Raw genomic sequence first — 171846 nt, forward strand, 5'->3', positions numbered from 1 at the left:
GTGGTGTCGAAGATGACGACGCGGTCTTTATCGGTGGGGGAGGTCATGGGTCTGTTCCTGTGATCCGGGGTGTCTTCCTTCGGCGCTGCGTCCCTCCCGAGCGGTCGCGCCGGATGGCACGCTCAGGAGCGGCTAAGAAGGAGGAGGTCCAGGATACGGAACGTCGTCATGGCGCGGAGGGTATGCCGAGCGGTGCGGGATTGTGAAGCCCCGAAGTCAGAACATCATGCAATCGGCCGCGGGCGGCAGCGGATCCGCATCAGCGGGCAGGGTGGCGGTGTAGTCGAAGGTCACGATCTCGGCGCCGCCGTCGAAGGCGATGAAGAGCTGGCCGGAGCCGGGGCGGATCGCGATCCCCTCGGGGTCGTCGCCGTATTCCAGCAGGTTCGCACGCGCCAGAAAGCCGCCGGCCGCGTCGAACTCGTAAAGGCTGTTGGACCCTTCCCAATCGTCGACGATCAGGAGGTGGCCGGTGCGCGGGTCGATGGCGATGCCCTGCGCCTCGCTCAGGGGCGGGTCGAGGCGCATCGTGTCGATCCGGGTCTCGAGCGTGCCGTCCGGTGTGAACCACGAGAGCCGCTCGGGGTCATCCTCGACGGTCACGAGTCGGCCTCCGCCGTCGATCGCGATGCCCTCGGTATCGGCGAAGCCGCCCTCCAGCGCGAAGGGTGCGGCCAGGGGCGTGCCGTCCTTCGTCAGCCGTTGAAGCCGCCCGAGGCCATCGCCGACGATCAGGGCGTCGCCCTCGATCGCGATGGCCTTGATGCGGGCCAGATCGCTGGAGATGCGGCGCAACTCCTCGCCCTGGAGCGTGACGAGAACGGCCTCGGGGCCCTCGTTGGCGATCCAGAGGCCGCAGAAGGTCGGGTCGTAGTCGAGGCTGGCCGGCCGGTTGAGATCGTAGCGACCCGTCTCGCGCAGCTCCAGCGCGGCGGCGGGCAGGGCTGCGAGCGACCAGAGAAGGGCGAGGCGGAGCATGGCGCAGGATGGGCGCGCGGCAGGGCCCCGGTCAATGCTGGACGCCGACCGCGCCGCCGCTAGATGGCCGGACCATGGCACATGGCCTCATCATAGGCGCCTCGGGCGGAATCGGCGCCGCCCTGGCGGACCGGCTGGAGCAGGACGGCGCGGTCATCCGGCTGAGCCGCCGGGCGGACGGGCTGGACGTGACGGATGAAGCGTCGGTGGCAGCGCATCTGGCCGATCTGCCGCCGATCTCAACCGCTTTCGTCGCGACCGGCATCCTCGCGCCGGGCGGCGGCGCGCCCGAAAAGGCGCTGGACGCGGTGGACGCGGCGGCGATGGCGCGGGTCTTCGCGGTCAACGCCATCGGCCCCGCACTGATCCTCAAACATCTCGCCCCGCACCTGACCGATGATGCTCGTGTCGGTGTGCTCACCGCGCGCGTAGGGTCCATCGGGGACAACCGGATGGGTGGCTGGTACAGCTACCGCGCCGCCAAGGCCGCCGCCAATCAGATCGTCCACGGCGCGGCCATCGAGATCGGAAGAAAGCGCAAGGGGGCCGTCGTCGTCGCCCTGCATCCCGGCACGGTCGAGACGCCCTTCACCGACGGCCACAAGGCGCCGAAGGTCACGGCGGAGGCGGCGGCCGAGAACCTGGTGGGCGTGCTCCGCAGCCTGACGCCCGCGCAATCGGGCGGTTTCTTCGACTATGCCGGGCAGGAGATCGTCTGGTGACCCGGCTGGTGCTCGTGCTGGGCGACCAGCTCTCGGACGACCTCTCGGCGCTCCGCGAGGGGGATGCGGCGACCGACGTGGTCGTCATGGCCGAGGTGCAGGCCGAGACCGATTACGTGCCGCACCACCCCAGGAAGATCGCGTTCCTCTTCGCGGCAATGCGCAAGCATGCCGAACGGCTGCGCTCCGCGGGCTGGACGGTGCGTTACACCAGGCTGGACGATCCCGAGAACACCCATTCGATCCCCGGCGAGCTTCTGCGCGCCGCCGACGCCACGGGCGCGACCGAGGCCATCGCGACCGAGCCGGGGGAGTTCCGCCTGATCTCGGCGCTCGAGGACGGGCCGCTGCCGGTCCACATGTTCCCCGACGACCGGTTCCTCTGCAGCCACGCCGAGTTCGAGGACTGGGCCGAGGGCCGCAAGGAGCTGAGGATGGAGTGGTTCTACCGCGAGATGCGGCGGAAGACCGGCTTCCTCATGGACGGGGATCAGCCCGAGGGCGGCAAGTGGAACTACGACCACGACAACCGCAAGCCGCCCAAGGCCGGGCTGGATGCGCCGCGCCCCATGCGCTTCACCCCCGACGAGACGGTCGAGGAGGTGCTGGAACTGGTGCGCGCGCGGTTCGGAAACCGCTATGGATCGCTCGATAATTTCTGGTTCGCGACCGAGCCGGGTCAGGCGCGCCGCGCGCTGGCGCATTGGGTCAAGACCGCCCTGCCCCGGTTCGGCGACTTCCAGGACGCGATGGTGAAGGGCGAGCCGTTCATGTTCCACGCGCTGCTCTCACCCTATATCAACGCGGGGCTCCTGGGCTGGCGCGAGGTCTGCGAGGCCGCGATCGACGCCTACCGCGCGGGCGACGCACCGTTGAACGCGGTCGAGGGCTTCGTGCGCCAGATCATCGGTTGGCGCGAATACATCCGGGGCGTCTATTTCCGCGAGGGGCCGGACTACACGAGCCGCAACGCGCTGGAGGCGACCCGCGGCCTGCCCGAATTCTACTGGACGGCCGAGACGGACATGGCCTGCGTCGCCGAATGCGTCTCGACCACCATGGCCGAGGCCTATGCCCACCACATCCAGCGCCTGATGGTGACCGGCAATTTTGCCCTGCTGGCGGGGCTGCACCCGCACCAGGTCCACGAGTGGTACCTGGTGGTCTATGCCGACGCCTACGAATGGGTCGAGGCGCCCAACGTCATCGGCATGAGCCAGTTCGCCGATGGCGGCGTGGTCGGCTCGAAGCCCTATGTCTCGGGCGGCAACTACATCAACCGGATGAGCGACTACTGCAAATCCTGCGCCTATTCGGTGACGACGAAGACCGGCGCGGGCGCCTGTCCGTTCAACCTGCTCTACTGGCACTTCCTCGACCGCCACCGCGACCGGTTCGAGGGCAATCCCCGCATGGCCCAGATGTACCGCACCTGGGACCGTATGGATGCCGACCGACGCGCCACGGTGATCGCCGAGGGCGACGACATCCTTGCCCGGCTGGATCGTGGCGAGCGGATCTGACGGGGCCGGCGCGTCCCCGTCGCGGCCCGCATTCACCCCGTGATAACCTCGGGTTCGCCCCAATTCGGCCCCGGAGGGCTGTCACATCCGGGACAGACCCGATGAACCGGATGGACCTGACCATGCAACTCGATCGCCTTGTGACGAAGACGATGTCCCGCCTCGCCTGGAGTGGTTTGCGCCGTGTGTCGGCCGGCGCGACCGGCCCGAAAGTGCGCACGACCGAAGCCAAGACGCCGGGCGACGACCTGCGCGGCTCGGGCAGCTGGGCCAACGAATGGGCCGGGGCCCGGAACGCCGTCGAGCGGGCCCGTGCCATGGCCAAGCCCGGACGCGACCGGAAGGCCCGCGCCAAGACCGATCTCGACTCGATCCCCGAAGGCACGATCCGCGTGCGCCCACTGATGACGGGCCGCGAGGTGAAGCTGCACAACTGGATCGCGGACCGCCTCGAGGCCGAGGCGCCGGTCTGCACCCTTCATGCGGGCGTGTCGCTGAAGGCGTTCCTCACGTCCGACATCGCGCGCGAGGGTCACGACCCGCTGGCCGGGATGGTCGCCGACCTGCTGATCGCCGACGAGAAGGGCCAGCCCGTGGCCGCCCTCATCCGCGAGAACACCGCCGATCCGACCCGTCACCTGCTGATGCTGGATGCGCTGCTCGACGCCGATATCCCGATTGTGGACATTCCGTCGCGCCCGTCGCTGAGCGCGCTCTGGGCTGATATTTCGGCCACGCTGCCGGTCGACTGACGCCCGATCCTCCGCCGCGATGCGGCCCGGTCCTTCGGGGCCGGGCCTTTTTCGTTCCGGGAGCCGCGCGCGTCGGTCGCCGCGTCGCCTTCAGCCGTCGCTGCCCGCGGGAACCGGCGCAGCCGCGGCGGGCGCCCCTTCGGCCGCCGGGATGGCCGCGTCGGTCGGCGCGGGAGCGTCGTCGCGGCGGGTCAGCGCGCCGGCCGCCCAGTCGCCCGATTCCACTTCGCCGGTCGCATAACGCATCGTCCCCGGTCCTTGCCTGCGACCGGCCGCGAACGCGCCTTCGTAGACATCGCCGTTGGCATAGGTCGCGACGCCTTCGCCGTCGATCTCGCCATCGTCCCAGCCGCCCGTGTAGGAGAAGCCGTCGGCCATGGTGATGGTGCCCTGCCCCTCGCGCTGGCCCCGGATGAACCCGCCCTCGTAGACGGTGCCGTCGGCATAGGTCGCGCGGCCCTGCCCGTGACGCAGCCCGTCGGCCCAGTCGCCCTCGTAACGGTAGCCGTCGGTGAAGGTCATCGTGCCGGTGCCGTGGTTCTGCGCGTTGACGAACTCGCCTTCGTAGACCAGGCCGTTGGGATAGACGGCGCGGCCCTGGCCCTGGATCACGCCCGCTTCCCACTGGCCTTCGTAGGTGGCGCCGTCGGCATAGGTGATCGTGCCCTCGCCATCCGCCAGGTCGTTGGCAAAGCTGCCGACATAGACCGAGCCGTCGGGATAGGTGACCTCGCCCGAGCCCTCGATCCGGCCCTCGACCCAGCCGCCGGTATAGACATAGCCGTCCGTGCCCCGGAACGTGCCCTGCCCGTGGCGGCGGTCGTCTGCGAACTCGCCCTCGTAGACGTCGTCATTGGCATAGGTCACGCGGCCTTCCCCCTCGCGGCGGCCATCGACCAGCGTGCCTTCGTAGATGTCGCCATTGGCCTGCGTCAGCACGCCCTCGCCGTTGATCTGCCCATCGGCCCAGGCCCCCACATAGGTCAGCCCGTCCGGCGTCCTGAGCGTGCCCTGCCCCGAGCGGACATTGTCCGCCATGCCGCCTTCGTAGGTCGAGCCGTCCGGATAGGTGATCCGCCCTTCGCCCGATTTCACGCCGGCCGACCAGCCGCCGTCGTAGCGATAGCCGTTGGGGCTCTCCATCACGCCCTGCCCGTCATGCAGCGCGTTGACGAACCCACCGGTATAGCGCGTGCCGTTGGCGTAATCCGCGACGCCCTCGCCCTCGATACGCCCGTCGGTCCAGGTGCCGGTATAGGTACCGCCATCGGCGAAGATGATCGTGCCCTCGCCCTCGGGCTTGCCGGCGACGAACTGGCCCTCGTAGATCGAGCCGTCGGGGAATTCGGCGCGGCCTTGGCCGCGGATCTCGCCATCGACCCATTCGCCCGTGTAGACGTAACCCGAAGGCAGCGTGTAGGTGCCCGTGCCGTGCTGCATGCCGTCGCGGAACGTACCCTCGTAGACGCCACCGCCCTCGTATTGCTTGACCTGCACGTCCTGAGCGGCCAGCGGCGTCGCCGCCAATGCCGCAAGTGTCGTCAGTATCAGCCTGTCCATGCCCGCAATCCCCAGTCCTGCCTGCACCGGAAGCTAGGCCCCGCAGCGCCGGGGCGCAACGGGGGGCGGACCATCGCGCGACGCATCGGCGCTTCCCCCCACCCCGCCCCCGCGCTAGGTCCAGCCCGACCCGTGCCCGGAGAGCCCGATGCCCGATACGTTCCGCCTGACGCTGGCCCAGTTGAACCCCGTGATGGGCGACCTGGACGGCAACGCCGCCAAGGCCCGCGCGGCATGGGCGGCGGGCCGGGACGCGGGCGCGCAGATGGTGGCTCTGCCCGAGATGTTCCTGACCGGCTATCAGCCACAGGACCTGGTGCGGAAGCCCGCCTTCGTGGCCCATGCGGCGGAAGTGCTGAACGCGCTGATCGCGGATTGCGCCGACGGCCCCGCCCTCGGGATCGGCGTGCCGCTCTGGCCGGTGGGCTCCGAGAAGCCCTACAACGCCTGGGTGGTGGCCGAAGGCGGCCGCGTGGTGGCCGAAATCGTCAAGCACCACCTGCCCAACTACAAGGTGTTCGACGAGAAGCGCTATTTCGAGAGCGGCGACGTTTCGGGCCCTTATGTCGTCGGCGGCGTCCGCATCGGCACGCCGATCTGCGAGGACGCCTGGTTCGACGACGTGACCGAAACGCTGGCCGAAACCGGGGCCGAGATCCTCGTGGTGCCCAACGGCTCGCCCTATTTCCGCGGCAAGCAGGACGTCCGCTATGCCCACATGGTCGCGCGCACGGTCGAGACGGGGCTGCCGCTCGCCTATCTCAATCTCGTGGGCGGGCAGGACGACCAGATCTTCGACGGGGCGAGCTTCGTGCTGAACCCCCATGGCGTGCTCAGCCACCACCTGCCGAGCTTCGAGGACGCCGTCGTGCATGTCGATTTCGCGCGCGGCGACGACGGTTGGGCTGCGGTGCCCGGCGACCGCGCGTCGCAGCCCGAAGGGGCCGAGGCCGATTACCGTGCGATGGTGCTGGCGGTGCGGGACTACATGGCCAAGGCGGGGTTCTCGAAGGCCCTGCTCGGGCTGTCGGGCGGCGTGGATTCGGCCATCGTCGCGGCCATCGCCGCCGATGCGATCGGGCCCGCCAATCTCCGCTGCGTGATGCTGCCGTCGGAATACACGTCCGAGCATTCGCTCGAGGACGCGCGCGGCGTGGCCGAACGGCTGGGCTGCCGCCTCGACACCGTGCCCATAGCCGCCGGGCGCGCCGCGATCACCGAGACGCTGGCGCCGCTCTTCGAGGGCACCGAACCCGACCTGACCGAAGAGAACATCCAGTCGCGGCTGCGCGGGCTTCTCCTGATGGCGCTGTCGAACAAGTTCGGCGAGATGCTCCTGACGACGGGCAACAAGTCCGAGGTCGCGGTGGGCTACGCCACGATCTACGGCGACATGGCGGGCGGCTATAATCCGGTGAAGGACCTCTGGAAGACCGACCTCTTCGAGATCTGCCGCTGGCGGAACGCGAACTGGGTCGAGGGCTTTCTCGGGCCGAAGGGCGAGGTGATGCCCACCCGCGTCATCGACAAGCCCCCCTCGGCGGAGCTGCGCGACGACCAGAAGGACGAGGATAGCCTGCCGCCCTACCCGGTGCTCGACGACATCCTGCGGCGCCTGATCGACGACGAGGCCTCGGTGGCGGAGGTCGTGGCCGCCGGGCACGACCGCGAGACCGTGACGCATGTCGAGAAGCTGATCTACCTGTCGGAATACAAGCGCTTTCAGTCCGCACCGGGCGCGCGCCTCTCCCAGCGCGCGTTCTGGCTCGACCGGCGCTATCCGATCGTGAACCGCTGGCGCGATCCCGGCTGAGGGCGCCGGGGGCCAGCCCCCGGACCCCCGGCATATTTCGGCCAAGATGAGACCCGTTCACCGGGCCTTAACCACGGGTGTGCCAGCCTCGCTGTGCGGTACAGGCTGGCAAGCCGATGACCGCCCAAGGTGAAGCCCCGCTTCGCCGCGCGTTCCGGCCCGAAGCTTGCATGACCTGCGACGCCCGGGACGCGCGTTCCCATCTTCATCTTGGTGGAAATATGCCGGGGTCCGGGGCAGCGCCCCGGCTCGCTCCACAGGCGGTCCCTCGGCGATTGACGCACGCGGGTGCAACCGGCATCCCTCGAGCATGAGCATCTTCCACTTCGCCTTCAACGTCCGCGATCTCGACATGGCGCGCCGGTTCTACGGCGACCTCCTCGGCTGCGCCGAGGGGCGGTCGACCGACAGCTGGGTCGATTTCGACTTCTTCGGCCACCAGATCAGCCTGCATCTCGGGCCGCCCTTCGAGCATGCCCCGACTGGCCATGTCGGCGAGCACATGGTGCCGATGCCGCATTTCGGCGTCCTGATGCGGATGGACGCATGGAAGGTGTTGGCCGACCGGCTTCGCGCGGCCGAGGTGGAGTTCGTCATCGAGCCGGTGCTGCGCTTTCCCGGCGAGCCCGGCGAGCAGGCGACGATGTTCTTCCTTGACCCATTCGGGAACCCCATCGAGATCAAGGGGATGCGCGACCTCAAATCCGCCTTCGCCACGTGACGCGGATCCTCTTCGCTGCCGCCCCGGCCCGCTGGGCGGAGTACCGCGAGCCTCTGCCCCACGCGCTGGATGCCGTCGGCGTGGCCCACCGGATCGTCACGCTGGAGAACGATCCCGATCCCGCGACGATCGACTGGATCGTCTACGCCCCCAACTCCGCGCTCCAGGATTTCACGCCTTATACGCGGCTCAAGGGGGTGCTGAACCTCTGGGCGGGGGTCGAGGATGTCGAGGGCAACCCCACGCTCCGGGCGCCGCTTGCGCGGATGGTCGAGGATGGGCTGACGCGGGGCATGGTCGAATGGGTGACGGGCCATGTGCTGCGCCACCACCTCGGGATGGACGCGCATATTTCCAATCCGGATCGCATCTGGACCGCGACGCCGCCACCGCTGGCGCGGGACAGGCCCGTCGCGATGCTCGGGATGGGCGAACTCGGGACGGCCTGCGCCACGGCGCTGACGACGCTGGGCTTTCCGGTGACGGGATGGTCGCGCGGGCCGAAAACCGTGCCCGGCGTACGCTCGGTGACGGGGCCGGACGGCTTGGCGGATGCCCTGGGCGGCGCTAAAATCGTCGTGCTGCTGACGCCCCTGACCCGATCCACGGCCAACCTGATCGACGCTGCGGCCCTTGCCGCCATGCGGCCAGGTTCCGTCCTCCTGAACCCCGGCCGGGGCGGACTGGTCGAGGACGACGCTCTGCTGGCGGCGCTGTCGGACGGGCACCTGGCCCATGCGACGCTGGACACGTTCCGGACCGAACCGCTTCCCGACGATCACCCGTTCTGGTCGCACCCGAAGATCACTGTGACGCCGCATATCGCCTCGGCCACGCGGCCCGACGGCGCCGCCCGCGTCATCGCCGAAAACATCCGTCGGGGCGAGGCGGGCGAGCCGCTCCTGCACCTCGTCGATCGGTCCGAGGCGCTCGCCTGAGCGCGCTTGCACCCGGTCCCCGTTCCGGGCCACCCCTGTCGGCATGACCCATCGCCTGACCGATCTCGCCCGGAGCCTGCCCGCCTCCGTCCCCTTCGTCGGCCCCGAGACGCAGGAGCGGCAGCGGGGCGCGCCCTTCGCCGCCCGGCTCGGCGCAAACGAGAGCCCGTTCGGCCCCTCGCCCCGCGCCGTCGCAGCGATGGCGGATGCCGCGGCCGACGGCTGGATGTACGGCGATCCCGAATATCATGACCTGCGCCACGCGTTGGCCGCGCATCACGGGATCCCGCCCGAGGCGGTCGTCGCGGGCGAGGGAATCGACGGGCTCTTGGGCTATCTCGTGCGGCTCCTGGTGGCACCGGGCGACGCGGTGGTGACCTCGGCCGGGGCCTATCCGACCTTCAACTACCACGTCGCGGGCTTCGGCGGGGTGCTGCACGCGGTGCCCTACGCGGGCGACCACGAGGACCCGGACGCGCTTCTGGCGCGGGCGCGTGAGACGGATGCGCGGCTGATCTACCTCGCCAATCCCGACAACCCGATGGGCAGCTGGCATGACGCCGCCCGCATCGCTGCGCTCATCGACGCGATGCCCGATGGCACGCTCCTTTGTCTCGACGAGGCCTATGCCGACCTCGCCCCGCCCGAGGCGATTCCGCCGCTCGACCCCGGCGATGCGCGCGTGATCCGGATGCGGACCTTCTCGAAGGCGCACGGGCTGGCGGGGCTGCGCGTGGGCTATGCGATCGGACATCCCGAACTGATCGCGGCCTTTGACCGGGTGCGGAACCATTTCGGCCTGAACCGGGTGGCGCAGGCAGGCGCGCTGGCCGCCCTGGCCGATCCCGACTGGCTGGCCGAGGTGCAGGCGCGGGTGGCGCAGTCGCGCGACCGGCTGGCGGCGATCGCGACCGAGCATGGGCTGTATCCACTGGCCTCGGCGACCAATTTCGTGACGATGGATTGCGGTGGCGACGGCGATCTGGCGCGGCGCGTGATGACGGCCCTCCTCGATGAAGGGATCTTCGTGCGGATGCCGGGCGTGGCCCCGCTCGACCGCTGCATCCGCGTCTCCTGCGGGACGGCGGCGGACATGGACGCGTTCGGCGCCGCCCTGCCGCGCGCGCTGCGATCCGCGCGATCGTGAGGTGTCGCGGGCGAAAGCCGCGCTAGTCTTGTCGCGTCGAGGTTACGCGAATCACCCGGAGGCCCGGATCATGGACAACGAACCGATCGGTCAGGTCGAGGATTACACCAACGCCTTTCTCGGCGCGCTCTATCTCGTGCTCGTCGCGGGGTTGGTGCTGATCTGGGGCGTCTGGGGGTATGTCGTGGCGCTGGCGCTCTGCGTGGCAATCCACCGCGTGATCGAGATCGTCGGGACCCGCCGCGCGCGCGCCGAAGCCGAATGGGACGCGCGCGTCGCCGCCTGCATCGCACGCGCCCGCCGCTGAGGCGACGGCGTCAGGGCGTCAGGCGCGACTTCCAGGTCAGGTCTTCCAGCGTATCATGGGCCAAGTCGTCGATCGTCGGGCCCGCGGGCACGAATTCGGCGACGGGCATGACCTCGACGGCCGATGTCGCGGGTGGCCGAGTTTCCGAATAATGCGAGATCCGCTCGGATCCGCGGATGATCGAGATCAGAATCGGCGTCCAGAGCAGGCCCATGGCGGCGCAGCCCAGCAGGAAATAGCCCGACGGGCCGAGGATGTATTGTTTCAGCTTGGTCATGCCGGACCCCTCCGTACGGCCTCCGGAACGGGCCGCTGGGGGGATATGGCAGGCAAATGAGGCCAGAATTCGGCGCTTGCCTCTTCAGCGCCCCGCAATGGCCCGCGCCGCCGCCGCCAACCCGTCGCCGCCATGGGGCACATCCAGCGCCACCAGCGCGGCCTGGATCGCGCCCAGCGTGCCCATCATCGAATGGGCCGACAGATGGCCCATATGCCCCACACGGAAGAAGCCGTCGGCCTCGGGGCTGTCGCGCGGCGCCATGCCGAGGCCTATGCCCAGCGTCACGCCGACCTGGTGCTCGGCCCAGTCGCGCAGGCGCGTCCCGTGATCGGGCAGGCGCACCGCCGTCACCGCGTTCGAGCGGTCTGCGGGGTTACGGACGTTCAGCTCCAGACCGCCCGGCGCCTCCCAGGTGTCGAAGGCCGCATGCAGGGCGCCGGCCAGCACCGCGTGACGGGCCCAGACGTTCTCGATCCCTTCTTCGTGGACGATCATGTCGAGCGCTTCGCGCAAGCCGTAGAGGTGATGCGTCGGACCGGTGCCGTAGAAGTAGCGGAAGTAGTAGTCGGGGTTCGTACGCGGCCGCCAATCCCAGTAGCCCGTGACGCAATCGGCCCGTTCGCGCGCGCGGTCGGCGCGGTCGTTGTAGAAAACGAACGCCATGCCCGCGGGCGTCATCAGGCCCTTCTGGCAGCCCGCGATCATCACGTCGGCGCCCCACTCGTCCATCTCGAACCGGTCGCAGCCGAGCGAGGCCATGCAATCGGCCTGAAGAAGTGCCGGGTGGCCCGCCGCGTCCATCTCGGCGCGGATGGCCGCGATGTCGGAGCGGACGCTGGACGAGGTGTCGACATGCACCGCGAGGACCGACCGGATCTCGTGGTTGGTGTCGTCGCGCAGGCGCTGGCCGATGGCGGCGGCGTCCATCGCGGTCCGGTTGCCGAAATCGAGATACTCGACGCGCAGGCCCAGATCCTCGGCGATCTCGCCCCAGCCGTCGGCGAAGGTTCCGGTGCGCGGGATCAGCACGAGGTCGCCGCGCGCGTGGGTGTTGGCGAGGCACGCCTCCCAGACGGCGTGGCCGTTGCCGATATAGATCGTGGCGGCATGTTCGGTGCGCGCGACGGCCTTGAGGTCCGGGATCAGCGAATGGGTCAGGTCCACCAGCGGGCCGGTATAGATATTCGGGCTGGGCCGGTGCATCGCGCGCAGCACCCGTTCGGGGATGATCGACGGGCCTGGAATGGCAAGTGTCCGGGGGCCGTGGGCCAGGCTCGGGGCGGTGGGGGTGTCGTCGCGCATCGGGGCCTCCGGGTGGTCTCGGGTCCGGGCTACGCCCCGCGCGAGCGGCGGTCAATCGGAGGGCTTGCCGCGGCCGCGCGATGCGCCCATGTCGAAGGCATGACACGCTCCGTCCTCCGCATCTCCGGGCCCGACCGCGAGACATTCCTCCACGGCCTCATCACCCGCGACGTGCCCGACACGGGGCTCGGCTACGCGGCCCTTCTGACGCCGCAGGGCAAATATCTCGCTGATTTCCTGACGTTTCGCGACGCTGACGCGTTTTATCTCGATGTGGCCGCGGACCTCGCCGCGGGGCTGGCGCAGCGACTGGCCATGTACCGGCTGCGCGCCAAGGTCGAGATCGCGGTATCGGACCTAGTGCCCACGCGCCATGCCACCGAGGTGCCGGGTGCCATGGCGGACCCCCGCCCCGGCATGGGCTGGCACAGCTATGACGGCACGCCCGGCGACGACACCGATTGGGACGCGCGCCGGGTCGAGCATATGGTGCCCGAGACCGGCATCGAACTGATCCCGAATGAGACGTTCATCCTGGAAATGGGCTTCGAGCGGCTGGGCGGCGTCGATTTCCGCAAGGGCTGCTATGTCGGGCAGGAGATCGTGGCCCGGATGAAGCACAAGACCGAGTTGCGCAAAGGGCTGGCGCGGATCGCCGGGACGGATCTCGTGCAGGGCGCCGAGATCACGGCGGCCGGCAAGGCGGCGGGCACGGTCCACACCGTGTCGGGTGACCGCGCGCTGGCCTATCTGCGCTTCGACCGGGTCGATGGGATGGAGGCGGGCGGCGTCCCGGTAACGCTGGACGCGCGTTGAACGGCGGCAAGGCGGGAGTTCTGTATGGCTCAATCATTTGATCGCCTCGTGGAACGGCAAATCCAGAAGGCTTTGGCGGAGGGCAAGCTTCGCGGCCTCGATGGCGAAGGAAAGCCGCTACCCGACCGCTCCGGCGAAGCTCTTTCAGACATGGCATCAGCAGTAGCCGTTCGCATCATGGCCGAAGCAGGCGCACTCCCTGAAGAGTTCAAGATCAAGAAGCTGCTGGACTCGGCGAAGCAGAGCTACAGGGCAGCCGACGGCGAAGACGGAAAACGCGTCGCGATGGCGCTGATCGCTGACCTTCAGCAACGTTACAATATCGCGGTCGAGGCGAGACGCAGGTTCATGGGGAAAGACTGAGGCAGCTATACATCTGCCCTGCGGCATTCGACACCACGAGAGCACACCGGGCATATGACGCTCTCCCGCGAACGTCGCGAAGGCTACGCCGCCCGTTCGCGCCCATCTCGACCCAGAGTGAGGCGCCGAAGGGGACCGATCCATTTGCCCCTCGCCCGCCGACTCCTTACCTAGGAGCGGACACCAGACACGAGGCCCCCATGACCCTGATCCGCGATGCCAACGCCACGCCCGGCGGCGACCCCTTGGGCGATCTTCCCGAGTGGAATCTCGACGACCTCTATACCGGGGAGGACGCGCCGGAGCTCGTGCGCGACCTCGAGTGGCTGGAGCGTGAATGCGCAGCCTACGCGGCGGCGTACGAGGGCAAGCTGGCCGGGCTGGATGCAGAAGGCATCCTCGAGGCGATCCGCCGCAACGAGCGGATCGACGAGGTCGCGGGCCGGATCATGTCCTATGCTGGCCTGCGCTACTACCAAGAGACCACGAATGGCGACCGCGCCAAGTTCATGTCCGACATGGAGGGCCGCGTCACCGAGATGACAACGCCGCTGGTGTTCTTCTCGCTGGAGTTCAACCGCGTCGCGGACGCGACTTACGAAGGCTGGATGGCCGCGAATGCCGATCTGGCGCGCTACCGCCCCGCGCTCGACCGATTGCGCGCGATGAAGCCGCACCAGCTCTCGGACGAGCTCGAGCGGTTCCTGCACGACACCTCGGTCGTGGGCGCGAGCGCGTGGAACAAGCTCTTCGACGAGACGATCGCCGGGCTGACCTTCCCGGTGGGCGACGAGGAGTTGGGCATCGAGGCCACGCTGAACCTGCTGACTGACGCCGACCGCGACCGCCGCGAGGCCGGTGCTCGCGCGCTGGCCGAGGTCTTTGGACGCAACGTCCGCACCTTCGCCCGCGTCCACAACACGCTGGCCAAGGAAAAGGCGATCACTGACCGCTGGCGCAAGCTGCCGACGCCGCAATCGGCGCGCCATATCTCGAACCACGTCGAGCCCGAGGTGGTCGAGGCGCTGCGAAACGCCGTCGTCGCCGCCTACCCGCGACTGTCGCACCGCTACTACAAGCTGAAGGCCAAGTGGCTGGGGCTGGAGACGCTGCAGGTCTGGGACCGGAACGCGCCGCTGCCGATGGAGGAGACGCGCACGATCGGCTGGGACGAGGCGCGGATGACCGTGATGGATGCCTATGCCGGCTTCGCGCCCGAGATGGCCGAGATCGCCAAGCCCTTCTTCACCGACGGCTGGATCGATGCTGCCGTGAAGCCCGGAAAGGCGCCGGGCGCCTTCGCGCACCCGACTGTGACGACGGTGCATCCCTACGTGATGCTGAACTACCTGGGCAAACCGCGCGACGTGATGACCCTGGCTCACGAGTTGGGCCATGGCGTCCACCAGGTGCTGGCCGCCCCGCAGGGCGAGATGCTGTCGAACACGCCCCTGACCCTGGCCGAGACGGCGAGCGTCTTCGGCGAGATGCTGACCTTCCGCGCGATGCTCGACGGCGCCGAGACCGACGCCCAGCGCAAGGTCATGCTGGCCGGCAAGGTCGAGGACATGATCAACACCGTCGTCCGCCAGATCGCGTTCTACGATTTCGAGTGCAAGCTGCACGCCGCCCGCGCCGAGGGCGAGCTGACGCCCGAGGATATCGACGCGCTCTGGATGTCGGTGCAGGCCGAAAGCCTCGGGCCGGTCTTCGAGTTCATGGAGGGCTACGAGCACTTCTGGGCCTACATCCCGCATTTCGTGCACTCGCCCTTCTACGTCTACGCCTATGCCTTCGGGGACGGGCTGGTGAACGCACTCTATGCCGCCTACGAGGAGGCGCCGGACGGCTTCCAGGAGAAGTATTTCGACATGCTGCGCGCCGGTGGCACCAAGCATCACACCGAACTCCTGGCGCCCTTCGGCCTCGATGCCAGCGATCCGGCCTTCTGGGACAAGGGTCTTTCGATGATCGAGGGCTTCATCGACCAGCTCGAGGCGATGGAGGCCTGAGGCCCCCGGCGCGGAAGGGATGACGATGCAACTCTGGGTGGGTCTGGGAAATCCGGGTGGGAAATACGCGGGCAACCGGCACAATATCGGTTTCATGGCGCTGGACCGGATCGCGTCCGATCACGGGGCGACCCCGTGGCGGTCGAAGTTCCAGGGCGAGATCGCGGAGGTCCGGTTCGGGTCGGACAAGGTGTGGCTCCTGAAGCCCGCGACCTTCATGAACCTGAGCGGCCAATCGGTGGGCGAGGCGATGCGCTTTCACAAGCTGACGCCTGCGGATGTCACCGTCTTCCACGACGAGCTGGATCTCGCGCCCGGACGGCTGAAGCTGAAGACCGGCGGCGGCCATGCGGGGCATAACGGGTTGCGTTCGATGCACCAGCACATCGGGCCGGATTACGGCCGCGTGCGGCTGGGGATCGGGCATCCGGGGCACAAGGACCGGGTCGCGGGCTACGTGCTGTCGGATTTCGCCAAGGCCGAGGGCGACATGCTGGACGACCTCCTGCGCGGCATCGCGGACGGGGCGCCGAAGCTCGCCGCGGGCGACGGGTCGGGCTTCATGAACGCCGTGGCGCAGCGGACCGCGCCGCCGCGTTCGTCCAAGCGCGCGCCGCCCGATGCCCCTGCGGCGAAGCCCGCCGCCAATCCCGAACCCGCGCCCCCGCCCGAGCGCCCGTTGTCGCCGCTCCAACGGCTCGCCGCGCGGTTCAAGTGAAGCTGGTCCGGGCGTTCCATGCCCAGGCCGCCGCCTGCGCGACGCTGGGCTCGCCGTTCATGGCCCGTCTCATGACGCTGCTGGCCGACCGGCTGGAGCCCGATCACGGCGCGGTGGCGCGGCGTCTCTTCGAGTGGCCGGGCGACGTGACACCCGCCGGGGCGTCGCTGCCGCTGCGGTTGGCGGGCGGGCTGCACGCATTGCGGCTGGGCGGCGATGCGGGGCTCGCGGCGGTCTATCCGCCCGCGAACGCGTTGGATGACGCGCTCTGGGACGCGGTGTCGGCGGCGATGACGCGCGAGGCGCCGTTTCTCCTCGACTGGGTCCGGCGCGCGCCGCAGACCAACGAGATCCGGCGCGCGGCGGTGTTTCGCGCGGCGGGGCATTGGCTCACCGCACGCTACGGCCTGCCGCTGGAGCTGGCGGAACTTGGCGCCTCGGCAGGGCTGAACCTCCATTGGGACGCCTACGCGCTGCTGGTCGGCGACACGACCTTCGGGCCGAAGGACTCCGTCCTGACGCTCGCGCCCGACTGGACCGGCGTCATGCCGCCGGCGAACGCGCCGCGCATCGCCGCCCGGCGCGGCAACGACCTTGCGCCGCTTTCGCCCATCGGCGACCGGATGCGCCTTCTGGCCTATCTCTGGCCCGACCAGCCGGGCCGCCTCGCCATGACCGAGGCCGCGCTAGCGCTGCCACCCGCGCCGGTCGATGCGGCGGATGCGGCGGATTGGCTGGACGCGCTATCGCCCCAACTCCCCGGCACCTGCCGGATGATCTGCCATTCGGTCGCGTGGCAGTACTTCCCCGACGACGTGCAGGCCCGCGCCCGTGCCACCATTGCGGACCTCGGGGCCGCCACCACAACGGACCGGCCCCTCGCCCACCTGGAGATGGAGACCGACGGCGCGACGCCGGGTGCCCGGCTGACGCTGACCACCTGGCCCGGCGGGACGGTTCACGATGCAGGCCGCGCGGATTTCCATGGACGCTGGATCGACTGGCGGCTGACGTAGCGGTGCGCTCGACGCGACGGCCGTGCGCGTGCTTAGGACACCGGCGGGAGGACCGGGATTGATGTGGATCAGACGGATTGCGCTGGCGGCACTGGCCATGCTGGTGCTGGCAGGCGGTGCGGCGCTCTGGAAGCGCGAAGAGATCGGGCGGCTGATGGCGGTCAACAGCCTCTTCGCGCCCGACCGGATCGTGTCAAATTTCTCCAACATGGATGCGGCGTTCCTCAGCACGCCGGTGAGCACCGGGCCCGGCACGCCCCTGCCCCGCGGGCTGGAGGTGGCGCTGCCCGAAGGGGCCGAGGACTGGATCGCGGACCGCGCGGTGACCGGACTTGTCGTCCTGCACGACGGCGCCATCACCCATGAAAGCTATTATCTGGGCACCACGGAAGACGACCTGCGGATCAGCTGGTCGGTCGCCAAGTCCTTCCTGTCGCTGCTGACCGGTATTCTGGTCGAGGAGGGCGCGCTGTCGCTGGCCGACCCGGTGACCCGACACGCGCCCAGGCTGGTCGGGACTGCCTATGATGGCGCCACGGTCGAGGATGTCCTCCAGATGGAATCCGGCGTGACCTTCGACGAGGACTATTTCGACCGCGACAGCGACATCAACCGGATGGGTCGCACGGTGGCGCTGGGCGGCGCGCTCGACGACTTCACCGCCGCCTTGACCGAGACGAACCGCACGCCGGGGGGCGAGATGCGCTACGTCTCGATCGACACGCACGTCATCGGGATGGTCCTGCGTGGGGCCACCGGCCGCAGCATTCCCGATCTTCTGGACGAGCATTTGATGGGTCCGCTCGGGATCGGCGCGTCCTACTTCGTGACCGATGGCGCGGGCGTGGCCTTCGTGCTCGGCGGGCTCAACATGACGACGCGCGACTATGCCAAGATGGGCGCCATGGTCGAACGGGGCGGGCGCGTCGGCGACGTGCAGGTCGTGCCCGAGGCATGGATCGACGCGTCGACGGTGCCCTCAGCCAATACCGCGCCGGGCGGGATGCAATACGGCTACCAGTGGTGGATGCCCCGCGACGCGCGTCCGGGCGAGATCTTGGCGCAGGGGGTCTATGGACAGTTCGTCTATATCGACCGCCTCCGCGATGTCGTGATCGCGGTCAACGGCGCCGATCTGGGCTTCCGGGGCGAAGGCGTGTCCGCAGGCAATATCGAGATGTTCCGTCGCATCGCCGCCGCGCAGGGGTGACGCGGGCGCCCGCGGGGCTAAGCTCTCGGGCGAGGAGGACGCCTGCCATGACCGAAGATCGACCCGGACAGGTGCCGTCGCGCAATGTCGATGGCGGCCCCTTGGCCACCTGTTCGACCAATCCGGTCACGGGGTTCTTTCGGGACGGCTGCTGCAACACCGGGCCGCTGGACACCGGCCAACACACAGTCTGTGCCGTGGTCACGGCCGAGTTCCTCGCCCATTCCAAGTATCTCGGGAACGATCTCAGCACGCCGCGCCCCGAATACGGCTTCGCGGGGCTGAAGCCCGGGGATCGATGGTGCCTCTGCGCCGCGCGGTTCCTGCAGGCCCACGAAGAAGACGTAGCCCCGCAGGTCGACCTCGCCGCGACCCATGAGCGTGCGCTGGATATCGTGCCCGAAGCCGTGCTTCGGCGCTACGCGGCGCGGTAGCCGGCGGGACACGTCGCGCGCCCCGCCCCTCGTCTCAACCGTTGCGGCCGTTGCCGTTGCCGTTGCCGCCGCCGTTGCCGTTGCCGCCGCCATTGCCGCCGTCGTTTCCGCCACCATTGCCGCGGCCGTTTCCGCCGCCGCGCGCAGCGTTGCCTTCACGCTCCGAGCGGGCGGTTTCGCGGTCCGCACGCCGCTCCGCATTGCGCAGATGTTGCTCCAGCGCGTTCTCGATGCCCTTGAGACCCGGATGCGACGCCGCGGTCTCGCCGTCCTCGCCCTCGACCGTCGTCCGGCCGCTCAGCTTGTCATGGACGATCAGCAGCGATTCCGTGCCCCGCGTCAGCCGATACTCGGTCGAGGCGATCCGATCGCGGATGCTGACCTCCTCGTAGCCCTCCTCGGCGGCGATCTCGACGACCTCCTCGCGGATGTCGGCGTCCTGCGCCTGCGCGACCGGGGCCAGAGCCGTGGCGGCAAGGGCAGCCAGCGCAAATCTGATGGGGTGGCGTGTCATCTCGGAATCTCCCGTTTTTCGATTTCGCCGAAATTGATCCGCGTTCTGGACAAAATCATGGCCATTCGATGTCGGGCGCCAAGAACCGGCCGCACGGGTCGGCGCACCGCGAACGCTCAGGCGCGGTCTTCCATCATGTCCTCGACGAAGAGGCCGAGAAGCTGGGTGCGGCTGGACACGCCCGCCTTGCGGTAGACCGCCGCGCTCTGCGCCTTGATCGTGCCTTCGGACGTGCCCCGGAGACGGGCAATGTCGCCGAGCCCCTGTCCCTTGAGCGAAAACAGCGCCACGTCGCGCTCCGCCGGGGTCAGCCCCCAGGCGTCGAATCGCTCCTCCACCAGGTCCATGAAGGCCGAGGACGCCGCGTGCAGCCGACGCTCGGCCTCGCGGCGGCGCCGGTCCGCCTGCCGGATCGCCAGCGCGCCGAGGACCGAGCCAAGAAGCAGGCCGAGCGCGGCGCCGATCTCGATCAGCTCGCGCAGCCCCCAGGCCAGCGGCACCGTCCGCAAGCCCAGCACGCCGACCAGGATATCGTAAACGAACACGATCGCGCAGACAGCCTGCACGGCCACCAGCAGCGCCAGAGCCAGCCCGCGCGTCTTCATGCGACGCAGGTGTTCCCGTCGTCGCGATCACTCATCGTTGTCGCCACCGCCGCCCGAGCCGGAGCCGGAATTGCTGCTGCCCGAGCCCGAGTTGCCGCTGCCGCCGTCATCATCGTCGTCGTCATCGTTGTCGTCGTCGTCATCATCGCGATCGTCGCGGTCATCCCTGCCGCGCCCCCGTCCGCGATCCCGGCGGTCGTCGTCGCTGTCGTCATCGGCGCGGGCGTAATCGCGCAGCACCTCGCCCGTGCGCGGATTGAAGACGATCTCGCGGCGCTGTCCGTTGCCCCGCGCCTCGATGCGGACCCGCCCCAGAAGCGTGCGGCTGACCTCGATCCGGTCGAAGCCCTCGGCCTGCAACCGGCCGATCATGCCTGACGCCGTCTGCGCCTGCGCAGCCACGCCGAACGACAGGGCCCCGACGAGAAGCCCTGCCCGAAGAAGCCGCGAACACATACGTATCATCTCCTGCCCTCTTCGCGGGATGGAGGCGGGCGCGCCGCCCCCATCCCCGTTCCTAGTCCCGATCCGGACGCGGATCAGTCGTCGTCGCTGTCATCGTCGTCGTCATCATCATCGTCGTCATCATCGTCATCGTCATCGTCATCATCATCATCGTCATCTTCGTCGTCGTCGTCATCATCGTCGTCATCGAAATCGTCGTCATCGAGGAAGTCCTCGTCGCGGCGGTCGATCTCGATCCCCTCGCGCCCCAGATACTCGTCCTCGGCGGCCTCCATCTCCTGCTTGAGGATCTCGCCGCTCTCGTTGTCGTAGATGACCTCGAGCTTCATGTCGCCGTCGACGGCTTCAACCTTCGTCTGGGTCGGACCGTTCTTGATCTCGATATACTCGAACCCCTGCCCTTCGAGGTCGGCGATGATCTGCTCGTTGAAGGTCTGGGCCGAGGCGGGCAGGCCAAACATCAGACCGATGATACCGGCCAGCGAGGTGGGTTTGATGAACATGTCGCGCTCCTGCGTCTGGTTGCAATGGAGCGAGGGTCGGCCGGCGATCCCGATCTGGCCATTCGACGGCGGTTTAGGCCCGCAATGCAGGACCTTGGTCACATGCGCATAACCCGTGGATTAGAGGACGTCGCCCATGTCCCAGCCCAGGGCGCGGGCCACGGTGAAGATATCCTTGTCGCCCCGGCCGCACATGTTCATGCAGATCAGGTGATCGGCCGGCAGGTCGGGGGCGATCTTCATGACGTGGGCCAGCGCGTGGCTGGGCTCGAGCGCGGGGATGATCCCTTCCATCTCGCAGCAGAGCTGGAACGCCTCCAGCGCCTCGACATCGGTGATCGAGACGTATTCCGCCCGGCCGATGTCGTGCAGCCATGAATGCTCGGGGCCGATGCCCGGATAGTCGAGGCCCGCGCTGATCGAGTGACCCTCGAGGATCTGACCGTCGTCGTCCTGCAGCAGATAGGTCCGGTTGCCGTGGAGCACGCCAGGCCGCCCGCCGGTCAGGGACGCGCAATGCTCCATCCGGTCGTTGACGCCCTTGCCGCCGGCCTCGACCCCGATGATCGCGACCTCCTTGTCGTCGAGGAACGGGAAGAACAGGCCCATCGCGTTCGACCCGCCGCCGATGGCCGCGATGATCGTGTCGGGCAGACGGCCCTCGGCGGCCATCATCTGCTCGCGGGCTTCCTTGCCGATGATCGCCTGGAAGTCGCGGACCATGGCCGGATAGGGGTGCGGACCGGCGACGGTACCGATGCAGTAGAACGTATCGCCCACGTTGGTCACCCAGTCGCGCAGCGCGTCGTTCATCGCGTCCTTGAGCGTGCCGCGACCGGAGGTGACGGGAATGACCTCGGCGCCCAGCAGCTTCATGCGGAAGACATTGGGGCTTTGGCGCTCGACGTCGTGGGCCCCCATGTAGACGACGCATTTCAGACCGAACTTGGCGCAGACCGTCGCGGTGGCCACGCCATGCTGGCCCGCGCCCGTTTCGGCGATGATGCGGGTCTTGCCCATGCGCCGGGCGAGGATGATCTGGCCCAGCACGTTGTTGATCTTGTGCGCGCCGGTGTGATTCAGCTCGTCGCGCTTGAGGTAAATCTTCGCGCCGCCCAACCGCTCGGTCAGACGCTCGGCGAAGTAGAGCGGAGAGGGACGGCCGACATAGTGGGTCCAGAGATCCTGCATCTCGGCCCAGAAACTGTCGTCGGTCTTGGCGAATTCGTATTGCCGCTCGAGCTCGAGGATCAGCGGCATCAGCGTCTCGGAGACGAACCGTCCGCCGAAATCGCCGAACCGTCCGTTCTCGTCGGGACCGGTCATGAAGCTGTTGAGACGATCGTCGGGCATGGTCGCTCCCCCATCTGCGCGACGCACCGTCTAGCGAGGGCACGGGCGCGCGGCAACGGGCGAAGCGTCGCGCCGGGTTCCCTAGCGTCACCCGACATGCCGAGTGCACATAGGTAGATGTCGGGCGACGTAATGTGACGATCCTCCTCTTCGGCGCGGTTATGGCGCCGGCCGGCCGCTTCGCCCTGATCGCCTCTCCCGGCCTCGTCCTCACGGTCCCCGCCCCGGCCCGGACCATCGCCGCCATGTTGCGCGCCCCCTTGCGGATCGGGCGCATTTCCCCTAACCCACGCGCGTCATCCGACAGCGCGATCCAAGGCGCGGCTTCCGGCCGCATCCCACGCGCTTTCATCCGACCAACCCGTTTCGCCGAAGGCGGACATCAACCTAGACCGGCGGAGACAACCGCGCGGCCAGCAACAACCAGATAGGACACCATCAGCCACATGGCTCAGAACGCATCCATGGAGGAATTCGAGGCCCTCCTTAACGAAAGCCTCGAAATCGACACGCCGACCGAAGGGTCGGTGGTCAAGGGCAAGGTCATCGCGATCGAAGCGGGCCAGGCCATCATCGACGTCGGCTACAAGATGGAAGGCCGCGTCGACCTCAAGGAATTCGCCCAGCCCGGCGAAGCCCCCGAAATCGAAGTCGGCGACGAGGTGGAAGTCTACCTCCGCAATGTCGAGAATTCGCGCGGCGAAGCCGTCATCTCCCACGAGATGGCCCGCCGCGAAGCCGCCTGGGACCGCCTCGAAGCGGCCTACGGCAAGGAAGAGCGCGTCGAGGGCGCGATCTTCGGTCGCGTCAAGGGCGGCTTCACGGTCGATCTCGGCGGTGCCGTGGCGTTCCTGCCCGGCTCCCAGGTCGACGTGCGCCCCGTGCGCGACGCCGGCCCCCTGATGGGCCTCAAGCAGCCGTTCCAGATCCTCAAGATGGATCGCCGTCGCGGCAACATCGTGGTCTCGCGCCGCGCCATCCTCGAGGAAAGCCGCGCCGAGCAGCGCGCCGAGGTCATCGGCAACCTGGCCGAGGGTCAGACTGTCGAGGGCGTGGTCAAGAACATCACCGAATACGGTGCGTTCGTTGATCTCGGCGGCGTCGACGGCCTGCTGCATGTCACCGACATGGCCTGGCGCCGGGTCAACGACCCGCGCGAGATCCTGTCGATCGGCGAGACGGTCAAGGTGCAGGTCATCAAGATCAACAAGGAAACCCATCGCATCAGCCTCGGCATGAAGCAGCTGCAGGACGATCCGTGGGATACCGTGATCGCGAAGTACCCGCTCGATTCGACCCATACGGGCCGCGTCACGAACATCACCGACTACGGTGCGTTCGTGGAGCTGGAGCCGGGCGTCGAGGGACTCGTGCACGTCTCCGAGATGTCCTGGACCAAGAAGAACGTCCATCCGGGCAAGATCGTGTCCACCTCGCAAGAGGTCGAGGTCATGGTTCTCGAGATCGACACCGCCAAGCGCCGCGTGTCGCTCGGCCTCAAGCAGACGATGCGCAACCCGTGGGAGGTCTTTGCCGAGACCCATCCCGAGGGCACGGCCGTCGAGGGCGAGGTCAAGAACATCACCGAGTTCGGCCTGTTCATCGGCCTGCCCGGCGATATCGACGGCATGGTCCACCTCAGCGACCTGACCTGGGAAGGTCGCGGCGAGGACGTCATCGGCGACTATCGCAAGGGCGACATCGTCCAGGCGGTCGTGTCCGAGGTCGATACCGACAAGGAGCGTATCAGCCTTTCGATCAAGGCGGCCGGGGGCGACCCCTATGCCGAGGCGATCGGCGGCGTGAAGCGCGGCTCGATCATCACCGTCGAGGTGACCAAGATCGAGGATGGCGGCATCGAGGTGGAATACGAGGGCATGAAGTCCTTCATCCGCCGCTCGGATCTGGCCCGCGATCGTGCCGATCAGCGTCCCGAGCGCTTCGGCGTCGGCGACAAGATCGACGTCCGCGTGACCAACGTGAACTCGAAGGAGCGTCGTCTGGGTCTCTCGATCAAGGCGCGCGAGATCGCCGAAGAGAAGGAAGCCGTTGAGCAGTTCGGGTCGTCCGACTCGGGCGCGTCGCTCGGCGACATCCTCGGCGCGGCGCTCAAGTCCGACGACTGATCGCGGGCGCAGCTTGCGTCATATCACTTCGAAGGGGCCCCTCGCGGGCCCCTTCTTCGTTTCGCCCGAACCTTGGGTTACGGCGTTTTCGCCCGAACGCCATGCGGCATGGCCGCATAACGGCGTGTCGAAAGACGTATCCCAAATGGGCCCGACCCATACCATATGTTGATCGTTCCGTGAAAACATGGTTATTTCACACGGAGTTCGCGCCTGCCCCCTTTCGGTATCCCGCGACTTTTGCGATACACAGCGACGTAGCCGCCTGAACGTGGGACAGGCGGGCGGTGGGGGAACACCAGTATGATACGCTCCGAATTGATCCAGAAGGTCTCCGACGAGAATCCGCATCTCTACCAGCGCGATGTCGAGAAGATCGTCTCGACCATCTTCGACGAGATCACGTCCGCGCTGGCCGATGGGGACCGGGTTGAACTGCGCGGCTTCGGCGCCTTTTCCGTCAAGGAACGCGATGCGCGCATCGGGCGGAACCCGCGCACCGGTGAATCCGTCAATGTCGATCGCAAGCATGTGCCGTTCTTCAAGGCGGGCAAGCTGTTGCGCGACCGGCTGAACAACCGCGCCTGATCGCCTTCATCTGGACAGCACCGCGCGGCAGGGCTAGGTCCGGAGCATGAGCTTTCTGCGCTATCTCTTCCTCGGGCTCCTCGCCTTCCTGCTCCTCGTGCTGGCGCTGGCCAATCGCGGTGCGGTGACGCTGCGCCTGCTGCCCGAGGGCCTGAGCGACTATGTCGGCGCCGGGGCCGGGATCACGCTGCCGCTCTTCGTCGTCATCTTCGCGGCCATCGCGGTCGGCCTGCTGATCGGGTTCGTCTGGGAATGGCTGCGCGAGCACAAGCACCGCGCCGAGGCCCGGTCCGAGCGTGCGCAGAAGGAACGGCTCGAGCGCGAGCTGGCCAAGACCCGTGCGACCACGGAGCAGGACGAGGTTCTCGCCCTGCTCGACACCCCCCGCTGAGACCGAATCCATGCTGCGCGTGACACGTCGCACCGGCGGCGTGCGCGCCAAGATCTGCGGCCTGCGGACGACGGCCGACGTGACCGCGACCGCGGACGCCGGTGCGGCCTATATGGGCCTCGTGTTCTTCCCCAAGTCCCCGCGCAACGTCGATCCCGCCACGGCGCGCGACCTGGCACTTGCCGCGCCACCCGGACTCGCCAAGGTCGCGCTGGTGGTCGATCCCGAGGACGCTCTGCTGGACGCGCTGGAGGCAGTCCCGCTCGACATGATCCAGCTTCATGGACGCGAGACGCCCGAACGGGTCGCGGCGATCCGAACCCGGACCGGCCTGCCGGTGATGAAAGCCGTGGGCGTGCGCGATGCGGGCGACCTCGCGGCACTCGACACCTACGCGCATGTCGCCGACCAGCTCCTCGTCGACGCCAAGCCGCCCGAGGGCGCGGTGCTCCCCGGCGGCAACGGCATCGGCTTTGACCGGAACCTGATCGCGGGGCGGAACTGGACCCTGCCCTGGATGCTGGCCGGGGGCCTGACGCCCGAAAACGTGGCCGAAGCGGTGCGCCTGACGGGCGCGCGACAGGTCGACGTGTCGTCGGGGGTCGAATCGGCGCCGGGCGTCAAGGACGCGGCGAAGATCGCAGCCTTCTGCGCGGCCCTAGCGGATTAAGGTGCGGGCGAAGAACGCGTCCACCGCCGCCTGTGTCCGCTCGGCCGAGGCCGCGACATAGCCCATCTCCGCATTGCCCTCGCCCTGGTCGGGATTGGTGAAGGCGTGGCCGGTCTGCCCGAAGCAGAGCGCGTGCCAGTCGGGCGAATGCGACTCCAGCTCCTCGGCCATGGCACCGAAATCGGCGGGCGTCGCCAGCGGATCGTTCCAACCGTGGCACAGGAGCACCGGCGGCATCGTCCGGGTCTCGGTCGGCGGCCGGTCGTAGATGCCGTGGAGCGAGACGGCCGCATCCAGATGCCCTGACCGCGAGAGGTCGAGCACGGCCTTCGCCCCGAAGCAGAAGCCCACGGCGCCGACCGGGCGGCCTTCGGAGATCAGGTCCAGCGCCGCCTCGGTCCGGCGGAGAAGCGCGGGCCGGTCGGTATTGAGGCGCTGCATCGCCTGCGACGCCTCGTTCATGTCGGCGGCCGTCCAGCCGTCGCCGTAGTAATCGACGCCCAGCACGTCGTAACCCATGGCAGCGAAGCGATCCGCCTGCGCCATCTCGAAGTCGCGCAGCCCCGCGAAGGCGGGCATCACCAGAAGGGCCGCGCCATTGGGCGAGTCGGGCCGCGCGCGGTAGCCGCGCATCGTGGCGCCATCGGCAGCGTAGTCGATCCGGTCACCCATCCTCGTGATCCTCCAGCAAATCAGGCTCCAGCCCCTCGATCGCGGCGACCGCGCTGCCCGCGATCCCCTTCACGTCGCCATACATGCCCAGCATCGCGGCCATCGCCTTCTCGAGCTGCTTCTCGCGGGCGGCCCATTGACCGGTCATGTGTTTCTTCTCGCGCAGGAGCGCCTGCTGCATCGCCTCGAACGGCTCGACCACGGCCTCCATCCGGCCCCGGAACTGCGGGCCGGTCAGGTAGTCGTAGAGCATCTCGGTCTTGGTCGCCTGCCCCTCGCGTGCGCCGCGGGCCTCGGCCACGCGGGTCATCCCGTCGCGCAGCACGTGGGCCAGCGGCACGGCATAGCGCGGCGCGGCGATCCAGACCCCGTCGACATGGGCGAAGGTGTCGATCCCGTCGGGCCGCATCTCGGAGACGAGGACACAGAGATCGGCCCCCGCGCTGCGCATGTCGTCGCGCAGCTTGGGAAGCCAGTCCTTCGACCAGGCGGCCGTGCGCTTTGATTCCCACAGGATCGTCCCGGCCCCGCCGACGCGCAGGATGCAATCGGCACCGCGGATTCCCTTGGGAACCGGCTCGACCGCATCGGTGGGGAACGCGCGCGCGAGCTGGTCTTCCAGCACCAGTTCCGCCGCTTCGCCCTGTCGCTGCTGCGAGCCCTGCTCGACCTTCTTGGTCAGCACGTCGATCTGGCGCCGGAGCGCGTCCATCTGGGTGTCCTTCTCGGCGATCTTCAGGGTCGCCGCCTCCTGCGCCTCTCGGAGCCGGTCCTCGGCCATCGCCTTGGCCTGCGCATCCAGCTTTGCGCGTGCGGCCTGCGTGGCGGCGGCCACCTGCTTCTGGATGGTGAGGTCCATCTCGCGCGCACGCTCGTCCAGCTCGGTCTCGCGGGCCAGCGCGCGGGCCTGCGCCTTCTGCGCCTCCGCCAACTTCTCGCCCTGCGCGGCCGCCCGTTCGGTGGCGGCCTTGGCCTCGGCGCGGGCAGCGTCGAGCGCTTCGGCCTGCGCGGCCTGCGCGGCCTCGCGCGCGGCAACCTCGATCTCCGCCTTCTGGGCCTCGAGCGCGGCGGCCTGCCGGTCGGCGGCGTCGCGTCTTGTCTGCGCCAGAAGCGGCCCGGCCAGCGATTCGGTCAACTTGATGGTGCCGCCGCAATCGGGGCAGGAAATCTCGGGGTCGGTCATGGCGTCACGCTGCCTGTTGGCGGCGGCGCCTTCAAGCGGTCAGATGTCCTGACCCTTCTCCTGCAGCCGGTCCAGAAGCTGACGCTGCTCGCCCCGGCTGTCGCCGCGCCCGAATTGCAGGGCGCCCGAGGTAAAGAGCGTGCCGTAGGTCAGCGCGGCGTTCACCGTCTGGCCGATCCCGTCGATCAGCTGGCGGCGGTCCAGCGCGCGGAACGGGTGGATGAAGATCGCCCAGACACGGCCCTCGGCCACGGCATAGCGCGCGTCGAGCGCGCTGTCGAAATTCGCCTGCATCATGCGGCGGAGATCGGCCTCGGTCAGGCCCGCGGCGGATCGGATCGGCACCATGGCCCGCATCCGGTCGGCGCGCGGGTCGGTGACGATAAGGACGGGCACGTCCTCGATGGTGAAGCGGAACGCGCCGCCCGCCGCCTCGATCTCCGGGTCGAGGGCGGTCAGGATCTCGGTCATCCGGTCGAGCGTCATGTCGTGGGCCGCTGCGGGCAACGGCAGGAGGATCAGAAGGAGGAGCGCGCGGATCATAGCCCGATCCTAGGCGCCGCGACCCGCGACGCGAAATGAACCTTCGGTGATCGCGGCACTCAGCCCGGCAGCCGGTCGCGGACGAGCGCGGTCGCGGCGGCCAGCGCGGCCTCGACGCTCATCTCGGACGTATCGAGATACAGCGCGTCCGGGGCGGCGGCGAGCGGCGCCTCGACCCGGCCCATGTCGCGGGCATCGCGGGCGAGCACGTCCTCCAGCACGCCCTGCCGCGTCACCGCCGGGTCCTTGACCACCAGCTCCAGGTAGCGACGTTCGGCACGGACCTCGGGTGCGGCGGTGACGTAGAGCTTCACCTCGGCCTCGGGGACGACGACGGTTCCGATATCCCGCCCGTCGAGCACGGCGCCGCCTTCGCGTCGCGCCATGCGCCGCTGGAAGTCCAGCAGGGCCGCGCGTACCTCGGCGATCACGGCGCAGCGGCTGGCGGCGGCGGCGATCTCGGCGGTGCGCAGCGCGGGGCTCTCGAGGTCGTCCGGCCTGAGCGCACGGGCGGCTGCGGTCGCATCGTCGCCCGCCATCACGCGCGCGCCCACCGCACGGTAGAGCAGCCCCGTGTCGAGATGCGAAAACCCGAACTCGGCCGCCAGCGCCCGCCCGATCGTGCCCTTCCCCGACGCCGCCGGCCCGTCGATGGCCACCGTGAAGATCACGACGGCACCCGCGTGGTCAGGACCTCATCGGCCCGCGCGGACTGCGGCAGGTCGCCCGTCCCGGTCACAGCGACGCCCCCAGCCCATTCATCAAATCGCGAAAGATCGGAAAGGACGTGGCGATGGGCGTCGCGTCGTCGATCGTGACCGGAGCCTGGGCCGCCAGTCCGGCCACCGCGAAGGACATCGCGATGCGGTGGTCCAGATGGCTCTCGACCGCGCCGCCGCCGGGCATCCCACCTGCGCCACGGCCGTCGACCTCCCACCAGTCGGCGCCATCGCGCACCGTGATGCCGTTGGCCCGCAGGCCCGTCGCCATCGCGTCGATCCGGTCGCATTCCTTGACCCGAAGCTCGGCCACGCCGCGCATCACGGTTGTGCCCTCGGCATGGGCTGCGACGACCGAGAGAATCGGGTATTCGTCGATCATGGAAGCGGCCCGCTCGGGTGGCACCTCGATGCCGCGCATGTCGGGCGAGAAGCGCGCGCGGAGGTCGGCCACGGGCTCGCCCCCCTCTTCGCGCGGGTTTTCATAAGTCAGGTCCGCGCCCATGTCGCGCAGCGTCTCGAAGAGGCCCGCGCGCGTGGGGTTGAGGCCGATATTCGGCACCAGAACGTCCGAGCCGGGCACGATCAGCGCGGCACAGACGGGGAAGGCGGCGCTGGACGGATCGCGCGGCACCACGATGACCTGCGGGCGCAGCTCGGGGCGGCCGACCAGCGTGATGACGCGGCCCTCGGACGTCTCCTCGACCGACAGATCTGCGCCGAAGCCCGCCAGCATCCGCTCGGAATGGTCACGAGTCGCCTCGCGCTCGATCACGACGGTCTCGCCCGGCGCGTTCAGCCCCGCCAGCAGGACCGCCGACTTCACCTGTGCCGAAGGGACCGGGACCGCGTAGCGCACCGGCACAGGGTCAGACGCGCCCACGAGCGTCATCGGCAACCGCCCGCCCGAGCGGCCATGCGCCACCGCCCCGAAGAGCGCCAGCGGGTCCGTCACCCGCGCCATCGGTCGCGCCCGGAGCGAGGCGTCACCCGTATAGGTGACCGCGAAGCCGTGGGTCGCCGCCGCCCCCATCAAGAGGCGGGCGCCGGTGCCCGCGTTGCCGCAATCGATCACGTCCTCGGGCTCCATCAGCCCGCCGACGCCGACGCCGTGGACATGCCAGGTGTCGCCGCGCTTCACGACCTCGGCCCCGAAGGCCCGCATCGCGCGGCCGGTGTCGAGCACGTCCTGACCTTCCAGAAGGCCCGTCACCCGCGTCTCGCCCACGGCCATCGCGCCAAGGATCAGCGACCGGTGGCTGATCGACTTGTCGCCGGGCACATGCGCGTCGCCGGTCAACGGCCCGGAGGCGCGGGCGGTCAGGGGCTGGGGCGTTCCGTGGCCGGACATGGGCGGTCTCCTGTCGTCTCGGGCGCGGGCTTAGCGCGTCCCGCCGCCCCCCGCCACCATCAGTCGAACAGAGGGATGTGCGGGGCCGCGTCGCGGGGCAGCAGGCCGGCCAGGCGCGGGTCGGCGAGCACTTCGACCTCCTGCCGGGTCACGACGAAGCCGCTGCGCCGGTAGAAGGCGGGTGCGGCCGGGTGGTCGAGCGTGCAGGTATGGACCCAGACGCGCGCGGGCGATGTGGCCCAGGCGAGATCAAGCGCGCGGTTCATCATCCAGCGCCCGGCGCCCGTGCCCTGCATGGGCGCGACGAGCGCGAAAAAGGCAATCTCGACCGAGGTCCGGTCGCGGCGGTCGATCTCCAGAAGGCCGACCGCATCGGACCCGCGGCGCAGCACACGGATCTCCACGCCCGGATCGCCCAGGATCGCGGCCAGGGCCGGGTCGCCCATCGCCAGTCGCGACTGCCAGAGCCAATCCGCCCCGACGAGACGGAACAGCGCGCGATAGCTCTCCGGCGTCCGCGCCTCCAGCGGGCCGAGCGTGAGGTCTGTACAAGGCGCCTCGGGTCGCGGGGCGGGCTTCGCGCGCATCTCCAGATGGGTCACGATGGTGGCGATGTGGCCGTCGGGCACGTCGTGAAAGCCGGGGGCGAGCGCGGTCATGGGTATCTCCTTGGCCTCCGCGATAGCCGCCCCTGCCCCGATCCGTCCAGCCACCCTGTCCAAGCGGGCCGCCGCCCCTATCTACCCCCCAATGAAACGCCGCACCTTCCTCGGCCTCGGTGCCCTTCTGGGCATCGGGGCCTGCGCCACACGCGAGGCCACCATGGGCAACCGCTACTATTCGGGCCCGGTCTCGGATCACTTCGACGGCACGCAGTTCTTCAACCCCGGCGGCACCGCGCCCAAAGGGTTTCGCGACCTCCTCCGCTGGCAGTTCGAAGGCGGAAAAGCCGATTGGCCCGACGATGTCGGCATCACGCGCGCCAAGCCCGAGGCGCGGGTCGCGGACCTGCGGGTCACGATGATCGGCCACGCGACCGTGCTGATCCAGGCGGGCGGGCTGAATATCCTGACGGACCCGGTCTGGTCCCGCCGCGCGAGCCCGCTCAGCTTCGCCGGTCCCGCGCGCGCGACGGCGCCCGGTGTGGCCTTCGCGGACCTGCCTCCGATCGATGCCGTGCTGCTCAGCCACAACCATTACGACCACCTCGACATCGCGACGCTGCGACGCCTCCACGCCGCGCACGGAATGCCGGTGCTGACGCCGCTCGGGAACGACACGATCCTGCGGGACGCGATCGACGGGATCGACGCGCGGGCGGGCGATTGGGGCGGCGTGCTCGAAGCGGGCGACCTCGCCGTCCGCCTCCTGCCCTGCCACCACTGGAGCGCACGCGGCACGGGCGACCGCAGTCACGCGCTCTGGGCCAGCTTCGCCATCGAGACACCTGCGGGCCGCATTCTCCATATCGGCGACACCGGCTATGACGACGGACGTCCCTACGCCGCCGCCGCCGCGCACGGCCCCTACCGGCTGGCGATCCTGCCGATCGGCGCCTACGCGCCCCGCTGGTTCATGAAGGATCAGCACCAGAACCCCGAAGAGGCGGTCGCGGGCTTCCGCGCCTCGGGCGCGCGTCACGCGTTGGCGCACCATTGGGGGACGTTCCAGCTGACGAACGAGGCCCGGGACGAGCCTCCCGGTCGCCTCCGCAAGGCCCTGGCGCAGACGGATATGAGCGCCGACAGCTTCCGCGCCGTCCCACCGGGCGAGGTCTGGGACGTCCCGGCCTGACGCCCGGCCCTCCTCTGGCCTGAAATACCTACGGGGTTCTCCAAGGGGGACGTGTCCCCCTTGGACGGGGGAGCGCGAGGGGGCTGGCCCCCTCGCCCCGCCCTACCGCCGGCGAAACGTCATGTAATGCGGGACACGGTCCTCGCGGATCGCCTTGGCCTCGTAGCGGGTGCGCACCCAGTCGTTCCAGGGCGTGCGCCAGTCCGACGGCCCCTCGGCCAGCCAATCAAAGCCGTGGCGCGGCACCTCTTCCATCGTCTGGCGGACGTAATCGGGGATGTCCGTCGCGACCCGGAACTCGGCCCCGGGCTTCAGGATGCGGGCCAGCGGCTCCAGGTGCTCGGGCGTCACGAAGCGCCGCCGATGGTGGCGCGATTTCGGCCAGGGATCGGGATAGAGCAGAAACGCCTTCGCGATACTCGCCTCGGGCAGCACGTCGAAGAGGTCGCGCGCGTCGCCGGGATGGATGCGGACATTGTCGACCGCCGCCTGCCTCAGCTTGCCCAGCAGCATCGCGACGCCGTTGATATAGGGCTCGGCCCCGATGATCCCGACCTCCGGGTTGGACGCGGCCTGATGCACCATGTGCTCACCGCCGCCGAAGCCGATCTCCAGCCAGATGTCGCGCCCGCCGAAGAGCGCGGCAATGTCCAGCGGCGCGCGTTCGGGGTTCGCGTCCCAGTCGACCGCCCCGGGCGACAAAGCCGCGAGATCGGCGTCAAGATAGCCCTGATGCGATGCCTTCAGGTGCTTGCCCTTGATGCGGCCATAGAAATTGCGATGCGGTCGGTCGGTCATGGCGCGGGCCATACGACGGGCGGGCGGCGGGGTGAACCCCGTCCCTCAGCCCGTGATGCGGTTGATGTGGCCCATCTTGCGGCCCGGGCGGACCTCGGACTTGCCGTAGAGATGCACCTGCGTCGCCGGTGCGGCCAGATGCGCGGGCAGACGGTCCATGTCGTCGCCAATCAGGTTCTCCATCACCACGTCCGCATGACGCCGCCCGTTGCCCAGCGGCAGGCCCGCGACGGCGCGGATATGCTGCTCGAACTGGTCGACCGCGCAGCCGGCCTGCGTCCAGTGGCCCGAATTGTGCACCCGCGGCGCGATCTCGTTCACGACGAGGCCCGACCCCGTGACGAACAATTCGACCCCGAGGACGCCGACATAGTCGAGCGCGTTCACCACGCGCCCGGCCAAGAGCGCGGCATCGGTGCGCTCGGCCCCCGAGAGCGCGGCAGGCACCGTCGTCGTCCTGAGGATACCCCCCTCGTGAACGTTCTCGCCCGGATCGAAGCAGACTGTCTCGCCCGAAAGGCCCCGCGCGACGATCACCGACACCTCGCGGCGGAAATCGACAAAGCCTTCGAGGATGGCGTCCTGCCCTGCCATCGCGGCGAAGGCGTCGGCGGCCTGACCCGGATCGTCGATGCGCACCTGGCCCTTGCCGTCATAGCCCAGCCGCCGGGTCTTGAGGATCGCAGGCGTGCCGAGTTCGGCCAGCGCCGTTTGAAGCGCGGCGAGGTCGGGGATGTCGCGGAACGGCGCCGTCGCAAGCCCGAGACCGCCGAGGAACGTCTTCTCGGTCAACCGGTCCTGGCTGACGGCCAGCGCGTCTATATTCGGGCGGATCGGGCGGGCCGCGCCGAGCAGGTCGAGCGCGGTCGCAGGCACGTTCTCGAACTCGTAGGTGATGACCGAGACGCCGGCGGCGAAGGCACGCAGCGCGGCCTCGTCCTCGTAAGGGGCCTGCGTGACGGCATGGGCGACATGGGCGGCGGGGGCCGCGCCGGGTTCGTAGATATGGGTGAGGTAGCCGAGGCGACTGGCGGCGACCGAGAGCATGCGGCCGAGCTGTCCGCCACCGAGGATGCCGATTGTCGCGCCGGGTGGGAGCGCCGTCATTCGGGCGTCTCCGGAATGCCGTCCGACAGGGCCTGCCGCCACGCGTCGAGCCGCTCCGCCAGCTCGGGGTCGCCCAGCGCGAGGATGCCCGCCGCCATCAGGCCCGCATTGGCCGCCCCCGCCGCCCCGATCGCCATGGTCGCCACCGGAAAACCGCGCGGCATCTGGACGATGGAGTAGAGCGAATCCACCCCCGAGAGCGCCTTGGTCTGCACCGGTACGCCGATCACGGGCAGCCGCGTCTTCGACGCCATCATGCCCGGCAGATGCGCCGCACCGCCCGCCCCCGCGATGATGACCTTGAGGCCGCGCCCGACGGCCTCGCGCCCATAGGACCAGAGGCGGTCGGGCGTACGATGCGCCGAGACGATCCGCGTCTCGTAGCCGACCCCGAGCGCGTCCAGCATCTCCGCCGCGCCCTGCATCGTCGGCCAGTCGGAGGTCGATCCCATGATGATCCCCACGGGCGGTGCGTCAGCCATCTTGGCGCCTCATGCGATGATGTCGGGGGTCAGCTCGTCCTCGATCCGCGCGATGCGGTCCTTCAGGGCGAGCTTCTGCTTCTTGAGCCGCTTGACCGCCAGAAGATCCGGCGAGCGCGACTCCTCCATCGCCCGGATGGCCGTATCGAGATCGCCATGTTCCTGTCGGAGCACCTGGAGGCGCACGCGCAACACCTCCTCGTGGCTCATCTCGCTTGGGGTCTCTTGCATCGGCTCCGGCGTGGGTCAGACGAGGATTGCCGCGTCCTACACGGCTTGGGCGCGCGGGTCCAATGATCTTGCACCGCGGCCTGCGCATACCCACATTGCCTTCCGAACCCGGTGCCGCACAGGCGGGCCGGGCCACACTCGGATCGCTTGACGCATGAGGACCCGACGATGAGCAAGACGACCTTCGCCACCCATCCGTTTCTTTTGGGCTTCGACGAGCTGGAACGGCTGGTCGAGCGCACCGCGCGCACCGGCAACGACGGCTACCCACCCTACAATATCGAGCAGACCGGCCCTTCGGGCTTCCGCATCACGCTGGCGGTCGCGGGCTTCCGCGAGGCGGATCTTGCGATCACGCTGGAGGATCGCCAACTGGTGATCCGCGGCCGGAGCCAGGATGACGGCGAGCGGACCTACCTCCACCGGGGCATCGCCGCGCGGCAATTCCAGCGCGCCTTCGTCCTCGCCGAGGGCGTCGACGTGCAGGCCGCGACGATGGAACACGGATTGTTGCATATCGACCTGCAACGATCCGAGCCCGAGAACGTTGTTCAGACGATCCGCATCGAAACCGGCGGGAGCAGCGCAAGCTGATCCGCGCGACGCGAAAGGATGGTCCCATGGCCAGACACGAACTCACGAACGCGACGACGACCGGGCTTGTTTATGTGCGCAAGGTCGAGATCGGCGATCTCCCGAGTGCTGTGCAGCAGGAGGCGCGGGACGGCGGGCTGGACGAGATCTATGCGCTCCACAAGCCCAATGGCGAGCAGGTTGCCCTGGTCGGCAACCGGGGCCTCGCATTTTCGCTGGCGCGGCAGAACGACCTGAACCCGGTCAGCGTCCACTGAACCGACGTGACGGGGTCCGACGCCCCGCCCGCGATGACGAACGGCGCCCCATGGGGCGCCGTTTTCGTATCGGTGGTCTGATGTGTCGGGCGGCCGAAATGGCGGCGCGGCGGTCAGTTCGCGCGTTTTATCATCTCGGCCAAGAAGTGCGACAGGCCCATCGTATCCGACGGCTTGCGAATGATCGGGACATCATCGCCGTAGCGGCTACGGAGCGTGTCGAGATCATCGCGCCCGGTATGGAAGAGGAATGGCTTGCCCGCCGCGCGCAGTTCGTCGGCGACCGGGAAGACCGCCTCGCCCCGAACATCCACGTCGAGAACCGCCGCATCCGCATCGCGGATACGGGTCAACGCCGTCGCGACGCTGGAACAGGGGCCGAGGATCTCGGCGCCCTCGTCCTCCAGCGACATCGCCACTTCCATGGCGATGAGCGCTTCGTCCTCGACGACGAGAATGTTCAGTTCATCAAGCATGCGTTGCCGCGTCTTTCGCTCCGGTCCCTCGCCCGTCCTGCGCGTCGGACCGATCCGACGCAGCCGGTGCGGGGCGGGTCCGTGACGGACCGGCCCGCATCGGGCGCTCTGACGGTCAAACCACGGCTCCGCGAGATCGGTTCCGGCAATCTGGAGAGAAATCGGACCTGATCGGGCCGCGAATGTCGGAACCCGCTTTTTCATATTTCGCACATGTTCTGGTCCTCCAGAAATCCTGGAGGACTCGTCCGCGCACTTTTGTGCGCAAATGTCGGGACGGGGCGGTGGGGCGCCCCGGCCGTGGGCGGCGCTGGCGTCAGCCTGCGATCAGGCCCATGCCTTCGAGTTTCAGGAGAACCTGCTGCGCACAGTTGTCCACCTCGAACCCTTCGGTGTCGACCACCAGTTCGGCGGCGACCGGTGCTTCGTAAGGGTCCGAGATGCCGGTGAATTCCTTGATCTTCCCCTCGCGCGCCAACTTGTAGAGACCCTTGCGGTCGCGCCGCTCGCATTCCTCCAGCGAGGTGGCGACATGCACCTCGACGAAGGCGCCATAGGCCTCGATCATCTCCCGGACCGAGCGTCGGGTCGCGGTGTAGGGTGCGATCGGCGCACAGATCGCGATGCCGCCGTTCTTGGTGATCTCGGACGCGACATAGCCGATCCGCTTGATGTTGATGTCGCGATGCTCCTTCGAGAAGCCCAGCTCGCTCGACAGGTGCTTGCGGACCACGTCTCCGTCCAGAAGCGTCACGGGGCGACCGCCCATTTCCATCAGCTTGACCATGATGGCGTTGGCGATGGTGGATTTGCCCGACCCCGACAGCCCGGTGAAGAACACGGTGAAGCCCTGCTGGCTGCGCGGCGGCGAGGTTCGGCGGAGTTCGCGAACCACCTCGGGGAAGGAGAACCATTCGGGGATCTCCAGGCCTTCGCGCAGGCGGCGGCGCAGCTCGGTGCCCGAGATGTTCAGGATGGTGACGTCATCACAGTCCGCGATCTCGTCGGCGGGCTCGTACTGTGCGCGCTCGGCGACATAGACCATGTGCTTGAAGTCGACCATCTCGAGGCCGATCTCGTCCTGATGCTGCCGGAAGAGGTCCTGCGCCTCATAGGGTCCGTAGAAATCCTCCCCTGCCGAATTCTTGCCGGGACCGGCGTGGTCGCGCCCGACGATCATGTGGGTGCAGCCGTGGTTGCGGCGGATGATGCCGTGCCACACCGCCTCGCGCGGGCCGGCCATGCGCATGGCGAGATTCAGAAGGCTCATGGTCGTGGTCGAGGGCTGGTACTTGTCGAGCACCGCCTCGTAACAGCGGACGCGCGTGAAGTGGTCCACGTCGCCCGGCTTGGTCATGCCGACGACCGGGTGGATCAGTAGGTTCGCCTGCGCCTCGCGCGCGGCGCGGAAGGTCAGTTCCTGATGCGCGCGGTGCAGCGGGTTGCGCGTCTGGAAGGCGACGATGCGGCGCCATCCCAGCTTGCGGAAATAGGCGCGCAATTCGTTGGGCGTGTCTCGGCGGGCGCGGAAATCGTAATGCACCGGCGGCTGGATGCCGGTGATGGCCCCGCCCAGATAGACCGGCCCGGCCTGGTGGTGCAGGTAATTCACCGCCGGGTGGGCCAGATCGTCGGCGCCGTAGACCATCTCGGCCTCGCGCGCCTTGTCGGGCGTCCAGAGATCGGTGACCGACAGGATCGCGAGGATCACGCCCTCGGCATCGCGCAGCGCGATATCCTGACCTTCGGCGATCTCGCCCGCAAAGGCCTCGGACACGTCGAGCGTGATCGGCATCGGCCAGAGTGTGCCATCGGCCAGCCGCATCTCTGCGACGACGCCGTCGTAATCGGCCTCGCTCATGAAGCCCTTCAGGGGCGCGAAGCCGCCGTTCATCAGAAGTTCGAGGTCGCAGACCTGGCGCGGCGTCAGATCCCAGCTCGGCAGGGCGGCGGCCTCGTGCCGGAGCTTCTGCGCGCTGTCATAGCTGACATAGAGTTCCTGGATCGGGGCGAGGTTCGGCGAGGCGGTGGACATGCGGTGTTCCCGTGCGGTCGGTGGCTGCGGCGCGTCTCGCACGCGAGTGGCGCGATTTTAAGGCCGGTCATTCGGGGACCGGCCATGCGCCAGCGGCATGGCAGACGTCAAGGGCGGCACCCGGCCCGACGCGACAGATAGGCGGCAAACCCTTCGGGAAGCCTAACGCCGCGGAACGACGCGTGCGGTCACTCCGCGGGTTCGTCCACCGGGGCGCCGTAGCCCAGCGGCGCGGACTGGTCCTGATCGATCTCGGAATCGAGCCCGTGCTCGGCCAGAAACCGTTCCGCCTCCAGCGCGGCCATGCAGCCCATTCCGGCGCTCGTGACCGCCTGGCGGTAGATGTGATCCGTCAGGTCGCCCGCCGCGAAGACGCCGGGAATGCTGGTCACGGTCGAATCGGGCTTGGTGACGACGTAGCCGCCCATATGGGTTTCGAGCTTGTCCTTCACCAGCTCGGAGGCGGGCGCGTGGCCGATGGCGATGAAGACGCCGGTGCACGCAACCTCCTGCGTGGCACCCGTCTCGCGGTGGGCCAGCCGGACGCCGGTCACGCCCTTGGGCATGTCGGTGCCCAGCACTTCCTCGAGTTGATGATCCCAGATCGTCTCGATCTTGGGGTTCTTGAAGAGCCGGTCCTGCAGGATCTTCTCGGCCCGGAGCGTGTCGCGGCGGTGCACGAGGATGACCTTCTCGGCGAAGTTCGTCAGGAACAGCGCCTCCTCGACGGCGGTGTTGCCCCCGCCGACCACGATGACCGTCTGGCCGCGATAGAAGAAGCCGTCGCAGGTGGCGCAGGCGCTGACGCCGAAGCCCTTGAACGTCTCTTCGGACGGCAGGCCCAGCCACTTCGCCTGCGCCCCCGTCGCGAGGATCAGGGCGTCGGCGGTATAGGTCGTGCCGCTGTCGGACTTGGCCGTGAAGGGCCGCTTCGAGAGGTCCAGCTCGGAGATGTGGTCGCCCACGATCTCGGTGCCGACGGCGCGGGCATGGGCCTCCATCCGCTCCATCAGCGCGGGACCCTGCACCTCGGTGTCGCCGGGCCAGTTCTCGACCTCGGTGGTGATCGTCAGCTGGCCGCCGGGCTGAATGCCCTGCACCAGGACGGGCTCGAGCATGGCGCGGGATGCGTAGACGGCGGCGGTATAACCCGCCGGGCCGGAGCCGATGATCAGAACCTTGGAATGACGGGTCTCGGACATGGGGCGGCCTCCTCGCGTTTGGGCTCCCGATATGGGGCCGAATCGCGGCGGGCGGAACCCCCGCAGCGGCGCCTCGGGCGCAAGATGATTGCGGAGATGCGAAACATTCTTGCGCAACAACCCCTCGCGTGGGAAAGATCGCGCCACCCCCGAGGAGAGACCCATGCCCGCAACCAAGCTCGATCCCATCGACCGCCAGATCCTCGCCGAGCTTCAGGCCGACGGGCGGATGACCAATGTCGAGCTGGCGCGGCGGGTCGGCATCTCGGCCCCGCCCTGCCTGCGCCGCGTGCGCGCGCTCGAGGAGGCGGGCCTGATCCAGGGCTACCACGCGGATGTGAACGCCCGCGCGCTGGGCTTCGAGGTGCAGGTCTTCGCGATGGTGTCGCTGCAGCGCCAGGCGGAGGTCGACCTTTCGGCCTTCGAGGCGCTGGCCACCCAGTGGCCCCTCGTGCGGGAGTGCCACATGCTCAACGGCGAGATCGACTTCATCCTGAAATGCGTGGCCCCCGATCTTTCGACCTTCCAATCCTTCCTGACGGGCGAGCTGACGGCGGCCGACAACGTCGCGTCGGTCAAGACGTCGCTGGTGATCCGGGGCGCAAAGGACGTGCCCGGCGTGCCCTTCGACGTGCTCGAGGCGCGTCTGGCGATGGACGCCTGATGGCCCGGCCCAGCTTTCACATGATCGACGGCGCACCCTCGCCCGTCGCGACCTTCTCCCATTGCACCGAGGTCGATGGCTGGGTCTTCCTGACCGGCCAGATGCCGACCTGGCCCGGCGAGCCGGACCGCGCGCTGCCCGATGGCGTCGCCGCACAGACCGCCCGCGTGATGGACAACCTGATCCTCGTCCTCGAGGGCATGGAACTCGATCTGGGCTGCGTCGCGCAGGCGCGGGTCTACCTCACCGACTTCGAGCGGGACTACGCCACGATGAACGCGACCTATGCCGCCTATTTCCCCAAGGGCGCGCTTCCGGCGCGGACCTGCATCGGGGTCACCGGGCTTGCGGTGGGCGCGCTGGTCGAAATCGACATGGTCGCCCGCCGCCCCTGACCGGCCTGCCCGATTCCCGTCATGTTCGGCGATTTCGGGTGCATCCGGGCACTGTTTGGCATGTCGCTACAATATCTCGCGATTCTCGGAAACGGGCAGCCCCGACGGTGGGGTTTGTCGCGATCCCGCGCGGCAAAGCTGCCCCGAGTCTGCCTTATTTCCGCACTAGAATGGCCTTAGTTTCGACTTGGGGAAAACAAGATGAACGTCTGCATCAAGTACTGGAGCGCCGCGCCGCGCTGCACCGGCTCACTCATGGATCAGCTACACGGAGCCTCGCCTGGCGGGCTGGAGGCGGGAGTGGCGATCCTGCTGCTCGTGGGCGCCGCGATCGCCGTTTTCGTGTTCCGCAATCCGGCATGACGCACGCGACCGGCCGCTTCGGGGGGAGCGGCCGGTCGCAGTAGCCCGGGTCTGGCCGTCGGGGGGCGGTCAGACCTTGAGGCTGGGGATGATCTGCTTCTTGCGGCTCATCACGCCCGGCAGCACGACCTGATCGCCCGTGACGGGAACGCCGAAGCTCGCCTCGGCGACCGATTTCACCAGCGCGTTCGGCACGAGGAGCGTCGCCTCCTCGGCGAGGATGTCCACCACGAAGAGCAGCACCTGTGCGACGCCGTCCTCGGCGGCGACGGCGGGCATCGCCTCCATCAGCGCGGCCTTCCTGTCGAGGATCGCGGCGGGCGACGTCGTCTCGAGGACCGAGACGCGGAACTTGGTGCCGCCGACCTCGTACTCCTTCGAATCCATCCGCAGAAGCTCGGCCTCCGAGAAGGACGACACGTCCGACTTGGCCGCGAACATGTCGGCGGCGAAGGACGGGATGTCGACGCCGAGGTCGTCGGCCAGCCGCTCGGCCACCGCGCGGTCGTGATCGGTCGTCGTCGGCGAGCGGAATTCCAGCGTGTCCGAGAGGATGCAGGTCAGCATCGCGCCCTTGATCCCTTCGGGCGCCGAGGACAGCGCCTGCCCCATCAGGTCCGCCATGATCGTCGCGGTGCAGGCCAGCGGGCGGATCGTGATGTCGATCGGGGCTGCCGTCTCGAGCCCGCCGACCAGCTTGTGATGGTCGATGATCTGTCGCAGGTCGGCCTGCGCGATCGAGGCCGGAAGCTCGGCGGGGTTGTTGGTGTCGACCACGACGACCGGCTGGCCGGGGGCCAGCTCCGAGATCACCTCGGGCATGTCGAGGCCCCAGCGGCCCAGCATCCACGCCGCCTCGGTGTTGGGCTGGCCGGTCAGGACGGCGCGGGCGGGCGTGCCCTGCACCTCGGACATGTACCACGCCCAGGCGATGGGGCTGCCGGTCGAGTCGGTATCGGGGGAGAAATGGCCGAGAACGAGGTGGGTCATGGGGCAGGTCCCTGGGGTGATGGCGGTCGCGCGGGGCCTTAGCGCGCCCGGCGGCGCTTGTCACGGGGGCGCCCGCGCCGCTATCCCCGACCCCATGCGCGAGACCGACCTCTACCCGCCGGTGAAGGCCTTCCTCGAAGGCCAGGGCTACGCGGTGAAGGGTGAGATCGGACCCGCCGACGTGGTCGCCATCCGGGGCGACGAGCCGCCGGTCATCGTCGAGCTGAAAACCGGGTTCAGCCTGGCGCTCGTGCATCAGGGCATCGACCGGCAGGCGATCACGCCGCATGTCTATCTCGCCGTGCCGGACGTCGCGGGGCGGCGCGGATGGTCGGCGCTGAAGGCCAACCTCAAGCTCGCCCGGCGGCTGGGGCTCGGGGTGCTGACGGTGCGGGCGCGCGACGGGCTGGTGACGGTCCATTGCGACCCCGGCCCCTTCCAGCCCCGCCTGCTCTCGAAGCCCCGCGCCCGGCTGCTGCGGGAATTCGCGGCCCGGCGCGGCGACCCGTCGCCCGGCGGTGCCACGCGGATCGGACTGGTGACGGCCTACCGCCAGGATGCGCTGGCCCTCGCGGCGCATCTGGCGGCCGAGGGCACATGCCGTGGCCGCGACGCGCGAGCTGCGACCGGCGTGACCCGCGCCACGCAGATCATGCGCGACAACCACTACGGCTGGTTCGTGAAGGTCGCCGTGGGCACGTTCGAGCTGACCGAGGCGGGCCGCGCGGCGGCGGAGGGGGCAAATCCCTGAAGGAGGGATTTGCGGGCGCATCGCGGCGGCGGGGCGGGATGGGTGGCCCCCGTGGCACCCGCATATTTGGGGAGCAAAGACCGGCAGCCTCGCACGGCCGTGACCCGATGCGCATTGCGCGGGCCGGGCCGCGCGGGCATTCGGGCGGGATGCGCCTGTTCCTGATGACCGCCCTCGCCGTGACGCTTCTGGCGGCCAACTCGCTTCTGACGCGCGCGGGAGTGCTCGACGGGACTGATCCCGTAGCCTTCGCGGCGATCCGGGTCGGGGCGGGCGCGATCGTGCTGGGTCTGCTCGCGGCGGGGCGTGGCATCGACCTTCGCGGCAGGCGGCGCTGGGGTGCCGCGTTGGCGCTGGTGATCTACCTTATGGGCTTCAGTCTCGCCTATCGCAGCCTCGACGCGGGGCTCGGCGCGCTGATCCTCTTCGCGACGGTCCAGCTGGCCCTTTTTGCCGCCGGTGCGGTCCGGGGCGAACGGGCGGGCCCGGTGCGCATGGTGGGCATGGCGATAGCGCTGGGCGGGCTCGTCTGGCTGTTGGCCCCCGGCGGCGGGCCCTGGGCGATGGTCGATGCCGTGCTGATGGGCGCCGCGGGGCTCGGCTGGGCGGCCTACAGCTTTGCGGGCAAGTTCGAGCCGAAGCCGCTCGCGGGCACGGCCGGGAATTTCATCCTCGCCGCCGGGGCCGTCCTCCTTGCCGCACCGCTCTGGTGGGGGGCGGACGTCACACCGCTGGGCTGGATCACCGCCGTCGCATCCGGTGCGGTCGCCTCGGGGCTGGGATACGCGCTGCTCTTCCGGGTGCTGCCGCGCATGGGGCTTGCGACGGCAGGCGTCGCCCAACTCTCGGCGCCGGTGATCGCGATGGCCGGCGGCGCGCTCCTGCTGGGCGAATGGCCCACCGGGCGCGCGCTGGCGGCGGCGAGCCTCGTGCTGGCCGGTATCGCGCTGGCGACGATCGGGCCGCGGCGTCAGCCCACGATGCGCTCCAGCGGATCGTAGCGCGGCGCGCCCGCCTCCATCCACGCAACGGAGGGCAATGCAAGCGGGCGATAGCGCAGCTCCGCCATCTGGGCGCGCGTGACCCAGCGGCGGCGCGTCACCACGCCCTCGGGATCCTCCCACGCGGGATCGAGCGTCCCCCGCACAAGACGGCAGCGAAAGAAGAGCTCGACCTGGTGGAAGTCCCGCGCGGGATCGTGGAACTCGTTGACGAGGCAGGGCGCATCGACCCGCACCTCCAGCCCGGTTTCCTCGCGCACCTCGCGGGCGAGGTTCTCGGGCAGGCCTGCATGCGGCTCGGCCCCGCCGCCAGGGGCGCACCAGAGGTCGCTCCCCACCGAGGGCGGATAGGCATTGACCAAGAGGAGCCGGTCGCGATGGACGAGGATCGCGCGGGCGGCGATGCGGATGGGGCGGTGCGTCATGCCGGCCGACATAGCCTGGCTCGCCGCCACGTCGCGCTGGCGAGCGACCCCGCGCGCACATAGATGGGAGGGATGATCCGCCTTGCCCTGCTTCTTGCGGCCTTCGCCCTGCCCCTCCGGGCCGAGACGGTGCCCGATTGCGTGGTGCTCCTGCATGGGCTGGCGCGGAGCGATGCATCGCTGATCGTGATGGAAGAGGCGCTGGAGGCCGAGGGTTTCCAGACCGTGAATGCCGACTACCCCTCGACCACGGACGATATCGCGGCCCTGGCCGCGCTGACCCTGCCCCGCGCCTTCGCGGGCTGCGCCCCGGACGCCCCCGCGATCCATGTCGTGACCCATTCGATGGGCGCGATCCTGCTGCGCCATTGGTATGGCACCGCGACGCCGATCCGGCCGGGCCGCACGGTCATGCTGGCCCCGCCGAACCAGGGCTCGGAACTGGTGGACGCGCTGGGGGGCCTAGCCCCCTTCGAATGGATGAACGGACCCGCCGGATTGCAGCTTGGCACCGACGGGCTGGCGCCGCGGCTGGGGCCGGTCTGGCCCGGCGTCGGGGTCATCGCGGGGACGCGCAGCCTCAATCCCGTGGCCTCGGCCATTCTGCCGGGGCCGGATGATGGAAAGGTCTCGGTCGCATCGACGCGGGTCGAGGGCATGGACGACCATATCGAACTGCCGGTGACGCATACCTTCCTGATGAACTCGCCGCTCGTGATCGGCGAGGTGCTGGCCTTCCTGCGCACCGGGCGCTTCGACCGCGATCTGGGCTATACGGACGTGATCGAGACCTTCACCGACTAGGCAAGCCCCTCGCGGGCCAGCGCCTCCAGAAGCGGGCCGATCCGGGCCTCGTGGCGCGCCCAGCCCCCCTCGGAGGTCCGGTAGATCGGCTGGCGCACCTGCGCGAAGCTCAGCGTGTCGACCCGTCCCGCCGTCTCATGGAAGCCGAGCACGCGGTCGTCCCAGCCGAGCCCGCAGGCGCCCAGCAGCGCGCGCGCCTCGGCCGCGGGATCCGCCAGCAGCGCCTCGTAGCGGATGGTGTGGAACGCGCCCTCGGGCAGGCGGTCGCGCCAGCCCTCGACCGCCGCACGGAACAGCGCCGCATGGGCCGCGATGCCTTCAGGCGAGGCGGCATAGCGGTGCGTGCCGTCCGGAAAGTGATTGCGCCAGATCGACAGGGCGGTGTCGCGGGGATCGCGGTCGACGACGACGATCGCGGCGCGCGGCAGGATCGCGCGGATGAGACCGATCTCGACGAAGGAATGGATCGACTTGTCGGTGACGCGCCCGGAGGCTCCGGTCAGGCGGCGGACCCGTGCGTCGTAATCGGCGCCGATGGCCCCGAGCATGTCCGGAGGCGGCGTCTCGCCCCGGTCGAGCCGCGTGACGAGCGGGCGGATCGCGTGCGACAGCAGGCCCAGCTCGCCGCCCGCGGTCACGTCCGGGTGCGCGGCAAGGATGGCCTCGACCAGCGTCGTGCCCGAACGGGGCAGGCCCGTGACGAAGATCGGCGCGGCCTCGCAGTCGCTGGGCGCGAGGTCGGCAAGCTGCGGCCATCGCCCGAACGCGCGGTCGAGTCCGGCGCGGTCGGCCGCGGCGTCGTGCGGAAAGGCGTCGGCGGTGGCGGCGTTGGCGCGGGCCAATGCGGCGAAGGCGGCGTCGGGCGCGTGCGGCTCGGTCGCGCGGGCCAGCGCATAGAGCGCCAGCCGCCGGTCGGAGGCCGGCGTCGCCTCGGCCTTGGCGGCGCTGCGCATCGCGCCGATGGCCGCATCGTCCGCGCCAAGCTTGCCGCCATAGGCCAGCGCGCGGAGCGCCGTGCCATGGGCCGGGTGCGCGGCGATGGCGGCGCGCAGATCGGCCTCGGCGTCGTCGGACCGCCCCAGCGACTGGTAGAGCTGGCCCCGCGCCGCCAGGAGGTCGGCGTCACCCGGCGCGCGGTCGAGCGCCGCGCCATAGGTGGCGAGCGCCGCGTTCGCATCGCGGGCCGAGGCCTGCACGTGGCCGAGAAGAAGGGCGCGATCAGCGGCGTCGGCCTTGCGCGCGGCGGCCGGCTCCAGCGCAAGATCGGGGCGCTTCATTGCCAGCGCCGCCTCGGCGGCGAGACGCAGCGGCGCGTCGGATTTGGGCGCCAGGGCGCGGGCGGCCTCGGCGGCGCGAAACGCAGGCTCGGCCAGATCCCCGGCGAGTGCCAGCCGCCCGAATGCCATTTGCGCATCGGCCCAGCCGGGCGCGGCCTGAACGGCGCGCCGCGCTTCGGCCAGGGCCTGCGGCATCCGGCCCGCGCGGGCCAGCGCCCGGACCAGTCCCAGCCGCAGATCGGCGGCATAGGGCTCGAGCCGCAAGCCGCGGGCGAAGGCGTCCGCCGCCTCGGGCCCCTTGCCCGCGTCGAGCCGGGCCTGCCCCAGCATCGCCCAGACGATCGCTCCGGCCTGCGCCTTGAGAAGCGGGGCCGCGACGGTCTCGGCGCCCCTCAGGTCACGGGCCTTCACCTTCGCCGAGAGTGCGGCGAGGTCGCGCTTGCCCGCGGCCCCCGTTCCTTGCGCGCGGGCACCCTTGCCCGCGGCCGCGCCCTGCACCATCGCGACCAGCGGCGCGGGCAACCCGGCCCCCTTCGCGCGCTTGACGAAGGCGGGTCCGGCCCCGGCGGCATGGGCGGCCAGCGCCGCTTCCATCCAGACCGCAGGCTCCTTCGGGGCGGCGGCCAGGATCGCGTCGAACCCGGCCTGCGCATCCCCGGCCCGACCGTCGATCAGCGCGGCCCGTGCCCGAAGAAAAGCCGCCTCCACCCCGTCGAGCCCGCGCAGCGCCGCGATGGCGGCATCGGGGCGATCGGCATCGATGGCGCGGCGGGCGTCGGCAAGGGGATCGGGTGCATCACTCATGCCCGCCGCCTAGCACGGGCCACGGGGCCCCGGAAGCCGCGCCACAAAATTGCCGGATTCGCACCAACAGGCGAAATCGAAACCTATTGTTTCCGCCAAACCGGTTGATCCAACCCCCTGCCTCCGGCCTATAAGACGGCCTGCGGTGGGGGCCGTATCTGCTTGGACGATTTCGTCATGACTGCTTACCAGCGGCTTCCTTCCGCGTCGCATATCCCTGTCACACCCGCCGCTGCGGACCGCGAGGCATCGCGCGCCACCGTCGCGCTCGATCTCGCCTGGTTCGACCCCAGTGGCCGCGCCACGTGGGACCGGCGGCACCTCCCCGACACGCCCGAAGTGACCGGCGCCGTGGCGAGCCTGGCGCGCGGGGCGATGCTCAAGGGCACGGACGGCCCGATTGCGGTCGAGGACCTGATGCCCGGCGACGAGGTCTCGACGCAGGACGGCGAAACGGTTCGGATCGACTGGATCGGCTCGCGCACCTACGCGCCGTCGGACGAGCGGCCCACCTTCTACCGCGTGACCGCCCGCGCCTTCGGGCCGAATGGCCCCGAGGCGGACGTCATGCTGGGCGCCCGCGCCCATGTGCTGATCGAACACCGGCTCTGCTACGAACTCCTGCGCGTGCCGCGCGCCTTCGCGCCCGTCGCGGCACTCGAGGACGGACATCTCGTGTCGGCGGTCACGCCTCCGGGCGAGGTCACGGTCTACGGCATCGCCTGTTCGGGCCAGTCCGCGGTGATGGTCTCGGGCCTCGCGGTCGAGAGCTACCACCCCGCCCGTGCGACCGGACGAAGCCTCAACCGCACCGTCCTGTCCGACATGGCCCGGCTCTTTCCGCAGATCGGCGACGGCGACGGGTTCGGCCCGCCCCGCATCCCGTATCTCAGCGCGTCCGAAGCGCACGGGCTGGCGATGGCCATCGGCTGACGGCTGGAAAGCGGCGATCCTTGCTGTAGGTATCGCGGCGACCCCAACCGTTCCGGAGACCGGCCCCCATGCAGATCATTCACGCCCTGTCCGAGGTCTCGGACCGCTACCGCGCGCTGTTCGTGGATCTCTGGGGCTGCGTCCATGACGGGGTGCGGCCCTATCCCGGCGCGGTCGAGGCGCTGCGGGCCTATCGGCAAGGCGGAGGCCACGTCATCCTCGTGACCAACTCGCCCCGCCCGCGCGCTGGCGTCGCCGAACAGATCGTCGAGATGGGCGTGACCGAGGACGCCTATGACGACATCGCGACCTCCGGCGATTCGGCGCGGACGGCGATGTATCGCGGGGCGGTCGGGACGCGCGTCTGGCACCTTGGACCCGAGTTCGACGCCGGGTTCTTCCAGCCGCCCGCCGTGCTCGACGATCCGCTGGCCGTCGAACGCGTGCCGCTGGAACAGGCCGAGGGCATCGTCTGCACCGGCCCGCTCGACCCCTTCGCCGACCCGTCCGTGATGCGGCCCCAGTTTCTCGCCGCCAAGACGCGCGGATTGAAGCTGCTTTGCGCCAACCCCGATATCGTGGTGGATCGCGGCGGCGTCCGCGAATGGTGCGCCGGCGCTTACGCCGAGCTCTACACCGAGATGGGGGGCGAGAGCCTCTATTTCGGCAAGCCGCATCCGCCGATCTACGACCTCGCGCGGCGGCGGCTGGGACAAATCGCGGATGTCTCGGACGCTTCGATCCTCGCCATCGGCGACGGCCCCGCGACCGATGCGGCCGGAGCGATGGGCGAAGATCTCGATCTCCTCTTCATCTCGGGCGGCCTCGGCGCCGAGGAAACGGCCACGCCCGAGGGCGGCGACCCGGACCCCGACAAACTGGACACCTATCTCGCGGCAACGGGCGTCGCACCGACCTACGTCATCGGAACGCTTCGGTAACGTTCGGTCTCTTCTGCGGCAAAATTCGAACAATTCTTTCGTCGTGACTTGCCGCAATGCGGCATCCATGCTAGTTCGCCCCCATGAGTTCGGAGGGAGCGCCCATGCTCGACAACATGCCCCAGAGCACGATCTGCATCGAAGATATCGAGATCGGCATGACGCGGTCGCTGACCAAGGTGGTGACCGACCGCGACATCGAACTCTTTGCCGAGGTGTCGACCGACCACAATCCCGTCCATCTCGACGATGACTACGCGCGGGACACGATCTTCGAAGGCCGCATCGCGCACGGGATGCTGACCGCGGGCCTGATCTCGGCGGTGATCGGCGAACAGCTTCCGGGCCATGGCACGGTCTATCTGGGCCAGACGCTCAAGTTCCTCGCGCCTGTGCGGCCCGGCGACCTCGTGACCGCTTCGGTCACGGTGACCGCGATGGATATCGCGCGCCGCCGCGTCACCATGGACACCGTGGCCGAGATCGACGGCAAGCCCGTCCTCAAGGGGGAAGCGACCGTCATGGCGCCGTCGCGCAAGTTCGACTGACGCCGGGGCCGGGCCGCGCTTGCGCCCCACGGGGCGGCGGGCTAGCCCCCGTTCCATGCGGATCTTCCGGGACCATCGTGCCATTCCGACCGACGCCCGCGGCGCCTCGGCGGCCATCGGCAATTTCGACGGCGTGCATCTGGGCCACCGCCACGTGCTGGACCGGGCCCGCCGCGATGGCACGCCGCTGGCCGTCGTCACGTTCGAGCCGCATCCCCGCGAGGTCTTCGCCCCCGACGCTGCGCCCTTCCGCCTGATGTCGCCCGCCGCCCGCGCCTCGCGGCTGCCGAAGCTCGGCGTCGACACCTTGTTCGAGCTGCCCTTTCCCGAGATCGCACCGCTCAGCGCCGAGGCCTTCATGTCGGATGTCCTGATGGACGGGCTGGGCCTGACCCATGTGGTGACCGGCGCCGATTTCCGCTTCGGCCGCGGCCGCGCCGGCACTGCGGACACGTTGCGCGACGGCGGTGCGCGCCTCGGGTTCGACGTCACCACGGTCGAGCTTCTGGGCGGCGAGGTCCCCGTCTCCTCGACCGCGATCCGGACGGCGCTGACCGAAGGCCGCCCCCGCGACGCCGCCGAGATGCTGGGCCACTGGCACCGGATCGAGGGCCCCGTTCTCCACGGCGAGAAGCGCGGCCGGACATTGGGCTACCCGACCGCCAACATGGCGCTCGACGGGCTGCACCTGCCGCGCCTCGGCGTCTATGCTGTGCTGGTCGATATCCTCGACGGCCCCCATGCCGGGTCGCATCATGGCGTCGCCTCGCTGGGCGTGCGCCCGATGTTCGGCGACAACGTCCCCAATCTCGAGACCTTCCTCTTCGATTTCACCGGCGATCTCTACGGCGCGCAGCTCTCGGTCGCGCTGGTCGATTTCCTGCGCCCCGAGGCGACGTTCGACGGGCTCGATCCGCTGGTCGCGCAAATGGATGCCGACAGCGCCCGCGCCCGCGACCTCCTGGCGGCCCTCGATGCCTGACGATCCCATCGACCGGACGGGATTGCGTGATCGGTTCTGGACGCAGCCCCTCGGTCGCCTGACGCCGAAGGAATGGGAGGCGCTGTGCGATGGCTGTGGCAAATGCTGCCTCAACAAGCTCGAGGACGAGGACACGCAGGAGGTCGCGCTGACGCGCGTCGCGTGCCGCCTGTTCGACGACGGGACCTGCCGCTGTTCGAACTATGCCGACCGGCTGTCCTTCGTGCCCGAATGCGTCGTCCTGACGCCGAAGACCCTGCCGGACGTGGTCTATTTCTTCCCCGAGACCTGCGCCTATCGCCGCCTGCACGAAGGGCGCGACCTGCCGCATTGGCATCCGCTGCTGACCGGCGACCCGATGTCGCCGCATCTCGCCGGGGCGTCCCTGATGGACGAGACTGTCTCCGAGATGCAGATCCCGGAGGAGGATTGGGAGGATTTCGTGATCACCGAACCGACCGGGGGGGCCTGATGAACCTCAACTTCGCATCCGACAACACCGGCCCCGTCCATCCCGACATCTGGGCCGCGATGGGCGCGGCCAATACCGGGGCGGCCATGCCCTACGGCGCAGATCCGTGGATGCCCGGCGTGCGGGACCGTCTGCGCACGCTCTTCGACTGGCCCGAGGCGGAGGTGCTGCTGGTGCCGACGGGGACGGCGGCCAACGCGCTGGCGCTGGCCGGGCTGGTACAACCCTGGCAATCGGTGCTTTGCCACCGCCTCTCGCATATCGAGCTCGACGAATGCGGTGCGCCGGAATTCTACACCGGCGGCGCCAAGCTGACGCTGGTGGATGGCGATGACGGCCGCATCGCGCCGGAGGCGCTTGAGACGGCGCTCGCGGCGATGGAAGGCTCGGTCCACAATGTCCAGAAAGGCGCGCTGAGCCTGACGAACGTGACCGAGACCGGCAGCGTCTATACGCTCGACGCGCTGGCGGAGCTGACGGGGATCTCCCGCGAGCACGGTCTCGGCACCCATCTCGACGGCGCGCGGTTCGGCAATGCCTGCGCCGCGCTGGACTGCACCGCCGCCGACCTGGTCCGGGGCTTCGACATGGTCAGCTTCGGGGGCACCAAGAACGGCTGCATGGCGGTCGAGGCGATCGTGATGCGCGACCCGGCCCGGCTCCGCGAGATGGAGTTGCGGCGCAAGCGCGCGGCCCAGCTCTGGTCCAAGCATCGCTATCTTTCGGCGCAGATGGCGGCCTATCTCGACGGCGATCTCTGGCTGGACAACGCCCGCACCGCGAACGCCGCCGGGCAGCGTCTGGTGGCGGGTCTGCGGGATATCGGTGTCGAGGTCGTCGGCGACCCGACGGCGAACATGGTGTTCGCGCGGATGGACCGCGCGGCTCACGATCGCGCGCAGGCGGAGGCGCAATACTACCTGATGGATGCCGCCGAGCGCCCGCTCGCGCGGCTGGTCTGCGACTTCACCAAGACCGAGGCCGAGGTGGATCGACTCCTGGAACTGATCCTGGGCTGACACGCGCCACCCCGCTGCGTCCGGTCGTCACGACGCGCGCATCACCGCCGCGTCTGCTCCGGCGGGACGAGCCGTCCGAAGCAATCGGACAGAGCCCGGATCAAGACCGCGTCCACCCCGTCGCGCCGTCAGCTTTTCCTCGCTGCGGGTTTCTTAGTCTCCATCGCGTCGAGCCGGGCCTTCAGCGCCTCGTTCTCCTCGCGGGCCTTCTGGGCCATCGCGCGGACGGCGTCGAATTCCTCGCGCGTGACGAAATCGCGATCGGCCATCCAGCGATCGAGCATCGATTTCATCGCCGTCTCGGCCTCGGCGCGCGCGCCCTGGGCCACGCCCATCGCGTTGGTCATCAATTGGCCGATATCGTCCATGAAGCGGTTGCGGGTCTGCATCTGTCGGGCCTCCGTGCCGGTCTGGGGGACATATGGGGCGCAAGCGGCCCCGTCTCAAGCCGCACCGCGCTTGACCCCCCGTGCCGCGGCGGGCATGGCGAGGACGATGTTCGCCGCAATCCTGTCCTTTCCCGACGTCTCGCCCGAGATATTCACGCTCGAACTGGGCGGGTTCGCCTTCGCGCTCCGGTGGTACGCGCTGGCCTATATCGCGGGGATCGTGGGCGGCTGGTGGATGTCGCGCTGGGTCGTCTCGCAGCCGCGCCTCTGGGCTAATGACACCCCGCCGATGACGCGCCAGCAGGTCGAGGACGTGATGACCTGGATCGTGCTCGGGATCGTGCTGGGCGGGCGTCTGGGCTACGTGATCTTCTACCAGCCCGTCTATTACCTCCAGAACCCGTCCGAGATCCTCGCCGTCTGGCAGGGCGGCATGTCGTTCCACGGCGGGGCGGCGGGCACGGCGATCGCGGTCACGGTCTACGCATGGCGGCACGGCATCCCGATGCTGTCGATCCTCGATATAGCCTCGCTGGTGGCGCCGCTGGGCCTCGGGCTCGGGCGGCTGGCGAACTTCATCAATGCCGAGCTCTGGGGGCGGCCCTGGGACGGGCCGTGGGCGGTGATCTTCCCCGGCGGCGCGGCACAGGCCTGCGCCAATGTGGGCGAGTTCTGCGCCCGCCACCCGAGCCAGCTTTACGAAGCAATCCTCGAAGGTGCGATCCTTCTGGGCGCGCTCTGGTGGGTGGCGTTGCGCGGCGGATTCAAGAGGCCGGGGCTGCTCCTCGGGATCTTCCTTGCGGGCTATGGTGCCGCGCGCACCTTCGTCGAGCACTTCCGGCAGGCCGATGCGCAATACATCACCGAAGCCAACCCGCTGGGCCATGTCGTCCGATTGGGCGAGGCTGGTCTGACCATGGGGCAGCTTCTGTCGCTGCCGATGCTGGTCGTCGGCCTCGCGGTGATCGCCTGGGCCCTGACGCGGACCCGCCCCGCCCGCGCATGACGCTGGCCGAGCAACTCGCCGCGCGAATCCGGGCGACCGGTCCGATGACGCTGGCGGAGTTCATGGCCGAGGCGCTGCTCCACCCGACGCTCGGATACTACACCACCCGCGACCCGCTCGGCGCGGCAGGCGATTTCACGACTGCCCCGGAGATCAGCCAGATGTTCGGCGAGATGCTGGGCCTCTGCCTGGCGCAGACCTGGCTCGACCAGGGGGCGCCCGACGCCGTCACGCTTGCCGAGCTGGGGCCCGGACGCGGCACACTGATGGCCGACATACTTCGCGCGACCCGAGGCGTGCCCGGCTTTCACGACGCGATCTCGCTGCATCTCGTCGAGGCGTCGCCCGCCTTCCGCGCCGCACAGGCCACGCGCCTGTCCGACTACGATCCAAGCTGGCACGACGGCGTGGACGGCTTGCCCGAAGACCCCCTTCTACTGGTGGCGAACGAGTTTCTCGACGCCCTCCCGATCCGGCAATTCGCCCGCGTCGGGGACGGCTGGGCCGAGACGCTCGTGACGGTCACCGATGGCGGGCTGGCATTTGCACGGGGCGAGCCGGTGCCGGTGCCCGAGCTCGACCATCACGACGTCGCCGACGGCACCATCGTCGAGCGCTGTCCGGCGCTGGTGCCGGTGGTCGGCGCGGTCGCGGCGCGTGTCGCCACGGGCGGCACGGCGATCTTCGTCGATTACGGCCACTGGCGCGCGCAGGGCGACACGGTGCAGGCCGTGCGCGCCCATGCGCCGGTCGATCCGCTGGACGCGCCGGGCACCGCCGACCTGACAGCGCATGTCGATTTCGAGGCCATCGCCCGGGCCGCTGCCCCCGCCGCCGTCACGCCGATGATCCGACAGGGCGTGCTGCTGGAGCGGTTGGGAATCACCGCGCGCGCGCAGGCCCTCGCCCGGAGCCTCGACGGCGCGGAACGCGATGCCCATATCGCCGCCCATCGCCGCCTGGTGCATCCCGCCGAGATGGGTGACCTCTTCAAGGCCATCGCGCTTTATCCGCCGGGCGCGCCGCCGCCGCCGGGCTTCGACGCATCGGCTTGACCCTCCCGCGCGAACGCGCTCCCCTGCCCCGGACCGAACCCTCGCCCGCGGAGCCCGCGTGACCATGACGCTCGAATTCCTGCGATCCGATCTTCTTGGCGACGTGGCCCATGGATTCTTCACGCGCCGGGGTGGCGCGTCGTCGGGCATCTTCGCGGGGCTGAACTGCGGCACGGGCTCGTCGGACCAGGCCGAGGCGGTGGCGACGAACCGCGCCCGCGTGGCCGAGGCGATGGATGGCCCGCTGCACGGCGTGCATCAGGTCCATTCGGCGGATGTCGTGACCATCGACGGGCCGCTCTCCGAGCCGTCGACGCGGGCCGACGCCCTCGTGACCGCCAGCGCGGGCCAGGTCCTGACCATCCTGACGGCGGATTGCCAGCCGGTCCTCTTCCACGAGCCCGAGGCGGGCGTGATCGGTGCTGCCCACGCTGGCTGGAAGGGCGCGCTCGGCGGGGTGCTCGAAGCGACGGTCGACGCGATGTGCGACCTCGGCGCGACGCGGGGCCGGATCCGCGCGGCCATCGGCCCGACGATCTCGCAGCGCGCCTACGAGGTCGGGCCCGAATTCCTCGACCGGTTCGAGGACGAGGATCCCGACGCGCTCGCGCATTTCGCCAACGGTGCGAATGGCAAGTACCAGTTCGACCTGCCGGGCTACGGGCTCAGGCGGCTCCGCGCGGCGGGCGTTCAGGCGGAATGGACCGGACATTGCACCTATTCCGACGCCGGGCGGTTCTATTCCTACCGGCGCACGACCCATACGGGCGAAGCCGATTACGGCCGCCTGATCTCCGCCATCACGCTCTGACGCGGGGCCGCCCCGGAGCGCCTTGATTCCGCCCCGGAATCACCCGCACGCCGTCCCGCTCCCGCCGTGAGGGCCCGCCATACCGTCTTCAACGCACGACGAAGGAGACACGGCCATGGCGCGACAGACCTGGATGGACCGCACGATCGAAGAGACCCGCACCGCCGAGATCCGGCTGCCCTGGTCCCGCCGCCCGACGCCGGCTCCGGACCGCAACGCGCCCGCCCCGGTGCCGATCCGCGCCTGACCCCACACACGAGACGAGACCGGGTTCGAGTATTCTGCCTGTCACTCCCCGGTCCGACTGGACGCGGCCCCGCCTGCCTGGGGTCGCGTCCTTTTTTCATGCGCCGATCAGGCTGCGCGCGATCAGCACCGTCGCCGCCGTCGCGGCAAGCCCCAGCGCCCAAGGCCTGATGCGCCCCCGCGCCACCCGCGCCGCCCAGGGCCGCACCAGCCACAGCGTCGCGCCGACGACCGGCAGGAGCGTTGCGGCGAAGGCCACGTGGCGCAGCCCGATCAGCCCCGCGACTGTCAGGGCCGCGATGGACACGGCCATCCCGAAGGCGAAGAACACGTTCTGGGTCGCCGCGGATCGCCGCGCCTCGATATCGGCATAGACGATCGCCATCGGCGGTGCGCCGATCCCGGTCAGGGTGCCCATCACGCCCGCGACGGTCCCTGCCCCGAAGAGAACGCGCGGCCCCGGTCCCAGCCGCAGTCCCGCGACCGACAGGATCACACCCAGCCAGACGACCCCGCCGACGACCAGGGGCAGCGCCGGTGTGCCGACGACGCGCGCCGCGATCCAGGCCGCGATGACCGCGCCCAGCATCCGACCCGCGAAGCCCGGCCGCAGATCGCGCACCACGACCGCCGAGCGGTCGGCGACGAAGCTACCCGCACCCACGGCGAGCCCGGCCAGAAGCACCGTGCCCGGCAGGAACTCCGGTGCGGCAAGCGCCATGACCGGTGCCGCGATCATGCCGAAGCCCTGCCCCGCGAGCCGCTGAAGCGCGCAGCCCACGGCCGCCGCGACCGCGCAGATCAGCCATGGCCCCAGCGCGGGCAGGAGGTCAGGCACGATTGGCGATCTCGATCAGGTTGCCATCGGGATCGCGGATATAGAGCGACCGGATGGGTCCCTCGGCCCCGGTGCGCGCCACGGGTCCGGCCTCGATGACGACGCCCTCCGCGCGCAGGTGATCGGCCCAAGCCGCGAGGGAATCGTGGCTGAGGAAACAGAGATCGGCACTGCCGGCTTGGGCCACGCGGGCCTTCGGCTCGAACTCGGCGCCCCTTTGATGGAGATTGATCTTCTGGCGCCCGAACCGCAGCGCCGTCCGGGTCGAGCCGTCGGCGGGGTGGAACGTCTCGACGTCCATCCCGAGGGTCGCGGCATACCACCGCGCCGTCGCGTCGGTATCCGCGACCGTGAGCACGAGGTGGTCCAGCGCCTCGACCCGCACCGGCGCGTCAGACACCGACGGCCACGATCGCATCCGCCAGCACTGGCACCGAGCGGGCGCTGAGACCCGCGATGTTGATGCGCCCGTCGGCCACCATGTAGACGCCGTGATCGCGGCGCAGCGCCTCGACCTGTCCGGGCGTCGCGGGCAGGAGCGAGAACATGCCGCGATGCGCCGCGAGAAAGCCGAACCGGTCCGATCCGGTCCGCGCGCGGAGCGCCTCGGCCAGCGCCGTCCGCAGGTCGAGCATGCTGCGGCGCACAGCCTCGAGCTCGCCCGCCCAGTCGGCCCGTAGCGCCGGGTCGTCGAGGATCATCTGCACGACACGCGCGCCATGGTCCGGCGGAAAGCTGAAATTCAACCGGTTGAGCGTCGCCAGCGCGCCCTGCGTGACACCGAGCGCGGCCACCGTGGGCGCGATCGCCATCAGGAGGCCCGTCCGCTCGCGGTAGATGCCGAAATTCTTAGAGCAGGAAGCCGCGATCAGCAACTCCGGCACCCGGCCTGCCATCTCGCGCAGGCCCGCGGCATCGGCATCCAGCCCGTCGCCGAACCCCTGGTAGGCGATGTCGACGAAAGGGATGGCGCCACGTTCGGTCAGAAGCTCCGCGACCTCGCGCCACTGGGCGAGGTTGAGGTTGGCCCCCGTCGGGTTGTGGCAGCAGCCATGCAGCATCACCACGTCGCCCGCCGCCACCCGGCCCAGATCCTCCATCATGGCGGCGACATCCACGGACCCGGCCTCGGGGTCGAAATAACGGTAGGGCACGGTCTCGATGCCCAGGTACGCGGCGATGGCGGGGTGGTTCGGCCATGTCGGCACCGAGAGGCAGAGCCGCGCGTCCGGTGCGGCCATCCGCACCAGTTCCAGACCCTGCCGGATCGCGCCGGTGCCGCCGGGCGTGGCCGCCATCGCCAACCGGTCGTTCGGCCGGGCGTCGCCCAACACCAGTCGCGACAGCGCGTCGCAGAAGGCCGGATCGCCGGAGAAGCCGACATAGGTCTTGGTGTCCTGCGCCTCGACCAGCCGGCGTTCCGCGGCCTTGACCGCCTGCATGACGGGGGTGTGGCCGGTCGCATCCTTGTAGACGCCGACGCCAAGGTCGATCTTGTCGGCGCGCGGATCGTCGCGGAACGCGGCCATCAGGGCCATGATCTTGTCGGGTGCTTGGGGCGCGAGCTCGGTCAGCATCAGGCGTCCCCCGTCGCAAGACCGAGATCGGGATACATGCCCCACTCGGCCCATGATCCGTCGTAGAGCGCGTGGTCGGGATGCCCGAGCCGCGCCAGCGCGAGGTTCACGATCGCGGCCGTCACGCCCGAGCCGCAGCTTGTAATGATCGGGCGCGTCAGGTCGACCCCGGCCTCCGCGAACGCGGCGCGCAGGCCCGCCTCGTCCTTCATGGTGCCGTCCGCTTCGAGAAGCGTCCCGAAGGGCACGTTGCGCGCGCCCGGAATATGCCCGGCGCGCAGGCCGGGACGCGGCTCGGGCGCGTCGCCGCGGAAGCGGGCGGCGGCGCGGGCATCGACGACCTGCGCGCCGCCCAGCTTGGCGGCCTGTGCCACATCCGTCACGTCGCGCATCAGCCGCGGCTCGGGGCGCAGCGTCATGTGGCGGTCCTTGATCTGCGGCAGGTCGCTGGTCAGCGGCCGCCCCTCGGCGCGCCATTTCGGCAGCCCGCCATCCAGAACCGCCGCCCGCTGGCCGAATAGCCGGAACAGCCACCAGACCCGCGCCGCAGAGAACAGGCCCGCCCCGTCATAGATCACCACCGTGTGCCCGTCGCCGACGCCCATCCGGCGCATCCGCGACATGAATTTCGCCGCACTCGGTGCCATGTGCGGCAGGCTGGAGCGCGCGTCCGAGACGTCGTCGAGATCGAGAAACCGCGCGCCGGGAATATGCGCCTCGCCGTATTCCTCGAGCGGATCGCGGCCCGCATCGGGCAGGTACCACGACGCGTCGATGATCCGCAGGTCGGGCGACGGCAGCTTGCGCGCCAACCAGTCGGTGCTCACCAGGGTGGACGGATCGTCGGTCATCGCACGGCCTCCCGCTCGGAGCGGCGTTCGGCGAAGACGCCGCGCCAACTCGGGTCCAGATCGGCCATCCCGGCCAACGCATCGACATCGCCCGGATCGGCCTTCAGGTCGAAGAGCGCGGTCGCGACGCGGTGCACGGTCCAGCCGTCATTCGGACGCTCCAGCAGCACCAGATCGTCGCCCTCGGCCACCGCGCCGCCTTCGAGGACGCGCAGGTACCAGCCCGTTCGGCGCGTCTTCCGCATCCGGTAGGCCATGCTGTCCTCGCCGACATGGGCCGTAAGCTTCCAGCAGGGCTGGCGGCCCTGGCTGATCGCGACGCGGGCCGTGCCCATCGCCATGACGTCCCCGATGCAGACATCCGCTTCGGTCCAGCCCGCGACCGCGACGTTCTCGCCGAAGCCGCCGGGCGCGAAGGCCGCGCGATCGCCGAGGTCGCGCCGCCAGCGGGCGTAATGCGCGACCGGGTAGACATGTACCGCCTTGCCGCGTCCGCCATGCACCGCGAGATCGGCCTGCGCGTCGCCCAGGAACCCCGTGGCACCCAGCGAGACGGGCCCGTCCCTGCGGGCCTTGGCAATGGCCGAGGGCGGCTTCGTCGGCCAGCGGTCCTGGACCGTGCCGGTGAAAATGCCGTCGATGCGGGCGCGTTCGGTCATGTCTGGCTCCGGGGGCGGGACACGGGTCCCTTCGGCTTCCGGGCTTACCGCCGCCCCGTGCGCGAGGCAACGCGCAAGCCCGTGACGGCGTCATTCTCGGGGTTGCAAGGTCGCGCGCCGGGGTCTAGGACGCGGCCCTTGAGATACGGGCGGACACCCTTGGAGGCCGCCCCAACCGCTAGATATTGGAGACACAACATGGCTGGTGAGATTCCGGATCTCGTGGCGCATGCCCGGACGGGGACAGGCAAGGGGGCCGCTCGTCAATCCCGTCGCAACGGCATGGTGCCGGGCGTCGTCTATGGCGGCGGCTCGGACCCGCTTCCGATCGAAATTCCCTTCAACGACCTCCTGAAGAAGCTCCGCGCGGGCCGCTTCCGGGCGACGCTCTGGAACCTCAAGGTCGAGGGCCAGGAGGATGTCCGCGTGATCGCCCGCGACGTTCAGCGTGACGTGGTCAAGGACCTTCCGACCCATCTCGACCTGATGCGTCTCAAGCGCACGTCGAAGGTCAACCTCTACATCCCCGTGGTGTTCGAGGGCGTCGATGGCTCGCCCGGCGACAAGCAGGGCGGCGTCCTGACGGTCGTTCGTCCCGAAGTCGAGCTGCGCGTCACCGCCGGTGACATCCCCGATCACCTGACTGTCGATTGTTCGGGCATGGAGATCGGCGACACGGTCACGATCTCGAACGTCACGATGCCCGAGGGCGCCAAGCCCACGATCGATCGCGACTTCGTTCTGGCCAACATGCAGGCCCCGTCGGGTCTCGCGTCGCAGTCGGATGACGAGGACGAGGTCACCGAGACCGAGGTCATCAACCAGACCGCCGATACGGTCGAGGGTGAGGATTCGTCCGAGGACTGATCCTCGGCCAAGCATTGCTTTCAAGGGGGCGTGGACGGGAAACCGTCTGCGCCCCTTCTGCATCCGCCGTCGCGTGTCAGCCCAGCATTTCGGCCAGAACGGCATCGGGGCCGGATTTCGACGCGGGCTCCTTTCGCGCGATGGCAGGTGTGCCGCGAATATGCAGATCCTCCGTCGCGCAGCGCAGCATGAAATCGGCCAGATCGCCGGTCCGCGTGCGGATCAGTTCGGGCGGGATCACGTCGTCGAACACGCGGTAGTCCCCCGACGGACCTTCGTCGAGCAGCCAGCCGGGGCGCACGGCGGTCCAGCGCAGCTGTTCCGTCGCGCGCAGGATGCGCTCCATCTCGGCCATCTGGTCGAAGATCGACTTCAGCCCCAGCCGCGCCGCCGCCTGGAACCAGATCGGCCCGCGCGCCATCGTCTCGACGAAGCTGGCCGAGATGGTCACAAGCCGGTCGACGCCGGTCGCGCGCATCGCCTCGATCAGGTTCGCCGTGCCCTCGGTATGGAGCGGCGGCGGGTTCACGAACGTCGACGGTCCCGCGTCGATCCCGACCGCGTTCAGCACGGCATCGACGCCGGCGAGGTCGGCTTCCAGACCGTCGCGGGTCATCAGATCGCTCTTGATCCAGGTGACGTCGGGGCCGGTCACGTCCGGCGGGTCGCCCGCGTGATAGCCGGCCCGGATCGTATGACCCGCAGCCAGCCCCTGCCGCACAATGCGCAGGCCGGTCGCGCCATCCGCGCCGTAAACCAGAAACGTCTTCGTCATGTTGGGGGTCTCCCTTCGCCGGGGAGAACCCGGACCGGCGCGGCACGGTTCCGTCAGGCCGCAGGACGCCCGCCGGCTGCCGCGTAGGCCATGTCGATGACCCGTTGCGTCCCGGCGGCATCCTCCAGCGTCCAGGCGAAGGGTGCCTCCCCCCGGATCGCGGCACCGAAGGCCTCGACCTGCAGGACGTATTGGTCGACGCCGTGCCACGACCGCTCGTGCGTGATCCCGTCGCGGCCGCGCCATGCCACGCGCGCGGATCCGAAGCGCGCGGCGTTGAACGGGGCGGTCAGACGGATCAGCCCGGCATCGCCGTGGAACAGCATCACCTGTTCGGGCAGAAGGCGCATCGAATTCACCCAATGCGCGCTGAAGCCCGGGAAGCGCGCCGAAACGCGGGCCAGCAGGTCGCAGCCGTCCTCCCAGTCGATATCGGCATGGGTGATCGCCTCGGGCTCGGACCGCGTGGCCCAGCGGGTGGAGCCATAGGTATAGACCCCAATATCCGGCAGCGCGCCGCCGCCCGTCGCGGCCATGTTGCGGATATTTCCGGGGTCGCCCGAATTGTCGTAGGTGAAGACGCCGCCGACATGGCCCAGCCGCCCGATCTCGCCGCCGTCCAGCAAATCGCGCACGAAGGCCCATTGGGGATGGTGGACGATCATGTAGGCCTCGGCGGCCTGCAGCCCGGTCCGGTCGCGCGCGGCGATCAGCGGGGCGATGTCGCCCTCGGCCATGGCGACCGGCTTCTCGACGAGCACATGCTTGCCCGCCTCGAGCGCCCGGATGCCCCATTCGACATGCATCGTGTGCGGCAGCGGGACATAGACGGCATCCACCTCGGGATCGGCCAGGAGCGCGTCGTAGTCGCCATGGACGCGCAGACCCGGTGCGCGTTCGGCGAAGGGCGCGGCCTTCTCGGGCGAGCGGGTCGCCAGCGCGGCGAGGACATGGCCCCGCGCCATGTGGATCGCAGGCGCCATGTCGTTGCGCGCGAAGTTCGAGGCGCCCAGCACGCCCCAGCGGATCGGATCGGTCATTTCGGCTCCCCCTGTCGATGGGCAAGCTAGGCCAGAGTTTCGCGCCTAAGTCTCCCCCGGCGTCACTTGAGCTGGCTGTCCTTCGACCCGCGCCGGTTGATGCCCGCGCGCGGGGCCGCCCGCCCGTCCCGCTCGCTCGCGCAATCGACGCAGAGCTTCACGCCCGGCAGCGCCGCGCGCCGCGCCTCGGGGATCGGCTCCTCGCATTCGGCGCAATGGGTCAGGCTCTCGCCCGTGGGACGCGCCTGCGCCTTCATGCGCGCCAACTCGTCCGAAATCGACGCCTCGATCTGCTCGGACACGGCGCCGTCCTTGGCCCAGCCCCCGGCCATCAGGCGCGCAGCTCCACGATGGGAGCGAAGCCGCCATAGATCATCCGCATTCCATCGAACGGCATCTCGGACATATCCGTCATCGCGGCGGCGAACGCGGGATCGGGGTCGCGCATCCGGGCATTGGCCGCGTCATGTGTCGCCTTGTCGGGCCATTCGATCCACGAGAAGGCGACCGTCTCGCCCGGCTCGCACTTCACGGCCATCGGGAACGAGGTGACCTCGCCGTCGGGCACGTCGTCACCCCAGCATTCGACCTGCGCGATGGCACCCAGCGGCTTGAAGATGACCTCCCATGCTTCGTGCGCATGGGCGACGAAGGCGTCCTTCTGGTCAGTCGGCACGGCGGCGACGAACCCTGCGAAATAGGACATGTCGTCCTCCTTCCTTCCTGTGCGCCCTGCAACATAGCACGAAAAAGGGGGCCATCCCGGCCCCCTTCGGTCGATCTGCTGTGGGTGCGATCCCGTCAGGCGGGGACCATGCCCTTCTCGCGGGCCAGTTCGCGCACGCGGGTCGAGAGCTTTTCGAAGGCCCGCACCTCGATCTGGCGGATCCGCTCGCGCGAGACGCCGTATTTCTCGGACAGATCCTCGAGCGTCACGGTCTCCTCGTTCAGCTTGCGCTGGGTCAGGATGTCCTTCTCGCGGTCGTTGAGTACGTCCATCGCATCGGTCATCAGGCCGATCCGGCTTTCGTACTCGTCGCGCTCGGCGTAGTCGCCGGCCTGGTCGGCGCTGTCATCGGCCAGCCAGTCCTGCCACTGGGTCGAGCTGTCGCCATCCGACCCGACCATCACGTTCAGCGACGCGTCGCCACCCGACATGCGCCGGTTCATCGACGTCACCTCGTCCTCGGTCACGCCGAGGTCGGTGGCGATGCGCTGGACGTTCTCGGGGCGCAGATCGCCCTCCTCCAGCGCCCCGATGCGGTTCTTGGCCTTGCGCAGGTTGAAGAACAGCTTTTTCTGCGCGCTGGTCGTGCCCAGCTTCACCATCGACCACGATCGCAGGACATATTCCTGGATCGCGGCGCGAATCCACCACATTGCGTAGGTCGCAAGGCGAAAGCCCTTCTCGGGGTCGAATTTCTTGACGGCCTGCATCAAGCCGACATTCGCCTCCGAGATCACCTCGGCCTGCGGCAGACCGTATCCGCGATAACCCATGGCGATCTTGGCCGCGAGGCGCAGGTGCGACGTCACCATCTGGTGCGCGGCGTCGGTGTCGCCCTCCTCGACCCAGCGCTTGGCGAGCATGTATTCCTGCTCGGGCTCCAGCATCGGGAACTTGCGGATTTCCTGAAGATAGCGATTCAGCCCCTGCTCGGGCGAGGGGGCCGGAAGGTTGGCGTAAGTGGCCATGATGGGTGTCTCCCTCGAAGATGCGGCTGTGTTAAAAGGCTTAACATGCCGTTTGACTGGATATGGTGCGGCTTGACCGACCATTCAAGATCGCGGCCTCGCCGGTCGTTTCGTCTGACGGAGCGGTGATCTACCCCGTGCGCCAAGGCCGCGAAAGAGCCGGAATGGCGGCTGGACTGCGCGGATTTGCACCAAGAACGCGACCGCAGGCGTCCTGTTCCTTTGGCAGGTCAGGTCAGCTCTCGCCCCGAAGTGCACGCAGCAAGGACTCCATGTCGTCGGGCAGCGGGGCCGCAAAGGACATCTCGGCATCGGTGACCGGGTGCCGAAAACCCAAGGTCGCCGCGTGCAGAGCCTGCCTCGGGAAGGCCTGCGCCTCGGCCCGCCCCGGCTGATTGCCCGGCATCTTCCGGGACCCGCCATAGACCGGATCGCCGATCAGGGCATGCCCGGCATGAGCCATGTGCACGCGGATCTGGTGCGTCCGCCCTGTTTCGAGCCAGCACTCGATGAAGGCCGCCGCACCGAGGTCTTCCAGCCGCCGCGCGCGGGTCACGGCATGGCGTCCGCCGTCCCAGCGGACGGCCTGCCTCTGGCGGTCCGTGCGGTGGCGATCGAGCCGCGTCTCGATCTTGACGATGTCACCGGGCTCCAGCGAGACGCCGCGCGTGCCCCGAAGCCGCGGGTCGCCGGGGGACGGCACGCCGTGGCAGATCGCGAGATAGCGCCGCTCGACATCATGCGCCTCGAACTGGGCGGCCAGTCCGTGATGCGCCGCATCTGACTTGGCCACCACCAGAAGGCCCGAGGTGTCCTTGTCGATCCGGTGGACGATGCCCGGTCGCTTCTCGCCCCCGACGCCCGACAGGTCGCCGCCGAAATGGTGCAGCAGCGCGTTGACCAGCGTCCCGCCGGGCGAGCCGGGCGCGGGATGCACAACCATGCCCGCGGGCTTCATGACGACGAGGAGGTCGGCGTCCTCGTGGATTATCTCAAGCGGAATCGCTTCGGGCCGCGTGTCGGGATCGTCGGCGACGGGAACCTCGACCTGCACCGCATCGCCCTCGGACGGCCGGTCGCGCGCGCCGGCGACCGCGCCGTTCACCGTCACGCGCCCCTCGGCCAGCAAGCGAGCCAGCCGCGACCGGCTCAGATGCGCGTCGGCTGGCACGTCGCGCGCGATTGCCTTATCGAGGCGCGGCGGCGGATCGGCCGCGATGGCGAAGGTCACGATCTTGTCCGACATGGAACCCGTTCCCGAGCCGTCGAACCTGCGCCTCCTGCGGGTGCTGGTGACGGTGTTGACGGGTGTGATGATCGCGGGGCTGATAGCGGTCGTGGTCGCCCTTGTCACGCGCCTGCCCAGCGCCGCGATCCGCTCGCCCGAGGGGCTTGCTATCCCGGCGGGCACCGAGATCGTCGCGGTGACGCAGGCCCCGTCTTACTGGCTGGTGACGACCGGGGACGACCGGCTCCTTGTCTTCGCGCCGGACGGCTCGCTCCTGCGCGACATCCCGCTCGGCGACTGATCGGGGCGGGGGGCGAATTTTCGTACGAACATTCGCACGCCCCCCGCGCGTCCGGTATGTCACGACAGAAGCGGCGCGAGCGTCGGCCAAAGGCTGGCCAACAGGAGCGCCGCCATCACCCGGTTGAACACGCGTAGCCGTCCCGGCGATGTCAGGACGCGGCGCAGTTGCAGCCCCATCACGAGCCAGAGCGAGATCGACGGCAGGTTGACGACCGTGAAGATCGCCGCAACCGGCACGACCGCCCAAGGCCCGCCCGCCGTGTAGAGCGTCACCGCCGTCAGGGCCATCGTCCACGCCTTGGGGTTCACCCATTGAAACGCGGCGGCCTGCAGGAAGGTCAGTGGCCGGGCCTCGGCGGCGCGCGCCTCGGGCGGGGCTGCGTTTGCAATCTTCCAAGCGAGCCACACGAGATAGGCGACGGACAGGATCGCAAGCACCGTCTTGGCCATCGGGTAGGTCGCGAAGACCTGCGCCAGCCCGAGGCCGACGAGCACGATCATCACGCCGAATCCCAGCGAGATGCCCAGCGCGTGCGGCACCGACCGCGCCACGCCGAAATTCGCCCCCGACGCCATGATCATGAGGTTGTTGGGCCCCGGCGTGACCGAGGAGACGAAGGCGAAGGCGACGAGGCCGAGAAACAGATCGTAGGTCATGGCGGAATTCTGCGCCGGGTTTCGCACCATGTGCTTGCGAAAACGGCGCGACAGGCCCATCTTTTGCAAGATATGGTTCGATTGGACGAAATTGACGACAGAATCCTGCACGCCCTGTCGGAGGATGGCAGGATCACCAATCAGGCGCTGGCCGATCGCGTTGGGCTCTCGCCTTCGGCGACGCTGCGGCGGGTGCAGGCGCTCGAACGGTCGGGCGTCATCACCGGCTACCGCGCGCGGATCAATGGCGAGAAGTTGGGCACAGGGTTCACCGCCTATATCGCCGTCGGGCTGAACGATCACACCAAGCGCGGGCAGGAAGCGTTCGAACGGGCCGTCGCCACGGCGCCCGAGGTCCGCGAGTGCCACAACATCACTGGCGCGGTCGAATACCTGCTGCGGATCGAAGCGCGCGATCTCGCGGCCTACAAGCACTTCCATACCGAGGTGCTGGGCATCCTGCCGCAGGTCTCGAGCCTGACGACCTATGTCGTGATGGGCAGCCCCAAGGACGACCGCGCCTGACGTCTAGCGGTGCTGATCGATGAGCACCGGATTGCCGTCGGGATCGCGCAGGATCAGGGGGGCGGTGCCGTCGGCGTCGCAACCGCTCTCGGGCGTCAGCGCGGCTGCGACGAGGCACGCCCGGATCGCGCGGATGTCGTCGAAGGGACCGGGGACGTCCCTGCCCTCGACCGTCCAGCCCGGATTGAAGGTCAGCGTAATGGCCTCGATCATGCCGGCGAAAAGGTCCAGCGTGGTCGAGCCCTGCCGCAAGATCAGCCAGCCCCGTTGGGCGACGCCGCGAGATCGGCCACGTTCAGGCTCAGGGGAAAGGCGCCGAGGTCCTTCCGACGCTCCAAGCCCATGGGAACGCCCCAACTTACCTGCCCGGCGGGTATTCGCCAAATCGGCGCTTCGGTCACGGCATACTGACGGCAATCCGTCATCTCACCGTAACATCACCGTCATGATCGCCCGCGATCCTCCCCGCGCCATCGGGGGGCATCGCCCACCCGGCCCTATCCCTCTGCCAGGAGAATTTGCGATGAAAGACCTCGAACATCTCAGCGCCGACGAATGGGACGAGATCCGCTCGCCCCGCCCCGAGACCACCGATTTCGACCGCGTGGTCGAGCGGGCCCTGTCGCGACGCGGCTTCATGAAGGGCGTCCTGGCCTTCGGGTCGGGCGCGGCCGTGATGGGATCGGGCCTCCTGACCTCGACCTCGGCCCGCGCGCAGGAGGCGGCAAATTTCGCCTTCGAAGGCATCCCGATCCAGACCGATGGCACCGTGCACGTGCCCGATGGCTATGACTGGCAGGTGCTCGCCCGCTGGGGCGACCCGCTCTTCTCGGATGCCGAACCCTTCGACCCCGAGACCGGCATCACCCTCGCCTCGTCCGACCGCGTCTTCGGCGAGAACACCGACGGGATGGAGACCTTCACCGTCGACGGCCGACAGCTGATCGCCGTGAACCACGAATACGCCAACGTCTCGACCAACCTGCCGTGGAAGGGCGACAACGCCTTCACCGCAGATGACGTGACCATCCTTCAGAACATCCAGGGCGTCACCGTCATGGAAGTGGCCGAGGGCGCGGACGGCTGGGAGGTGGTGGTCGACAGCCCCTACAACCGGCGCATCCACCACAACACGCCGATGACCATCGCGGGGCCCGCCGCCGGGCACGACATGCTGAAGACCGAGGACGATCCGACCGGCACGATGGCGCTCGGGACGATGAACAATTGCGGGTCCGGCAAGACGCCGTGGGGCACGTATCTGACCTGCGAGGAGAACTTCAACGGCTATTTCGGCGTGGCCGACCCGGAGATCGAATTCTCGGCCTCCGAGGGCTTCGCGCGCTACGGCATCGGCGCCGAGGGCCGCTACGGCTACGAGCTGCACCAGGCGCGCTTCGACGTCCGCCAGACCCCGAACGAGCCGCATCGCTTCGGCTGGATCGTCGAAATCGATCCCGCCGATCCAGAGAGCACGCCCGTCAAGCGCACCGCGCTGGGCCGCTTCAAGCACGAGAACGCGGCCGCGGTGATCGCATCGGACGGCCACGTGGTCGTCTATCTCGGCGACGACGAGCGGGGCGAGTACCTCTACAAATACGTCTCGACCGGCACCTGGGCCGAGGGTCAGCCGACCGAGGGCCTGCTCGACGACGGCCAGCTCTATGCGGCCCGCTTCGACGATGACGGCACCGGCGAATGGGTCGCGCTGACCCCCGAGGCGACGGGCATGGACGAAGGCATGATCCTGATCCACACGCGCATGGCCGCCTCGGCCGTGGGCGCGACCACGATGGACCGTCCCGAATGGGTCGCCACCAATCCGGTCACGCCGCAGGGCTACGTCGCGCTGACCAACAACCGCAATCGCGGCATCAAGGCGAACGCGGGCGGCGACCCGACGCCGGTGAACGGCCCCAACCCGCGCGAGGCCAACAATTACGGCCAGATCGCGCGCTGGATGCCCGATGACGGCAACCATTCGGCCACCGGTTTCACCTGGGATCTCTACGTCATGGCGGGCAATCCGATCGTGGGTCAGGGCGACTACGTCGGCTCGGAGAACGTGACCGAGGGCAATCTCTTCAACTCGCCCGATGGCATGGCCTTCGACACGACGGGCACGCTCTGGATCCAGACCGATGGGGACGATTCAAACGAGGGGCCCTTCACCGGCATGGGCAACAACCAGATGCTGGCCGGCGATCCCGCGACGGGCGAGATCCGGCGGTTCCTGACGGGCCCCAAGGGCTCGGAGGTGACGGGGCTCGCGTGGTCCGAGGACCTGCGCACGATGTTCGTCGGCATCCAGCACCCGAGCGCACCCTTCCCCGACGGCGCGGATTCGCTACCCCGCTCGGCGGTGGTGACGGTGCGGCGCGCCGACGGCGAACCGGTCGGCTGAGGCCACGACGACGACGGTGCGCCTCGCAAGGCGCACCGTCCACTCGCCCCGGAAGAGTCAGGCGAGCGTGCGGTAGATGTGAAAGCCGTCGAAATCGGCCTTCCCGACATCCATGCCGCCATGGCGCAGGCCCGCATAGGCCATCGACAGGTGGAACATCATGTTGGGCAGCGCGAAACATGTGACGTAACCCGCGGTGTCCTGGTCGAGATCGGCCTCGCCCGCGCGGTGCAGGACCCGCGCGCCCAGATCGCCCGGCCCGAGCGGCTCGATCAGCTCTCCGATCTCGTCGCAATATTCGATCAGGCGCGCCGCTGTTAGGTCGGTTTCCGGAGTATCGGGCACGTCGCGCCCGGCGGGCGGCCCCAGCGCCCGGCCCGCGAACCGTGCCGCGAGCGCGAACTGAAACCCGGTATCGAACATGTCCGGGGCCAGCCGGATGGCCAACAGCCGGTCGGCATCCGGTCTGCGCTCTACGCGATCGAGCAGGCGCACTGTCCGCCCCAGATAATATTTCGCCGTATCGACCGCCGCCGCCGCGAAATCGCGCTCCGTGTCCATCCGTCGTCGCTCCTCGGTCTCGCCGCGTCGTTCTACATATCGCCGCCAAGCGCTGCCACCGCGTCGTGCCGGTCGCAATCGAGGACGTGGTCGTTGACCAGCCCCGCCGCCTGCATGAAGGCGTAGCAGGTCGTCGGCCCGCAGAAGCGAAAACCCTCGGCCTTGAGGCGCTTCGACATCGCCGTCGAGACCGGGGTCGATGCCGGCACCTCGGCCAGTGTCGCGCGGCGCTCCTGCACCGGGCGTTCGTCCACGAAACTCCAGACCAGATCTGCGAAGGGCGTCGCGCCGCCGAGCGTCAGCCATGCCCGCGCGTTGCCCAGAACGGCCTCGATCTTGCCCCGATGGCGCACGATGCCCGCATCGTCCAGAAGGCGCGCGACATCCTCCTCGCCCCAATCCGCGATCACGTCGGGATCGAACCCGGCGAAGGCTGTGCGAAACCCCTCGCGCTTGCGCAGGATCGTGAGCCAGCTCAGCCCCGCCTGCATCCCTTCCAGCGACAGAATCTCGAAGAGATGGCGCCCGTCCCGCTCGGGGACGCCCCATTCGACGTCGTGATAAGCCTCGTAGAGCGGGTCCGCGCTGACCCATCCGCATCGTCGCATGCCGCCTCCGTCGGAACCGCCCGGCGGTGCCGCCCGTTTCCCATCCCGAACTCAATCCTGCGGAGGCTACCATGCCCGATATCACGAATGCCAAGATCCTCATCCTTTCGACCGACGGGTTCGAGCAGTCCGAGCTCGAGACGCCGCGCGACGACCTGCGTGCCAAGGGCGCGACCGTCCACGTGGCCACGCCCTCGGGCGACGCGATCAAGGGCTGGGACGAGGACAACTGGGGCCGCGAGGCGGCCGCCGATCTCAAACTCACCGATGCCCGCGTCGAGGATTACGACGCGTTGGTCCTGCCGGGCGGGCAGATCAATCCGGACGTCCTGCGCGTCAACGAAGACGCCGTCGCGTTGATCCGGAGCTTCGTCGAGGCGGGCAAGATCGTCGCCGCAATCTGCCACGCGCCGTGGCTCCTGATCGAGGCGGGCGTGGTCGAGGGGCGCGATATGACCGCCTACCCGTCGATCCGTACTGATCTGAAAAATGCCGGTGCCAACGTGAAGGACGCGTCTGTCGTGACGTCGAACGGGATCATCACGTCGCGGAATCCCGACGATCTGAACGATTTCGTGGCCAAGATCGTCGAGGAAGTCGAAGAAGGCCGCCATTTGCGCCCCGCGGCTTAACCCCCGCGTAAGATCGGCGTGGCAGCCTGTGGCCTTCCGATAGCGGGGGCCACCATGCCGCGCCGATCCTTTTCCGAACCGGGAACCGAAGACCCGCTGAGCTTCGCCGTGACCGAGCGCGATGCCTCGACGCTCGACATGGTACGCCGGGCGCTCGATTGCGGCGACGTAATGCTGGCCTTCCAGCCGGTGATCGCCGCGACGACCGGTGACGCGGCCTTCCATGAAGGGCTGATCCGCATCCTCGACCAGAACGGGCGCATCATCCCCGCGGCACAGTTCATGAGCACCGTCGAGGTGCAGGAGCTGGGCCGCGAGATCGATTGCGCGGCCCTTCGATGCGGTCTCGGGGCGTTGGCCCGCACGCCGGGCCTGCGGCTCTCGGTCAACATGTCCGCCCGCTCGATCGGCTACCCCAAATGGACGCAGATCCTGAAGCGGTGGCTGGCCAAGGACGAGACCGTGGGCGAGCGGCTGATCCTCGAAATTTCCGAGGAAAGCGCGATGCAGGTGCCCGAGCTGGTCAAGACCTTCATGGCCGACCTTCAGGACAAGGGGATCACCTTCGCGCTCGACCGCTTCGGGGCAGGGCGGACCTCGTTCCGCCATCTCAAGGAATTCTACTTCGACATCCTCAAGATCGACGGCGGCTTCGTGCGCGACTGCGATGTCGACCCCGACAATCAGTGCATCCTCGGGGCGCTCGTCACCATCGGTCGGCAGTTCGACATGTTCACCGTCGCCGAGGCGGTGGAGACCAAGGCCGAGGCGGATTTTCTGTCCGCCGCCGGCATCGATTGCCTGCAGGGCTTCTATTACGGCGCGCCCCAGACCAAGCCCGAATGGCTGCCGCCGCCGGGGCGCGCGATCGAGGGCCGCCCGACGAAGCGGCTGGCCTGACGGCGCGCGCGCCCTATCCTGTTTGCCCCCGCGTGCCGGATTCGCTATGGCCAGCGTCGTCAGATGCCTGCCCGGACGGCCACCCGAACGCCTCGGCCCGTCGCCCGCGCGACCCAGATAAGGACCGTCAGAATGACAAATGTCGTGATCGCCTCCGCTGCCCGGACACCCGTCGGCTCGTTCCTCGGCGCATTCGCCAACACGCCCGCCCACGATCTGGGCAGCGCCGTCATCGAAGAGGTCGTCGCCCGCGCCGGTGTCGAGAAAGCCGAAGTGTCCGAGACGATCCTGGGTCAGGTCCTGACCGCCGCGCAGGGCCAGAACCCCGCCCGCCAGGCCGCGCTGAATGCCGGTCTGCCGCAGGAGGCGTCGGCCTGGGGCATCAACCAGGTCTGCGGCTCGGGCCTGCGCGCCGTGGCCCTGGGCGCCCAGCACATCCAGCTGGGCGACGCGGCCATCGTCATCGCCGGCGGGCAGGAGAGCATGTCGCTCAGCCCCCATGCGCAGGCGATCCGCGCCGGTCAGAAGATGGGCGACATGAAGCTGGTCGACACGATGATCAAGGACGGTCTCTGGGACGCGTTCAACAACTACCACATGGGCCAGACCGCCGAGAACGTCGCCGAGAAATGGCAGATCAGCCGCGATCAGCAGGACGAGTTCGCCGTCGCCAGCCAGAACAAGGCCGAGGCCGCGCAGAAGGCCGGCCGCTTCGCCGACGAGATCGTGGGTTTCACCGTCAAGACCCGCAAGGGCGACATCGTCACCGATCAGGACGAGTACATCCGCCACGGCGCCACCATGGAGGCCATGCAGAAGCTGCGCCCGGCCTTCACCAAGGATGGCTCCGTCACCGCGGCCAACGCGTCGGGACTGAACGACGGCGCGGCGGCCACGCTCCTGATGTCGGCCGATGACGCCGAGAAGCGCGGGATCGAACCGCTGGCCCGCATCGTCTCCTACGCGACCGCCGGGCTCGACCCGACGATCATGGGCGTCGGCCCGATCTACGCCTCGCGCCGCGCGCTGGAAAAGGCGGGCTGGAAGGTCGACGACCTCGACCTCGTCGAAGCCAACGAGGCATTCGCCGCGCAGGCCTGCGCCGTGAACAAGGACATGGGCTGGGATCCGTCGATCGTGAACGTCAACGGCGGCGCCATTGCCATCGGCCACCCGATCGGCGCGTCGGGCGCACGGGTGCTCAACACCCTCCTCTTCGAGATGAAGCGCCGCGACGCCAAGAAGGGCCTCGCCACGCTCTGCATCGGCGGCGGCATGGGCGTCGCGCTCTGCGTCGAGCGTCCCTGAACGGAACCGGGAGCGGGTCTCGACCCGTTCCCTTTCCATGTCGGACACCGAACATGAGGACCGGGCGCGCCCGCTCGGCGCGACCGACTACGCGCAGCTCGTCTTTTCGGGCGGCGGGCTGCGGTGCTTCTGGCATGGCGGCTGGATGGCGGCGGCGTTCGAGGCCGTCTCCTTCGCGCCCGAGCGGATCACCGGGGTGTCGGGCGGCGCGTTGTCGGCGGCGGCCTGGCTTGCCGGGAACGAGCACCGGCTCTTCGACCGCTTCGCCCGCGCGCTGCGGCAGACGGACACCAACGCCACGCTCGGAGATCTCGACGCCGCGGACGGACGGTCGCCGCACCAGCGGGTCTACGAGGCCATCGTCGCGGACGTGATCGACAGAGACGCGCAGGCGCGCATCGCCGACGGTCCCGCCTTCCAGATCAGCGTGGCCACGACGGGCGACAGCCATGCCGCGCTCCTGCGGGCACTGTCGGCGGGGCTGCTCTACCAGGCCGAGCAGGCGGTCGCCCCCACGCCGCGCCCACGCCTCTCGGGGGCCGCAGGCGTTGAACAGCGCCTGATCGACGCTCGCCGCGCCGCGCGCGACGGCACCCTCGTCGACCTGATCCGCATGGCCGCCACCGTGCCGCCCGCCTTTCGGCCCGATGATTGGGAGGGCGAGCCGATCTATGACGGCGGCATGGTCGACAAGGCCCCGATGCCCTCGCCCGACCGGGGCCGCACGCTGGTTCTGCTGACCAAGCGGTTCGGCGACCTTCCGGATGACGATGATCGCATCGAGTACGTCCAGCCGAGCCAACCGGTTCTGTCGGGGTCCAAGCTCGACTTCACCGACCCGGACCTCCTGCGCGAAGCGTGGGAGCAAGGTTCGGAGGATGGACGACGCTGGCGAAACAAGATTACCTAGACCAAACGGAGGAGGAAACATCATGTCCCGTATCGCACTCGTCACCGGCGGCAGCCGGGGGATCGGCGCCGCCATTTCGAAGGCCCTGAAAGACCAGGGGGCCACGGTTGCCGCGACCTATGCCGGCAACGACGAACGCGCGAAGCAGTTCACCGACGAGACCGGCATCAAGACCTACAAGTGGGACGTGGCCGATTACGACGCCTGCAAGGCGGGCATCGCGCAGGTCGAGGGCGATCTGGGCCCCGTCGACATCCTCGTGAACAACGCGGGCATCACCCGCGACGCGCCGTTCCACAAGATGACGCCTGAGCAATGGCACGAGGTCATCGGCACGAACCTGAACGGCGTCTTCAACATGACGCACAACGTCTGGGGCGGGATGCGCGAGCGGAAGTTCGGGCGCATCGTCACGATCAGCTCGATCAACGGCCAGAAGGGCCAGTTCGCGCAGGCCAACTATGCCGCGACGAAGGCCGGAGATATCGGCTTCACGAAGGCCTTGGCGCAGGAGGGTGCGCGGGCCGGGATCACGGTGAACGTCGTCGCACCCGGCTACATCAACACCGACATGATGAGCACCATCCCCGAGAAGGTCATGGACAGCATCGTCGGCGCGATCCCGGTCGGCCGTCTGGGCGAGGCCGAGGAGATCGCGCGCTGCGTCGCGTTCCTGACCTCGGATGATGCGGGCTTCATCACCGGCTCGACGATCTCGGCCAATGGTGGCCAGTACCTCGCCTGAGGCGCGATCACGGTCCGGCTCCGAACCGGTCGGCCCATGAAAAAGAAGGCCCGGTCCCGCGATGGGACCGGGCCTTTTCGGTCGAACCGGAGGCCGTGGGCTTCGGTGAGACCGCGGGTCAGGCGGTGCGGACGTGGCCCGTCGCGACCCAGCGCGGCAGGCGGAACGTCAGCAGCGCGCGGAAGGCGGCGGCGCGCTCGGTGCGAGCACGGGCGAAGGCTTCATCATAGGTGCGGGTGGTATGCGTCTCGAACATGGCGGGTATTCCTTATGCGGCAAGATTTCTGTCTTGGGACATATATGGCGCCCCAAAATCAAACCAACAAACGAGACTTTCGCAGGCCTCAGTTAAGTGATACTTGACTGACATGACCGACCGCCTGCCCCCGCTCACCGCGCTCCGCGCCTTTGACGCCGCGGCCCGGCACATGTCGTTCCAAGACGCCGCGGGCGAATTGAACGTCACCCCGGCCGCGCTGTCGTTCCAGATCAAGTCGCTGGAGGAGCATCTCGGCGCGCCGCTGTTTCACCGTCTCAACCGCCGGGTGGAGCTGACAGAGGCGGGGATCGCGCTCGCCCCTCAGACGACCGAGGGGTTCCAGACGCTGACGGCCGGGTGGCGTGCCGCCAAGCGGGTGCTCGACAGCGGCATCCTGACGGTGACCGCCGGTCCCGCGTTCACGGCCAAGTGGCTGGCGCCTCGCCTCTTTCACTTCGCACAAGGGCACCCGGAGGTGGAGCTGCGCTTCGCGGCCACGCTTCGGACGCTGGATTTCGCCACGGACGACGTCGATATCGCGATCCGCTTCGGCCCGACCGACACGGCGACGGACCCGAAGCTGCACGAGGCGCTGCGCATCGCGGAATGGGTCACGCCGATGATGCATCCCGACCTCGCGGCGCGGTTTCCGACGCCCGCCTCGCTGCGGGACGCGACGATCATCTTCGACGACTCAATCGCCTTCCTGCGCAGTTCGGTCAGCTGGGAGGACTGGTTCGCGGCCTGCGGGATCGACGCGGGGGACCTGCACGGCCCCCGCTTCAGCCAAGCCGATCACGCGATCGACGCCGCGCAGGCGGGGGCGGGCGTCGTGATGGGACGGGTATCGCTGGCCGAGGCGGCGCTCCGGCAGGGCCAGCTTGTCGCGCCGTTCGAGGTGGCGCTGGTGCCCCGCGCCGACTTCCGGGTGCTTTGCCCCAAGGGCGCCGAGACGCGGCCGAATACGCGCGCCTTTCTCGACTGGCTGCGGGGCGAGCTTCAACGGATGGAGGACCACACGAAAGGCCGCCGCATGATCCTCGCCCCATGACAAACGGCCCGCGCGTCGTGTCCGCACGGGCCGCCGGCCTCGGGGTCAGGTCGCGGTCAGTTGACCGGCGATGCGCTCAGACGCTCGATCTGCTGCTTAATGGCCAGCTTTCGCTTCTTCAGTTCGGTCAGCGCGATGCTGTCCACACCGGGAGCGCGCGATTCGGTCTCGACCTGTTTCGAGAGGTCCTCGTGCTTCTTCCGCAATTCCTGAAGGTGCGAATTGAGCGACATGGCGATCTCCTCTCCAATGATATGACATCTGCATGACACCACGGCGCGCCCCCGCCTGTCACGCGGTTTCCGCTGGGTCAGGCGACATGCTGCCTCGAATTCGAGCCAAATCGGCGGCATTGCGCGATGGCGCGGCAGGACAGGCGGTCCGGGCGATGTGTCGCAGGACTACTCGCTCACGGAGATTCCGTTGTCGCGCATCGTCGCCCGCGCGAGGAACAGATCCCGCTCGGCGACCATCATCCGGCGCGGCAGGATTCCGATCGATCCTTCGAGCACCGAGATGTTTGCGTCCAGCACGAAGCAGTCTATATCCTCGCCGTCCAGCAAGGCCGTGGCGAAGGCGATGATCGTGGGGTCGTTGGTCCGGAGCAATTCGCGCATCGTCGGACAGCTATGTGCGCAATTCGCGCTTGTCGAGACGGGACCCCATGACAGACACACGCCCCCACGCCCGCCTGACGGCCGCCCTGTCCGACGACATGACGGCGGTGGGCGATCTGATCCGCGACCGGATGGCCTCGGAGAACGCGCCGCGCATCCCCGAGGTGACAGCCCATCTGATCGAGGCGGGGGGCAAGCGGGTGCGCCCGCTGATGACCGTGGCCTGCGCGCGGATGTGCGGCTACGAGGGCACCGACCACATCAAGCTCGCCGCGACGGTCGAGTTCATCCACACCGCGACGCTACTGCATGACGACGTCGTCGACGAGAGCCGGCAGCGGCGCGGCCGACCGACGGCGAACCTGCTTTGGGACAACCAGTCGAGCGTGCTGGTCGGCGATTACCTCTTCGCGCGCAGCTTCCAGCTGATGGTCGAGACGGGCTCGCTCCGGGTGCTGGACATCCTGTCGGGCGCCGCCGCGACCATCGCCGAGGGGGAGGTGCTGCAACTGACGGCGGCGCGGAACCTCGCGACGACCGAAGAGACCTATCTCAAGGTCGTGCGCGGCAAGACGGCGGCCCTGTTCGAGGCGGCGGCACAAGTCGGCGGCGTGGTCGCGGGGGTGCCGGAGGCGCAGGAGCAGGCGCTGGCCCGGTTCGGCGATGCGCTGGGCGTCAGCTTCCAGATCATGGACGACTGGCTGGATTACGGCGGCGCGGGCGACGGGATCGGCAAGAACCTCGGGGACGATTTCCGCGAGGGCAAGCTGACCCTGCCGGTCATCCGGGCGCTGGCCCGGAGCGACGACGCCGAACGGGCGTTCTGGCGCGATGCACTTGAGCGGGGGAAGTCCGAGGACCTGGACCGCGCGCGCGCCATTCTCGCCCGCCACGGCACGCTGGAGGAGACGCGCGTCGAGGCGCTGGCCTGGCGCGACCGCGCGCGGGCGGCGCTGGCCGAATTGCCGGCATCCGACCTGCGCGAGATGCTGGGCGATCTGGCCGATTACGTGGTCGCGCGGGCGCTCTAGCGCAGCGTCGCGGCCCGGACCCACCAGCCGCGCCGGTCGAGCGCCGCGGCGGCCGCGTCGGCCGCCGCACGGTCGGGCCAGAGCCCGAAGCAGGTAGCGCCCGACCCGGACATTCGCGCAAGCTGGGCGCCGTGATCCCTGAGCGCTGCGAGGACATCCGCGATGCCGGGCGCAACCCGAAGCGCCGCCGGTTCCAGATCGTTGCGCTGGCCCCCGAGCCAGTCCGTCAGCCGGTCGGCATCGGCAAAGGACGGCAGCGCGCCGTGGCCGGTGTGGTCGACCCGCTTAAGGGCGGCGAAGACGGCTCCGGTCGGCGCGGCGAGCCCCGGATGGATCAGCACCGAATGGAGCGGCGGCAGGTCGAGCGGTTGGATCGTCTCGCCGATGCCCGACATGCGCGCAGCGCGCGCCACCATGCAGACCGGCAGATCGGCCCCGAGCGCAAGAAGCGCGTCGGTATCGAGCCTCGCGCCCACCAGGCGCAGCGCGGCCGCCGCATCGGAGGAGCCGCCGCCGATGCCTCCGGGATGGGGCAGGTTCTTCGTCAGCATAACGTGGCGCGACGCATCGGCCAGCGCCAAGGCGCGGCGCACGAGATTGGCCTCACCCGTCGGCACACCTGCCGCGAACGGCCCATCGACCATCAGCCCGTCGCCGGGCGCGACCGTCAGGACGTCGCCCAGATCGGCGAAGGCCACGATGCTGTCGAGCAGGTGATAGCCGTCGGCGCGGCGACCCGTGACGTGGAGCGTGAGGTTGATCTTGGCGGGCGCGAAGCCCGGCGCACGGTCGGGCGCCATGGCGGTCAGTCCTGCGCGACCCCGATCGGGCCCGCGCCACCCTCTTCCTCGAGCACGACATCCAGTCCGACCTCGAGCTTGCGGCGGATGCGCTCGACCTGTTCCTGCGGGTCGAGGCTCAGGGCGCGCTGCCATTGGAACCGCGCCTCGCGCTTGCGCCCGACGGTCCAGTAGACATCGCCCAGATGGTCGTTGATCAGCGGATCGGTCGGCCGGAGCTGGACCGCCCGCTCCATCGGCGCAACCGCCTCGTCGTAGCGTCCGAGGCGGTAGAGCACCCAGCCGAGGCTGTCGGTGATGTAGCCGTCATCGGGCCGAGCCTCGACCGCGCGTTCGATCATGTCCAGCGCCTCGTCGAGCTTGATGCGCTTCTCCACCAGACCGTAACCGAGGTAGTTCAGCACGCTCGGCTGATCGGGATTGAGTTCGAGCGCGCGGCGGAAATCGGCCTCGGCCCCGGGCCAGCGATCCAGCCGCTCGCGCGAGATGCCGCGGGCGTAGAAGGCGAACCAGTCGCGCGGCCCGACCTCTTCGATCAGGGCGATGGCACGGTCATAAGCCTCGACCGCGGGCTCGAACTGCTCGAGACGGCGCAGCGTGTCGGCATAGGCGGTCCAGACCTCGCGCCGGTCGGGCGTTGTGCGGGTCAGGGCACGCAGCACCTCCACGGCGGCCTCGGACTTGTCGGCGGCCAGGAGCACCTCGGCGCGCGTGATCTCCGCGCCGAAGAAAGCGGGATGGTCGCGCGGCACCTGCGTCAGCGCGGCATCGGCCAGCGCGTATTGTTCCTGCTCCTCCAGAAGCTCGCCGATCAGGACCAGCGCCTCGACATGGTTCGGGCGCAGGATGCTGGCGGCGCGCGCATTGATGAGCGTGTAGGTCGGGGACGTCTCGCCCACGAGGATCGCGGCAAGGGTGAAATAGGCTTCGGCCATGCCGTGCTGCGCCGTGGTGATGAAATCCCACGCGACCTCGTCGCCGGCGGCGATGCGGGCGGCCAGCGCCTGCAGGCTGGGGCTGTTGGTCAGCGCGTTCGCCGCGTCGAGCAGCTCGGTCGCATCCTCGGGCCGGCCCAGCATGGCCAGCACCTGCGCATGGGCTTCCACGCCGCGGGTCGTCAGGTTCATGGGGCCGTGCGCGTCGCCGGAGAAGATTTCCTCGGCGGCCTCAAAATCGCCCGCCATCGCAAGGGCATATCCCTTGTGGAGCCATGCGATGGGCGCAAAGCTCTCGCGCGTGGCCAGGTCGTCGAAGGCGGCGACCGCGCCCGGGATGTTGCCCTCGGCGCTCGCGATCCAGCCCGCGAGCAGCCCGTCGAGCAGCGTGCCCCCGACCCCGTCGCCCCCGAGAAGGCCGAGCGCCGTCTCGAAATCGCTGTCGCGCAGCGCACGGATCATCATCGCGTTGTCGGCGAACTGGCTGCTGCCGCCGGTCGCGGCGAGGGCCTCGGCATCGCGGGCGGCGCGGTCGACCTCGCCCAGGACAGAGTGGATGATGACGGCGTTCTCGAGGGTCTGCGGCGTGGCGCCGTCCTTGTCGACCAGCCGGTCGTAATACCGCCCCGCCGCCGCGTAGTCGTTCGAGAACCCGGCGATGCGGGCCGCCAGATAGGGCCCGGCCACGTCCTGTGCCTGCGCCATCGGCGCCGCAAGAAGGGTTGCGGCCAAAAGGATCGGTCGGATCATGTCGAGTACCCCTCGGGCGGCGCGCGCCGTCCCGCAAACTGTCTGCCACCTGAGGCCCTGCGGGGGTGCGCCCCGTCCGTCGGCCTGTCCCGTCGAACGGTAGGAGAGCGGTCACGCAGATGCAACGGACCGGGGACCCCAATCGGCAGGTCCCCGCCTCACATCCGCGTCACATGTTGGGATAATTCGGCCCGTCGCCGCCTTGGGGTGTGGTCCAGACGATGTTCTGGCTGGGGTCCTTGATGTCGCAGGTCTTGCAGTGGACGCAGTTCTGGAAGTTGATCTGGAACCGCGTGTCATCGCCCTCGCCCACGAATTCGTAGACCCCCGCCGGGCAATAGCGCGCCGAGGGACCTGCGTATGTCGGCAGGTTAACGTCCACCGGGATCGACGGGTCCTTCAGCTTGAGATGCGCGGGCTGGCTCTCTTCGTGGTTCGTGAAGGAGAAGGCCACGTTGGTCAGCCGGTCAAAGCTCAGCTTGCCGTCGGGCTTGGGGTAGTCGATCGGCTTGTGCTTCGACGCGGGCTCGGTGCTCTCGGCGTCGGATTTGCCATGGGCTTGGGTGAAGGGCGACCAGCCCGTCAGGTTGTTGAGCCACATGGACGCGCCGCCCACCGTCAGCGAGGCCGTCAGGCCGTAATTCGACCAGAGCGGCTTGACGTTGCGCACGCGCTTGAGGTCCTTCCCGATCGGGCCGGACCGGACTTCGGCATCGTAGGCGTCGAGCGTGTCGCCCTCGCGCCCGGCCAAGATGGCCTCATGCGCGGCCTCGGCCGCCGCCTTGCCCGAGAGCATGGCGTTGTGGTTTCCCTTGATGCGGGGGACGTTGACCATGCCCGCGGCACAGCCCAGCAGCGCGCCCCCTGGAAAGGCCGTCTTCGGCAGCGACTGCCATCCACCCTCGGTGATGGCACGGGCGCCGTAAGCCACGCGCTTTCCGCCTTCCAGAAGTTCGGCCACCATCGGGTGATGCTTGAACCGCTGGAATTCCATGTAGGGGAAGACGTAGGGGTTCTTGTAGTTCAGGTGGACCACGAAGCCGACATAGACCTGGTTGTTGTCGAGGTGGTAGATGAACGACCCGCCACCCGCGTTCTTGCCCAGGGGCCAGCCCATCGTGTGGACGACCTTGCCAGGGCGATGCTTCTCGGGATCGATCTCCCAGATTTCCTTCATGCCGAGGCCGTATTTCTGCACGTCGGCATCTGCGGCGAGGTCGAAGCGCTCGATCACCTGCTTGGAGAGCGAGCCGCGCACGCCCTCGCCCAGCATGACGTACTTGCCGTGCAGCTCCATGCCCGGCTCGTAGCCATCGCCCTTGGTGCCGTCGGGGTTCAGACCGAACTCGCCGGCCACGACGCCTTTGACGCGGTCGCCGTCATAGACCAGCTCCGAGCAGGCCATGCCGGGGAAGATCTCGACGCCGAGCGCCTCGGCCTGTTCGGCCATCCAGCGGCAGACATTGCCCATCGAGACGACGTAGTTGCCGTGGTTGTTCATTAGCGGCGGCATCGCGGCGTTGGGCACGCGGACGCGCCCCTCCTCGCCCAGGACGTAGAAGCTGTCGGAGGTGACGGGCACATCGAGCGGCGCGCCCTTCTCCTTCCAGTCGGGCATCAGCGCGTCGAGCCCCACCGGGTCCAGCACCGCGCCCGACAGGATATGCGCGCCGACCTCGGAGCCCTTTTCGAGCACGACGACCGACCGCTCGGGGTCCAACTGCTTGAGCCGGATCGCCGCCGACAGGCCCGCGGGGCCCGCGCCAACGATAACGACGTCGTATTCCATGGCTTCGCGTTCGGTCTGATCGGTCATCTCGGGCCACTCTCGGGTCGGTTTCGGCAAGTTGCGAATGGGTATGGGGATGGGTGACGTGCGGGTCAATCGTGACGCAGCGGTTTGTCGCGGGGCGGCAAGGCCGGGGGTTTCACACCCCCGGACCCCCGTGAGGTATTTCAGGCCAGAGGATGGGGGTGGCACGCGTTAAGGTTAATGCGGTGCGCGACGGAAATAGGTATCCCGCCGCAGGCGCGGGCACGCGCCGGAGAAGTCCAGCGCCCCGCGCCCGGCATCAGCTTGGCGGCACAGGCACCGGGGCGCCGTCCCCTGGCACGGCCATCGGCCCCTCGGCCTGTTCCGCGCGTCAATCCTGCGCCGACCATTCCTAAGGTTCGGTTACCGGGCCCGATCCTCTGGCCGGAAATACCTCGGGGTGCGGGGCAGAGCCCCGCGCCTGCCCTCGCCACCCGCGCGATCCTCCGCTAACAGGGCGCGACCCGTTCCCCGGAGGCCGCCATGCCCCCCTTCCGCATCGTCCTGATCCTGCTCTGTGTGGCCGGCATCGTGCTGCCGATGCGCTATTTCCTGCCGTGGCTCTCCGCCAACGATTGGGACCTGATGGCGATGGTCGATGCGTGGCATGTCAACGACGCGAGCTCCGGTCTCGTCTGGGACCTGACCGTGGCGGCGCTGACGCTGACGGTCTGGTCCATCTGGGAGAGCATCCGCACCCGCCGCTGGATCGGCCTTCTCGCCATTCCGGCCACCTATTTCGTCGGCGTGTCGCTCGGCCTGCCGCTCTATCTTTTGCTGAGGCGCGCCTGATGGATCACTTCCTCTACAAGGGCGGCATCCTCCATGCCGAGGATGTCCCCCTGCCCGAGATTGCGCGCGCGGTCGGCACACCCGCCTATGTCTACTCTGCCGCCACGCTTCTGCGGCACTACACGCTGTTCGACGAGGCGCTGGCCTGGGGGCCACATCTTGTCTGCTACGCTGTCAAGGCCGCGAGCAACGTCGCTATTCTGAAGCTCCTGGGCGATGCGGGTGCGGGCATGGACGTGGTGTCGGAAGGCGAGTATCGCCGCGCCCGCGCGGCAGGTGTTCCGGGCGACCGGATCGTGTTCTCGGGCGTCGGCAAGACCGAGGCCGAGATGCGCCACGTCCTCGCGGCGGGCGTCCGCCAGATCAACCTCGAGAGCGAACCCGAGATGCGGCTCCTGTCGCGGGTGGCCACAGAGATGGGGCTCGAGGTGCCGGTCACCGTGCGCGTCAATCCCGATGTCGACGCCAAGACCCACGAGAAGATCGCGACCGGCCGCTCGGACGACAAGTTCGGCATCCCGATCGCCCGCGCCCGCGCCGTCTATGCCGAGATCGCGACGCTGCCCGGCCTGCGCGTCGTCGGCATCGACGTGCATATCGGCTCGCAACTGACCGATCTCGACCCGTTTCGCACCGCCTACCGCAAGGTCGCAGCCCTGACCGAGGCGCTGCGCGCGGACGGCCACACGATCGAGCGGCTGGACCTCGGCGGCGGTCTCGGGATCCCTTATGCGCGCTCGAACCTCGCGCCGCCGGTGCCCTTGGAATACGGGCGCGTCATCCAGGAGGAGGTCGGCCATCTCGGCTGCGAGATCGAGATCGAGCCGGGGCGCCTGATCGCGGGAAATGCAGGCATCCTCATGGCCTCGACGATCTTCGTGAAGGCCGGCGAGACGCGCGATTTCCTGATCCTCGACGCGGCGATGAACGACCTCATTCGGCCCGCGATGTACGGCGCGCATCACGACATCGTTCCGGTGGTCGAAGCCGCCCCCGGCGCCGAGACGCGGCCCTTCGACGTGGTCGGACCGGTCTGCGAAAGCGGCGATACCTTCGCCAAGGGGCGCGACATGGTGCCGCCCCGCGCAGGCGATCTCGTGGCGTTCCGGAGCGCCGGCGCCTACGGTGCGGTCATGTCCAGCGAGTACAATTCGCGCCCGATGGTCCCGGAGGTCCTCGTGCAGGGCGATCAATACGCGGTGATCCGCGCGCGCCCGACCTTTGACGAGATGATTTCGCGCGATACCATACCGGAATGGCTCTCGGACGCTTAAGTCGAGGGTCCCGGATGCCGGCGGAGGCGCCCTTTTGGCCGAGACCCGACCCACCGATGCGCCCGACGCGCGACTGCGGCGCCAGCTGCGTCTGACCCATGCGGGCCTTTGGGCCGAGCGGGTGACGCGCGCGTTCTGGCCCGCCTGGACCGCGGCGTTCCTCGGGCTTGCCGCCTATGCCAGCGATCTGGTGCCCCCGCTCTGGGAATGGAGCCTGATCGGCGCCTGCGCGGCCCTCGTTCTGGTGCTGGCGGGCCTCGGGCTGCGCGGCTTTCACGCTCCGACCCGCGCCGAGGCGCGCGCGCGCCTCGACGCGACCCTGCCGGGGCGCCCGATCGCGACGCTCGCCGACGATCAGGCGATCGGCGGGTCCGATCCGCAATCACAGGCCGTCTGGGCCGCCCATCGCCGTCGGATGGCTGCGCGGCTAGGCGGCGCGAAGGCGGTGGCCCCGGATCTCAGGGTCTCGGACCGCGACCCTTACGCGACACGCTACATGGCGCTGACGCTTCTGGCGGTGGCGCTTCTCTTCGGGACGCTCTGGCGCCCTCCCGCGCCGATGAACGTCCCCGGCGGCGGCGAGGCGCAGGCCGCGGGCCCAACCTGGGAAGGCTGGCTCGAGCCGCCGCGCCATACCGGCCTGCCGACGCTCTACCTAGCCGATATCGCACCGGGCGAGGTCGAGGTGCCCGAGGGTACGCGCGTGACCCTGCGGCTCTACGGCACGGTGGGCGCACTATCGGTCAGCGAGACCGTGTCCGGCCGCGACGTTGTCGACCCGACCGAGGCGATGCAGGATTTCACCGTCACGCAATCGGGCACGCTTGCGATCGACGGCACCGCCGATGCGCCGGTCTGGACGTTGACCGCGCTGCCGGACGCGGCCCCCGAGATCGAGGTCGCGGGCGAGGCGGGGTTCGACTATCCCGACCAGATGACCCTGCCCTGGGCCGCCCGCGACGACCACGGCGTGACCGCCGCGCAGGTGGTGATCGCGCTGGACCGCGCCGCTGCCGATCGCAGCCACGGGCTTGCCGTCGATCCCGACCCCCGCGATCCGGTCGAGTTGGACCTCGCGCTGCCGATCACCGGCGACCGGACCGACATCCGCGAGGTTTTCCGCGCCGACCTGACCGAGCATCCGCTGGCGGGCATGCCGGTCGAATTGACGCTCGAGGCCGCCGACGCTGCGGGTCAGACGGGTCAGAGCACGACGCGCATCGTCCTGCCCGCACGGCCCTTCTACGATCCGGTCGCGTCCGCGCTGGTCGAGCAGCGGCGCGATCTTCTCTGGGCCCGGTCCAACGACGCGCGGGTGACGCGCTTGCTGCGGGCGATGACGTGGAAGGCGGACGATACCTTCGACAACCCGCCCGCGTTCCTGATCGTCCGGATGGCGATCCGGCGGCTCGCGGCGGTCGAGACGCTGGATGCGGCGACACAGGACGACGTGGCCGCGATGCTCTGGGAGGCGGCGATCCGGTTGGAGGAGAACAGTCTCGATTCCGCGCTGGAACGTCTGCGTCAGGCGCAGGAACGGCTGTCCGAGGCGATCCGGCAGGGCGCACCGCCCGAAGAGATCGCGCGCCTGATGGACGAGATGCGCGACGCGATGGACGACTATACCCGCCAGCTGGCGCAGCAGGACCCGCAGCAGGGTCAGCAACAGCAGCAGGCGCAGGGCGAGATGCAGCAGGTCACGCCCGACATGCTCGAGGAGATGATGCGCCGCATCGAGGAGCTGATGGAGCAGGGCCGGACCGCCGAGGCGCAGGAGCTTCTGCGCCAGCTTCAGGAGATGATGGAGAACATGCAGGTCACCCAGGGCCAGGGTGGCGGCGAGGGCGAACCCGGCGAGGGCGAGCAGGCGATGCAGGACCTTCGGGAGAGCCTGCGCGAGCAGCAAGGCCTCTCGGACGAGGGCTTCCGCCAGCTGCAGGAGCAGTTCAATCCCGACGCGCAGGCCGGCGAGGGCCAGCAGAACGAGGGCCCGAATGGCGGCCAGGGACGCGGCAGCGAACACAGCCAGACCGGCCCGCAACAGGGCCAGCCGGGCCAGCAGGAAGGGCAGGAGCCCGGCGAGGGCCAGGGCGGCCAGGCCCAGTCGCAGCAGCCCGGCGGCCAGTCCCAGAACCCCGGAGCGGGCGGCGGCGCGGGCGATCTCGCGGCGCGGCAGGAGGCGCTGCGGCGCGGACTGGAGCAGCTCCGCGAAAATATGCCGGGCGGCGGCAGCGAGGCCGGCGAGGCCGCGCGCGACGCGATCGGCCGGGCCGAGGACGCGATGCGCCGGGCCGAAGAGGATTTGGGTCGCGGCAGCCTCGGCGAGGCGCTCGACGATCAGGCGGAGGCAATGGACGCGCTGCGCGACGGCATGCAGGAATTGGGCCGCGCCATGGCCGAGGAGCGCCAGCAGGGCAATCCGGGCGAGGGCGAGGGCCAGGCGGCGACGCGGGGCGGCGGCGCGTTCGACCGCGATCCGCTGGGCCGCCAGTCCGGCCAGGGTGGGCGCCTCGGGACCGACGAAAGTTTTCTCAACGGCCCTGACGCCGCACGGCGCGCCCGCGATCTGATGGATGAGATCCGGCGACGCTCGGGCGAACGCGATCGGCCCCAGTTGGAGCTCGATTACCTGCGGCGATTGCTGGAGCGGTTCTGACGCCGGTCAGGCGTCGGGCGCGATCCGGTCCACCAGGGCTTCGGCCCCGGTCTCGAGCGCGATCCGCTGCGCATCCACGAAGCTGACATAGCCGTCGAGCGCGGCCGCGGCCTGCGGCACGGCGGCTGCGATGGCATCCGCGAAGATGTAAACGCCGACGAAGGCCAGGATCACGAGGCCGACTGTCAGGAACCCGATGCGGAACCCGCTTCGGGCCGGCGGCGCCATCTGGGCATGGTCGGCGGCGGCGGCGGCGGCGGCCTCGGCCTCCAGCGTCCGTTCGTCGGGGCGGAGCGAGGAGTTGATCTCCTCGATATCCGGCAGCAGCTCCCGGCGCGTCGTGCGCGCGGCGACAGGTGCGGCGCCCGCAAGGTCACCGGCGTCGGGGCCCGCGTTGGCGGCGGCCGGGTCGTCATAGGGGCCGTCATCCGTCGCGGCGGCATCGCGCAGCGCTTCGGCAATAGCGTCGTCGGTGCCATCATCCGGCGCGGTGGTGTCCGCATCGGGCGGCGCAGGAGGCTCGGCTTCCAGCGGGTGGTCCGGGCCGTCCGTTTCCACGGCGTCGTCGCGGGCACGGGCGACCGTTGCGGCGGCGGCCATGCGAGCACGTTCGGCAGCGGCCCGTTCGCGCGGATCGCCGTCCTCCTCGGGATCGGCCTCGGCGGCGGCTGACGGCGCGATCGGGTCAGTTTCGGACGCGCTCGACGCCGCTTCGGCGGCAGCGATGGCACGGGCGCGGATGCGGTCCTCGCGGTCGCGCTCGGCCTGAAGGATGTCGCGGGTGTCGCCCTCGGCCATGCGGCGGGGCTCGGGTGTGGCGGTATTCGGGGCCGCCTCGGGCGCTGCGGCGTCGGTGCCGGCCTCGGGTGCGCGTCGTCCGGGGCGGCGGACCGCGCGCTCCTCGGCGGCGGTCGCCTGCCGCGCGCGCCCGTCCTGGAACCACGTCGTGCCGCAGTTCGAGCATTGCACATCCCGTCCGCCGGACGGGATCATGTCATCCGCCACCTCGTATTGGGCGTTGCAATTGGGACAGGTGATACGCATGGGCCGGGGGCCGGTTCCTAAGGCTAATCGTGTACAATCACCGTCACCGCGCCCCATTGGCCCCGGCCTGTCAACCCCCGTGGCCCGGCCGGGCGCGGCAGGACAGGCCCGCCTGTGACCCCACGGGGACAGACCCGTCCGATTGCGTCGAGATTGTGGCTGGGGCAGAAGGTCGCCGAGCAGGGGAGCGGCGATGTGATCGAGCTTGAGGGCGCAGAATACGGCTATGGCGGCGCGGCCCTCCTTTCGGATCTGAGCCTGACGCTGGCGCCGGGATCGTTCCACTTCCTGACCGGACCGTCGGGCGCGGGCAAGACCACGCTCCTGAAGCTCTGCTACGGCGAGTTGAAACCGACCCGCGGCATCGTGCGTGTCGACGGGCGCGACACGCGCAGCCTCGGGCGGGACGGGTTGGCGCGGATGCGGCGGCGGATCGGCGTCGTGCATCAGGACTGCCAGTTCCTCGACCATTTGCCGCTGGCCGAGAACGTCGCCCTGCCCCTTCAGGTGACGGGCCAGGACGTCGCGCGGGCCGATGTCGACCAGCTTCTGGGCTGGGTCGGGCTGGGCCAGCGGGCCGATGCCGCACCGCCGGAGCTGTCGGGCGGCGAGCGCCAGCGGGCCGCGCTGGCCCGCGCGGTCATCATGGATCCCGACATCCTGATCGCGGACGAGCCGACGGGGAATATCGACTGGGACATGTCGCAACGCCTGCTGGGCTTGCTGGCCGAGCTGAACAGGCTGGGCAAGACCATCGTCGTGGCGACCCACGACCTTGCGCTGATCCGCGCGGCGAAGCCGCTGGTGTCCGCCCGCGTCCTGCGGCTGGCGGGCGGAACGCTCGCGGCGGCGGGGGCCGAGCTGTGACCTCGCTCCGCGCGATGCTGGACCTCGTCATCGGCGACCGCGCCGCCGACCGGGTGGTGCCGCCGACCGGGCACACCGTCTGGCTGACGGTGCTGACGGCGGGCGCGATGGCGTTCCTCGCGGTCTTCGCGCTGGCCCTGTCGCTCGCCACCGGCCGCCTTGCGCAAAGCTGGGGCGAGACCCTCGCGCAGGCGGCGACGGTGCGCGTGTCGGCGCCGGCGGATCAGGCCGACGCGCAGGTCGACGCGGTGATGGCGATCCTCGTGACCACGCCGGGCGTGGCCTCCGCCCGTGTCCTGACCGAGGACGAGCAGGCCGCGCTTCTCGAGCCGTGGCTGGGCCCCGACCTGCCACTCGACCGGCTGCCCCTTCCCCGGCTGGTGGAGCTGGTGGGGACCGACGCGCTTGACCGCGAGGGGCTGCGCCTGCGGCTGGCCGCCGAGGTGCCCGGCGCAGCACTCGACGACCATACGCGCTGGCGGCGCCCCTTGGTGACCGCGGCGGAGCGTCTGCGTCTGCTGGGCTGGACCTCACTGGCGCTGATCGGCGGCACGATGGCCGCGATGGTGACGCTGGCCGCGCAGGCCGCGCTGGCCGCGAACCGGCCCGTGATCCGCGTCCTCCGCCTCGTGGGGGCGCGCGATGCCTATGTCGCCCGCGCCTTTACCCGCCGTTTCACGCTCCGCGCGCTGATCGGTGCGGTCGTCGGCACGGTGCTGGGCGTCGCCGCCATTGCCGCCCTGCCCGCCGCCGATGCCGCGGGCGGGTTCCTGACGGGGCTCGGATTTCGCGGGGCCGGCTGGCTCCTGCCGGGTCTCATCCCGCCATTGGCCGCGATCGTGGCCTTCCTTGCAACGCGACGCGCGGCCTTTCGCGCGCTGGCCGGTTTCGAGTAGGGGTCCGGGATGCAATATCTCCGTTCGCTGATCTTCAACATCGCAATGTACGCCTGGATGCCGATCTGCGGGCTGATCTACCTGCCGCGCATGATCGCCTCGCCCGACGGCGCGCGCCGCGCGATGGATGTGTATGCCCGGACGACGCTGAAGATGCTCGAGGCGATCTGCGGGCTGTCCTGCGAGCTGCGTGGCACGCCTCCGTCGGGCGGGGTGCTCGTGGCGGCCAAGCACCAGTCGTTCCTCGACGTGATCCTGCTCTGGTCGGCGGCGCCGCGGGGCTTCTTCATCATGAAGTCGCTCCTCGCCTATGCGCCGGTGCTGGGCCAATACGCGCTGCGCGTCGGCTGCGTGCCGGTCCAGCGCGGCAAGCGCGGCGAGGCGATCAAGCGGATGCTGGCCGAGATCCGGTCGGGCAAGCGCGAGGACGGCCAGCTCCTGATCTATCCGCAGGGCACGCGCGTCGCTCCCGGTGCGACGCGGCCCTACAAGGTCGGGACCTTCGCGCTTTACGAGCAGCTGGGGCAGACCTGCGTGCCGGTGGCGACCAACGTCGGCGTGTTCTGGCCCAAGCGCGGGCTTCTGCGAAAGCCGGGGCGCGCGGTGATGGAGTTCCTCGAACCGATCCCGCCGGGTCTGGGCCGGGCGCAGTTCATGGCGCTTCTGGAGGAACGGGTCGAGGGCGGCTCCAATCGCCTGATGGCCGAGGCCGGGTTTCCCGTGGCGCAGCATCCTAGGCTCGGAGGCGACCCGGTGGCCGAAGCCGCCCATGACGTCGCTCAGGAAAAGACGTAGGCCCAGACGCCGCCCACGGCGAGCTGTGCCGCCACGAGGACGGCCAACAGGGCGCGCAGCCAGATCGAGCGAAAGCGGGTCCAGCACCAGGCGGCGAGCCCGACGACCAGAACCACCTCCAGCGGCGCGATCCAGCCCGCGTGGTGATTGCCGTCCCAGTAGCTGAACGGCGAGGCGAAGATCCAATCCGTGAACGGCCAGAAATGGGCCCGCCCGTCATCATGGTGCAGCGGGAAGTCCAGCGCGAGATGCAAGAGGCCCGCCCCTGCCCCGGCGATGAGCCACGGCAGTCCGCGCCAGAGCCCCAGCACCAGGAAAAGCCCCCAGACGAAGACCGAGTTGTCGACCGCGAAGACCGCCTGCCATTCGTCCGAGAAGTAGAGCTCGCCGAAGACCCGCTCCGCCGGGATGCCCCAAGCCAGCGCGCCTCCCGCCATCAGGTAGAGCGACAGGTCGGGGATCAGCGCGCCCGCCAAAGCCGCTGCGGTGACGCGGGGCCGACCGGGCTTGCCGAAGGCGGCCAGACCGATGATGAGATGGGCCGGGGTGTTCACGCGCCCACGGCTGACGGGAGGTGCGCGCCATGGCAAGGGCGATCATGGTGCAGGGGGCGGGGTCGAATGTCGGCAAGTCGATGCTGGTTGCCGGGCTCTGCCGCCACTTCGCGCGGGCAGGCCTTCGGGTGCGCCCCTTCAAGCCGCAGAACATGTCCAACAACGCCGCCGTGACCGCCGACGGGGGCGAGATCGGGCGGGCGCAGGCGCTGCAGGCCATGGCCGCCGGTGTCGAGCCGGTGGTCGACATGAACCCCGTCCTCCTCAAGCCGGAGACCGAGACGGGATCGCAGGTGATCGTGCAAGGGCGCAGGCTGGCGACCGTAAAGGCCCGCGACTATGCCGCGTTGAAGCCGCAACTGCTGGACGCCTGTCTGGACAGCTTCCGGCGCATCGCCGCGACATGCGACCTCGTGATCGTCGAGGGCGCGGGCAGCCCCGCCGAGATCAACCTGCGCGCGGGCGACATCGCCAATATGGGCTTCGCCGAGGCGGCGGGCGTGCCGGTGATTCTGGCGGGCGATATCGACCGCGGCGGCGTGATCGCGCAGCTCGTCGGGACCAAGGCGGTGCTGGCCCCGGAAGACGCGGACCGGATCACGGGCTTTCTGGTCAACAAGTTCCGCGGCGATGTCAGCCTCTTCGACGAGGGGACGCGCCAGATCGCGGCCCGCACCGGCTGGGCGCCGCTCGGGACCGTCCCTTGGTTCGACGACGCCCATCGCCTGCCCGCAGAGGACATCCTCGACATCCGCTCCGCCAAGCGCGACGGCGCTTTCCGCATCGCCGTGCCGCGCCTGAACCGGATCGCCAATTTCGACGATCTCGACCCGCTCTCCGCCGATCCCGCGCTCTCGGTCGAGATCGTGCCGCCGGGTCGGCCGCTGCCGGTCTGCGACCTCGTGCTGATCCCCGGCTCGAAGACGACCATCGCCGATCTCGACGCGGTCCGCGCCGAGGACTGGGATATCGACCTTGCCGCCCATCGCCGCCGGGGCGGGCACGTGCTGGGCATCTGCGGCGGCTACCAGATGCTGGGCCGAAGCCTCTCGGATCCCGAAGGGCTGGAAGGCGCGCCCCGGATGGTGCCGGGCCTCGGGCTTCTGGATGTCGAGACGGTGATGCGGCCCGAGAAGCACCTCGCGCGGGTGCGCGCCACGGACATCGCCAGCGGCACCGCGGTCGCGGGCTACGAGATCCATCTGGGCGAGACGACCGGCCCCGACACCGCGCGCGGCTGGCTGATGCGCGACGGCGCGCCCGTCGGCGCCGCCAGCCCGGACGGCCGCGTCCTCGGCTGCTATCTCCACGGGCTGTTCGCGGGGGACGCGTTCCGCGCGGCCTTCCTGTCGCGCCTCGGGGCCGCGCCGAGCGACGAGCCCTACGCGGCCGGTGTCGAGGCCACGCTCGACGCGCTGTCCGAACACCTCGCGCGGGCCCTCGACATGGACATGATCCTCTCGCTGGCCCGGCCGGTCTGACAGGACGTTTGTCAAGACGCGTCCGCGTGTTACGCTCCGGCAAAACCTCGAACCTGCCCTTTCGGAGAATCCACCCCTATGCGCCGCATCCTGTCCGTCCTCGCCCTGGCCCTGTCGGCCACGGCGACCCCCGTCCTCGCCGCCCAATGCATCACCAGCCAAGGCCAGTTCGGCAATTACAAGGCGGGCCTCGCGCAGCAGGCAGCCGCGTCCGGCGTGGGCCAGCGCGGGCTGCAAGCTCTTCAGAACGCGCAGCTTTCGGGCATCACCTGGCGATTCGAGTCGAACCCGGCCAGCCAGTCGGGCGTGGCCCAGGGCAACCCCGCGACCTTCCTCGCGAAGCGTTCGGGCAGCTCGGCCGAGGCGTTCATCAATCAGGTCCAGCGCAAGATCAACGCCAACCCCAATACCTTCGCCGCCATCGAGCGCAGCTACGGCGTGCCCGGCTCGATCCTCGCGACGATCTGGGGGCTCGAGACGTCCTGGGGCGGCTATACCGGCCGCACGCCCATCATCGACGGGGCGATCACCCTGGCCTCCTACTGCCGCCGCCACCCGCGCTTCGAGAGCCATGCCATCGCGGCGCTGCAACTGGCGGATCGCGGCGTCATCAACTCGGGCACGCAGGGCGGCCCGTCGGGCGAGCTGGGCCATATGCAGTTCCTCGCCGGGAACTGGGCCCGGTTCGGCGTGGATGCCAATGGCGACGGTCGCGCCGATCCCTATAACGCGGTGGACGCGCTGGCGTCGGCGGCCAACATGCTGCGCGCGAATGGCTGGCGCGCGGGTCAGCCCTTCGGCCAGGGCACGGCGAATTTCAACGTGCTCTCGGCGTGGAACGACAGCGGCAACTACCAGCGCGCCATCGCCTACGCCGCCGAACGGGTGCGGTGAACGGCGACGCCGGTGCTGGTGGCCTGAAGGTGGGTTGCTGGGCGTCGGTCGCCGAGAACCGGAGACTTTGCGGGGCAACGTCCCGGTGCCATTTGTCTGGTTGATCCGCCACGATTGTCACTTTGTGAAAATCGCGGTGTGCGGGCGGCGGGACTCGAACCCGCACGGGCCAGGCCCCTCAGATTTTAAGTCTGGTGTGTCTACCATTCCACCACGCCCGCATGGTCCCGGCCTAGCGGGCGGGCGGGGGCGTTGGCAAGCGGGTCAGAGCTCGATCTCGTCTCCACCCGGCCCCGGTTCCATCGTCAGGAAGTGCCGCTCCGACAGCCATGGGTTCAGCGCGACGGCCTCGCGGATGGCGTCCTGCCCCTCGCCGATGCGACCCATCGAGATCAGCGTGAGGCCCTTGCCCGCGATCGCCGCAACATGCCGGGGGCTGAGCGCGATGGCACGGTCGAGATCCGGCAAGGCCGTCGCGAACTCGCCGCGCAGGAAATTCGCGAAGGCACGCTGATTGTAGCCCTCGGCATAGTCCGGGCAGTAGTCCACAAGCGCATCGAACGCGATCAGCGCACCGGCGAGATCGAAGGACGCGCGCCGGTCCATGCCCTCGTCGAGAAGGGCTTGCGCCTCGGCATCCGGGGCCTTCGTCCAGAGCGCCCACATCGCCGCCGAAACAGGGCGGACCGCCATTTCGTTCGGGGCGGCCCGTGCCTCGGCCACGAGCGCGTCCATCGGCGCGCGGATATCCGGTGCGGCGGGACATTCGGCCAGGGCCGGGGCCGCGAGGGAGACGAGACAGCAGATCGCGATACGCATGGCCCAACGGTGACGCGTCAGGCGGCTACGTCAAGTCATACGGGCGTGAGTGTTACTGGTTCGCGGTGTCGACCGGCGTGTCGGGCCGGACGCGCTTGCCGACGGTGGACAAGGCCGGGGTGCGGGCGAATTCGCCCACCAGCACGTCGAGTTCGGTCTCCATCACCGCGGCGAGGCTGACGGATTGCCCCTCCCATTCGGCCTTGGCCGAGATCACGGAAATCAGGCGGATCTCGCCGTCGAACACCGCGAAGACCGGGGCGCCCGAGGCGCCGAAATCGACCGAACAGCTCAGCACGAGGATGTCGTCGTCCCGCGTCAGGATGGTGCAGGCCTCCTCCCGCGAGGGGGCGTCGGCGCGGTCGCGGGCATAGCTGACGACCTGCACCGTCTGGCCCGCGCGAACGCGAAGCTGGGTGCGGAAGGGCTTGACGTGGCCGCTGCGGACGGGACGGTCCAGCTCGAGCAGGGCCAGGTCCGAGCCGACGCGACCGAGGCGGTTGGCATCGGCGAAGTCGTATTCGGGGTGCAGGACGATGCGGCGGATGCCGCGATAAGCCTCGGCCCGCCCGAAGCGCAGCCCGGCCTGGAATTCGATGGTCGAAGGCTCGATCCGCTCGCCCGTCTCCTTGTCGTACATGCAATGGGCGGCGGTGATGACGACGTCCGAGGTCACGAGCGACGCGGTGCAGAAACCGCGGTCGCCGAGGTTCAGCCGCCCCACCGCCTCCCAGCCGCGGGTGGCGTCGGCGGTGCTGAGGGTCTCGAGCATCCCGTCTGCCCCGGCAGGCGCAAGCGCGGCGGCCCACAGCGTGACGGCGGCAAGCGCGGTTCGGATCGTGGTCATCATGGAATGGTCGTCCCCGGAATGTGTCGAGGCCAACCTGGGGGGTGAGTCGGGCATGGCCGGGGCCGCACCGGTCTCGTTTCGGGACCAATCCGCGACGGAATCGCCTTATTGTGTCGCGGATCAGGCCGTTCGGGGCGGATCGTCCCGTTTCCGCCATGATCTGCGCCGGGTTTTTCCGGGACCTCGCATATCGGTTGATCCCAGGCACGGGGCGGCCCGGCGAGTGCAACCGCCCGGCCCGATCCGAGCGACCGGGGCGGTCAGCGCAGGCGAGGCGGCGCGGCGGCGGCGCGCGGGGCGCCCGGCTCGTGAGCGGCGATGGCGGGCGGCACCGGCCCGCCCGTGGCCCAGTCGAGCAATTCGACCGTATGCACGACCGGCACCGAGGCCGCGCCGCCGATCTGCATCATGCAGCCGATATTCCCGGCCGCGATCACGTCGGGCGCCCGCTCCTCCAGCGTCGCGACCTTGCGCCGCTTCAGCTCGCCCGAGATCTTGGGCTGCATGAGGTTGTAGGTCCCGGCGCTGCCGCAGCAGAGATGCGCGTCGCGCGGCTCGAGCACCGTGAACCCGGCACGTTTCAGAAGGTCCTTCGGCGCGCCCTTGATCTGCTGGCCGTGCTGCAGTGAGCAGGCCGCGTGATAGGCGACCTGCATCGGCCCCGCCCCCGCATTCTCGGGCACGCGCCCCGTGGGCACGCCGCCGACGCCGTCGCGGGCGGGGCGCGGCGGTGTCGCGTAGTCGCGATCGGTGCCCATCAATTCCAGCAGCACCTCGGACACGTCGCGCGCGATGGCCGAGACCGCGGCGGCCTTGTCGGCGAGAGGGTCGTTGCGGAACATGTGGCCGTAATCCTTCACCGTCGTCCCGCAGCCCGAGGTGTTGATGACGACGGCGTCCAGCCCTTCGCCCGCCATCTCACGCGACCAGGCCTCTATGTTGCGGGCGGCGAAGGCATGGCTCTCGTCGGTCTTGCCCATGTGGTGCGTCAGCGCCCCGCAGCAGCCCATGCCCTCGGGGATCACCACTTCGGCCCCGAGCCGCGTCAGCAGCCGGATGGTCGCGTCGTTGATGTCGGTGTTCAGCGCCTTTTGCGCACAGCCGGTCATCAGGGCGACGCGCATCTTCCGCTCGGGCACGGCGAAGACCTGCGGATCGTCATTGCGGCTGACCGGCGGGATCGTCTTCGGTGCCATCGCCAGCATCGCCTTCAGCCGCGCATCCGGCATCAGGAACGCGAAGGGCTTGCCGATCTTCGCCCCGAGCAGCGCCACGCGAAACCGCGTCGGATAGGGCAGGATGCGCGAGAGCGTCCAACGCAGCAGCCGGTCCATCAACGGGCGCTTGTAGGTCTTCTCGATATGCTCGCGGGCGTGGTCGACCAGATGCATGTAATGCACCCCCGACGGGCAGGTCGTCATGCAGGCCAGGCACGAAAGGCAGCGGTCGATATGCTTGACAGTCTTCGCATCGGCCGGACGGTCGTTCTCCAGCATGTCCTTGATGAGGTAGATGCGGCCCCGCGGGCTGTCGAGCTCGTCACCCAGCACCTGGTAGGTTGGACAGGTTGCCGTGCAGAACCCGCAATGCACGCAGGTCCGCAGGATCTCGTTGGAGCGTGCCGTGGAGGGATCGGCGAGCTGTTCGGGCGTGAATGTCGTCTGCATGGAAACCCTTACGCGGAGAAGAAGGCCAGCGCGCCGACGGCCGCGCCGCCAGCCAGCGCGAGCACGAGATAGATCGCGCGGGACAGGAGGCGGCGCTCGCCCGCGGGAATGCTGACGAGGTAGATGATCGCGGCGAGCGGTGCGACGGCGAAGGCCGCACCGACGGCGATGCCGGCCTCGCGCGCGATGTCGAAATGGGTGGTGGAGGACACGTGCATCGCCGCGCGCACGATCAGCGCCGCGCAAGCCGCAAGCGTCAGGGTGGCGACGATCAGCCCGGCCCTGCGGGGCAGCAGCGTCGGCACCCAGAACGCGGCCGCGAAGATGAGGAAGGCCGCCACGTTCACCATGGGGGAACCTCCGGTGATGCGACCGGCCGGGTCATGCCCGTTCCGTGGCCCGCGCCGAGAAGAGGCCGCGCGGGTCGAACCGCGCGCGGATGCCCTGTTCCAATGCGGCGAGCGCCGGGGCCTGGTGCGGCGCCGTGGCGGGTCCGGTGACACGGGCGGCGTGAGCGCCGAGATCGCCCAGCGCGGCGCGCGGGTCCGCGCCCTCGGGCAGGCGCAGCCAGACGAGCCCGCCGCCCCAGTCGAGCAGCACGGCCTCGGCGCCGGCCCGCGCCACGACATCCGCCGCCCGCGAGCCGCGGACATGGACGCGCCAGACATCGCCCGCGCCCGCGACCGGCTCGGCATCCCGAATGCGACGCCAGAGCTCGGTGGAGGCGTCGCCCTCGATCCGCTCGGTGGCACCGAACGGTGCCAGCACCCCGGCCAGCCGCCCTGCACGGTAATCGACCGACCCCGCCAGCCCTTCCAGCCGCAGGACCGTCGCGCCGGCCTGTGGGTCATGCGCGGCGGCGGAGACCTCGAAGGGCGAGGACAGCGCGGCGGCCATCGCGGTGACGGCGCGGGCCACGTCCAGCCCATCCAGCCGCAACGTCGCCTGCGTGGCGGCGGCGGGCAGGACCTTGAAGCTGACCTCGGTGAGGATGCCCAGCGACCCGCGCGACCCCGCCAGGAGCTTCACGAGGTCGTAGCCGGTCACGTTCTTCATCACCCGGCCGCCGTTCTTGACCACGCGCCCCTCGCCATCGACGAAGCGCACGCCGATCAGGCTGTCGCGACAAGCGCCCGCCTGGACGCGGCGCGGCCCCGAGACGTTCATCGCGACCGCGCCGCCGATGGTGGGCGTGCCGGACGTGCCCAGAAGCGGGCGGTGATCCATCGGCTCGAAGGGCAGACGCTGGCCCTCGGCGGCGAGCGCGGCCTCGACCTCGGTCATCGGGGTGCCCGCACGCGCAACGAGCGTCAGGGCGCCCGGCTCGTAGAGGGTGATGCCCGACAGACCCGCGGTCGTCAGCGCCTCGCCCGCGGCGGGCGCATGGCGCGTGCCGCCGCCCCGGATCGACAGCGGCGCGTTGGCGCCGCGCACAATCTCGGCGAGGTGATCTTCGGTTTCGGGTGTCAGCACGTCCGGTCCTTCCTCTGGCCCCAAATACCTCCGCCGGAGGCAAGAATATTCGGCGAATATTCTTTCGCTCAGCCCCGCCGGTCCGCCGTGACGGCGAGCGGGAACACCTTGGCCGGGTTCAGCAGCCATTTCGGGTCGAACACGTCCTTGACGCGAAGCTGGGCCTCCATGTCGTCGGGCGTGAACTGGTGGTTCATCAGGTCGCGCTTCTCGATCCCGACCCCGTGCTCGCCCGTCAGGCATCCGCCGACCTCGACGCAGAGCTTGAGGATTTCGGCGCCCATCTCTTCGCAGATCTCCAGATCGCCCGGCTTGTTGGCGTCGTACATGATCAAGGGGTGCATGTTGCCGTCGCCCGCGTGGAAGACGTTGCCGACGCGCAGCCCGTACCTCTCGGAAAGCGCCGTGATCCCGGCCAGGACGCGGGGCAGCTCGGAGACGGGGATCGTGCCGTCGAGGCACATGTAGTCGCTGATGCGGCCCGTCGCCCCGAAGGCCGATTTGCGGCCCAGCCAGATCTTCGCGGCCTCGTCGGAGGATTGCGACTGGCGCAGCTCGACCGGGTCGTGGCGGCGCGCGATCTCCTCGATCAGGGCAAGCTGTTCGTCGATCTCGGCCTCGGAGCCCTCGACCTCGACGATCAGGAGCGCTTCGCAATCGGGATAGCCTGCATGGGCGTAATCCTCCACGATGCGAATGATGATGCGGTCCATGAACTCGATCGCCACCGGCAGGACGCCGGCCTTGATTATGTCCGCCACGCAAGCCCCTGCGACTTCGAGGCTGTCGAAGCCGATCAGCACCGGGCGCGCGCCTTCGGGCTTGGGCAGGATGCGGAGCGTGGCCTCGGTGACGACGCCGAGCTGCCCTTCGGAGCCGCAGATCACGCCCAGAAGATCGAGCCCCGCGCTGTCCATATGCGCGCCGCCGATCTCGACCACGGTGCCGTCCATCTGCACCAGCGTCACGCCCAACAGGTTGTTCGTCGTAACGCCGTATTTGAGGCAATGCGCGCCGCCGGAATTCATCCCGATATTGCCCGCGATGGCACAGGCCAGTTGCGAGGACGGATCGGGGGCGTAGAAGAACCCGTCCGCCTCGACGGCGCCGGTGACGCTGAGATTGGTGCGCCCGGTCTGGAGGCGGATGATGCGGTCGTCGTAATCGACCTCGAGCACGTCCGTCAGGCGCGCGACCCCGAGGATCAGGCAATCCGCGGTCGGCAGCGCGCCTCCGGCGAGTGACGTGCCCGACCCGCGCGGCACCACCGGCACCTCGAGCGCGTGGCAGATGCGCAGCACGTCCGACACCTCCTGCGTCGAGCGCGGCAGAACGGCGGCCAGCGGCGGGCACTTGTAGGCGGTCAGCGCGTCGCATTCATAGGCGCGGGTTTCAGCCTCGTCGCTGATGACTGCGTCGGCGGGCAGCACCTCGAGCAGCCGGGCGACGAGCTCGGCCTTCTTGGCCAGCGCGAAGGGTTCGATCGGGGGCATTTCCATGGGATCGGTCCTCGCTGCGGCAATTGGTAAGATCATATTACCAATTTCCAGGAAGGCAAGCGCCGTCTCGTGGTGCTAGGGCTTCGGCATGACGCTCTCACTTCTCACCGATCTCGCGCCTGCCGACCTTGCTGCCCTCGCGGCCCTGTTGGTCGCATGGTTCGGTTGCGGCTGGTTGATCGAACGGTCGGACCGCTCGGTGACGCAGCTCATGAGCCGCTACCGCCGCGACTGGATGGTCGAGATGATCACCCGCCAGCCGCGCATCTTCGACGCGGCGATCCTCGGGAGCCTTCGGCAGGGGACGACCTTCCTTGCCTCGGGCGCCATGATCGCGGTCGGCGGCGTGCTGGCGCTGGCCGGCAATGCCGAGCGGCTGGACAGCATCGTGATGGATGTCGGCGTCGTGGGCCAGCCGGTGCTGCTCTGGCAGGCGAAACTGACGCTGGTGGCGCTGATCCTCGTCCACGCGGTGTTCAAGTTCGTCTGGTCGAACCGGCTTTTCGGATATTGCGCGGTGGTGATGGCGTCGGTCCCGAACGACGTGGACCACCCCGAGGCCCGCCCGCGCGCCGATCAGGCCGCCGAGTTGAACATCCGTGCCGCGCTCAACTTTAATCGCGGCCTGCGCTCGATCTATTTCGCCTTTGCCGCCCTCGCCTGGGTCGCCGGGCCCTGGGCCCTGATGATCGGGACAGCCGCGATCTGCTGGACGGTCCTGTCACGGGAATTTGCATCGACCTCGCGGGTCGTCCTGATGGAGGATTGATCCCATGCGTATCCTTCTGCCCCTCGCCCTTCTCGCCGGACCCGCCCTGGCCGACCTCCCCGTCGTCGAGGCGGTCGAGTTGCGCCCCGGTGGCGACGGCTGGACCTTCGACGTCACCGTCAGTCACGCCGATACCGGATGGGAGCATTATGCAGACGGATGGGAGGTTCTGGGCCCCGACGGCATGCGGCTCGGCTACCGCGAGCTTCTGCATCCCCATGTGACAGAACAGCCCTTCACCCGATCGCTTCGCGGCGTCGAGGTGCCCGAGGGCGTCGGGACCGTCACCGTGCGCGCCCACGACAATGTCCACGGCTGGGGAGAGGCGGTCGAGGTCACGCTGCCCTGAGGGGCGCCGTCAGCCCCCGTCGAAGGTCATCCACGCGTCCCGCCCGTCGATCGCCGCCACGAGGCTCAAGGCGGCAAGCGCGGAACTTCGCGGCGCTCCCGGCAGGCTCTGGCCCGCGATCGTGATCCGCATGTCCCCGAACGCGCCGGAGGCCGTGATGTCATGCGTGTTCGCCGTGACCTCCGGGTCCGCGATCAAGGCGACGGTCGTGGCATCGAACCCGAGCCCCGACAGCGCGACGGCGGCGGCGACGTTGGCGTTCTTCGGGTAACCGAGCGCCGCCTCGCGGGCCGACCCCTCGAAATGGGTCACCGGGGCGGAGAGCGGGCGGGCCAGGTCGATCCTGTCCTCCGCCGGGGAGCCGCGCCAGCCTTCGGGCGGCTTGCGGCCCGTATAGGTGACGCGCTCCAGCGCCCCGGCCGCGCGGGCCGCGCGCAGCACGTCGAGCCCTCCGATCGCACCGCTCGCCAGACGCAGCCGGGCCGTCCCGGCCGAGGCCGCCGCCTGCAAGCGGTCGGCCAGTGCGGCATCGGCCAGCGCGCCGAGCGACAGCGTCAGGACGTCGATGCCCGCGGCGAGCGCCTCGGCCCCATGTGCGACGAGGCCGCCGTGCCCGGCGCAATCCACGAGAAGGCGCGTCCCCCGCGGCAGGTCGGCGACCCGTGCGACACGGGGCGGCCCGTCCGGTTCCTCGGTAACGCGGGACGGTCGGACGAGCAGGGCCGAGACGAACCCCGCCGGCAGATGACCTAGAACATACGACCCGATGGCTCCTGCCCCTAGGATCGCGACGGTCATGCGCGCGTCACGCCGAATGCGCGCCGTCCGCCAGCGTCTTCACGTAGGCCAGCACTTCGCCCACGCTATCGCCGCGGCCAATCCGTTCGACGATGGCGGAGCCGACAACGCAGCCATCGGCGACGGCGGCGATGTCGCGGGCGGCGTCGGGGGTCTTGATGCCGAAGCCGACGATGACCGGCAGGTCGGTCTCGGCCTTGATGGCGGCGACCTCGGGGGCGACCTTTTCGGCGCTGGCCGCACCCGCGCCGGTGATCCCGGTGATCGAGACGTAATAGACGAAACCGGACGTGTTCTGGAGCACCTTCGGCAGGCGTGCGGCATCGGTGGTCGGTGTCGCGAGGCGGATGAAGTTCAGACCGGCCGCCTGCGCGGGCAGGCAAAGCTCGGCATCTTCCTCGGGCGGAAGGTCGACGATGATGAGCCCGTCGACGCCCGCCTCCTTCGCCTGTTCGAGGAAGCGGTCCACGCCCCGTGAATAGATCGGGTTGTAATAGCCCATCATCACGACCGGCGTCGTGTCGTCCTCGGCCCGGAGCGCGCGCACGATGTCGAGCGTGCCGTCGAGCGTCATGCCGCCGTCGAGCGCGCGTTGTCCGGCAAGCTGGATCGTCGGGCCATCCGCCATCGGGTCGGTGAAAGGCAAGCCCAGCTCGATGATGTCGACGCCGGCCGCGGGCAGCCCCAGCACGATCTCGCGCGCGGTGGCCGCATCGGGGTCTCCGGCCATGACATAGGCCACGAAGGCGCGGCGGTTCTCGGCGCGCAGCCGGGCGAAGGTGTCGTCGATGCGGGTCATGCGGGCCTCCGGCGCAGGGGTCGCGGTTCGGTGCCCGACGCGGGGCGCCGCGTCAATGCGCGGCAGGGGGATCGTGGCGATTTCGCCGGGACCGGGGCAGCACCGGAGGGTGCCTACCCGACTTGTAACCGCGCGACGAGGCGATGTCCGCCGGTGGCGCCAACCTGCGCCCCCCTCTCGAATTCGCGGCGCCCCGATGCGATCTCGACGCCGCCCTACTGGACATTCGCGCGCGCGCCCCCATCTCGGGTGGCATGAATTACTTGCTCGCCATCCTGCTCCCGCCGCTGTCGATCTTCCTTGCGGGCCGTCCGATCCTCGGGATCGTGACGTTCCTCATCTGGATCCCGGCCATCCTCATATCCGGCGGCCTCGGCCACCCGATGTTCATCCTGCTGGCCTGGTTCATCATCTTCGAGCGTCGCAACAAGGACGTCGCCCGCTAGGCCCCGCTTGCCCCCCTGCCCCGCCGCCGCTATGGCGGCGCGGTCTGCTGAGGAGGACGCCGCATGGGTTTCAAGATGGGTATCGTCGGTCTGCCGAATGTCGGCAAGTCGACCCTCTTCAACGCGCTGACGAAGACCGCCGCCGCGCAGGCCGCGAATTTCCCGTTCTGCACCATCGAGCCGAATGTCGGGGACGTGGCCGTGCCCGACGCGCGGCTCGACCGCTTGGCCGAGATCGCCAAGTCGAAGCAGGTCATCCCGACGCGCATGACCTTCGTCGACATCGCGGGTCTCGTGAAGGGTGCGTCGAAGGGCGAAGGCCTGGGCAACCAGTTCCTCGCCAATATCCGCGAGACCGACGCCATCGCCCATGTGCTCCGCTGCTTCGAAGACGGCGACGTCACCCATGTCGAGGACCGCGTGAACCCGGTCGAGGATGCCGAAATCATCGAGACCGAGCTGATGATCGCGGACATGGAATCGATCGAGAAGCGGATCGCGGGCCTCAGCCGCAAGATCCGCGGCGGCGACAAGGAGGCGGTGACGCAGGAGCGGCTGCTGAAGGCGGCGCTGACGGCGCTCGAGGCGGGGCGCCCCGCGCGCACCGTCGAGGTCGCCGAGGAGGATCGCCGGGCCTGGACGATGCTCCAGCTCCTGACGTCGAAGCCGATCCTCTATGTCTGCAATGTCGATGAGGGCTCTGCTGCCGACGGCAACGCCCATTCCGCCGCCGTGGCCGAGATGGCTGCCGCGCAAGGCGCCGCACATGTCGTGATCTCGGCCCAGATCGAGGAAGAGATCGCGCAGCTGTCCGACGAGGAGGCCGCCGAGTTCCTGTCCGAAATGGGGCTCGAGGAGGCCGGTCTCGACCGCCTGATCCGCGCCGGCTACGCGCTTCTGGCGCTGGAGACCTATTTCACCGTCGGCCCCAAGGAAGCGCGGGCCTGGACCATCCGGCACGGCACCAGCGCGCCCAAGGCGGCGGGCGTCATCCACGGCGATTTCGAGAAGGGCTTCATCCGGGCCGAGACCATCGCCTACGACGATTTCGTCGCGTTGGGCGGAGAGCAGCCCGCCAAGGAAGCCGGCAAGATGCGGGCCGAGGGCAAGGGCTACACGGTCAAGGACGGCGACGTGCTGCATTTCCTCTTCAACACTTGAGGAACTGCCCGCGGGGACGACCTCGGCTGCGGCATGACTGCGTCAGGTCACGGGGAAATAACACCCTCGCGGAGTTGTGAACTTGCGATCTGACCCCACCTGTGGCCCCAAAGGGGTTTGGAGAGTGGGCCGGGGGGCCCGCTCGACCGCCGCTATGCCTGACTGCCGAGGAGTACGTACCATGGATCGCCGTCAACTGATCGCCGGGAGTGCCGCGCTGGCGCTCTTTGGCTCCCACGAGGCCGCCGCGCAGGCGCTCGCTCCCGACATGATGCCGGTCCAGGTCCGCATTCGCGACGGCATCGCGCCCAATGAGATCCACGTGATCCCCGACAGCTTCATGCTCTATTGGACGCAGCCGGGCGGCCGCGCGATCCGCTACATGGTGGGCGTCGGGCGTCCCGGCCTCTACGAATCGGGCGAATTCTACGTCGGCGCCAAGAAGGAATGGCCGTCCTGGACACCGACGCCCGAGATGATCGCCCGCGACCCCGCCTCCTACAAGCAGTACGAGGACGGCATGCCCGGCGGCCCGAACAACCCGCTGGGCGCGCGCGCGCTCTATCTCTTCGAGCCGGGCCGGGGCGACACGTTCCTGCGGATCCACGGCACCAATGCCCCCCGTACGATCGGCACCGCGGTGTCCAACGGCTGCGCACGTCTGGTGAACGACCAGGCGGTCGACCTCTACAACCGCGTGCCGATGCGCTCGCGCGTCGTGCTGCACCCGAAGGTCACCTGACACCCGCCCCCTCGTCCGGCCCCATCGGCCGGGCGAACGCCTTGGCCAGCGCATCGAACACCGCGCGGATGCCCGGACGACGCCGCAGATCCTCATGCATCACCAGCCAGACCGGCAGCACGCCGGTCAGGTCCGGCACGACGGGGACAAGGCCGAACCGCTCTGCCAGCGGGCGCTGAACCACTCCGATCCCGATACCCGCCCGCACCGCGCCGAGTTGCGCGATGTCGCTGTCGCTGCGCCAGCTGCGGTGCCGCGGCGGTGTCAGACCCGCCTCCGCCAGCCAGTCGCCCAGTCGATCCGTCCGGTCGCCTCCGACCACCACATGGGTTTCGGCGATGTCCGACCAGTCGCGCGGCATGCCGCAGCGGTCGATATAGTCTTGCGTGGCATAGAGCCCCAGCGGGATCGCCGGCATCTTTCGCGACACGAGCGCGCCCCCCGTCGGCGCGACATGCCGCACCGCCAGATCAGCCTCCAGCCGGGGCAGATTGCCCACCCTGTCCGTCGCGGCGACCTCGACCCGAAGGCCGGGGTGACATTCGAGGAGCGGTGCCAGCAGACCGGGCAGCCGCTCCGTCGCCACGATCTCGCTTGCGGTGATGCGGACGCGACCTTCGATCCCCTGACCTGCCGACGCGCGGCGCAGGAACGCGTGATGCGCCGCCTCCATCGCCTCGGCCTCCAATCGAAGCGCGAGGGCCTCCGGCGTCGGCGCAAGCCCCGTATGACCCCGGAGAAAGAGCGTCTGCCCTGTCGCCGCCTCGAGCGCCGCGATCCGCCCCCGGAGCGTGGGCTGCGTCAATCCGAGCGCGCGCGCAGCAGCCGACAGGCTGCCGTGCCGCAGCACGGCGAGGAAGGCGGCGATGGCGTTCCAATCGGAGTTCATCGTTTTCTTATGCACCGATGATCAGAGATCGACAATTTCCATCCAACGAAGACCGATGGATGATGTCTTGGAGAGAAAGGCGGCACCGATGACGCGACCGATCCAGATCCTCCTCCGCCTCGAAGGCCTCGCCCTCCTGACCGCAGCGCTCTGGGGATATGCTGCCTTGGGCGGCGGCTGGATCGTCTTCGCGTCCGCCCTCCTCCTCCCCGACCTCGCGATGATCGCCTATCTGAGAGGTCCGAAGATCGGCGCGGCGACCTATAATGCGGCGCATACGACGTCGCTTCCGGCCGTTCTCCTGGCCGTTGGTCTGCTGACGGATACGGCCCTCGCCACGGACGCAGCGCTGATCTGGATCGCCCATATCGGCATGGACCGCGCCCTCGGCTACGGCCTCAAGCGTCAGGCGGGCTTCCGTTCCACCCACCTCACCACCACGCCATGACCTTTCGCACTTGTCCCCCCAACACGCCCGCTGCTAGAGCAGTCGGCGGAGACGTGGCCGAGTGGTCGAAGGCGCTCCCCTGCTAAGGGAGTAGGCGGGAAACCGTCTCGAGGGTTCGAATCCCTTCGTCTCCGCCATTTCCCTCAAAATCGCTGTCTTTTAACCGGCTGATAGTAGGGCGAAATTCGGCGATTTCGCGCTGATGGTGGTGTTTGGTCCGCTTGATTTGCTGCATATTTTGCTACACAATTTGCTGCACAAATGGGGGATTTCTCCGCCGTGAGCATCGCGAAACGAGGCCGTCTCTACCACCTCCGCCGTCGCGTGCCGCGTCGGTATCGGGGTATCGAGCCGCGCGAGACCGTCTGGATCAGCCTGCACACCGACTCGGAGACCATCGCCCGCAGCAAGGCAGATCGCGCGTGGTTCCAAATGATCGAGGCCTGGGAGGCGCGCCTGGCCGGGAATAGTGAAGATGCAGAGGCCCGCTACGAAGCCGCGCGCGACCTCGCCCGGGCGCGCGGGTTTCGGTATTTGGATGCGGGGGCGGTGGCCAAGTTGCCGGTTGAGGAAGTCGTAGAGCGCGTCGAGGCCATTCCCGCTCCAGCGAACCAGCCCGATGCTATCGAGGCCGCCGCCCTTCTCGGCACCGTTCCCGAGCCGCGCATTACAGTCACCAAGGCACTGGAGCTGTATTGGGGCCTCGCCAAAGAGAAGACTCTCGGTAAGAGTGAGGACCAGCTGCGGCGATGGGAAGCGCCGCGCAAGAAGGCGGTGAAGAACTTCGTCGCGGTCGTTGGCGACAAGGAAATCGCCAACATCACCCGCGACGACATGCTGGACTTTCGCCAGCACTGGCTCGACCGGATCGAGGCAGGCGAGGTCACGGCCAATTCGGCCAACAAGGATCTGATCCACCTGGGCGACGTGTTGAAGACCGTGAACATGATGAAGCGGCTTGGACTGGTGCTGCCGCTGGGCGAGTTGTCCTTCAAGGAGGGCGAGAAGCTGACGCGCCCGCCATTCAGCGAGGAGTGGATCAGGACGCGCCTGCTCGCCCCAGGCGCGCTGGACGGGTTGAACGGTCAGGCCCGCGCTCTGCTTCTCGGGATGATCAACACGGGCTACCGGCCCTCCGAAGGCGCAGCGCTCACGGCGGACACGATCCGGCTGGACTGCGACGTTCCCCATATCTCCATCGAACCGGAGGGACGGCAGTTGAAGAGCCACTACGCCCGCCGGGTGATCCCGCTGACCGGTGTCTCGCTGGAAGCCCTCAAGCAGTACCCTCAAGGCTTCCCGCGTTACCGCAACCGCGCGACCCTCAGCGCGGTCGTGAACAAGTTCCTCCGCGCCAACGACCTGCTCGAGACGCCGCGCCATTCGATGTACTCCCTGCGCCATGCCTTCGAGGACCGGATGCTCGCCGCCGGGATCGATGACCGGATCAGACGCGACCTTTTCGGTCATCGGCTCGACCGGGAACGATACGGCAAGGGCGCGTCACTGGAACACGTCGCAGAACTCGTCGCCCGTCTCGCATTCTGAGCCAGCAGCGCCCGCGCCCGACGCTGCGCCTCCGACAGCCGCTTCTCTTTCTTCACGGCCGCGGCCAGTTCTGTCTCCAACCGCTCGAAGATCGGCGCGAAGGCCGGGTCTTCCGCGACCAGCGCGGCGACCTTCACCAACGCCGCCTCGATCCGCGCGGCATCGACCGGCTGCGCCGGTTCGGTGCGTGTTGCTGACGGGCGTGACGGTGCCATGTCGAGCAGCATGAGGCGGCGCGTGCGTCTTGTGCAGAGCAAGCGAACGCGCCGCGCAAAGCGACCTGCCACAGCGTGCAGATCGGATGGGGAGCCTCCCGAACGCGCGGCTCAAATCGAAGCACCGAAGTGGGCATCTTGGCGGTCGCGCCCGGCCCCCGAATCATGCATCTGGGAGCGTCGCGCGAGTCTGCGTGTTTGGGACTTTGAACGCGCGCCAAGAGCTGGTTTCGGAGGGCTGCAGGAGACAACAGGAGGGATGGCAAGATAAAAGCGCCTGCCACGACTGCCGCAAGTCACTGACGTGACGAGCGTTTTCGCGTGCATGCAAATCGGTCGTGTGCAGGTTTCCTGGAATTTCGCAGTGTTTTCAAACCGCAGGTATGCACATGTCGGAAACCTGCTCTAGGCAGCTAGTCGTAGACGAGGCGACGACTCCGAGCATCGAGAGTTGGTATCTTGCGCCCAACAATGGGAGCGCAAGATAAAAGAGGTGCGGCAACACGTGCCTAGGTGTCTGATGTTGACGAAGAAATCGCACGGCAACCCTCCAACCCTTGCCGCTTAAAGGCACCTAAATATCTGATTTTGCATTGAATTTGACGCCGCAGAAAGCGCCCATCAGGAATGTGCCGCCGAATTATTCTCGCAAAGTCAGTGCGTTAACCGTATTGTCGCCGCATCACGTAAAGGGGTGCGGCTGCATAAAGTCAGTCACAACAACCAGTTGCCTGCCGGATGCGGCAACTCTTTTATCTCGCGCTCCATTGGTGCGCCGTATCGGGGGCTGTGTCTCGTCAAAACTACTCAGTGAAAGCTTCCCTGAAAGCTGGTCGCCGTGAGCGACACATGCGCATCAAGCGGTGGGCGCAACTCGAAGGCCTTGGGCGTTCGTGCGAAGTTCCAGAGGCGAAACAAGCACCATTCCTCGCGCCGTTCATCTGCCACTGCAAGCTCATTGCGGGAGACATGGAACGGCGTGCGTTCCCACCCGTTTGTGGTCTTCACCTCGATGAGACGCTGCCGTCCGTCTGCATCGAAACTGGCAATATCATAGCCCGCGCCATCCCCGTCTTCTTCGGACACCCAGCGGATTTGCTGCGCCAAGTCCGCCCTCCCCGCTGCGGTCAGCGTGTCGCGCTCGTGCTTCAAGACGCGCTCTTCTCCGGCCTTGCCAAGGGCGCGGTTGCGTTCGTCCCGCGCGGCCACGTCGAATTTCTTGGCGATGTGGAGCATCTGCCCAAGCTCGTCAGGCGGCGGTTGGTTGGTCAACGTCGGTGCAGGCCCGACCCAGAGTTGCGCCGCCTCGGCCATGCCGTCTACTGGCCGGGAAGAAAGGGTGCGGTGCGTCCAGCCGGGGTTAATAGCCAGCCATCGTGCGACGGCGTCGACCAGGCTGGTCTGGAAGTTGAACGCCGGTTTGTACCCGGTGATCCAGACCTCACCGAGCCCTTTGAGAACGGCACTGATGTTCTGATGTTTGAACTCAACCGACCCGTCCGAACGGTTGTTGAGGAGCGGCAGAAGCTGCCGCCGATGCTCCGCTTTGTTGTAGGGACGGCCTGCCACATCGTTAGCCAGCATCGCGAAGTAATCCCCGACGATCAGGTCATTTTCTGCATCTGTCCACGCTTGGCTCGACATCGCGTCAGACTAGGGGAAGGTCTGGCCGATGTCACGAAATCGCGGGATGCGGGAAGTCTGTTGGATTGCATTTCGACGGTCACGGACACGTCAAAGCGTACGGTGTGCATGGCCCCTTAGTATGCCGCACAAAAGAACAGCTGGATAGCGGACATCACGCACGGTCAAAAACCGGCGAAAAACGACCAATTTTGGGAATCCCGCAGTAGGAATCGGGTGGACTATCTGGGGTGAATTGTGGTCTATAGGTACTATATGTGGGGTTGCAAATGGCTCAAACGTCAAAGAGAAGGCTTCCTGACCCGGCACAGGTTGACGAGGCGGAGAAGCAAATCAGGGAGTATTCTAGGACCGTGAAATTCACGGTAACGGAGTATTCCTTTGAATTCATTGTGCAAAAGCTGAAAGCAGACAGGTATTATGTACCGGGCTATCAGCGTGAGTTCGTTTGGACGCCGGCCAAACAGTCCAAATTCATCGAGTCCGTGTTCATGGGGTTGCCGATTCCGTTCGTGTTCTTCTGGCAGGACGAAGAAGGCAGAATGGAAATCGTCGACGGTTCTCAACGCATAAGAACGATACGCGACTTCATGGACGATAAGGTTGCCCTACGAGGGTTGGAGACCCTGCCTGCCGCTAACGGTCTGCGTTTCTCGGACTTCGCGCCCTCTCGGCGACTGATGTTCTCGGAGAAGTCCCTGAGGGTCATCATCCTCGACAACTCCACGGATGCCGTGACGCGCACGGAGATGTTCGCACGAATCAATACAGGTGGGACGACTGCAAACGATGCCGAAGTGAGGCGCGGCAGCTTGCCCGGGCCATTTATGGACATGGTCATCGAGTTGGCCGATTCGCCCGAGTTTGTCGAACTGACACCGATAAGCCGATCCTTGGTAGATAAGCGAGAACGCGAAGAGTTGGTGACACGATTTTTCGCTTATCTGGAGAGTTTCGACCCGACGCTTGTCGCCTCGGATGGGGGTAATGGCGATATCCCGAGCTACAAGGAAGAGCCTAGGCGGTTCTATTTTTCCTTTGTCAAGGAAGCTAACGACCGGATCTCTTCTGAAATAGAACAAGATGATACGTCTCCTACTGCCGACGCAATGCGTGAAGAGTTCCTTCGGACGCTGCAATTCGTGAACGCGGTTTCGCCAAATGGCTTCACGAAATCACAGACGGGCAATCAGGTTCCACGTGTGAGGTTTGAGTCCATCGCCGTTGGCTCGGCATTGGCGTTGCGCGCCGATCCAGATCTTTTGCTGCGTTCACCAGATATAACTCCGTTGTTGGAATCCGCCCCTTTTAAGGAAGCAACAAAATCGGACGCTGCAAACGTTAAGAGCAAGCTTCTAGGCCGTATTAGGCTAGTCAGAGATTGGTTGGCAGAACGATGATTGATGTTCTAAGCCACCTTGACGAGCGGGAAGAAGAATTTGCGCGACATTTGTCGATCGCGCGAATGCTTGAGGCACGCGTGGATGACTTGGTCGACGAGGGCGATATCCATGTCGAAGTGCGGCACATAAATACATTGAAGTCCGGCCTGTTGATCCACCTCTACAATATCGTTGAGGCAATCACGACTAGGACACTCACTGCTGTCGGTCAAACTGTCGTGACGGAAGCACCCCGCCGTTGGACAGCGTTGGTATTGAAAGAGTGGGTACGTTCGGAAATCTGGAGTGGCGAAGAGAGGATTGGTGATGGAGCGCTGAGGCGACTAACTCAGGTCAGTGGCACGTTGGCATCCGGCAACAATCCGACTGAATTTGTGGTCAAAGGAGAACCAGGTAGTTGGGATGACAAGTCCATCCGCAAAGTGGCTGAACGCCTCGGCTGCCAACTGGTGCTTTCGCGCAGGATCAAGCGAGCAGCTTACGAAAAGGCCTTCCGAGATGACACCACGGCTTTGGAGTATCTTGCGCGAAAAAGAAATGCTATCGCACACGGTGCAAGCACATTCGAGGGTGGTGCAAACGAACTCACGTTGGATGACCTAGAAGGTCTGGCTAGACGCGTATTGCCTTATCTTCGAGCTGTTTCGGAGTCCTACCAAACTTTCTTGGAAAGCAAGAAATACCTGATCGAAGCGGAGATTGTTGCATGAACTGCGAACACCAGATTATTGCAGTGGATCTGTTCTGCGGTGTCGGAGGTTTGACGCATGGTTTAACGCGTGCTGGCGTTCAAGTTCGAATTGGGGTGGATTTGGATCCTGCATGCCGTTTTCCACTGGAAGCTAACAATTCTGCCAAATTCATTGAAGCCGATGTTGCGGAGCTTGATCCCTCTGAGATCGCATCGGTATTTGAAGCCTCAGAGATTTCCCTCTTGGCAGGTTGCGCTCCATGCCAACCCTTTTCGTCGTATTCGCAATCAGCGAGACGAAATGGACCACATGATGATTGGGAGTTGCTGTCTTCGTTTTCCGAACTTGTCCTTGCCGTTCGACCGACGCTAGTCACGATGGAGAACGTGCCACCGCTCCAAAAGCAGCAGATTTTCCGAGACTTCGTAAGTGCATTGGACGAGGCTGGATATTTCGTTGATTTTGCAGTGGTAGATGGTCGCAACATCGGTCTGCCACAGCAACGGCAACGTTTGGTATTGGTCGCATCTCTCCTTGGACCGATCACAATCCCGGAGTCAGCGAAACCGCCGGTCACCGTAAGAGATGCCATTTCTGACCTGCCGCCTATAGAAGCGGGGACAGCAGACCTAAACGATCCCCTCCATGCGTCCGCCTCATTAAGTGAGTTGAACTTGGAGCGAATCCGCCATTCAAAACCTGGCGGAACTTGGAGAGACTGGCCGGAAGAAATCGTCGCTGCCTGCCATAAACGAAGTACAGGCTCGACATACCCATCGGTTTACGGACGGATGGAGTGGGATAAACCGTCGCCAACCATGACGACGCAATGTTATGGGTTTGGAAATGGTCGGTTCGGACACCCCGAGCAGGATCGCGCAATCAGTCTTCGCGAAGCGGCGATGCTGCAGAGCTTTCCGAAGGATTATGACCTCGTTGCACCTGGTGCGACGATCAATTTTAACGTCTTGGGACGCATGATCGGCAATGCGGTTCCAGTGCTCCTAGGCGAATTCATCGGTGAGATTCTCGTAGAGCACGTTAGGACTCATGACGACAAGCTTGGCTGAGGCACCAAATATCGAACCCGCGCGCTCTGCGCTAATGCGGCGGATTGGGCCGAAGAACACAAAGCCTGAAATGGTGGTTCGGCAGACTTTGCACCGTTTGGGCTATCGTTTTCGCTTGCATGCCAAAGAGCTGCCCGGACGGCCTGACATCGTGTTTCGCCCGCGGAAGAAGGTGATATTTGTTCATGGCTGTTTCTGGCATCGCCATCCAGGTTGTCGAAAGTCCACGTCGCCCAAGACAAGGAGAGAGTTTTGGGAGGCAAAGTTTGCGGCGAACCAGGCGCGTGACGCACGGGTTCAAGAAGACTTAATTGCTCTTGGATGGCAGTGTCTAATCATCTGGGAGTGCGAAACTTCGGATCTCATCTGTCTAGAAGATCGACTTAAGGTGTTCCTAAGGTGAGCTAAGAAGATGATGTCGTTCAAAGTAAGTAAATTTGTGATCCGAAAAGCCGGTGTCTCTCAAACTGGCACCTGTGACGAAAACCTTTTATCACTACCGTCAATCGGAGTTTCAAAATGAACGATGACCGAAAATCCGAGCAGTTTCGTTTTGAGCTGTCACTCAGTGTCCTCAACCACCTTGGGAGGAACCTTTACAGAAACTTCGTTACCGTACTCGGGGAAGCGATCTCGAATTCATGGGACGCCGATTCAAAGAATGTCTGGATCGATATTGATCGGTCGAACTCTTCGTTCTCCATCAAGGATGATGGGGTTGGAATGGACGCTGGCGATTTCCAAAACAAGTTTCTCAAAATCGGATACTCCAAACGTAAAGATGGAAAGAGGCTCTCAGATGGAAAAAGGCCGTTCATCGGAGCTAAAGGAATTGGAAAACTTGCGCTGCTCTCTTGTGCGGACCGCATCGCAATCTTCACCAAAACCGAGACGACGGAATATGTCGGAGGCGCAATCGACAATAACGATCTCGATCGTGCGATCACCGACGACCTCACACCGCAGCAGTATGAGTTAGAGGGTTTGGACCCCAGCATAGTCGGCGACCTGATGACTGATCATCCTCGCGGAACGATCATCGTATTTCAGAATATGAAGGAGAAAATGAAGAACTCGGAGGCCTACATCAAGAAGATCTTGGCGATGAGCTTCAAGTTTTCGCTCTTCGATCCTGAATTCAATATCTATGTAAACGGAGAACGGGTTACGGTTAACGACCTAAGTGATCTTTCCGGTAACACCGAATTCTTGTGGATCATCAACAAATATGATGACGCCTTCACTTCAGGAATGCAAAAACTGAAGGCAGAGCCGAATGGGGTTGTCACAGATTTGCCGATCAAGGGCTTCCTGGCAACTGTCGTAAAACCGCGAGATGCAAAGATCAGCATGACCGAAGAAAGGGCGTCGGTCGATCTCTTCGTAAACGGACGCCTGCGCGAAAAGAATATTCTTCGTCATATTCCGACACAACGAATTCTCGAAAGCTACCTCTACGGCCAAGTTCACTATGATAGCATGGACCGCACGGGCAAGGATCCGTTCACCAGTAGCCGTGAGGGTATTGTCGAAGACGACGCTTCCTTTAATGAGCTTCTGGAGTACCTCAAGAAAGATTTGGTGCCGAGGATACTCGACGAGTGGGATGCTTTGCGTCTTAGTAGGGACGAAGAGGGTGATGACGAAAACCCGCGCGTTTCCAAGAAGCAACGAAAAGCCAAGGCCCTTGTGTCAGAGACCGAAAAGGAGTTCTCCCCTCCGCCTGGGACGCCGCAGCGAGGTGAAGTCGAGGATTGGCTTAGAAGACTTCGACCCGATGCCGAGTTCAATATCTCCGCCTATATCGACTGTTTTCTCTCGGAGAACCTAATTCGACAATTCATAAAAAACCAATCACTTCCTCTAACCAAGCCAGCCGTGGATGAGATCGAAAAATGGAAAAAAAGAGAAGAAGAAAACCTCGCAGCTGCGAACATCAGCTACGATATAACTCGCTCTGTTGACGACCTAGGGCACCTTGGGATGAAGGAGCTTAGCATTATGTCGGAAGGCGGAAAGAATGACTCCAGCGGTAGGCCGACCCCGTTATATCAGGACCAAACGACCTACACCCCAATTCGAAATGCAGTGGGCCATACCAGCCTGCTCACCTCAAATGCGAAAACGCAGTTGAGCATAACCCTTGAGAACATCAAGGCGCGCTTAGCTCGGTTACTGGAAAGGGTCAGAACGAGCTAGCTCGCCAAAACGAACCGCTTCGGAATAGCCGGATCTAAGGTCTACGTTCGATCCTTTGCTACACTGTCGTAGAGTTCTCTTTGCGTGGCCTCGAAGCGCTTTTGAAAGGGCCGTATTCGACAAAGTACATCTTCGACGCTTTGCGAGACCTTTTCAGAGCTAGAGTTGGTCGCTTCAGCAGCGGACCATAGAAGAATGAAGATTTTCACCGCTTCTTAGAACCGAGCGAATCCTCGGCCACTTCACTTGAATCGACAATTTTGCCCGAATTTGCTGCACGTTTTGCTGCACAATGTGCAGCGCATCCAAATCAGGCTTCAACCAAAATCAACAACTTAAAGGATTGATAAGGCACAACTTTCGGACTTCGTCTCCGCCACCACCCCATTTGCCACGTCACCTTGGGCTGCGCGGACACCCGCGAAGCCGCTGTCGTTCAGTCGTTTTCAGGCAAGTCGCGATCTCTGGGCATCGTTCGTTTTGCCTGCTTCTGTCCCACTGCGTGGTATGATGTGAGGGATGGAGTCGGCGGCGCATTCCGGTCGGCTGGCACGGATCTTTGCAGCGGATCTCGGCCGGAAGCCACATGGCGACGGAAGCGGCCAGTACCTCGTCACCGATCGATCCGGCGCAGATCACGATCGGTCCGTCCGCCGCGTGGCATTGGTGTCCGTCCTGCAGACGACATTGCGTGATTTGAAAGACCCGACCGGCGCTATCGGCACACGTTCTTCGTGCCGTTCTTCCCCTGACCCGAGACGACCATGTCGTACCGCCGATCGCCGCCACCTCCCTCCGTCTCATTGGACGAGAATGCCACGCCAAGCAGATCGCCATCTTAGCGCTTCGCGTCACAAATGCGGTCTGGGCCTCAATGAATTCAGCAGAAGTTTGAGGCTATCGGCGCTGTCGCGTGACCACTCGCGACAGGGTTCGATGGTCACCGGTCCGCGCCCTCGCCCTTGCCGAACCCGCCTCCGCAGAGACCTCGTCTGGATCGTCGATCGCGAAACGGACGGTTGCTTCGGCGAAACACTGTCCGCGCGCTGGGCGTTCAAAGGCGTGCTGCCTAGCCGTTCCGGTGCACCTTGACGTGATCGACGAAGGCGCGGAGCGCGGGCGGCATCAGACGGCGCTCGGTGTAGTAGAGCGACGGCGCGTCGAAGGGCGGGGTCCAGTCGCCCATCACCGTCTCGAGCGTCCCCGCGGTGAGGTCGGCGGCGGCATATTCGTCGAAGAGATAGGCCAGGCCGAGCCCTGCCCGCGCCGCGACGAGCTCGATGCCGTTCACGCGCAGCGCGCCTTGGGGAACGAATTCGACCGGTCGACCGTCTTTCTCCAGCGACCATGGCAAGGCCGTGCCGCCGGCGAAGACATGGGCGATGCAGTCGTGATCGGCCAGATCCTCGGGGGTCTCGGGCCGGCCCCGCGCGTCCAGATAGGCAGGGCTGCCGACCACGACCATGCGCTGCGGCGCGCCGAGCCGGACCGCGATCATGTCCCCGTCGAGCCGGTCGTCATAGCGCACGCCGGCGTCGAAGCCGCCCGCGACGATGTCGATCAGGTCGCTCTGGGCCAGGAGTTCGAAGCTCACGCCCGGATGGATCGCGGCGAAGGAGGCGACCAGCGACATCAGGCGCAACTCCAGGGCCGGGCGCGGCCCGTTGATGCGGATGCGGCCCGTGAGCGTGTCGCCGCCCTGGATCGGCCGGGCCGCGTCGGCGAGCACGGCTGCGGCATCGGCCACGCGCGCGTTCAGGCGCCGTCCCTCCTCGGTCAGGGCGACGGACCGGGTCGACCGGTTGAAGAGGCGGACGCCCATTCGCGCCTCGAGCTCGCGGATGCGCTCGGAGAGCGTCGAGGGCGCGAGGCCGAGCTCGGCCGCGGCGGCACGGAAGCTGAGGCGACGGGCGAGGACGGAGAACTGGTGGAGCGTATCGAGGCTGGGGCGCATGGACTCATCGTTCGGATATCCGGACAGGCTATGCCGGATCAGACGGATTATCGCACGCAGTCGATGCGCATAGCTAGGGGTCATCGCACGATCCACGTTGCAAGGAGACCAGCTATGACAACCGCTCTCATCACCGGCGCCAGCCGCGGCCTCGGCCGCGCCGCGGCGCTCCATCTCGCGCAGGACGGCATAGACGTTGTCGGCACATACCGGTCGTCGGAGGCCGAGGCGGGAGCCGTCGCAGCCGAGATCCGCTCCGCCGGCGCCCGGGCCGTCATGTTGCGCTATGATGCCGAAGCGACCGACGCCGAGGCATTCGCCACCGAGCTGAAGGGCGCGCTGGCCGAGCTTGGCGCCGAACGGCTCGACCATCTGGTGAACAATGCCGGCGTGGGGGCCCACGCGCCCTTTGCGGACACCGACCTCGATGTCATGGACCGGATGTACCGCATCCATGTCCGCGCGCCCTATGCGTTGACCCGCGCCGTGCTGCCGATGATGGCGGATGGCGGGCGCATCCTCTTCGTGTCCTCGGGTCTGGCCCGCTTCGCGATCCCCGGTTACGGCGCCTACGCGGCGATGAAGGGCGCGGTGGAGGTTCTGACCCGCTACGGCGCAGCGGAGCTGGGCGCGCGGGGCATCCGGGTGAACACCATCGCGCCGGGCGCCATCGCCACCGATTTCGGCGGCGGCGCGGTGCGCGACAACGAAGAGGTCCGCGGGTTCGTGTCCTCGACCATAGCGCTCGGGCGGCCGGGCGAGGCCGACGATATCGGTGGCGCCGTGGCGGCGATCCTGTCGGACCGGATGGGCTGGCTCAACGGCGAGCGGATCGAGGTCTCGGGCGGGCAGTCCATCTGAGCGTCGGGACGGGCGGGCCGGCGCGCCCGCTCGCCCCTTCTGTTCCAGGCAACGGTCAGCCCGTCAGCATCGTCACCGCGAGGTAGAGCGAGCCCAGCGACGCGGCCGAGAAGCCCAGGATCCGCGCGAAGGGCAGGCCCGTGTAGTAGAGCAGCACGAACCAGGCCCGGCCCGCGACCACGACCGCAAGCGCGGTCGAGACGCCCGGACCGGTTGCGCCGGATGCCGCGGCCGCCGCGAGGACGGGCAGGACGTAGGCCGCGCTCTCGACCTGGTTGCGCCAGGCCCGCTCGAGGCGCAGCCCGAACGGCGTGCGGGTGATCGCGGGTCGGTTTGACGAGAAGCCGTAGCCGAACCCTTGGCTGGCATAGGCGTAGACGATCTCGACGGTCAGCGCCGTCATCGAGATGAGCGCATAGAGGATCAGGGCGGTGGTCGCTGTCATGTCATGGCCTCCTGAGCGATGGCGACGAAGGATCGGGCGGGATCGAACAGCGCCTGGCGTCGCGCCCGCAGCGGCGCGTTGTCCGGGTCGGCGGACCAGGCGTCGAAGGCTGCGCGGTCGGGAAAGCGCAGGATCGCCAAAACGCCACCCGCCTCGCCCTCCAGCATCTCCGCTTGGGGCGCGACGGCGAGCGTCTCGACCCCGTGGCGCGCGTTGATCGCCTGAATCGGCCCCGCGTAATCGCGCAGCAACGCCTCCATGTCGGACACCGCCGGCGAAACGACCATCACGACGCGGCTCATTGCCCCGGCTCCGGCAGGGTGGCGAGCCAGTCGGACAGGGCCGCGCCGATGGCGTCCGGGTGGTCCTCCTGCACGAAATGCACGCCCGCGCCCAATGGCACATGGGTCAGGTTCGACGCATTCGCCGCGACATGTTCGACCACGGGCGGCGGCATCAGGGCGCCGGGCACGACCGAGAACATCAGCTTCGGCACATCCGTCGAATAGAGCCATTCACCGTTTGCCGCGATCACCTCCGCCGTGTGCGCGGGCTCGCCCCCGATGGGGATCTGGCGGGGCCATTCCAGCGTCGGGCGGCGGCTTTCGGGCGTGGGGAACGGGGCGCGATAGTTCTCCATGACCTCGTCGGACAGCGGCGTGGCGACCGCGATCTTGCCCAGCACCTCCTCGACGAAGAAGTTGTCCTCCAGCACCATCCTCACGCCCGCGGGCGAGCGGAGCGCGCGGAAGAGCTCCGCGTTCTGCGGACCGAGCGCCTCGAGCGACGGCGCGGGCAAAGCGGGCGGAATCCCCGCCTCCATGAAGGCGAGGCCGCGGATCCGGCCGGTGCCCTCCTCGTTGCGCGCAATCTCCATGCCGAGGACGGAGCCCCAATCGTGAACCACGAGCACGACCTCGCCCAGATCCAGCCTGCCCAGAAGCGCGTCCAGATACATCGCGTGATCTTCATACGTGTAGGCGATGTCCGGCTTTCCGCTGTCCCCCATCCCTATCAGGTCGGGCGCGATGACCCGGTAATCGTCGGCCACGTGGGGGATGATGTTGCGCCAGAGATAGGAGGAGGTCGGGTTGCCGTGCAGCATCAGGATTGCTGGCCCCTCGCCTTCGTCGACATAGGCCATGGTCGAGCCCAGGACCTCCATCGTCTTCTTCTCGAAAGGGAACGCGGCCTGCGCCAGGACGGGCGCGGCGGTGAGCATCAGCGCGGCAAGCGCGGGCAGGATCGGTCGCATGACGTATCTCCGGTCGGAAAGGGCAATACCTGAGACTAGACATCGCGATTGTGCACCTGCGAGGCGCGATTTCGCGATGGTGTGGTGCGTTGATGCGACGCGCGCCCTGTGCCAACCTGCTGGCCGGAGGTCCTCCATGCCCGATCGCCCCCTGGACTGGGATGCCGTGCAAACCCTGCTCGCCGTTGCGCGCGCCCGCTCCGTCCGGGGTGCCGCCACGGCGCTGGGCATCCATCACACGACCGTCGGTCGCCGCATCGACGCGCTCGAAGCGCGGATCGGTGCGCGGTTGTTCGACCGCCGGCCCGATGGCTGGGCCCTGACGCCTTCGGGCGAGGAGGTCGCAGAGGCCGGACGCGGGTTCGACGAGGCGCTCGTGGCGGCCCGCAGACGGGTCGAGGGCCGGGACGCGGCCCTGACCGGCCATGTCACCATCACCGTGGCCGAGCCGGTCTTCGTCCGGCTGATCGCCGCGCGCCTGCCCGAGCTGGTCGCGGCCCATCCCGGTTTGGAGCTGCGATTCGACACCGGCTACGATCTGCGCGACTTGGCCCGACGCGAGGCGGATGTCGCGCTGCGCATGGACAACAACCCGCCCGAAACCCTGGTTGGAAAGCGCCTCTTCCCCTACGGCGAGGCGACGTATGCCGCGCCGGGCTACCTCGACCGCCCGGCCCCGCGATGGCTCGGCTGGTCGGCGGGCGACGATAGCTGGATCGCGGCGACCGACCTGCCGCGCCTGCCGCTTTGGGGCGTCTTCCCGTCGATCGAGGCACAGGTCGCCGCGGCCCGCGCGGGACTGGGCGTCGCGCTTCTGCCCTGCCTGATCGGGGACGCGACGCCAGGATTGGTCCGCGCGACCGACCGCACGCCGCGCCCCTCCCGCGACATCTGGCTGCTGACCCATCCCGACCTGCGCGGCACGGCGCGCGTCCGGACGGTCATGGCGTTCCTCGAACGGGTTCTGCGCGGTGCGCGCGACCGGATCGAAGGGCGCCCCCCGTCGCATTGATGCACCGGCGCCCTGCGAGATCGCGCCGTGACGTTGCAGCCCGTCCCGCGATCCGTGGCCCGACCTCGGACAGCGGAGATATGCCATTCGCTCGACACCAGAAGCGAAGCCGAGGCCCGCGTGGCGCAAACCATCGAACGGCTGGGCCCGCGCGACCTCTATGCCTTCACGCACAACTTCGCAGACCTGCCCCACGGCAGGATGCACTACGTAATTGAAGGCTCGGGCGACCCGGTGCTCTGCCTGCATGGCAACCCGACCTGGTCCTTCCTCTGACGGGCCTTCGTGATGGGATTGTCGGATCGCATACGTGTCGCCGCACCCGATCACATCGGCCCCGGCCTGTCGGACAAACCCGAGGCGGAAGGTGCTATTTCATCGAAGGGCGTATGCGCGATCTGGAGGCGCTGGTCCTCGGTCTCGACCTGCGCCGTATCACGCTCGTTCTGCAGGATTTGGGCGGCCCAATCGGCCTCGCCCTGGCCGCGCGCCATCCGGCCCGCGTCCGCGCGCTGGTGATCCTGAACTCCTTCGGCGTCTACCCGCTGCACCCGTCGCGGAAGGCCGACGGCCTGCGCCTGCCGCCGCCGCTTCGTCTGATGCGCTCGCGCCCGCTCGGCACGTGGCTGGTGCGCAAGCGCGGCATGTTCGACCGCATGGTGATGAAGTTGGCCACCGGCACACGCATGAAGGCCGTCCACCACGCCTGCACCGGCATGTCCGAGGGGCCGCGCGATCGGGGAGGCCTGATGGCGTCCCCACACCTCATACCCACCCATTCGTCCCACCCCGTTCCCCGGGTCGAAGCATTGAGATCGCGGTTAGCGGGGGGTGTTCGTTCCCGCATGTTCTTTACCCATGACCGCCCGACAGCGTGCAAAGAGCGCGTCGGTCTGGCGGGAGAGGTCGAACTCGCGTTCGATCCAGCGTCGCGCCGCGGTCGCCAGAGACGCCGCGTCCGCTGAGCCATCGCTCAAGGCGATCAGGTTGTCGCAGAGCGCGGCCGCGTCTCCCTCGTCTGAGAGCAGGCCGGTCCGGCCGTGGGACACGAGTTCGGGGATCCCGGAATGGCGGGTCGTGCAGACCGGTGTCCCCAAGGCCATCGCCTCCATCAGCGTGACGGGTATGCCCTCCTGGTCGCCATCCTCGGCCGTGATGCTGGGTGCGAGGAAGGCGTCGGCGTCGGCTATGAGGGCAACCGTGGACTGGTGCGACAGGGGGCCGAGGAACCGGATCCGATCGCCCAGACCCGCGGCGGCCGCCTGCCTCCGCAGGTCCTCCTCGCAAGGGCCCGAGCCGCCGATTTCGTACGTCCAGTCGAGCTCCGGCGCCTCGCGGCGGAGTCGCGCCAGCGCCGCGATGGCGACGTGCAGGCCCTTCTTGGGCACCAGCCGGGCGACGCTGGCGAAGCGCAGGCTGCGTGATCCGAACGCCTGCGGCGGTGTGAAGGTGTAGCGCTCCGTCGGCACCCCGAGATGTAGCACCTCGACCCGCGCGCGCGGCGCGCCGCCCGCGACCAGAAGCTCGGCGAACGGCTCGTTCACCGTCAGGAACAGGTCGCCCGCCGCGAAGAGCCCGCGATACTTCCGCAGACCATTTCGGTGATGCTCCACGCTCACGTCGCGACCGTGGAATATCGTGACGAGTGGCGGGGATGGCTTGCCCGGCTGGCGCGCGCGGGCGACCGCGGCCCCGGCATAGCCAAAATGCGCGATCACGAGGTCGCTCTCGATCTGCCGCCATGTCCAGCGTTCCGCGCGGCGCCGGATCGCGTCGTGCAGTCGCGGGGGAAGATACCGCGTCGAGGACTCGAGGCGCGGCGGCCAGTCGACGCGCCTGACCTGCTCCAGTCGGCTTGCGTTGTCCGGTGACAGCCCCGCATCATCGTCTGCCTGCCGACAGGCGACGGTGACGTCATGACCGGCCCGCAACGCATGCATGACCTGTGCGGTCACGAAGGTCTGGGACCGCGCGGGGAAGGTTGAGACGACGAAGCAGATCCTCACGCGGATCTCCGGTCGGGCGCGGTGCCGGACGCCGCCGCCTCGGTGATGACGCCGATGAAGGTACGGAACTGCTGGGTGAAATCGAGCTCCGGCCTCCGGGCATATCGCTCGGCCGTGGCGGACATCTCGGCATAGGCGTCCGGGTCGTCCCAAAGGCTGCGCAACGCGGCGACCCAGTCGGCGATGGGCGCGTCGTGGGGCAGCACGATACCGCCCGGCCCGATGGCCTGCCCCAACCCGCCCCGGTCGGATCCGATCACGGGGATGCCGCTGCAATGCGCCTCCGAGGCGATGCGGCCCCAGGCTTCCTCCCACTGGCTGGGGGCCAGGAGGATCCGGGTCCGGCCGTAAACCTTATCCATGTCGTTGGTCCGGCGCATGAAGGTGACGTTCGGCAGGGCGTCCATCTCGTCCTTGGTGCGGCGAAAATCCTCCTCCCAGAGCGTCCAGGCCTCGACGAAGAGGAACGGGATGTCGGGACAGGCCCGCGCCATGTCACGGGCGATCTCGTAGCCCTTCTTGGGGTGGATATTGATGAGCGTCGTCATCTCGCGGGTGGTTTCGGTCCGGTATTTCTCGAAGTCTATGGTCGGCGGGATCACCGTGCTCTCGATCCCGTATTCGCGCTTGTACCGCTCGGCGGTGAAGGGCGAATTGGCGATGAAGCGCGCGCCCGCGACCGCGCTGACATCGCCGTCGTTCTCGGAAAACTCGACGTTCCGAAGGTAGAACACGACCGGTATGCCATGCTTGGCAAAGAGCTGTCCGAGGACGGCGGATCGGCGGGTCTGGACGACGACGACGTCCGGCGCGAACCGCTCGATCGCGGCGCGGACGCGAACGGGGTCCATCGGCTCCCAGGTGCGCATCACCTCGTAGCCGAGGACGCGATCGACGCTGAAGGCGCGCCCGGTCAGCTTGCGCTGCGCTCGCATCCGCCACCCGAAGAACCCCCGCCCCGACGTGCCGCAATAGACGGCGCAGTCATGGCCTTCGGCGAGGCTCTGCCGGATGAGGTGATCGGTGCTGTTCTGCGTGCCACCGCTCGCTTCCGGCAGCCAGCCGTTTCCGCCGGCGAAGAGTATGCGCATGGTCGGTCCCTTTCACTGAGGTCGCGATGTGGGGTCGGCCCGGACCTCCGCCGCGCGGATATCCGGCGGGGCGGCACAGGCGTCGTCGTAGAGCTCGCCGTCGGCCCGGTAGAGTGTGCGAATGCGGTCGATGACACCGTCGGAGAGCGCGGCGCGCGACGTCCGCGGACCGGTGCTGCGGTTCTTGTGTTCGAGGGCGCCGGGCGGCAGGCCCGCGACCCGCTGAAGCTCGGCCGCCATTCTGGGCTTGGGTATCAGGTGATCGACCACCGGCTTGCCGTCGTCGCAGACGAAGTCGGATTGCGGACGAAAGTGAAAGTAGCTCATCGCGTGCCGGCGGAAGGAGGCATCCGTCGTCATCCGCGCGGTCAGGGCGTCGATCGGATCGTCGCCGACCAGGAGCATCCCGAAGGTCCGGTCCAGCCTGTTGCGCCCGCCCGCCCGCAGGTAATCGTAAGCCGAGAGGAACCGCTCGACCGGCTCGCGCAGGATCGCCACCTTCGGCAGCGTGGCCCAGGCCCGCGGACAGGACGCGCGAAGCTCCCGCCAGGTCCGATGCCGGACGCGGTAGCCATAGAGGGCGTCCTCGACCGATGTGCCCGCGTTCTTCGGAATGTGGATCAGGACGATCCCCCGCTTCAGGTAGACCGCTTCGAGGTTCGGGTCCGGCGTCGGCTGCGCCTCGGCCAGCATCCGGTCCGGCCAGAGACGCCATTCGAGCCGGGCCCTGATGCGGTCGAGCCGGGTCACGTCGCGCCTCCCGATGCCCAGCTCCGGGTCTTCCGCATCGCCTTCATCCCGAGGTCAAACGCCTCGTGCATGATGTCGCGACCGTAGCGGCTGAGCGAGAACACCGCCGCGAAGACCGCGTAGGAGAGGAGCACGCCAGCCAGCAGTCGCAGCGCGGCCGGTCCCGCAAGTCCCGCCTGCGCGACCCAGAGCACGCCGTACGCCGTGGCACCGGCGGCGAGCGCGGGACCGATGCGCCGGCGGATGCTGTCCGCGCGGATCGGGCCCTTCCGGCAGATCAGCATCCAGAGCGGCAGGAGCTTGAGCGCCGATACCGCGGCATAGGCCATCGCGAGGGCCACGACGCCATATTGGACGCCGACCGCAAAGGCCGTGCAGGTGGCGATCGCCGAGGCGAGTCCCCACCACGCCATCTCTGTCGTGCGCCCCTGGCTGATGAAGAGCCACCCTGTCGGGTTCGCGAGCGACTGCGTCAGCCCGGCAATCCCCAGTGCGGCGAAGATCGGCGCGCTTGCGGCCCATTTCGCACCGAGCAGAAAGGGAACCGCGGTATCGGCCATCGCCGTGAGCGCCGCGACGCCGGGCATGACCGCCAGCTGCAGAAGACCGAACACGCGAAAGAAGGCGTGTGCGTATCGATCCGGCTCGCGCTGCAATCTCGACAGGACCGGCACCATGATCTGCGAGAGAGGCTGCGCGACGCGGTTGAGCGGAAAGAGCAGCAGCTTGTAGGCGCGGTCGTAGAGGCCGAGCGCCTCGCTGCCCCAGACCCGTCCGATCAGGACGTTGTCGAGATTGCGCGAGAAGAAATTCGCCAGCTTGAAGCCGGTGATGCCCGCGCCGAAGCCCAGCAGGTCCGCCGTGCCGGGCGCCATGGCCGGACGTCCGGGCCGCCACGGCACCCAGAGCCAGACCATGAGCGTTCCGAGCGCCGACCCTGCGACCATGCCCGCGACGAGGGCCCAGGGCGATGGCGCGACGGACGCCCAGAGGATCGAGGTGCCGAGCGTACAGACGGCGACCGCACCGGCGTTGATGGCAAGCCGCCCGAACATCATGCCCCGGTTCAGGAGGGCGAAATGCTGTGCCCCGAGGCCCGACACGAGGATCGTGAGGGCCATCACCTGCAGGATCGCGACCAGCGCCGGCTCGCGGTAGAAATCGGCGATGAGGGGCGCCGCGAGGACCAGAAGCAGGGTGAAGAAGAGGCTGACCGAGGCGTTGACCCAGAAGAGCGAATTGACCTGCCCGTAGGTCAGATCGTCCTTCTGGACGATCGCCTGCATCAGGCCGAGTTCCTTGAAGATCGACACCAGCACGATCACCGGGCCGACCATGGCGACGAGCCCGAAATCGCTGGCCCCCAGGAGTCGCGACAGGACGATGACCGACAGGATTTGGCACCCCACGGTCACGACCTGACTCAGCCCCGTATGCAGGCTGCCGCGCAGGACGGTGCCGCTGAAGCTGCTCAATGCCGAGGCATCGACCGTGCCGTTTGGGTCGTAGAGGGGCATACACGTCTTTCGCGGGGTTGCGCGGAGAAACGCAGAAGAGCGTCACACAAGCCTCAACGCTCGGCCAGTTCTCCCGAGACCCGAAAAACACCGATTCCGCAGAAGGGCCATTTCCTGCACAAATAGCGGGCGAGTGAGGCGAAAACGCGCTCACCGACAGCGACCGGACGGGCGAAGCGCCACGGGACCACAGGAAGGGCTAGAGGAGGACGGGCGTCGCTGATGCGATGGGCCACGAGTGGATCGTCCGAGGACCCGATATGGCATCAGCGCAGCAGGGCGAGACAACCGGCGGTGCTGCGGAGACGGCGACCTCGACGGACAGGGACGTCTCGGATCAGGCATCCGCCGGGCGCGTCCTCTATCTCGCCCATGACCTCGACGATCCGGCAATCTGGCGGCGCGTGCGGATGCTTCGTCGCGCCGGGGCCGAGGTCGATCTTGCGGGGTTCCGGCGGGGCGATGGCCCCCTGCCCGGCGCGGCAATCGTGCTCGGCCGGACCCGCAACGCGCGCATGGCGCATCGGATCGTCTCCATCCTCCGCGCCCGGAGAGGCCTTCGACGCGCGCTACGAAGCGTCGGTCGCCCCGACGCCATCATCGCGAGAAACCTCGAGATGCTGGCGCTGGCCGGCCCCCTGCGGCGCGGGTTCGGTGCCGGTCCTCCGATCCGGTTGATCTACGAAGTTCTCGACATCCACCGTCTGCTCGTCGGCACCGGTCGGTCCTCACGTCTTCTGCGCCGGATCGAGCGTCGGCTGTGCCGCGAGATCGACCTCCTTCTGCTCTCCTCGCCGGCCTTCGCGCGCGAATATGTCGAACATTTCGGCCAATGCCGCGCCCCCATTGCGCTCGTCGAGAACAAGGTGCCCGAGGCCGATCTGGCGGGAATGGTGCCCCCCCCGCGCCGCCGAGACGAGGCGGAGGAGGCGATCCGGATTGGCTGGTTCGGGATCCTTCGATGCGCATGGTCGCTCGCCTGTCTCGACGCCGTGACCCGCGCGGCGCCCGGCCGCTACCGCGTTATCCTGCGGGGACGGCCCGCGCTCGACGCCGTGCCCGGGTTCCACGAGATCGTCGCGGCCAACCCGGACCTCACGTTCGAGGGGCCCTACGATTATCCGGACGACCTGCCGGTCATCTACGGCGACGTCGATCTCGCCTGGCTCGTGGACCGCTATGACGCGGGCGCGAATTCGGACTGGCTGCTGCCGAACCGCCTCTACGAGAGCGGGGCGATCGGCGTCCCCCCGATCGGGCTGGCGGGCACGGAGATCGCGGCGACGTTGCAGGCACTCAGCATCGGGGTGATCCTCGACGCGCCGACCGCCACGGCGACGTCGCGAGCGCTCGCCGCGCTGACCCCCGAAGCCCGCGCAGACCTCCGGGGCCGTCAGGATACGGTGCCCCGGTCGCGATGGATCGCCGACGGTGCGGAATGCCGCGCCCTGCTCGCGGACGTGCTCGGGCCGCGCGAGCCGGTGCCGACGCCGGAGCCCGATGGCGGCCTGCTCATCGTGATCCCGGCCCTGAACGAGGCGCGGCATATCGGCGGTGTCATCGACACGCTCGCGCCGTCGATGCGCCGCCTTCGATCCGCCGGGCGCGCTGTCCGGCTGGTGGTGTCGGATGGCGGATCGCGGGACGACACGATCCGGATCGCGAGCGCGCGCGCGGCCGCGCTGCCCGATCTCAGGATCGACGTGATCGACAACCCGGGTCGCCTCCAAAGCGCGGGGCTCAACCGCGCGGTGGCGCAGGCAGACGATGGAATGACGTGGTTCCTGCGCATGGATGCCCACGCGATCTATCCCGAAACCTATGTCGAGACGCTGCTGGACGAGGCGCGCCGCACCGGAGCCGCGAGCGTCGTGGTCGCCATGCGCGCGATCGGTCGGGGGCGGATGCAGCGGGCGATCGCGCTCGTCCAGAACAGCCGCCTTGGAAACGGCGGCGCGGCGCATCGGATGGGCGGTGCGGGTCGCGTCGTCGAGCATGGGCACCATGCCCTGATGCGGCTCGACGCGTTTCGCGCCGTGGGCGGCTACGACGAGAGCTTTTCGCATAACGAGGACGCCGAGCTCGACATTCGCCTCGTCGGCAGCGGCGCGTCGCTCTGGCTGACCGGGAAGACCGGTCTCGATTACCTGCCGCGGGACCGGCTGGACGCGCTGGCGAAGCAGTATTTCGCCTTCGGGCGGGGCCGCGCGCGCACGGTCCGGAAGCATCGCATCCGTCCACGGCTCAGGCAGGCGGTCCTGATGGCACTCGCCCCGCTGGTGGCCCTCTCCGCCCTGACGCCCGTCGAACCGATCTTCGCGGCCCCTGTCCTGGCATGGCTCCTGGCCTGCGTCGGGGGCGGGATCGTCCTGGCGTTATCGCGCCGGAGCGCCTTGGCGCTCACCGCCGGGCCGATCGCGGCGCTCATGCAATTGGCGTGGTCGCTGGGCTTCTGGTGGCAATTCGTCCGGCCCACACCCGCTCCGGCCATCACGCGGCGGTTCACGCCTCCGCCGGAGGTCCCGGCCGGTGAGGTCACCGTGGGGATCTGCACGTTCCGCCGCTCCTCGCTCCTCGCGACCCTCGACACGATCGAGCGGCAGGTCGTGCCGCCGGGCATCTCGCTCCGCATCGTCGTCAGCGACAACGATACGCAGCCGAGCGCCAAGGACGCGCTGGCCGAGTTCGCGGCCCGCTCGCGACACGAGGTCGTCTACCTCCATGCCCCGGCGGGCAATATCTCCGTCGCGCGCAACGCCATCCTCGACGAGGGGGTGCGACGTGGCTCAACCCGGCTCGCCTTTATCGACGACGACGAACTGGCCCCGCCCGACTGGCTGCAATCCCTGCTCGAGCGGATGGCGGAAGACGGCGCTGACGCCGTGGTCGGCCCGGTGCGCGCGATCTACGAGGCTGAGGCACCGGCCTGGATGCGCGCCCTCGGCATCCACGACACCATCCCGGAGCTGGACCCGCGCGGACGGCCCATCGCGGGACATAGCTGCAACGTGCTCCTGAACACCGACGCGGCCGCCTTCCAAGGCCTGCGCTTCGACCTCGGACGCGGCGTGTCGGGCGGCGAGGACACCGCCTTTTTCGAGGCCGCGCGGCGCCGTGGCGCCCGAATGGCGGTCGCGCCCGACGCCTGGCTGACCGAGCCGGTTCCGCCCGACCGGGCCCGCCTGCGCTGGCTCCTGAAGCGGCGCTACCGGATGGGCCAGACCCATGGCAGCCTTCTGTCCGAGGGTGCGACTGTTGGCGACGCGGCGTTGAACCTTGCCCGCGCCGCGGCAAAGGTCGGATGGTGTGCGGTCGCGACGCTCGTGACCGCGCCCGTCGCGCGACGGCGCAATGCGAACCTTCTTCGCGGGGCGCTGCATGTCGGGACGATGTCGGCCCTTCTCGGGGTCGCCCCGGTCCGGATCTACGGCGAACCGGTTTCCGCCGACCGATCGTATTGAACGCAAAGACCAAATTGCCTGACCCGTGCCGCAAATCCACACAGCGTCAGAAAACAGGATGTTTCCCCGAATGTCCGTGACAGGATGCAGGGGCCGCGGTAAGCGATAATCCGCCGATAACCGAGCCGGAGAGGGGCCAAGGCGGATGCGGTTTCCGAAATTCCTGTTCGGACTTTTCGTGCTGATCGGCCTCGCCGTGACGATTGGTGCGATTGCCGGATTCGGGCCGGGAAAGCTGGCGATTTTCGCGATCGCCGTCGCCGTCGTCGCGCAGCTCGCCTATGTCGGCGCCATTGCGCTCATGGCCTATATGGGCAGCCGGGACCAGCGCGAGGTCGACCCCCGCCCGCGAGAGCCCGGCGGGGCAAGCGTCTCACCGCCGAAAGATACCTGACCGGCCGAAGGTTCGCCGCCCGACGGGGCCCTGTCCGATCGACCGACGCTTGCGATCCCCTCGCCGTTCGGCGCACCATCCCGCACGACCCGAGGCGCGGGAGATGCTGAATGGATCATCCGGATCGTCCCGCCGTCGCGGTCGTCATCGCCGCCCATGACGCGGAGCCGACTCTGGCCCGGGCCATCCGGTCGGCGCTTCTCCAGCCCGAAACATCCGAAGTCCTGGTCGTGGACGACGCATCGAACGATGGCACGCTCAGGCTCGCCGAGGCCGAGGCCGAGCGCGATAAGCGGGTCCGCGTCATCGCGTTCGCGCAGAATGCCGGGCCGGCCGCGGCGCGCAACGCGGCCTTCGACGCAGCCGAGGCCGACATCGCCGCGATCCTCGATTCCGACGACGTGTTCTTGCCCGGACGGCTCGGCCGACTGCTCTCGGGGCCGCCGGCGGAGATCACCGCCGACAACATCGCCTTCGTGGCCGACGATGCGCTGGAGACGGCAAGCGCCGCCTTGTCCTCCCCCGAAGGGGGCCCGCGCTTCGAGAGCCTGACGACGGCGGAGTTCGTCCGCGGCAATCTCGCCCGCACGGGCATGGCGCGGGGGGAGCTTGGGTTCCTGAAGCCAATCCTTTCGCTGCCGTTCCTGCGGACGCACGGCCTGCGCTACGATGAAACTCTGCGCCTGGCGGAAGACTACGACCTCTATGTCCGGATGATGCTGGCCGGCGCGCGGTTCAGCGTCACGCGGTGCCCCGGCTATCTTGCCGTGATCCGGCCCGGATCGCTCAGCGCGCGGCACGGCACCGACGATCTTGCCCGCCTCCTCAGGGTGGTGGAGCGCCACATGGCCACCGACGACCTGCCCGGCGAGCTCTCCGACGCGATCCGGGCGCTTCGGGACGAGGTACGGGCGAAGCACGAGCACCGCGCGTTTCTCGACCTGCGGCGGACGGATGGCGCACGCGCGGCGCTGCGCTATGCCATCGGGGGGCGTCGTCGCGGCGCGCGGATCGCGCGTGGCATCTTGCGTGACAAGCTAAACCTCAGCGGCGATGCGGGTGCGGTGGCGAACGGCGCGGAGGTTCGACTTCTGCTTGAGGCGACCACGGGCGATGCGCCTCAGGGCAGGTAGCCCGCCGCGTGTCGACCCTCGACGCCTGCGGCCACGATCCGGACCGGGCCGCGGCTGGCCAACTCGGCCAACTGTCGGGCGAGCCATACTTGGCTGTCGCCGGTCCGCGCGGTCGGCGCGCGCATCGGCGAGACTGGGATGCGGATCGCATCGGGCGGCGCGTCGATCTCGGCCACGCAATCGGCCGGGGCCAGGACGACGACCGTCTCGGTCGCCGCCTCGGTCGGGCCCGCGTTTTGCGTCCGTCGGCGCTGCCAGCGGTCGGACAGGCTGTCCCTCAGGTCGGCCAAGAGCGCGGGGCGGCGCGCGATCCGCATCGCCGCCACGACGGGCCGGCGCGCCTTCAGGTCCTCGACCAAGCGGGCGTAGTCCAGCTTCCGCCGGAGCAATGCGTCGCGCGCGGCCATCGCCGCATCTAAGGCGCCGTCGTTTGACCGCGTGCGCCGGACGATATCCCACGCCTCGCCATGCGCTGCGACCAAGCTCGAGGCCGCTTCAGATGACAGACGGTGCGACAGCGATCCGGCATGGCGCCGGTAGAGATAAGTCGGGTCCGGTACGACATGAAACGCCGCCCCGGAGAGCAGGAGGCGCAGGTAGAGGTCGAAATCCTCACCCACCCGAAGCCGCGTGTCATAGCGGAGCGATGTGAGGCGTGCGGCCCGGATGAGAGGCTTCAGATAGCCCATCGAGGCACGTCCCGCCTCGGCGGTATCGCTGGCCACGTGGGCCGTCGCCGGAATCGCGAGCGTGCCGTCGATCCCCAGATCACCGAGCAGGGTGACCCCGGCGGTCTGCGGATCACCAAAATAGACCATGTCATCGGCGATCATGTCCGCCGCGAGGATCTCGGCGGCCGCGATCAGGCGTCCGATCCGCGCGGGGTGCATCACGTCGTCGGAGTCGACGATGGCGATCCAGTCGCCACGCGCGGCGTCGAGCGCCACATTCCGCGCAGCCCCGGCACCGACATTCTTCGCCAGCGTAATTGGACGGACGCGGCCGTCCTGCGCTGCCATCCGCTGGATGATCGCGGGCGTCGCATCGGTGGATGCATCATCGACGACAATCAGTTCAAGGTCGCGATGTGTCTGCGAAAGGACCGAGCGGACCGCCGCTTCGAGATGGGCGGCACCTTGATGGGTTGCCATCACGACCGAAACCGTGGGGCGCGCCAGGTCGTCGATCAAGACGTCTCGCTGACCCTGATGGCGGCCGGTACGGTCAGCGCGAGGATCATGAGGTCCGCCTCCGGGCGGAAGCGCGAGACATAGAGGCGATCATAGGCGATCCGGCGATTGTACGACGTCGTGCTGCGACCGCTTATCTGCCAGAGCCCGGTGATGCCGGGACGCGCCCGCAAATAGTAGCGGCTAGAGCGACCGTAACGCCGGAGTTCGGCCTCCGGGACCGGACGTGGGCCGACGAGGCTCATATCGCCGAGGAGGACGTTGAGAAGCTGCGGCAGCTCGTCGAGGCTGAGCTTGCGAAGCACCGCGCCGACCGGCGTCACCCGCGGGTCGTCCCGGAGCTTCTGCGTCTCCTCCCATTCGCGCCGGGCGTCGGGGTTCTGAAGGAGGTGCCGGGCCAGGACCTCGTCGCCGTTCACGACCATGGTGCGAAGCTTGAAGCAGCGGAACGGGCGGTTGCCGTAGCCGATGCGCCAATGGCCATAGAACGCGCCGCCCCGAGAGGTCGCCGAGATCAGCCCCACCAGCCCCAGCAACAGGGGCGCGATGAAGACCATCAGCGCGGATACCGCGACGACGTCGAACCCGCGTTTGAACCACCCGCCGACCGGGATGGGATCGTTCGATGCGAATTTCAGGAAGCGATGACGCGGCCGATCGGTGACGGCGACCGGATAGAGGTCGTGGTCGATGTAGGAATTTCTGTCTGACATCGTCCCTGTCCTTAACTTATGTCCGGCGGAGATGGCCCAGCGCTCCGATCGGAGGCACGGTGCCCCGATGACGCCTATTTAGGCGGTCACCGTCGCCGCATCGCGGCAGAGGGCCCGGTCTACGAACCGGACCACTCTCACGCTTTCTATTGAAATGTTGGGTTTATCATCCCCGTCGTCAAACTCGCCATGCCGCTCTGCAGCACAATCTACGCCGCATATTTCGTTTGACCATTTTCTTAGCGGGCTCGACCGGTAAGTAGGCAAGACTGCGCTGACGGGTGGCGCGGCGTTCGTTCTTTTCCGCCGATCCGGACTCTGGCCCGTGACATCGCTTTCGAAGGTGGGTGTCCATCGGACAATTCGACCGAGCGGGGCCATTCGGGATTCGGGATACCCGTCGTCGATCCGCTCGGACCGAGAAAGGACGCCGCCGATGAACGCGAATGTCGCGGCCCCGCCGCTCTCCCGGCGACGCATGCGGATCCTCTTCGGGAGCGCGCATCCCCATCTTCCCCAGATGTATGGCGGCGCGCAGTCGAGCACGCACGAACTCGTCCGCCGCCTCCGCGACCGCGGACACGAGGTGGCGGTGCTGTCCGGCCTCACCGGGGCGGGCCTGCTGGGCGTCCGGGGGCGGATCCTCCTGAAGCTCGGAAGACGCGGGTTCGTCCGCGACGATTCGCTGGGCTATCCGGCCTATCGCGCCTGGCATGCCGAGGAGGCCGCCGCGGAGGTGGTTCGCGACTTCCGCGCCGACGTCGCCGTGTTCCAGTCGCTGCGCCCCGTTCCGTTGGCCCGGAGCATCGACCGGAGCAGGACCCGCACGTTCATCTACCTGCGCAACGTCGAGCCGGACGATCTCGGGGGGCCGCTCGGGGGTCTGACCGATGTGGGCTTCATCGCGAACTCGCACTTCACGGCCCGGCGGTTCGCCGAGACCGACGGTCTGCGGGCGCATGTCGTCTATCCGATGATCGACGCCGACCGCTACCGCGTCCGCTCGACCCGCGAGACCGTGACCTTCATCAATCCGCATCCGCACAAGGGCGTGTCGGTCGCACTCGACGTCGCGGAGCGGTGCTCCGACATCCCGTTCGACTTCGTCCGGGGCTGGGGCCTCGGGCCGCAGGACGAGGCGCGCCTGCAATCGCGGCTGGCCACGCTGCCGAACGTCACGCTGCGGCCATCCACCCGCGACATGCGGACGGTCTACGGCACCGCGCGGATCGTCCTCGCCCCGAGCCAATGGGAGGAGGCGTTCGGCCGGATCGCGGCCGAAGCGCATGTCAGCGGGATCCCCGTCGTGGCGTCGGCGATCGGAGGGCTGCCCGAAGCGGTCGGGCCGGGAGGGATCCTCGTCGCGCCGAATGCACCGGCGTCGGCTTGGGTCGATGCCGTGCGATCCCTCTGGAACGACGACGCGGCCTATGCCGCCGCCTCGGATGCGGCACGCCAGCATGCTGCGCGCGACGACATGGACCCGGAACGGCAGATCGACCGCCTTCTCGACATCCTCGGCGGGGATGTTGCGGTGCCGATGCCCGGTTAGCCGCCGCGGTCAGGTCGGCGGATCCTCGACCGGGTCTTCCGCACGGGCGTCACCCGACGACAGGCCCGGCGCCCCGAGTCCCTCCGTGGCCCCGAAGGCCGGAAGATCGCTTTCGACGGAGACCTCGCCCAGACGGATGTCCAGCACGTCGCCGCCCCGGACGCGGTCGGTCAGGGTAGTGCGCGTCGTCTCCGGTCCATCGTCACCCATGCGCGTCACGGTGATCTCGGCCGACATCTCGCCAAGGGCACTGGTCAAGGCGGTCCCCATCTCGCGCGCCTCGGCGTAGAGCGCGGCCTGCGTCTCCATCCGCACGTCCAGATCGCCGACCGCGGCGATCTGGTCCTGCAGCCCTTCGACCAGCGTCAGGCGCCGACCATCCATCAGGTCGAGGCGATCGCGCCGCGTCTCGTTAAGGCGCTGCTCGGCATTGAGCCGCGCGGTCTCGATCTCCAGCCGACGGATCTGCTGATCGGCCAGCTGACGCTCCAGCTCGCGCTCGCCGCGCGCCGTCGCGAGGCCACGCTCGACCAGCTGCGTGGCGTCCGTCAGCTGCGCCTCGATCAGGGCGACCTGCTCGCTCCGGAGTTCGAGCTGCCGCGTGAGCCGCGTCACCTGTTCCGAGATCAGCGCCTCCAGCTCGTCGAGCTGCGCGAGGCTCGACGCGAGCGAGGCGCGGCGGGCGCGAAGGATCTCCCGCTCCCGCTCGATCAATGCCGCGCCCAACGGAGCGGCCGCGACCTCGGGCGGCACCTCGATGGGCCGATCCTCCATCTCGGCGCGCAGCCGCGCGATCGTCGCCAGACGCCGCTGTCGCTCGAGATCGAGAAGGCGGTAGGTCCCGAGCGCGGTCAGCGCACCCCGGTCGCCCCGCAACAATTCCGGTCCGGGGTCGTCGATTCCGCCCGCCTGCCCGATCGCCTGCGCGACCGTCATGGACGGGAAATACGGATGCGTGCCGGGCGAACGCACATCGCCCGTAACGTAGATCGGCTGGAACTCCGTGATCCGCACGCTGGCTTCGACGCGACCGTTGAGGCCAGCGCTGTCCGCAAGCTTCACCGCGATGAGGTCGCCGAGATCCTGCGGCGACATCCCGGCCGCGGACACGATCCCGACCAAGGGCAGCGACAGGGTGCCGTCCGGCGCGATCCGCACCTCGCCGCCGATATCGCTCCAAGCGGTATAGGTCTCCTCCAGCGGGTCCCATCGCCCAATGCGGATATCGACCATCTGGCGCGGCGCCAACAGTTCGGATGCCCCCGGATCGGCGGTCTGACCCAGGCTCGGGACGGCCCAGAGCATCGTCGCGAGCGTCACCGCGACCATGGCGAACGATCTAGGCATGAAGCGCGCGCTCCTCGTAGCTGCCGCGGCTCATGTACCGGCGCGCGGCCTCGAGATCGGCGCCTTCCAGCACGGTCGTCGCGAGAACCGACCGGAATGCCGCGCGGTCGACGAGCGCATCGGTGACGAAGCTGGCGTGAACGCTGCCCCAAGGCACGCGGAGGATCGCCAGATCCACCGGCCAGCCCGGCGCATCGGGTGCCACCGGTCCGGCCAGCGGTTGCGTCAGCACGAGAACGACGTCGAACCGCTCGCGCAGGTTCGCGGAGACGGCATCAAGACCGGCGCGATGCGGCGCCTCCGCCCCGTCATGTTCGACGAAGAGCGCCTCGAGGCCGATGGAATGAAGACCGGCCTCCTCTGTCTCGAACGGCTGCGACTCGCCATCCCGAGGCTCGACGGCATCGATCAGCAGAACGTCGCGCGCGCCGCCTGCGGCGAGGCGGCGTCCGAGCTGACGCGGCATGTCGCGCCCGAATTCCTCGGCGGCCGTGAGGGGCGTCACAAGGACCATCAGGCCGCTTCCGTACCGGGAATGGCGTTCGCAGGCTTCCGCGAGATGCTGGATGGTGCGCATCCGTGTGGCCCTGCCATCCTCGGTGCCCGCATCGGCGGGGCGTGGGAGCAGGCCCGCGCAATGCAGCCCGGTGTCCTCGCGCATTGCCGACGCGCTGCGCAGCGGCTTGGGCATCAACTCGCGCACGGCCCCGAGGAACGCGCCCAGCAGGATGCCGAGCATCATTCCCATGATGAGCACGGATTTCTTCTGCGGGCTGATGGCGCCGGTCGGGATCGATGCATCGGAAATGATCTTCACGACGGAAATCGGGAATTGCTGTTGCTGCAGTGTGACTTCGAGGCTGTTGAGATAGCCGCGATAGACCTCCGCGTAGGTCGCGGCGATAGCCTCGAGCTGCTGCAGGCGTCCGCGCAGCGCGACCCCGTCGCTGCCAATCCTCGTGGCGGCCGAGAGGTCGGCCTGGAGGGATTGTTCACGGCTTTGGGCCACCGCATGGACCACGCGTGCCGCCTCCGTCGCCTGCTCCAGTTCCAGCCGCATCGCGTCCCGAAGGTTCTCGATCGTCGCGGCCAGGTCGAGCGCGCGGGGATTGTCGGCGCCGAACTCGTCGGCCAGGCGCGCATAGCGCATCTGCGCCTCGACATAGTCGCGCCGGATCCCTTGCACGACCGACTGGTCCTCGCCGCGGGCGAGCGGCACGGTGACGATGTCGCCGCCCGCTTCGGCCCGCGCGAGGAGCGCCTCCATGCTGTCGAGCTGCGCGCGCGCGCCGGCGGTTTCGGCCGAGGCCGAGACGAGCTGACTCGCCAGTTCCGATTGCTGCTGTTCGGTGAGCAGGCCGCCGCGCACCTCCAAAAGACCGTTCTCGACGCGGAATTCCTGCACGGCGGCGGCGGCGGAGATGCTTTGCGCCTCGACCACCTCGAGCCGGTCGCGCAGCCACCGCTCGGCCGTCACCGCCACGTCGTTGTTGGTTCGCAGATTGAACTGCTCGTACGCAGATCCGTAGGTCCGTGCGATCCGGGTCGTCAGCACGGGATCGTAGCCGCGATAGGAGACCTCGATGACGAGGCTCCGCCCCGAGCGCGAGACCGAGAGCCGGTCGCGCAGGGTTGCCGCCGCGCGGTCGCGGTCGGTCCGTTTCAGATCGGGCGTCGCACCGGATGACGCCACGCCGTCTGCGGACGACGGCGCCGATGGCGGCCGTGGTGACAGCGCGCGCGCCAGCGGATCGGTCAGCGACATCACCGCGTCGATCACCCGCTGGGTCGCCCCGACCGGGGGCGAGAGAAAGGCCTCGTTCTCGTCGAGATCGAGCGCGTCGACGACCTGCAGGGCGAGGGCCTCGGATCGGATGATCTGGATCTCGCTCTGCACGACGGCGTCGGATCGCACGACGCTCGGCAGGGGCGAGACCTGGTTGATGAGCTCGGCCCGCTCCTCGTCCAGAAGGACGGTGACCCCGGCGATGTAGCGCGGCACCGACCCGAGGATGATGAGGATCGAGAGGACGATCCCGGTGGCGGCGCAGATGGCCACGAGACGCATCTGCCGGCGCGCCGCCCTGTAGAGGCCGCCGAAATCCGCCTGCGGGCCAGCTTCGCCGCGGTCCAGTCCCTGCGTCGTGACCGGCTGCCACGAGATTCGGCGATCGCGCACGGGTTCGGTCATGTGCCCTGCCCCGTCGGTGCGCGCTGGATGGCGAAGCTATGCATGTCACTCAGGAGCGGTGCCGGTCGCGCGCCCCGTGCGCGGTGATCGAGCAGCTTCAGGAGAACGAACGGCACGAGGAAGGAGCCCACGGTGTAGGGCGTGATGAAATCGACCTCGGCCATGGCGCGCGGCAGGAACAGCAGTGCCAGCCCGGCGCAGATGGTGACCGCGCTCGTCCCCTCCTCCGCGAGGATTGCCGCCACAGGCACCGCGAAGAGCGCAAGGCAGAGCGCCGAGACGAGCGTCAGCCCGAGCAGGCCGAGGCCGACATAGGCTTCGATCAGCACGTTGTGGAAGTGAAAGCCGGTCCGCGCCGTGATGTAGAATTCCTCCCACAACCGCTCGGCCTCGGGCCGGTCATGCACCCAGAACGCGTCATAGCCGACGCCCAGAAGCGGTCGGCTCGCACCGAATTCGAGCGCCTGGTTCCACAGGAAGGTCCGACCCGTCAGCGTGGCGTCCTTACCGGCGACCAGAAGGACCGCATCGAAGAGCCCCAGGATGTAGGCGGCCAGCGCGGCGACGAGGCTGAACGCGATCAGCGTCGCGACCGCCCGGCGCCGGAGCGCGGGCGGAAGGCCAAGCAGCATCCGCGCGACCACGACCGTCACGAGGGCGACGGCCGTCGTCAGGATCGACGTCGCAGAATCCGACATCCACAGGAGGACGACACCAAGACCGGCGGTCGCGGCGACGGCGGGCCAGAGCTTCCCGTCGATGCGGAACGCCCAGAGCAAAGCGACGCAGAACAGGATCGTTAGCGTCGCGAAGTAGCCCAGCTGGTTCTTGGAGGAGAACGCACCGTTGAAGGCATAGGACCCGTCCAGGAAGTCGTAGGAGTAGCCGCCGATCGCCACGGAATAGAGAAGCACCAGGAGACCGCCGATCGCCCCGCCCAGCGCGAGGTTCGGAACGCTCGTCGCGCGCGCGGCGACCAATCCGAAGAAGACCGTCGTGCCGTACTGGATGGCGCTGCGGAGGGTGCGCTCGGGCGCGTCGCTCCAGATCGTCGAAAGGAGGCAGATCGCGGGCAGCACCAGCAGCGCGATCACCGGGAGGGGCCGCTCGAGGAGGAGCCGGGGTGCCGCGCAGAGCACCACCGTCCAGACCCCGTAGAACGCCAGGATCGACACCGCTCCGATACGCACCGAATAGGCGAACACGAAGAGCGACAGGGCGATGGCCGGCACAACAAAAACCGCGTTGCGCGCGGGGTCGGCGATCCTGTCTCTATCGAACGTCACTGCCGTCACCCATGATCTGTCGCCGTCACCTTTGGTCTCGCCGCGAATGGCCGAAGGCGATGCGCTTGGGATGGTAGGTTAGGCATTCTATCCCGCGGCTTGCGATGCGGCGTCAAACCTGTCGGCGGCTTGGCGCCGGTCGGGCCGGAACCCGCGTCGCCCCGCGGCGTCGTTCTGCGACGGCCGCAAGCAAATCCGGCAAAGTAGAAACCGTCGCGGGGGCGCGATTGGCGGGCTAGTTGTCGGCGACCCCGTCGACGCACAGTATCGATTCGGGAAAGCGGCAGACGTCGCTGAGCGGCGTGTAGGCGATCCAGTCCACCTCCAGCACCTTCGGGGCGGATGCCGGATCGAACCTGCCCATCCAGTCCGTCAGCCGGTCGGTGGACCAGATGCTGGCATAAATCTTCTGCGGCTCGTCCGGCAGCGTTGCGTCGCTGGCCTCGCGGATCAGCGCGCCGTCGATGAACCACCTGATGCGACCCGGTTCCCAGACGAAGGCGTAGGTCCGGAACGTCGCGTCGTCCTGCATGGGGTGCAGCGCCTCGTTCGTACTGCTCCGGGCGGTGTGGAAATTGGTCTGAAGGACGGGGGTATCGCGCGCCAGGAACTCGAAATCGATCTCGTTATGCGGCCGGTCCTGCGGCGCGCCGATGAAGGTGAAGAAGTTGGCGTTCATGCCTTCGGCATAGGGCACCCGCATGCGGGCCTCGAACGCGCCGTAGCCATAGCGGGCATTCGATTGCAGCTCGGCGCAACTCAGGTCGAACGCGTCCCGCGCATCGGCGCTCATCGTCAGCCGAAGCTGTCCATCCGCGACCGCGACTTGATCGGCGCTCCAGATGCAGTTCTGATGCGATCCGTTCGACCATCCGTCGGACACGAACCATCGCGCGCGGTCGAGATCGTCGAACGGATCGAGAAAGGCTCCTTCCGCCGCGCCGGACGACGGCACGAGAATGAGGCAGAGGACGAGACGTATTGAACGGCGTGTCGGCATGGGCGCCTCCTGACGCGGGCAGGTCGGGGGTCCGTGCGTATCGATGCTAGGCGCCTGTGCGGGTCGCGCAAGTCACTCGGTGAACCCCGGCCAGATCGCGCCGAGATCTTGGCCGAGAAGCTCCGACAGCCCCGCGTTCCGGGCGGAGAGATGCCGATTCAGATAGCGGCGCGTGACCGGGCGCATCTCTTCCGGCGGCGCAGCCTCGGTCAGAACGCGGTCGGAGACGACGCGGTACCACGCGCGATAGGCGCGGTGACCCAACCGCGCCGACAGCGACGACCGGCGCCCCAGATGCGCGGCGTAGCGGTAGCGCACGAGTCGGCGACCGATCCGGTTCAGCGCCAACAGCGTTCCGGCCCGCTTTGGATAGAAGGTGCGGTTCTGCCAGCCTGTCTCATCCTCCAGCAGCATCGGCGGGAGGCCGAGAAATGCCGTGACCCGGTCGATCGTCGCCTGGCGGACCGCGTTGAACTCCTCGAACAGCACCGGGCACAGGCGGTCCGGACCAAGGAGGTCGCGAAAGCGCCTCAACGGCCCGGCATAGGTCGAGCCTACCAAGATCGACGGCTCGGCGCTCAGCGCCGCCTCGAACGACAGCGAGGTCCGCCCCGAGCGCACGAGGTGCCAGTATTGCGACCAGGCCCGGCGGACGGGATCGCGCAACATGAAGATGACCTTCGCGTCGGGAAGGGTGCGGGCGATGCGGTCGGGCGCGACGGCGGACATCAGGTAGGTGGTCGTGTCCTCGCCGATCAGGGCGCCGGCGGGCGCGTCGGCAAAGCGCGACCGATACCATGCCGCGGTCTCGGGGTCGTCGGGATCGCGCCAGACCAGGTCGCCGCGCTCGACGGAGAGAAATTCCGAATGGGCGACCGCATCGTCGGCATCGAAGTGATAGAGCTCGCCCGGTGCCACCCACGCGTCCGGATGGCGGTGAAGGATATGGTGAAGCGACGTGGTGCCGCATTTCGGGGCCCCGCCGATGATGAAGTCCGGTCGCATCTCCAACCTCGCTGGCAGGGCCGAGGGCCCATATCTGGGGACCCCCGCATGCGCGCGTCAACGACGGCGTCGGGATCGGCGGTGGTCGGCCGATGGCCCGGCGTATCGTGCGGCCCATATCGCGGGCACGGGGCGTTATGTATGACCGGCTGGAGCGGCCCGCGCGATCGACCTAGGCCGCCCCGCGACCGGCCGTCCGGTCGGGAGGCGCGCGGCGCCACGCGAGGATATGGAGGGCGGCGTATCCGACACCCCAAATCGCGATGAAGCCTTCGGTCCACTCGGTCGTCCAGCGGATCGCATCGAACGCGACGCTTTCGGGATCGAAGGCCCCCTGGAAAACCTTCATCAGTGTCGTCACGAGGACACAAAGCAGAAGCGGAACGAGCGTCGGATCGGCCCGTATGTCGGTCCAGATGCGACCCGGCAGGACGGGTACCCGAGGCAGCGTCAGAAGGCCCGCCGCGACGACGAAGACGAGATAGAACCATTCCGACCTGCCCTGCAGCCCTTCGACATTGTGCAGCGTGAATTCCCCCTGCCGGTTCACCTCGAGCATCCATTCCGGGATCTCGTAGCCGAGAATCGGCTGGCCCCACTGCGTCTCCTCGAGCGCCGCGAGGGCCGCGACGAGGGCGAAGAGCGCCCAGTAGACGACCGCGAGGCCCAGTCCCGACGCGCGGGCGTGTCGATACGCGAGCCACAGACCCAGCACGAACGCGAAAACGAACCCGAAGGCCGTCACCATCTCGATCACCGTGTATTCCCGCGCCTGCCTGAACCCTCGGGACACGATGGGATACGTCGCTTCGTTGAAGACCAGAACGCACCAGGCCAGCAGCACCGGAACCGGCCCCCAGAACAGGATTCTTCTCAGCGCAGTTTCGGTGGCCGCGACACCCCGGTGCCGGTCGGAAAACTGATGCGGGTCCTGCACGGCGAGAACTCATTATGACGGCGACGATCTGCACCCGACCCCGGTGATCCGAAGGCCGGCCCGGACAAACGGGCTCCGATCTGGCGGTGCTAAGCCCCGGAGCTAGCAGAATATTCCGAGCCTGTCACGGGCCAGTAGGGCGCAGGATCATGGGTCGGTATCTTCGACCGAATGCGTGAGTGCATCTGGACCGGCGCGTCGCTCTCCAAGGCCGCCGAACCAGCGTTCTACGAGGAACATCGTCGTCGTCGACCACCGCCCGGATGATGTCGCTCCGGAGCTCGGGACTGCCGTCCAGCGAACCTCGTCCGGATGTTGGAGGGTGCAGTCGTCCCCTCACCATAACACCCGGAACGGTCTGCCGTGAAGGTCAGCCTTCGTGGCGCACCTGGGTTTTGGCGCCTGCCCTTCTGCCTCTACGGAACGGACTTGTTGCCACTGGTCCCGGCGGGCGGACCGGCGACAGCCCGACGGTGCCGCCCCCCCGTGCCCTATTCGGCGGCGCGCATGCCCATGCGGCGGAGGACGGCGCGCTCGGCCACAAGGACGATCTGGTAGAACGCGACCGACAGGAGGACGCTTGTCGCCGCGACCGTCCAGATCATCGCGAAATCCATGTAGCCGCGTGACTGGTTGAGGAGGTTCCCGAGGCCCTGCCCCGTCGCCAGCCATTCGGCGATGAGCACGCCGAGCAGCGCGCGAGGTGCCGTAAGACGAGCGGCGGCGAAAATCCAGGGCATCGAGGCGGGGATCGAGACCAGCCGCATTTCGCGGAACACCCCGGCCCCGTAGGCGCGTGGCAGGTCCATCGCCGCGCGCGGGACCTGGGCCAGCCCCTGGGCGATCATGACATAGGCCGGAAAGAAGGTGACCGAGATCGTGATCCAGAGCGTCACGGTCGTGCCGCGCCCGAGGATCAGGACGAGGAGCGGTGTCAGCGCCACGAGCGGCATGGTCTGCGTCACGAGCGCGACCGGCATGAAGGCGCGCTCGACGGCCGGGGCGGCCCGCGACACGAGCGCCAGCGCGAAGGCGAAGGCGAGGCCCGCCGCCATCCCCGCGAGCGTGATCGGGATCGTCTGGGCAAGTGCCGCGCCAAGGCGGGCCCGCGCGTCTGCCGACCCGTCCGCGAGGGCCACGTAGTGGAAGACGTCCAGCGGCGACTTCCCCAGCATCGCGGGCACCGACAGTCCCCAGAGGAACGCCCACCAGACGGCGAAGGGCAGCGCGACGCTGATGACCGCAAACAGGATGCGCACCGAGCGGCGGGGCGGATCGGGGGCCTCCGGCAGGGTCGCGGGGTCAAGCGAGACCGCCCTGCCCTCCCGCAGCATCCGCGCCGAGAGCAGGGCGAAGACGGCATAGCTGGCGCCCGCGATGGCCGTCGCGACGAGACCGATGCTCCAGAGCCGCGCGGGCTCGCCCCGACCGAGGGAGCCGAGAAGGTAGGTGCCCAGCCCCCAGCGCCCGCCGCCACCGAACTCCGCAAGGATCGCACCGAGCACGGCCGCGGGCGCGGCCACGCGAAGCCCTGCGAGGATCCCGGGCAGCGCGCCGCGGATCTGGACGAGGCGCAGCACGCGGCCTGCACCGCCGCCGTAGGCCCGGACCACGTCTGCCGCCCGGCGGTCGAACTGCGTCAGTCCGATCACCGTTGCGTTCATGGTCACGAAATAGACCCCGAGCGCGGCCAGCACGATCCGGGGCGCCAGCCCGTCGAGCGTCAGCGAGAGGATCGGCGCAATGGCAATCGGCGGCAGCGCGAAGATCGCGACGTTGAGGCCCCGCGCCATGGCCATCGTCCGGGGCACCAGCGCGAAGAGCAGCCCCGCCGCCACCGCGATGGCGTTCCCGATGGCGAAGCCCAGCGCGGAGGCGCTCAGGGTCGCGCCGACATGGCGCGGGTAATCGGCCCGGTCGATCCAGAGCCGCGCCGCGATCTCGGTCGGCGCGGGGAGCGCACCGCCCGCCACCCAGTCGAGTCGGCCCGCCACCTCCCAGAGCACGAGAAGGGCGCCGGTCAGGATCAGGCCACGGCGGCGATCAGCCTCCATGAAGGGCCTCGGCGACCCGATCCCCGAGCGCGTGGAACGCCGGGTCGGAAAAGAGCGCCGCACGCCGCGGACGCGCGAAGGGCACATCGATGACCTCCGAGATGCGCCCCGGTGCGGCCCGCATCACCACGATCCGGTCCGCCAGGAAGCAGGCCTCGTCGATGCCATGCGTCACGAGGAGCGCGGTCGCCCCGCTTTCGGCCCAGATGCGCTGCAGCTCGATATTCATCTGGCGGCGGAGGATCTGGTCCAGCGCGCCGAAGGGCTCGTCGAGGAACAGAACGCGGGGCTCGGTCACAAGCGCGCGGGCGATGGCGACGCGCTGGCGCATCCCGCCCGACATCTCACCGGGCAGCGCATCTTCCTTGCCCGCGAGGCCGACCAGCGACAGCAGGTCCCGGATGCGCGGGCGGGCGGGTCCAACCGGGCGCCCCAACGCCTCGAGAGGCAGGGCGACGTTGCGCGCCGCACTCCGCCACGGCAGGAGGGCCGCATCCTGGAAGGCGACGCCGGTGAGGCCCGAGCGGGTCGCCTCGGCGGGCGGCAGGCCGCCGAGGCGGACCTCGCCCGCGTCGATGGCCTCCAGCCCGAGGGCGCAGCGCAGAACGGTGGACTTGCCGCAACCCGACGGCCCGATCAGCGCCGTGAACGAGCCGGGCGGGCAGTCGAGCGTTACATCGCGCAGCGCCTCGACCGCCCTGCCCCGACCCCGGAAGGTCTTGCTCACCCCGGTCAGCGCGATGCCGGACAGGGCAGACGCGCGCGCCGGGGCGGACGGCATCAGAGTTCTTCGAGAAGCGTGGTGTCGAACATCTCCCGGGTGCCCTCGATACCGACGCGGGCCAGTGCCTCGAGATTCCCTGCGATGCCCTCTTCGCTCATCGCGAAGATACCGCCCGGCGCCTCCATCAGCGGCTGCTGCGCGGCGTTGAAGAAGATCTCGTTGTCTATGCTGCGCCCGGTGCCCGCGAAATGCGTTTCGGCCCAGCGCGGCGGCCAGAGCGTCGTGTCCGCGAAGTTCTCGTTCCAACCCTTCCGCGAGGCGCGCATCCACGCGATCAGGTCGTCGCGCCGCTCGGCCAACGTCTCCTCGGTGACGACGACGGTGTCGTTATAGGTCGTGAAGCCGAAATCGTAGAGCAGGAAGGACACGGCCTCCTCGCCCAACTGGCCGATCGTGTAGGGCACGTTGGTCGTGAAATCGAGCGAGCCGTCGATCTCGCCCTGCACGAGCGGCGTCGGATCGTAGGCATAGGGCACGATGTTGACCGCGTCCCGGTCGATCCCGTTGAGTGCCAGCACCGCCTCGACCGAGATGGTATTCACCGGCGGAACGGCGATGGTCTTGCCGACCATGTCCTCGGGGCTGAGGATCGGCGCGGAGGCGAGGCTGACGATCCCGATCGGGTTCTTCTGGTATTGGGCCCCGATGATCTTGAAGGGCGCGCCCTGCTCGGCGATGGCCTTGATCGTGGTGTCGGGCGTGGTCAGCGCGAGATCCGCGCGACCGGCGACGATGGTGCTCTCGGGGATGACGTCGGGCCCGCCGGGCAGGTAGGTCAGGTCCAGCCCTTCGTCGGCGTAGTAACCCTCGTCCATCGCAAGGAAGTAACCCGCGAACTCGGCGTCGTTGATCCAGGCGGCCTGCATCGTCAGCGGCGAGAGGCCCTGCGCCCGCAGGCCCCCCGGCATCATCGGCAGGGTCGCGGCAGCGCCCGAAAGGGCCAGCATGGAACGGCGGGATAGTCTCATGTCGATATCTCCTGTCTAAAGGCTAAGGCGGCTCAAGCGAGCCCTTGGATGCGTTGCAATTCGCGCAGGGGCGGCGTCGCCGCGAGCTGGTCGGGATCGACGAGATCCCATTTCACGCCGCGCGGTCGCGGCGCCATGTCCTCGACCGTCAGAAGCCGCGTCGGCGTGGCGATGGCGTCCACGAGGATGTCGGTCTCGGACGGGGTCAGGCGGTCCTCGACCACCTGCACGTCATGGACGATCGCGGCGACGGGCGTTTTCTGGTCGGCGAGACCCAGGTCGGTGAACATGCCCCATTCGATATCGAAGAAGCCGTGCCCCTTCCCGAACCGCACGCCATCGACCGAGACGGCCGAGGCCCCCGTGGCCATGAAGTCGAAGGCCCCGCGCTCCGCGATCTCGGCCAGCGTGATGGGCCGCCCGAAATGCTCCATCCCGTCGAGCCAGGAGGCGTAGAGCGCCGCCCCCTCGGGAACCATCCCCGGCTCGAGGAGGACGAAGCCGCGATAGATGCCGTAGGTCGACATCACGAAGGGCTTCTCCGCCTCGATCATCGCCTGCCGAAGGCCCGCCAGACAGTTGTCCGGGGTCACGAACGCGAAGGTGCTGTCGCGATAGCCGTCCATCCCGAGAATGCGGGCGGTGGCAGCATCCGAGCCTTCGAAATCGGGAATCACCTCGGCGAAGTTGAGGTCGAACCGCGTGTCGGGACGGGCGACATCCCGCAGCTTCGTCCATATCTGCTGGCGGATCGTATTTGTTGTGGACATGCTGAGTACCGACGGTTTCACTGTTTCAGTAATTAGAAACGTTCGTTTCAAAAAGGCAAGCGCCACGCGCCCGACGAGGGGACGCATTCGGTGAAACGCCTACGCAAGAGGCACGATGGCTAGCAGACTGACTCTCCGCATCCAGGACAGCATGGCCCGTCTGACCCGCTCCGAGCACAAGCTGGCGGAACTCCTGCTCGGCAACGGCACGCTCATCGAAACCCACAGCGCAACCGAGCTCGCGCAGATGGCAGAGGTCTCGAAGGCGACGACGGCGCGATTCTTCCGCACGCTGGGATACGGCGATTTCGAAGAGGCAAAGACCCAGGCCCGCGAGGAGCGCAACCGCTCCGAACCCTTCGCCTACGAGGCCCATGTTGCGACCGGCTCGCCCTCGGGGCGGACGATCGGGGCGCATATGCAGCTGGAGATCGACAACCTGACGCGCACCTTCGAGGAGCTGCGACCCGACCTGCTGTCCGAGGCGGTCGAGCTGATCGCCCGCGCGCCGCGGGTCTGGCTGGCCGGGTTCGGCGCCGAGGAGGGCATCGCTCTGGCCGCGCGCCAGGTTCTCGCCCGCCTGCGGCCCGATGTGCGCGTGGTCGGTGGCGATCCGGCCGGCTGGACGGAGGCGCTGTCGATGGCGGGGCCAGAGGACGCGATGCTGCTGCTGTCGTTGCCGCCGCGGCCGCGGGGCCTTGCCACGCTCGCGGGCCACGCGCGCACCACCCGTATCAACATCATCACCCTGAGCGATCACGCCTTCGCCGCCCGCGCGCGGCGGTTCTCGCGGATCGTGATCCCGTGCCACATGGCGAGCCACGGCGCGATCCCGACCCATACAGCGCTTCTGAGCGCATTGCGCATCCTCGCCGTCGGTTACGCCGCGCGGGCGGGCCAGAGCGCAACCCAGCGGATGGCCGCGCTCGACGAATTGGGCGAGGAGCTTTCCCTCTTCGAGCGCCCGGACTGACCGCGCGCGCCTTGGTGCGCCTCTGACGATGCTCGTGCACGACGCCAGGCGGCGCGTGTCCGATGAGCGGCTCGGCGATGCTCCGGCTCAGGCGCGGATCGGGGCCGAGGTCGGGCCCAGCACGGCCATGCCGATGGCGAGGAACCAGCCGATGGCGCCGAGACCGAAGATCGCTCCGGCTGCATCGCCCAGCGGCGGGAGGATCGTCGCGAAGGTCGTGACGGCGACGGCATCGACCGCGTCCGTCCCGTAGCCCAGCGGCGCCAGAACGGTGACCCGCAGCGCGAAGCCCACGATGTAGGTCAGAGCACAGACCAACGCGGCGAACCCGCCGGCACTGTCGCGGGTCATGCCGACGACCCTCCGGCAGCGAGGGATGCGAAATGGGCTTTCAGCCGGCGCTCTCCATGGCGAGGGGCGACCATATCGAGACCCAGCGCCGTAAGGAAGAAGCGCGCGGGCCCGCCGATCCGCCGGGGCAGCAGCGGAAGGAGCACGAGCGCCGCGCGGCGCAGCGCATCGGGCAGATGCGTGATGCGCGCCGGGCGGCCGAGCGCGGCGAATGCGACGCAAGCGATCTCCTCCTGGGTCATTACGTCGGGGCCGCCGATCTCGACCCAGCCGCGCCCGGTCTCGGTCGCGTCCACCACGGCGGCGGCCAGGTCTGCGCCGTCGATCGGATTGAGCCGCCCCGATCCGTCGCCGAAGAGCCAGACACGGCCCGCGCGGGCCATCGCGAAGAAGTCGCCCATATCCGAGAAGAATCCCGTCGTGGCGATCACGGTCGCGGGTATGTCGGAGGCGTGCAAGGCCTCGACGAAGGCCGCTTTGGCGGCGACGAGCGGCACCTCGGACATGCGATCCGCGTGGAGGACGTGGATATAGGCGAAGCGCGCGACGCCTCCACGCTCGGCTTCGCGCAAGAGGGTCAGGTTCGCGCCGTAGTCGACCTCGCGGTAGCCGAGGCCGTCCGCCTGACGCGTGATGCCGAGCGTCGAGACCACAAGGTCGATGCCGTCCATCACCCCGACCAGCGTTTCGGGCCGCGTGGCCTCGGCCACCACGAGGACATCCGCGAGCCCTTCCGCGCGGGACGCATCGCGGACGAGCGCGGTGACGTGATGCCCCTGGCGGGCATATGCGGCGCAGAGGGCGCGCCCGAGATAGCCGGTCGCACCGGCCACGAGGACATGCATGGGAGGTCTCCCTTTCAGCTGAGGCCGACGCCCAGCGCGGCGGCCGCCAACAGGGCGGTGACGGGCGCCCAGAGAAGGCGCTCCGGACGGGACGGGCTTGCGGCGTTGGCCGCGCAGGTGAGAAGCGTGAGAGCCGTGGCGGGCCAGAAGGCCGGCGCGAGGGATGCGGGCGCCAGATCCGCCCGCGCCAAGACCGCGCCCGCCATCCCGGCCAGAAGCGCCGCCTGAACCAACGCGAGGCCACGCCAGAGCGGCGGCAGACGGCCCGTGAAGCGCCCGCCCACGGTGTAGCGACCCAGCGGCGCGCCTGCCGCGAGTGCTATATGCATCGCCAGCGGCATCGCGGCGAGCGCGGCATAGGCAAGGGCGAGGATCTGGGTCATGGCGCGGTTTCCGTCCGGGGTGTCGTTGTCGACGCGGATCTATGCCGGGACGGCGGACGGCGGCATGACCGGAGAGCTCAGTCGATTGACCGCAGATGCCAATTCATCCCGCGCCTGCCCGCCACGCGGTCGGACTGACCCCCGTCCACCGCTTGAAGGCCCGCACGAAGGCGGAGGCCTCCGAGAAGCCCAGAAGATACGCCGTCTCGCCGACTGACACCCGGCGGGCACCGAGATACTCCATCGCCATGCGGCGGCGCAGATCGTCATGGACCTGCGCAAAGGTGGTGCCCTCGTCCTTCAACCGCCGATAGAGCGTCTGGCGGCCGAGACCCAGATCGCGGGCGACGGCATCCATCGAGAGACTGCCCTGATGGAGGTCCGCCAGCATTCGCGTCTCGACTGCGGCGCGGACCGTGTCACGCGCGGCGAGCTTGGCCATAAGCGTGTCCGCGTGCCCGGTGAACAACCCGAAGACGTAGGCCGCGGCCTCCGGGCGTGGCAGGTCGAGACAGTCGGGATCGACGCGAACGGCCATGCGGCCCGCATCGAAGCGCACCGGCACGCGCAGAAGGTCGGCATAGCCCGCGGCGTGGGCCGGCGGCGGAAAGGCCAGATCGACCGCCAGAACCACGGGTCGGTCCGACGTGGTGGCGCGCAATTCTCCGATCAGTTGCCCGAGAGCGCCTTCGGCGGCGAGGTGAAACCCGTCCGGGAGGGGCAGCCGGTCCTCGATCCAGGTCTCGCGGCCCTCGATTAACGCATGGCGGGGGTCGCTCGCGGGACGGGCGCCATCGACGATGAGGCGTGCGTAGCGGTTGAGCTGGCGCAAACCCTCCCGGAGCGTCGGAGCGCGGGCGAGGATGCCGCCGACGACGGACATGGTTTCGGCCCGCGTGCCGAGGCCCGATCGCAGCACGATGAGCGGATCGCCCGTCAGGTCGACCGCGGCCCCGAGAAGACGGTGCCAGTCGCGCCGCGGCAGCCGTGCTTCGGGATCGGCGAGTTCCGCCTCGGTCAGACCGGACGCGCGCAACATGGCGGCGCGGGACGCGCCCCGTGCGGCGGCGAAATCGAGGAAGGCCTGCGCGAAACCGGCGGCCATTGTGGGCTCGGACATCTGGCGGATCCCCGGAGGCTCGACGATGCGGTTCGCCCGGTCATCCCGCACCTGCCCGGACAGGGCCAATATGGTCCGCGTCGCGCTTGAGGGGCAAGTCGCCGCGATGGTGCTGCGCGAACCAGCGGGCCTTCCCTTCACTCGCACCGACGGCATGGGCAAGGCTTTTGAATATCGGCGGCCGCCACTTCCGACACGCGGTCAGGCGGGGAGAGCGCGGCGAACGCGGCGGACACGGGGATCATGCCGATGCCGCCATGCGAGCGGGCGGCGTGACGCGCCCGCGGACGAGCAGCCAAAGCGCGAAGCCGATCTCCGCCAGCGTGACAATCGCGAGGAGGACGCCGCCGACTGCGCCCAGCACGGCCGACTCCGGAGCGGCGAAGGCCCGGATGCTGTCCACGAGGTAGCCGGTTCCGCCGACGGCCAGCATCACGGACAGAAGCGGCGGCACGGCGCGCGACCTCCACGCCAGCACGCCAAGAAGCCAGAGGTGCAGCGCAAAGAAGACCTGCCAGAGCCAGACCCCGGCCTCGTCCATTCGCCCGAGCACCCAGGCGAGATCGGCACGGGCCGCCACATCCATCGCCAGAGGCGGGTCCATCGCCACCGCGAGGATCGCGGCCTGCGGCAGCAGCATCGCCGCCATCACCGCGGCCATCATCAGGCGCGCGACCATCGCCGCCATCGCCAGCACCGCGCCATGGGGCCGGAACATCGCGAAGAGCATCACCGCGAGCACGACCTATGACAGCATCATCACGAGATCGCCGCCGACCCCGGCGACGAAGAGGCCGGGTCGCGCCGCGATGGCGTCGAACGCAGTCGCCGGATCGCCCGCCCCCCCGAGGCGGGCGGGCACGAAGAGGATCGAGAAGAACCCCGCCCCGGCGATCAGCAGGTAGAGCGTACCGGCAATCCGGGCGAAGGATCGGGTTGAAGGGTCGTCGAACGCGCGCATGGCAACCTCCGTTGGGTTCACATGCCGATGACGGCGACATAGGCGGCGGCGATCATCTGCGATATTCCCCGGTTCTGCCGATCTGCTATGTGTTTTTGCATGGAATGGCGTGCCGTCACCTTCGACTGGAACCGCGTCCGGGCGTTTCTCGTGACCGCCGAGGAGGGATCGCTCTCGGCAGCGGCGCGGGCGCTCGGATCGACGCAGCCGACGCTTGGGCGGCAGGTCGCGGCGCTCGAGGCCGAGCTTGGCGTGGCCCTGTTCGAGCGGCATGGGCGCGGTCTGCGCCCGACGGCCGCGGGCCTCCACCTTCTGGAGCATGCGCGGCGAATGGGGGACGGCGCGGCGGCATTGTCGCTCGCCGTCGCAGGGCTGGGTGACGAGATCGCGGGCGAGGTCTCCGTGTCCGCCTCCGACATCTATGCCGCCCGGTTGCTGCCCCCGATCCTCGGCGCGCTCCATGCCGCCCATCCCGAGTTGCGCATCGAAATCGTCGTGGACAACCAGCTCTCGGATCTGCGGCGCCGCGAATCCGATATCGCCGTCCGAAACGTCCGCCCCACGGATGCCGACCTGATCGGCCGCAAGCTGCGCGACGCGAAAGCGCGGCTCTACGCAGCGACGGGCCTGCTGGATCGGTTGGGGCGGCCCGCCGATCCGCAGGGCTTCGCGGGCGCGCCTGTGATGGAGATCGACCGGACGGGCGCGCTTCGAGGCATGATGGCGGGGATGGGCTTTCCGGTCGACGCGATGACCTTCCCCTACCGGACGGCGAATTTCGTCACCGCGTGGGAGATGGTCCGCGCGGGTCACGCGATCTGTGTGCTCGACGACCGGATCGGCGACGCGGAGCCGGGCGTGGAGCGCATCCTGCCCGACCTCGATCCGGTCATCTTCCCCGTCTGGCTGGTCGCCCATCGCGACGTCCGCCGGGCTTGCCGCCTGCGCGTGGTCTGGGACGCGCTCGCCGAGGGGCTGCGCTAGCGGACCACGCGTGGGGCGGCGGTGCGGGACGCGTAGTCGCGCAGAAGGGCCACGCGCCGGGGACGGAAGCTGCGGCCGCTGAGGGATGCGGCTTCGATCCCCGAGGCCCGGAAGTGCCGCCAGTCCTGCCGCAGACAGCACCAGACCAGTAGCATCAGCCCGCCCTCGGCGTAGCTCATCCCCAGGGGCCAGACCTCCCGCTGCGTGACCCCGCCGGCCCGGTCGCGATACCGAATGTCGAGCGCGAGCTCGTCCCAGCAGGCCCGCCTTAGCAGCGCCATATCGACCCCGAGTGCCACCGGTGCGGGCGGCGGACGGAAGGTGCGGAGCACGGTGTGCAGCGCGCGCCGCGACTGCGTGTCGGGCAAGGTGGCGATGATCCGTGCGAGGGCCGAGCGGCCCGCCGCCTCAAGCGCCGGATCGCCGGTCTGGCGCAACTCCCCCACCCCGAGGACCAGCGCCTCGATCTCGAGCGGGGAGAAACTCTGCGGTGGAAGGGCCGGGTCTTCGGTCAGCCGGTAGCCGACCCCGGCCGCGCCGTCGATCAACGCGCCGCCCGCGCGCAGCGTGGCGATGTCGCGGTAGAGCTGACGCCGGGACACGCCCGTCTCCTCGGCCAGCCGTTCGGCCGTGACGGGGGCGGGCAGCCGGCGCATCGCATCCATCAGGCGCATGAGGCGGTCGGTGCGGGCCATGCTGACGCAAACTGACAGGGGGGCCGGGATAAGCCAAGCCCGATCACAACCGGAGGACCAACCATGCCGACCCTGTTTCACGCCCCGAACTCCCGCGCGACCGCCATCGTCTCCCTCGTCGAGGCGATGGGCCTCACGGACCGCATCGACCTCGTGGAGGTGACGGTCGCCCGTCAGGATGGCGGTGGCGGCCCCGATCCGCGCAATCCGCATCCCGAAGGGAAGGTGCCTTACCTGACCGATGGCCGCGACCATGTGCGCGAGCGCGGGGCGATCGTCCTTTACCTGACGGATCGCTTTCCCGAGTCCCGGCTCGGCCGCCCCGTCGGGCATCCCCAGCGCGGCGCGTTCCTGAGTTGGCTGTTCTACTATCAGGGCGTCATGGAGCCGGTGCTGGTGCTCGACGCGTCGGGGATCGAACATCCCGCCCTGCACGCCACATTTCGCGGCATGGACGACATGCTGGCGCGTCTGTCGGAGGCCTTGGACGGCCAGCCCTTTCTTCTGGGCGAGGATTACTCGGCCGTCGATCTCCTGGTCTCAAGCCCGTTCCTGTGGCTGCCGGACACCCTCCGCGATCACACATCTATCCGGGATTGGGTCGACCGCTGCGCCGCGAGGATGGGCCCGAAATCCGGTCGGTGATTTCCGGGGGATGCCGGCGATTGGCCTGACTCATCGCCCTCGGCTCGGGCGGGGAGTCTCGTCCGGCGCGAACCCTTGTCTCGACGGCCCGAATGTCCGGCCACGCGACAGGTGCGGACACCGACCGCTACGTCACCCCGCGACCATCGCGCGGGGGCTGGCGGCGGGTGCGTCGGGGTTTGCGGCTGCCGTGCTTCTCGAAGACGGCGCTGGCCTCGGCGCGCGCGGCATCGGTGCGGCGGAGCTCGTAGATGCGGGTCTTGGCCAGACGCGCGGTCTCCTGGTGGTCGACGATGCGCGCGGGGTAGTCCGGGGGCGGGTCTGGCAGGGTCCAGGGTTCCTGCAGGGCCGTGCCGCTCAGGCCCGCGAGTTCGGGCACCCATCTGCGGGTGAAGACGCCCTCGGGATCCTGATCGTGGCCCTGCTTGACCGGTGAATAGATCCGCACGGCGTTGATCCCGGTCTCGCCCGCCTGCATCTGGCTCTGGGGCCAATGGATGCCCGGCTCGTAGTCGGTAAAGAGCCGGGCGAGGACGGCGCCCGACATCTGCCAGGGCAGCCAGAGATTGTAGGACGCGAACGACATCAGCATCGCGCGCATGCGGAAATTGATCCAGCCGGTCGCGCGGAGGTACCGCATGCAAGCATCGACGAAGGGATAGCCCGTCGCGCCCACGGCGAAGGCGGTCAACCGGGCCGCGTCGTTGGGCACCGGCCGCAGGCCCTCGTAGGCACGCGCCATCGGCAGCCATTCGATTTCGGGCTCGGCCTCGAGCTTCTGCATGAAGTGGCAATGCCAGTGCAGCCGGCCGACGAAGGATTTCAGCGCCCCCGGCCATCTGCCCCGCTCGGTGCGGGAGACGGCGTCCAGCGCGGCGATCCGCGCCTGCGTCGCCTGATAGACCTCGCGCATCGAGAGCGTGCCGGCCATCAGATGCGGCGAGAGACGAGAACAGGCCGTCTCGCCTGTGACGGGGCTCGACATCGCCTTCTGGTAGGGCTCGCCCCGCTCGGTCAGGAAGCTGTCGAGAAGGTGCAGCCCGGCCTGACGACCCGGTGTCTGCAGGCTCACGATCCCGTCGTGCTCCAGCCCGAGTTCGCTGGCGTCGGGGATCCCGGACGGTGTCACCTCGACCCAGTCGACGGCCTCGGGCTCGGGGCGGATCGGCTCGGACATCAAGGCGTCCCAGCGGCTGGCCCAACGGTCGCGCGAGAGGTTGGCCCCGCGCCAGACGCCGAACTGGCGGTGTTCCGTCCATCGGGTGCCAGTCGCCCGGCACAACGCCCCGACGGCGCGATCACGGGCGTAGGTCCAGGCGTTGCCGGTCTCCATATGAGTGTGGAGGTCGAAGGGGCCGTGGCGGTCCCGGATCGCCGCGAGCACATCGCTGACCGTTCCGATTCGGACCGAGAGGTCGCCGCCCCGCGCCCGGATGTCGTCATGCAACTCTGCCAGCGACCCGCGCAGAAAGGCCCATTGGCGATAGGAGGTGTCCGGCAGCGCCCAGTAGTCCGGCTCGGCCACGTAAAGCGGCAGAACCGGTCCCCGCGCCGCCGCCGCGACCAGCGCGTCATGATCGTGGAGCCGCAGATCGCGCTTGAACCAGACCACCGAGAGGCGGGCGGTGCCGGTCGCTGGGGTCGGATCGTCGGCACTCATGGGCCCGGCCTTTCGGATATCGGCGCGCGGGGGGCGCCGCGTGCCCTGCCGCAAGATGGTCCGACGGCAGGCTACGTCAAACCATGCCGAAGGCATGCCGCCTAGCCGGGCGCCAGCAGCATCTCCGTCGCCTCGCGGACCCGGCGGAGCGGGTGACGCACGATCGGCGTCCAGTGCGGATCGACCGCGAGGCCGGAGCCGTAGCCCCAGCGTGCCGCCCGCCCCGCCCGCCCCGCCCCGAGATGCGGTGCACCCGCGTAATCGTTATTCCGGTCGGCGATGGGTTCGAGATCGGGCGCAGTCTCCGCGTCGAGATCGAGGAACGCCGCCAGCGCGCGGCGATACCGGTCGGGCCGCGCGGTCAGGTCTTCGTAGCGCAGCACGATCACCGAATGGAGGCGCGGCAGGTCGCCCGCCACCCGGTCATGCGCGTCGAGCCAATGCTCCGCCAATGCGTCCGGCGCATCGTCGACCCATTTCGCGACCGCCGCCGCCACGGCCTCGGGATGGCGCAGCACGACGACATATTGCGACAGTGGGAACAGCTGCTGGAGAAGTCGCATCCGGGTCAGGTTGACCGGCGACTTCTCGACCCGCCATGCGCCGGGCCCGAACCACGGGTCCCAATCGGCCTCGAGCCGGGTGCGCGTCTCCAGCCGGTTGAGCGGATGGGCTTCGGTCAGGTGCTGCTCGGGATCGGTCGCGAAGGCCATCGGGCGCCCGGCCAGCGCGTCATGCGGGATCGCCCCCTGAAGATAGGCGCCCTCGTTCTCGGGGACCGGCGCGCCGTCGATCCGCGCCACCCCCGGCAAAGATCCCGCGAGCCGTGCGGTCAGGCTGGTGCCCGACCGGTGCAGCCCGCCCGCGAATAGGTAGCGGGGCCGATGCGTCAAAGATTTTGCGCCTAACATATATCAATATCCCAACGACTTAGCGTGAAACCCCTTGTTTCACTGTGCCGGCCGACGAGTCCTCGGCTGCGACGGCCGCTTGCGACCTAGAGCGCCCGGAACGCGCGCCTAGTTCGGCTGTTGGATTACGCTTGCAAGGAGGCCGCGATGCACATCGTTCACGTCGCAGTCGGGGGGTGCCTGACCCTTCCGAACGTCCGATACGGCATCACCGACGACACCGGCGGGCATATCGCCTACATCCTCGGGGCGGCGGCCGCGCAGGCCCGGAGACCGGAGGTGAGCCGCGTCGACATCGTGACGCGTGCCTTCGACGATCCGACCCTCGGGGCAGACCATGCGCGCGCCGTCCAGCCCGCGGGCGACCGGCTGCGGATCCTGCGCCTGCGCACGTCCAACGGCGCGTATCTCGCCAAGGAAGCGCTCGCCGCCGAGCGCCCGGCCCTGTCCGACGCCTTCACCGCCCTGATCGCCGGAATGCCGCGCCCTCCGGACGTCATCCACGCGCATTTCGCCGATGCCGCTGCCATCGTTCGCGCTGCGGCGGCACATTTCGACATTCCGGTCGTCTATACGCCCCACTCGCTCGGCATCGACAAGGCGTCCTGCAGTGCGGGCCGCCCGCCCGCCGCGCTGATCCGGCGCATTGCGCTCGAACGGACCGCGCTCCGGGTCGCGGACGCGGTGATCGTCTCCTCGCGCGACGAGGCCGAGCGGCAAGTGGAGGGCTACGGCATCGACGTGGCGGGTCGCACGCATCGCGTCGCGCCCGGGGTCACCCGCCGCGACGGCCCGCCCGGCACGGCACAGGCTCGCGCGCTGATCGATCCTGCGCTCAGCGATCCCGAACGGCCCATGATCCTCGCCATCGCGCGGCCCGTCCGAAAGAAGAACCTCGCCGCCCTGGTCCGGGCCTATCTCGGGTCGCCGACGCTCGGGGCGCGCGCAAACCTCGTGATCCTCGCCGGTCAGCGCGGGGCGGGCATCGCCCAGACGCCCGAGACGGCCGGCGTGATCGCCGAGCTGGAAGAACTCGCACAACAAGCGCCCGGCCGGATCGCCCTCCCCGAACGGCACGGACCGGATATCGTCGCGCAAGCCTATCGACTGGCCGCACGACGCGGCGGGGTCTTCGTCAACCCGGCGCTCCACGAGCCCTTCGGCCTGACCCTACTGGAAGCGGCCAAGGCGGGGCTGCCCGTGGTCGCGACCCGCAATGGCGGGCCGGGCGACATTCTCGGAACGCTGCGCAACGGGACGCTGGTCGATCCGGGGGATCCGGTGGCGATCGGCGCGGCCATCACGGGGCTGCTCGACGATCGCTACGCATGGCGGGCGGCGGCCGAGGCGGGGCAGACGCGTCTTCGGGCCTTCGATTGGGACGTCTGGGCCGATCGCGCGGCCCGGATCTACGCGGACCTCCGGCGTCCGGTCCGGAGTTTCGCGGCCCCGCACGCGCTTCTGGCTTCCGACATCGACGGGACGCTGACCGGCTGCCGCACCGGGGCCACTGCGTTCCGGGATTGGGCTGCCACCCGCGATCTGCCCTTCATCGTGGCCACAGGGCGCTGCATCAGCGAAGCACGCGCGGTCCTCGCCCGCTGGGACCTGCCGGCGCCCGACGCCTTCATCACTGCCGTCGGTACCGAACTCCACCTGCCCGACAGGCGCGGCCGGATGGAACGGTGCGAGCGCTACGCCGCGGCAATCTCGGAGGATTGGGATCGTGCGGCGGTTCTGGCATGCCTGGCCGAGGCGGGTGCCCGCATGCAGGCCCCGGTCGAGCAACGCCGCTGGAAGCTGGCCTGTCTGGGTGACGCGTCCGAAGCCGCGCGTCTGCGCGCGGTCCTGGACTGCGCCGGCTTGGCCGCGCGGGCCGTCCCATCGCACGGGCGGCTGATCGACATCCTCGCGCCCCGTGCCGGGAAGGGCGCCGCCATCCGCGCCTACGCAGCGGGCATCGGGCTGGATGCGCGCCGCTGCGTCGTCGCGGGCGATAGCGGCAACGACATCGACATGTTGACGATGGGGGGCACGGGGATCGTCGTCGGCAATGCGTTGCCCGAACTCGACCACCTCACGCCCGGGCCCGATCTCCTGCGCACCCGCGCTCATCACGCCGGCGGCGTGCTCGAAGGCTTGGCGGCGGCGGGCCTGATCGGCCCGCGCGCGGCCGCGGAGGTCGCCGCATGAGGGATCTCGTCCACGATCCGGCCCCCCGGCCCTTCGGCTATTTCCTGCATCATCAGGGGCGCGGCCATGTCGAGCGCTGCGCCGCGATCGTCGCCGCCCTACCGCCGGATCGCCCGGTTACGCTGTTCTGCGCGCGGCCCGAGCTCGTCGGATCGGCTCGCGCCGGGGTCGAGGTGGTCGCGATCCCCTCGCTGTTCGAGGCGACCGGGGACGAGCGGGCCGCCGACTGGATCGAGACGCCCGAGACGCTGCATTGCGCACCCGTCGGCTGGCCGGGCATCCGCCGCGCCATGGCCGAGATCACCGGTTGGTTCGATCGCGCGGACCCGGCCCTGATTGTCTGCGACGTCTCGGCCGAGGTCGCGCAACTGGCGCGCATCTGCTCGGTTCCGCATGTGAAGGTGCTCCAGCATGGCGACCGGGGCGATGCCGGGCACCGCGCGGCCTATGATGGCGCGGCAGGGCTGATCGTGCCCTGCGACGCACGCCTCGCCCAGCCCGATTGGACGGACGGGATGCGCGCCAAATCGGTCTTTGCGGGCGGGCTCGGGGTCGAGACGGCCCTGCCCGACCGCGCCGATGCGCGCCGCCGCCTGGGCATCGACCCCGATGAAGAGGTCGTGCTCGTCGTCTCGGGCGGCGGCGGCACGGGCTTTGCGGTCGCGCCGCTCGCCGTGGGGGCGCGCGCCATGCCGCACGCGCGCTGGATCGCGGTCGGCCGGCTCGAACGGGAGTGGCATGCGACCGTGCCCGCCAACCTTCATATCTGCGGCTGGGTCGAGACGATGGCCGACCACCTCGCCGCCGCCGACCTCGTGGTCGCGTCGACGGGCAACACGACCTGCCAGCAGATTCTCGCGGCCGGGCTACCGTGGATCGCGGTGCCGGAATGGCGCTATTTCGACGAACAGATCGCCAAGGCGCTCGCGCTCGATGCGGCGGGTGTCGCGACCCATCTGCCCTCCATGCCGTCCTCGATCCCGGCCTGGCGTCGCGCCGTGGCCATGGCCCGCGCCCGGCACGATCCCGACCTGCAACGCGACATGGTCCGCCCCGATGCCGCGCAGCATGTGGCGGGCTGGCTCGAAGCCTTGGCGGCGCGGCTCGACGCGCCCCTCCCCCAACTCGCATCCGGAGCCTGACATGACCCGAAACCTGCCCGCCGTTTCCGTTCTCACGCTTGCCCGCGGGCGCGAAGCGCATCTGAAAAACGTCATCCGCGGCCTCGCCGCCCAGAGCGTGCCGCCCCGCGAGCTGATCGTCGTCGCGATGCAGGAGGCGCCCTATCGCGACCTGCCCGAGACTGATTTCCCGATCCGCCAGATCCACGTCGTCGAGGCCGAGCTTCCGCTGGCCCGTGCGCGCAACGCCGCCGCCGCGGCGTCAACGGGCGATGTGCTCGTGTTCCTCGACGTCGATTGCATCCCGCATCCCGACCTCGTGCGCGACTATGCCGTCTGGACCGGGCCGGGGGACGGGCTGACCATGGGCGAGGTGCTGTACCTGCCCGCGGGCGCGGCCGATCCCGGTTGGACGGTCGCGGGTTTCGACGCGGTCGCGGTGCGCCATTCCGACCGGCAGGGCCCGCCCGACGTGGGGCGGCGACGCTGCGCCGACTATCGCTGCTTTTGGTCGCTGACCTTCGCGATGCACCGGCGCGATTGGGATCTGTCAGGTGGCTTCGACGAGCGCTTCACGGGCTATGGGGGCGAGGATACCGATTTCGGCCGCACGCTCTATGAGAAGGGCATCCCGATCTGGTGGATCCGGGGCGCGCGCGCTTACCACCAGCACCATCGGCACTGCATGCCCCCGATCCACCACATCCCCGCGATCCTGCGCAACACGGAGATCTTCGCCGCCAAGTGGGGCCACCGGACCATGGAGCATTGGCTCCACGGTTTCTGCATGATGGGCCTGATCGAGAACGGGCCGGACGGGCTGCGGGTGCTGCGGTCGCCGGGGCCGGACGACTTCGCCCTTTGCGAGCAGCGGGCGGACATGCCCTATGCCGCAACCGCACCGGTGATCCGCTACCTCGAAGCCCGGTCGCGGGACGGGGACGCCGTCACGCGCTCGCCTGCCAAGCAGCATGCGGCGATGACGGCCCGCCAGAATGAACTTCTCCGACCCACCGCCGGCGTCGCGGCCGAATGATGCGCGTCGCCCTCGTCGCGCATATCCGCCACCAGATCGCGCCCCCCTTCGCCGGGGGCATGGAGGCGCATTCCTACCACCTTGCGCGCGGCCTCGCGGCGCGCGGGCACGACGTGACGCTCTTCGCCAGCGGCGACAGCGCGGTGCCCGACGGCGTGCGCCTGCATCCGGTTGTCCCGACCCATTACGACCGGGACTTTCCGTGGCACCGCTTCCATGGAACCGACGTCCTGACGGCGCACCTCGATGCGGCCTATGCGCGGGCGGGTCGCGACATCCTCGGCGGCGGCTACGATATCGTCCATAACAACAGCCTGCACCGCTTCATGCCGCGACTGGCCGTCGCCCACGGCGTGCCGATGGTCACATCGCTTCACGTGCCGCCCTTCGAAGCGCTCCGGCGCGCGGTCCAGGGCGGCATCGCGCCTTGGACGCGGTTCACCGTGACCTCGCGCGCGCAGCTGGATCGCTGGTGGCCGGACGTGCCCCCGTCCGAGGCGTCTGTCCTACCGAACGGGATCGACCTCGCCGATTGGCCATTCGAGGCGTCCGGGCATGGCGGCGCAGTCTGGGCGGGGCGGATCACCCCGACCAAGGGTCCGCATCTAGCCGTTCAAGCCGCCCGGCGCGCGAACTTGCCCCTGACGCTCTTCGGCACGATCGAGCATCGCGACTACTTCGAGACGGATGTCCGCCCGCATCTCGGCGGCGACATCCGGTATGGCGGCCATCTGAATGGCGCCGATCTTGCGCGCGAAATCGGCGCCGCGTCCGTCCTGCTCTTCACGCCGCTCTGGGACGAGCCATTTGGGCTGGCCGCGATCGAGGCCATGGCGACAGGCGTCCCGGTGGCCTGCACGGACCGGGGCGCCGTCCGCGAGGTGGTCGGCGATTGCGGCCGCTTCGCGCCGTCCGACGACGTGGCGGCACTGGCGCGCGCCGCGCGGGATGCGATCCGGGTGCCTCGGGCGCGGTGCCGCGCGCGGGTCGAGGCGCTGTTCTCGCACGACGTCATGCTCGACCGGACCGAAGCTCTCTATAGAGACGCCTTGTCCGCCGCCCCGGCCGCTGCGCCCCGCCGGGCGTTCCGGCCCTTCGAGCTTCAGATCGCCCCGCCGGTCGCCCTCTCGGCCTGAACCGGCCCCGCGATGCGATTTCTGGAACTGGCGTTCCGGCTCGCTATGTTCCCGCTCAACGCACGGGAGCCTGATGAACGAAACGCCGCAGACGCTGACCCGCCGGGGCATGGCCGCGCGCCTGACCGACGAACAATGGGCCGAGGTGCGCGCCTGCTGTTCCGAGATCAGGTCGTGGCCGGGTCGCACGGTTATCAGCCGCAAGCACGACCCGCTGGACCGGAGCCTCCTGCTGGTCGAGGGGCTGATCGCGCGGCACGTGCCGGGCCCGGATCGCGCCCTCCACGAGATGGTCGCGCTGGAGGTGCCGGGCGATTTCGTCGATCTGCACAGCTTCCCGATCGGGACGCTCGACCACGACGTCACGGCCATCACCGACGCCCGGCTGGCGGTGCTGCCCCATGACCGCCTGAAAGAGATGATGGATCGCCGCCCGGATGTGGCTCTGGCGCTCTGGGCGCTCACGGTCGTGGACGCTTCGATCCACCGTTACTGGTCGTTCCGGGTCGGCGCACTTCGGGCCACGGGCCGCGTCGCAAACCTCCTGTGCGAATTGCAGAGCCGGCTGGAGATGGCCGGACTGGCGGACGAAACGGGCTTCCACCTTCCCCTGACGCAGGTCGATCTGAGCGAGGCCTGCGGCCTGTCGCCCGTCCACGTGAACCGCGTCATCCGCGAATTGCGGGAAGCGGGGCATTGCACCGTCAAGGACGGGCGCGTCACGATCTTCGACCTGAAGGCTCTTCGGCGGACGGGAAAATACGATCCGTCCTTTCTTGAGATCGGCATCCAGCGCGACGGGCTCTAGGTCGGCCCCGCGCGCCCGAGATCGGCACATGCCTGCGGGACTAAGTTTCCGACCGTGAGATCACCGCACGCCCGACGCCGGCCGAAGGGCCGGTCGAACGACACGTGTTCAGGATCCTCAAATGTCTCGGCAGGCGCAATCGGACGGCGATCGTCCGGATCATCGACGCCGATCGGCACGGCGGACCCTGACGCACGGGCGAGCCGCGCACCCGGCCCGCACTCAGGCTCCCATGCGCCGGCGGCGTTCGCGGATGCGCACGTCCGCCGCCGGAGTGCCGTCGTGGAACGAGCCGAAGACCCGGTCCCACGGAATTTCGAGCGAGCCGTAGTTGCACTCGAAATAGCGGTGATGCATCTGGTGATGGAATGTCCCGAGCCGCAGACGGTTCGCATCCCGCACCACCAGCCCCTCGAACCCGGTATGCGTCGTCGCCGCCGTCAGCGCGTAATACTGAAGGTGAAACAGGATGTGGACCGGGTGGGCGGCCACCACGAAATGGATCAGCACCGATCCCAGGAAGATCACGTGTTCGACGGGATGCATCGACAGGCCCGACCAGGGGCCGACATTGACGTTGCGGTGGTGCAATGCGTGGACGTGACGGTAGAGCACCGGCACATGCAGGAGCCGGTGAATCCAGTAGAAATAGAAGCTTTCCCAGACGGGGATCAGCACGAAGAGCGCCACGAACCAGACCGGATGCGCGGCCCATGTCAGGAGCGGGGCGTGGCCGTTCGCCAGTGCCCAGAACATCAGGACCTCGTAGCCCGTCCAGACCGTCACGCCCGAGACCAGCGTCCAGAACATGTTGTCGCGGATCTGGCCGCCCAGCGTGAACTGCCGCCCGTTCTTCATCAGCGGGCGCGCATCGTATCGCAGCCGCTTGCCCTGCCGCGTGAAGGTGTAGAACCACAGGTGCAGCCCACCCGCTACCACCGTCATAAGCACGATGTTCCGCAGCCAGATCTCGACGATCCATGACGCGGCCAGCACGCGCGTCTCCTCGAGCGGGGGCTGGAACCAGGCATAGGAGGCGAGCGCCACGCCGACGAGGATCAGCCGTTCGGTGATCAGGAACCACGAGTTCCAGACCCAGCGCAGCATCTCGAGCGGGCGCAGCGGCCAGCGAAAGAACGGGGAGACCCGGAGCGGTACGTCGGGGATATGGTTCCAACCCTTGAGCGGAGCGTCGGGCATGGCAGTCTCCTCGGGACGGGATGGCGGCAGCACGAGTGTCGCAGATGCGCTATCGTCGGAAAAACGGTATCATCCGGGTAATGCTCTCAGGATTTCCGAGGAAGCCATGGCGATCACCTTGCGCGCGATGCGCTATTTCACGACCGCGCTGCGCCATGGGAGCATCGCCGGGGCGGCCGCCGCGCTATCGGTCGCGCCCTCGGCGGTCGCAGCCGCCATCGACCGGATCGAGGCGCATTTCGACCTCGACCTGGTGCGCCGCCAGCGGTCCAAGGGGATCGGCCCGACGGCCAGCGGGCGCGTCATCGCGCAGCGTTTCGAGCAGCTGCTCGAGGATTACGAGGCGATCGAGGCGCAGGGCGCGGACCTCAAGACGGCGCCCGGCGGCATCTTGCGGATCGGATATTACGCCCCCGTCGCCCCCGCCTTCCTGCCCGAGATCCTGATGACCGCCCTACCCGATCCGTCGGCGGTCGAGCTGCATCTCGAGGAATGCGACAACGACGCCGCGCAGGCTGGTCTGCTGGACGGACGCTACGATCTGATCCTCTTCGTCAGCCGCGACGTGTTGCCGTCCATCGCCTACGAGATCCTGATTGAGGCCCCGGCCTATGCCCTCCTGCCCGAAGCGCACCCACTGGCAGCGAAGGGTTCCGTCACGATAGCCGAGATCGCGGACGGTCCGCTCGTGGTTCTGAACCGGCCGGTGGCGGCGGACTACTACCGAAGCCTCTTCGCGGCGGGCGGGGCCGACATTTCGGTGGCGGCCTATGCGAACTCGACCGAGATGGTGCGCAGCCTCGTCGGCGCGGGGCTGGGCTGCGCCGTTCTCAACATGCGGCCGCTGAATGCACGGAGCTATGGCGGCGATGCGGTAGTGGCGCGCCCGATCTCGGACCCGCTGCCGCCCCTGTCGCTGGCCATCGCGCACGACGCCACGCGTCCGCGACGACTGGTCCAGACGGTCGTCCGCGCCTGCCGCGCGCAGTTCGCGGACACCGCGCGCGACCGGTGCATCGTCACGGGTTGAGCGCGACGGCGGCACGCGCCTCGGCCTGCACACCGCACGACGAACGGGGCGACCGAAGCCGCCCCGTTTCCGACCGTTCAGTCGGCCCTAACGCTCCAGCGCGCCGACGCCCGAGAAGCGGAACGCCTCCTGCTCCAGCGCATTCAGCTCGTCCACGCTCATCTCGTTGTTGGCGATGGTGATCCGCCCGAGGAAGATGCGCGGCAGCTCGTTCTCGCGGCCTTCGAGGTGGTACTTGATCGCCTCGGCCACGGCGGCGCCGACATCGTCGCCCATCCGCATCGGCGTGGCGTCCAGCTCGCCGTTGCGCAGCGCCTCGAGCTCCAGCCCGGTGCCGCCCCAACCGGTCGAGAAGATCTCGTCCTCCATGCCCATGGCGAGCTGGGCCTCGACCGATCCCATCGCCATCGCGGTGTTGGCGTTATGGATGATCTTGGCCTCGGGATAGGACTGCATGATGTAGTTCGTGCCGTCGAATCCGCCCTCGCGGCGATACTCGCCGTAATGCTCGTAGGCGAGTTCCCAGTTGCCCTTCTCCTCGACGCAGGCCGCGAAATCGCCCGAGCGCTGGTTGTCGGTGATGCCCGGAATGCCGCGGTTGAGCGCGTAGACCTGGTCCGGCCCCAACCGGTCGACCATGTAGTCGCAGATCAACTGCGCGCCCTCGGCCGCGGAGAAGTCGAACCATCCGGCGGGCTGGTTCTCGAGGTATTTCGGCGGCGTGAAGAACGAGATGACGAAGGTCGTGAAATCGTCGGTCGCGGCCAGCTTGTCGATATTGTCGGCCTGCGTCGCCAGTTCGGATGGCCCGAAGAGCACGAAATCCCAGATGTCCTTATCCTGGATGACCTGGTCGGTATAGGTCGCCTGCAGCGAGTGCTCGATCTGGCGCGAGGCGAACTCCGTCGTCTCGTACTCGATGCCCAGCTCGTCGAGGCGCTTGGTGAAGGCGAGATACATGCGCGCCCAGAAGTCGGACACGTCCGCCGACGGATAGACCAGCGCGATTTGGAGCGGTCCGTCCTGTTCGACAGCGAGCGGCACGGCCTCTGATCCGACCACATCGCGCAGGGCTTCCAGTTCGCCGGGGCGGTTCATCTGCTCGACGAGGTAGAAATCGCGATCCGCGTCGCCCTCCACTTCCATCAGGGGAATTTGTCGATCGTCCTGCGCCATCGCGGCGACCGTGGCCGCAAGCAGGGCCAGTGCCGTCATCGTCGTCTTCATCGTCCTATCCTCCCAAGTTGGATATGGTGAAGCCCGGACTCAGCCGGACCGGTTGGGGTCGCCGGCGAAGGCCCACCCCAGAAGCAGCAGCACCAGAAGCGTGCCGACGATCAGCGCGATCAGGCGCAGCAGACGTCGCGTTTCGGGCTGCGCGAACGTCGCGGCCAGTCCCTTGGCGCCGTCGCGATCCTTCTTCTGAAGCCACGTATAGAGCGCCACCGACGTCACGATCACGACGCCGGAACCGACCGATTGCCAGAAGAACTCGATCCGAAGCGTGACGAGCGCGTTGATCATCAGCGCCAGCAGCAGGACCCCGGCCAGCGAGCCCAGAAGCGACGCGCGCCCACCGAAGAGGGATGTGCCGCCCACCACGACGGCGGCGATGACATGGAGGTTGAAGTAGGGGGCCGACGTGGCCTGCACGGCATTGAGCTTGCCGAGGAGCATCACGCCCGCGAGCCCCGCCATCGCGCCCATCAGGACGTAGGCGTAGATCTTGTAGCGGTCGATCGCGATCCCGGTCAGCTCGGCGGCATGCGGCTCGGACCCGATGGCGATGGTGTAGCGGCCGAAATGCGTGCGCGTCAGCAGGAGCCATCCGACGGCCATCGTCGTCAGGCCGATCAGGACCGGGATCGGCAGGAACCACGAAAGCTGCCCACGTCCGATATCGGTGATGAGATCGGGATAGCGCGCAAGGACGAGGCCCTTGGCCAGCACCAGCGCGAAGCCCCGATAGACGAGGTCCATCGCCAGCGTCCCGATCAGGTCGGGCACCTTGAACTTGGTGATGATGAGGCCGTTGATCAGGCCCATCGTCGCCCCCAGCGAGATAGCGACGGCCACGCCCGCCCAGGCCGGGAAGCCGTAAACTTTCATCAGAAAGCCCGCGATGATCGTCGAGAGCGCGGCGACCGATCCGATGGACAGATCGATCCCGCGCTGGGTGATGACGAAGGTCATCGCCATGGCCATCGGCATGTAAAGCGCCGATTCCAGCAGGATGATCTCGAGGTTGGAAAGGCGGAAGTAGCGGGCCGGCTCGAGAATCGCCGTCACCAGAAGGATCGCGGCGATCATCGCGACCGGCGCAATGAACCCCATGTAGGGCGCAAGCCGCGCGCGCAGGTCGGGTCCGCCCGGCGGCGCCGGAATGGCGGTGCTGTCGGTGACGGGCGGCACGGTCATGCCGCGCTCTCCGCGGTCTCGTCGCCCGCGCCGACGATCAGGCCCAGCACGTCCTGCGTCGTGACGTCGGCGACGTTGACGACGCCGACGCGCTTGCCGCGGCGCATCACCTGCACGCGGTCGGCGACCTCGAACACGTCGTCGAGCGAATGCGAGATCAGGATGACCGCCAGCCCCTGCTCGCGCAGCGTCTCGATCAGGCGCAGCGTGCGCGCCGTCTCCTGCGGGCCGAGCGCGGCGGTCGGCTCGTCCATCACGAGGACGCGCAGATCGGCGTGATAGACGGCGCGCGCGATGGCGATGGCCTGGCGCTGGCCGCCCGAGAGGCTGGCCGCGGGGCTGTCCATGTCCGGCAGGCGCACACCCAGGCGATCGAAGAGAACCTTCTCGGCCTCCGAGCGCATCCGGCGATTGTCGAGAAGCGGCACGCCAAGCACCGAAGTCGTCAGCTCGTTCCCGAGAAAGACATTCGCCGCGGGCGGCAGGTGATCGGCGAGCGCCAGCGTCTGGTAGACCGCGTCGATGCCCAGCGCGATGGCGTCGGAATGGTCCGCCATGAACAGGGGTTTGCCATCCATCTCGATCCGCCCGGCCGAGGGCTGATAGACGCCTGTCAGGATCTTGATGAGGGTCGATTTACCCGCGCCGTTATCGCCGACGATCGCGAGGACCTCGCCCGAATGTGCGTCCAGATCAACATCGTCCAGGGCCGTCACGCCGCCGAACCGCTTGACGATTCCGCGCATCGCGATGGTCGGCGCGGCTTGCGCGTCTGCCATCCGAATTCCTCCCGTGTTACCGCTACCATGGGCCGCTGGTTTCGATTCTGTCAACGGAAGGACCGGTTTGCCCCGATTGGCGCTCAGGCTTCACAGCGCGCGCGGCGCATCTTGGCAGCAGGACTTCGTCAGCCGAAGACGCGTCCAGGGCTCTCGACGACGGGATGTATTGCGGCTCCGATGGAGGCGCCAAGACTTCAGGCGTCGCCGAACCGCGTCTCCATCTCGCGCCGGACGCGGACGGCCTCGAGGGTTTCGTCCACGGCGACATCCGCCCATGTGATCGGCTGGCCCAACGGCACGTCCGTCTTGAGGGTCACGCCATGCGCCAGCCCGATGGGGAGCGCGCCGCGTTCCAGCGACGTACGCGCTGGCAGAAGCTTGCCCCAGACGGTGAAGCCCCCCTCGCCGTCAAGCACCTCGCCCGCGTTGAGATTGCGCTTGGGCATGGAAACCACGTCACCCTCGAACCCCATCGTCGCGCCCGTCGGCAGCCCGAGGATCGCGGCCGACAGGATCGAGATGTTCAGCTCCAGCCCGATCAGGTGGAAGGGCTTGTACATCGCCGAATAGCGCCCCGTCGCGTCGGTATTCATGCCGTATTGGCGAAAACAGGCCGCGGCGTAGTCGTTGGGCGCCTCGATCACGACATAGACGCCCCAGCGCAGGTCCCGGAACACCGGTCGCCCGTCCCGCTCGAGCGAGGAGACGACCTCGACCTGCCCCTTGGCCGAAAGCTGCCCGCCCTCGGAGGCCGGGCGCAGCACGTGCGAAAGGTCGTTCATGCCCGCCGGCGGAAACGCGAGGCCGTCCGGCGGCGCGGCGAGGCCCGTGGCATTGGCGATCGCGGCCATCTCGAGGGCGGATTTCGTGCCGTCGAGGAAGCTGTTGAACATCTGCGGGTTCATTCCCGCGGCCTTCGCCTGCGTGGGCGTCAGGCCGTAATGATCCCAGACGGTGTCGGGGGTCGACGCGTGATAGGCGGGGAGGTACTTCGTGCCCTTGCCGGCGGCGATCACGTTGAAGCCGCAGGACCGCGCCCATTCGACCAACTCGCAGGTCAGGGCGGGCTGGTCGCCATAGGCCATCGAATAGACCACGCCCGCACGCCGCGCCTCTTCGGCCAGAAGCGGTCCGGCCAGCACGTCGGCCTCGACATTGACCATCACGATATGGCGGCCCTCGCGGATCGCGTGCCGCGCGTGGGCGACGCCCACGACCGGGTTGCCCGTCGCCTCGACGACGACATCGACATCGTCGCGGGCGATCATTGCCATTGCGTCGTCGGTGAAGGCGACGTCCCCGATCAGATCGTCCGTCCAGCCGACCTCCGCGCAGGCCGCGCGCGCACGATCGGGGCGCAGGTCGGCGATCGCGACGACCCGCAGGCCGGGCGTCGTCGGCACCTGCGACAGGAACATCGAGCCGAACTTCCCCGCCCCGATCAGCCCGACGCGGACCGGGTTTTGCGCGTCCGCGCGAGCCAGAAGGTCTTGGTAGATGAACATCGAAGGCGCCTCCCTGGCTGCGGGCGATGGTTGACCCGCTCCGGGCCATTTGCAATACGGAATTTGGAATTCCGAATCCCGTTTTACAGATCAGCCGAAGCGGAGAATGCGATGGACGCGCTCGATCCCGTCACGGCGGAGCCGGCCCTGACACAACTGGTCCATGACCGTCTCGTCGAGGCGATCTCTGCAGGTCGCCTGCCACCGGGCGCACGACTGACGCAGGACCGCGTGGCCAAGCTCCTTGACGTGTCGCGCCAGCCGGTCAGCCACGCGCTGCAACTTCTCAAGCACCAGGGCCTTGCGGTGCAACATGGGCGCAAGGGTCTGGCCGTCGCGCCGATGGACGGCGTCCAGATCTGGAGGCTGTACCAGGTGCGCGCGGCGCTGGACGGCCTCGCGGCCCGGATGGCCGCCACGCGGGTCCGCGACGGTGCGGCGTCGCGGTCCGAGATCGCCGGGCTTCGCCGCGCGCTGGAGCGCGGGGCCGCCATCGGCGACGATGCCGAGACCATCACGCTCGTCCGTGCGGATGTCGCCTTTCACCGCGCACTGCACGACCTCTCGGGCAACCCCGAGATCGCGCGGACGGTGTCCGGGCAGTGGCCGCAATTCATGCGCTCGATGGCCATCGTCCTCGATGGGCGGGCGCACCGGACGCTGGTCTGGACGGAGCATGCCGCCATCGTCGCGCCGGTCCTCGCCGGCGATGCCGACGCGGCGGAACGATGCGCCCGCGACCATGCCGAGCGGGCGGGCGAGGAGACGAAGCGCCGGCTCGGCACGATGGTTATCGACGCGAGCGACTGACACGGAACGATCACACCCGGAGGACGGCCCGATGAAACTGAACGACACGCAGATCAAGCAGCTGGACGAAGAGGGCTGGGTCTTCCTGCCCGACTGCTTCTCGGCCGAGGAGGTGGCCGTCCTGAAATCCGAGGCCGAGGGCATTTATGCCGAGGACCGGCCCGAAATCTGGCGCGAGACTTCCGGCGCGCCCCGCACCGCCTTCGCCGCGCACACCTACAACGAGGCGTTCGGCATCCTCGGGCGCCATCCCCGCCTGATCGAGCCCCTGGAGCAGGTCTTCGGCGAGCAGGTCTACATGCACCAGTTCAAGATCAACGCGAAGGCCAGCTTCACGGGCGATGTCTGGCAATGGCACCAGGATTACGGCACCTGGGCCCGCGACGACGGAATGCCCGAGCCGCGCGCGATGAACATCTCGGTCTTTCTCGACGAGGTATACCCGTTCAACGGCCCGCTGATGCTCATCCCGCGCAGTCACCGGCACGGCGTGCTCGACGCGGGGCACGACACCTCGACCACGAGCTACCCGCTCTGGACGCTCGACAACGAGGCGGTGACGAAGCTCGTGGACGAAGGCGGGCTGATCGCGCCCACGGGCAAGCCCGGCGGTGTCCTGATGTTCCACGGCAATCTCGTGCACGGCTCGGCGGGCAACATCACGCCCTTCCCGCGCAAGATCGTCTACCTGACGCTCAACGCGGTCTCGAACCACATCCGAACGCCGACGCGCGAGGAGTGGATCGCACATCAGGACTTCACGCCCATCGAGAGCTGCGACGACGACGCACTTCTGCGCTTCGCCAAGGCGTATCAACACGCGGCCGAGTAGCCCGTGAATCGGAAACGGTGCGAAGCCCGGCCCCTCGGGGCACGGGTCGACCGGCGCAGGCGCCTGACGGGTTCGGAGGCGAGCCAGCTATAGGATGGACCGCCATTTCGGCCGAAGGCGACCGGATGCCCCCTGACCCGCCGCGCGCTCGGCGCTCTCAGGCGTCCTGCCGTCGTCCGGCCTCGTCGATCCGGCGCGAGAACGGATCCATCGGGGTATGCAGTCGCAGGTGGCGGATGAAGGCGCGGGCGATGCGCGGCAGCGGACGATGGCTGCTGACGACGAACTGGCTGCGATAGCGGATCGGGCTTTCGAACGGCACGAAGACGAGATCCTGCGCGCGGTAGTGGTGGAGCGGGAACGGGTTGACGACCGCCACCCCGATCCCCGCCCGCGCGAGGTCGGCGGCCGCGAATGAAGTCGTGACTTCGGCCACCATGCGCGGCACCGCCTTGGCGCGGGTCAGCACCCGGTCCAGTTGGCCGCGCCGCGCGTGGCGGGGTGCCAGCCCGATCAGGTCCTGTCCGTCGAGATCGGCGGGCGTCACGAGCGTCCGCCCGGCCAGCGGATGCCCGGCCAGCATGACGCAGACCGCGTCGCTCTGACGGAACGGCACCAGCTTGAGGTCGGCGCGCGTCAGCTCCGTCCCGATCAGGCCTAGGTCGAAGCGATCGGCGATGATCTCGCGGGCGACCTCGTCCGAGGAGGCAACCTCGAGACTGACGAAGAAGCTGCGGTTCGCGGTCAGGAAGGTGCCGATCTGCTCGACGAGGAAGCGATGCGCATAACTCGGCGGCGCGATCAGGCGGAGCGTTTCCTGCACATTGTCCTCGGGGCCGTCGATCCGCGACAGCGCCTCGAAGAGCGGGTCGAGCCGGAGGTTCAGGCGCACCGCTTCCTGCGTCGGCCGGAGGCGTCCCGCCTCGCGGGTGAAGAGCGTCACCGATTGCCGGGCCTCGAGGTTGGCGATGGATCGACTGACGGCGGATTGCGACAGACCGAGACGCCGCGCCGCCTCGGCGGTGGTGCCGGTCTGGAGCACGGCGCGCAGGGCATCGTACTCGCGCAGGCTGTGCCAGCGCCCGAGAGGGGTCGCGTCGCGGGAACCGGGCATGGCGACTAGATCAATGACAAAAACTCATCGACTTAACTATGACGCTATGCAGCCGACGTCGTCTAGGGTCTCCGCACGGATGAGGACATCCATGACCGATACCGCACCATACATCTTCGATGGCCATAACGACCTGCTCTCCCGGATGTGGCGGGCGGGCGGGCGGGCGGCGACCGCCGAGATGGCCGGAGGCGGCACGGGTGCCATCGACCTGCCGAAGGCGCGTGCGGGCGGTTTCGGCGGCGGGTTCTTCGCGGTGTATGTAAGCTCCCGCGCGGGTATGGATCTCGACGCGCTCTACGAGCTGATGCGCCAGCCCAGCTACGACATCGCGCTCCCCGATCCGATCGACTGCGAGGACGCCCTGCCCATCGTCCTGGGCCAGATGGCGATCCTTTTCGCGCTGGAGCGCGAGGGGCACCTGCGGGTCTGCCGCAG

General features: G+C 68.5%; 184 protein-coding genes, 2 tRNA genes and 1 pseudogene (1 of these 187 running past the window's edge). 90 read left to right on the top strand and 97 right to left on the bottom strand.

The window, feature by feature from the left end:
* A protein-coding gene (locus Q0833_RS11545) for a 2-isopropylmalate synthase (RefSeq protein ID WP_298434358.1) crosses the window boundary here: on the bottom strand, positions 1-47 show its 5' portion. The gene continues 1522 nt to the left of window position 1, outside the view; only the first 47 of its 1569 coding nucleotides appear in the window; its start codon is at positions 45-47; its stop codon lies beyond the left edge, outside the window.
* A 169-nt stretch (positions 48-216) separates the two neighbouring features.
* Positions 217-978 carry a hypothetical protein gene (locus tag Q0833_RS11550; RefSeq protein ID WP_298434361.1) on the bottom strand — a complete coding sequence of 254 codons (762 nt, stop codon included), beginning with the start codon at positions 976-978 and terminating at the stop codon, positions 217-219.
* Positions 979-1052: 74 nt separating this feature from the next.
* Here Q0833_RS11550 and Q0833_RS11555 point away from each other — a divergent pair, with 74 nt between their 5' ends.
* The 3 genes from Q0833_RS11555 (at position 1053) to Q0833_RS11565 (ending at position 3975) form a co-directional block, all read left to right on the top strand.
* A complete protein-coding gene (locus Q0833_RS11555; protein WP_298434364.1) occupies positions 1053-1700 on the top strand; it encodes an SDR family NAD(P)-dependent oxidoreductase in 648 nt (215 codons plus the stop codon).
* Positions 1694-3223 (top strand): cryptochrome/photolyase family protein, encoded by a 1530-nt coding sequence (locus Q0833_RS11560; protein WP_298435106.1) that lies wholly within the window; start codon positions 1694-1696, stop codon positions 3221-3223. The genes Q0833_RS11555 and Q0833_RS11560 overlap by 7 nt, the downstream gene beginning before the upstream one ends.
* Positions 3224-3324: 101 nt before the next feature.
* Positions 3325-3975, top strand: a complete 651-nt coding sequence (locus Q0833_RS11565) for a hypothetical protein (RefSeq protein ID WP_298434366.1) — start codon at positions 3325-3327, stop codon at positions 3973-3975.
* 90 nt (positions 3976-4065) lie between these two features.
* Here the strand turns inward: Q0833_RS11565 and Q0833_RS11570 are convergent, their stop codons facing one another.
* Positions 4066-5535, bottom strand: coding sequence for a 2-isopropylmalate synthase (locus Q0833_RS11570; RefSeq protein WP_298434369.1), 1470 nt, complete (start codon positions 5533-5535; stop codon positions 4066-4068).
* Between the two features lie 148 nt (positions 5536-5683).
* Between Q0833_RS11570 and Q0833_RS11575 the strand changes: the two genes are divergently transcribed.
* The 5 genes from Q0833_RS11575 (at position 5684) to Q0833_RS11595 (ending at position 10461) form a co-directional block, all read left to right on the top strand.
* A complete protein-coding gene (locus Q0833_RS11575; protein WP_298434374.1) occupies positions 5684-7348 on the top strand; it encodes an NAD+ synthase in 1665 nt (554 codons plus the stop codon).
* Positions 7349-7658: 310 nt separating this feature from the next.
* A complete protein-coding gene (locus tag Q0833_RS11580) occupies positions 7659-8069 on the top strand; it encodes a VOC family protein (protein ID WP_298434377.1) in 411 nt (136 codons plus the stop codon).
* On the top strand, positions 8066-9007 hold the full coding sequence (locus Q0833_RS11585; protein WP_298434379.1) for a glyoxylate/hydroxypyruvate reductase A: 942 nt from the start codon (positions 8066-8068) through the stop codon (positions 9005-9007). The genes Q0833_RS11580 and Q0833_RS11585 overlap by 4 nt, the downstream gene beginning before the upstream one ends.
* 43 nt (positions 9008-9050) lie before the next feature.
* Positions 9051-10154, top strand: a complete 1104-nt coding sequence (locus tag Q0833_RS11590) for a pyridoxal phosphate-dependent aminotransferase (protein ID WP_298434382.1) — start codon at positions 9051-9053, stop codon at positions 10152-10154.
* Positions 10155-10224: 70 nt separating this feature from the next.
* Positions 10225-10461, top strand: coding sequence for a hypothetical protein (locus tag Q0833_RS11595; protein ID WP_298434385.1), 237 nt, complete (start codon positions 10225-10227; stop codon positions 10459-10461).
* A gap of 10 nt (positions 10462-10471) precedes the next feature.
* Here the strand turns inward: Q0833_RS11595 and Q0833_RS11600 are convergent, their stop codons facing one another.
* Together Q0833_RS11600 and Q0833_RS11605 are read right to left on the bottom strand one after the other, a co-directional pair.
* Positions 10472-10738, bottom strand: a complete 267-nt coding sequence (locus Q0833_RS11600; protein WP_298434388.1) for a hypothetical protein — start codon at positions 10736-10738, stop codon at positions 10472-10474.
* 84 nt (positions 10739-10822) lie between these two features.
* A complete protein-coding gene (locus Q0833_RS11605; protein ID WP_298434391.1) occupies positions 10823-12043 on the bottom strand; it encodes an aminotransferase class V-fold PLP-dependent enzyme in 1221 nt (406 codons plus the stop codon).
* A 99-nt stretch (positions 12044-12142) separates the two neighbouring features.
* On the opposite strand from Q0833_RS11605, the gene Q0833_RS11610 reads away from it, so the two are divergent.
* The 7 genes from Q0833_RS11610 to Q0833_RS11640 all read left to right on the top strand — a co-directional run bounded on the left by Q0833_RS11610 (position 12143) and on the right by Q0833_RS11640 (position 18612).
* Positions 12143-12859: a folate-binding protein gene (locus tag Q0833_RS11610; protein WP_298434394.1), complete on the top strand. Its 717-nt coding sequence runs from the start codon at positions 12143-12145 to the stop codon at positions 12857-12859.
* A gap of 24 nt (positions 12860-12883) precedes the next feature.
* Complete coding sequence (locus Q0833_RS11615) at positions 12884-13222, top strand: DUF1992 domain-containing protein (RefSeq protein WP_298434397.1); 339 nt, start codon at positions 12884-12886, stop codon at positions 13220-13222.
* 200 nt (positions 13223-13422) lie between these two features.
* Positions 13423-15234: a M3 family oligoendopeptidase gene (locus tag Q0833_RS11620; protein ID WP_298434400.1), complete on the top strand. Its 1812-nt coding sequence runs from the start codon at positions 13423-13425 to the stop codon at positions 15232-15234.
* Positions 15235-15259: 25 nt separating this feature from the next.
* Positions 15260-15952, top strand: a complete 693-nt coding sequence (gene pth / locus Q0833_RS11625; RefSeq protein ID WP_298434403.1) for an aminoacyl-tRNA hydrolase — start codon at positions 15260-15262, stop codon at positions 15950-15952.
* Entirely contained in the window at positions 15949-16968 is a 1020-nt protein-coding gene (locus tag Q0833_RS11630; protein WP_298434406.1) for a DUF2332 family protein, read from the top strand. Before pth ends, Q0833_RS11630 begins: the two co-directional genes overlap by 4 nt.
* Positions 16969-17029: 61 nt before the next feature.
* Positions 17030-18178 carry a serine hydrolase gene (locus Q0833_RS11635; protein WP_298434410.1) on the top strand — a complete coding sequence of 383 codons (1149 nt, stop codon included), beginning with the start codon at positions 17030-17032 and terminating at the stop codon, positions 18176-18178.
* Between the two features lie 47 nt (positions 18179-18225).
* On the top strand, positions 18226-18612 hold the full coding sequence (locus Q0833_RS11640; RefSeq protein WP_298434413.1) for a DUF2237 domain-containing protein: 387 nt from the start codon (positions 18226-18228) through the stop codon (positions 18610-18612).
* A gap of 34 nt (positions 18613-18646) precedes the next feature.
* On the opposite strand, the gene Q0833_RS11645 is transcribed toward Q0833_RS11640, so the two are convergent.
* From Q0833_RS11645 to trpB, 5 genes are all read right to left on the bottom strand, one after another.
* The gene (locus Q0833_RS11645) at positions 18647-19126 is read right to left on the bottom strand and encodes a hypothetical protein (RefSeq protein ID WP_298434416.1); all 480 of its coding nucleotides are present in this window, start codon (positions 19124-19126) and stop codon (positions 18647-18649) included.
* Between the two features lie 116 nt (positions 19127-19242).
* Positions 19243-19731, bottom strand: coding sequence for a helix-turn-helix transcriptional regulator (locus Q0833_RS11650; RefSeq protein WP_298434419.1), 489 nt, complete (start codon positions 19729-19731; stop codon positions 19243-19245).
* 27 nt (positions 19732-19758) lie between these two features.
* A complete protein-coding gene (locus tag Q0833_RS11655) occupies positions 19759-20187 on the bottom strand; it encodes a hypothetical protein (RefSeq protein WP_298434422.1) in 429 nt (142 codons plus the stop codon).
* 83 nt (positions 20188-20270) lie between these two features.
* Positions 20271-20699, bottom strand: coding sequence for a PepSY domain-containing protein (locus tag Q0833_RS11660; protein ID WP_298434425.1), 429 nt, complete (start codon positions 20697-20699; stop codon positions 20271-20273).
* 120 nt (positions 20700-20819) lie between these two features.
* Positions 20820-22052 carry a tryptophan synthase subunit beta gene (trpB, locus tag Q0833_RS11665; RefSeq protein WP_298434428.1) on the bottom strand — a complete coding sequence of 411 codons (1233 nt, stop codon included), beginning with the start codon at positions 22050-22052 and terminating at the stop codon, positions 20820-20822.
* Positions 22053-22498: 446 nt separating this feature from the next.
* On the opposite strand from trpB, the gene rpsA reads away from it, so the two are divergent.
* The 4 genes from rpsA (at position 22499) to Q0833_RS11685 (ending at position 25827) form a co-directional block, all read left to right on the top strand.
* Entirely contained in the window at positions 22499-24178 is a 1680-nt protein-coding gene (gene rpsA, locus Q0833_RS11670) for a 30S ribosomal protein S1 (RefSeq protein WP_298434431.1), read from the top strand.
* Between the two features lie 303 nt (positions 24179-24481).
* The gene (gene ihfB / locus Q0833_RS11675) at positions 24482-24766 is read left to right on the top strand and encodes an integration host factor subunit beta (protein ID WP_298434434.1); all 285 of its coding nucleotides are present in this window, start codon (positions 24482-24484) and stop codon (positions 24764-24766) included.
* Positions 24767-24812: 46 nt separating this feature from the next.
* Positions 24813-25157: a LapA family protein gene (locus tag Q0833_RS11680; RefSeq protein WP_298434437.1), complete on the top strand. Its 345-nt coding sequence runs from the start codon at positions 24813-24815 to the stop codon at positions 25155-25157.
* A 19-nt stretch (positions 25158-25176) separates the two neighbouring features.
* Entirely contained in the window at positions 25177-25827 is a 651-nt protein-coding gene (locus tag Q0833_RS11685) for a phosphoribosylanthranilate isomerase (protein ID WP_298434440.1), read from the top strand.
* On the opposite strand, the gene Q0833_RS11690 is transcribed toward Q0833_RS11685, so the two are convergent.
* The 6 genes from Q0833_RS11690 to Q0833_RS11715 all read right to left on the bottom strand — a co-directional run bounded on the left by Q0833_RS11690 (position 25816) and on the right by Q0833_RS11715 (position 30954).
* Positions 25816-26499: a dienelactone hydrolase family protein gene (locus tag Q0833_RS11690; protein ID WP_298434443.1), complete on the bottom strand. Its 684-nt coding sequence runs from the start codon at positions 26497-26499 to the stop codon at positions 25816-25818. The genes Q0833_RS11685 and Q0833_RS11690 overlap by 12 nt on opposite strands.
* Positions 26492-27682, bottom strand: a complete 1191-nt coding sequence (locus Q0833_RS11695) for a DUF2130 domain-containing protein (protein ID WP_298434450.1) — start codon at positions 27680-27682, stop codon at positions 26492-26494. Before Q0833_RS11695 ends, Q0833_RS11690 begins: the two co-directional genes overlap by 8 nt.
* Before the next feature lie 39 nt (positions 27683-27721).
* A complete protein-coding gene (locus tag Q0833_RS11700) occupies positions 27722-28225 on the bottom strand; it encodes a hypothetical protein (RefSeq protein WP_298434453.1) in 504 nt (167 codons plus the stop codon).
* A gap of 59 nt (positions 28226-28284) precedes the next feature.
* Positions 28285-28896 carry a d(CMP) kinase gene (locus tag Q0833_RS11705; protein WP_298434456.1) on the bottom strand — a complete coding sequence of 204 codons (612 nt, stop codon included), beginning with the start codon at positions 28894-28896 and terminating at the stop codon, positions 28285-28287.
* Positions 28897-28960: 64 nt separating this feature from the next.
* Entirely contained in the window at positions 28961-30295 is a 1335-nt protein-coding gene (gene aroA, locus Q0833_RS11710; protein ID WP_298434459.1) for a 3-phosphoshikimate 1-carboxyvinyltransferase, read from the bottom strand.
* A gap of 59 nt (positions 30296-30354) precedes the next feature.
* Positions 30355-30954, bottom strand: coding sequence for a GNAT family N-acetyltransferase (locus Q0833_RS11715; protein ID WP_298434462.1), 600 nt, complete (start codon positions 30952-30954; stop codon positions 30355-30357).
* A 91-nt stretch (positions 30955-31045) separates the two neighbouring features.
* Here Q0833_RS11715 and Q0833_RS11720 point away from each other — a divergent pair, with 91 nt between their 5' ends.
* On the top strand, positions 31046-32089 hold the full coding sequence (locus Q0833_RS11720) for an MBL fold metallo-hydrolase (RefSeq protein WP_298434464.1): 1044 nt from the start codon (positions 31046-31048) through the stop codon (positions 32087-32089).
* A 102-nt stretch (positions 32090-32191) separates the two neighbouring features.
* Here the strand turns inward: Q0833_RS11720 and Q0833_RS11725 are convergent, their stop codons facing one another.
* Genes Q0833_RS11725 through Q0833_RS11740 form a run of 4 tightly spaced genes read right to left on the bottom strand, consistent with a single transcriptional unit; the run spans position 32192 to position 34707 of the window.
* Complete coding sequence (locus Q0833_RS11725; RefSeq protein WP_298434467.1) at positions 32192-32887, bottom strand: tRNA (guanosine(46)-N(7))-methyltransferase TrmB; 696 nt, start codon at positions 32885-32887, stop codon at positions 32192-32194.
* Between the two features lie 45 nt (positions 32888-32932).
* Positions 32933-33994 carry a 5-(carboxyamino)imidazole ribonucleotide synthase gene (locus tag Q0833_RS11730; RefSeq protein WP_298434470.1) on the bottom strand — a complete coding sequence of 354 codons (1062 nt, stop codon included), beginning with the start codon at positions 33992-33994 and terminating at the stop codon, positions 32933-32935.
* Positions 33991-34476: a 5-(carboxyamino)imidazole ribonucleotide mutase gene (gene purE / locus Q0833_RS11735; RefSeq protein WP_298434473.1), complete on the bottom strand. Its 486-nt coding sequence runs from the start codon at positions 34474-34476 to the stop codon at positions 33991-33993. The genes Q0833_RS11730 and purE overlap by 4 nt, the downstream gene beginning before the upstream one ends.
* Positions 34477-34485: 9 nt before the next feature.
* Positions 34486-34707, bottom strand: coding sequence for a DUF465 domain-containing protein (locus Q0833_RS11740; protein ID WP_298434476.1), 222 nt, complete (start codon positions 34705-34707; stop codon positions 34486-34488).
* A gap of 168 nt (positions 34708-34875) precedes the next feature.
* On the opposite strand from Q0833_RS11740, the gene Q0833_RS11745 reads away from it, so the two are divergent.
* A complete protein-coding gene (locus tag Q0833_RS11745; protein WP_298434479.1) occupies positions 34876-35301 on the top strand; it encodes an Hsp20 family protein in 426 nt (141 codons plus the stop codon).
* Positions 35302-35327: 26 nt separating this feature from the next.
* Entirely contained in the window at positions 35328-35558 is a 231-nt protein-coding gene (locus tag Q0833_RS11750) for a DUF1150 family protein (RefSeq protein ID WP_298434482.1), read from the top strand.
* A 113-nt stretch (positions 35559-35671) separates the two neighbouring features.
* On the opposite strand, the gene Q0833_RS11755 is transcribed toward Q0833_RS11750, so the two are convergent.
* The 3 genes from Q0833_RS11755 to trxB form a co-directional block, all read right to left on the bottom strand.
* On the bottom strand, positions 35672-36034 hold the full coding sequence (locus Q0833_RS11755) for a response regulator (RefSeq protein ID WP_298434485.1): 363 nt from the start codon (positions 36032-36034) through the stop codon (positions 35672-35674).
* A gap of 316 nt (positions 36035-36350) precedes the next feature.
* Positions 36351-38069: a bifunctional sulfate adenylyltransferase/adenylylsulfate kinase gene (locus tag Q0833_RS11760; RefSeq protein WP_298434488.1), complete on the bottom strand. Its 1719-nt coding sequence runs from the start codon at positions 38067-38069 to the stop codon at positions 36351-36353.
* Between the two features lie 188 nt (positions 38070-38257).
* Positions 38258-39271, bottom strand: coding sequence for a thioredoxin-disulfide reductase (gene trxB / locus Q0833_RS11765; RefSeq protein ID WP_298434491.1), 1014 nt, complete (start codon positions 39269-39271; stop codon positions 38258-38260).
* 163 nt (positions 39272-39434) lie between these two features.
* Here trxB and Q0833_RS11770 point away from each other — a divergent pair, with 163 nt between their 5' ends.
* The 3 genes from Q0833_RS11770 to Q0833_RS11780 all read left to right on the top strand — a co-directional run bounded on the left by Q0833_RS11770 (position 39435) and on the right by Q0833_RS11780 (position 40693).
* The gene (locus tag Q0833_RS11770) at positions 39435-39935 is read left to right on the top strand and encodes an Lrp/AsnC family transcriptional regulator (RefSeq protein ID WP_298434494.1); all 501 of its coding nucleotides are present in this window, start codon (positions 39435-39437) and stop codon (positions 39933-39935) included.
* Entirely contained in the window at positions 39935-40330 is a 396-nt protein-coding gene (locus Q0833_RS11775) for a RidA family protein (RefSeq protein WP_298434497.1), read from the top strand. The genes Q0833_RS11770 and Q0833_RS11775 overlap by 1 nt, the downstream gene beginning before the upstream one ends.
* A gap of 201 nt (positions 40331-40531) precedes the next feature.
* Complete coding sequence (locus Q0833_RS11780) at positions 40532-40693, top strand: hypothetical protein (RefSeq protein ID WP_298434500.1); 162 nt, start codon at positions 40532-40534, stop codon at positions 40691-40693.
* 69 nt (positions 40694-40762) lie between these two features.
* Here Q0833_RS11780 and Q0833_RS11785 read toward each other — a convergent pair whose 3' ends face one another.
* Positions 40763-41683, bottom strand: a complete 921-nt coding sequence (locus tag Q0833_RS11785; RefSeq protein WP_298434503.1) for a manganese-dependent inorganic pyrophosphatase — start codon at positions 41681-41683, stop codon at positions 40763-40765.
* 94 nt (positions 41684-41777) lie between these two features.
* Here Q0833_RS11785 and Q0833_RS11790 point away from each other — a divergent pair, with 94 nt between their 5' ends.
* Positions 41778-42434, top strand: coding sequence for a DUF2161 domain-containing phosphodiesterase (locus tag Q0833_RS11790; RefSeq protein ID WP_298434506.1), 657 nt, complete (start codon positions 41778-41780; stop codon positions 42432-42434).
* Positions 42435-42583: 149 nt separating this feature from the next.
* Positions 42584-43435, top strand: a complete 852-nt coding sequence (locus Q0833_RS11795) for a DMT family transporter (RefSeq protein ID WP_298434509.1) — start codon at positions 42584-42586, stop codon at positions 43433-43435.
* Here the strand turns inward: Q0833_RS11795 and Q0833_RS11800 are convergent.
* Complete coding sequence (locus Q0833_RS11800) at positions 43405-43860, bottom strand: NUDIX domain-containing protein (RefSeq protein ID WP_298434512.1); 456 nt, start codon at positions 43858-43860, stop codon at positions 43405-43407. The genes Q0833_RS11795 and Q0833_RS11800 overlap by 31 nt on opposite strands.
* A 72-nt stretch (positions 43861-43932) precedes the next feature.
* Here Q0833_RS11800 and Q0833_RS11805 point away from each other — a divergent pair, with 72 nt between their 5' ends.
* On the top strand, positions 43933-44664 hold the full coding sequence (locus tag Q0833_RS11805; RefSeq protein WP_298434516.1) for an alpha/beta fold hydrolase: 732 nt from the start codon (positions 43933-43935) through the stop codon (positions 44662-44664).
* Here Q0833_RS11805 and Q0833_RS11810 read toward each other — a convergent pair.
* The gene (locus Q0833_RS11810) at positions 44661-46745 is read right to left on the bottom strand and encodes a tetratricopeptide repeat-containing sulfotransferase family protein (protein ID WP_298434519.1); all 2085 of its coding nucleotides are present in this window, start codon (positions 46743-46745) and stop codon (positions 44661-44663) included. The two genes, Q0833_RS11805 and Q0833_RS11810, sit on opposite strands and share 4 nt — an antisense overlap.
* A 177-nt stretch (positions 46746-46922) precedes the next feature.
* Between Q0833_RS11810 and Q0833_RS11815 the strand changes: the two genes are divergently transcribed.
* The 6 genes from Q0833_RS11815 (at position 46923) to Q0833_RS11840 (ending at position 51640) form a co-directional block, all read left to right on the top strand.
* Positions 46923-47678 carry a Hint domain-containing protein gene (locus Q0833_RS11815; RefSeq protein ID WP_298434522.1) on the top strand — a complete coding sequence of 252 codons (756 nt, stop codon included), beginning with the start codon at positions 46923-46925 and terminating at the stop codon, positions 47676-47678.
* Between the two features lie 68 nt (positions 47679-47746).
* Positions 47747-48619 (top strand): TIGR01459 family HAD-type hydrolase, encoded by an 873-nt coding sequence (locus Q0833_RS11820; RefSeq protein ID WP_298434525.1) that lies wholly within the window; start codon positions 47747-47749, stop codon positions 48617-48619.
* Positions 48620-48723: 104 nt separating this feature from the next.
* Complete coding sequence (locus Q0833_RS11825; RefSeq protein WP_298435109.1) at positions 48724-49167, top strand: MaoC family dehydratase; 444 nt, start codon at positions 48724-48726, stop codon at positions 49165-49167.
* 55 nt (positions 49168-49222) lie between these two features.
* The gene (locus tag Q0833_RS11830) at positions 49223-50149 is read left to right on the top strand and encodes a bifunctional riboflavin kinase/FAD synthetase (RefSeq protein ID WP_298434528.1); all 927 of its coding nucleotides are present in this window, start codon (positions 49223-49225) and stop codon (positions 50147-50149) included.
* Positions 50142-50621 (top strand): YcgN family cysteine cluster protein, encoded by a 480-nt coding sequence (locus Q0833_RS11835; RefSeq protein WP_298434531.1) that lies wholly within the window; start codon positions 50142-50144, stop codon positions 50619-50621. Before Q0833_RS11830 ends, Q0833_RS11835 begins: the two co-directional genes overlap by 8 nt.
* The gene (locus tag Q0833_RS11840) at positions 50621-51640 is read left to right on the top strand and encodes a low specificity L-threonine aldolase (protein WP_298434534.1); all 1020 of its coding nucleotides are present in this window, start codon (positions 50621-50623) and stop codon (positions 51638-51640) included. The genes Q0833_RS11835 and Q0833_RS11840 overlap by 1 nt, the downstream gene beginning before the upstream one ends.
* Positions 51641-51768: 128 nt before the next feature.
* On the opposite strand, the gene Q0833_RS11845 is transcribed toward Q0833_RS11840, so the two are convergent.
* Positions 51769-52029 carry an accessory factor UbiK family protein gene (locus Q0833_RS11845; protein ID WP_298434537.1) on the bottom strand — a complete coding sequence of 87 codons (261 nt, stop codon included), beginning with the start codon at positions 52027-52029 and terminating at the stop codon, positions 51769-51771.
* Between the two features lie 106 nt (positions 52030-52135).
* On the opposite strand from Q0833_RS11845, the gene lgt reads away from it, so the two are divergent.
* The 4 genes from lgt to Q0833_RS11865 all read left to right on the top strand — a co-directional run bounded on the left by lgt (position 52136) and on the right by Q0833_RS11865 (position 55148).
* The gene (gene lgt, locus Q0833_RS11850; RefSeq protein ID WP_298434540.1) at positions 52136-53035 is read left to right on the top strand and encodes a prolipoprotein diacylglyceryl transferase; all 900 of its coding nucleotides are present in this window, start codon (positions 52136-52138) and stop codon (positions 53033-53035) included.
* The gene (locus Q0833_RS11855; protein WP_298434543.1) at positions 53032-54090 is read left to right on the top strand and encodes an SAM-dependent methyltransferase; all 1059 of its coding nucleotides are present in this window, start codon (positions 53032-53034) and stop codon (positions 54088-54090) included. Before lgt ends, Q0833_RS11855 begins: the two co-directional genes overlap by 4 nt.
* A gap of 64 nt (positions 54091-54154) precedes the next feature.
* Complete coding sequence (pgeF, locus tag Q0833_RS11860; protein ID WP_298434546.1) at positions 54155-54901, top strand: peptidoglycan editing factor PgeF; 747 nt, start codon at positions 54155-54157, stop codon at positions 54899-54901.
* A 115-nt stretch (positions 54902-55016) separates the two neighbouring features.
* The gene (locus Q0833_RS11865) at positions 55017-55148 is read left to right on the top strand and encodes a hypothetical protein (RefSeq protein ID WP_298434549.1); all 132 of its coding nucleotides are present in this window, start codon (positions 55017-55019) and stop codon (positions 55146-55148) included.
* A gap of 96 nt (positions 55149-55244) precedes the next feature.
* Here Q0833_RS11865 and Q0833_RS11870 read toward each other — a convergent pair whose 3' ends face one another.
* Genes Q0833_RS11870 through Q0833_RS11890 form a run of 5 tightly spaced genes read right to left on the bottom strand, consistent with a single transcriptional unit; the run spans position 55245 to position 59072 of the window.
* Positions 55245-55985, bottom strand: coding sequence for a TSUP family transporter (locus tag Q0833_RS11870; protein WP_298434552.1), 741 nt, complete (start codon positions 55983-55985; stop codon positions 55245-55247).
* Positions 55978-56385: a VOC family protein gene (locus tag Q0833_RS11875; RefSeq protein WP_298434555.1), complete on the bottom strand. Its 408-nt coding sequence runs from the start codon at positions 56383-56385 to the stop codon at positions 55978-55980. Before Q0833_RS11875 ends, Q0833_RS11870 begins: the two co-directional genes overlap by 8 nt.
* A complete protein-coding gene (locus Q0833_RS11880) occupies positions 56378-57562 on the bottom strand; it encodes an amino acid aminotransferase (protein ID WP_298434558.1) in 1185 nt (394 codons plus the stop codon). Before Q0833_RS11880 ends, Q0833_RS11875 begins: the two co-directional genes overlap by 8 nt.
* Positions 57562-58413, bottom strand: a complete 852-nt coding sequence (gene sseA / locus Q0833_RS11885) for a 3-mercaptopyruvate sulfurtransferase (RefSeq protein WP_298434561.1) — start codon at positions 58411-58413, stop codon at positions 57562-57564. The genes Q0833_RS11880 and sseA overlap by 1 nt, the downstream gene beginning before the upstream one ends.
* Positions 58410-59072, bottom strand: a complete 663-nt coding sequence (locus tag Q0833_RS11890; protein ID WP_298434565.1) for an MOSC domain-containing protein — start codon at positions 59070-59072, stop codon at positions 58410-58412. Before Q0833_RS11890 ends, sseA begins: the two co-directional genes overlap by 4 nt.
* 198 nt (positions 59073-59270) lie before the next feature.
* On the opposite strand from Q0833_RS11890, the gene Q0833_RS11895 reads away from it, so the two are divergent.
* The gene (locus Q0833_RS11895) at positions 59271-59939 is read left to right on the top strand and encodes a 50S ribosomal protein L25/general stress protein Ctc (RefSeq protein ID WP_298434568.1); all 669 of its coding nucleotides are present in this window, start codon (positions 59271-59273) and stop codon (positions 59937-59939) included.
* A 76-nt stretch (positions 59940-60015) separates the two neighbouring features.
* On the opposite strand, the gene Q0833_RS11900 is transcribed toward Q0833_RS11895, so the two are convergent.
* The 6 genes from Q0833_RS11900 to Q0833_RS11925 all read right to left on the bottom strand — a co-directional run bounded on the left by Q0833_RS11900 (position 60016) and on the right by Q0833_RS11925 (position 64695).
* Positions 60016-60714 (bottom strand): NAD(P)-dependent oxidoreductase, encoded by a 699-nt coding sequence (locus Q0833_RS11900; protein WP_298434572.1) that lies wholly within the window; start codon positions 60712-60714, stop codon positions 60016-60018.
* Between the two features lie 53 nt (positions 60715-60767).
* Positions 60768-61754: a Gfo/Idh/MocA family oxidoreductase gene (locus tag Q0833_RS11905; protein WP_298434575.1), complete on the bottom strand. Its 987-nt coding sequence runs from the start codon at positions 61752-61754 to the stop codon at positions 60768-60770.
* A gap of 62 nt (positions 61755-61816) precedes the next feature.
* Positions 61817-62086 (bottom strand): DksA/TraR family C4-type zinc finger protein, encoded by a 270-nt coding sequence (locus Q0833_RS11910; protein ID WP_298434578.1) that lies wholly within the window; start codon positions 62084-62086, stop codon positions 61817-61819.
* Positions 62086-62460: a DUF1428 domain-containing protein gene (locus Q0833_RS11915; RefSeq protein ID WP_298434581.1), complete on the bottom strand. Its 375-nt coding sequence runs from the start codon at positions 62458-62460 to the stop codon at positions 62086-62088. Before Q0833_RS11915 ends, Q0833_RS11910 begins: the two co-directional genes overlap by 1 nt.
* 95 nt (positions 62461-62555) lie before the next feature.
* A complete protein-coding gene (gene rpoH / locus Q0833_RS11920; RefSeq protein WP_298434584.1) occupies positions 62556-63449 on the bottom strand; it encodes an RNA polymerase sigma factor RpoH in 894 nt (297 codons plus the stop codon).
* A 235-nt stretch (positions 63450-63684) separates the two neighbouring features.
* Positions 63685-64695, bottom strand: coding sequence for an RluA family pseudouridine synthase (locus Q0833_RS11925; protein ID WP_298434587.1), 1011 nt, complete (start codon positions 64693-64695; stop codon positions 63685-63687).
* Between Q0833_RS11925 and Q0833_RS11930 the strand changes: the two genes are divergently transcribed.
* The gene (locus tag Q0833_RS11930) at positions 64694-64978 is read left to right on the top strand and encodes a DUF6476 family protein (protein ID WP_298434590.1); all 285 of its coding nucleotides are present in this window, start codon (positions 64694-64696) and stop codon (positions 64976-64978) included. The two genes, Q0833_RS11925 and Q0833_RS11930, sit on opposite strands and share 2 nt — an antisense overlap.
* 59 nt (positions 64979-65037) lie before the next feature.
* Here Q0833_RS11930 and Q0833_RS11935 read toward each other — a convergent pair whose 3' ends face one another.
* Positions 65038-65637, bottom strand: coding sequence for a LysE family translocator (locus tag Q0833_RS11935; protein ID WP_298434593.1), 600 nt, complete (start codon positions 65635-65637; stop codon positions 65038-65040).
* A gap of 72 nt (positions 65638-65709) precedes the next feature.
* Here Q0833_RS11935 and Q0833_RS11940 point away from each other — a divergent pair, with 72 nt between their 5' ends.
* A complete protein-coding gene (locus tag Q0833_RS11940) occupies positions 65710-66162 on the top strand; it encodes an Lrp/AsnC family transcriptional regulator (RefSeq protein ID WP_298434596.1) in 453 nt (150 codons plus the stop codon).
* 3 nt (positions 66163-66165) lie between these two features.
* Here the strand turns inward: Q0833_RS11940 and Q0833_RS11945 are convergent, their stop codons facing one another.
* A complete protein-coding gene (locus Q0833_RS11945; protein ID WP_298434599.1) occupies positions 66166-66375 on the bottom strand; it encodes a hypothetical protein in 210 nt (69 codons plus the stop codon).
* Between the two features lie 310 nt (positions 66376-66685).
* Between Q0833_RS11945 and Q0833_RS11950 the strand changes: the two genes are divergently transcribed.
* Positions 66686-68566, top strand: a complete 1881-nt coding sequence (locus Q0833_RS11950; protein WP_298434602.1) for a PhoX family phosphatase — start codon at positions 66686-66688, stop codon at positions 68564-68566.
* A gap of 57 nt (positions 68567-68623) precedes the next feature.
* Here the strand turns inward: Q0833_RS11950 and Q0833_RS11955 are convergent, their stop codons facing one another.
* Together Q0833_RS11955 and Q0833_RS11960 are read right to left on the bottom strand one after the other, a co-directional pair.
* Positions 68624-69127, bottom strand: a complete 504-nt coding sequence (locus Q0833_RS11955; protein ID WP_298434605.1) for a DUF1993 family protein — start codon at positions 69125-69127, stop codon at positions 68624-68626.
* A 32-nt stretch (positions 69128-69159) separates the two neighbouring features.
* A complete protein-coding gene (locus Q0833_RS11960; protein ID WP_298434609.1) occupies positions 69160-69735 on the bottom strand; it encodes a DNA-3-methyladenine glycosylase I in 576 nt (191 codons plus the stop codon).
* 71 nt (positions 69736-69806) lie between these two features.
* Here Q0833_RS11960 and Q0833_RS11965 point away from each other — a divergent pair, with 71 nt between their 5' ends.
* The 5 genes from Q0833_RS11965 (at position 69807) to phbB (ending at position 74230) form a co-directional block, all read left to right on the top strand.
* Complete coding sequence (locus Q0833_RS11965) at positions 69807-70367, top strand: type 1 glutamine amidotransferase domain-containing protein (RefSeq protein WP_298434612.1); 561 nt, start codon at positions 69807-69809, stop codon at positions 70365-70367.
* A 54-nt stretch (positions 70368-70421) separates the two neighbouring features.
* The gene (locus Q0833_RS11970; protein ID WP_298434615.1) at positions 70422-71267 is read left to right on the top strand and encodes an EAL domain-containing protein; all 846 of its coding nucleotides are present in this window, start codon (positions 70422-70424) and stop codon (positions 71265-71267) included.
* Between the two features lie 132 nt (positions 71268-71399).
* Positions 71400-72575, top strand: coding sequence for an acetyl-CoA C-acetyltransferase (locus tag Q0833_RS11975; protein WP_298434618.1), 1176 nt, complete (start codon positions 71400-71402; stop codon positions 72573-72575).
* Positions 72576-72612: 37 nt separating this feature from the next.
* A complete protein-coding gene (locus tag Q0833_RS11980) occupies positions 72613-73485 on the top strand; it encodes a patatin-like phospholipase family protein (protein WP_298434621.1) in 873 nt (290 codons plus the stop codon).
* 22 nt (positions 73486-73507) lie between these two features.
* The gene (gene phbB / locus Q0833_RS11985) at positions 73508-74230 is read left to right on the top strand and encodes an acetoacetyl-CoA reductase (RefSeq protein WP_298434624.1); all 723 of its coding nucleotides are present in this window, start codon (positions 73508-73510) and stop codon (positions 74228-74230) included.
* 118 nt (positions 74231-74348) lie between these two features.
* Here the strand turns inward: phbB and Q0833_RS11990 are convergent, their stop codons facing one another.
* A complete protein-coding gene (locus Q0833_RS11990; RefSeq protein WP_298434626.1) occupies positions 74349-74486 on the bottom strand; it encodes a hypothetical protein in 138 nt (45 codons plus the stop codon).
* A 112-nt stretch (positions 74487-74598) separates the two neighbouring features.
* On the opposite strand from Q0833_RS11990, the gene gcvA reads away from it, so the two are divergent.
* On the top strand, positions 74599-75540 hold the full coding sequence (gcvA, locus tag Q0833_RS11995; RefSeq protein ID WP_298434629.1) for a transcriptional regulator GcvA: 942 nt from the start codon (positions 74599-74601) through the stop codon (positions 75538-75540).
* A gap of 56 nt (positions 75541-75596) precedes the next feature.
* Here gcvA and Q0833_RS12000 read toward each other — a convergent pair whose 3' ends face one another.
* Positions 75597-75773, bottom strand: a complete 177-nt coding sequence (locus tag Q0833_RS12000; RefSeq protein ID WP_298434632.1) for a DUF465 domain-containing protein — start codon at positions 75771-75773, stop codon at positions 75597-75599.
* Between the two features lie 168 nt (positions 75774-75941).
* The gene (locus Q0833_RS12005) at positions 75942-76157 is read right to left on the bottom strand and encodes a DUF2007 domain-containing protein (RefSeq protein WP_298434635.1); all 216 of its coding nucleotides are present in this window, start codon (positions 76155-76157) and stop codon (positions 75942-75944) included.
* 47 nt (positions 76158-76204) lie between these two features.
* Here Q0833_RS12005 and Q0833_RS12010 point away from each other — a divergent pair, with 47 nt between their 5' ends.
* The gene (locus tag Q0833_RS12010) at positions 76205-77188 is read left to right on the top strand and encodes a polyprenyl synthetase family protein (RefSeq protein WP_298434639.1); all 984 of its coding nucleotides are present in this window, start codon (positions 76205-76207) and stop codon (positions 77186-77188) included.
* Here Q0833_RS12010 and Q0833_RS12015 read toward each other — a convergent pair.
* From Q0833_RS12015 to Q0833_RS12025, 3 genes are all read right to left on the bottom strand, one after another.
* The gene (locus tag Q0833_RS12015; RefSeq protein ID WP_298434642.1) at positions 77185-77988 is read right to left on the bottom strand and encodes a 4-(cytidine 5'-diphospho)-2-C-methyl-D-erythritol kinase; all 804 of its coding nucleotides are present in this window, start codon (positions 77986-77988) and stop codon (positions 77185-77187) included. The genes Q0833_RS12010 and Q0833_RS12015 overlap by 4 nt on opposite strands.
* Before the next feature lie 5 nt (positions 77989-77993).
* Positions 77994-79673 carry a tetratricopeptide repeat protein gene (locus Q0833_RS12020; RefSeq protein WP_298434645.1) on the bottom strand — a complete coding sequence of 560 codons (1680 nt, stop codon included), beginning with the start codon at positions 79671-79673 and terminating at the stop codon, positions 77994-77996.
* A gap of 169 nt (positions 79674-79842) precedes the next feature.
* The gene (locus tag Q0833_RS12025; protein WP_298434647.1) at positions 79843-81489 is read right to left on the bottom strand and encodes an electron transfer flavoprotein-ubiquinone oxidoreductase; all 1647 of its coding nucleotides are present in this window, start codon (positions 81487-81489) and stop codon (positions 79843-79845) included.
* Between the two features lie 480 nt (positions 81490-81969).
* Between Q0833_RS12025 and Q0833_RS12030 the strand changes: the two genes are divergently transcribed.
* The 3 genes from Q0833_RS12030 to Q0833_RS12040 are packed head-to-tail and all read left to right on the top strand — an operon-like array spanning position 81970 to position 86208.
* Positions 81970-82278 (top strand): DUF2834 domain-containing protein, encoded by a 309-nt coding sequence (locus Q0833_RS12030; RefSeq protein ID WP_298434650.1) that lies wholly within the window; start codon positions 81970-81972, stop codon positions 82276-82278.
* Positions 82278-83552, top strand: coding sequence for a diaminopimelate decarboxylase (gene lysA / locus Q0833_RS12035; RefSeq protein ID WP_298434653.1), 1275 nt, complete (start codon positions 82278-82280; stop codon positions 83550-83552). Before Q0833_RS12030 ends, lysA begins: the two co-directional genes overlap by 1 nt.
* Positions 83553-83586: 34 nt before the next feature.
* Positions 83587-86208 (top strand): DUF4175 family protein, encoded by a 2622-nt coding sequence (locus Q0833_RS12040; protein ID WP_298434656.1) that lies wholly within the window; start codon positions 83587-83589, stop codon positions 86206-86208.
* Between the two features lie 6 nt (positions 86209-86214).
* Here the strand turns inward: Q0833_RS12040 and Q0833_RS12045 are convergent, their stop codons facing one another.
* Entirely contained in the window at positions 86215-87252 is a 1038-nt protein-coding gene (locus Q0833_RS12045) for a zinc-ribbon domain-containing protein (RefSeq protein ID WP_298434659.1), read from the bottom strand.
* 195 nt (positions 87253-87447) lie between these two features.
* Here Q0833_RS12045 and Q0833_RS12050 point away from each other — a divergent pair, with 195 nt between their 5' ends.
* Genes Q0833_RS12050 through Q0833_RS12060 form a run of 3 tightly spaced genes read left to right on the top strand, consistent with a single transcriptional unit; the run spans position 87448 to position 89810 of the window.
* A complete protein-coding gene (locus Q0833_RS12050) occupies positions 87448-88119 on the top strand; it encodes a cell division ATP-binding protein FtsE (protein ID WP_298434662.1) in 672 nt (223 codons plus the stop codon).
* Between the two features lie 14 nt (positions 88120-88133).
* Positions 88134-89015: an ABC transporter permease gene (locus Q0833_RS12055; protein WP_298435111.1), complete on the top strand. Its 882-nt coding sequence runs from the start codon at positions 88134-88136 to the stop codon at positions 89013-89015.
* 9 nt (positions 89016-89024) lie between these two features.
* On the top strand, positions 89025-89810 hold the full coding sequence (locus Q0833_RS12060) for a 1-acyl-sn-glycerol-3-phosphate acyltransferase (RefSeq protein WP_298434664.1): 786 nt from the start codon (positions 89025-89027) through the stop codon (positions 89808-89810).
* Here Q0833_RS12060 and Q0833_RS12065 read toward each other — a convergent pair.
* On the bottom strand, positions 89795-90364 hold the full coding sequence (locus Q0833_RS12065) for a cobalamin biosynthesis protein CobQ (protein WP_298434667.1): 570 nt from the start codon (positions 90362-90364) through the stop codon (positions 89795-89797). The two genes, Q0833_RS12060 and Q0833_RS12065, sit on opposite strands and share 16 nt — an antisense overlap.
* A 29-nt stretch (positions 90365-90393) precedes the next feature.
* Here Q0833_RS12065 and Q0833_RS12070 point away from each other — a divergent pair, with 29 nt between their 5' ends.
* On the top strand, positions 90394-91845 hold the full coding sequence (locus tag Q0833_RS12070; RefSeq protein WP_298434670.1) for a cobyric acid synthase: 1452 nt from the start codon (positions 90394-90396) through the stop codon (positions 91843-91845).
* Positions 91846-91923: 78 nt separating this feature from the next.
* The gene (locus Q0833_RS12075; protein WP_298434673.1) at positions 91924-92739 is read left to right on the top strand and encodes a lytic transglycosylase domain-containing protein; all 816 of its coding nucleotides are present in this window, start codon (positions 91924-91926) and stop codon (positions 92737-92739) included.
* A gap of 139 nt (positions 92740-92878) precedes the next feature.
* Here the strand turns inward: Q0833_RS12075 and Q0833_RS12080 are convergent.
* The 7 genes from Q0833_RS12080 to Q0833_RS12110 form a co-directional block, all read right to left on the bottom strand.
* Positions 92879-92960 (bottom strand) — tRNA-Leu (locus Q0833_RS12080).
* Positions 92961-93003: 43 nt separating this feature from the next.
* Positions 93004-93558, bottom strand: coding sequence for a hypothetical protein (locus Q0833_RS12085; RefSeq protein WP_298434675.1), 555 nt, complete (start codon positions 93556-93558; stop codon positions 93004-93006).
* 52 nt (positions 93559-93610) lie between these two features.
* Positions 93611-94405, bottom strand: a complete 795-nt coding sequence (locus Q0833_RS12090; protein WP_298434677.1) for a serine protease — start codon at positions 94403-94405, stop codon at positions 93611-93613.
* 263 nt (positions 94406-94668) lie between these two features.
* Positions 94669-96075 (bottom strand): glycolate oxidase subunit GlcF, encoded by a 1407-nt coding sequence (gene glcF / locus Q0833_RS12095; RefSeq protein WP_298434679.1) that lies wholly within the window; start codon positions 96073-96075, stop codon positions 94669-94671.
* An 8-nt stretch (positions 96076-96083) separates the two neighbouring features.
* Positions 96084-96425, bottom strand: a complete 342-nt coding sequence (locus Q0833_RS12100; protein ID WP_298434681.1) for a hypothetical protein — start codon at positions 96423-96425, stop codon at positions 96084-96086.
* Between the two features lie 31 nt (positions 96426-96456).
* Positions 96457-97545, bottom strand: a complete 1089-nt coding sequence (locus tag Q0833_RS12105; protein ID WP_298435114.1) for an FAD-binding protein — start codon at positions 97543-97545, stop codon at positions 96457-96459.
* Positions 97546-97616: 71 nt separating this feature from the next.
* Complete coding sequence (locus tag Q0833_RS12110; protein ID WP_298434683.1) at positions 97617-99047, bottom strand: FAD-linked oxidase C-terminal domain-containing protein; 1431 nt, start codon at positions 99045-99047, stop codon at positions 97617-97619.
* A gap of 88 nt (positions 99048-99135) precedes the next feature.
* Between Q0833_RS12110 and Q0833_RS12115 the strand changes: the two genes are divergently transcribed.
* Together Q0833_RS12115 and Q0833_RS12120 are read left to right on the top strand one after the other, a co-directional pair.
* Complete coding sequence (locus Q0833_RS12115; RefSeq protein WP_298434685.1) at positions 99136-99816, top strand: DUF599 domain-containing protein; 681 nt, start codon at positions 99136-99138, stop codon at positions 99814-99816.
* 4 nt (positions 99817-99820) lie between these two features.
* Positions 99821-100165 carry a hypothetical protein gene (locus tag Q0833_RS12120; RefSeq protein WP_298434687.1) on the top strand — a complete coding sequence of 115 codons (345 nt, stop codon included), beginning with the start codon at positions 99821-99823 and terminating at the stop codon, positions 100163-100165.
* A 9-nt stretch (positions 100166-100174) separates the two neighbouring features.
* On the opposite strand, the gene Q0833_RS12125 is transcribed toward Q0833_RS12120, so the two are convergent.
* Positions 100175-100963 (bottom strand): aspartate dehydrogenase, encoded by a 789-nt coding sequence (locus Q0833_RS12125; protein WP_298434689.1) that lies wholly within the window; start codon positions 100961-100963, stop codon positions 100175-100177.
* Between the two features lie 7 nt (positions 100964-100970).
* Positions 100971-101762 carry a tryptophan synthase subunit alpha gene (trpA, locus tag Q0833_RS12130; protein WP_298434691.1) on the bottom strand — a complete coding sequence of 264 codons (792 nt, stop codon included), beginning with the start codon at positions 101760-101762 and terminating at the stop codon, positions 100971-100973.
* A 254-nt stretch (positions 101763-102016) separates the two neighbouring features.
* Here trpA and Q0833_RS12135 point away from each other — a divergent pair, with 254 nt between their 5' ends.
* From Q0833_RS12135 to Q0833_RS12145, 3 genes are all read left to right on the top strand, one after another.
* A complete protein-coding gene (locus Q0833_RS12135) occupies positions 102017-102208 on the top strand; it encodes a hypothetical protein (protein WP_298434694.1) in 192 nt (63 codons plus the stop codon).
* Between the two features lie 63 nt (positions 102209-102271).
* On the top strand, positions 102272-103369 hold the full coding sequence (gene ychF, locus Q0833_RS12140) for a redox-regulated ATPase YchF (protein WP_298434696.1): 1098 nt from the start codon (positions 102272-102274) through the stop codon (positions 103367-103369).
* Positions 103370-103550: 181 nt separating this feature from the next.
* Entirely contained in the window at positions 103551-104111 is a 561-nt protein-coding gene (locus Q0833_RS12145) for a L,D-transpeptidase (protein ID WP_298434698.1), read from the top strand.
* Here Q0833_RS12145 and Q0833_RS12150 read toward each other — a convergent pair.
* Positions 104104-105000, bottom strand: coding sequence for a LysR family transcriptional regulator (locus Q0833_RS12150; RefSeq protein ID WP_298434700.1), 897 nt, complete (start codon positions 104998-105000; stop codon positions 104104-104106). The two genes, Q0833_RS12145 and Q0833_RS12150, sit on opposite strands and share 8 nt — an antisense overlap.
* 88 nt (positions 105001-105088) lie before the next feature.
* Here Q0833_RS12150 and Q0833_RS12155 point away from each other — a divergent pair, with 88 nt between their 5' ends.
* From Q0833_RS12155 to Q0833_RS12165, 3 genes are all read left to right on the top strand, one after another.
* Entirely contained in the window at positions 105089-105448 is a 360-nt protein-coding gene (locus Q0833_RS12155; RefSeq protein ID WP_298434702.1) for a DUF4260 domain-containing protein, read from the top strand.
* 47 nt (positions 105449-105495) lie between these two features.
* Positions 105496-105585: transfer RNA gene (locus Q0833_RS12160), tRNA-Ser, on the top strand.
* 142 nt (positions 105586-105727) lie between these two features.
* Positions 105728-106996: a DUF6538 domain-containing protein gene (locus Q0833_RS12165; protein ID WP_298434704.1), complete on the top strand. Its 1269-nt coding sequence runs from the start codon at positions 105728-105730 to the stop codon at positions 106994-106996.
* Here the strand turns inward: Q0833_RS12165 and Q0833_RS12170 are convergent.
* Together Q0833_RS12170 and Q0833_RS12175 are read right to left on the bottom strand one after the other, a co-directional pair.
* Entirely contained in the window at positions 106915-107223 is a 309-nt protein-coding gene (locus tag Q0833_RS12170; protein WP_298434706.1) for a hypothetical protein, read from the bottom strand. The two genes, Q0833_RS12165 and Q0833_RS12170, sit on opposite strands and share 82 nt — an antisense overlap.
* A gap of 795 nt (positions 107224-108018) precedes the next feature.
* Entirely contained in the window at positions 108019-108855 is an 837-nt protein-coding gene (locus Q0833_RS12175; RefSeq protein WP_298434708.1) for a DUF3883 domain-containing protein, read from the bottom strand.
* Between the two features lie 353 nt (positions 108856-109208).
* Here Q0833_RS12175 and Q0833_RS12180 point away from each other — a divergent pair, with 353 nt between their 5' ends.
* The 5 genes from Q0833_RS12180 to Q0833_RS12200 all read left to right on the top strand — a co-directional run bounded on the left by Q0833_RS12180 (position 109209) and on the right by Q0833_RS12200 (position 114219).
* Positions 109209-110255, top strand: coding sequence for a DUF262 domain-containing protein (locus Q0833_RS12180; RefSeq protein WP_298434710.1), 1047 nt, complete (start codon positions 109209-109211; stop codon positions 110253-110255).
* On the top strand, positions 110252-110968 hold the full coding sequence (locus tag Q0833_RS12185) for an MAE_28990/MAE_18760 family HEPN-like nuclease (protein WP_298434712.1): 717 nt from the start codon (positions 110252-110254) through the stop codon (positions 110966-110968). Before Q0833_RS12180 ends, Q0833_RS12185 begins: the two co-directional genes overlap by 4 nt.
* Positions 110965-112020 carry a DNA cytosine methyltransferase gene (locus tag Q0833_RS12190; RefSeq protein WP_298434714.1) on the top strand — a complete coding sequence of 352 codons (1056 nt, stop codon included), beginning with the start codon at positions 110965-110967 and terminating at the stop codon, positions 112018-112020. Before Q0833_RS12185 ends, Q0833_RS12190 begins: the two co-directional genes overlap by 4 nt.
* Positions 112001-112423 (top strand): very short patch repair endonuclease, encoded by a 423-nt coding sequence (locus Q0833_RS12195; RefSeq protein ID WP_298434716.1) that lies wholly within the window; start codon positions 112001-112003, stop codon positions 112421-112423. The genes Q0833_RS12190 and Q0833_RS12195 overlap by 20 nt, the downstream gene beginning before the upstream one ends.
* Before the next feature lie 116 nt (positions 112424-112539).
* Positions 112540-114219, top strand: a complete 1680-nt coding sequence (locus Q0833_RS12200; protein ID WP_298434717.1) for an ATP-binding protein — start codon at positions 112540-112542, stop codon at positions 114217-114219.
* Positions 114220-115288: 1069 nt separating this feature from the next.
* Here the strand turns inward: Q0833_RS12200 and Q0833_RS12205 are convergent.
* Positions 115289-116173 (bottom strand): LysR family transcriptional regulator, encoded by an 885-nt coding sequence (locus Q0833_RS12205; RefSeq protein WP_298434720.1) that lies wholly within the window; start codon positions 116171-116173, stop codon positions 115289-115291.
* A gap of 114 nt (positions 116174-116287) precedes the next feature.
* Between Q0833_RS12205 and Q0833_RS12210 the strand changes: the two genes are divergently transcribed.
* Positions 116288-117034, top strand: coding sequence for an SDR family NAD(P)-dependent oxidoreductase (locus Q0833_RS12210; protein WP_298434723.1), 747 nt, complete (start codon positions 116288-116290; stop codon positions 117032-117034).
* 55 nt (positions 117035-117089) lie between these two features.
* Here Q0833_RS12210 and Q0833_RS12215 read toward each other — a convergent pair whose 3' ends face one another.
* The 3 genes from Q0833_RS12215 to Q0833_RS12225 are packed head-to-tail and all read right to left on the bottom strand — an operon-like array spanning position 117090 to position 118734.
* Entirely contained in the window at positions 117090-117479 is a 390-nt protein-coding gene (locus Q0833_RS12215; RefSeq protein WP_298434726.1) for an MAPEG family protein, read from the bottom strand.
* Complete coding sequence (locus tag Q0833_RS12220) at positions 117476-117781, bottom strand: DUF1330 domain-containing protein (protein ID WP_298434729.1); 306 nt, start codon at positions 117779-117781, stop codon at positions 117476-117478. Before Q0833_RS12220 ends, Q0833_RS12215 begins: the two co-directional genes overlap by 4 nt.
* Positions 117778-118734, bottom strand: coding sequence for a haloalkane dehalogenase (locus tag Q0833_RS12225; RefSeq protein ID WP_298434732.1), 957 nt, complete (start codon positions 118732-118734; stop codon positions 117778-117780). Before Q0833_RS12225 ends, Q0833_RS12220 begins: the two co-directional genes overlap by 4 nt.
* 136 nt (positions 118735-118870) lie before the next feature.
* On the opposite strand from Q0833_RS12225, the gene Q0833_RS12230 reads away from it, so the two are divergent.
* From Q0833_RS12230 to Q0833_RS17885, 3 genes and pseudogenes are all read left to right on the top strand, one after another.
* On the top strand, positions 118871-119746 hold the full coding sequence (locus Q0833_RS12230) for a LysR family transcriptional regulator (protein ID WP_298434735.1): 876 nt from the start codon (positions 118871-118873) through the stop codon (positions 119744-119746).
* A 120-nt stretch (positions 119747-119866) separates the two neighbouring features.
* Positions 119867-120022 carry a hypothetical protein gene (locus Q0833_RS12235; RefSeq protein WP_298434738.1) on the top strand — a complete coding sequence of 52 codons (156 nt, stop codon included), beginning with the start codon at positions 119867-119869 and terminating at the stop codon, positions 120020-120022.
* 113 nt (positions 120023-120135) lie between these two features.
* Positions 120136-120258, top strand: a pseudogene (locus Q0833_RS17885) (hypothetical protein); the annotation flags it as partial.
* Between the two features lie 309 nt (positions 120259-120567).
* On the opposite strand, the gene Q0833_RS12245 reads toward Q0833_RS17885, so the two are convergent.
* Genes Q0833_RS12245 through Q0833_RS12260 form a run of 4 tightly spaced genes read right to left on the bottom strand, consistent with a single transcriptional unit; the run spans position 120568 to position 125110 of the window.
* Positions 120568-121752: a glycosyltransferase gene (locus Q0833_RS12245; RefSeq protein ID WP_298434744.1), complete on the bottom strand. Its 1185-nt coding sequence runs from the start codon at positions 121750-121752 to the stop codon at positions 120568-120570.
* A complete protein-coding gene (locus Q0833_RS12250) occupies positions 121749-122843 on the bottom strand; it encodes a glycosyltransferase (RefSeq protein ID WP_298434747.1) in 1095 nt (364 codons plus the stop codon). The genes Q0833_RS12245 and Q0833_RS12250 overlap by 4 nt, the downstream gene beginning before the upstream one ends.
* Positions 122844-122855: 12 nt before the next feature.
* Positions 122856-123593 (bottom strand): hypothetical protein, encoded by a 738-nt coding sequence (locus Q0833_RS12255; protein ID WP_298434750.1) that lies wholly within the window; start codon positions 123591-123593, stop codon positions 122856-122858.
* The gene (locus tag Q0833_RS12260; protein ID WP_298434753.1) at positions 123590-125110 is read right to left on the bottom strand and encodes a lipopolysaccharide biosynthesis protein; all 1521 of its coding nucleotides are present in this window, start codon (positions 125108-125110) and stop codon (positions 123590-123592) included. Before Q0833_RS12260 ends, Q0833_RS12255 begins: the two co-directional genes overlap by 4 nt.
* 260 nt (positions 125111-125370) lie before the next feature.
* Between Q0833_RS12260 and Q0833_RS12265 the strand changes: the two genes are divergently transcribed.
* The 3 genes from Q0833_RS12265 to Q0833_RS12275 all read left to right on the top strand — a co-directional run bounded on the left by Q0833_RS12265 (position 125371) and on the right by Q0833_RS12275 (position 130098).
* A complete protein-coding gene (locus Q0833_RS12265; protein WP_298434756.1) occupies positions 125371-128571 on the top strand; it encodes a glycosyltransferase in 3201 nt (1066 codons plus the stop codon).
* Between the two features lie 178 nt (positions 128572-128749).
* Positions 128750-128965, top strand: a complete 216-nt coding sequence (locus Q0833_RS12270; RefSeq protein ID WP_298434759.1) for a hypothetical protein — start codon at positions 128750-128752, stop codon at positions 128963-128965.
* A 110-nt stretch (positions 128966-129075) separates the two neighbouring features.
* Positions 129076-130098, top strand: a complete 1023-nt coding sequence (locus Q0833_RS12275) for a glycosyltransferase family 2 protein (protein ID WP_298434762.1) — start codon at positions 129076-129078, stop codon at positions 130096-130098.
* Here Q0833_RS12275 and Q0833_RS12280 read toward each other — a convergent pair.
* Complete coding sequence (locus Q0833_RS12280; protein WP_367274961.1) at positions 130086-131252, bottom strand: glycosyltransferase family 2 protein; 1167 nt, start codon at positions 131250-131252, stop codon at positions 130086-130088. The two genes, Q0833_RS12275 and Q0833_RS12280, sit on opposite strands and share 13 nt — an antisense overlap.
* A 32-nt stretch (positions 131253-131284) precedes the next feature.
* Positions 131285-132001, bottom strand: coding sequence for a sugar transferase (locus Q0833_RS12285; protein ID WP_298434768.1), 717 nt, complete (start codon positions 131999-132001; stop codon positions 131285-131287).
* 436 nt (positions 132002-132437) lie between these two features.
* Between Q0833_RS12285 and Q0833_RS12290 the strand changes: the two genes are divergently transcribed.
* Entirely contained in the window at positions 132438-133553 is a 1116-nt protein-coding gene (locus Q0833_RS12290) for a glycosyltransferase (RefSeq protein ID WP_298434771.1), read from the top strand.
* A 9-nt stretch (positions 133554-133562) separates the two neighbouring features.
* Here the strand turns inward: Q0833_RS12290 and Q0833_RS12295 are convergent, their stop codons facing one another.
* The 10 genes from Q0833_RS12295 to Q0833_RS12340 form a co-directional block, all read right to left on the bottom strand.
* Positions 133563-134900, bottom strand: a complete 1338-nt coding sequence (locus Q0833_RS12295) for a polysaccharide biosynthesis/export family protein (RefSeq protein WP_298434774.1) — start codon at positions 134898-134900, stop codon at positions 133563-133565.
* Positions 134893-137091, bottom strand: coding sequence for a Wzz/FepE/Etk N-terminal domain-containing protein (locus Q0833_RS12300; protein WP_298434777.1), 2199 nt, complete (start codon positions 137089-137091; stop codon positions 134893-134895). Before Q0833_RS12300 ends, Q0833_RS12295 begins: the two co-directional genes overlap by 8 nt.
* Positions 137088-138377: an O-antigen ligase gene (locus Q0833_RS12305; protein WP_298434780.1), complete on the bottom strand. Its 1290-nt coding sequence runs from the start codon at positions 138375-138377 to the stop codon at positions 137088-137090. The genes Q0833_RS12300 and Q0833_RS12305 overlap by 4 nt, the downstream gene beginning before the upstream one ends.
* Before the next feature lie 235 nt (positions 138378-138612).
* Positions 138613-139377: a family 16 glycosylhydrolase gene (locus Q0833_RS12310; RefSeq protein WP_298434783.1), complete on the bottom strand. Its 765-nt coding sequence runs from the start codon at positions 139375-139377 to the stop codon at positions 138613-138615.
* Positions 139378-139449: 72 nt separating this feature from the next.
* Positions 139450-140382, bottom strand: a complete 933-nt coding sequence (locus Q0833_RS12315; protein ID WP_298434786.1) for a sulfotransferase — start codon at positions 140380-140382, stop codon at positions 139450-139452.
* A 172-nt stretch (positions 140383-140554) separates the two neighbouring features.
* Positions 140555-141319, bottom strand: a complete 765-nt coding sequence (locus tag Q0833_RS12320; RefSeq protein WP_298434789.1) for a hypothetical protein — start codon at positions 141317-141319, stop codon at positions 140555-140557.
* Between the two features lie 491 nt (positions 141320-141810).
* Positions 141811-143373 carry an ABC transporter permease gene (locus tag Q0833_RS12325; protein ID WP_298434792.1) on the bottom strand — a complete coding sequence of 521 codons (1563 nt, stop codon included), beginning with the start codon at positions 143371-143373 and terminating at the stop codon, positions 141811-141813.
* The gene (locus Q0833_RS12330) at positions 143363-144154 is read right to left on the bottom strand and encodes an ABC transporter ATP-binding protein (protein ID WP_298434795.1); all 792 of its coding nucleotides are present in this window, start codon (positions 144152-144154) and stop codon (positions 143363-143365) included. Before Q0833_RS12330 ends, Q0833_RS12325 begins: the two co-directional genes overlap by 11 nt.
* Positions 144154-145125: an ABC transporter substrate-binding protein gene (locus tag Q0833_RS12335; RefSeq protein WP_298434798.1), complete on the bottom strand. Its 972-nt coding sequence runs from the start codon at positions 145123-145125 to the stop codon at positions 144154-144156. Before Q0833_RS12335 ends, Q0833_RS12330 begins: the two co-directional genes overlap by 1 nt.
* Before the next feature lie 32 nt (positions 145126-145157).
* Positions 145158-145895, bottom strand: a complete 738-nt coding sequence (locus Q0833_RS12340) for a 5-formyltetrahydrofolate cyclo-ligase (RefSeq protein WP_298434801.1) — start codon at positions 145893-145895, stop codon at positions 145158-145160.
* Positions 145896-146010: 115 nt separating this feature from the next.
* Between Q0833_RS12340 and Q0833_RS12345 the strand changes: the two genes are divergently transcribed.
* A complete protein-coding gene (locus Q0833_RS12345; RefSeq protein ID WP_298434804.1) occupies positions 146011-146868 on the top strand; it encodes a MurR/RpiR family transcriptional regulator in 858 nt (285 codons plus the stop codon).
* Between the two features lie 87 nt (positions 146869-146955).
* Here Q0833_RS12345 and Q0833_RS12350 read toward each other — a convergent pair whose 3' ends face one another.
* The 6 genes from Q0833_RS12350 to Q0833_RS12375 form a co-directional block, all read right to left on the bottom strand.
* Positions 146956-147219 (bottom strand): hypothetical protein, encoded by a 264-nt coding sequence (locus Q0833_RS12350; protein WP_298434810.1) that lies wholly within the window; start codon positions 147217-147219, stop codon positions 146956-146958.
* Positions 147216-148064, bottom strand: coding sequence for an SDR family oxidoreductase (locus Q0833_RS12355; protein ID WP_298434813.1), 849 nt, complete (start codon positions 148062-148064; stop codon positions 147216-147218). Before Q0833_RS12355 ends, Q0833_RS12350 begins: the two co-directional genes overlap by 4 nt.
* 14 nt (positions 148065-148078) lie before the next feature.
* A complete protein-coding gene (locus tag Q0833_RS12360; RefSeq protein WP_298434816.1) occupies positions 148079-148447 on the bottom strand; it encodes a hypothetical protein in 369 nt (122 codons plus the stop codon).
* 103 nt (positions 148448-148550) lie between these two features.
* The gene (locus tag Q0833_RS12365) at positions 148551-149567 is read right to left on the bottom strand and encodes an AraC family transcriptional regulator (RefSeq protein WP_298434819.1); all 1017 of its coding nucleotides are present in this window, start codon (positions 149565-149567) and stop codon (positions 148551-148553) included.
* A gap of 241 nt (positions 149568-149808) precedes the next feature.
* Complete coding sequence (locus tag Q0833_RS12370) at positions 149809-150309, bottom strand: DUF4386 domain-containing protein (protein WP_298434822.1); 501 nt, start codon at positions 150307-150309, stop codon at positions 149809-149811.
* 3 nt (positions 150310-150312) lie between these two features.
* Entirely contained in the window at positions 150313-150528 is a 216-nt protein-coding gene (locus Q0833_RS12375; RefSeq protein ID WP_298434825.1) for a DUF4386 family protein, read from the bottom strand.
* A 99-nt stretch (positions 150529-150627) separates the two neighbouring features.
* Here Q0833_RS12375 and Q0833_RS12380 point away from each other — a divergent pair, with 99 nt between their 5' ends.
* Complete coding sequence (locus tag Q0833_RS12380; protein ID WP_298434828.1) at positions 150628-151512, top strand: LysR family transcriptional regulator; 885 nt, start codon at positions 150628-150630, stop codon at positions 151510-151512.
* Here the strand turns inward: Q0833_RS12380 and Q0833_RS12385 are convergent.
* On the bottom strand, positions 151509-152207 hold the full coding sequence (locus Q0833_RS12385) for a YafY family protein (RefSeq protein ID WP_298434831.1): 699 nt from the start codon (positions 152205-152207) through the stop codon (positions 151509-151511). The two genes, Q0833_RS12380 and Q0833_RS12385, sit on opposite strands and share 4 nt — an antisense overlap.
* Positions 152208-152270: 63 nt before the next feature.
* On the opposite strand from Q0833_RS12385, the gene Q0833_RS12390 reads away from it, so the two are divergent.
* A complete protein-coding gene (locus Q0833_RS12390; protein WP_298434833.1) occupies positions 152271-152852 on the top strand; it encodes a glutathione binding-like protein in 582 nt (193 codons plus the stop codon).
* Positions 152853-152979: 127 nt separating this feature from the next.
* Here the strand turns inward: Q0833_RS12390 and Q0833_RS12395 are convergent, their stop codons facing one another.
* Both Q0833_RS12395 and Q0833_RS12400 read right to left on the bottom strand, forming a co-directional pair.
* Positions 152980-154512: an FAD-binding domain-containing protein gene (locus tag Q0833_RS12395; protein WP_298434836.1), complete on the bottom strand. Its 1533-nt coding sequence runs from the start codon at positions 154510-154512 to the stop codon at positions 152980-152982.
* A gap of 101 nt (positions 154513-154613) precedes the next feature.
* The gene (locus Q0833_RS12400) at positions 154614-155405 is read right to left on the bottom strand and encodes a sulfotransferase (RefSeq protein WP_298434839.1); all 792 of its coding nucleotides are present in this window, start codon (positions 155403-155405) and stop codon (positions 154614-154616) included.
* Positions 155406-155570: 165 nt separating this feature from the next.
* Here Q0833_RS12400 and Q0833_RS12405 point away from each other — a divergent pair, with 165 nt between their 5' ends.
* From Q0833_RS12405 to Q0833_RS12425, 5 genes are all read left to right on the top strand, one after another.
* Positions 155571-157616 carry an HAD family hydrolase gene (locus tag Q0833_RS12405; RefSeq protein ID WP_298434842.1) on the top strand — a complete coding sequence of 682 codons (2046 nt, stop codon included), beginning with the start codon at positions 155571-155573 and terminating at the stop codon, positions 157614-157616.
* On the top strand, positions 157613-158758 hold the full coding sequence (locus tag Q0833_RS12410) for a glycosyltransferase (protein ID WP_298434845.1): 1146 nt from the start codon (positions 157613-157615) through the stop codon (positions 158756-158758). The genes Q0833_RS12405 and Q0833_RS12410 overlap by 4 nt, the downstream gene beginning before the upstream one ends.
* Before the next feature lies 1 nt (position 158759).
* The gene (locus tag Q0833_RS12415; RefSeq protein ID WP_298434847.1) at positions 158760-159773 is read left to right on the top strand and encodes a glycosyltransferase; all 1014 of its coding nucleotides are present in this window, start codon (positions 158760-158762) and stop codon (positions 159771-159773) included.
* A complete protein-coding gene (locus tag Q0833_RS12420; protein WP_298434850.1) occupies positions 159770-160909 on the top strand; it encodes a glycosyltransferase in 1140 nt (379 codons plus the stop codon). Before Q0833_RS12415 ends, Q0833_RS12420 begins: the two co-directional genes overlap by 4 nt.
* 73 nt (positions 160910-160982) lie before the next feature.
* On the top strand, positions 160983-161717 hold the full coding sequence (locus tag Q0833_RS12425; RefSeq protein WP_298434853.1) for a Crp/Fnr family transcriptional regulator: 735 nt from the start codon (positions 160983-160985) through the stop codon (positions 161715-161717).
* A 222-nt stretch (positions 161718-161939) separates the two neighbouring features.
* Here Q0833_RS12425 and Q0833_RS12430 read toward each other — a convergent pair whose 3' ends face one another.
* Positions 161940-162917, bottom strand: coding sequence for a sterol desaturase family protein (locus tag Q0833_RS12430; protein WP_298434856.1), 978 nt, complete (start codon positions 162915-162917; stop codon positions 161940-161942).
* A gap of 106 nt (positions 162918-163023) precedes the next feature.
* Between Q0833_RS12430 and Q0833_RS12435 the strand changes: the two genes are divergently transcribed.
* Positions 163024-163947 (top strand): LysR substrate-binding domain-containing protein, encoded by a 924-nt coding sequence (locus Q0833_RS12435; protein ID WP_298434860.1) that lies wholly within the window; start codon positions 163024-163026, stop codon positions 163945-163947.
* 87 nt (positions 163948-164034) lie between these two features.
* Here Q0833_RS12435 and Q0833_RS12440 read toward each other — a convergent pair whose 3' ends face one another.
* The 4 genes from Q0833_RS12440 to Q0833_RS12455 all read right to left on the bottom strand — a co-directional run bounded on the left by Q0833_RS12440 (position 164035) and on the right by Q0833_RS12455 (position 168652).
* Positions 164035-165174 carry a substrate-binding domain-containing protein gene (locus tag Q0833_RS12440; protein WP_298434864.1) on the bottom strand — a complete coding sequence of 380 codons (1140 nt, stop codon included), beginning with the start codon at positions 165172-165174 and terminating at the stop codon, positions 164035-164037.
* Between the two features lie 39 nt (positions 165175-165213).
* Complete coding sequence (locus tag Q0833_RS12445) at positions 165214-166365, bottom strand: ABC transporter permease (RefSeq protein WP_298434867.1); 1152 nt, start codon at positions 166363-166365, stop codon at positions 165214-165216.
* A complete protein-coding gene (locus Q0833_RS12450) occupies positions 166362-167144 on the bottom strand; it encodes an ATP-binding cassette domain-containing protein (RefSeq protein ID WP_298434871.1) in 783 nt (260 codons plus the stop codon). The genes Q0833_RS12445 and Q0833_RS12450 overlap by 4 nt, the downstream gene beginning before the upstream one ends.
* Before the next feature lie 197 nt (positions 167145-167341).
* Entirely contained in the window at positions 167342-168652 is a 1311-nt protein-coding gene (locus Q0833_RS12455; protein ID WP_298434874.1) for a Gfo/Idh/MocA family oxidoreductase, read from the bottom strand.
* Between the two features lie 111 nt (positions 168653-168763).
* Here Q0833_RS12455 and Q0833_RS12460 point away from each other — a divergent pair, with 111 nt between their 5' ends.
* Complete coding sequence (locus Q0833_RS12460; RefSeq protein ID WP_298434877.1) at positions 168764-169462, top strand: GntR family transcriptional regulator; 699 nt, start codon at positions 168764-168766, stop codon at positions 169460-169462.
* A 31-nt stretch (positions 169463-169493) separates the two neighbouring features.
* On the top strand, positions 169494-170294 hold the full coding sequence (locus Q0833_RS12465; RefSeq protein WP_298434880.1) for a phytanoyl-CoA dioxygenase family protein: 801 nt from the start codon (positions 169494-169496) through the stop codon (positions 170292-170294).
* A 157-nt stretch (positions 170295-170451) separates the two neighbouring features.
* Here Q0833_RS12465 and Q0833_RS12470 read toward each other — a convergent pair whose 3' ends face one another.
* Positions 170452-171408, bottom strand: a complete 957-nt coding sequence (locus tag Q0833_RS12470) for a LysR substrate-binding domain-containing protein (protein ID WP_298434883.1) — start codon at positions 171406-171408, stop codon at positions 170452-170454.
* Between the two features lie 91 nt (positions 171409-171499).
* Between Q0833_RS12470 and Q0833_RS12475 the strand changes: the two genes are divergently transcribed.
* Positions 171500-171846 (top strand): membrane dipeptidase (locus tag Q0833_RS12475; RefSeq protein WP_298434887.1); only part of this gene is annotated, 347 nt, incomplete at its 3' end.

Source organism: uncultured Jannaschia sp. (assembly GCF_947503795.1).
GTDB lineage: Bacteria > Pseudomonadota > Alphaproteobacteria > Rhodobacterales > Rhodobacteraceae > Jannaschia.

What these genes read in the sequence shown, in the direction of transcription:
- Q0833_RS12205 (WP_298434720.1), bottom strand. Translation starts at nt 116,173, where the DNA reads ATGCGCCCCAGCCTCGATACGCTCCACCAGTTCTCCGTCCTCGCCCGT.
- Q0833_RS11775 (WP_298434497.1), top strand. Translation starts at nt 39,935, where the DNA reads ATGGCCCGGCCCAGCTTTCACATGATCGACGGCGCACCCTCGCCCGTC.
- Q0833_RS12375 (WP_298434825.1), bottom strand. Translation starts at nt 150,528, where the DNA reads ATGCGCGCGTTCGACGACCCTTCAACCCGATCCTTCGCCCGGATTGCC.
- Q0833_RS12020 (WP_298434645.1), bottom strand. Translation starts at nt 79,673, where the DNA reads ATGATCCGACCGATCCTTTTGGCCGCAACCCTTCTTGCGGCGCCGATG.
- Q0833_RS12110 (WP_298434683.1), bottom strand. Translation starts at nt 99,047, where the DNA reads ATGGAAATGCCCCCGATCGAACCCTTCGCGCTGGCCAAGAAGGCCGAG.
- Q0833_RS11900 (WP_298434572.1), bottom strand. Translation starts at nt 60,714, where the DNA reads ATGACGAAGACGTTTCTGGTTTACGGCGCGGATGGCGCGACCGGCCTG.
- Q0833_RS12430 (WP_298434856.1), bottom strand. Translation starts at nt 162,917, where the DNA reads ATGCCCGACGCTCCGCTCAAGGGTTGGAACCATATCCCCGACGTACCG.
- Q0833_RS12330 (WP_298434795.1), bottom strand. Translation starts at nt 144,154, where the DNA reads ATGCCGTCCGCCCCGGCGCGCGCGTCTGCCCTGTCCGGCATCGCGCTG.
- Q0833_RS11640 (WP_298434413.1), top strand. Translation starts at nt 18,226, where the DNA reads ATGACCGAAGATCGACCCGGACAGGTGCCGTCGCGCAATGTCGATGGC.
- Q0833_RS12455 (WP_298434874.1), bottom strand. Translation starts at nt 168,652, where the DNA reads ATGTTCATCTACCAAGACCTTCTGGCTCGCGCGGACGCGCAAAACCCG.
- sseA (WP_298434561.1), bottom strand. Translation starts at nt 58,413, where the DNA reads ATGACCGACGATCCGTCCACCCTGGTGAGCACCGACTGGTTGGCGCGC.
- Q0833_RS11660 (WP_298434425.1), bottom strand. Translation starts at nt 20,699, where the DNA reads ATGTTCATCAAACCCACCTCGCTGGCCGGTATCATCGGTCTGATGTTT.
- Q0833_RS12295 (WP_298434774.1), bottom strand. Translation starts at nt 134,900, where the DNA reads ATGCCTAGATCGTTCGCCATGGTCGCGGTGACGCTCGCGACGATGCTC.
- Q0833_RS11750 (WP_298434482.1), top strand. Translation starts at nt 35,328, where the DNA reads ATGGCCAGACACGAACTCACGAACGCGACGACGACCGGGCTTGTTTAT.
- Q0833_RS12115 (WP_298434685.1), top strand. Translation starts at nt 99,136, where the DNA reads ATGACGCTCTCACTTCTCACCGATCTCGCGCCTGCCGACCTTGCTGCC.
- Q0833_RS12335 (WP_298434798.1), bottom strand. Translation starts at nt 145,125, where the DNA reads ATGAGACTATCCCGCCGTTCCATGCTGGCCCTTTCGGGCGCTGCCGCG.
- Q0833_RS12380 (WP_298434828.1), top strand. Translation starts at nt 150,628, where the DNA reads ATGGAATGGCGTGCCGTCACCTTCGACTGGAACCGCGTCCGGGCGTTT.
- Q0833_RS11555 (WP_298434364.1), top strand. Translation starts at nt 1,053, where the DNA reads ATGGCACATGGCCTCATCATAGGCGCCTCGGGCGGAATCGGCGCCGCC.
- Q0833_RS12085 (WP_298434675.1), bottom strand. Translation starts at nt 93,558, where the DNA reads ATGCGTATCGCGATCTGCTGTCTCGTCTCCCTCGCGGCCCCGGCCCTG.
- Q0833_RS12445 (WP_298434867.1), bottom strand. Translation starts at nt 166,365, where the DNA reads ATGACCGTGCCGCCCGTCACCGACAGCACCGCCATTCCGGCGCCGCCG.
- Q0833_RS11845 (WP_298434537.1), bottom strand. Translation starts at nt 52,029, where the DNA reads ATGCAGACCCGCAACCGCTTCATGGACGATATCGGCCAATTGATGACC.
- Q0833_RS11635 (WP_298434410.1), top strand. Translation starts at nt 17,030, where the DNA reads ATGTGGATCAGACGGATTGCGCTGGCGGCACTGGCCATGCTGGTGCTG.
- Q0833_RS12055 (WP_298435111.1), top strand. Translation starts at nt 88,134, where the DNA reads ATGCTGGACCTCGTCATCGGCGACCGCGCCGCCGACCGGGTGGTGCCG.
- Q0833_RS11610 (WP_298434394.1), top strand. Translation starts at nt 12,143, where the DNA reads ATGACACGCTCCGTCCTCCGCATCTCCGGGCCCGACCGCGAGACATTC.
- Q0833_RS12200 (WP_298434717.1), top strand. Translation starts at nt 112,540, where the DNA reads ATGAACGATGACCGAAAATCCGAGCAGTTTCGTTTTGAGCTGTCACTC.
- Q0833_RS11570 (WP_298434369.1), bottom strand. Translation starts at nt 5,535, where the DNA reads ATGGACAGGCTGATACTGACGACACTTGCGGCATTGGCGGCGACGCCG.
- Q0833_RS11755 (WP_298434485.1), bottom strand. Translation starts at nt 36,034, where the DNA reads ATGCTTGATGAACTGAACATTCTCGTCGTCGAGGACGAAGCGCTCATC.
- Q0833_RS11565 (WP_298434366.1), top strand. Translation starts at nt 3,325, where the DNA reads ATGAACCGGATGGACCTGACCATGCAACTCGATCGCCTTGTGACGAAG.
- Q0833_RS12225 (WP_298434732.1), bottom strand. Translation starts at nt 118,734, where the DNA reads ATGCGACCGATCCTGCCCGCGCTTGCCGCGCTGATGCTCACCGCCGCG.
- Q0833_RS11580 (WP_298434377.1), top strand. Translation starts at nt 7,659, where the DNA reads ATGAGCATCTTCCACTTCGCCTTCAACGTCCGCGATCTCGACATGGCG.
- Q0833_RS11730 (WP_298434470.1), bottom strand. Translation starts at nt 33,994, where the DNA reads ATGACGGCGCTCCCACCCGGCGCGACAATCGGCATCCTCGGTGGCGGA.
- Q0833_RS11970 (WP_298434615.1), top strand. Translation starts at nt 70,422, where the DNA reads ATGCCGCGCCGATCCTTTTCCGAACCGGGAACCGAAGACCCGCTGAGC.
- Q0833_RS11940 (WP_298434596.1), top strand. Translation starts at nt 65,710, where the DNA reads ATGGTTCGATTGGACGAAATTGACGACAGAATCCTGCACGCCCTGTCG.
- lgt (WP_298434540.1), top strand. Translation starts at nt 52,136, where the DNA reads ATGTTCGCCGCAATCCTGTCCTTTCCCGACGTCTCGCCCGAGATATTC.
- Q0833_RS12025 (WP_298434647.1), bottom strand. Translation starts at nt 81,489, where the DNA reads ATGACCGATCAGACCGAACGCGAAGCCATGGAATACGACGTCGTTATC.
- Q0833_RS11855 (WP_298434543.1), top strand. Translation starts at nt 53,032, where the DNA reads ATGACGCTGGCCGAGCAACTCGCCGCGCGAATCCGGGCGACCGGTCCG.
- Q0833_RS11620 (WP_298434400.1), top strand. Translation starts at nt 13,423, where the DNA reads ATGACCCTGATCCGCGATGCCAACGCCACGCCCGGCGGCGACCCCTTG.
- gcvA (WP_298434629.1), top strand. Translation starts at nt 74,599, where the DNA reads ATGACCGACCGCCTGCCCCCGCTCACCGCGCTCCGCGCCTTTGACGCC.
- Q0833_RS12195 (WP_298434716.1), top strand. Translation starts at nt 112,001, where the DNA reads ATGACGACAAGCTTGGCTGAGGCACCAAATATCGAACCCGCGCGCTCT.
- rpsA (WP_298434431.1), top strand. Translation starts at nt 22,499, where the DNA reads ATGGCTCAGAACGCATCCATGGAGGAATTCGAGGCCCTCCTTAACGAA.
- Q0833_RS12345 (WP_298434804.1), top strand. Translation starts at nt 146,011, where the DNA reads ATGGCTAGCAGACTGACTCTCCGCATCCAGGACAGCATGGCCCGTCTG.
- Q0833_RS12300 (WP_298434777.1), bottom strand. Translation starts at nt 137,091, where the DNA reads ATGACCGAACCCGTGCGCGATCGCCGAATCTCGTGGCAGCCGGTCACG.
- Q0833_RS12125 (WP_298434689.1), bottom strand. Translation starts at nt 100,963, where the DNA reads ATGACCGTCGCGATCCTAGGGGCAGGAGCCATCGGGTCGTATGTTCTA.
- Q0833_RS11700 (WP_298434453.1), bottom strand. Translation starts at nt 28,225, where the DNA reads ATGATCCGCGCGCTCCTCCTTCTGATCCTCCTGCCGTTGCCCGCAGCG.
- Q0833_RS12220 (WP_298434729.1), bottom strand. Translation starts at nt 117,781, where the DNA reads ATGAGCCGCGTCGTGATGGTCGTTTCGCCGGCGGTGTCCGACATGGAG.
- Q0833_RS12045 (WP_298434659.1), bottom strand. Translation starts at nt 87,252, where the DNA reads ATGCGTATCACCTGTCCCAATTGCAACGCCCAATACGAGGTGGCGGAT.
- Q0833_RS11715 (WP_298434462.1), bottom strand. Translation starts at nt 30,954, where the DNA reads ATGACCGCGCTCGCCCCCGGCTTTCACGACGTGCCCGACGGCCACATC.
- Q0833_RS11550 (WP_298434361.1), bottom strand. Translation starts at nt 978, where the DNA reads ATGCTCCGCCTCGCCCTTCTCTGGTCGCTCGCAGCCCTGCCCGCCGCC.
- Q0833_RS11615 (WP_298434397.1), top strand. Translation starts at nt 12,884, where the DNA reads ATGGCTCAATCATTTGATCGCCTCGTGGAACGGCAAATCCAGAAGGCT.
- ychF (WP_298434696.1), top strand. Translation starts at nt 102,272, where the DNA reads ATGGGTTTCAAGATGGGTATCGTCGGTCTGCCGAATGTCGGCAAGTCG.
- Q0833_RS12355 (WP_298434813.1), bottom strand. Translation starts at nt 148,064, where the DNA reads ATGCATGTCCTCGTGGCCGGTGCGACCGGCTATCTCGGGCGCGCCCTC.
- Q0833_RS11595 (WP_298434385.1), top strand. Translation starts at nt 10,225, where the DNA reads ATGGACAACGAACCGATCGGTCAGGTCGAGGATTACACCAACGCCTTT.
- Q0833_RS12010 (WP_298434639.1), top strand. Translation starts at nt 76,205, where the DNA reads ATGACAGACACACGCCCCCACGCCCGCCTGACGGCCGCCCTGTCCGAC.
- Q0833_RS11575 (WP_298434374.1), top strand. Translation starts at nt 5,684, where the DNA reads ATGCCCGATACGTTCCGCCTGACGCTGGCCCAGTTGAACCCCGTGATG.
- Q0833_RS12360 (WP_298434816.1), bottom strand. Translation starts at nt 148,447, where the DNA reads ATGACCCAGATCCTCGCCCTTGCCTATGCCGCGCTCGCCGCGATGCCG.
- Q0833_RS11915 (WP_298434581.1), bottom strand. Translation starts at nt 62,460, where the DNA reads ATGTCCTATTTCGCAGGGTTCGTCGCCGCCGTGCCGACTGACCAGAAG.
- Q0833_RS11605 (WP_298434391.1), bottom strand. Translation starts at nt 12,043, where the DNA reads ATGCGCGACGACACCCCCACCGCCCCGAGCCTGGCCCACGGCCCCCGG.
- Q0833_RS11935 (WP_298434593.1), bottom strand. Translation starts at nt 65,637, where the DNA reads ATGACCTACGATCTGTTTCTCGGCCTCGTCGCCTTCGCCTTCGTCTCC.
- Q0833_RS12325 (WP_298434792.1), bottom strand. Translation starts at nt 143,373, where the DNA reads ATGGAGGCTGATCGCCGCCGTGGCCTGATCCTGACCGGCGCCCTTCTC.
- trpB (WP_298434428.1), bottom strand. Translation starts at nt 22,052, where the DNA reads ATGCCCGACGATCGTCTCAACAGCTTCATGACCGGTCCCGACGAGAAC.
- Q0833_RS12290 (WP_298434771.1), top strand. Translation starts at nt 132,438, where the DNA reads ATGAACGCGAATGTCGCGGCCCCGCCGCTCTCCCGGCGACGCATGCGG.
- Q0833_RS11650 (WP_298434419.1), bottom strand. Translation starts at nt 19,731, where the DNA reads ATGAAGACGCGCGGGCTGGCTCTGGCGCTGCTGGTGGCCGTGCAGGCT.
- Q0833_RS12215 (WP_298434726.1), bottom strand. Translation starts at nt 117,479, where the DNA reads ATGACAGCGACCACCGCCCTGATCCTCTATGCGCTCATCTCGATGACG.
- Q0833_RS11865 (WP_298434549.1), top strand. Translation starts at nt 55,017, where the DNA reads ATGGCGCGACAGACCTGGATGGACCGCACGATCGAAGAGACCCGCACC.
- Q0833_RS11990 (WP_298434626.1), bottom strand. Translation starts at nt 74,486, where the DNA reads ATGTTCGAGACGCATACCACCCGCACCTATGATGAAGCCTTCGCCCGT.
- Q0833_RS11780 (WP_298434500.1), top strand. Translation starts at nt 40,532, where the DNA reads ATGAACGTCTGCATCAAGTACTGGAGCGCCGCGCCGCGCTGCACCGGC.
- Q0833_RS12390 (WP_298434833.1), top strand. Translation starts at nt 152,271, where the DNA reads ATGCCGACCCTGTTTCACGCCCCGAACTCCCGCGCGACCGCCATCGTC.
- Q0833_RS11805 (WP_298434516.1), top strand. Translation starts at nt 43,933, where the DNA reads ATGATCCGCCTTGCCCTGCTTCTTGCGGCCTTCGCCCTGCCCCTCCGG.
- Q0833_RS12415 (WP_298434847.1), top strand. Translation starts at nt 158,760, where the DNA reads ATGACCCGAAACCTGCCCGCCGTTTCCGTTCTCACGCTTGCCCGCGGG.
- Q0833_RS11890 (WP_298434565.1), bottom strand. Translation starts at nt 59,072, where the DNA reads ATGACCGAACGCGCCCGCATCGACGGCATTTTCACCGGCACGGTCCAG.
- pth (WP_298434403.1), top strand. Translation starts at nt 15,260, where the DNA reads ATGCAACTCTGGGTGGGTCTGGGAAATCCGGGTGGGAAATACGCGGGC.
- Q0833_RS12170 (WP_298434706.1), bottom strand. Translation starts at nt 107,223, where the DNA reads ATGCTGCTCGACATGGCACCGTCACGCCCGTCAGCAACACGCACCGAA.
- Q0833_RS12030 (WP_298434650.1), top strand. Translation starts at nt 81,970, where the DNA reads ATGCCCCCCTTCCGCATCGTCCTGATCCTGCTCTGTGTGGCCGGCATC.
- Q0833_RS12120 (WP_298434687.1), top strand. Translation starts at nt 99,821, where the DNA reads ATGCGTATCCTTCTGCCCCTCGCCCTTCTCGCCGGACCCGCCCTGGCC.
- Q0833_RS12250 (WP_298434747.1), bottom strand. Translation starts at nt 122,843, where the DNA reads ATGCGCATACTCTTCGCCGGCGGAAACGGCTGGCTGCCGGAAGCGAGC.
- Q0833_RS12265 (WP_298434756.1), top strand. Translation starts at nt 125,371, where the DNA reads ATGGCATCAGCGCAGCAGGGCGAGACAACCGGCGGTGCTGCGGAGACG.
- Q0833_RS11825 (WP_298435109.1), top strand. Translation starts at nt 48,724, where the DNA reads ATGCTCGACAACATGCCCCAGAGCACGATCTGCATCGAAGATATCGAG.
- phbB (WP_298434624.1), top strand. Translation starts at nt 73,508, where the DNA reads ATGTCCCGTATCGCACTCGTCACCGGCGGCAGCCGGGGGATCGGCGCC.
- Q0833_RS12060 (WP_298434664.1), top strand. Translation starts at nt 89,025, where the DNA reads ATGCAATATCTCCGTTCGCTGATCTTCAACATCGCAATGTACGCCTGG.
- trpA (WP_298434691.1), bottom strand. Translation starts at nt 101,762, where the DNA reads ATGACCCGCATCGACGACACCTTCGCCCGGCTGCGCGCCGAGAACCGC.
- Q0833_RS11820 (WP_298434525.1), top strand. Translation starts at nt 47,747, where the DNA reads ATGCAGATCATTCACGCCCTGTCCGAGGTCTCGGACCGCTACCGCGCG.
- Q0833_RS12100 (WP_298434681.1), bottom strand. Translation starts at nt 96,425, where the DNA reads ATGGTGAACGTGGCGGCCTTCCTCATCTTCGCGGCCGCGTTCTGGGTG.
- Q0833_RS12275 (WP_298434762.1), top strand. Translation starts at nt 129,076, where the DNA reads ATGGATCATCCGGATCGTCCCGCCGTCGCGGTCGTCATCGCCGCCCAT.
- Q0833_RS12135 (WP_298434694.1), top strand. Translation starts at nt 102,017, where the DNA reads ATGAATTACTTGCTCGCCATCCTGCTCCCGCCGCTGTCGATCTTCCTT.
- Q0833_RS11760 (WP_298434488.1), bottom strand. Translation starts at nt 38,069, where the DNA reads ATGTCCACCGCCTCGCCGAACCTCGCCCCGATCCAGGAACTCTATGTC.
- Q0833_RS12230 (WP_298434735.1), top strand. Translation starts at nt 118,871, where the DNA reads ATGCCCGATCGCCCCCTGGACTGGGATGCCGTGCAAACCCTGCTCGCC.
- Q0833_RS11740 (WP_298434476.1), bottom strand. Translation starts at nt 34,707, where the DNA reads ATGCAAGAGACCCCAAGCGAGATGAGCCACGAGGAGGTGTTGCGCGTG.
- Q0833_RS12005 (WP_298434635.1), bottom strand. Translation starts at nt 76,157, where the DNA reads ATGCGCGAATTGCTCCGGACCAACGACCCCACGATCATCGCCTTCGCC.
- Q0833_RS12315 (WP_298434786.1), bottom strand. Translation starts at nt 140,382, where the DNA reads ATGCGACCGGACTTCATCATCGGCGGGGCCCCGAAATGCGGCACCACG.
- Q0833_RS11770 (WP_298434494.1), top strand. Translation starts at nt 39,435, where the DNA reads ATGCCCGCAACCAAGCTCGATCCCATCGACCGCCAGATCCTCGCCGAG.
- Q0833_RS11835 (WP_298434531.1), top strand. Translation starts at nt 50,142, where the DNA reads ATGCCTGACGATCCCATCGACCGGACGGGATTGCGTGATCGGTTCTGG.
- ihfB (WP_298434434.1), top strand. Translation starts at nt 24,482, where the DNA reads ATGATACGCTCCGAATTGATCCAGAAGGTCTCCGACGAGAATCCGCAT.
- Q0833_RS12210 (WP_298434723.1), top strand. Translation starts at nt 116,288, where the DNA reads ATGACAACCGCTCTCATCACCGGCGCCAGCCGCGGCCTCGGCCGCGCC.
- Q0833_RS12385 (WP_298434831.1), bottom strand. Translation starts at nt 152,207, where the DNA reads ATGGCCCGCACCGACCGCCTCATGCGCCTGATGGATGCGATGCGCCGG.
- Q0833_RS12070 (WP_298434670.1), top strand. Translation starts at nt 90,394, where the DNA reads ATGGCAAGGGCGATCATGGTGCAGGGGGCGGGGTCGAATGTCGGCAAG.
- Q0833_RS12470 (WP_298434883.1), bottom strand. Translation starts at nt 171,408, where the DNA reads ATGCCCGGTTCCCGCGACGCGACCCCTCTCGGGCGCTGGCACAGCCTG.
- Q0833_RS11810 (WP_298434519.1), bottom strand. Translation starts at nt 46,745, where the DNA reads ATGAGTGATGCACCCGATCCCCTTGCCGACGCCCGCCGCGCCATCGAT.
- Q0833_RS11840 (WP_298434534.1), top strand. Translation starts at nt 50,621, where the DNA reads ATGAACCTCAACTTCGCATCCGACAACACCGGCCCCGTCCATCCCGAC.
- Q0833_RS11950 (WP_298434602.1), top strand. Translation starts at nt 66,686, where the DNA reads ATGAAAGACCTCGAACATCTCAGCGCCGACGAATGGGACGAGATCCGC.
- Q0833_RS12000 (WP_298434632.1), bottom strand. Translation starts at nt 75,773, where the DNA reads ATGTCGCTCAATTCGCACCTTCAGGAATTGCGGAAGAAGCACGAGGAC.
- Q0833_RS11830 (WP_298434528.1), top strand. Translation starts at nt 49,223, where the DNA reads ATGCGGATCTTCCGGGACCATCGTGCCATTCCGACCGACGCCCGCGGC.
- Q0833_RS11795 (WP_298434509.1), top strand. Translation starts at nt 42,584, where the DNA reads ATGCGCCTGTTCCTGATGACCGCCCTCGCCGTGACGCTTCTGGCGGCC.
- Q0833_RS11785 (WP_298434503.1), bottom strand. Translation starts at nt 41,683, where the DNA reads ATGACCCACCTCGTTCTCGGCCATTTCTCCCCCGATACCGACTCGACC.
- Q0833_RS12185 (WP_298434712.1), top strand. Translation starts at nt 110,252, where the DNA reads ATGATTGATGTTCTAAGCCACCTTGACGAGCGGGAAGAAGAATTTGCG.
- Q0833_RS12145 (WP_298434698.1), top strand. Translation starts at nt 103,551, where the DNA reads ATGGATCGCCGTCAACTGATCGCCGGGAGTGCCGCGCTGGCGCTCTTT.
- Q0833_RS12410 (WP_298434845.1), top strand. Translation starts at nt 157,613, where the DNA reads ATGAGGGATCTCGTCCACGATCCGGCCCCCCGGCCCTTCGGCTATTTC.
- Q0833_RS11945 (WP_298434599.1), bottom strand. Translation starts at nt 66,375, where the DNA reads ATGATCGAGGCCATTACGCTGACCTTCAATCCGGGCTGGACGGTCGAG.
- Q0833_RS11695 (WP_298434450.1), bottom strand. Translation starts at nt 27,682, where the DNA reads ATGACCGACCCCGAGATTTCCTGCCCCGATTGCGGCGGCACCATCAAG.
- Q0833_RS12435 (WP_298434860.1), top strand. Translation starts at nt 163,024, where the DNA reads ATGGCGATCACCTTGCGCGCGATGCGCTATTTCACGACCGCGCTGCGC.
- Q0833_RS12260 (WP_298434753.1), bottom strand. Translation starts at nt 125,110, where the DNA reads ATGCCCCTCTACGACCCAAACGGCACGGTCGATGCCTCGGCATTGAGC.
- Q0833_RS11905 (WP_298434575.1), bottom strand. Translation starts at nt 61,754, where the DNA reads ATGACCGATCCGATCCGCTGGGGCGTGCTGGGCGCCTCGAACTTCGCG.
- Q0833_RS11930 (WP_298434590.1), top strand. Translation starts at nt 64,694, where the DNA reads ATGGAACCCGTTCCCGAGCCGTCGAACCTGCGCCTCCTGCGGGTGCTG.
- Q0833_RS11800 (WP_298434512.1), bottom strand. Translation starts at nt 43,860, where the DNA reads ATGACGCACCGCCCCATCCGCATCGCCGCCCGCGCGATCCTCGTCCAT.
- purE (WP_298434473.1), bottom strand. Translation starts at nt 34,476, where the DNA reads ATGGCTGACGCACCGCCCGTGGGGATCATCATGGGATCGACCTCCGAC.
- Q0833_RS12420 (WP_298434850.1), top strand. Translation starts at nt 159,770, where the DNA reads ATGATGCGCGTCGCCCTCGTCGCGCATATCCGCCACCAGATCGCGCCC.
- Q0833_RS12405 (WP_298434842.1), top strand. Translation starts at nt 155,571, where the DNA reads ATGCACATCGTTCACGTCGCAGTCGGGGGGTGCCTGACCCTTCCGAAC.
- Q0833_RS11590 (WP_298434382.1), top strand. Translation starts at nt 9,051, where the DNA reads ATGACCCATCGCCTGACCGATCTCGCCCGGAGCCTGCCCGCCTCCGTC.
- Q0833_RS11815 (WP_298434522.1), top strand. Translation starts at nt 46,923, where the DNA reads ATGACTGCTTACCAGCGGCTTCCTTCCGCGTCGCATATCCCTGTCACA.
- Q0833_RS11655 (WP_298434422.1), bottom strand. Translation starts at nt 20,187, where the DNA reads ATGTGTTCGCGGCTTCTTCGGGCAGGGCTTCTCGTCGGGGCCCTGTCG.
- Q0833_RS11725 (WP_298434467.1), bottom strand. Translation starts at nt 32,887, where the DNA reads ATGACCGACCGACCGCATCGCAATTTCTATGGCCGCATCAAGGGCAAG.
- Q0833_RS11720 (WP_298434464.1), top strand. Translation starts at nt 31,046, where the DNA reads ATGAAACGCCGCACCTTCCTCGGCCTCGGTGCCCTTCTGGGCATCGGG.
- Q0833_RS12425 (WP_298434853.1), top strand. Translation starts at nt 160,983, where the DNA reads ATGAACGAAACGCCGCAGACGCTGACCCGCCGGGGCATGGCCGCGCGC.
- glcF (WP_298434679.1), bottom strand. Translation starts at nt 96,075, where the DNA reads ATGCAGACGACATTCACGCCCGAACAGCTCGCCGATCCCTCCACGGCA.
- Q0833_RS11790 (WP_298434506.1), top strand. Translation starts at nt 41,778, where the DNA reads ATGCGCGAGACCGACCTCTACCCGCCGGTGAAGGCCTTCCTCGAAGGC.
- Q0833_RS11645 (WP_298434416.1), bottom strand. Translation starts at nt 19,126, where the DNA reads ATGACACGCCACCCCATCAGATTTGCGCTGGCTGCCCTTGCCGCCACG.
- Q0833_RS12090 (WP_298434677.1), bottom strand. Translation starts at nt 94,405, where the DNA reads ATGACCACGATCCGAACCGCGCTTGCCGCCGTCACGCTGTGGGCCGCC.
- Q0833_RS11880 (WP_298434558.1), bottom strand. Translation starts at nt 57,562, where the DNA reads ATGCTGACCGAGCTCGCGCCCCAAGCACCCGACAAGATCATGGCCCTG.
- Q0833_RS12450 (WP_298434871.1), bottom strand. Translation starts at nt 167,144, where the DNA reads ATGGCAGACGCGCAAGCCGCGCCGACCATCGCGATGCGCGGAATCGTC.
- Q0833_RS12310 (WP_298434783.1), bottom strand. Translation starts at nt 139,377, where the DNA reads ATGCCGACACGCCGTTCAATACGTCTCGTCCTCTGCCTCATTCTCGTG.
- Q0833_RS12175 (WP_298434708.1), bottom strand. Translation starts at nt 108,855, where the DNA reads ATGTCGAGCCAAGCGTGGACAGATGCAGAAAATGACCTGATCGTCGGG.
- Q0833_RS11690 (WP_298434443.1), bottom strand. Translation starts at nt 26,499, where the DNA reads ATGGGTGACCGGATCGACTACGCTGCCGATGGCGCCACGATGCGCGGC.
- Q0833_RS12285 (WP_298434768.1), bottom strand. Translation starts at nt 132,001, where the DNA reads ATGTCAGACAGAAATTCCTACATCGACCACGACCTCTATCCGGTCGCC.
- Q0833_RS11895 (WP_298434568.1), top strand. Translation starts at nt 59,271, where the DNA reads ATGGCTGGTGAGATTCCGGATCTCGTGGCGCATGCCCGGACGGGGACA.
- Q0833_RS11960 (WP_298434609.1), bottom strand. Translation starts at nt 69,735, where the DNA reads ATGCGACGATGCGGATGGGTCAGCGCGGACCCGCTCTACGAGGCTTAT.
- Q0833_RS12150 (WP_298434700.1), bottom strand. Translation starts at nt 105,000, where the DNA reads ATGAACTCCGATTGGAACGCCATCGCCGCCTTCCTCGCCGTGCTGCGG.
- Q0833_RS11955 (WP_298434605.1), bottom strand. Translation starts at nt 69,127, where the DNA reads ATGGACACGGAGCGCGATTTCGCGGCGGCGGCGGTCGATACGGCGAAA.
- Q0833_RS11975 (WP_298434618.1), top strand. Translation starts at nt 71,400, where the DNA reads ATGACAAATGTCGTGATCGCCTCCGCTGCCCGGACACCCGTCGGCTCG.
- aroA (WP_298434459.1), bottom strand. Translation starts at nt 30,295, where the DNA reads ATGTCCGGCCACGGAACGCCCCAGCCCCTGACCGCCCGCGCCTCCGGG.
- Q0833_RS12015 (WP_298434642.1), bottom strand. Translation starts at nt 77,988, where the DNA reads ATGGCGCCCGACCGTGCGCCGGGCTTCGCGCCCGCCAAGATCAACCTC.
- Q0833_RS12350 (WP_298434810.1), bottom strand. Translation starts at nt 147,219, where the DNA reads ATGACCCGCGACAGTGCCGGCGGGTTCGCCGCGTTGGTCTGTGCTCTG.
- Q0833_RS12075 (WP_298434673.1), top strand. Translation starts at nt 91,924, where the DNA reads ATGCGCCGCATCCTGTCCGTCCTCGCCCTGGCCCTGTCGGCCACGGCG.
- trxB (WP_298434491.1), bottom strand. Translation starts at nt 39,271, where the DNA reads ATGTCCGAGACCCGTCATTCCAAGGTTCTGATCATCGGCTCCGGCCCG.
- Q0833_RS12395 (WP_298434836.1), bottom strand. Translation starts at nt 154,512, where the DNA reads ATGAGTGCCGACGATCCGACCCCAGCGACCGGCACCGCCCGCCTCTCG.
- Q0833_RS12465 (WP_298434880.1), top strand. Translation starts at nt 169,494, where the DNA reads ATGAAACTGAACGACACGCAGATCAAGCAGCTGGACGAAGAGGGCTGG.
- Q0833_RS11600 (WP_298434388.1), bottom strand. Translation starts at nt 10,738, where the DNA reads ATGACCAAGCTGAAACAATACATCCTCGGCCCGTCGGGCTATTTCCTG.
- Q0833_RS12365 (WP_298434819.1), bottom strand. Translation starts at nt 149,567, where the DNA reads ATGTCCGAGCCCACAATGGCCGCCGGTTTCGCGCAGGCCTTCCTCGAT.
- Q0833_RS12460 (WP_298434877.1), top strand. Translation starts at nt 168,764, where the DNA reads ATGGACGCGCTCGATCCCGTCACGGCGGAGCCGGCCCTGACACAACTG.
- Q0833_RS12340 (WP_298434801.1), bottom strand. Translation starts at nt 145,895, where the DNA reads ATGTCCACAACAAATACGATCCGCCAGCAGATATGGACGAAGCTGCGG.
- Q0833_RS11965 (WP_298434612.1), top strand. Translation starts at nt 69,807, where the DNA reads ATGCCCGATATCACGAATGCCAAGATCCTCATCCTTTCGACCGACGGG.
- Q0833_RS12155 (WP_298434702.1), top strand. Translation starts at nt 105,089, where the DNA reads ATGACGCGACCGATCCAGATCCTCCTCCGCCTCGAAGGCCTCGCCCTC.
- Q0833_RS11925 (WP_298434587.1), bottom strand. Translation starts at nt 64,695, where the DNA reads ATGTCGGACAAGATCGTGACCTTCGCCATCGCGGCCGATCCGCCGCCG.
- rpoH (WP_298434584.1), bottom strand. Translation starts at nt 63,449, where the DNA reads ATGGCCACTTACGCCAACCTTCCGGCCCCCTCGCCCGAGCAGGGGCTG.
- Q0833_RS11910 (WP_298434578.1), bottom strand. Translation starts at nt 62,086, where the DNA reads ATGGCCGGGGGCTGGGCCAAGGACGGCGCCGTGTCCGAGCAGATCGAG.
- Q0833_RS11745 (WP_298434479.1), top strand. Translation starts at nt 34,876, where the DNA reads ATGAGCAAGACGACCTTCGCCACCCATCCGTTTCTTTTGGGCTTCGAC.
- Q0833_RS12440 (WP_298434864.1), bottom strand. Translation starts at nt 165,174, where the DNA reads ATGAAGACGACGATGACGGCACTGGCCCTGCTTGCGGCCACGGTCGCC.
- pgeF (WP_298434546.1), top strand. Translation starts at nt 54,155, where the DNA reads ATGACGCTCGAATTCCTGCGATCCGATCTTCTTGGCGACGTGGCCCAT.
- Q0833_RS11980 (WP_298434621.1), top strand. Translation starts at nt 72,613, where the DNA reads ATGTCGGACACCGAACATGAGGACCGGGCGCGCCCGCTCGGCGCGACC.
- Q0833_RS12190 (WP_298434714.1), top strand. Translation starts at nt 110,965, where the DNA reads ATGAACTGCGAACACCAGATTATTGCAGTGGATCTGTTCTGCGGTGTC.
- Q0833_RS11680 (WP_298434437.1), top strand. Translation starts at nt 24,813, where the DNA reads ATGAGCTTTCTGCGCTATCTCTTCCTCGGGCTCCTCGCCTTCCTGCTC.
- lysA (WP_298434653.1), top strand. Translation starts at nt 82,278, where the DNA reads ATGGATCACTTCCTCTACAAGGGCGGCATCCTCCATGCCGAGGATGTC.